The organism is Clostridium thermosuccinogenes (genome assembly GCF_002896855.1).
Lineage (GTDB): Bacteria > Bacillota > Clostridia > Acetivibrionales > DSM-5807 > Pseudoclostridium > Pseudoclostridium thermosuccinogenes.
The window spans coordinates 1,787,817-2,018,502 of record NZ_CP021850.1; the positions used below are offsets into that span (position 1 = coordinate 1,787,817).

Below are 230,686 nucleotides of genomic sequence, written 5' to 3' on the forward strand. Positions count from 1 at the left end.
ATTCTTGGAAAACCTAATGTCATCAGGTTAAGGGAAGATGGAAAGCCTTCAGTTGTTATGTTTGTCGGACCAACCGGTGTGGGAAAGACTACGACCATCGCGAAAATTGCTGCTTCCTATTCGATAGGAAAAAAGAAGAATGTAGGATTGATAACTGCCGACACATACAGGATTGCTGCTGTAGAACAGCTTAGAACCTATGCGGATATATTAGGAGTTCCGCTCAGTGTCGCTTACTCGGTAAAGGAAATACATGATGCCATAGAAGCATTTTCAGATAAAGACCTGATACTGATTGATACTACTGGCAGAAACCATAGAAACAAAGCTCAGTTTGACGAGCTTAAGAATTGTATTGAATCCGTAAATGCAGATGAAGTCTATCTGCTGCTAAGTGCGACGACAGGTGTAAATAACTGCAGGGATGTATTGAACAACTACAGCTTCCTGAAAAATTACAAGCTGATATTTACAAAACTGGATGAAGCGCTTACGCCGGGGATTATATTAAATGCGAAATTTAAAAGCAATATGGATATTTCATATATTACCAACGGACAGAGCGTGCCTGATGACATCGAGGAAGCTGACGTTGAAAAAATAACTAAGATGCTGTTGGGGAGCATAGTAAAATAATGGATCAGGCAGAAAAACTAAGGAAGATAATTGAGGGTCTAAGAATTAAACGGACAGAAAACCAGGTGGAAAAAAGAGTTATTCCCCAAAAAAAGAAAGCCAGGGTCATTACAGTGACCAGCGGCAAAGGCGGAGTAGGAAAAACGAATATTTCAATAAATCTTTCTATTTCGCTGGGAAGACTGGGGTATAAGGTATTGATAATAGATGCCGATTTTGGCTTAGCAAACATAGATGTTTTGTTTGGCGTCATCCCGAAGTATTCACTGGCGGATGTGATAAGAGGAGAAAAAAACATATATGAAGTTCTGTCCGACGGGCCGGAAGGTATAAAATTCATTTCCGGAGGTTCCGGAGTAGAAGAGCTGGCAAAATTGGACAAGGAACAGCTGGATAATTTCATAGAGAATGTGTCGCTCCTGGACGAAGAGTTTGACATCATACTCATCGATACAGGAGCAGGGCTTTCAGATAGTGTAATGAAGTTTGTGATGGCAGCCGATGAAGTATTGCTGGTTGTGACCCCAGAGCCGACTTCCGTAACGGATGCTTATGCTCTGATAAAAATGATTTCAAGAAGGGACAGCAGCAAAATAATCAAGCTTATAATCAACAGGGCAGAGAACCTGGAAGAAGCTAATCAAATAATTGATAAGATAACAATGGTGACAAGCAAATTCCTGGCGATGAAGCTGTTTTCCCTGGGATATGTATTGCAGGATGAGGCGGTATCAAAAGCTGTAAAGCAGCAGCAGCCTTTGGTAATGGCATATCCGAGGAGCCACGCTGCAAGGCTTATAATGGAGATGTCCTCAAGGCTTGCCGGGGTGGATCAGGAAGCAGCCGTAAAAAATGTAAGCGGTATGAGGAGCTTTGTAAGCAAGCTGGTGAGCTTCCTGAATAATTAACGGCGAAAAAGCTGTATTACGGAAAAGTAGCTTGTACGAGGGAGGTCATATGAAACTTACTGATTTGATAGCTGGAACAAAGCTGCAGTTAGAAGTATTGGAGCAAAACGGTAAGGATGTAAATAACGTATTTGTCAGTGAGGTCGAATGGGTTGAAGATGATAAGAACCTTGTTATAGCAGCGCCGATATACGAAGGTAATATTTATCCTCTTCCCATAGGCACTCGTATTAATTTATATATCTTCTTCAAGAAAAGGCATTCAGACATAACCGAGTTATATGCTTGCGGAGCAATAGTGGTGGAAAGGGATAGCAAGCAAAAGATTGCCACATTGAAGGTAAAAATTACCGGTGAGCTGATAAAGATACAAAGACGTCAATATTTCCGATTCGATTGTACACTGCCGGTAAAGTACAGGATAGTTAATGAAGAAGGCAACAATGATCCAGGTATGGGTGAAACAGAGGCAAAGGCGATTCCTCTAAAGGATGCCGTGACAAGGGATATAAGCGGTGGAGGAGTTTGCATAGCTCTGGAGGAAAATGTTGAGAAGGGAACCGTACTGGAGCTTTATATAGATCTTGGAAAAGAAGAAAACATGAATTTTATAGGAAAAGTTGTAAGGGTAGAGAGAAAAGATATTTCGGAAATATACAAATATGAAGCAGGAATAGCTTTTGAAGCTATTGATGATAAAGAGAGAGAGAAGATCATCAGATTTATCTTTGATGAACAGAGAAAGCTCAGAAAAAAAGGATTGATTTGATCTTATATGACATGTGAAAAAGAGGACAAGCATAAAGGTGTCAAAGCAGTTGTTGCTGTCGGGACATCTACAGGAGGCCCAAAGGCCTTGTTGGAGATACTTCCGAATATACCTTCCGATTTTCCGGCAGCGATTGTAATCGTACAGCATATGCCTGGCGGATTTACCAAGTCCCTGGCAGAAAGGTTGAACAATCTGTGTGAGATAACCGTAAAGGAAGCGGAGGAAGGAGATATATTGCAGCCAGGCTGGGCTTACATAGCTCCGGGAGGCTATCATATGATGTTTGAGACACCGGGAGACAGCAATATAGTGATCAAGCTCTCCAAGGAGCCGCCAGTGAACGGACACCGGCCGTCTGTAAATGTCATGATGAAATCCCTGTCGGACACCGGAATAAAGAACGTTGTCGGAGTCATACTCACAGGGATGGGAAAGGACGGCAGTGAAGGGATAAAGGCAATAAAGAACAAAAATAAAGGCTTTATAATAGCGCAAGATGAAAATTCCAGTGTAGTTTATGGGATGCCAAAAGGAGCAGTTCAAACCGGAGCAGTGGACGTAGTATTGCCGCTTAATGAAATAGCCTATGAGATAGTTAAATATGTAGGGGGTGTCTAAAAAATGGATATGAATCAATATCTTGAAATCTTTATCGATGAATCAAAAGAGCACTTACAGAATCTTAATGATGGCATGCTGCAGTTGGAGAACAACCCTGAGGACACCGGAGTAGTCAACGACATCTTCAGGTCCGCCCATACTTTAAAAGGTATGGCTGGGACAATGGGTTTCAACAGGATGTCTGTTCTGACCCACGATATGGAGAATGTGCTTCATGCTTTGCGCAGTAATGAGATAAAAGCCACATCAGAACTCCTTGACCTTTTGTTCAAATGCCTGGATGCTCTGGAGTATTATATCGATAATATAGTCAATACCGGTAGTGAAGGAGAAAATGACTTTAATGATATCATAAGGGCATTAAATGAGGCACTAAGCGGAGGAAGCGGCATAGCCAGCGCCAGCCAGACGACGGGTGAAAAGTCTTCGGAAGGCACGGCAGAAAAAGGGGTTTCCCAGGACAAACCGACGATTAACATTGACCAATACGAGCAGAATGTCATTAATAAGGCTATTGAAGAAGGAATGAATGCATACCAGATAAGCATAAGCCTGAGTAAAGGGTGTGTGCTAAAGTCTGCGAGAGCCTTTATAATATTCCAGACCCTGGAAAGAAACGGTGAGATAATAAAATCCATTCCCAGCACAGAAGATATTGAAGATGAAAAGTTTGATTTTGAGTTCACGGTGGTATTAATCACTAATAGCAATTCTGAGCAGCTGAAAAAAGAACTGAACAGTATTTCCGAAGTGGAATCGATTTCTATATTAGAATTGGCATCAAAACCTGTTGATGCAACAGGGGCTCCGGAAGGGCTGCGAAAGACTTCTGAATCAGCCGACACAAAGCAAGAAGAAAAATCCGGTTCAGCCGGCACCCGCAGTGATAACAGCAATAAGGCGAATAAGGCCGGAAAGACGGTCAGGGTAGACATAGGCAGGCTGGATGTGCTGATGAATCTTGTAAGCGAGCTGATCATCCAGAAAACAAGGCTGGAGGATATCGGCGCTTCAGGTAATTCCGGCAATTCAAATGCTTACAATGAGGCTTTGGAGTCCTTGGAAAGAATTACCACCGACTTGCATGATGCCGTCATGAAGGTCAGGATGGTACCTGTGGAATCGGTGTTTAACAGATTTCCAAGAATGATAAGGGACATATCCAGAGAGCTTGGAAAAGATATCAATCTGACTATGTCCGGTGAAGATACTGAATTGGACAGAACCGTCATAGACGAGATCGGCGATCCCCTGATACATTTGCTGAGGAACTCTGCAGACCATGGTTTGGAATCGGCGGAAGAGAGGGAGAAGGCCGGCAAGCCAAGAACAGGTAAAATCAGCCTGAAGGCTTATCAGGACGGAAATAACGTAATTATTGAAGTGGCTGATGACGGCCGTGGCATAGATATTGAAAAAGTACGGAGAAAGGCCATAGAAAAAGGGCTGGTCAACAAAGACATAGCTAATAGCTTATCCAAAGAAGAGATTGTGGATTTCCTTTTTAAGCCAAGCTTCAGCACTGCAGATAAAGTTACCGATCTTTCGGGAAGAGGTGTTGGCCTGGATGTTGTGAAAACCAAAATTGAAGCCCTGGGTGGCAGTGTGGAAGTAGAAACGGAGCAGGGAGTGGGCAGCCGTTTCATAATACGCCTTCCGCTCACTCTTGCAATAATACAGGCGCTTATGGTTGTGGTTGGTAATGAAAAGTATGCAATACCGCTCAATAATATAAAAGAGATTGTCAGAATTGCTCCCGAAGAAATTAAGTTGGTTCAAGACCAGGAAGTATTTCTGCTCAGGAATACCTTGGTACCTTTAGTAAGGCTCGATAAAGCGCTGGACATAGAAAGTGAAGCAGGTACTAAAAAGAATCTTACAGCGGTCATAGTAAGAAAGGGAGAAAAATTGTCGGGTCTTGTGGTGGATTCTCTGTTAGGACAGCAGGAAATCGTACAGAAGTCCCTGGGCAAATTGCTTTCAAAAATAAGGATTTTGGCAGGAGCCACTATTCTGGGAGACGGAAATGTTGCTCTGATATTGGATGTTAATTCACTGGTATAGTTGCGTGAGTTAAAAGATGACAATCCTTGGCTGGCGAAGGTGTTGATAAAGGAGGTAGCTTAAAATGGAAGAATCAGTTGTTTCGAGCGTTAACCAGTTTATTGTGTTCAAACTCGGGGACGCGGAATATGGTATGAATATTCAGGACATATCAACCATAGAGCAGGTAATGCCGACTACTAGAGTTCCCAAAACGCCGGATTACCTAAAAGGTGTTATAAACTTAAGGGGAGATGTAATACCTGTAATAGATATGAGAAAAAGGTTCAACCTCCCTCCGGCGGAAGAAACCGAAGATACGAGAATAATAATAGTGAAAGCCGGAGAAGTGACTGCAGGATTAATTGTGGATTCAGTATCGGAGGTATTGCGGCTGGATGGAAGTTCCATAGAAAATGTCGCAAACTTCACCAATGAGATTCATGCAGAGTATATCACCGGAGCCGGAAAAGTTGGGGACAGGATAGTTACACTGCTCGATACCGAAAAGATTGTAACACTGGAATAAATAATATAGTTCAGAGGTGTACGGTATATGGCAATAAGCATAGATGATCTTAACTGCCTTCATATTGATGTGCTTCGTGAGATCGGTAACATAGGCTCCGGGAACGCTGCTACTGCTCTGGCAAAAATGCTGGATAAGAAAGTCGACATGGACGTGCCCAAGGTAAAGATTCTCGAGTTCAGGGATGTGACTGAAATTCTAGGCGGTGCAGAAATTCTGGTGGTAGGGATTCTGCTGAAAGTCACCGGCGATTTGACCGGAAACATGATGTTCATATTGGAGGAAAAATCGGCGCATTTGCTGGTGGATATCCTCATGGGAAGATCCGAACATAGCATCGATAAGGCAGGCGGATTTGATGAAATTGAAGCTTCGGCTTTGAGGGAGATTGGCAATATTCTTGCGAGCTCTTACCTCTCTGCCTTGACTTCACTTACCGGATTGAAAATAATACCGTCAGTTCCGGAAATGGCAATAGATATGGCCGGTGCTATTCTGAGTGTTCCGGCTATACAGTTCGGAAGCGTAGGTGACACTGTCCTTTATATAGAAACGGAGTTTTTCGAGGGTAGTAAAAAAGTAGTCGGTGACTTTTTTCTGGTACCCGATGTGGAGTCTTATGATATATTATTAAAAGCATTAGGAGTTATAAGCTGATGGGGAATGACATTCTGATAAAAGTAGGAATGGCCGACTTACGAGCAGCAAGCGATCCCAGCATTCTAACCACATTGGGATTAGGTTCTTGTGTAGGGGTTGCGCTGTATGATGTATATACAAAGACTATCGGGTTAGCCCATGTGATGCTTCCCTCCAGCTTGCAGGCCAGGAATAATTCGAATGTGGCAAAATTTGCGGATACCGCGATTGTAAAGCTTCTGGAAGATATGAAGAAGCTGGGCGCAAAACCCAACGGTATTGTTGCCAAACTGGCCGGAGGCGCTCAAATGTTTAGTTTTGCGGAAACATCGGAGATGCTGCGTATAGGAACTAGAAATGTCATTGCAGCAAAAGAGTGCCTTAAAGAATTGAACATTCCTGTAGTTGCAGAAGACACGGGCGGTAATTTCGGACGGACGATTGAGCTATATTCGGACACCGGTATATTGCTGATTAAAACGATAGGTCATGGTACAAAGCAAATTTAATTGCTTTAAAGCTTAACCATGGTACATGCAATTATATCGATATCAAATTATGAAATCTGATTGGTATTTCATACCGAATTGCTTAAGTGATAATACAAGGTATTGAGAGGAAAGGACAATGGGATATATACAAAAGATACCGTTCATATTGGGGACGCTTATGGCGATCATTACAGGTATTGTCAGTTTTGAATACGGGATCGAGCCGCAGGAGATATACATAAAAATGGCAATATCCATGATTGTATTTTTCACGATAGGCGTCTTTATAAGGAGTACTATACAGAAGACGGCTGATGAATATAATGAGAAAATAAGAAAAATGCAAGAGGAAGAAGAAAAGAAAAAGGCTGAAGAAGAAAATATTAACAAGAAGGACAATGAAAAAAAGGAGAACCAGGACTTGAAAAATCCCAAGCCATCGGCCGTAAATTATTCAGTCAATGACAAGATGGATGATTTTGAACCATTGAAAATAAGTGAGGTTATCAGGAGTGAAATAAAAAAGTAATCTCAAACTGTATGTTGGAATGGTCGTTTAAACTAAAGAAAAATAAGTTAAGTGGAGGATTTTAATGTCATCTAATAATAAGCAAATGGAGCTGTGGAAAGAATACAGCAGCACTAAGGATCCTTCTATCAGAGAAAAGCTGATTCTTGAATATTCGCACCTGGTCAAGTTTATTGCTGGAAGATTGAGCATTTATTTCGGAGCGAATGTTGAATATGACGATCTGGTGGGATTTGGCATATTTGGCTTGATTGACGCGATAGAGAAATTTGATGTAAAAAAAGGAGTCAAATTTGAAACATATGCTTCTTTAAGAATAAGAGGATCAATAATAGACAGCATGAGGGAATTGGATTGGGTACCCAGATCATTAAGACAAAAAAGCAAAGAGATGGAGAAGGTATATGCGGAGCTGGAAAATGAATTAGGGCGTTCCGCTACAGATCAGGAAGTTGCGGACAGGCTGGGAATTACCACGGATGAATTGAGTAAGAGGTTGAATGATGTAAATGTTTCATCCATGGTTTCCTTGGAAGAGTTTTTGGAGCAAAACTATGAAATCGGAGTGGATGTGCCCAATGTAAACAAGGATGATTTGCCAGAAGATTACATAGAAGCAGCTGAGCTTAGCGAAATTCTTGGAAATGCGATAGATAAACTGCCGGAAAAGGAAAAAATAGTGGTCTCTTTGTACTATTTTGAAGAATTGACATTAAAGGAAATAAGTGCAATAATGAAGGTATCAGAGTCCAGGGTATCCCAACTGCATACAAAAGCTATCCTCAGGTTGAAGGGAAAATTGGCCAGGTATAAGTCGTCACTAGATAATAATTGACTTGTAGAATACAGGATATTATGTGTTAGGAGGATAAAAATATGCCTTATCCGGAATCCAAATCTGAAAAAAAGAGTATAAATGATGGGTTTTTCGAAATCAAATTCTTTGAAAACGGCATATATCTTGTTGTATATCCACCCCTTGAAAAAGGAAGAAAAGTTGAAGTTAATGATGTCATACAAAAGCTCGAAAAAAAGAAGATTAAGGATTATGACAGGAACAGCATTGAATTGGCAGTTGCAAAGGCCGATAAAATACCTGTCCCGATAGCTCCTGCTCAGGAGGAAGCGATAATTGACGCATCAGCGACTGTCACCATTTCTTCCGACAAGATGAAGGCATACATCACCCTCACCCCTCCGGAAGGCGGAAGTAAGATCACACTGGAAGCTCTGCAAAAAGTTTTGGCTGAAAATTCTGTCGTTCATGGGATAAATACGGACTATCTACAAAAGATAGCAGAATTTCCCGTATATGAAGAAATGCTCTGTGTTGCGGAAGGAACACCACCAGAACAAGGGCAGGATGGAAAAGTAGAATTCTTTTTTGAGACGAGTGACGAGTTTAAACCCACAGTGCTGGATGACGGCAGGGTTGATTTCAGGGAACTGAACAAGATTAAAAATGTAAAAAAAGACCAGGTGCTTTGCGTACTTATTCCACCAACCAACGGAGTTCCTGGAAAAACTGTGACAGGGGTAGAGATCCCGGCTAAGCCAGGTAAACCTGCCACATTGCCCAAAGGAAAGAATGTGAGGATTTCACCGGATGAACAAAGTCTTTTATCTGACATAGACGGCCAGGTTTCACTTATTGACGGCAAAGTAAGCGTTTTTTATACCTATGAAGTGCCAGCCGATGTGGACAATTCAACCGGAAACATTACTTTTTTGGGAAATGTGATAGTCAGAGGTAATGTATTATCCGGTTTTTCCATTGATGCCGGCGGTAGTGTTGAGGTGTGGGGTGTTGTCGAAGGTGCTGTTATAAGAGCCGGAGGTGACATAATTCTCCGAAGAGGTATGCAAGGCCTTGGAAAAGGAATGCTGATAAGCGAAGGAGATATAATTGCCAGGTATATAGAAAACAGTAACATCCAGGCTAAAAATAATATAAAGGCAGAAGCGATAATGCACAGCAATGTGAAGTGCGGCAATATCTTGGAACTTGGCGGAAGAAAGGGATTGCTGGTGGGAGGAACCTGCAAGGTCGGAAAGGAAATCATTGCAAAGGTTATCGGTTCGTACATGTCAACAGCTACCGATGTTGAGGTTGGCATGGACCCTACCCTCAGGGAGAGGTACAAAGCTTTGCGGGAAGAGTTGGAGCAGATGGAAAATGATTTACGGAAGACCGAACAGGCCATTTCACTGCTGAAGAGGCTGGCTTCCCTGGGACAGCTTAGCAAGGACAAGCAGGATATGCTGGAAAGAAGTTTACGCACGAGGGAATTTTATAACAATCGCATTAGCGAAATATATGAGGAGCTTCCCGTGCTGGATGCCAAATTGCAGCATGATTCCAGCGGAAAGGTCCGTGTATACAATTTTCTCTACCCGGGTGTGAGGATTGCAATAGGCAGTTCATCCAGGAGCTTTAAGGAAACCCTCCAGTATTGTACGATATACCGGGATGGAGCAGATATAAGAGTGGGGGCTATAGACAAATAGGAAAAGTCCTTTAAGGACAAAAATGGTGGTCTATGCTGCCGCTAAAAGGATGTGAAGCAATTGTCCATTAAGCCGGTAGAATTTCAGGTAATGCTTCCTAAGACTTCGGAAGTATCGAAAATGAATAGCGACCAACTGAATAAGAACCTGGTGATTCAACAGCAGCAATCCCAAATGTTCCAGCAGAAATCGGAAGTGAACACCAGGCAAGTGCATGCGCAGGATAAGGCCTATGAAGTGACAATAAAAGAAAGGCAGGAAAAAAATAAAAGGGAAGGGCAAAAGAAGGACAACAAAAAGGATTCTGAAAATCATAAGGAAAAAAGCGATACCGGCATAAAAACCAGCAAAATAGATATTAGGATTTGATGCCCTATTCAGTATCTGATGGCAGGGTTCAGAGCCCAGACCGCTTAAAACTGCTGTACCAGCATTGCATATGATAAATAAGGTGGGTTAAATGTAAAAATGAGTCAATTTTATATTAGTTTGATTTTTATAGGCATCGTATTAATAATAGTCGCTTTCGTTGGAATATTATACGACAAAAAGAGCTCTATGGATTATATGGGGCGTGTTGATACCAAAAAAAGAGAGCTTGAAGAAGTAATAAAAGATGCGGAAATGATGTTGCAGGAGATGAACAGGTTTTCTGAGTATTTATTAGATCAGATGGAAACCAAGTACAGCAGGCTTAGTAGTGTCAACAGTATTGAAAAGGCCGACGAGCATGTTTATGATATTGAAAATGCCGAGAAGGAGCGCCTTTATTTGCGTTCAGAGATGAACAGGACTGCGGACAAAACACAAAAATCCGGTATTTCCTATGAGGCATCTTCAAAGGTAGAAGCGGAAACTCGGGATGAATTGTATCCTATGGGCAAGGGAGTACCCGCAAAAGAGGTGCCGGCAAAGAATACTGATTCTGCTGTGAAGAACGTGAAGTATGAAACTGTTGTCACTCTCTCTAAAGAAGGACTTGGTATTTCCGATATAGCCAAAAAGCTCGGCGTTGGAAAAGGAGAAATTGAGCTGATTCTTGAGTTGAAGAATCAGAGTACGCATTCTTAAGATTTTAGTCATGAAAAAGGACACTTTTGGGTGAGGGTTATCCGAAATTATCTATGTAGTTCTCAGGTTTTAAGAGGATAATGGTCGTAAATTTTATTGTGAATTTGGGACTTTTGGCTTATATCACAGGAAGTTCCCTTTAAAATAAAGCAGTAGCTGCCAAAAGATGTATTAACCGAATATTTCTTGCAAGTACGATTTTTTATGGAGGAAAGATGAAGCACTTTCATATAAAGAGCATTTTATTAGGAATAGGAATTGGTATTATCCTTACTTCGATAATGAGCTTGATCTACCTGGCCGGAGCACAACCGGAAGCCAAATTGAACGATGAAGAGATAATCGAAAAAGCTAAAGCCCTGGGGATGGTGGAGGCAGACAGCATATTTGGAAATAGGAACGGAAGCCAAGGTACCACACAGGATGGGACAGAAGACTTGAAGGAGGATACGGCACCTGGCACAGGTGAAAATGCAGATAACATAAATCCTGCGGAGGATAACGGCCAACAGAAGGATCAGACCCTAGGGGAAGCAGATGGGCAGAACAGCCAGGCATCAGACAAAAAGGATAAAGAACTTGAGCAAGCTGCAGGAAATGTAGGGGAAGATGGCGGACAAGCCCCATCGGAAGCAGCAAGTCAGGAAAATCCGGAGGAAGGGCAGGATAAGGCCGAAGAACCGGTGAAAAACGACGATGAAGAATCAGGTGCCGAAAAGAAGGAAAATAACGGTGCTAAAAAGGCTTCGTTAGGTGATGTCATAGAATTTTTCATTGCCAGGGGAGCTACTTCGGAGGAGATTGCAGAAACCTTGAGCAGCTGTGGATTAATCAGCGACAAAAATGAGTTTACTTCAATTATTACTAAAAAGAACCTCACCAGAAAAATCGAAGCAGGCACATATTATATTAGAAAAGGCACTGATGTGGAAACTATTATAAAGATCATTACAAATCAATACTAAATTAAATTTTATGTAAAAAATCTTATAAAAAAGTGTTGATTTCTTCAACGGTTTATGTTACTATATTTAAGCGACGGTTAAATGACGCCGAAGTGGTGAAATTGGCAGACGCACTGGACTCAAAATCCAGCGGTAGCAATACCATGTCGGTTCGAGTCCGACCTTCGGCACCAAGACTTTCGGGAATTTCTCGAAAGTCTTTTATTTTTGTGTAGACACTTTTTTACCCCATTTATATTATCCTTCGCAGCTTGTAGTATAGTCGTGAATGATATAGATAAAGTATTTCATAAAGTCTAACAAAATAATTTTGCTGGTGAGATTGGGTCAGCAATATCTCTTGTGTGTAAGTCTATCAGAAATGATTGTTTAAGTGGTTTTATCCCATCCTTTGATATCTCGTTTTTCCTTTGCTTAATATCAGAGATTTTACTGTCGTTACATAAAGATTACCCCCCTATGTCAAAAACTCCTTTGATTTCTTTATTCCTTCCGGTATAGTAAGTACAACAAATACAGCAAAGGGTTTTATTTTGCCTCTTACTAATTTATCACTGCCATAGCCTTTGTTCTGTGAGGCTTTAATTGGATGCAGGTAATGAAAGCTTCGTAGGATGAGGGTACAAGTCGGTTATTATAAAATAATATCAATTATAATTCTTGACAAAATAATTCGTAAAAATAGGAAGTTTATGTGAGGTATGTTATAATTATCTATAAGGGTATTTTAAAGGAAGAGATGGGGCTAATAATACCGGAAGGGCTTGTGATAATCTTATGTTTGAACAGGATTACCTGATGAGAATAATAAAGGATTTGGTAAGGGCTTTGGCAAAAATCCTTCTAAACAAAGATACCGTTGCTTATGAATTATCGGATGAGAGTAACTACACACATACTGATCATTTACATATAAAATTACTCGAATTGATAAAGCAAGGCAACATAAATGAAGCTGAGAATCTATTATTTGAAGAGCTGGATACTAAAAATAAAAAGTACATTGAGCTGGCTTTGGACTTTTACAACAGATTGAGCAATCTTGAGGATGATTTTTTAGAAAGAAGCAATTTTTCCAGAGAAGAAATAGAGCAAGGTTTAAAAGCTATTGCCAAAGAAATGGGAGTATTACTATAACTATACTAAATATCTGAACATGCGTAAACTGATTATATGAACTTAAACAGTGGTGGGGCATTGCAAATCGATACCACCGTCGTTTTGCATTTACAGACCAAATATGGAAATCTCCAAATAAATCCCCCTATGCAAACCGATAAGCATAGTGCCAATGGTGCAGCAAGGCAAACTCCATATGTTTTGAGGGCAGCTGCATGCACCATTAGGGCAGCTTTTGCTCTATTGGCAAAACCATAAGTAAAACATTAAAAGGCACAGAATAAAGCTCCTAACAGGACGCAAGTATTGATTTATAAATATACGCAAAAAGCGAAAGGAACGGTGCTAAACATTATTGCTTTTATGTAACCATTATTAATTACGGTTTGAACATGAAGGGAATGTGTACAAGTGAAAAATCATGAAGGAGTGGCATAAATGAGACGCATAGTTAAAGTATACAGGAATCTGCTTGGCATAATGTATTCGGAACGCCCATTCATCATCTTTTTGACTATTGTGACTGCGATGCTCTCCGGTGCATCAAATCCCATCTTTGTTTGGGTAAACAGACAGGTGCTCAATCTGGGCATGGATGTTGCTGCGGGGAAGATTGCATTTTCGGAATATATGCCTTATCTGGTGCTGTTTGTTGCCTGTGCATTGCTGCCACAGTTGTTCAGCATGCTTCTATGGACATACATTGATCCGGCCTGTGAGCTGATCCTGCGCACTGCTTATAAGGGCAGGATGATGCAAAAGCTCAAAAGAATGCGCTATGAACATCTGGAAAGCCAGGCTTCCATGGAGATCATCGACAAGGCATATGATCGCGCCGAAATAGCGGCACAGCACTTGTTTCCGAAGTACATGTACAATGCGATTACTTCCTTCGTTGCAGTGGCTGGTATACTATATCAGTTTGGCGTAGTGCGTTGGTGGCTGCCCATCACCCTTATTGCGCCCTTCGTGCTGGAAACATATCTGTCGTATATAAATCATTTCAACATCTACGAAGAGATGGAAACATATTGGAAAAGAGAACGGGAATATGAAATTCTGGGCGATATGCTGAAATCCAGAGAATATGTGAAGGAAAACCGGTTATTCGGGTCATCGGATTTTCTGATCAATACATATAAATCACGCCTGAATGGGCGTAACAGGGAATACGAGAGATATTACTTCATGTATCTGAAAAAGCATTTCACCAGCCAGAACATCTCCAGGTTTGCACAAATCGGGAATGCACTGCTGCTGCTCTGGATTTACTCCCAGGGTGGAATTGACATCGGTCAGCTTATTGCGCTCACATTGTCGATTTTTACATCCCTATGGAATAGCTTGCGTGAGTATACATATATCTTTCAGGGGACTGGGTATCACATAAAAGCGTTTGAATATTACGAAAAATATTTCAACCTCAGTGAGGACAGCTATGGCAAGATGGACGAAATGCCGGAGGATACTTCCATCGAATTTGACAACGTATGCTTTACATACCCCGGCACCGATAAGCAGATTCTACATAATTTGAGCTTTACCATAAAAAGCGGCGAGAAGGTTTCCATCGTCGGAGAGAATGGTGAGGGTAAAACCACCATGGTTAAACTGCTGCTTGGATTGTTCCAACCGGACAGCGGACAAATTCGAGTGGGTGGCCGGCCGCTTTCCGACTATTCGCAGTCGGTAAGGGAAAGGCTGTTCGGTCCGGTGTTTCAGGATTTTGCCAAATACAGCATTTCGTTGAATGAAAATATCGGTGTGGGCGATATGGACAAGATAAATGACAAATTTGCAATTGATGCCGCCATGAAGAAGGCTAAGGTGGATGTATTTGCCAGCAAACTGGCTGAGGGCGGTGATACGCTCTTGGGGCGTGACTTTGAGGGTGGTGTGGACATCTCCGGTGGGCAGTGGCAGCGTGTTGCAATTGCCCGGGCCTTCATGGGGGACAAGCCGATTTTGATTCTCGACGAGCCAACCAGCCAGCTGGATCCGATGGCTGAGAGCGAGCTCTACTCTGAATTTGCCGAAATGTCTGCCGGTAAGACGGCTATCTTCATCACTCACCGTCTTGGATCGACGATGATCACCGAGCGCATCCTGGTGATATCCGGTGGCAAGGTTGTTCAAAGCGGCTCTCATGCAGAACTTATGGCACAGGGTGGATTGTATGCCGACATGTTCAACTCGCAGAAACAGTGGTATGTGAAAAACGGAGAGGTGGCATAAAATGATTGACAGAACTACAAGACTCGAACAGAATATTGAACATGAGAATAAACCATCCATTAAACATCTTTTTCGACTATGGGTGTTTGTTTTCTCCTCAACAAAGGTAATCAGCAGCATCTATTTGGGACTGTTCATCGTGCTTTCGTTCCTCAGGCCGACACTGGCTTTCTTGTGGGGAAAATATATCACAACAGTCAAAGGCTACACGAAAGGGCATAATCTGCTGCCGGCAGTTTTCTTACTGATTGGTTATTTCATTATCAGCTTTGCTGCTGATCTGATAGAGAGTTATATGGCGGCCAACGGTGACGGGGACTTGGAACAGCTCGACCTGGTACAGGCAAACCGCCAACAGGAGCTGATGCACTCAAAGATGTTCAAAAAGCTAAGCCGCGTTTCTTCCGAGTACTTCGAAATCGCCAAATTAAACGATGAGACCGAGCAGGTGTTCAATTTTGCCGGTGATGGCTGGGGTGGAGTAAACCGGCAGGTGATGCTGAACAGCTATATTGTGATTGCCAAAATTGTATCGGTGTTGTCCATAGCGGCATCGCTGTTTGTTTTCAACCCGTGGTTGTGCCTTATCGTATTGATTGCACCGCTTCCAACACTGTGGACTACAACGATTGGTGAAAAGCTGCGTTTTAAATTCGTAAGGAAAAACACAAAGCTGGTGCGCAGGATCGATTATTTTCAGAGCTTGATGCTGTCGTCTGCCAGCAAGGAAATGAAGACGCTTGGGCTGTATGACTTTTTCTATAATAAATGGAAAACACATGCTGACGAATATACTATGAAGGAGAAAAAGCTGATCCGCAATCAGACAGCAATCGAGATGGCAAACAGCTTCTTGGTGAACTCAGCCAACGTAGGAAGCATGGTGTTTGCTATAACATTGTTTACCACAGGACAATTGTCTCTGGGTGAATTAGGTGCTGCTATATCGCTGGTAGGTACGCTTATGAATGACTCAAGTCAACTGCTTTCAAGCATTGCGTCATTCTTATCCAAAAAGAACAACGCCGCACAGTTCTTTGACTTGATGGACCTGCCGGAGCAAAAGGATGAAGGCAAAGCGATGGGAACCTTCGATGTGCTGAGGGCAAAGGGATTGAAATATCGTTATCCTCTGACCGGCCGATATGTGCTGAATGGTATCGACCTTACCATCAAAAAAGGAGAAAAGGTGGCGTTTGTCGGTGAAAACGGCGAGGGCAAGACCACGTTTGTAAAGCTTATCACCGGACTCATCCAGCCGTCGGATGGTGAATTGACGATCAATGGAACATCCGCAGGGGAGCTGAATCCTATTGATCGCTACAGGAATCAGAGCACAGTAATGCAGAACCCATCGCGATACTTCACATTTACGGTAAGAGACAATGTGTATCTGGGCGACACAATGAGGGCGCGCGACGAGGGTGCAATTGATGCAGCGCTGAAGTTTGCTGGCTTTGAGGGACAAGATGGTGATGAGATGTTGGGCAAGGATATCGGTGGTATCGATCTGTCCGGTGGACAGTGGCAGAAACTCGCCATCGCGCGCGCAGCATACCGGAATCGTGACTTCATCATTCTCGACGAACCGACCAGCAACTTAGACCCATTAGCCGAAGCAGAGGTGTTTCAAAAGTACATTGAATTGGCTGAGGACAAGACAGTCATCTTTGTCACCCATCGTATTTCCGTGGCAGCTCTGGCTGACCGCATTGTGGTGTTCAAGGGAGGAAAAGTCCTGCAGGATGGCACGCACGAAGAGCTGATTGCGCAGGACGGTGAATATTCGCGCTTATATAAAGAGCAAGCAAAGTGGTATAACCGCTAAGGACTTATACATGATAAAGAATTTCAGGATTATATAAAATCAGTTTGAATTCAACTAATCGGGATGGATGATTGCTGTTCCGAAAGGATTTAAAGCACATAACAATCAATACATCCATTATTAGCTGAATTCATTCCTGAACTATATAGAGAAGTAATTTATGTATAATACATGTAAAATGCTTGTAGTTATATTCTTACATATTATATAATCGAATAAGCAATCAATCGTAATACATTATGAAGAATACTAAAATTAAAGGGGGAAATTATTTTGGACAAGAAAAAAGCATTATACATTGTTCCAATGGTTGTAGGACTTTTACTGATAATATTTGCACCTATGCTTGGAAATAATGTTGAATTACACTCAATATATGAAGATGCTACACGCTCATATTTCACCTATATTGCATATACAATAGCATTTTCAATTTTTGGATTGGCTATTTTCCTTTCAGGAGTTATAGGATACTATATGGGCAGCAGGAATCAATAATTTAAGTACATAAGATAGGGTATATTTTTTCATTATGATCATGCTGCATAATATTTTTTAATTGAAATAGGAGATAAATCCAGTGGATATAGATGAAAGAGTGGAGCTTCAAGCTATAACATAAAAATAGATGATATTTTTTCAAAGGAAAGAGATTTGATTGCCAAACACCTTTCGGATATTCATGTTGGACAGTATTATTGAAGCATAGATACTACGGAACATTCTTTAAATCCACATTAAGGGAACTTGATAAGTTCCCTTTAAAAATCCCATCTTGCCAACACATATCCAAACATAGCCAAACTCAGTACATGGAGCATTTTTTATAGATTCTTCGTATGTCAAAAACTCAAAGGCCAGCGCAGTAAAAGCAATAACCTTTACCTGATATTGAGCATAGAATAGAATATGTTGCATGTTAGTGGAAGGGAGAGTAAGCTATATGCAAATATTCTATACGGTACGTACCGGCGATACTTTAAGCAATATAGCGGCACGTTGGTTTATACCCCTGCAGTCCTTAATTGCAGCCAATAATCTTTCACCACCGTATTTAATTTATCCCGGACAGCAGTTGTCCATGCCTCCCGGAGTATCTACATATGTTGTAAGGCCAGGTGATTCCATATACTCAATATCGATAAAATATGGAATACCTATGGATAAGATTATTCAGGACAATGGTATTGAGCCGCCTTATGTCATCATGCCCGGTACGGTATTGACGGTTTCGGAAGGCGTGCCTTTTTATGTGGTCAGACCCGGAGACACTCTGTATAATATAGCATCAAGATATAATGTGACTGTAAACGGGCAGCCGAGACCGGATATGATCATAGCCGAAAACCCAGGACTCACACCGAATATAACACCTGGTATGAGGCTTTTAATACCGTATCCACCGGCTGGAGGAACCGGGCGCATAGCAGCCATTATAGATGACGGTATTAATAGCTTCATTCAGATTTTTGATCCGGTCACTGAAAGCAGATATGAAATTCTTGTTGACAGGGGAGACAGAAATTCAAGGATTTTTTGGTCTCCGCGCCAGGATAGGATAGCATATATAGATAGCAGAGGAATTATATCGGTTATTGATGTCTCAACAAGACGCATTGCACGAATTGATCAGATATCTTTCCCCGCATTTGTCGACTGGTCCACGGATGGTAGATTGTTGGTTTATTCTACCGGGAGAGTAATAAGGATTTATAATGTCGTGAATCATACATTTTATGCAATTCGGCGTGCCGGTGCTTCCTATGTCCAATGGTTTCCCAACGGCAGGGAACTGCTGTTTGAGGCAAAGGATTCTTCCGGCTTAAGCCAGCTTTACAGGATTGATGCTGATGGCGGAAATGAAAGGCGTATTACCAATAACGCCAATGGACCATTGAATGATGTGAGATTATCTCCGAATGGAGCTTTTGTTCTATATACCACCCCTGGGGCAAGCATATCGGAGATATATATCATGGATCTGGCTACAGGAGAATTGAGCAAGATACCGGGAGGACCGGAAGCGAAAAACTACTATCCGACTTGGTCTCCTGACTCTGCAAAAATAGCATACAGCTCAACTCAGTTTATCAACAGCAGATATTACTCCCTTATCCGGGTATCGGATGTGAAAGGGGAAAGGGATGCCACTGTGGCTATAGCAAGCTGCTATGCGACTCCTGTCACATGGTCGCCTGACAGCAGGAAAATAGCTTATATGTCGGGCTGCAGAGAAGATGTTCCTCCTGTGGAAGTGTGGAGTATAGATTTGGAAAGGCCAGTTCCTATAAGCATTTTGGATGGATTCTTATTTTATGATATTGATTGGGCTCCCACAAGATGAGTAGGAGATTGACATAAAACCTGTATTGAAGTGAAAATAGATACTGATATTGTATTATAAGAGGGGGGTGCGGACATAAAGTTGGACAATTGAGACTCGGGAAGGAGTAGCAATACGTGTATTCAAAATATCAGCGAAAAAAGGCATTGCAACTTTATGACCAATGTAAATCTGTAAGTAAGGTTATTCAATAACTGGGATATCCAACTCGAAAAAGACTGTATGATTGGATTGCCGAGCGTAATTCCCTGCCAAGCAGAAAAGCTCCCAGACAAAAATATAACAATACTCCTGAACATCCTAGACATCCACCACTTGAACTTAAGCTTGAAGCAATTAAGCGTTGCTTTGAAATGGGAGAGAATGTACAATTAGTATCAGAAGAAATTGGATATAGCAGAGCCAGTATCTATACGTGGCGAAAAAAGTATATCCTGAAAGGAGCTGCTGGACTTATGAATACCAGTGACAACCCCCGTGGTAAATTGCCCCCAGGAGATACAGTCTCTTTCAAAGAGGTTGAACAGTTGAAAGCTCAGATACTGGATATGCAGTTAGAAATAGATATCCTAAAGGAGACACTAGATGTCTTAAAAAAAGACCCAGGCGCCGATATAACAGTTCTCAAGAATCGGGAGAAGGCAGTGATTATCGGTGTCCTGAAAGATAAGTATTCACTGCCATTGCTTCTACATAAACTTAATCTGCCAAAAAGCAGTTATTATTATCAATGTAATCGGATGAAGTGTTCCGATAAATATGCAACATTACGTACTCGTATTATAGAATTATTCAATAAAACCACGGAGAGATATGGATATCGAAGAATTTATGCATTATTAGTCAAAGAAGGCATTCGTGTATCGGAAAAGGTAGTAAGAAAAACCATGCCTGAAGATAAGTTGATAGTGCGAGACAAACGCAGAAATAAATACAATTCATATAAAGGTGATATTTCACCTGAGGTTCCCAATATCGTTAAACGTGATTTTCATGCTGATGCACCAAATAAAAAGTGGCTTACTGATATAACAGAGTTCGCTATTCCAGCCGGAAAGGTATATCTGTCACCTATAGTAGATTGTTTTGACGGAATGCTTCCTGCATGGAGAATAAGCACAACACCGGATGCCCAACTAGTCAACAGTATGTTAGATGATGCAATAAGTACCCTTAATAATAATGAACATCCAATCATCCATACAGATCAAGGTTGCCATTATCGATGGCCGGGCTGGATATCTAGAATGGATAATGCAGGCCTATGCAGATCCATGTCAAAGAAAGGATGTTCACCAGATAATTCAGCTTGTGAAGGATTTTTTGGAAGATTGAAAAATGAAATATTTTACAATCGTAATTGGGCAGGTGTAACTATAGAACAATTTATAGGAATCCTTAATGACTATCTTATATGGTATAATGAAACTAGAATTAAAATATCACTTGGAAATATGAGTTCATTGGAGTACCGACGAAGTCTTGGATTAGCCTCTTAAGCTGTCCAAGAAAACGTCCGCACCCCCTAGCCTAAACTAACGCTCATAACTGTCAAAACAAGGTGAGCCGCACACGGAGGTCGCGTCCTTGAAAACCATTGAATGCTGGTTTTTGAAGGAATCAGCGGGATGATTCCTATAAAGTCATTCCACAGGAGCGATAATTGATACTTCAATGTTATTTTTGTGTATCTATTAATAATCACTTCGTAACTATGTGAGTTTGTCTATGACAATTACTGTTTTTTAACGTTTTATAAAAAATAATGTTGCTTAATTCTAATATACATTTTCAGGGTATTAAAATAATTATATACAGTACTTACGCAAAACAAAATGATCCTTGAAAAATAAAGATTTCACGCACTTAATTTGTCCCAAATGGTTGTTGCGAGAGGATTTGAGACAGTATTTACCTCTTTACCTGTCCGGTCTTTGGATGTTACATTAATAATGTACACAATACCGTTGACTTTAACCTGGACAATGTCCTGCAGGAAGCTGATGGTTTCACCCATGGTATTCAAATTATTCTGTATCTGCAAAATCTGCACGAATACAGAAGTTATGAACACCAAGGAGAAGTGACCCTCAAGTTTTCTAATAGACCGGACTTGAACTTTTTCAAAGTTCAGAAACTGCTTGATGTCTCTGAAGAATACTTCAATGTCCCAACGGCAAAGGTATTTCTTGAGGATGTCTTGAGCAGCTACACCGGGCAAGTCAGTAATGATAAATCTGGTGTTTTGGATAGATGCGTTATAGCCGTTTTTGACTATTGCCATCATGGTGTTACCCACACCAGGTAAGATTACCGATAAAGCCTTGATGTAGAAGCCTGTACCGGGGTAGTACCTGTACTGTTTCTTGCTAAACAGCAGGCTTATGGTCTTAACGTTAAAGTTAACCCTGTTGTTGTACAGCACTTTGCGGTTATTCTTTATCATGCAGACATAGTGGTAACCGCACTCTGAGAGCTTTTGCAGGAGCTCTTTACAGGAATACCAGGTGTCGAATGTGACGTATTCGGCAGCCAAACCAAATTTGTGGGCGAAGGATATCATACGTATGGCTAGTTCAACCTTGGTATGATATTCTTCACACTTTTCTTCCGGTTTCCATATCCGAAACGCCACGGGGATTTTAATCCAACCATTAGACCATAGAAGGACTACAATGTGCATTCCCCAGACATACCGATTATTTGTGTGATCGTATACATAAGATGTCGGGAAAATGCTCTTGCCGAAAGGCTTCCTGATAATCACATCATCGATGATCAAATATCCAAGACCAGCCGTTTGTGACTGTATTGCCTGGATGAACAGGATCATGATATTTGTGTTATTAATAGAAAGCAACGGCAGCAGCCTTGTTATGGCATCATGGGATACCCAGTACAGCTTCTGCGCAATATATGTTGCTGTAGGATTATTAAACAGGATTATACCCATACATGCTGCAACGAAGACCAGTGTATACTTCTCAGGGAACAAAAACTTATCCAAATTGAACTTTCTCACCAGTTCAGTAATAATATCGTGAATGCCGTGCTTGGCAACGGTTATGTCGGAAATGCAATTTTTGGTAGACCTCATGGAACCCCTGCCAAAAGAATAGCATAATTCGAAAACTGGTGAATAGCTGTAATATATGGAAACCTCAATGCAACAACCTTTTAAGCTATATTCTGTTTTCAAAGTGCTGATATGACTTGTTTATGTTACTTTTGCGTAAGTACTATTATATAGTAAGCGCTTAATATAAGTGCGCATAGAAGTTTATCCGTCCATATGAGATAATCCATCCAAAAGTCTTTAGACTTTTTCGAGTTTTTCGACTCTGACTAAAAAGTCTAGAATCTCTAAGGAGGCTATCTCAATATGGATAAAATCACAAATGCCAAAACTGAATTCCGACTCAAGCAGTGGAGCAAGATTATCCAAGCCTGCCAAACCAGTGGAATGACAGTTGTCAGTTGGTGCAGCCAGAACAATGTAAAAATTAAATCGTACTACTACTGGCTGCGAAGAATCCGCACCTTGGCGTGTGAGACCGGATCACTTGTACCTCAGAAACCGGAACAAGAAATTGTCCCAGTACCATTTCACCAGACAAAGGTATCTGCAGCAGTCACAATCCACTTGCCTTCTTTTTGTGTTGATATACATGACGGAACTTCCAGAGAAACCATCGAGGCAGTTCTGTCGGCATTGAAAAGCATATGTTAGGCGATATTACAAGGGCAGAAGATATCTACATTGTCTGCGGGTACTCAGACATGAGAAAGTCAATTGATGGATTAGCGGCTATTATCAAAGAGACATTTGGCATGGATCCCTTTTCTCCGAGCCTGTTCCTCTTCTGTGGGAGACGTCGTGATCGTCTCAAAGCTCTCTTCTGGGAAGGAGACGGTTTTGTACTGCTATATAAGCGTCTTGAGAATGGGAACTTTAAATGGCCCCGTACACCGGAGCAAGCAAGACGGCTTACCCAGCAGGAATTCCGGTGGCTGATGGAGGGTCTGACGATAGATCAACCCAAAGCAATACGAAAAGCAAGAACAGGCGAAATCTACTGATAAAAAAGTGCGTAAAAGTATTGATTTTACAGCATTTAAGCTGGATTTTTCAGGTGAAATATGGTACAATTTATAATGTACCCTATAGCTTGGACACTTTGGGTTTTCAAAACCCTTACCATCGGACATTAGGTTTTTGAAAAAACCCTACATTTCGGACAATAGATTTTATATAATCCCTGTTGTTCGGACACATGCATTTTCAAAACCCTATATTCCGGACAAGAACGGTTTTTGACTTCAATTCAGATGCATATTACAATAAATGTAGTTGGATTGGAGGCATATATGGCAAATAAGAAATTTACCCCAGAAGAAATGTCCGAGTTAAGAAAAAGCAAGTATGTTCTGGATGTATCACCAAGCACTGTACACTTCTCTGCGGAATTCAAAAAAGAATTCTGGAATGCACTAATGCAAGGGAAATTACCAAAAGATATAGTTAAATCTCTTGGCATTAATCCCGAGATACTAGGCGAAATAAGGATTGGCGGATTAAAAACAATGATCCGTAATGAAGTAAAAAAAGGCAATGGATTCCGTGACTTGAATACTTATATGCAAGCTGGAAACGGCTATATGTCAGCAGAAAACAGGATTAAATACCTAGAGATGCAACTGGCATATAAGGAGCAAGAGATAGAGTTTCTAAAAAAAATTGTATCTTTAGATCCGGAGGCACGGGAATTATGATCATTCCTGCAAATGCCAAGTATAAAATCATACAAGAAACAGTAGCACTGCATGGGAATCTTTTAAATGTTTCTGTCCTGTGCGAAATCGCTGGTGTTTCTAGATCCGGCTATTATCACTATCTCACTACAGAAGAAGTTAGAAAACAGAAAGAAGAACAGGATCAACAGGATTTTCTTCTCATCATAGAAGCATATAAACACAGAGGATATGATAAGGGTGCACGTGGGATTTATATGAGATTACTGCATCAGACTCCACCGGTTGTCATGAACATAAAAAAGATTCGGCGTCTTATGAAGAAGTATGGATTAAAATGCCCAATTCGCAAAGCAAATCCATACAGACGTATAGCAAAAGCGATAGGTACTTCCTATGTCGCTCCAAATCTCCTGAATCGCGAGTTTGAGGAACATGGACCACGGAAAGTTCTGCTTACAGATATCACATATATTATTAACGGTAGAGCACCTAGATGCTATATGTCTACTATTATAGATGCCTGTACAAAAGAACTCCTAGCATGGGTAGTGAGTCCATCTTTGGAAGTTGATTTTGTACTTGAGACAGTGAATCAGCTCATTGAAAAACATGGGATTTCCTTAACGGCAGAAACCCTAATCCACAGTGATCAAGGGTCACATTACACTAGTCTTAGTTTTATACAGCTGATTAAAAACAGCGAATTAAGGCAGTCAATGTCCAGAAGGGCAAACTGCTGGGATAACGCTCCGCAAGAGTCCTTCTTCGGACATATGAAGGATGAAATTCATATCGAAGAGTGTAACACTTATGAAGAAATCCTATCAGCAATAACTGACTGGACAGAGTATTATAACTACGAAAGATATCAATGGGATTTAGCAAAGCTATCTCCTGCAGAGTATTACAAATATTTAACAACTGGCGAGTATCCACTAAATATACCCAAGCCAAATGGATTCAAGGAGAGCTGATGGGAAGGCAGCGTTTATGCCGCGAAAGCCTCTTGACAATGAGAGCCCGGCATGTTAGGCTATCTGACCGGGCATCAACCACCTCCAGAGCCCTTCTGCCTTGTTCAGCATGGGGGATGCCTCTGATGCCAGCAAACATGCCGGCAGAGGCTCGTTGTCAAGAGGATCGTGGAATAAATGCGGAAACCTGACTCCGAAACACCGGTATGGTAGTACTCAAAGTCCGGGACAGGTGAATCAACAGCCACTGAATACTCATTTATGAATTGAAATCAAAAACTCATTTTGTCCTTGACAAAGGGTACACTTTAATTATCTTATGCAAAAGATAAATTTTACAGGGCTTACGCCAGAACAAATTGAATATGTTTCCACTCTGGAAAAAATAGTGGAAAACCAGCAAATCCGTATCAACCAGCTTACAGAGCTTCTTATCAAATCCCAAAAAGCTCTATACGGCCAATCCAGCGAAAAGCGTCGTTATGTTTTAGGAGAAGACAACGATCAAATCTCACTTTTCAACGAAGCAGAGGTCGAAGCGAACAACAAAGCAGAAGAACCTACCGTACAGACAATTGTGGCTGCCCATACCAGAAAACCTAAAAGAACAAAGGAAGAACTGGCACAGACAGTTCCTGTAGTGGAGGTTGTTTGTGACCTTGACGAGGACAAGCGCTCTTGCGGTATTTGCCAGGCTGACCTTAGATATCTGGGCAAGGAGCATGTCAGGGATGAACTTGAGATTATCCCTGCCCAAGTAAGAGTATTGAGATACATTCGTTTTAATTATGTGTGTACCGTCTGCGAGAAGGAAACCGGAGATGCCAACATTGTCAAAGCGCCGGTTCCAGCCCCGGTCATGAAACGCAGCCTTGCTTCTGCCTCAACAGTTGCTTATGTTATGTATCAGAAATATGCCAACGGAATGCCTTTATACCGGCAGGAGAAAGACTGGGCAAATCAGGGGGTGACACTTTCCAGAGCCACCCTGGCAAACTGGATCATACGTCCAAGCCATGAATGGCTTGAACCAATGTACAATGCCATTCATAAGCACTTGATTTCCGAACCCCTGATTCATGCAGACGAAACTGTACTGCAGGTATTAAAAGAACCGGGACGGAAAGCAACGACAGAATCGCGGATGTGGGTCTACACTTCCGGGCGAAGTCCAACCCCGGCTGTTTTATTTGAATACCAACCGACACGATCCGGCCAGCATGCCCGAAGATTTCTTGAGGGTTTTTCGGGTTACCTTCAGACAGATGGCTATAGTGGCTACAATGCAGTGCCTGATGTTATACATTGTGGATGTTGGGCTCATTTACAACGCAAATTCGAAGAAGCAATTCCCCAGGGGGCTGACACTAAGACTTCCAAGGCGGCTATCGGATATGATTATTGTAACCGTCTGTTTGCCATGGACAAGAAATGGGAGGAACTATCCGCTGAAAGGCGGTATGAAGAACGACTTAAAAATATGAAACCCCTTCTTGATGAGTTCTGGGAATGGGTGCAACAACTAAATCCGCTGCCAAACTCCAATCTGGGGAAAGCGATCACATATGCATTGAATCAAAAGGAATCATTGAATCGTTTCCTGTTGGATGGACGAATCGAGCTTTCCAACAATCGAGCCGAAAATGCCATTCGTCCGTATGTCACAGGCAGGAAGAACTGGCTGTTTGCCGACACAACTCGCGGAGCCAAGGCCAGTGCTATTGTCTACAGCATGATAGAAACTGCCAAAGCAAATCAACTTAATCCATATATGTATTTGGTGCATCTACTGACAAATTTACCAAGCTTAAAGGAATTGACGCATGAATCTCTGACACCTTATCTACCGTGGTCACCTGAACTACCCTCCTGGTGCCGTAATGATTCATACAAGGCACCCTAAAATTAAGCGCTTACATTATATATAAATATATATAAATATATATAAATATGAATTATTTTACACTATTCCCATTCCTTTGAGTTAATACCATGAAATTCAGCAACTTTCTTAAACATTACCTTCAAATCTTTATAAAAACTTTCTATTTGCTCCTCATTCTCAAAATTATTAACCCAGTGCTTAAAAAGCAATTCAAAAAATTGCTTATGCTTTTTAAATACAGTCTTGCTTAATTCTCTTGTAACACCTTTAGTCGACTTACCTTGGGAATGCAACTCCTGAATCTTATCTTTAATATTAGTTATATCAGGAAGAATGTTATCTCTGAAATACAACTTTGTATAACCAAGATGTAGAATAGTTTCATCTGTCCAAAAGGGATCATCATTGTCATATAGTTGAATAGAATAATCCATAATAAGTTTTTCTGGTGATTCTGCTCCTGGTAAAGTTATCACACATTTTTTATAATCCTTTTTTTTACTTTGATCTCCATCCAAAATGCAAATTGATTGCATTGTAGACTTGAGTAAATACGTATCTTCAAAAATGCTTAATAAATTGGAAGCACCAATATTTGCCTCTACAAAGTGGAAAAAACTACGTATTTTTGCAAAACCTTCTCCATTTTTCGTGCTATAATAGTCAAAGAGAATTCGCAGAAATAATCTAGCCTCTTCGTCTTCTGTGAAAATTGGAATGGTCTTATTTAAATAGATATTATCTCTAGTTATAGAATAGAGATACATCCTTATTTTATATATGTCCGGAGAATCCAATTTTACAACTGAAGTTATATTATCAATTAAGTAAACAACATTATGATTTTTATGTAAAGCATACTCTATCAAAGATAGACTATGACTAGTAAAGAAAATTTGTATTTTGTAGTCATGTGAATATTGACTAAACAAGTCTAATATTTTGAATTGCAAGGAGGGATGCAAGGTAGCATCTAACTCATCAATTAGTAACACGCTTTCTACTGGATTACAGCTTTGAATACTGTTAAAATAGTATTTTAGAGATACAAGAGCAGTGATAAGGATAAATAGATTATCTTCTCCAGCTGAAATAGTATTTGAATCAATACCATCATGGTCACTGAAAAACTCTGAACGTATTTTTATATTTCCCATTTTCTGAGGAGAAGTAGATGAAATTGTAAGCCCAGTAAATTGTCTGTAAATATCTGCGATTTCTTTTTGATACGTTAAAGGTAAACTCTTTTTTATACTTTCAATTTCATCATCATTTTGAAATTCTCCAAATGGAAAAAGTCGCGACAATCCTAAATAGATTACGGGACAACGGGGCAAAGAGTCTGATGTTCCTTTTCGATAAAATGGTTTAACTGCATATCGATTATTAAGAGTCGAATTATGTCGTCGGAAGTTCAAAGGATTTCTATCAAAATATTTAACTGTGAAAAGCGCCCCTTTTAGACCTCTAGCAGGATCATTATATTGCTTATCGCCGCGAGTCAAACTTTCAATTTTTGGGTTTATTACTTTATTTACCTTATTAATAATTTCTAAACAGCTGTTATCAACAAGCCAAGAGCAGCTTCTATTTACTAATTGAAAGGAATTGCTAATTATATGAAGAAGTGAAGTCTTACAAGTTCCATTTGTACCGGAAATTACATTGATGCCACGTGAAAATTCAAATTCTAAATTTTTAATTTTTCTATATTGTACAATTGACAGCTTTTCAACCATTATTACTTCTCTCCTTTAACGGTATGCTAATGAATGTGCAACTAGTTAATTAGAATTTTTGCTTAAACCATTCACATTTTCACATCTTTTATGACATAATTCAATTATTTTCTTATATTATATAATGGTGTAGTACTTATCACAATAGATTGTGGTATAATTTGTAACAATGAAAAGATTCTAAATTTCTTTTATACTGGATATCTCATTTACAGCATATACTCAAACTTTATAGTTTCTAGAAGCCAGCTAGTTCATCATATTACTTTTTATTCTGTTCAGCATGTTGACAGCAAGATTCACCTTCTTGTGATTTTGCTGTGCCTGCTTTTTCTTATCATAGCATTTTTCCTTTTTTTCGTCCTTTTAGCAAAATCCACTTGTTTTAAACCAAATAAAGAAAAATGTTTTATATTCTTCCTAAAACGTAAGCAAGCAAATATATCAAAATTTAGGTGCTTCTAATGGATACCCTAAAAAAGCCTGTCGTAAATTTTAAAACTGGCAGACTTGTTCATGTAACTGATGAATAAGTTTCCTTTTAAAAAGGAAACTAGCAAATAAACTATTATAATTGAACCGCATTTCCAACAGGAAACGGCGGTAATGGTAAGTTTGATATTAATAATTCTTTACCTTTTGTACGGATTTTAGACGCACATGAGTAATCTAGAAAAAAGGGTCTATATTGTGCTCCTGTATCGCTATAAAGTCCGCAAATAAATGGTGCATCATCGTAACTAATAAGCCAGTCTAAGTGGCGAACTTCTCTAACATATTTGGAAAGTGTTATATGGTCTTGTTTAGTGTAAAAATGCCGATATATTTTTGAACCTTTTTCATAATATGGTGGATCAAAATATGCAAAACAACTTTCTTGTAAGAAACGAGCATTTTGTGTCTTCATAAATGCAATTGCATCATTACAATAAACCTCTACACTATCTCGATATTTCGCAAGATGTTTAATAATACTAATAATGCGTGTTTTGTTAAAGCGACAGTCAATATTATATTGAGAGGTTTGGTTGATGCCACCAATTGGGTTTGCTTTTAAAATACCAGAAAAATTTGTACGATTAAAAAACAATCCAGCAAAACCCAAATCTAAAATAGAGGCTTGATTTACGTCTGTAATTTGTCGATAGTGATTTAACTGATGCCACGTTTCTATTGTGATAGGAGTATTTAATATTCTCTCACATAGATCATCAGTTAAAGAAAATACACTTTTCCAAAATGCATATATTAAGATATCTTTTTCACAAAGGATGAGCGAATGAATAGATTTTCGTTGTAAAAGTTCTAATCCTACAACTGCACTTCCTGCATAAGGTTCAATAAAACAACATCCTTGCAGATTATTTTCATGTAATAAATCATCTATATAATCTATAAGTGTTCTTTTTGCCCCCGGATAACGTAGGGGGTTAATTGTCTCTGGCATAAAATCACATCCTTACGGTAACGAATCAATAATGCTTTGAATTAAATAGAACATTCCACCACAAGCTATACCTTCTAAAGTGTCTGAGGAAACTCTAATATTTTCAGGACGATGGATATTAGCATTTAAAAAATCGCGATGAGATGCGGCGATAACCCTATCAAATGCATCAACCATTTCACGCTTTGGAAGAACAGTTGTCTTGTAAGTACTGGACTTAATAAAGTTTTCTATTCCGTTTAAAGTAGGGAAGGACTTTCGTGGGACTGTTGCGCAATAAGCTCCCCATAAATTCACTTGATTTAATCGCAATTTTAAAGCTTGTTCATATACAGTACGAAGTATCATACCAGTAGCAATAGGAAACATCTGGTATGCCTTTTTGCGGCCACAATTTATATTAGAGAGCTTATAAAGTTCATGTAACGCAGAAAGCAGTCCTTCATGCAAAGGGTCCCCTGGTTTCAATTTTCCTTCCCAACTGATAGTTTCAAAAAATGCTCTGGGAGGTGGTCCACCTGGAGGAGGGCCTCCAGGTGTTGAACCACTTGTTACATTATCGCTACAATTTTTGATACTGCTTGCATCTTCACCTATAGGATCTTTTGCTCCTCTTTTTACAACAGTAGCTATAGCTCTCGTTGCACTATCATCATCAGGTTTTTCGCCGGAATCGGTGATATTATCAAGTGGAATAGGATCGACTTTATTTGCTATTTCATTTGGTTCTTCTTGCACAGCCAGTTCAAGAAGAGGAATAATACCATTTATATCAGTTAAAACATTACGGGTATTTATCCTTTCTGTTATAATAGTTTCTTCAAACACTAACTGAACAATTTGATTAAATAAAGCACTATCTAACTGACTTATAGTATTATGTTCATTATCATAAGAAATTTTTAATATCTCAGAAGGTTTGACTAGTGCTCCATGAAAATGAAACTTTGCTTTAAAAACCCTTAAAAATGGGTCAATCTTCAGATCTACAATTTCTCTTGAAAAATCCGGATGACCCTCACGGTACTTATTATATGCATGCAAAAAGAATTTGTAATCTCTAATATCACTTTTAATTTCACTTTCTTTTATTCCTGTGATTTTAGCTAAGTTTTGCACAGTTCGACCAATTTGATAATTTGAAGCAAAGAACTGCTTTTTAGCAATTGGTCTCCATTGCTTAACTCCTTCAATATGACGTTTCGACATCAATTCTATAGCTGCCTCTCTATTAGGTAGAACGTCTACCTCAATAAATCGGCAATTTTCTTTAACTTTATCTGATGTTGTTGGTATTTTATGTGTAAATCCATCGGGAATTAATTCCCTGGATAACAACATTTGGAGTGAACATGTTCTTCTGTTGCCTTCTACCACAACATATTTACTACCCTTTTGTAACACTACGATTCGTTCACCCGGTAAAAGACCACCGTAGTTATTTATTGCTACTGCTAACTGACAAGTATCCTCATATGTAACCAAATACTTCCTTATATCTGCCTGTTCTTTTTTATTTAATATGACAAAACGCGGATTCTCATCATCAAGCAATAAATCTAATGGGGAAATTGTTATGGTCAAAGTATGTACACCTCCCTTATGCTATTTAAAAATTACCTATATTATTAAAAATATATAAAGCATATAAAGCAAAATGAGACATAAATATACAAAATTACTATAGCACAAAAAGAAGGGAATGCCAATAGTATGTGGGAATATTTGGAAAATTATATACAAAAGAGAATACACTCTAAAAAACCAGCAGTTTCTTATCGCTGTCCAATCTTAAACTTGCTCATTCCTGGGTAATATATTACGCTTAAACACTTTTATTTAAATAAAGTGTACATATTGTCTACACATTACATTTCTTACAAAACGGAAACATCATTTTATCTTTCAACACTTTAATACTGAAACATCGCTTTCTGTTATGAAATCAGTGAACTTCGTAAAGCAGCGAAAACTCAACATTTTCAGGCAATCTTCCTTTATATTTCTATTATTGATCCCTTGTAGTTTGATTTTTTTGTGTGCTAAGAAAACATAAGTCGAAAAGACATGTCCTCTTGCATGTTCGTTTTATTTTTGCTAAAACTGTATTTTAATATTACCGGTACTCAGTAAAATGATTACACTTAGTATATACATAAATAACCTATACTTTAGATGTTAGATAAGTATACTAGTATAAAATGCTTCAATAATATCTTCTAAAAAGATTTCGCGCTGAACAATCACAAGGTTACCTAATATTGGCTTGAACTACATCAAGGTAACTAAGGAGGGGTATGTTTCAAAAATTCGATTGTGATATTCCTCGCTTCTTACAGTCATCATTTTCTAAATTACTTTTCAGTTAATGGAGTGACTGATAGAATATTTTTTAATTATATAGTCCGTAAAGAATACCTACAATCCACGCCACCTATTAATTCAATAAAATATGTGCTTATGAATGGAATCTACCATGAAGCTTTAGCAGCCATGGTAGATGTTTTTTTGATGGTGCGGATAACATAATATGATGTATAATAGTATCATAACCGATTATTTAATACACTTTTTGAGGCTGCATGATTGGTTTGGTGCAATGCAAAAGCAAAAGGAGGACTGCAATATGGATACCAGGCCGGTAACAGTTTTTGAACCAGGATTAGGGGGTTCGGCAAATTATCGCATACCATCACTCATCTCAACCAAAAAGGGAACCCTAATAGCAGCAATCGATGCCAGGAGGGACGAACCCGGAGACAACCCAAACAATATTGATAAAGTTATAAGACGCAGCACTGACAACGGAGAGACCTGGGGCGATATACAGCTTCTTGTGGATTATCCCGGAAGAGGAAGAAAGGAAGGATCTGCAGCTATTGACCCTGCTATGCTGGAAGATAAGGAGACCGGCACCATATGGATGATATATTGCCATACTCCGGGAGGTATCGGCCTTTGGAACTCCAGTCCGGGAACCGGTTTTGACTCCAATGGTTACAGGCTTCTGTACGACGAATCTGGCAACATTTATACCCTGAGAGAAGAGGGAGAAGTATTCGATGCATCCGGAAAAAAGACGGACATGGTGGTTGATAGAGGTGGCAATGTTTATATAGGTAATGATAAAATAGGAAATATATATCTGGACAGGGGACCTCTTTTAGAGGCGAGAACTTCATTCCTTCAGGCTATTTACAGCAAGGATGACGGGCTGTCATGGTCAGAACCTATTGAACTGAATCCTCAGGTGAAAGAACCTTGGATGAGGTTTATTGGGGCAGGGCCTGGAATAGGAATACAGCTTACTTCACCCAGATATAAAGGGAGAATCGTATTTCCCATATATTACTCAAACAACCCGGATAACGGTGAGCCAAGGATGTCATGCTGCTTGATTTATAGTGACGATCATGGGACGACATGGAAAAGAGGCAAATCCCCCAATGACGGACGAGTATGGGAAGGCAGCATATTGGACTCCAGGACGCTTAGCATCAGAGAAGCCGAACTTACAGAGTCCCAGGTGGTGGAGCTTGACAATGGAGACCTTTTGTATTTTATGAGAAATCACAGCAGCAAAAGGAGGACAGCCTTTGCATATAGCAGGGACGGTGGAGAAACATGGGGAGAAGTAGACTTCTTTGATGACTTTGCCGACCCCATATGCCAATCCACAGTGATTAAGTATCCTGACATTGGAGATGGGAAGGAACGCTTGATATTTGCAAACCCCTGCCATGAAACCCAGCGAATAAACGGGACCGTTAGGCTGAGTGAGGACGGTGGAAAGACCTGGCCATATTCAAAAGTCATTGACGAGGGCAATTATATGTACTCATGCCTTACCGTGCTTCCAACATATGAAATCGGTTTGTTATATGAAGGAAGAGATGATAAAATACGTTTTGTAAAGTTTACACTCGATTGGATAAAGAGCAAATATTGATTTACTACAGATAAAGGGGAATAGTCAATGGACTCTAAAAACAAGATAGAAGTTAGTATTTATGGAAACAGGTACACTCTGGTAGGAGCAGAACCCAAGGGATACCTGGAAGAAATTGCCCAATACATAGACAAAAAAATGGACGAGGCAGCACAGTCATGTAAAAATAAAGGAACATCAATGATTGCTGTTTTGGCAGCATTAAACGTTGCAGATGAGTATCATAAAAATTTGGAAGAGCTGAAAAAGCTTAAGCAGGAGCTTGTGGAAAAAGGAAAGCTCCTGGAATCCCGGGAAAAACAGGTGGGGCATTATGAGAGAGAATATGGGAAATTGATGTCGGAGATTAAAACCCTGAAAGCAGACATCAGCAGCCGGGAGCAGTCATTTCATAAAAAGGTGGAAGAGCTGAGGGACGAATATGCCCAGAAAGAGAAGAAGCTCCTTGCGGAAAATAAAAAATTGTTTGATGAGTTTGAACGGTTTAGGAAAGACTCCAGCCAAAAAGAGCAAAAGCATCTGCAAGATATTGAAAACTTAAATTACGCTCTGGAAAGCACTAAGGAAAAACTGCAGACAGAAGTGGAAAGCTTGAAAGCAGAGCTGAAGGAAAAGGATAAACAGCTGACGGAAATGGAGAGCCTGAGAGCAGAGCTGCAAGAAAAGGATAAACAGCTTTCGGAGATGGAAAACCTGAGGACAGCACTTCAAGAAAAGGATAACCAGCTCTCTGAAATGGAAAACCTGAGGGCAGAACTGCAGGAGAAGGATAAACAGCTGTTGGAGATGGAAAACCTAAGAGCAGAGCTGCAGAAAAAGAATCAGCAGATATCTGAAATGGAAAACCTGAGAGCAGAACTGCAGGAAAAAGAAGAGCAGCTATTAGAGATGGAAAACCTGAGAGCGGAGCTGCAAGAAAAAGATAAACAGCTGTTGGAGATGGAAAGCTTGAGGGCAGAGCTGCAGGAAAAGGATAAACAGCTATCTGAAATGGAAAATCTGAGGACAGCACTGCAGGAAAAGGATAAGCAGCTATCAGAAATGGAGAACCTGAGGGCAGAACTGCAGGAAAAGGATGAGCAGCTGTTGGAAATGGAGATCATGAGGTTGGAACTGCAGGAAAAAGATAAGCAACTTTCGGAAGTGCACAACCTGAGGGCAGAGCTGCAAGAAAAAGATAAACAGCTATCTGAAATGGAAAATCTGACGGCAGCATTGCAGGAAAAGGATAAACTGCTTTCTGAGAGTGAAAGCTCGAAAAGGGATTTGCAGGACAGCATCCGAGAGCTGCTGGACGAAAACTCCAGCCTTAAGGAAAAGATTGAAGAGCTTAAAGATAACAGCGACTTGAATTCCGAATTACAGCAAAAGCTGGATATTATCATGAAGGAAAATGAGAATCTTAAAGCTGAGCTTAATATGAGAAATCAGGTTTCCGGTGAGTTGGCAGAAGAGATTGCGCACTTAAAATCTGAAATCGAAGAAAGGGAAAAGGAGCAGGCAAAAGAGGTTGAACGATTGACGAAAGAAGCCCTGGATAGGGAGGAGCAGTACAAGGCAAGCATAAGGGAGCTGGAATCCCTATTCAAGCAAAAAGAAGAAGATCTTCTGACAGCTAATGAGCAGGCTAGAAAAGAATATGCGGAGAAAGAAAGAGTATACCGTATTGAAATAGAAAAGCTGCAGCTTGCGCTGGAAGACAAAGAAAACGAGCTTAACGAATTTATCAGGACTTTTGATGAAAAATAAAAAAGCCGTAGAGCTTGTGCTATTTTAGCACAAGCTCTACAGGACAATGATCCGAGCCTAATATGTCAGAATGTATTATCGCGTCCAAAAGCTTGTCCTTAAGCCTTTCAGATACGCAAAAGTAGTCAATGCGCCATCCTGCATTTTTTGCTCTGGCATTAAACATGTAGGACCACCAGGTATATGCTCCTGTCTTTTCAGGATAGAAGTAACGATATGTATCGATGAACCCGGCATTCAATAGCTCGGTGAATTTACCCCTCTCCTCATCGGTAAAGCCGGCATTTCTACGGTTGGATGACGGGTTTTTAAGATCTATCTCTTTATGGGCAACGTTCAAATCGCCACAGACTATTACAGGCTTTTTAGCATCCAAATGTTTCAGATAGTTTCTGAAATCATCCTCCCATTTCATTCTGTAGTCCAGCCGCTCCAACTCCCTCTTTGCGTTTGGAGTATAAACATTGACAAGATAATATTCCTCAAACTCAAGGGTAATTACTCTCCCTTCCTGGTCATGTTCATCAATATTTATACCATAAGCAACAGAGATAGGTTTAATGCGGGAGAAAACAGCTGTACCCGAATATCCCTTTTTTTGGGCGTAATTCCAATACTGGTGGTATCCTTCCGGATTGAACTGAATCTGGCCTTCCTGCAGCTTGGTTTCCTGTATGCAGAAAACATCGGCATCTGCGCTATTAAAAAAATCAAGGAAGCCTTTTTCCATACAAGCTCTAAGTCCGTTTACATTCCATGAAATAAATCTTGGCATTTTGTCCTCCGCTAAAATCCGCTAAAATATGAAAAATTCAAATGCTTTTAAGAATGCTTTCTGGTCTCACCATCTGCTGCTTTTGCTTTTTGCCTTTTTGGAGCTGATTTTGTTGACTATTACCAAAATCAAAATCGCTGCGACAATGGCGACCAAAATATACCTTACTTTATACACCTGCTCCATAGCAGCCAGAAATGTATCGAATATATCCTTCTCCATCACTGTTGCGTTGGAAATAAGGTTGGTTTCGGTTATCGTTTTGCCATCCACTGTGAAGATAGCTTTACCTACAACCTGGCCTTGTGTAATTGGACCTAAGAGCTTAACTTCATCTTCGCCATTTTTAGTATCGGCAAGAAGCTCAGGGTCCCATTGCATGGTCATCTCTATTTTTGAGATATCATCTGTCAGCAGTATGTCAGAATATCCGGTTTCGGCCGATACATCAAGGCTGACCACTTGCTTTCTGTATTTTTTCCCGACATTTACGCTTCCTAAAATTTGCCCTTTTTCAAACAATGTGTGTTCTTTAAAGCTATTAAACCCGTATTCGAACAAAGCTGTAGTATCCAGCCACCTGGACTCCTCATCGGGTTCTTTCATGACGACGGCAATTAAATCCATACCGCTTTTTGAAGCGGAAGCTGCCAGGCAAAAACCGGAATAGGAAGTATGGCCGGTTTTGATACCGGTAGCAAACTGGTAGTAATATTTACCATATTGATTTACCAGCTCATTTCTGTTCACCCAGAGCCTGTGCTCCCCGTCAGGAGCGGTGGTTTCCAGCACCCTGGTTTTAACAATCTCATTGAAAAGGTCATACTTCATCGCTTCTCTGGAAAACAGAGCTATGTCATAAGCTGAAGTATAATGGTTTTCATCATGATATCCGTCAGGGTTGACAAAATGAGTATCCTTTGCACCCAGCTCTGCTGCCTTTTTATTCATCATATCAGCAAAATAGCTCAATGATTCCTGAATCCCCATAGAGGCATCCCCTGATTTTTTCCTGGCTACGGTGACAGCAGCGGTATAAGCGGCATCATTGCCTGAGGGGAGCAAAAGCGCCCACATGAGGTCCCGAGCCGACATGGTTTCACCTATTTTTAATCCCGACGCACTGGAATCCAATCCTATATGCTTGATCTCATCCCCTACGGTTACAGTGTCATCAAGATCTAGATTTTCCAATACTAATATGGCGGTAAGTATTTTAGTAGTGCTTGCAGGATAAATCTGCTTATGTAATTCTTTTTCATATAGAACTTTTCCTGATTTGGCTTCCATAAGTACAGCACTTTCAGCTTTTAACTCCGGAGCTGTGGAAGCTTTTGCAATTAACGGGTTAAACTGAAATAGAACAACGATTGCTAGAACTAAAGTTAAAACTCGCTTCATCTTTTGATCTCTCCTGTGCATAGTATATTTTATTGCATTTGACTTGCTGAGCAGGGTAAATGCCAACGGGAAATCGGCCTGCCGGTTAGCAATAAGTTGTTTTATTGCTAACAACCTTCATTATATCACATAAACTTGCATTATGAATTTCCAATTTGTTTTAAATAATCACTGATTCCTGATTTAATGGCATTTTAGCTCCCAAATTTTCAAAAAAGCTTCTATGTTTCCTTCCATCCGTAGTCCATATGGACAGAGAGATCATATAGCTGACAAATTTCAGAAAAATTTGGACATAAAAACTGCGCTCTTTTTAAATAATATAATATATAAACATTTTTGAACATAAAATTTTAAATGACAGGAGACAAGGATATGGACATAAACATGATCAATAGTTTTCCAAAAACATTTCCACCTCAAAAACAGGATAAACAGCCGGGTATAGAAAGTCAGATGAATCCGCGGCCTGTGTTTGAAGATCCAAACTACAGGCCGTCGGTAAAGCTCCATGGGAAAACTGCCATAATCACAGGAGGTGACAGCGGAATCGGAAGGGCCGTTTCAATAGCCTTTGCCAGTGAGGGAGCCGATGTTGCCATAATTTATCTGGATGAGCACAGTGATGCTGAAGAGACTAAGATGCATATTGAAAAAAGAGGAAGAAAGTGCCTGCTGATACCCGGAGATATCGGAGATGAACGCTTTTGCATGCAGGCGGTGCAAAAAGTCATCGGAGAGTTTGGCAAAATCGACGTGATAGTGAACAATGCTGCTGAGCAGCATCCGCAAAACAGTATAGAGGATATCACTGCGGAGCAGCTGGAAAGGACATTCAGGACCAATGTATTTGGAGTTTTTTATCTTACAAAGGCTGCCATGCATTATTTAAAGGAAGGAGCATCCATAATAAACACTACATCGGTTACTGCCTACGCCGGGAATGAAAGGCTGCTGGACTATTCCAGCACCAAAGGGGCTTTGACGACCTTTACCCGATCCCTGGCCTTGCAGCTGGCATCCAGAAATATAAGGGTCAATGCCGTTGCACCGGGTCCGATTTGGACTCCCCTTATAACTTCTTCAGCTTCTTCGGAGCAGGAGGTGACAGAGTTCGGTGCAAATACTCCCATGGGCAGGGCAGGTCAGCCGGTAGAACTAGCCCAAGCATATGTTTATCTCGCTTCCGACGATTCATCCTACATGACCGGGCAGACAATTCACATAAACGGCGGAAAAATAGTAATCGGTTAGCTGGCTTATTCATTCTTTCAGGCTGTTATCAATTTATGAAAAAATTTCATAGCATTAAAATTCTTTTAATACAAAGAATTTTATATAGGTGGCAAAGTTATTGCGTTATTATTTGAAATAATTGCAATAATATGCAATATATACCTGATTAGCGTACAGAAAATGTACAGAATTGAAAACTGATGAAAGGATGAAGAGAATGAAAGCTGTTATCATGGCAGGCGGGGAAGGTACAAGACTCAGACCGTTAACTTGCAGTAGGCCGAAGCCAATGGTTCCGGTTGCAAACAAGCCTGTTATGGAGCATATCATCGAACTTTTAAAAAAACACAACCTTACTGAAATAGCCGTAACTCTTCAATACATGCCGGATATAATTAAAGAATATTTCAATGATGGTAAGGAACTGGGGGTGGATATGAGATATTATGTAGAAAATACACCCCTGGGGACAGCAGGCAGTGTAAAAAATGCGGAAGATTTTCTTGATGATACATTTATTGTAATTAGTGGAGATGCCTTGACAGACATTGATTTGTCGGAAGTGATAGATTTTCATAATAAAAAAGGCTCAATGGCTACCTTGGTGCTTAAGAAGGTCGATATCCCGCTGGAATACGGTGTGGTGGTAACGGATGATGACGGCAGAATTGTGCGTTTTCTGGAGAAGCCCAGCTGGGGAGAGGTATTCAGCGATACTGCCAATACGGGAATATATGTGCTTTCACCGGAAGTGCTGAGTTATTTTAAGAAAAATGAAATGTTTGATTTCAGCAAAGACCTTTTTCCCATATTGCTTAAGGAAAACAAGCCCATGTATGGCTTTATTGCCGATGGCTACTGGTGCGATATAGGGGATTTGGCGGCATATAGGCAGGCTAATTTTGATGTTTTGGACGGCAAGGTAAAAGTAAATATTTCCGGTAAGCAGATCAGCAAAGGCATATGGGTGGACGAGGGTGCGGAAATAGATGAGACAGCGACAATAGAAGCACCCTGCATAATCGGAAAAAATTCGAAAATCAAGAAAAATGTACACATAGGAAGCTATTCGGTTATTGGAGAATCCAATATTGTCGAGGACAGGGCAGGCCTTAAAAGAAGCATAATATGGAAAAACTGCATTCTGGAATCCAATGCGCAGCTTAGGGGCAGCATACTATGCAACAAGGTTCATTTCAGGGAAAACACTTCGGCTTATGAGAATGCGGTTATAGGCGATGATACCACAGTAAGGGAAAATGCTGTGATTAAGCCGAACATCAAGGTATGGCCCAATAAATTGATAGATGAAAGTGTTGAAGTGAATTCGAACCTGGTATGGGGTTCTAAGTTTACCCGTACTATTTTCGGCAACAGAGGTGTGGCAGGAGAGATTAATGTTGACATAACACCGGAATATGCTTCAAAGCTTGGTGCCGCCTATGGTGCAGTATTCAAGGGAAAAGCAAAAGTGGGGATAAGCTGTGACAGATCCAATTCTGCCAACATGCTGAAAATTTCCTTTATTTCCGGATTGCTTTCCTCCGGGCTTGAAGTGTATGATCTGGGAAACCTGCTGCTGCCCATGACCCGATCCGCCGTCAGGTTTTATAAATTTGACGGAGGTATCCATATAAGCACTTCATCAGAGGACATGGCTCGTTTGTTCGTTGACTTCCTCGATAAAAACGGAAGCAATATAGACCGTGGACTGGAGAGGAAAATAGAAAATGTCTTTATAAGGGAAGATTTTTCACGCTGTGAAGGCGACTTGATAAAGCGCGTGGAAGTGATTCCTGATTACAGCAAATATTACCTTCACAGTATCATAAACAACGTAAAATCGCAGAAGATGAATTTTCGTGTGGCGCTGTTTTCCAACTCCGACTTTATCACCAATACCATGAGCACCCTTTTAAAGGAGCTGGGATGTGAGGTCGGAATTATCCGGCAGAAGCTCATCAATACCAGGACAATAAAGCAGAGCACGCTGGCGGCTGACGTCAGATATTTTTCAAATTATATAAAGACAAGGAAATTCGATCTTGGCGTGTCCATAGAGGATAATTCGGAGAAAATGATGCTGGTGGACAACAAAGGAAGGATCGTCACCGAGGACATGTTCATTGCACTGGTGTCCCTGATATTATTAAAAATGATGAACGGTGGTATGGTGGTCGTTCCTGTTTCAGCAAGCCAGGTAGTGGAAAAGATTGCAGAACAGCATAATGGCAAAGTATTGAGGGCAAAAACCTCACTGCAGGACTTAATGGCAAAGATGCTGTGCAGTGAAGTGAAGGAAGGGATGCTGGAGCAGTTCACCATGCATTTTGATGCAATGGCCGGTCTTGTTCGGATACTGGACTTCATGGCATCAAATGACTGCAAATTGTCGGATCTGGTGGAAATGATCCCGGATTTCCATATAAACCGGAAAGAGGTGGAATGCCCCTGGAATGCCAAAGGCAAAGTGATAAGGCAGATTATGCAGGAGGCAGGCAAAGACAGAGTGGAGACCCTGGAAGGCGTCAAAATCCATCAGGACCGGGGATGGGTTTTGGTTCTGCCGGATGCGGAACGGCCTGTATGCAAGGTTATAAGTGAAAGCTACTCAGCAGAATTTGCAGAGGAATTGAGTGACCTTTATGTAAACAAGGTGAGGGAAATCAGCAGGAGCTGATGCAAAATCAGAGGAAATATGAAAGTAAAACAGGGACATTAACTGCCCCGTAAAAAGATGAATTTATTCAGCAAAGCCGGTATTAAATTATCGTTTTCAAAGGAAACACTGACCGGGCCGGATCAATGTGACCATATGTGATATGAATACTCAAACCGGCTATACAGGATTTTTTATAAGAATAGCTTCAGGTAATCAGTAGCAATTTATAGCGAAGGAAGATTATCCTGCAATAAAAAAACTAAGTCACCATCGCCGCTTATAAGGCTGGTGACTTTTTTTATGCCTAATGATAATACATGCTTTCATCGGATTGAAGCTGCAGATTCGGTATATACTGCTTAAAGCCGTCCACATAGTCCTTTACCGCATCACAGAAGGCATCATCATCGGTCCGGCTGAAAACTGAGAAGATTATGTCATCCATATAATCATCAAAGTAAGTAGTTATCAGGAAATTCTTAACCCGCAGGTCGGTAAGGCCACGGAAGAAGTTCCTTGCCGGGGTAAGCCCCACATCTATTATGGCGCTTAAATCATCCAGGACGATGTCATAGTTGCTGTTGGAACGCAATATCTCCATATTGCCCATGTCCATGTTATCGTAGGTTTGGAATCCCAGCCGTTCCAGCTCATCCTGAATTATGGCTCGGCAGAAGAAATGCCTGACCGATTCAAAATGAGCCTTCTTATACCTTTCCAGATAATATTCTTCCGTGAAGTCGATATTGGTTCTTTTTAAATAAACTTCATCCTGTACAAGAAGTTTATTGTCCATGAGAAATTTCAAGAAATTGACATCCCTGTCACCGCCGCTGTCTGCCCTTGAATTGTCCAATATATTTTCCAGGGAGACACTGACTTCCCTTCTATGCAGTTTGTCAAGCAACTTGCTGTTTTTCAAAATCATCACCTCGGTTTTATTATGTCCATATAGATTATTTATAATAGATTGTTTACATATCGTACCCATAGTTTTAAATTGGATGTGGTTCCGGATGAAAGGAAAAACATAATCAAAGCTGTGAATGCAGCGCTTGTGATGGAGAGCTTCGATGCAATTTACGTGAGATAACAAAAGGAGGGCAGGAATGAAAGGTATCCTTTTACTTACTTGAATTCAGATGAACATTTAAGTGATTTCAACATGCCTTTCTGTATAATGCAACCTACTATAAGCATTAGAAGTTCACGCCAGATCAAAGGAGTATATACCTTAACCAGGGAGGATATTGTGTCTGCGCGAAGGTTTGAAGATGTGATTGCTCACGGAGGTTACCCTATTGATGTTCATAGCCCTGATGGCAAAGAAGAGGTGGTAAAGGATGAGGATAATATCACATAGGGATGCATGTATAGTATACCTTACAGGTGTCTGATAAATAACAGGAATGCAAACCTTATCACAGTAGGCAGATGCATTTCCGCAACCTTTAAAGCTCAGGGGGCGATCAGGACGACTACTATTGCGGGAGCTGTAGGTCAAGCTGGAGGTGTAGATGCATATCTCGCAGTAAAGTATGAACAAAAGGCACTGGAAGTAGATGTACATGGAAATTCAAAGAATTCTCATTAAAGAGGAAGCGAAACTGGAAATATAGCAAAGGCTTGAAGATATTTTCCACATCTACAAGTGGAGGGTAGTGATGGTTTATGGCAAGAAAAGATTTTATTTCCCACCACAACGGCATGTTTGCAATAGCAAGCAGAAGCTTCTTTGGTTATAACATTATGAAAGCAGCAGGGGTTTTATGGCCTTGCTGCTTTTTGAGTACCTGAAATATTGCTATGGTTCATTTCCCTTTACATTGGGTGTTTAAAGTGCTATATTTTTATCTGTTACAAAATAACAATATCTGGTAATTTAAAAACCCGAGTGCTAAAAAAATTATGCTTTAAAATTAATGGAATCAGCAGCTCTTGCATCGGATGATATTTTCTGCTGCCACTTGAAATTGCGCTATATTAAAAGTAGAATTTAAATAAGTACTATTTTGGCTTTTCATAAAAGCTATTTGGCAACAGAATCAAGGAACTTTATGTAGAAAATACAAATACAAACTAATTTATTTCAGGGGTTGGAGTATGAGCAAAAAAGACACAAGGCTTGTTTTCTTCATAGCTTTCGTGATGTTTGGCCTCTTACTGTCCGTTCAATTTAAGAGCATTTTGAAGGTAAACAGCAAGAAGCTTTCTGTGGAAAACAAGATTGTTCTGTATAAAGATCAGCTGGAAGCTGAAAAAGAAAAAACAAAATATCTTGAAGAGCAAATCAGCTTGGCAGAGAAGGACAGGGAAAACCTGTTGAATGAGCTGATTGAAAGTCAAGGGGACGAATACCTGCTGGCACTTAAGGAGAAGCTTGACAGGACGAACTTGATTGCCGGGCTGACGGATGTAAAAGGACCGGGTATCATCATTGAATTGGATGACGCCCCTGGCAGAAATCCGGACAACCCATTTGAGGACCCCAATGATCTTATAATACATGAGCCTGATATTTTGACCATATTGAATGAGTTGAAAAAGCTGGGAGCGCAGGCTATATCAATAAATGGCGAAAGGTTGGTCTCCACCAGCGAGCAGATATGCGCCGGACCTACCATTCTCATTAATAACAAGCGCTATCCGGTACCCTATGTTATAAGTGTCATCGGAGATCCGGAAATGCTTTACAACGGCATAAGTGAGAGCTTTATAGTATATATTTTGAGAAGCTATAGAATCAGAGTGGACATAAAAAAATCCAATGAAGTAATAATACCAAAGTATGAATATCTGCAAAAGGATATAGTGGGGGAGGGAACACTAAAATGAAGATGAAGATATACCGGAATATAGCGTTAACTTTGGTATGTATAATACTGGGCGTAATGGTTTCATGGCAATATAAAAGTGTAAACTTCAATCAAAAGAGCGTACAGCAGAATTATAAAAGAGTAGAGGAAGTAATGGACGAGCTTCTTTCGGAAAAACATAAAAATGAGCTCCTGAGCCAGAGATTGAATGAGTTAAACAAGGAAATAGAAGACTACAAAAATGCTACCAATGCTTATGCAGCTTTGAGCAAGGCTTTGGCACGGGCAGAAATGATAGCTGGGCTTACGGACGTAAAAGGTCCGGGGGTGATAGTAACTCTGGACAATAACATAGAAAAAAACGGCTATGTTGAGGAGACGCATATTTTAAGCGTGATAAACGAACTAAGGGCATCCGATGCTCAGGCGATATCCATCAATGGAGAGAGAATAGTTGCCATGAGCGAAGTGAGAAACACGGTTAACTATATCATGATAAACGGAAAACAGATGCGTCCTCCGTTTGTCATAAAAGCCATAGCTGACCCTGACAAGCTGGAGAGTTCTCTCACATTGCTGGGAGGTGTAAAGGAGAATCTGGAGCTGATATATCATATAAAGGTGGATATAAAAAAATCTGACAACATTGAAATTCCTAAAGTCAGGGATGACGGGACAGTAATCAAAACCGACAAGCTCACGCCTGTTAATGATTGATAAAGTTCAGCTTGACTTAAGAATAACAGTTGAGGATGTACCTCCAACTGTTATTTTTTTTATGTTCAAACAATATATATATTATAGATTGCAGCCTTGGATCAGTGTACTAAAGATTTCAGAGACATTTCTACAGGACATTGATTCTAAGGCTTTTACATAACCGGAGGGTATTTCGATGAAAAAATATATTTTAATTTTTTTACTGCTCTGCATCATGCTTTTTGCTATCAACATAGGAAGCAGAAAAATCAGTTATAACCCTAACCTGAGTGATCTTGGAGGGGTATACCTGCTGGATGAAGATGATTTGGATTTTAGTATGGAAATAAGTGGGATGCTTTCAGAAGGTGGAAGCATTGTGGCTGATGGCAAAAGATCTGATGAAGCTGTCGATGTCGCTGCAAATGGTCAGTCATACAACAGGATTTTGCGATGGGGCATAGCAAGGAAACCGGATAATCAGATACCTGCAGCTGATCCCGGCGCTCCTGAGCTTTTAGCCAAGTATGGAGGAGCATATATCGGGGATACTTCCAGGAAAGTAATTTATCTCACTTTTGATGAAGGGTATGAGAACGGATATACATCAAAGATTCTTGATGCCTTGAAGGCAAACAATGCAAAAGCAGTTTTTTTTATTACGGGTCCTTACCTCAAGGAACACCAGGACCTGGTCAGGAGAATGGTGGAGGAGGGCCATATAGTCGGCAATCATACAATACATCACCCAAGCCTTCCAACCATAAGCGACAGTCAAATTGAAGAAGAGGTTCTGGGACTGGAAAGAGCATTCAAAGAGAAATTCGGAAAACCGATGAGATTCTTAAGACCTCCCAAAGGGGAATACAGTGAAAAAACCCTAGCAATAACATATAAATTGGGATATTGCAACTTGTTCTGGAGTTTTGCCTACGACGACTGGTACAGGGATAAGATAAGAGGAGCCGATTACGCTTACAATATTGTGATGCGAAATCTCCATAACGGAGCTGTACTGCTATTGCATGCCGTATCCAAGGATAATGCCGATGCTCTGGACAGGATTATTAAAGGGGCAAAAGAACGGGGATATGAGATAGGAGATCCCATTGAGCTCTTGCCTGAAAGCCTAAAACAGAGGAATGATTAATGGAGCAGGCAAAACCATCCGGCCTTTAAAGCTAATCATAAATAAGCTGGAGTTTCTTACTCCTTGCTGCTTAAAGAGGCAGTTTAACAGGACTTTTATGTCCTATTGCAGTAACTTTTAAATTTTGTTCAGAGGAGATAATTATGCCACAGGATAGAAAAAAGCAGAATAAGCGAAAAAAAAAGGAAAAGGAGCCTGGTGCCGGCTTAAAGGAGAAAGTGACTGAAATCCTGGAACTGCCAAAAGAGGTTATATTGGATTTGCCCAAGATAACTTTGGTTGGTGCCGGAAACCTCATACTGGAAAATTATAAGGGAATCATTGAATACAGCGAGGAACGGGTCAGGATAAACACCAGCATCGGCATAGTGAAAATAACCGGAAGCAGGCTCGTAATAAAAGAAATCACATCGGAGGACATCATGGTTGATGGTGACATAGAATCTTTTGAGTTCCTAAAGTAATGCACTTGGTGGAGGTTTAAATGTTACTGCTGAGATTATGGAATTATGTACGCGGATATGTTATTATAATAGTTGAAGGTTACTTCCTGGAGAAGTTTATAAATATATGCACACGCCGGCAGATTTTGCTATGGGATTTGAAAAAGCAGAGCAAAAGCCGCATTTCACTGAAAATAAGCATAAAAGGGTTTAAAAAACTGCGGGACATAGCCAGGAAGACCCATTGCAGGGTAAGAATACAGGCGAAATGTGGTCTTCCCTTTGTAGTGCATAAATATAAAAAGAGAAAAGCATTCGTGCTGGGAGCCTTTATTTTTATAGCAATTTTTTACGTATTGACATCCTTTGTGTGGAATGTAGAAATAAATGGAAACAATAAGCTGGAAACCCAGGCGATAATGGATTACCTGGCTGATTACGGCATCAAGCCGGGAGTTTTGAAGTATGGCATTAACACCGATGAAGTAGTGAACAAAATAATGATGGACATGGAAGAACTGGCATGGGTGGAAATATCCCTCAAAGGAACAAAGGTAAGGGTGGAAGTCCGGGAGAGGGTCAAGCCTCCGGAAACCTTGCCTAAGGATCAGCCATGTGATATAGTAGCTGCCAGGGACGGGTTGATAAAATCGGTTTTCACAAAGGTCGGACAACAACAGGTAAAAGCCGGAGATACTGTCACCAGAGGTCAGGTTTTGATTTCAGGAACCGTGGTAAGCCGCAACGAGAATGTTCCGCCTAAGAAGGTTCATGCCATGGGCATCGTGAATGCCAGGACGTGGTATGAAAAGAAAGTGGCAGTAGAGACAGTGACGGAAGAAAAGGTAAGGACGGGAAGAAAAGCAGACATATACAGCCTGGAATTGTTCAATAAGAGGTTGAGTTTGCAAAGTAAACAGGTTCCTTTCCAAAATTATGAAAAAGTAGAAATTAAAAAAGAACTGTCAATTGGCGAAGATTTAGTTTTGCCTTTTGCAATAATTATTGAAACCTTTTATGAAAATAATATAATAAAGAAGGAAATAGATTTGGATGAAGCCAAATCTATAGCAGCCGAAAAAGCAAGACAGGAGCTGGCAGAAGAAATCCCTGAAAGCGCTCAGATTGTAAAAACTGATTTGAAATTCACTGAGGATGAAAATGGGAAACTGACAGCCGTGGTTCTAATTGAATGTCTCGAAGATATCGGCGTGGAAAAAGCGATTGGAGGAAATTGATTGGAAAAACTCACAGAAAAAACTGTAGAATATGATAGCATGGAGAATGCGATAAACCTGTTTGGAAATTTTGATGAAAACATTCGCATCATTGAGGATGCCCTGAATGTAAAAGTTATATCCAGGGACACGGAGATAAGGATTGTCGGCGATGCAGATGCAGTGGATAAGGCAGAGCTGATAATAAAGAGGCTTATAGAAGTCTCCAGCAAGGGAGATACGATAACCAAGCAAAGTGTAAGTTATCTTGTCCAGCTGGTAAAGGACGGACACTTAGAATACATGAGCGATTTCATGAATGAATATATCTGCCTTACTGCCAGAGGCAAGCAAATAAAGGCTAAAACCCACGGACAAAAGGTTTATGTGGAAAAAATAAAGCAAAATGATATTGTGTTTGGAATCGGTCCGGCCGGCACGGGGAAAACATTCCTTGCAGTGGCTATGGCCGTAACTGCCTTTAGGAACAAAGAGGTTGACAGGATCATTCTTACAAGGCCGGCAGTTGAAGCCGGGGAAAAGCTGGGCTTCCTGCCCGGTGACTTGCAAAACAAGGTTGACCCGTATCTGAGGCCGTTGTATGACGCCCTTTATGAAATCATGGGTGCGGAATCCTACTTGAAATACCTCGAAAAAGGCATGATTGAAGTGGCTCCTCTTGCTTATATGAGGGGAAGGACACTGGATGATTCGTTTATTATCCTCGACGAGGCTCAGAACACTACTCCCGAGCAGATGAAGATGTTTCTTACCAGGATCGGGTTTAATTCCAAAGCCGTGATAACCGGAGATATTACACAAATAGATTTGCCCAAGGATAAAAAATCCGGCTTAAAAGAGATACAAAAAATTTTGAAGGATATAGATGGCATAGGATTTGCTTACCTGTCGGAAATGGATGTGGTGCGGCATGAGCTCGTACAGAAGATAATAAAAGCATACGAAAAGTATGAAAAAAAGGAAGGGAAATAGAAAAGAACATTATTTGATCTTTTTTTGGGGGGTTGTCAGTGGGTTCTAAAGATAAGAATTCTAAGAAGCGGGTCAAGGCAGTCCGGTTCCTGAGAAACATAAAGTTTCAAAGGATATTTATAGGGATTGTTACTTTGATTATAGCTTTTATTATTGTTGAAAGTGGAGCAACTCCGGAAAAATACAACTTAAAGCTGAATGAAGTGTCAAAAAGCAAGATTATTGCCACCAGGGATATAGAGAACAAATACAGGACAAAATTGAATGCAGAGGCGGCTGCCGATGCCACAGAGCCTGTTATGATTGAAATAATAGGAGCTTCTATAGATGTGGTTAACTGCCTGAATGATTTTCTGGCAGCCATAGATACCGCCAGGGATGATGTGGTAAATAATCTTATACAGAAGGGAATAACCAAGGAAAGTTACAATTACCAGGTGCAATTGGAAAACGAGCAGAACAAAGAGGCTGCCAAGCTTTTAGAAAATGCAAACAATCTTGGCATTACTTTATCTGAAGAGCAGGCCGCCCACCTGGTTTCAAGAGCGAGCGACGCCGACATCAGCGAGTTTAAAAAGACGGTGAGGCGCATTGTAAACGAAGCGGTAATACAGGATATTACTGTTGATAACCTTCCTACCCATGTATATAATGCCCAGAAAAAAGTGCTGGATTCAACATTGAACCAGGACATGAAAAACATTGGCTTATCGATTGTAAATTCCATCTTAAAACCCAATAGAACTATAGATGAAGAGCTGACGGAGCAAAAAAAGGAAGAGGCGAGAAACGACCCCAAGAACAAGGAGATAATTCTTAAAGGGAAAACCATCGTGGACGTCGGTGATGTGATAACCTTTGAGAAATATCAGCTTCTGGAAGAATTGAATCTGCTGGAGGAGAGCAGATTTGATTTTGGTCTGGCTTCCGGTATTTTTATAATTCTTATTTTGACCGGTGTATTGCTGGTGATCTATATGAATATGTTCCGCAAAAAGATGCTGGAGGACAGAAGTGAACTGTTGCTTCTTTCGGTTATAATTCTGCTTACGCTTCTGATGGCTCGCGCCGCAATCGAATACTCTCCGCTGGCAATACCTATTTTTATAGCCACCATGTTGATATCGGTTTTTCTGGATATGAAGCTGGCAATGATAGTGAACTTCATTCTCACCATTGTGATTTCTTTTATGACAAAAGGGGATATCAGCTTTATATACATGGCTCTGATAAGCGGTTCCTTCTCAGGTTTCCTGGTGTATAAGGCAAACCAGAGGAATAGACTGTTCATGAGCGGTGTTCTGGTGGCATTTTTAAATGTGGTGGTTATTGTCTGCCTGGGAATAATTAATAATGACGATTTTAATACTATATTGAGGAACAGTTTTGTAGTTTTCCTGAATGGATTAGTATCGATAGTATTAACCATAGGTCTTCTACCATTCTGGGAAAGCATGTTCAACATAATAACGCCGATGAAGCTGATGGAGCTGGCCAATCCCAATCAACCGCTGATAAAAAGGCTTCTTATGGAAGCGCCAGGGACTTACCACCACAGCTTGATGGTAGGAAACTTGGCCGAAGTAGCTACGGAAGCTATTGGAGGCAATTCATTGCTGGCGAGGGTAGGCGCTTATTTCCATGACGTAGGTAAATTAAAGCGTCCAAATTTCTTCAAGGAAAACCAGATGGGGGACAATCCTCATGACAGGATGACAGCAAATTTAAGCACACTGGTGATCACCTCCCATACCAGTGATGGTGTTGAATTAGCGGAAAAATACAAGATCCCTAAGGCTATAAAGGATATAATCAAGCAGCACCATGGTACTACACTGGTGGCGTATTTTTACCATAAGGCGTTAAAAAATGAAAAGGCTGATGAGGTAAAGCAGGAAAACTTCAGATACAGCGGACCGAAACCCGCCACCCGGGAAGCGGCGGTGGTCATGCTGGCAGATTCGGTAGAAGCGGCGGTAAGATCGATGCCTGATAAAACCGAAGGAAAGATTGAAGGATTTATAAGAAAAATCATAAAGGACAAGCTGGATGACGGGCAGTTGGATGAATGCGACCTGACCTTAAAGGATCTGGACGATATTGCAAAAAGCTTTTTAAAAGTATTCAGCGGATTTTTCCATGAAAGGCAGGAGTATCCTGAGATTAAGATAAAGCAGATCCAGGCAGGGGAAGAGGAGGTAACCCCGGCTGCTGCCGAATCGGAAAGAAATGCTCAGACGTATGGCGGAAGGAGTATGTCAAATGGCAATAATAATAGAGAATCTGCAAAACAAAGTAGCGATAACCGATGAAATTGAAAACCTGATAAGGAATGCTGCTGAGTTAAGCCTGGAATTGCAAGGCTTTACGCTTCCGGCGGAAATAGATATTCTTCTGGTGGATGATGAAAAGATAAGGGAAATAAACAATGAACACAGAAACATCGATTCTCCCACTGATGTTCTGTCCTTTCCCATGGTGGATATGAAGGAGGGTGTGATTATATCGGATGAGGGGGATTATGACCTGGATGAAAACACTCTGATTCTTGGAGATATAGTAGTTTCCCTTGAGACTGCCAAAAGGCAGGCGGAGGAATACGGTCATTCCTTTGAAAGGGAACTGGCCTTCCTAGTAACTCATGGATCTTATCACCTGCTGGGCTTTGACCACATGGAGCCGGAAGAGGAGAAACGCATGATGGAAAAGCAGGAAGCTGTTTTATCAAAAATGGGGCTGGCAAGATAATGAAAAACAAAAGGATTGCCGACAGCTTTAAAAATGCGATAAACGGAATAGTATATGCTGTCCGGAATGAACGTAACTTGAAGATACATATGACAGCAGGAATATGCGTAATGCTCCTCGGCCTGTATTATAGAATTGAAAAAACAGAATTTCTCATCCTATGTATTACAGTTGCCCTTGTGATAGTGTGCGAGCTGTTAAATACAGGGATAGAAGCGTTGGTGGATATAATTGTGGATGTATACCATCCAAAAGCGAAAATAATAAAGGATGTGGCTGCCGGTGCCGTCTTGCTGTCGGCTGTTATGTCCTTGGTGGTCGGATATGTCATATTTTTTAACAGAGTGATTGAAGATGTAAAAGCTTTAATTGAGCGGGTAATCCTTCATTGAATATGAATGGGGTAGTATTGCCAATAACTATAAATAGAGCATTAAATGTTGATTTAATATATGATAAATTCTGGTTGTTTCATAGAAATCGGGGGGATTGCCATGGATTATTCAGAACTTATTAAAATGGCAGAAGAAGCAATGCAAAAGGCCTATGCTCCCTATTCCGGTTTCAGGGTGGGGGCTGCAGTGCTTTCTGGTAACGGCAGGGTCTATACCGGTGCAAACATTGAAAATGCATCTTACGGCGCTACATGTTGTGCCGAAAGGGTAGCGATATTCAAAGCCGTGTCGGAGGGTGAAAAGCGAATACAAGCGGTTGCTGTAGCCAGCAGCAGTGAAGAAACGGTTTTTCCCTGCGGCATATGCCGCCAGGTAATGGCAGAGTTCGGAAATGCTGAAATGAAGATTTTATGCGGCAAAAGCAAAGGCGAATATGAAGTTTATACCCTGGGGGAGCTGTTGCCCCACTCCTTCGGTTTGGATAGAGCAAAATAAAGCTTTTCGAGGCTCTGGCAGCAAAGGATATGGTGGTACAGGAGAGCTTTTATCTTCCAATGTGTTAATACGAAAATATGAATGCTGTTTTTATTATTGACTGTGCTTTGCAAGCATGAGTGGTTTTGCTGTATATACGGAAATTGCTGCCGGTGAATTGGATCGGCAGAGAAAAATGACAGAAATAATTCATTTACATAAAATTAAGGAGGAAGTATGAGTTTCAAGTCAGGATTTGTTACAATAGTAGGTAGGCCAAATGTAGGCAAATCAACCCTGTTAAACAGGTTTGCTGGTGAAAAGATTGCCATAATATCGGAAAAACCCCAGACTACCCGTAATTCCATAAAAGCTGTGATTACCGATGAGGATTCTCAGATCATTTTCATTGACACTCCCGGGGTGCATAAACCCAAAACAAAACTTGGCGAGTATATGATCAGTGTTGTGCAGGAATCCCTAAACGAAGTGGATATTGTATTGTTTCTCGTGGAAGCCACCGATTCCGCACCGGGAGCTGGAGACCAATATATAATAGAACAGCTCAAAGACTTAAAAACACCGGTTTTCCTGTTGATTAATAAAATTGACCTGGTCAAAAAGGAGCAATTGCTGGCGGTCATTGCAAATTATAAAAACTTGATGGATTTTGCTGAGATCATTCCTATATCGGCTGTCAATAACGAGGGCATTGACATAGTCCTGAAGGAAATCCGCAAGAGGCTTCCTGATGGTCCGAAATACTTTCCTGATGATATGCTTACCGACCAACCGGAAAAGGCAATAGTAGCCGAACTGATAAGGGAAAAGATCCTCGAGCTGCTATCCGATGAAGTTCCTCATGGTACAGGCATAGAGGTTATTTCTTTCAAGGAAAGGACCAATAAGGAATTAATAGACATTGACGCAACCATTTATTGCGAAAAAGAAAGCCATAAAGCTATAATAATAGGTAAGGAAGGCAGGATGTTGAAGAAGATAGGAAGCCGGTCAAGAGAAGATATAGAAAGGTTCCTTGGAACCAGAGTTTACCTGAGATTATGGGTAAAGGTAAAAGATGACTGGAGAAACAGTGATGCCATGTTGAAAACGCTGGGCTACAGAAAATAAGCACTGCCTAATGCGCATTTAACATATATGTGAACTTTGAAGATATATAAAATTTTCAAGTATACAAAATATTTTTTAGTGTAATCTAATATTAGCTGATAAAAATTACAAAAGACAAAAAAGGGGGATTCACATTTATGTTAAAGGAATTTGCATGGAGTGCTTTTGAAAAAACCGGCAGTGTAGATGCATATGTATTTTATAAAGAAATTGAAGCCCACGACAAAATCCAGGAAAACAATGCTCTTGCCAAAGAAGAGGTTGCCGCAAGCAAATAGATTAGTCCTATCGAAGCAAGCATGTTAAATGCTGAAATCAGGGAAGAAAAGATGAGCTATTTAAGAACAAAGGGTATAGTTATCAAGGAAACCAATACAGGTGAAGCCGATAGAATTGTCACTATATTCTCCAACAGCAAAGGTAAGATCTCCGCGGCAGCTAAAGGATCAAAACGTCCTAAAAGCAGGCTGGCGGCAGGCACACAGCTTTTGTGCTACAGCGACTTTATACTGTTTAAAGGCAGTGACATCTATTCTATTAACACCTGTGATATAATTGAGCCATTTTATGAATTGCGCAACGATATAGTAAGACTTACTCATGCAGCGCATATTACGGATATTATAAATGACGTAATACAGGAAAATCAACCGTCACCAAGGGTGCTTCAGCTTTATCTGAACACCCTGTACATACTTTCAAAAACTCAAAAATCACCGGAATTGGTAACCAGAATTTTTGAACTTCGTCTATTATCCATGCTTGGATATGCACCTTATGTTAACGGCTGTATTCAATGCGGAAGTGAGAACCTGGACGGTATTTCCTTCAGCTTTCAAAAATGCGGGTTTGTTTGCGGAAGGTGCAAGCCTTCCGACGAATCTGCTATGGAAATATCTACAGGGACAGCAAAAGCCTTATACTATATAGTGCACGCGAATATAGGGGACTTGTTCAAGTTTGGCACTTCCCCCGAAGTGCTCCGGGAGCTTGGTATAATCAACCGGAGATATCTTAGGGAAAGATTGGAGCATGATTACACAAAGCTGGATTTTCTGAGATCAATCAACCTGTGATGTTGGTTGGGGGAAGATATGGACCTCAAACTTGCATCACAGTTTTTTTCCGCAGTAAGGGCAAAAGCTGTAACCGGAATCAAATCTGGCGCCGCAATGGGAGCATACCTTAAAGGGCATATATTGGCTCACAGGGCGCAAATGTTCCTGCCGGATTTCAGGATTTCGGCCCTTCTCATATTCTGCGCCTATTACAGGGTCAAGCTCATACAAGCTGCCGCAGCAGGCAGATTTGACATAATACCGTACATTCCATTTGAAGACGGGTATGAAGAATATATGAAAATAAGAATAGGTTTTACTTATCTCAAATCGGGTAAGGGCTTCACAGGCAGGGCATATTACATTGTTGGCCATGCCTGATGGCTTACTTGCCTGATCTATCCCGAAGATTCCGATGAAAAACATATCCCGGCGGCATCCTTTCTTTTGGTTACATGTACGAAGCAAATACATGAGAGAAATAAATATCCGTATATGCAAAAAAAGAACTACTGATTATTCAATAGTTCTTCTCTGGTGCGGTCGATGGGACTTGAACCCATACGGGATTACCATACGCCCCTCAAACGTACGCGTCTGCCAGTTCCGCCACGACCGCTTGTTTTAAGGCTTGTAACTCACAAGCGCATTATCAATTATACTAGCATACTATATTTATGTCAATACCGAATTTATAAAATTTTTAAGAAAATTTTCTTAAAAATTATTATAATAAAGTGTTGACATTTTGCTAAAACTCATGTTAATATAATTAAGCAGTTGCGAAAAACAACCGCAGAAACGCTCAAGGACAATTATATACGCTGGTGTAGCTCAGCAGGTAGAGCAGCTGACTTGTAATCAGCAGGTCGGGGGTTCGATTCCGTCCACCAGCTCCATATGGGGAGATTCCCGAGTGGCCAAAGGGGGCAGACTGTAAATCTGTTGTCACTGACTTCGATGGTTCGAATCCATCTCTCCCCACCACAAAAATGGCTACAAAATCTAGCCTAAAAAAGCCCGATAAATTCGGGCTTTTGTTATTTGATTAAAAAGTTATTTGCTTAAAAAAGGTGGCTTGCGAAAGCTACGTTTTTTCAATGAATTTAAGTTGAGAATTATCCCATACGAATGTTTTTTGTGAGTTTGTTTTATTGGTAGAAACCACTTTGTTTAAATCGCCGGAAGAGGTATGAATAACCTCTTTGGTTTCGTTTACTATGATTCTCATAATGTCCTTTTCATCATATCCAGGCTTGGTTTGATACCAAGGAGAATATCTAAACGAACTGGTTTCAATTACGAATTCAAAAAGTTTTTTTCCTTCAACAGGATGTGAATAGGCTTTCATAGTATCATAATCCCAGACGGATGTTACATTATCTCCGTTTATCGCAAAAACTTCTACGTTTTCTCTTTGGTAAGAGGCACTGGCACCATATGATGTTACTTCCACCAGACGTATTCCACCTTCCGGACATTCTCCCAGCAGCTTAACCGCCTTTATCGGGGCTACATTCATGTAAAGAGGTTTTATCTTTGAATTCTCTGTTTTGAAGAATATCAAAATCTTACCGCCATCAATCCAAGAAATAATATATTGGGCATCACCATCCATATAAAGTGATAGGATCGGACCGGTTTCAAAAAGCTCTTTTTGAACATTTAAGCTATTGATTTTTTGTTCTTCGGTTAGTTTATCATTGAGCAGTGTAAATGCATCGTAAAATTCTTTTTGAGTAATTGGTGGCTCTACTATTTTTGCTTCAATTGACTCATTGATATTGTTATTCATGCCAGAAGATGAACAACCTATAAACAGAAAGAATATCGATATAAAGTATAGAGAAATAAAAAACATATTCTTTTTAATCAATAGAGATATCTCCTTTCGAATAAACTTATGAATAATTTCTGATGAGTATAATTCCTATGAGAAGTAAGAATTTGCGTACATCTTCATATAATAATGACATTAAAATAGGTAAAATGCAACATAAAGTCAAAAAATTGTTAATTTATTGAAAAGAAATATGCAAAGATGATGAATGTAGCAATAAAGTATAAATAGCAAGCTGCATAATCAAAGAAAGTCAGAAGCTCAGCAGTGAGCATCTGTATAGTACTATGCCGATAACGATCACCTGATAGGCTTCTATGACCAACTCACACATCATAGGCTTGAATGCTTGGTGGGCAAACTAAAGAAGCAAATCAGGTGATATTCCCAGATGGTCCGTAAGTAAGTCAAGCCACCAGTGCGTAAGTACCTGGTTTTAAAACAACAGATACTTACCTCGACTCCGGCTATCAAACATTTGAAATCAATTTTATATTTTTAGACAAAAATGAGCTGTATCTTGCTTTTTATTATATTATTATAATCTCACTTAATATTAGGGAAAAGCTCGATTGACGTATGGCTGTATTACAAAACCTAATTTCTGTAAATCAACTTCCTGTAAATTACAAAGTTCCATAAAACTATGGCGCACATTATAATCAGCTTGGAAAACAGGGGAGATATCCTGAAAGTGCCCGACAGAATTTTTATTGCGTTATTGGATATGAACAGATTGATTCCAAACAGGGCTCCGAACATCAACAGCTGCTTTATTAAATTCTCCTTTGATTTGAAAGACCATTTCCTGTTTAAAGTAAAGCTTATGATAAACCCTGCAGCCATGGCTATGGAGTTGGAAATGCCGGAAGATATGCCGGCATAGGAGTACAGTGTGGCAAACAATAAGTATTCGGTTCCAAAGGCGGTAAATCCGCTTATCAGATAGCGAAGGAGCTGGGTTTGTGTTTCCTTGTCCAGTATCAGCTTTATTATCTTATGATCTTTAAATTTTAATGAAAAAGACTGTATTGACATATTTCCTTTCTTACCGGTGGTCATTTTATAGTACACTCCTATCCTTTGCTATCAATTATTATACAACCTATTCGTAAATTAAACAAAGTGCTTAATTACTGCAAAATTTCATTGCCATATCCATATAATATGTTATAATAATTCATGAGAAATGCAAGAATGAAAATCAAATCCTTCAATTAAGCTTAAGTTTGATTGAGTGCAGTATCATGTAGTAAACCGTATAAATATTGAAATATCAATAACTGTACAGTTAATGTCAAAAAGTTATAAATTGCTATTTGCATTAGGAGGTGCATGATGAGGTTTACAAAAATGCAAGGGTTGGGCAATGACTATATTTACATAAATTGCCTCAACTATGAAATAAATGATATCCCGAAAGCAGCAAGATTTTTAAGCGACAGACATTTCGGCATAGGCTCGGACGGTATTGTGCTTATTCTCCCCAGTGACAAGGCGGATTTCAGAATGAGGATGTTCAATTCCGACGGTTCAGAAGCTGAAATGTGTGGAAATGCTATACGATGTGTGGGCAAGTATGTTTACGATAACGGACTTACTGATAAGAGCAGAATAAATATTGAAACCCTGGCCGGAATTAAAGAACTCGACATGGTGGTTTCCGGCAGCAAGGTCGAAATGGTACGGGTTGACATGGGTGAACCGGTGCTGGAACCTGCAAAGATACCTGTAAACAGCGCTAAGGACAGGTTCATATCTGAACCGGTTACAGTTGGAGACAGGGTTTTTGATGTAACAAGCGTATCCATGGGGAATCCCCATGCTGTAAGCTATGTTTCCGATGTTGACGAATTTGACCTGCATTTTTATGGTCCAAAGATGGAAACCCACAGCCTTTTCCCCAGAAAAGTGAATGCTGAGTTTGTTCAGGTGATAGATAGAAATACTCTTAAAATGAGGGTTTGGGAAAGAGGAGCCGGAGAAACTCTGGCCTGCGGCACAGGAGCGTGTGCGGTACTGGTTGCTTCAGTATTAAATGGCATCAGTGAAAGAAAAGCTACCATAAAGCTTTTGGGAGGAGATTTGCTGATCGAATGGAAACAGGAAGACAATCATGTTTACATGACCGGTCCTGCAGTTAAGGTTTTTGACGGTGAGATAGACCTGTAGTTCACGAAGCGGAATAAGTCCAATGTAATATATTATCATTAAGTGGAAGGAGAATCTTATGGCATTAGTTAACGAAAATCATTTGAAGCTACCCGGCAACTATTTGTTTGCTGAAATTGCAAAAAGGGTAAATGCCTACAAAAGCGAGCATCCGGAGGCTAAGATTATAAGGCTTGGTATAGGGGATGTAACACGACCTCTGCCACAAGCCAGCATAGAAGCGATGCACAAAGCAGTAGATGAAATGGGACATGTGGAAACCTTCCAGGGGTACCCCGAATATGAAGGCTATGATTTTCTGATAGAGAAAATAATCGAAGTAGACTATAAAAAGCGCGGCATCAAAGTGGAGAGGGACGAAGTTTTTGTTAGTGACGGTGCTAAAAGCGATACGGCAAATATACAGGAACTGTTTGGAGTGAATAATAAAATTGCGGTTACAGACCCGGTTTACCCGGTATATGTGGACAGCAATGTAATGGCCGGAAGAACGGGAGCGCTTGGGAGCGATGGAAAATGGAGCAATGTGGTATATCTCTCCTGCACGGCGGAAAACAACTTTATACCGGAGCTTCCCAAAGAAAAGGTTGACTTGATATATCTCTGTTTTCCCAACAACCCTACAGGTATGACGCTAACCAAAGAACAGCTGAAAGCATGGGTTGATTATGCAAGGAAAAACAAGGCCATCATTCTTTTTGATTCTGCCTACGAAGCATTTATACATGAAAAGGACGTCCCCCACAGCATATATGAAGTGGAAGGGGCAAGGGAAGTGGCGATAGAATTCAGGAGCTTTTCCAAAACTGCGGGATTTACAGGAACGAGGTGTGCTTACACAGTAATACCAAAGGAGGTAACTGCATATACCGCTTCGGGAGAGGCATGCTCCCTCAACAGGATGTGGTACAGAAGGCAGGCCACCAAATTCAACGGAGTTTCCTATATAGTGCAGAGGGGTGCGGAAGCTGTATATTCAGAAGAAGGTCAGCAGCAAGTTAAGGAGCTGATCGGCTATTATATGGAAAATGCCAGGATAATCCGGGAAGGACTGCAAAGTATAGGCATTCAGGTTTTCGGAGGAGTAAATTCCCCTTATATATGGTTGAAAACACCGAAGGGAATGGACTCTTGGGCATTTTTTGACAAGCTGCTGAAGGAAATAAATGTTGTGGGAACTCCGGGAGTAGGATTTGGCCCCAGCGGAGAAGGATACTTCAGGCTGACGGCTTTTGGAAGCAGAGAGAACACGGAAGAAGCTGTGGAAAGATTCAGAACAAAATTAAAAATTTAGCAGGAAATCAAATAAAGCATATGAAAACTTGGGTGTATGAAATGCATCCAAGTTTTTTTATTCCAATTGCGATTTATTGTTCCAGTATCCATCTAATTTCAAAACTACATAATAATTATATGGGTGACTTATCAAAGTATTGCTTTAAAATTTGCCGCTAAAAACGGATAGGTTTAAATAGTACATTTAGCTTTTGCTTTGAATGAATGTGATTTTTTGAAAGAGCTCCGTGCTTATGGCAGGAACATGCGGCAAATCTTATTTTATAGCTAAAGAATGATCAACCAGTTACTATTAGAGAGCATTTAAGAGGAGAACCATGAAAACACGTAGATATATCTTTTTGGTTTGTGCATTTATTATAACAGGATTTTTTATAGAGGGTATATATGCGCTTTCCATTATCAATAAAACGATGGGAAACCAGGATAGCGGAAAAGACAACCCCCTCAGGAATGAACAGGTTAAGTATGAAAGAAATCAGCATTCTGAAACAGTCAGGAAGAATACTGATAGCAATACCGGCATTCCTTTTTTCATGCCGCAAAAGGGGGATACGCTCGATCCTGGTCCGGCTGTGTACGACCATGTAAATGTGCTCATTTTAGGACTGGATGAATATGGGGAAAGGTCAGATGTTATTATACTGGCAAATCTCAATACCGATAATGGAAACTTGAATCTGCTATCTGTGGCACGGGACACGAGAGTACGGGCAAGGGGTAAATACACAAAAATTAACGCTTTGATAGGAATGGGTGGGGAGCGGATGATTATGGACAAGGTTGAAGAAATCACCGGTCTTTCCATACCCTATTATATAACGCTTGATTTCAAAGGCTTTAAAAAGGTGATAGATGTATTGGGTGGTGTTGAGATGGAAGTGCCCTTTGATATGGATTATGATGACCCCCAGCAAAACCTGCATATACACTTGAAAAAAGGCCGCCAGGTTCTGGATGGTGAAAAAGCGATTCAGTTTGTAAGGTACAGAAAAGGAAACAGGAAAGGGGTCGGGTATATCAATGGGGATATTGACCGTATAAGTGCCCAGCAGCAGTTGATTAAGGCGCTGATTGCGCAAAAAGCGAAGATCAAGTATCTTTCGAAAATCGATGATATATTTTTGATACTGAAGGATTATGTGAAAACCAACATAGAGATATCGGACGTAAATTATTATCTTGACGGCTTAGTCAAAATAAGATATGAAAAAACAAAAACTTTCACCCTTCCGGGCGAATCCGTTTATACAAATAAAACCTGGTATTATATTTATGACAGGCAAAAAACCAGGGAGCTTATTAATGATTACTTTTTTTAATAAGGGAAAGTGCTAAAAGTATAAGAAAATGTTAAAAATGTTAAAAGGATTAAACTTCATAAAACTCTTAAACTTCATAAATTTTTTTTTTTTCACGGAAGGCTTAATTGCCTGAAACCTAAAGAGCTGTATACAGCATACCGCAGATCCTTGGCAGTTATCAGCTTAATAGCTTTAGTCTTTAATTCCTGTATGCTATAATCTAAGATAAAAGAGAAAATTAATGATACTTTTGATTTTATAAGGGGAGTATGATTTTGCATAATAACTGGGAGGATCTTATCAGGGAGTGTACCAACTGCTATAAATGCCCTCTGGGGAGCACCAGGACGAACATAGTCATAGGGCGAGGGAACCCTAAGGCGACACTTATGTTCGTAGGTGAAGGGCCTGGGGAACAGGAGGATTTGCAGGGTAAACCTTTTGTGGGACCGGCAGGCCAATTGCTGGATTTGCTTCTGGAAGCCCTGATGTTTGATGCTGATGACTATTACATAGCAAATATAGTAAAATGCAGACCGCCAGGGAACCGTGTACCTACAGACGAGGAAGCCAATAAGTGCTTGGATTATTTGAGAAATCAGGTTTATTTGATAAAGCCGCAGATTATAGTATGCCTTGGTGCTACTGCCATGAAGTATATAGTGGACAAAAATGCGCGAATTACTCAAATAAGAGGACAGTGGATAGAAAGAAAGATGGAGAAGAAAGAGTGCTGGATTATGCCCACATTCCATCCTGCGGCACTTTTAAGGGATGAGTCGAAGAAGCTGTTAATGTGGGACGATTTAAAAAAAGTGAAGCTGAAATTTGATGAAATAACTAAAAAGGTTTAGAAGACATAAAATAAGAATATTGAAAGCGGATTTATGTGAAAATGGATTAAGGAGTAGGAGGGCCTATGCCTAAAAGGGAGCTTTTAAATGAGCTTTATGGGAGATATATAAATGAGTTTGGAGATAAAGAAATCGTCCTGGGAGATGGAAATATAGACTCAGAAATAGTCCTGGTGGGAGAAGCGCCTGGCAAGGACGAAGTCAAACTCTCCAAACCTTTTGTGGGTGCTGCGGGGAAAAACCTGTCGCAATTTATGGATATTTTGGGGATTAAGAGAGAGGACATCTATATAACCAATGTGATTAAGCACAGGCTGTCAAAAATCAATCCCAATACAGGAAGGATAATAAACAGAGCTGCGACCAAAGCTGATATAGATGCGGTCAAGGACTATCTTTTGCAGGAGATTAGAATCATTGATCCGGTTTATGTGGTTACCCTGGGGAATGTGCCACTTAAAGCGGCTACGGGTGATTATGGTATCAGCATAGGAACAGTCCATGGACAGACGTTGGAAGTAGAGGTTTTGGACAAGGTGTATAAGTTTTTTCCCTTGTATCATCCAGCCAGCATAATATACAACAGAAGTCTGAAAGAGATTTATTTGGATGACCTGAAAAAGCTTTCACAGCTTATTAAAGGTTAATGATTTGCTTATATGGAATGACCCAATGATGCTATGGACTTTTATCCATATTTATTACCGCCCGTGAGGAAAAAGGAATAAAAGGACGAAATACAGGGTTATTTTGCCTAATGTCGAGATGAATTGAAATAGTAAACATAAATAATGCATGGAACTGAAAAATAGCTTTAAAATTTAGTGTTGACACTATTTGATATATGGTGCTATAATTTAGAAGCTGTCGCTGATAAACAGCAAAACGAAATGATTAAAAAAATCATCGAAAAAAGTGTTGACAAACGACAGCAAACATGATAATCTATAAAAGCCGCTGCGGTAAGGCGGCAAAAAATTGGACTTTGAAAAGTAAACAGTGTAAAGACAAAGGGAACTCGAAAATGAATTTGAGTTACGTGCTTATAAAAGCTAGTAAGTAAACAGAGCCAAAAGGCTTTTGAATAAAAGAAATCTTTTATTTGAGAGTTTGATCCTGGCTCAGGACGAACGCTGGCGGCGTGCCTAACACATGCAAGTCGAGCGGAGTAGAGTTCAACACTGAGTATTCGAGCGTTGGCAAAAGTTAAGCCAGCGTCATGCACAAACTACCTTGTTGATAGACATATTTAAAAGAAAGTTTTGTGCATCACGCTAAATTAAGTGCCTGACACAATGCTATGACTAAAGCAAGTCAAAATAGTATTGATAAGAGACGCCATACTTGAGTGCTGAGTGTTGGACTCTACTTAGCGGCGGACGGGTGAGTAACGCGTGGGCAACCTGCCTTGCACAGGGGGATAACACAGGGAAACTTGTGCTAATACCGCATAACATCACGGGGAGGCATCTTCCTGTGATCAAAGGAGAAATCCGGTGCAAGATGGGCCCGCGTCCGATTAGCTAGTTGGCGGTGTAACGGACCACCAAGGCGACGATCGGTAGCCGAACTGAGAGGTTGATCGGCCACATTGGGACTGAGACACGGCCCAGACTCCTACGGGAGGCAGCAGTGGGGAATATTGCGCAATGGAGGAAACTCTGACGCAGCAACGCCGCGTGAAGGATGAAGGTCTTCGGATTGTAAACTTCTTTGATGAGGGACGAAGGAAGTGACGGTACCTCAAAAACAAGCCACGGCTAACTACGTGCCAGCAGCCGCGGTAATACGTAGGTGGCGAGCGTTGTCCGGAATTACTGGGTGTAAAGGGCGCGTAGGCGGGGATGTAAGTCAGATGTGAAATACCATGGCTCAACCGTGGGGCTGCATCTGAAACTATGTTTCTTGAGTGCTGGAGAGGAAAGCGGAATTCCTAGTGTAGCGGTGAAATGCGTAGATATTAGGAGGAACACCAGTGGCGAAGGCGGCTTTCTGGACAGTAACTGACGCTGAGGCGCGAAAGCGTGGGGAGCGAACAGGATTAGATACCCTGGTAGTCCACGCCGTAAACGATGGATACTAGGTGTAGGAGGTATCGACCCCTTCTGTGCCGGAGTAAACACAATAAGTATCCCACCTGGGGAGTACGGCCGCAAGGTTGAAACTCAAAGGAATTGACGGGGGCCCGCACAAGCAGTGGAGTATGTGGTTTAATTCGAAGCAACGCGAAGAACCTTACCAGGGCTTGACATACAGAGGGATATGTCAGAGATGGCATAGCTCTTCGGAGCCTCTGTACAGGTGGTGCATGGTTGTCGTCAGCTCGTGTCGTGAGATGTTGGGTTAAGTCCCGCAACGAGCGCAACCCTTGTTGTTAGTTGGTAACACGTAAAGGTGACCACTCTAACGAGACTGCCGGTGACAAATCGGAGGAAGGTGGGGACGACGTCAAATCATCATGCCCCTTATGTCCTGGGCTACACACGTACTACAATGGCTACAACAAAGGGAAGCGAAGCCGTAAGGCGGAGCAAATCCCCAAAAGTAGTCCCAGTTCGGATTGTGGGCTGCAACCCGCCCACATGAAGTCGGAATTGCTAGTAATGGCAGGTCAGCATACTGCCGTGAATACGTTCCCGGGCCTTGTACACACCGCCCGTCACACCATGAGAGTCAGCAACACCCGAAGTCAGTAGCTTAACCGCAAGGAGGGCGCTGCCGAAGGTGGGGCCGATGATTGGGGTGAAGTCGTAACAAGGTAGCCGTATCGGAAGGTGCGGCTGGATCACCTCCTTTCTAAGGAGAACGGTCCGAATCTGATGGATAGCATCAGGTGAGGACGAATCTTCTGGTCGATACCGGATAACAGAAATGTTACCGGTTAAAGAGTTCCTTGTCTACACTGTTTAGTTTTCAAAGCCCAATGAGGTTTTGAAAAAAGAAAAAGTACTGGTTGACATTTAAGCGTCAATCATGTATAATAAGAAGTCCCTGATGGTTAATAAGCCGTCAGAGAAAATTGGATATAATAATATGGGCTCATAGCTCAGATGGTTAGAGCGCACGCCTGATAAGCGTGAGGTCGATGGTTCGATTCCATTTGAGCCCACCACTTTCTTGAATAGCTCAATAAGAGTTAGGAGAGAAGGAAAAAAGTACTGGTTGACATTGATATGCCAACCATGTATAATAATAAATCCCGGTTGATGAAGACTTAAAAAGTCAGAAGTCAGCCGAAGAACTTGCACTTTGAAAACTATATAATGTAAGTTGAAAATTGTTAGAACCGAGCAGTAATGCGAAGGTTATAGCAGTTTTCAGAAGATGAGAAGACAAGAAAAAATAAGGGTAACAAGTATCGAAAGGTATGCGTGACTCTTAGGAAGTCTTCACAAGATGGTTAAAAGACAATCACTTGAAGAGAACCGAAAGATATCGAGAGATCGTATCTAAGAAGGTCAAGCTATTAAGAGCATAGGGTGAATGCCTTGGCACCAGAAGCCGATGAAGGACGTGATAAGCTGCGAAAAGCTGCGGAGAGGCGCAAATAGCCATTGACCCGCAGATGTCCGAATGGGGGAACCCACCTGGGGTAAATGCCCAGGTACATGTATGTGAATACATAGCATACATGGGGGAGACGTAGGGAACTGAAACATCTAAGTACCTACAGGAAAAGAAAACAAAAGTGATTCCGTAAGTAGTGGCGAGCGAAAGCGGATTAGCCCAAACCGGGGTACAGCAATGTAGCCCGGGGTTGAGGACCGGCGGAATGATTCGGAGTATCTAGCAGAATGAGGCACTGGAACGTGCAGACCATAGAGGGTAAAAGTCCCGTATGCGAAAGATATGAAGACAGGCCGGGATCCAGAGTACCACAAGGCACGTGAAACCTGGTGGGAAGCAGGGAGGACCACCTTCCAAGGCTAAATACTAACTGGTGACCGATAGTGGAGCAGTACCGTGAGGGAAAGGTGAAAAGAACCCCGGGAGGGGAGTGAAAGAGAACCTGAAACCCTATGTTTACAAGCAGTTGGAGAGCGTTAAGGCTCGACAGCGTACTTTTTGTAGAACGGTCCGGCGAGTTATAGTATGTGGCAAGGTTAAGTACTAGAGGTACGGAGCCGAAGGGAAACCGAGTCTTAACAGGGCGACAAAGTCACATGCCATAGACCCGAAACCGGGTGACCTATCCATGGACAGGTTGAAGCGGGAGTAAAATCCCGTGGAGGACCGAACCACGTGACCGTTGAAAAGGTCTGGGATGAGCTGTGGATAGCGGAGAAATTCCAATCGAACTCGGAGATAGCTGGTTCTCCCCGAAATAGCTTTAGGGCTAGCCTCTAATGAAAGTCTAGCGGAGGTAAAGCACTGAATGGGCTAGGGGCCTTACCAGGTTACCGAACCCTATCAAACTCAGAATGCCGTATAGACGATGTTAGGGAGTCAGACTACGGGAGATAAGTTTCGTAGTCAAAAGGGAAACAGCCCAGACCATCAGCTAAGGTCCCAAAATCACAGTTAAGTGGAAAAGGATGTGGGTTTGCTAAGACAACTAGGATGTTGGCTTAGAAGCAGCCATTCATTCAAAGAGTGCGTAATAGCTCACTAGTCGAGTGAGCCTGCGCCGAAAATTACCGGGGCTAAACTGTGTACCGAAGCTATGGAAGCGTGTGTGTTCAATGGTGTTTCCTAAAGGCAGTGAAGCAAGGGGTAAGCTTCATCGAAATCAACCTTGATTAAATGAGTAATTGAAAAAGGAGATTTCGATAAAATTACACCAAAGGCAAAACTGTGTAGGAGATAGCATTGAACATACATGCTTGGTAGGGGAGCTTACTGTCGTAGGCCGAAGCACGATCGTGAGGACGTGTGGACGAAACAGTAGTGAGAATGCCGGAATAAGTAGCGAGAGTAAAGTGAGAATCTTTACCGTCGAAAACCTAAGGTTTCCTGGGGAAGGCTCGTCCGCCCAGGGTAAGTCGGGACCTAAGCCGAGGCCGAAAGGCGTAGGCGATGGACAACAGGTTGAAATTCCTGTACTACCGTCTCTTGTTTGAGAGAGGTGGGGACGCAGGAGGATAGGCTAAGCGAGTAACTGGAAAAGCTCGTCCAAGGGAGGTAGATAGTCCGGTAGGCAAATCCGCCGGACGTTTCGAAGGCCTGATGGGGAGGGAAAATAGAGTACCGAAGTAGCCGATTCCACACTGACGAGAAAAGCCACTATCGAGAGAGAAGGTACCCGTACCGCAAACCGACACAGGTAGGTGAGGAGAGAATCCTAAGACGAGCGGGAGAAGCGTTGTTAAGGAACTCGGCAAATTGACCCCGTAAGTTCGCGAGAAGGGGTGCCTGTAGGAATACAGGCCGCAGTGAAAAGGCCCAAGCAACTGTTTATCAAAAACACAGGTCTCTGCTAAATCGAAAGATGACGTATAGGGGCTGACGCCTGCCCGGTGCTGGAAGGTTACGGGGAATGCTTAGCGCAAGCGAAGGCATGAACTTAAGCCCCAGTAAACGGCGGCCGTAACTATAACGGTCCTAAGGTAGCGAAATTCCTTGTCAGGTAAGTTCTGACCCGCACGAATGGCGTAATGATTTGGGCACTGTCTCGACAACGCACCCGGTGAAATTGTAGTACTTGTGAAGATGCAAGTTACCCGCGACTAGACGGAAAGACCCCATGGAGCTTTACTGTAGCCTGATACTGGGTTTCGGTATTCTTTGTATAGGATAGGTGGGAGGCAGAGAAGTAGCGGCGCCAGCCGCTATGGAGCCGACGTTGGAATACCACTCTAAGAGTACTGGAACTCTAACCAGAGTCCATAAGCTGGACTTGGGACACTGTCAGGTGGGCAGTTTGACTGGGGCGGTCGCCTCCCAAAAGGTAACGGAGGCGTCCAAAGGTTACCTCAGCGCGGTTGGAAACCGCGCAACGAGTGCAAAGGCATAAGGTAGCCTGACTGTGAGAGAGACACCTCGAGCAGGTACGAAAGTAGGGCTTAGTGATCCGGTGGTATGAAAGTGGAATTGCCATCGCTCAACGGATAAAAGCTACCCTGGGGATAACAGGCTTATCTCCCCCAAGAGTCCACATCGACGGGGAGGTTTGGCACCTCGATGTCGGCTCATCGCATCCTGGAGCTGTAGCAGGTTCCAAGGGTTTGGCTGTTCGCCAATTAAAGCGGTACGCGAGCTGGGTTCAGAACGTCGTGAGACAGTTCGGTCCCTATCTGTCGCGGGCGCAGGATATTTGAGGGGATCTGTCCTTAGTACGAGAGGACCGGGATGGACGAACCTCTGGTGCACCAGTTGCATTGCCAAGTGCAGAGCTGGGTAGCCAAGTTCGGCAGGGATAAACGCTGAAGGCATCTAAGCGTGAAACCCACCCCAAGATGAGATATCCCATTCGAAAGAAGTAAGACCCCATGAAGACTACATGGTAGATAGGCCGGATGTGGAAGTGCAGTAATGTACGAAGCTGACCGGTACTAATAGGTCGAGGGCTTGACCAAGAAAAGAAGGTCTTTTAATAGTCTGAAAGTGAAGACAAGTCTTCGAAGAAAGCTTACATTATATAGTTTTGAGAGTGCAAGAAATTGCACAGAAAATATCTGGTGGCAATAACGAGAAGGAAACACCCGTACCCATTCCGAACACGGCAGTTAAGCTTCTCAGTGCCGATGATACTTGGACGGAGATGTCCTGGGAAAGTAGGTCGCTGCCAGGTTTATATTCCTCAATAGCTCAGTCGGTAGAGCATGCGGCTGTTAACCGCAGGGTCGTAGGTTCGAGTCCTACTTGAGGAGCCAGAAGGAAAGAACAATTATATTGTTCTTTCCTTTTTTAGTATCAAAAAGTAATCTGAAAACAACATAGCAAAATCATTTGCTGTTTATGTAAATAATAAGCTAAATCCCTGAAATAAACGGAAAAGATGTTTCAATAAGATAAATCCGGAGCAAAATAAAGAAAAATTCTATGAAATATGAAAAAAGAGTTTTATTACGACGGCAAATATGAAATAATATTAAAGTGCACAGAAATTTTATATTATATTTTGAAAAATAAGAAAAGTTTGTTGCTGCAAATCACAAAAGAGAAAATTTTATAGGCAACTTACCAGCATAAAATGGAACAAAAAAGGATTTTGTTTCATCTAATAAGAGATTAAGTAAGTGCCGTAAAATATAAATACATAACAATGGGGGTTGCTATGAAGAAAAATATCATTAAAAGAGTGCTTTCATTATTTGTAGTAGTATTGTTTGCCTTAAGTTTAGCAGTCGGATGCAATACCAACAGCAAAGGAAATGACAGTTCAACCCAGGGGACCGGAACGGAAAATGCCGGTCAAAAGGATAATAAAGACCTACAGGGAACTGTGAATCAGGAAAGTAAAAACAACGAAGGAGCATCAGAAGACGGTGACCAGAATCAAGGTGCCAATCCGGACGAAACCAAACCGGAAGATCAGGATGGCGATGGTGAAACCACGGATATACCTGATAAATCTAATGTGCCTTCAATAAGGGATATGAAGGTCAAAGCTCTGTACCTTACAGGTTGGACTGCCGGAATAGATGAAAAATTGCAGCACTTCATCGAGTTGGCGAAAACTACGGAAATAAATGCTTATGTGGTAGATATCAAGGACGATGACGGTCTTGTATCATATAAATCCAATATCCCTGCAGTGCAGGAGATTAATGGGTGGACTAATAAATATAATGTTGAAAAAGTCATAAAAGCATTTCACGATAACGGCATCCCTGTTATCGGAAGGCTGGTATGCTTTAATGACCCATATGCATCAAGCAAAAGAACGGAAATGGCAATAAAGCATGTTAATGGCGGTTTGTGGAGGGACCCTAATAAAAACCAAACATGGCTGAATCCATATAGTGAAGAAGCATGGAAATACATAGTGGATATAGCTAAGGAAGCAGTTGAATTAGGTTTTGATGAAATCCAGTTTGACTATGTCAGGTTCCCGGACGGAAAGAGAAGCACGATGAATTTTGGCAATCCGGGAATTGAAAAGTATGAAGCTATCAATAGGTTCCTTGAGTATGCGAGAAAAGAAATACCTGCAGAAATCCCGATATCGGCAGATGTTTTCGGCATAATACTGGAAAGCCCGGGAGATACAGAGGATATAGGCCAGTATCTTGAATTGGTAGGAAAAGACAATGTGGATGTCATATGTCCAATGGTGTACCCTTCTCATTATGCTGTAGGGCAGATTGTCAACAATGTCACATTTGCTAAACCTGATCTGGACCCTTATGGAGTTGTATACAATTCTCTTGTAAAAGGAAAAACCAGAATAGCAGCGGTGGAAGGATATAAAGCAAAGGTAAGACCCTACTTGCAGGATTTTACCGCATCTTGGCTTGGCAAAGGCTATTATCAGGAGTATGGCGCGGAGCAGGTAAGACAGCAAAAAAAGGCAGTATATGATGCCGGATACGAAGAGTGGATATTGTGGGATCCTAAAAATACTTATTCAGAAGCTGCATTGGAGAAAGAATGACACATAGTGCATTTTTAACAGAATCGTAAATCTCCGAAATCAAATAGGATGCAAAAATTAACTAAGCAAATATAAATATACCTGAAATGAATTTATATTTTAATCATTAATAAAAAGAAGCAGTAATATAAAAGTAGCATAACGGATATAGGATAGATGATTTAAAACAATTACATATCCTATATCTTTTTTTATATTATATTTTTTATTAACCATTAGGGCACATGCATTAGTTGATTTGATAAGAGTCTGTTTTTTTGGTGCGTAATAATTTTTAGTCTAGAGAAAAAAGATATCTTCGGCAGTTGCTTTTCTGTTATTTTCATATGACAGTTACCTAACTCGCGAAGTATCATGCATAAAATGTCCTAATACTCAATAGGACTTTATGACTAAGAAAATTTTCCTCAATTGTATTGACTTGTATCTTAAAAATGATACAATATACAGTGCTAGTAGAAAAATAATACACTAAATATTGTGAATTCTACGTCAACTGTACTATAAATTTGTGATTCTAGAGGTAAGTAACAGGCTTCTAGGTTGATGCCATGCATTATGGTAAATTGCACTAATTTATACCAATGAATGTCATTTGATGGATATTGTATTAAAACAAATGAAAATGATGATGTGAAGTAGCTTATGAAAAATGGGCCACAGCATTGTCAAAAAATCAAGGAGGCTTTAGTATGAGTTTAACGGAAAATGCGATTAAGGTACTGGAGAAAAGATACCTGGCCAAGGATGAAGAAGGCAGGCTTTTGGAAAATCCTGAAGGCATGTTCAGAAGAGTAGCCAAAGCAGTGGCTGCGGCGGATGTCAAGTATGTGTCGGCGCCGGAGCTTAAAAAGATTGAGCAGGAATTCTTTGAAATGATGGCTAACCTTGAGTTTTTACCCAATTCCCCCACACTGATGAATGCAGGAAGGCCCTTGGGACAATTGAGCGCATGTTTTGTATTACCGATAGAAGATACTATGGAAGGTATATTCGAAACTATTAAAAATGCGGCCTTGATACACAAAAGCGGTGGCGGAACAGGATTCAGCTTTTCCAGATTGAGGCCCAGAGGTGCCGCTGTAAATTCTACCGGAGGCGTAGCCAGCGGGCCGGTAAGTTTTATGAGAGTCTTTAACGCAGCTACCGAGGCGGTAAAACAGGGTGGTACCAGAAGAGGCGCAAATATGGGCATATTGAGGGTTGATCATCCTGACATTTTAGAATTTATAACCTCAAAAAGAGATAATGCAGATATAACAAATTTCAATATCAGCGTCGGTATTACCGAAGACTTTATGGAAGCTGTTGAAAAAGGCTGGGATTATGAGCTTATAGATCCCCATACCAAGAAGGTAACCGGCACTAAAAACGCTCGGGAAGTTTTCGACCTAATAGTGGATATGGCTTGGAACAACGGTGAACCGGGTATTGTTTTCCTGGACAGGCTTAATAAAGCCAATGTCACCCCGGAACTGGGCGAGATTGAAAGCACCAATCCCTGCGGAGAGCAGCCGCTTCTTCCGTATGAAGCCTGCAATCTTGGATCCATTAACTTAAGCCTTATGCTTAAAGAAAATGGAAATGTAGTGGACGTCGATTTCGATAAGCTGAGAAAAACAGTAATAAAGGCAGTGCATTTTCTGGATAATGTAATTGATGTGAACAAGTACCCGCTTCCTGAGATCGATGAGATGACCAGAGGGACAAGAAAAATTGGCCTTGGAGTGATGGGTTGGGCTGACATGCTTTGTAAGATGAGAATCCCCTATAACTCACAGAAAGCCATAAATCTCGCTGAAAAGGTTATGAAGTTTATCCAGGAAGAATCAAGGAAAGCATCTATTGAGATAGCTGAAAGAAAAGGTGTATTTCCATACTATGATAAGAGCATTTATAAAGAGATGGGCATCAGAGTGAGAAATGCTACCACCACAACGATTGCTCCAACCGGCACATTAAGCATTATTGCCGGGGTGTCCAGCGGAATAGAGCCTCTTTTTGCCATCTCGTATATCAGGAATGTTATGGATAATGATGAACTGGTAGAGGTGAATCCTCTGTTCAAGCAAATCGCCGAAAAAGAAGGCTTCTACTCCGAAGAACTGATGAGGAGAATTGCTAAAAAGGGTTCGATAAGCGGATTTGCAGAAATACCTAAGTATATAAGGGATGTGTTTGTGACCTCCCATGACATCTCTCCCGAAGGACATGTAAAGATGCAGGCGGCATTCCAGAAATATACTGACAATGCGGTTTCAAAAACGGTAAACCTTCGCCATGAAGCTACCAAGGAAGACGTCCGGGAAGTGTTCATACTTGCTGACAAGCTTAATTGCAAAGGAGTAACGATTTACAGAGATGGCAGCAGGGATTCACAGGTACTTAATATTGGCAAAGTTAACAATAGCAAAGCTGATGAAACCAAACAGGAAACCAAGCCGGTTACCCATATAGAACCTAGGCCCAGGCCTAATATCACTACAGGATTTACTGAGAAGGTAAAAATCGGATGCGGAAATCTATATATAACTGTCAATTATGATGAGGATGGAATTTGTGAGGTGTTCACAAATACCGGCCGTGCAGGTGGATGCCCGTCCCAGTCCGAGGCGACGGCACGACTCGTATCCATCGCACTGCGTTCAGGAATAAAAACCAAAACAATAGTTGAACAGCTGAAGGGAATAAGATGTCCTTCCACCATAAGGCAGAAAGGATTGAATGTATTATCCTGTCCTGATGCGATAGGTAGGCTGATAGAAAAAGTCGCAAAACTTCAAAATGGCACCGACGAAGAAGTTGCCGGCGAATTGTCGAGCACCGGAATACTTAACGTCCCCCGGCCGACAGCAAACTGTGACACTTCCGCTTGCAGCACTTGCACTATGCAAGACAGTTGCAACAACCCGGACAGGAACGATGCTGAGGTGATAAACGCATGTCCTGAATGCGGCAGGCCTGTGGAACATGAAGGCGGCTGTGTCGTATGCCGGAATTGCGGATATTCGAAATGCGGCTAAACTTTGCCAGCCGTTTATATCCTTAATCAATTAACATAACAATGCCTAGAAGGCGTTCTGATATTTGGAATTCTAAATACTCAAACCTCCAAGAAAAGGAGCTGTATTAGTTTAGCTAATGCGGCTCCTTTTCATTTTGCTGCATACAGTAAAATGAACTAAAATTCCATTATGTAGATGGTGCTTTTGAAAAGAGCTATATTTTCAGAGAAAAAACTTATACCCGAAATTATGTCTACTAAGGAAGCAAATATGCCTTTCATAAATATTTGTAAGACATTTTTATCATTGAGAAATGGAATTTGCAACCACCGGTTGCGGATAACTCAAATATGGTTATATTGTTTAGACTCAAGCATTCTCATATAATAAAAATCAGGCGGCCGCCAATATGATTGATATGATTGGGAGGTATAACTTATATGAACCTTAATCTCGGAGGAAGCATAAGGAGACTTAGAAAAGAACACAACATCTCACAGGAAAAACTTGCAGAATATCTGGATGTGTCTCACCAGAATAATAGTTAAAATTTAACATGGACAAATACAAAATGCTACAGTAAAGTTGTTATGTAAAATTAATAACAATTCCTGTAGCATTTGATCATCTGTGCAATATGGATCATATCTAATGTTTATTAAAAAAATAGCTTACATCAAAGCGAAAGATTTGAATTACCCCAACGTATTATCCAGAAACATCATTACCACGAAACCAAGCATAAGAGCATGGGTTGCCAGCTTGGAATATTTCTGATCGCTTTGGCTTTCGGGGATTATCTCATGGCTTATAACAAACAGCATGGCACCGGCTGCAAAAGCCAGAGCATAAGGTAATAACGGCTTTGCGATCTGTACCACTCCGATTCCGATCAATCCTCCTATGGGCTCTACCAGGCCGGTGGCCGTGGCTATTAAGAGGGCCTTCCACTTGGGGTAATTTTCCCTCAGCAGTGGGAGGGCAACTGCAAGGCCTTCGGGGAAATTCTGGAGGCCTATACCAATAGCCAGGCTTAAACCGTTTATTATGTCTCCGTCACCAAAACCAACACCTACTGCCAGACCTTCAGGGAAATTATGGACGGTTATTGCAAAAATAAACAGCCATACTTTTCTGAGCCTGGCACCATTTTTCAGATTATCGTCAGCATCCATGGAATTCAGCATGAGATTTGAGTCTGGAAATACCTTGTCGGCAAGATCCAGAAACAATCCGCCCAACAAAATGCCTATAAGTGCAATAAATGCTCCTTTTACGCCACCTCCGCCTTTTTCTATGGCAGGAACTATAAGGCTGAAAGAAGTGGCTGCCAGCATCACTCCTGCTGCACCTCCTAAAGCAGCATCCAGCATCCTTTTGGATATATGGCGTTTCAAGAATATGAAAAGACCTCCAGCGCCTGTGGCAAGGCCGCTGAGCAAGCTTGCCAGCATACCAACCGCAACAATATTATATTGATACAAGAATTCTACCAATGCTAACCTCCGGTATAAATAATTAGTGCCTCATTTAAATTATGAGGAAGAAGCGGAATCGGTGACTTAATGACTTCATATAGAGGTTGCAATAAAGCACCTTCAAGAGATATATTGACTGTTTCCTCATGAAAACAATATTAATCAAAAGACTTTACTTATAAAAGCGAAATCTATATAATAAAATCAAAGGAAAAACAAATAAATATCACATAAATACAACACAAAATAAGTTCATATCAAAAAACACAAAAGACTACATGAATAGGCACCAGCTGTACATAAACATCAAATACTAACTATACATATATACAGGAGGTTATCTTATGATGTCAGATAATGAAATAAAAAAGGAAATATGTGAGATCGGCAAAAGAATTTATAACAAAGGATTTGTCGCTGCAAACGACGGAAATATAACCGTAAAGGTGAATGATAACGAGTTTTGGGCTACACCGACAGGTGTGAGCAAAGGATATATGACACCGGACATGTTAATAAAGGTGGATAGGGAAGGAAGAGTCTTAGAAGGAACATGGAAGCCCTCATCAGAACTAAAAATGCATCTCAGGGTATATAAGGAAAGACCGGACGTAGGAGCTGTTGTTCATGCCCATCCGCCGACGGCAACCGGATTTGCCATCGCAAGAATTCCTCTGGATCAGTATATAATGCCTGAAGCCATCATTTCTCTTGGCACCGTACCGATAGCGGAATACGGGACTCCTTCCACCGACGAGATTCCGGACGCCGTCAGCAAGTATCTGCAGGATCACGATGCCATACTTCTGGAAAACCATGGAGCATTAACTGTCGGTACCGACCTTCTGAATGCATATTTCAAGATGGAGACCCTTGAATTCTATGCCAAGTTAAGCCTGGTGGCAAGGCAGCTGGGTGGAGCAAAGGAGCTTAACTGCAATCAGGTGGAGAAGCTCATGGAGGTCAGGAAGAAAATGAATATAAAAGGCAGGCATCCGGGTTTCAAAGGATGCTCCCAGGAAGTATGCACCTGCAGGTCCAAAGGAAATGAGCAGGAAAGTGCAACATATAGGATAAGTGAAGATGATCTGGTAAGAATAGTGACCGATGTAACTAAAAGAGTACTTGAACAATATAAAGAAAAATAAAGACAAACCAACATAATATCAAATAACAATGTACCAATTTTACACAGCAATAGAATAATCTTTGGAAGGAGTAAATATGCTGGCTGTAGAGAGAAGAAAGAGAATTGCGGAGATAATCACCGAAAATAAAAGCGTGCTTGTCACAGAATTGAGCAAAATGTTTGATGTTACGGAGGAAACCATCAGAAGGGACCTGGAAAAGCTGGAAAACCAGGGAGTGCTGGTAAGGTCATATGGAGGAGCAACCCTCGTGGAGGACAGCATGACGGAAATTCCTGCGGAAAAGCGCCAGGTAATAAACCAGGCGGGAAAGGATGCTATAGCAAAAGCAGCTTCGGATTTGGTAAATGACGGTGATACGATATTTCTTGATGCCAGCACTACCACTTTTTATCTCGCGAGGCATATAAAAGATAAAAAAGGTGTAACTGTCATCACCAATTCTGAAAAAGTTGTGATGGAGCTGTCCGGCAGTGACGGATTAAATATCATATGCACCGGTGGCATACTGGACAGGAATAACCAGTCTTATGTGGGCAGGATTGCTGAAAACGTTATAAAGGATAATTACTATGCCAACAAAACCTTCTTTTCCTGCCGGGGAGTAACATTAAACAGAGGCTTGACCGATTTCAACGAACAGCAAGCCGAAATAAAAAGGGCGATGATATCCTGCTCCGATACGGCAATTTTCCTTTGCGACCACAGCAAGTTCGGCAAGATCGGGGTGCCGGTGGTGGCAACCTTCGATGATATTCATTGCTTGATCACCGACGCCGCAGTCGACAAAGCCTTTGAAGATGAGCTTAATAGAAAGAATGTGAAGTATATATTGGCAAATAACCGTTAACGCTTTGGCAGGGTAATAACTGAGCATATTTGTATAATGCAAGAAGGATTATTGAAAACAGGGGGGAGTGTATAATGGATTTGAAAATGCTGGCTTTTGATTTCGGCGCGAGCAGCGGCAGAGCCATATTGGGCACCTTTGACGGCAGGAAAATAAATCTTTCCGAGGTACACCGCTTTTCCAACGATCCCGTGGAAGTGAACGGAAACCTGCATTGGGATGTGCTGAGGCTCTTTCATGAAATCAAGCAGGGTATTTTGAAAACCGTATTGCAGGGACATGATGAACTGAGTTCCATAGGTATTGATACCTGGGGTGTGGATTTCGGCCTGCTGGACCGTGATGGCAACCTTATAGGCAATCCCTACCACTACCGGGATAAAAGAACCGACGGCATGATTGATGAGGCTTGCAGGATTGTGAGCCGGGAGGAGATATACAGGCAGACGGGCATACAGTTCATGTGGTTCAACACATTGTACCAGCTGTTATCCATGAAAATAAAGAACTCACCGGCATTGGAAAATGCGTCAACACTGCTTTTCATGCCGGATCTCTTCAATTATTTCCTTACAGGCGTAAAAAGCACTGAATATTCCATCGCCTCCACAAGCCAGCTTCTGAATCCGGTAACAGGCACATGGGCCTTTGAGCTGATGGAAAAGCTGGATATTCCGAAGCACATATTTACGGATATAGTGAAGTCCGGAACAGTGATAGGTAAATTGTCGCCGGATATAGCGAAGGAGCTCAGGGTGGCCAGCATGCCCGTAGTTTCTGTCGCTTCCCATGATACAGGCTCTGCTGTGGCTGCAGTACCGGCAAGTGGAGAAGACTATGTGTATATCAGCTGTGGGACATGGTCCCTGCTGGGAGTTGAACTCCCAAGGCCTATAATCACAGATAAAAGCATGGCCTTCGACTTTACCAATGAAGGCGGTGTCAACAATACCACCCGCTTCCTTAAAAACATAATGGGATTATGGCTGATACAGGAGTGCAGGCGTCAGTGGCAGAGGGAAGGCGAAAATTTAAGCTTTGCGGAGCTGGAGCAGATGGCAAAGGAAGCGAAGCCCTTTGAAATGTTCATAGATCCCGATCATCATACCTTTGCCCCTCCGGGAGATATGCCCAACAGGATAAGGGAATTCTGCAGGAATACCTCACAGCCGGTGCCGGAGACAAAAGGGGAGATAATGATGTGCATTTATCAGAGCCTTGCATTGAAATACCGTTTTACCATAGAGCGCATCGAAGATATTCTTGAAAGGAATCTGCCTGTAATCCATATGGTGGGTGGCGGCATAAAAGATAAGTTCCTGAGCCGGCTTACAGCCAATGCCACCGGCAGATTGGTAATTGCTGGACCCGTTGAAGCAACGGCTTTAGGCAACATAGCCGTTCAGGCGATGGCGCTGAAGGAGATAGGCAGCCTTGCGGAAGCTAGGGAGATTATAAAGAGCTCGGTTCCGACCGAGGAGTATGAGCCCCAGGAAAAGGATGTATGGGATGCGGCATATGAGAAATTCAGAAATGTAATGGACCGCGTAAGGCAATGATGCGTATGTTCCTGGGGATTGGACATTCTTCAACCGTGTCATGGTGTGATTAAAACTTTGTAGTTGCCGGGAATATCCTTTTCAGATAATCAAAGTTTCAATTTCAACATGCTAGACTTAAAACCTCTTTGTGAGATATTGCAGATGTTTTTCTTGAGGATGTTTTGATCTACCATGATTGAATTGGAAGCATTAGTGACAGAATAAATGGAACTTAGTTTTAAGTTTGCCATAATTAAATATGATAAGAAATAATTATAAAACAAAAAACAGCCGTGGACTATCCTGAATCAACAGGTGGTCACCGGCTGTTTTTGCAATCATTGGTAACACGATATTATGGCGCTGAGGGGCTTGCTGTCATTTCCTGTAATCTCCCGGAGTTTTTCCAGTGACTTTTCTGAACACCTTGTAGAAAAACTTTATATCGTTGATGCCAACAGAGGAAGCAATATCCACTATCTTCATATCCGTCTCCTTCAGCAGCCGGCAGGCTTCGCTAATACGAAGCTTTTGCACATAATCGCTGAAATTTATGCCTGTTATTTCCTTGAACAGCCTGCTGAAATAGTTTTTGCTTATAAAGGACTGCAGGGCAATGTCTTCCAGCTTGACATCCGTATTATAATTGCTTTTGAGATACTCCACCGCTGATTCCACGATAAGGCTGTTTCGGTTCACGGCCTTGGATTTGCTTTCCTTTTCCATGTATCTAAAAATTTTCACCACAAGCTCTATGAGGTGAGCCCGCAATATCAGGTAACATCCTTTTTTCTTCAGCTTATACTCGGTATACATCTTGCGGAAAATTTCTCCCACTTCATTGAAGTCGGCATCCTTTAGCTTTATATCCGGACCCGGGGCAAAATCTTCCGGGAAAAGGGATTTAAGCAGGAAAGAGGATGTGATATCTTCAAAGTGGCTTGAGCTTATCAGCGATGCATCAAGGAATTCGGGCTTGAAAGCGCAGTTGTAAACAACAGGCAGGGTTTTTCTGCCTTCTTTGGGCAAAAACGCATGGGGTATATCATAATTGATTATGACAATATCCCCTCTGGAGACTTCATACCTGGAATCCCCCACGGCATGGATTCCCTCTCCCTCTATAACATAAGCAATCTCTATAAAATCATGCTTGTGCATTACACCGTTGTAGTCCTGCAGCTCATCAGATCTATTAATATATATAAGCTCATTTCCCTGAAAGAGGTTATCCCCTTTCAGCAAAGGAATATTTCTCATAAGCACCTCCGGGAGGTTTAATTAGCATGCCTTATTGTATGTACCGGCACCCGCGGTTCAAGTCTTTGCGGGATATGAATAAACCTGGTCTTAATACATCACTGCAACCATATTTTATCAGCTCATATAACATTATAACATCAACTAATATCCAAGTAACATACACCAATGACCAATATTTCAATTACTATTAAAATATTAGCATAGATAATTTGATTAATTAATATGGTTGAAGAGCAGCAATATAGTTTAAAGCAGATGGCTGAAAGCAGAATCAAGTTATAGATGCATAGGAAGCTCAATGCAAACCGGCAGGGTGTGCAGCTCCAAGTTGTCCTTTTTTAGTACGGTATCTGTATAAAAATGAGCATGACATCCACAATATGGGTGTGTCAACCCTAAAAATATAGTAAAAAGACACGGAGGTGTCTGCTATGAATAAAAAAATAGGATCGAAGGTATGGTTCATACCCGATGGTTTCTACCCTCCCATCAGTAATGGCGCATATCCCAGCCATGAGGCAATATGCGTTTTAAATCCCGGGGATAGGGACGCAAACATTGAGATAACCCTGTTTTTTGAAGACCGGGATAAAATGGGTGGATTTCGGCAGGTATGCAAGGCGGAAAGGACAAATCATATAAGGATGGACAAACTGAAAAACGAAAAGGGCGAAGGGGTGCCGCAAGGAGTAGCTTATGCAATGATGGTGGAAAGCGATCAAAACATCATTGTGCAGTACAGCAGAATGGATACAACCCAGGCTGAGATGGCACTTATGACGACTATTGCCTATCCTTTGGATTAAAGCATCTACAATTAAAGCAATGCAAAATATAGTTACCAGGGTTGAAATGCCCCGGGATATTGGAAATATGCCAGATTTCGGTGTTTTGAACAGGAGGTCGGATATGTACAATAGCAAAGAAAATGTGATTAAAAATTATGAACTGGCAAAGGAAGCCTACGCAGCGTTTGGTATTGATACCGACAGTATTCTTAAGGAAATGGATAAGGTGAGCATTTCCCTTCACTGCTGGCAGGGGGATGATGTCACAGGGTTTGAAGCCGGAGTTGACGGATTAACCGGCGGAGGAATAATGGCCACCGGCAACTACCCTGGAAAAGCAAGAAATGGGGATGAGCTCCGGCAGGATATGGATTTTGCCCTGAGTTTGATTCCTGGCTGCCATCGCGTCAATCTCCATGCCATTTATGCTGAAACTGACGGTCTTCATGTAGAGAGGGATCAGATTTCTGTCGAGCATTTCAGGAGATGGATTGACTGGGCAAAAAGCAAAGGAATAGGACTGGATTTCAATCCCACTTTCTTTTCCCATCCCATGGCCGATTCAGGTTTCACCCTTTCCAGCAGGGATGAGAGGGTGCGGAAATTCTGGATACGCCATGCACAGAAATGCCGTGAAATAGCAAATTCCATCGGTGAGGAGCTGGGTACGCCATGTGTAAATAATTTATGGATACCGGATGGTTCAAAGGACTTGCCGGCAAACCGCATGGAGCATCGTAAGATTTTGAAGGATTCTCTGGATGAGATATATGAAACCCGCTACAGCAAATCCAACATCCTGGATTCGATAGAATCCAAGCTTTTTGGAATAGGATCGGAGAGTTATGTGGTAGGCTCCCATGAGTTCTATATGGGTTATGCGATGAAAAACGATGTGATGCTTTGTCTTGATGCAGGGCATTTCCATCCCACCGAGGGCATAGCGGATAAAATCTCCTCCATCCTCACTTTTTCCGATGAGCTTTTGCTCCATTTAAGCCGTGGGGTGCGCTGGGACAGCGACCATGTGGTGATATTAAACGATGATTTGCTGGCAACAGCCCATGAGATTAAAAGATGCGATGCTTTTGACCGGGTCCATATCGCACTGGATTTCTTTGATGCCAGCATAAACAGGATAGAAGCATGGGTGACCGGGACCAGGGCTGCATTGAAGGCGATATTGATTGCCATGCTGGAGCCTACTCAAAGGCTTTTGGCCGAAGAGAAAAACGGAAAACTGGGCAACCGCCTGGCATTGATGGAAGAGTTCAAGGCGCTGCCTTACGCAGCCGTATGGGATAAATACTGCCTGGACAAAGGTGTCCCGGTAGGCATTGAATGGATTGACAAGGTTAATGAATATGAGAGCAATATTTTGAGCAAAAGAAAATAGGACTGCTGAAAATGTGATTGCTGACGAAACCCTGCCGGCTTTTTCAAGCTGCCAAGCAGGGTTTTTTATTGCTGCTTTGCATTTTATCCCCAAGGCTTCTACATAAATTAATTTATCTTTTGAACGAAATGTATATTTTCTCGTAAAAAATGCCAATACCGGATTGCATATTAAGTGTAAAATATTGTTGAAAGTATTTGAAATTCCCGGGAGGAATAGCGGTTGAAAATTTCCATATTTTCATTGATGTTTAAAGAAAGATCCTTAGAGGACGCCATAGAATTGTCTGCAAAATTAGGTTATGACGGCATTGAGCTTTGGGGAGGCGAATCCCATTTTCCTGCTTGGACATCGCTTGAGAGGGCAAAAGAGATAAGAAGCATGCTGGATTATCATAACCTTTATGTTCCGTGCATTGGAGCCTATACTGGGGGTTTTTCCACCATGTCCGATGAACAGTGTGAAAAGGAACTGGAGGATCTGGAAAAATACCTGTGTTTAATGGATGTGGTAAAATGTGATATCATCAGAGTAGCATGCGGAGGACCAAATGCCTTTAAAGCTGAAAAATATCACTATCAGAAGGCTGTCTACTGGATTCAAAAAGCGGCAGATCTGGCAAAACAGCACGGGAAGAAAATAGCCATGGAAATCCACAATGGAAATCTCATAGAAACGGTTGAGGCAGCTAAGACCTTCATCGATATGGTGGATAGGGAAAATGCAGGATTAATCCACGATGCGGCGAATATGTACATAACGGATACTGATTATGGAAGCCGTTCGGTGGAAGTTTTAAAGGACAAAATATATCATGTCCATGTTAAGGATCTGGCAAGGGTGAATGATGATTCCCTTCCGGGAGCATTCAGGGACAGAACTGTTTATGGTACTGAGATATTCCAGCAAAAGCTCATGGGTGAAGGAGCCGTAGATCATGTACCATTGTTTAAAGCCCTGATGAAGATTGGATATGATGGTTATCTGTCTGCTGAATGCCATGCCCAAGTTCCGGACGAGCGGAGGGCGGCTCAAGAAATAAGGGAGATTAGGAAGCAACTGGATATAGCCCAAAAAGATGCGAGGACATTTGAATAAGTCATATCCGGCGTTCTTTATTAGGGGTTTGAGTGGTGATTATATGGACAGTGATATATTCAAGGACAATGATATAAGCTTTTTTGATTCCAGGAGCAATTTTAATAAAAGGATACCCTTCAAAGCATATCTTCTTGATGGGGAAATGTGTGGGATTACCAAACATACTCATGATTATATGCAGATATGGTATGTCTGCAAAGGTGTTTGCAGCCACTGGATAAATAATAATGAACACCGGATGGTAAAAGGGGATTTGTTTGTAATTCCTCCCTATGTTGTTCATCAAATGAGGAAGATCAAAGATGAGGATGTAAAAATCATTGGAATAGAATTTTCCACCGAGTTTGTCAGCAGTGAATATGATGATTTCACAAAAAACAAGGGGTTTTTTGATTTTGCCTACTTAGAACCCTTTCTGGTCTCCAAGGACATGGTTAAGCCAAAGCTTGTTCTATCCCATGAAGCTCAGATGGAAGTGGAGAAGCTAACCATGGAAATGCTCAAAGAGTACGATTCAGAAGAAAGATATTATGAACTATACATAAAAGCCAATCTGCTAAAGCTTCTTGCCGTAATTGCAAGGGAATATGCAAAAAGTCCCAAGGATAAAGAGTCGGATGAAATTTTTGATAAGTACAGAAATGCCATTTTAAACTCAATTCAGTATATAAAAGACAATTTTACCCAGGATTTGCATCTTGATGATGTATGCAAGCATTCGATGATGTCCAAAACGTATTTTTGCTATGTATTTAAAAACCTTACAGGTAAAACCTTTACGGAATTTCATACGGAGCTCAGGATTCAAAAAGCTTTGGAACTGCTTAACACCACAGATGCATCAATAACTGAAATATGCTACAGCGTCGGATACAATGACGTCACGCATTTTTGCAGGACATTCAAGAAGCAGGTGGGTGTATCGCCGAGGCTTTACAGAAAAGAAAGAGCTGAATAGGACGTGATCATGCATTGTTTATAACGATAATTTGCTAATTAATGATTTCATATCAATAATTCATGAACTGGGGGTTATAGAATGAGCAGAAAATTGAATTTTGCAATTGTTGGCTGTGGGGTAATTGCGCCCAGCCATGCCGACTCCATTAAAAATATTGAAGAAGCCAGGCTTTATGCGGTATGTGATATAGTACCCGAAAAAGCAGATGGTTTTGCCAAGAAATATATGGTGGACCACGTGTATTATGACTACAGAGAGATGATGAAGGACCCTGCCATAGATGTGGTATGTGTTTGTGTCCCCAGCGGCATCCATGGAGAGATTTCAAAAGCAGCGGCAAGAGCTGGAAAGCATATAGTATGTGAAAAGCCAATGGAGATAACCCCGGAAAAGATGGATGATGTGATAAAGGTTGTGCGGGAATGCGGCGTAAAGATGCAGTGCATTTTTCAGAGAAGGACAATGAACGCTGCAATTGCAGTAAAAAAAGCAATTGGTGAGGGCAAACTAGGGAGAATAGTGCTGGCAGACGCTTATCTCAAATATTACAGATCCCAGGAATACTATAACAGTGCAGATTGGAGAGGAACATGGGAGCTGGACGGAGGCGGAGCCCTTATGAACCAAGGTGTCCATGGCATTGATCTTCTGCTCTGGATGGTTGGAGAAAAGGTGAAAAAGGTTTTTGCCAAGGCCGGCACTCTTGCAAGGAAAATAGACGTTGAAGACACAGCGGCTGCAATACTGCAGTTTGAAGGCGGTGGATTCGGTGTGATTGAAGGAACGACTTCGGTATATCCGGGTTTTGAGACCAGGTTTGAAATCCATGGTGAAAAAGGTACTGTCATATTCGACGATTCAGGAATTAAAGCATGGAAATTCATAGGGGATGATGCGCCGGAGGTGCCTGACGCCGGGGAAAGTTTGGGAGGAGCGTCGGACCCTGCAAAAATTTCCTCAGCCGGGCATTATATTTTGATAAAGGACTTGATTGAAGCCATCCACGAGGACAGAGAACCAATGATTCCGCCTGAGGAGGCGAGGACAGCAGTGGATATTATCTGTGCCATATATAAATCTTCAAGGGAAAACAGGGAGCTGGATTTTCAGATATAACGGAGATGACCGGTATGAAAGCTTATATCAGTGCGGACCTGGAAGGCATTGCAGGAGTTATTACAAAAGAGCATCAGACAAAGGGGACACCGGAGTATAACGAGGCTTGCAGGCTGCTAAGCCAGGAAGTTTACAGTGTTGTGGACGGGCTTGTAGATGCAGGGGTGGATGAGGTATATGTTTTTGATGCCCATAGTACAGGGGTTAATTTTCTATATGACTATATGCATCCGAAGGCAAAATATATAATGGGTTATTCCCATCCTAACGTAAGATTTCCGTTACTGGACAGCTCCTTTGATTTTATTATACTCCAGGGTTATCATGCGATGGCAGGTACAGAAGGAGCTGTGCTTGACCATACCTTCAGTTCTGCTCATATCCATAATGTTTATGTAAATGGATTAAAAGCCGGCGAAATATATATTGACGCCCTTATTGCCAGCGAACTTAAGGTTCCGGTCGCCATGGTCACCGGGGATGATAAAGCGGTTAAAGAAGCTCTGGAGTTTTTGCCATGGGTAAAGGCATATGAGACCAAGAAGGGTATAGCGAGGCACTGCGCTTTGATGACCCCTCCATCCGTGGTGAGGGATGAGCTAAAAAAGCTGGCGGGACAGGTGGTTAAAGAAAAAGATAATTTTAAGCTTCTGGATGTTCCGAAGGAAGTGGAGATACATTACGAAGCGGCCATGACATCCGATGCGGATACTTTTAATTTCAAAAACGCAGGTATGACCAGAATAGACGGAAGGACTGTAATAAAACGTGGAACCGGAGTATGGGATACTTTTAGAAAATAGGAGGCATATATGAAGCTGGGAGTAATAACCGATGAAGTAACCCAGGACATAAGAAAAGCTGTGGATTTTGCCGTGAAACATGGTCTTCACGGTCTGGAGCTGAGATCTGTTGATGACATGAGCATAGATATGGTTCCGGAAAAAAGGATAAACGAAATTAAAAATATCATTGAAAGCCATGATCTGGAAGTGTGCAATATCAGCAGTTCATTTTTCAAATGCTCGATGGACAGTGAAAAGGAATACGATGATAATATTGAAAAGCTGAAAAGGTTGATGGAAAGAGCTCATATACTTGGCTGCAGCACAATAAGAGGTTTTTCGTTTTTCACTGACGGAAGCTTTGATGAAAGAATAGGGGAGATTATAGATAAGTTCCAGCTTCCTCTTGAAATGACTGAAAAAGAAGGCATTCAGCTTTTGCTGGAACCGGACCCCAGCGTATTTACCACCAACTGCAAAAAATTGTCAAAGCTTATAGGTCTTCTGAACAGCAGACATATTGGGGCTGTTTATGACCCGGGAAATGATATTTACGACCCTGATTTTGAAAAGCCCTATCCCGATGGCTTTAATGAAATACAAGATCACATAAGGCATGTACATGTCAAAGATGCAAAACTCATAGACGGAAAACCGGAATCGGTGAAGGTCGGAACCGGCTGGGTGCCTTTTGCTGAGATTTTTAAGGCCTTACACTCCATGGGATATGACGGGTATGTTGTCCTGGAAACCCACTACAGGCCAAAATTGAAAATTCCTGAGGAGTTGCTCAAAAAGCCTGGAGGAAGTCTTTTCTCATATAACGGAGACTTGGCATCGGAGGAAAGCATGGTGGAGTTAAAGAAAATGCTGGCGGATTATTTATGATTTGCCTATGATTTGCCGGTGGCATCTTTTAACCAGCAGTAAGCTGTGATCGACAAGCGGTTTGTGAAATTTATCCGCAGAGTATATTTGAGTATTTTTGAAAACCTTTTTCCAATTTATATTATTGAGAATTTGACTTAAAAAGCCAAGCCGGAGGATTGGATACTGCCTTTATGGGAATCTGGACACCACTCTTACGGGAATAAAGAATGCAAAGACAGGTTATTGCGAGCGGAAAGGGGATGCGATAAAATGGAAAGCCCTGCTTTTAGCTTTAATTTCAGAGTAAAAATATATAATGACAGGGACAGCATGGGAAAAGCAGCAGCCTGTGACGCCGGAGCATATATGAGGAAGCTGCTGAAAATAAAAGATGAGATAAATTGCATATTCGCTGCTGCTCCGTCTCAGAATGAATTTCTGAAGTATCTTGCTGTGCAGGATATAGAATGGTCCAGGGTTAATGCCTTTCATATGGATGAATACATAAGCTTAAAAAAAGGAGATGAGAGGCTTTTCGCCAGCTTCTTGAAGGCAAACATCTTTGATAAGGTCCGGTTTAAAAAGGTGCACTATATGGAAATAAACGAGGCAAGCATTGACGAAGGGATCAGGGAATATGAGGAATTGCTGGTGGAGCATCCGGTGGATATCGTCTTTATGGGGATAGGAGAAAACGGGCATATTGCTTTTAATGACCCGCATGTTGCTGATTTTAGAGACAATAAAACGATTAAGGTCGTGGATCTGGATGAAAAATGCAGGATGCAGCAGGTGCATGACGGCTGCTTTCCCAGCCTGGAAGAGGTGCCTAAATATGCGGTCACCCTGACGATTCCTGCTTTGATGAGGGCAACGAAAATATTTTGCATCGTTCCCTCCGCTACAAAGGCTGAAGCGGTAAAACTGACGGTGCTGGGGGAAGTAACGGAAAAATGTCCTGCCACCATCCTCAGAAAGCACAGCGATGCCACTTTGTACCTGGACAGGGAAGCAGGAAAATATCTTATACAGGAAGTGGAATAGATGTTTACCTTTATAAACGGGAAGATAATTCAGCCGGACGGGGTACTGGAAGGCTATTGCCTGACCGTCGAGAGTGGAAGGATTACAGGGCTTTACAGGGATGAAGGAAAGCATGAGGGCAATATAATTGATGCATGCGGAAGCTATATTTCACCGGGTTTTATAGACATACATGTTCATGGAGGAGGGGAAGGGGACTTCATGGACAGGGATGTGCAATCCGTTGAGAAAATAATTGCCGTTCATACTGCCCACGGAACTACAGGAATTTATCCCACGACCCTTACCTGCCCTGAAGAGGAAATGTATCAGGCTATAGAGGTCATAACGGATTATAAGAACCTTGGCCTGAAGGGTGCCGAAATTCTTGGAATCCACATTGAGGGACCGTATCTGAACGTCGCACAGAAGGGCGCCCAGGATTCCAAATACTTAAAGATGCCGAAAAAGGAGGAATACGGCCGCTTGCTCGATTACAGCAAGCTAATAAAAAGAATGACCTTTGCTCCTGAACTGGAAGGGGGCATGGAGCTTGGAAGGGAATTGAGAGAAAGAGGAATAGTGGCATCCATCGGGCATTCGGAAGCGGAGTATGAGGATGTAGTCAAAGCTTTTGAAATCGGAGTAAGGCATGTTACCCACCTTTATTCGGGAATGCAGGGAGTACATAGGGTAAAAGGCTTCAGAAGGCTTGGAATTGTTGAATGCGCATACCTGCTGGATGAAATGACGGTGGAAATCATAGCAGACGGATGCCATCTTCCTATAGAACTGCTAAAACTGATTTATAAAATAAAAGGAGCTGAAAGGATAGCTCTTGTTACTGATGCGATGAGGGCAGCGGGAAGGACAGAAGGGGAGTCGGTTTTAGGAAGCATGGAAAATGGACAAAAAGTCATTCTAAAGGACGGCGTGGCATTTATGCCGGATTTTGAATGCTTTGCCGGGAGCATAGCCACAATGGACAGGCTGGTAAGAAACATGTACAGGGGTGCGGGAGTTGAAATTCATAATGCGGTAAAGATGGCCACAGAGACTCCTGCCAGCATCATGGGATGCAGCGGCAGAAAAGGCAGCCTGGAGATAGGAAAGGATGCCGATGTTATAATATTTGACGATGATATCAATATTAAATATGTAATGACCAGAGGAGAGGAATTCCTGAATACTCTTTGAGCGTATGAAAAGCTTGCTTTAAAAAAATCCAATGATTGTGCAATAAAAAAACGATTCTGTATAAAGACTGATAGCTTCAATAATCTATAATTGAGGTAGTAGGTTGTTTAAATAACTCAAATAATGCTTACAGGTCATATCTTGTGTAATCTTTCGCAGTTTATCTTCCTGACAAGCCTGTAATGTAGAAGGCAAAACTGATCGACGCCAGTGTCAGCTATATTTTACTAAGATATATTTTAGGGAAGAAAAGCATGATCTCAAAGCCTGGAAGGAATTACTATTTTCAAAAGAGGCTTAGATATGCCTTCATAATGCAGCTGGCCATGAAGACAATTAAGAACTAGAGGTTTAAGATAAAAGTGATTCCTAAGCATTTTCAGAGCTTTGAAAATATCTTAATTAATCCCAAATTACAGAAATACATGGAACAGAAGAGAAAAGCAAGATAATGGGGGAGGGACAACAGGCATGAAGTAGATCCATTATTTAAAATTTATGTCAAAAAATTCTATGATTTGTTAAGGAGGTTAGTTATGATTGAGAGAAAGAAAGCATTGGGCATTTTATTGGTACTGGCTATGGTATTGGCGATTTTTGCAGGATGTACGACTAATGAATCCAATTCAAACCAAGATTCAGTTCAAAGTAGCACCGCATCCGGTGGGCAGGAGTCTGAAAAAACAGGAAGCAAACCGGTAACTATAAAGGTATGGCATCTACATGCTGAAGACAATGAAAAAACCACCCCTCATCAGAGGATGTTGGAATGGGCCAAAGAGTTCAATGCTACAAACAAAAGCAATATTACGGTTGAGGTTTCTGGTGCCAAGACGGCCGATGTTATTTTGACGGCAGTATCAAGTGGGGAAATACCCGATATCTTTATGAACTATTGGAATAATACTTCTACTTGGGCAGACAAAGGGGCTTTATTGGATCTTACTGATTATGTAAATAATGATAAAGAATTTGACAAGGATGACATTATGCCAGCTGCCTGGGAAAGAGGAACCTATAATGGTCGTATTTACGCAGTTCCTAACTCCTACAGCACATCTTTCCTGGTATACAATAAAAAAATGCTGAGAGAAGCAGGATATGATACATTTCCAGCTACCATGGAAGAAATGATAAAAGCAAGTGAAGCTCTCACCGTTGTTGAAAAAGATGGAACCATTACACAGATGGGTATCATACCTAACTATCCTTGGCTTGATAATGTTCTGTGGCCGGTCGCATTTGGTGCAGAATGGATTAATAGTGAAAATAAAATTACCATGGACAGCGAAGCAATGAAAGCGGCTTATCAGTGGCAGATCGATATCTACAATAAATACGGATATGACAATATCATTCGCTTTAAAGATACTTTAGGTGCTCGAGGAACTGAAACCGATCCTATGCTAACAGGCAAGGTTGCTATGTATTTTACTGCCGAAAGCGTTCTTCCCAGCCTGGAAGAGTGTGCTGGAGATGTAGAATGGGGTGTTGCTCCGATTCCTTATCCTGAAGCCCACCCTGAACTGAAAGGATCTTATATGATCACTTCGAATGTCTGGCAGATAAATGCAAAGACTGCGCATCCGGATCAGGCCTGGGAAGTACTTGCATCACTGACATCAAAAGAAACAATGAAAAAATTATCTGAAGGCAACTATAATAATGGAGCTTTCTACAGTAGAAGAACTGCGATAGAATATGTTAAAAATGAACTGGATGTAAGTGAAACAATGAAAGAAGTCGCTGAAATTCTTCTGAGTGACAATATCAGGGGATTTCCGATGAGTGCTTACATCAATGAATATTTAACTGCGATCAATGACGAAATGAACCTGTGCTTTAGCGGTGAACAAAACATAGATCAAGCAGTTGCCAAAATAATTGAAAAAGTGCAGCCTTTGGCGGACAAATATCCTATAGTTTCAAAGTAATCCGGGATAAAATTGAACAACTATTGACGGATATGGTCCATATAAATTAAAAGTATTAAAATAATCAAGCTATGCCGGTAGGGTTTTTCATAAAGAAATACCTTACCGGAAAGCTGTTTTATGAAGTAAAAGCAGTCTTATGTATTTAGTATGAAACATAGGAGAGGAAGTGAAAAGATATGGAAGATATGATATCTGTCTCTGTACAGACGAAAAAGAAAACCAAAAAAGTTAGCAAACAGCAGCGTAAATTTTTCTTTATAGGTATATTGTTCGCACTTCCTTGGATTATTGGATTTATTTGCTTTCAGATTTATCCCATAGGATCAGCGATTTACTATAGTTTTACCGAATATGATATCTTTAATCCGCCCAACTGGGTAGGTTTTGAAAATTATATAAATCTTTTTAAGGACAACAAGTTTTATCTATCCATTAAAAATACTGCCTATATGGCGTTTTTGGGGCTTCCTATAGGGCTAACTACAGCGCTTTTGATTGCCCTGATGCTGAATATGAAAATCCGTGGAATGTCCATTTTTAGAACAGTATATTATATGCCTACCATTGTTCCAATGGTTGCAAGTGCCATGCTGTTTATATGGATTCTAAACCCGGAATATGGCCTTATTAATAACTTCTTCGGTCTGTTTGGAATAAGAGGTCCTTCATGGTTGAGCGATCCAAAATACACCAAATTTTCGTTAATTATCATGGACACGTGGAGGTGCGGTCAATCTGCAATAATATTTTTATCTGCACTAAAGGCTGTGCCTAATTCATTTTATGAAGTGGCAGATATCGATGGTGCAGGCCCGTTCCGCAAGTTCATTAGCATTACACTGCCCTGTATTTCGCCGACCATACAGTTTTTGGTCATAATGGGCCTGATCCAGTCATTTCAATATTTCACGCAGGGATTTGTGTTTGCGCAGGTAATGAATCCCGGACAAACAACAGCCGGCGGGCCAAAGAATTCTCTTTTATTTTACTCCTTGTATTTATATCAGAATGGATTCAGCTTTTTAAAAATGGGTTATGCAAGCGCCATGGCAATTATTTTGTTCATTATTGTGATGGTAATAACATTCTTGGTGTTCCGAACCAGTAACAAATCTGTTAATTATGACATGGAATAAGGAGGGTGAATGATGACGGGACAAGTAAAGATCCACCCTGGTAAGATCATTGTTTATTCATTATTGATTATTTTCGCTATTATATTTTTTTCTCCCTTTGTTTGGATGTTATCTACCTCCTTTAAGGCATCCACAAAAGTTTTTCTTAATCCTCCTCAATGGATACCTGACCCATTTCAGCCGGAAAACTACATTGAAGTTTTTCAGAGGATGCCGTTTTTGAAATACTTGAAGAATACTCTGATAGTAACAGTTATACCTGTATTGGGACAGCTTGTTTCAGCTCCTATGGTTGCATATTCCATCACAAAAATACCCTGGAAAGGGGGAAAGTACATTTTTCCTATCATCATTGGGACAATGATGATTCCGTGGCAGGTAACACAGATTCCTTTATTTGTCACATGGTCTAAACTTAAATTAGTGAATACTTTTGTTCCATTGACGTTGCCGGCATTTTTCGGGGCTCCGTATTATATTTATCTTATGAGACAGTTCATAAAAGGTCTGCCTGATAGCATTATAGAAGCTGCTCGTATCGATGGTGCCAGCGAGATACGTATTCTTTACCAGATTGTCTATCCCATGTGTAAAACTGTACTGACAACAGTTACCTTATTAGTTTTCATCGGTTGCTGGAATGATCTTAATGGTCCATTGATATATTTGCAGGATGGCAGTAAGTATACTCTTTCCATTGGATTGCAGAATTTTTTGACTACCACAAAACAGGAATGGGAGCTTCTGATGGCAGCTGCTACACTGTTTACCATGCCGCTGATTATTCTGTTTTTTGTTGCACAAAAGCAATTTATCAGCGGTATTGCAACCACCGGCCTGAAATAGTTTGTGGGCAGAGAGCTTATCTCTCTGTCCTTTTCCACATATACTGTTTATATAAATAACTCATTATACCAGTGCCTTACTATGTTGAAATGAAAATTACAAACAAGATCAAAATCAGTGCAGCAATAATCGGTTTCGTTAAAGTAGTGACTTGGTATAATACATTTTTATCCACAGGCCCCCCTTTTCCAGTTCCAAATCCTTTTGAAAAATCAAATATAATTTTACCAAGTTAATTGACCTGCGTTGCACAGCATAGAATATTGTCCGTTGAGATATTACATTTTTCAACTCGTCCAGTTGTTGATAAAATATTTACCTATAAATTATTGATTGACCATCTAAGGAATAAGCATTTTATATTATGAAGATGCTATCAACCATTGGTAGATTATCTTAAAGGAGAAGTTTTGATTTATATGGCAATTCATAATAACAAATTTTTAGTTTATTAAAGTACCTGTGTGATCCTGATGGGCGGATAAAATCTTTATGTAAATATAAGCAAATCTAATAATATGCAATAAAAAATCAATTTCGTATAAAGAATTATGACTGCTATTAATGTATAATATAGTTAACTTGATTCCGAAAAATATACTGAGCAGCTTTCGCTGCTGGTTATGCATGTAAAAATGAAAACTTGTGCCGAATCCGCCAGGATTATTTTATGGATAAAGAGCCTGAAATCCTGTCAGCAGGCTCTAAAATTTTCAGGAGCAACTTATTGAACAATTGGTATATTAAAGTTATATGAGCGACTAACAGGATATTTTTCGAAGGGAGAGATTGATGTGATAAAAATCGGAGTAGTTAATATAGATACATCCCATCCTAAGGCTTTTGCAGATTATCTGACAAAGTATGGACGAGCGCAATACACAGCCGTGTACAATGACGGATTTCGTGGGGATGATGAAGTGGAGTCTTTTATGAGAAGTTATGCTCTGCAAAAAAGATGCGGTTCTATAGAGGAACTGGCGGACATGGTGGATATAGGATTTATACAGAGCTGCAACTGGGATAAACACTTGAGTCAGGCTATGCCGTTTCTTAAGAAAGGCAAGCCGGTGTTTATCGACAAACCAATAGCAGGAAACATAAAAGACTGTATGGAGTTGGAAAAGCTATACAGAGAAGGAATGGTCATACTGGGAAGTTCTTCGGTGCGGTATGCCTGTGAGATTGATGATTTCCTTTCCCGGACTGAGGAAGAACGGGGGAAAATCATGAACATATATGGAACAGCAGGAGTGGACGAATTTAATTATGCCATACATATTGTGGAAGCAATCAGCCGGTTGGCCGGATGCAATGCTGTATCATCCAGATTTGTGGGAAGAAGCTGCCAGGATGGAAAGATGTGTGAGACCTTTTTTGTCGAATTTCAAAATGGAGTTACAGCTACATATAATACGTTTCATGAAGTGTGGATGCCTTTTGAAATCGTTATAATGACCACCAAGGGGACTTATCAGTTCCGTATTGATATAACGAAGATATATGGAGCGTTGCTGGACAGAATTTGCGATTACATAGAAAGCGGCCGCAATATGTTAGCTTCAGTGCCAGAGCTTACAGATTCCGTAAAGATTATGCTGGCATCCAGAATATCCAGAGAGAATCATGGAGCTGTCGTCAGGATTTCAGATATACCGGAGAGTGATCCGGGGTATGATGGCTATGCTTTTGAGAAGGATTATGCAAAAGCATCAGCAAAGATATATTAATTGAGGGATTCCATGATTAAAGTTAGAAGATGCAGAGGAAACTTTGTAAGAGAGCCTTTGATTGCGCCATTTGGATTTAAAGGTCAATACATAAAGGAGTTGCGACAGAGTATTGCTTATATGGAAAGCGAAAATGGATACGACGGTCTGGGGCTGGGTGTCCAAAGTGTTCTTTGGTCTGATCCGCAGGTTCTGAGCAGGTATGGAGATATAGAAAGCGACAATATAATGTTTCTGCTTACAGAACGTGCTTTGAAAATTATTGAAGGTATGAAATTCGATATGCCTGTAAACCTGCTGGATGAAATTTTTCCTGAAATATATAGGTATGCAAAACAGGCCACTGGGATAGATGATATCAAAGAAACATTTGTCTTAAATGCACTTGTTCCTGTAGATCTGGCAGCTTGGATGCTTTATTTCAAAGAAAAAAACTATAAGTTTTTTGATGACATGCTGCCGATATCTTTCAGGCCTTCCTTATCCTGTAGACATGATAAGCTGGCCTGCATTCCTCTTATTACATATGGAGTGTCTGTGGATGAGGCTGTCAAGCTCGCTCAGGATGGGTATTCCATTTTGAAGATAAAAATAGGCTCAGATCCGGATTTAGACGGAGATCCGTATAAGATGCTGGAATGGGACAAACATCGGTTGAAAGAAATCCACCAGGCAGTTCGCGATTTTGCAACGCCATATACTTCCAGTGGAAAGATAGCCTATTATCTCGATGCCAATGGAAGATATGACAATAAGGCTCAGGTGATGGAGTTATTGGAATATGCCGACAAAATCGGGGCTCTGGATGATATTATAATCCTTGAAGAACCCTTTTCACAGGATAAAACTATTTGCATTGACGATATACCCGTCAGAGTGGCAGCCGATGAATGCGCCCATTCGGATATGGATGTAATAGAGAGGATACAAATGGGATATAAGGCTATTGCCCTTAAGCCTGCTGCCAAGACATTGAGCATGAGCCTCCGTATGGCAAAAGCCGCCCATGATCATGGAATACCTTGTTTTTGTGCTGATTTGACGGTAAATCCTATTTTAGCTGACTGGAATAAAAACGTAGCTGCCAGGCTGGAGCTATTGCCGGGAATGAACATAGGGATTTTGGAGTCCAATGGCATGCAGAATTACAAGAACTGGAATACTATGGAAACTTATCACCCTTGTGCTGACGGTTCATGGGTTAGAATGAATAAGGGTTTGTTCCGGCTGGAAGAGGACTTCTACAGAAAAAGTGGTGGTATATTTGATATAAGCGATTATTATATGTCTCTAATATGATGTCCTGCTATACATATAAAAAGGGAGTGTTTTAATGCTTAATACCGGGATCAACGTCCTATGGCTGGCCAAATGCAGATATTTATATGGACAAAGTGTGTCCAGGCACGCCCACAGATTCTTTCAGTATGTGTATGTCATGGAAGGCGGGGGGAATATCGCCATCGGCGAAACACAATATCCATTCAGGAAAGATCATATGTACATGATTCCTGCTTACTTCGAACACAATTTTGATATCGATAAGAAGGAAGGGCTTCAAACGATAGAGATTAAATTTGATATTGAGAAGGAAGAAATTTTGAATGAAGTGAGTCAGATGCCGCTAGTGATGCCTGTTAATAGTTATGTAGTTAGAAAAAACCTGGAAATGATGATAGAAGAAGGGCAGGAAGCTGACATATACTATTCGGATATTGCTAACTTAAAGCTGTGTGAAACATTGCTACATCTTTTAAGAGCTAAAGAGCAAAAGCACATTACTATGATTGGCAAAGCCATGGAACCTTCTTTATGTTCAACAGATGACCCGATATTTGAACCTGTTATAGCATTCATGCGAAATAATATGCATAAAGCAATAACCTTGGATATGATCGCTGATATAGCATGCCTGGAAAAAACATACTTTTCAAAGAAGTTCAAAGAAAAGTATGGAAGCTCACCCATACACTTTCTCAATGACATGAGGCTGTTTAAAGCCAAAGAGCTGTTGACATATTCCGATATGAGCATTACACAAATTTCTGAACAAACGGGATTTCAGAGCATTCATTATTTTAGCAGATTCTTCTCTCAAAAAGAGGGGTTAAGCCCATATGAGTTTAGGCAGAAACATGGGCGAAGTGTATATCTGTATTTTGAGGAAGAGCAAAAGGTTAATGATACGATATAGCAAAACATGTCCCGGTAGATAATCTCGAATATATTAAGAAAGCAGGTGAAGTAATGGATGCATCTATAAAGAAATATAAATTCGGTGTTATTGGATGCGGTGCTGTATCGCGGTTTCATCTGGATGCTATCCAAAGCATTCGAAATGCGGAACTTATTGCAGTAGGTGACATATCGGCTCAAACTGCCAAAAGCGTTGCTGAAAAATACGGGGGTGTCGACTGGTATACAGATTACAGGCAGCTTCTAGGAAGAGAAGATATTGAAATCGTATGTATTTGCACCCCCAGCGGATTAAGGCGGGATATTGCCGTTTTAGCTGCACGGCTAGGAAAGCACATCATTGTTGAGAAACCTATCGAAATAACCTTGGACAGGATTGATGACATGCTGGAGGAATGTGAAAAGAATGGAGTTACAATATCCGGAATTTTTAATCTGAGATATAATGACCATCACAAGCTGGTTAAAGAAGCCATTTCAATAGGAAGATTCGGAAGGCTGATTATGGGTGATGCGTATATTAAGTGGTACCGCTCACAGGAATATTACGATAATAAAAGCTGGAGAGGGACTAAACTTCTAGATGGAGGGGGCGCTCTAATGAACCAGTCCATTCACTATATTGATCTTTTGCAATGGATGATGGGGCCTGTCAAAGAAGTGTATGGGATAACTGGAATCTTGGGACATCGTGGTATAGAGGTCGAAGATACTGCTGTAGCTTCTATTAAATACCAAAATGGAGCTATAGGGATTATTGAAGGTACCACAGCGGCATATCCGGGTATTGGGGCAAGGATAGAAATACATGGAGAGAAAGGATCTGTAATTATTGTGGATAATGCAATAAAACACTGGGAGTTTATGGATCGTAATCCCATAGATGTAAAATTCCGGCAACTGGAAATGCTTCCACACAAGAGTGGGTCGGCAGATCCAATGAACATCGACGGAAACCTCCACAGGAGGCAAATAGAGGATGTACTTCATTCTATATCAAAAGGAGAACAGCCGATGGTAAACGGAAAAGAAGCAAGAAAGTCGGTGGAGATTATACATTCAATATATAGATCAGCACAGTTTAATCAGGTGGTCGAGCTTCCTTTGGCTCCTTAGAAGTCACAAGAGAAGGTACATGGCAATGTGGAACTATTATAGAAATGGATTGAATCCATCTGATTCAATTTGCAGGCGTTGAATGTATCGGTCATGCCTATATAATAAGCAGGTAAAAACCACATGACTGCAAATACAATGAAATGTTATGGGGGAATATAGTTTGAAAAATATTGTATTCATGATGAATGCCAAACAGCGGAAAAATATTTTTAAGCAGGAGGATATAGATATAATATGCCGGTATGGAAATACTATATACAATACGGATGAACATGACCCGGATCAGGAAAGGGCTAAAGAAATTGCAATGGGAGCAAATATCATCATCACTTCCTGGGGGTGTCCGCAATTGAGCAAAGATGTATTGGACCAGGCTCCGGATTTGGAGTTGATTATCCATGCAGCGGGAAGTGTCAAGGGGATCATAAGTGATGAAGTATGGAGAAGGGGAATCAGGGTTTCAAGCTCTGCCCAGGCATTAGGCATTGGAGTTGCGGAAACGGCTGTAGGTTTCACCATTACAGCTATAAAGAACATGTGGAGCCTGTCTGCAAATACCAGGGCAGGTAAATGGTCGGAAGGACGGGAAAAGGTCAGAGAAGTCTATGGTATCACCATTGGGGTTATAGGTGCCGGCCGGGCAGGGACTCATTATATTAAGCTGATGAATAATTTTGATGTCAGAATATTGTTGTATGATCCCTTTATTGACAGAGAAAAGGCAGCCGCATTGGGTGCGGAAAAATCAGAGCTGGACGAACTGCTAAAGGAATCGGATGTGGTGTCCGTCCATGCCCCTTCCATTCCTGAAACATATCATATGATAAATGCTGATAGACTGGCTGTGATGAAAGATGATGCGGTGCTTATAAATACAGCCCGTGGTTCAATAATTGATGAAAATGCTTTGATTACCGAGCTGAAAAAAGGAAGATTGTTTGCATGTATTGATGTCACCGATCCTGAACCACCCTCTGAAGATCATCCCTTCAGAAGTCTTCCCAACGTCATATTGACACCTCATATTGCTGGAGCTGTAAACAACGGGCTATATAGGATAGGTAGATATGTAGCAAATGAAATCCGGCTTTATGAAAAAGGAGAAGAAATGGATGGGGAAGTTTTTGAATCAAAAATTAACAGCCTGGCTTGAAGGGCAGATAGTTCATCGTGATAAGCAAGGCTAAAATTCAGGGTTATCACATTGAAATAAGAACTTCATATAGAGGATTAAAGCAAACTTGCTTTTTTCGTAAATTCAATAATATGACCAGGTTTATAATTACCTGGTTTTTTTTTGCCCTGTTTTCGTTTTCCATCGATTCTTAGAAGCTGAAAAGCAGTTTTATACATATTTGCCCGTGATAAAGGAAATCTTATACATAAACAAATAATATGGAGGTAAGTCATGAGCGAAGCAATACTTGAAAAGCTGGAGGGTCGTGTAAGCTATCACGATACCGTTGAAGAAATGCTAAAACGCATCAGGGAAGATGGAATGTCAAATGTGTTCGACCGATATGCGCTTCAGGAGAAAATCCGGTGCAAGTTCTGCCTGCAGGGACTGAGCTGTAAATTATGCTCCAACGGGCCATGCAGAATCAATGAAAAAGGAGGCCAGGACAAGGGTGTATGTGGAATAGGCGGCGATGCCATGGCGATGAGGGAGTTTTTGATGCACAACATCATGGGGGCAGCTACATACAGCCATCATGCCTATGAAGCATTCAGAACTCTCAGGGCTACAGGCCAGGGAAAGACACCTTTTAAAATTACGGATGTTGGAAAGCTGAAATGGATGTGCGAAAAAGTCGGCATCAACACCGGTAACGATGTTAATAGAATGGCAGTGGAGCTGGCGGATCTGCTGGAAAGTGAAATGTACAAGGATACCGAAAAGCCAAGCATCATGGTGGAAGCCTTTGCTCCTGCGAAACGCAAGGAAGTATGGAGACGGATGGACATTTATCCGGCAGGGGTTGTCCACGAAGAGCAAAATTGCATTGCCAGCTGCCTCACCAATGTTGACGGTGATTATGCATCCCTGGCTAAAAAAGCGTTAAGGCTTGGGCTGGCAACGATATATACAGCGCAGATCGGCCTTGAAATGGCTCAGGATATATTGTTCGGAACTCCAAAACCCCATGAGGTCAATACTGATTTGGGAATAATGGACCCGGAATATGTAAATATTGCGTTCAACGGACATCAACCTTGGGTGGGAGTTGCCACACTATTAAAGGCAAGAACCCCGGAGGTGCAGAAAAAAGCTCAAGAAGCTGGAGCAAAAGGTCTCAGAATAGTTGGCTCCATCGAAACCGGCCAGGAGCTCCTCCAAAGGTTTGAAGTAGATGATGTTTTTGTTGGGCTCATGGGCAACTGGTTGACAATAGAACCTTTTCTTGCCACAGGTACGGTAGATGTACTGGCAATGGAGGAAAACTGTTCTCCGCCTGCGATAGACCAGTATGCAGAAAAGTATCAGGTAACACTGGTTAAAGTAAGCACTATCATAGGCATTCCCGGATTGCAGCATGAAATGCCGTATAATCCCCAGGATGTTGATTGCATGGCTGACAGGCTGATTGAACTGGGTATCGAGAATTTTAAGAAAAGAAAAGGTAAGGTCGTTCCCAAAGTGCCTCAAAGGGTACAAAAGGCCGTAGCAGGTTTTTCTACCGAGGCAGTGTTGCAGGCTTTGGGCAATAAGCTTGATCCGCTGGTGGATGTCATATCGGCAGGAAAAATAAAAGGAGTAGTTGCTCTGGCCAATTGCTCTACCCTGAGGAACGGTCCCCAGGACTGGAATACGGTAAACTTAGCAAAAGAGCTGATCAAGAGGGACATACTTGTTGTAGCCGGAGGATGTGGAAATCACGCCTTGGAGGTGGCAGGGTTGTGCACTACCGAAGCCAGGGAGATGGCAGGCCCGGGATTGAAAGAAATCTGCAACTTGCTGAATATTCCTCCGGTTTTAAGCTTCGGTACCTGTACGGATACGGGAAGGATTTCCATGCTGGTGACGGCACTGGCGGAACATCTTAACGTAGATATACCGGACCTTCCTATAGCCATAACGGCACCGGAATGGATGGAACAGAAGGCTACCATTGACGGTATTTTCGGGGTGGCATATGGAGCATACACCCATCTGTCGCCGGTTCCTTTTATAACTGGTGCTCCTGCTCTGGTAAAACTCCTGACGGAGGATGTGGAAGATATGACCGGCGGTAAAGTGGGGCTGGGAGATGATCCGGTGGAAGCAGCAAACGGTATTGAAGCTGTTATTATGGAAAAAAGAAAAAGGCTTGGACTGAACTGATAAATCCTATCAAGGAGCGATAAAGGAACTTTAAAGCATATTGAAACAAAACTCTGCTGATATCGGACACCGGTAGAGTTTTGTTTTATTTTTATATTAGACAAGCATTTATTGGACAAGCGCCGTGGTTCAATCTGACCAGCCATGGCATACCGATGTGAAAATACATTATATCTGGCATTTGCTTGATTAATCTGCTTGACTAATTAACAGCCATAATATAAATTAGATACAGCATTACCAGCTGAACCCATTGTGCTGGAATTCCCGAAGTGCAGGTTCTGAGATAATAATAAATCTGAGATAATAAAGAAAGAATCGGACGATGATCTGAAAATTTGCTGTATGCTCAAAGAATTATTCATAACAGGAAGTAAAGGTGTGCATAAAAATGTATGAAGAAATGCTCCAGTATGTAAAAAACTGTCTTGTCACTAATAATGGTGATGAGGGGACAAAAGTCAGCCCTTTTCCTTTCCGAAAGCGTTCGGACCATATCAGAAGAGTATTCATGTGGGCCCAGCGCCTTGTTGAGGACATACCTTCCATCAATAGGAAAGCTGTCTTGGTTGCTGCGATATTTCATGATGTAGGATATTCCGTATCGTCGGACAATTCAAAGCACGCCAAAAACAGTGCCGCCATATGTAAAAAGTATCTTGCCGAAAACGGATATGATACCGATTTTATAAATCTGGTTGTTTACCTGGTGGAGAACCATTCCAATAAACGATTGATGAGAGAAGAGGGCACACCTTTGGAGTTGATTCTATTGATGGAGGCCGACTTGCTGGATGAAACAGGGGCACTGTCAATCATATGGGACTGCATGGCGATGGGCATGCAGGAAGTACAAACATATGAAAAGGCATATAATCATATATTGAAATATTCTTGTACGCAGCTTAATGAAAATCCTATGATTACAACAAAAGCAAAAGAGTTTTGGAGGAAAAAGCAGGAGCTCTTATGCGAGTTTGTCGAGCATTTGTCCTTCGATTTGGGTTTGTGACCGACCTATATTGATTTATGCACACATGAACAAGTAAAAGTACCGGTGACTTGCCTGTATTTATATAGCTTGTTGTGTTAGTTATTTTGAAATAGTGATTTGGTAAATATTGACATATTTTCTATTCCATATTATAATATAGATAATTTGAAACCGATTTCAAATCAATGCAATTTGTGGGTGAAGCTGATCACTCCGGACCAATTCAAAGGATAACTGCAGTGTTAAATTGCAGAAGAGAAATACTGTTTTGCACATCGCTTTTCTGTTTTTATACTCACCTTGAACTTCTAGGACGGATCACATAGAGAAAGGATTAGACCGAATTACATAATTTAAGCTGATTTTCATACCATGCAAATAAACGTTTTGGAGATGAAAAGAGGAAATGAAGAACAACATAACAATTTATGATATAGCCAGGGAGGCAAAGGTATCGCCGGCTACAGTATCCAGAGTTCTCACGGGGAGTGCCCGGGTAAGCGTAGAGAAAAGCAGAATTATACGAGAAATTATTGAAAAATATGACTTTCAGCCCAACGCCATTGCAAGGAGCCTGGTGAAAAAAGAGTCCAGAACTATCGGGGTAATACTGCCGGACATTGTAAACCCTTTTTTTGCGACAGTATTTCTTGAAGCCGAAAAATATGCTGTTTCTCTAGGCTATTCAATGCTGCTGTGCAACTCCATTAATGACATGTTCGAGAGCAATATAGCATTGGAGTCCATCTATCTAAAAACCCTCACCGAAAAGCAGGTAGACGGCATAATATTTTTGGGAGGCAGGATCAACATGGTGAGAACGGATAAAAAGCTGGCGGAGGAGATGAATACGGTACTGGCAAAAGTTCCTATAGTCATGATAAACGGGCGTATGGGGGGAGTTGACTGCTATAAGGTAAGAAGCGACGAAAGAGAAGGTATCTTTTCCATAGTAGAATATCTTACTTCCCTCGGTCACCGCAGTATAGGCTTTATTGGAGGCAGGCTAAATGTCACATCAACAGCTATAAAGCTAAACGCTTTAAAAGACGCCCTCAGGCATTTCAAACTGGAATTTAATGAAAAATGGATCGTGATTTCAGGTGACTTCAACATAGAAAACGGCGCTAAAGCGATGAAGACCCTGTTGTCGGAAAAAGAAAGGCCAACTGCGGTGATTGCGGTTAACGATACCGTTGCCATTGGAGCTATGAAATATGCCGCCTCCGTCGGTGTAGATATACCTGGAGACATATCCATTACAGGTTTTGATGATTCTTACCTGTGTGATATAGTTACGCCGCGGCTTACTTCCGTGAGCCATAACATCCCCGAATTGGCAAGGAAAGCGGTCGACATGCTTTGTTATACCTTTGCCAACAGAAGTGTACCGAAAGAAAGGATTGTGAGAACAAGCTTGACAATTCGTGAATCCTGTGCTTGTCCCAGGAATATTTGAGGATTATTTCAACCCTTGAAACATATTAATAATTAGTGTTGTGTATTGAAAAGTAAATAATTGTATTACCAATAAAATGGTAAAACAAAAGCATAAGTCGACCTAGTGTGGTAAAGTTTGAATTGTCCAGAAACAAACAGTTTCCACGGGGGTCAATCTTATGCCTGAGATAATAATAGAACAAAACAAAAATATAATCAATTATATAAATATGCTAAAATTACCTTATTCTGAAGCCATACAAAATCATATGGTTCTTATGGTCTCAGGCATTATTACCACCGAGGGAAGCAAAAATGTTTCCAGGATCTATTCAAAGCATACCTGTAACCGGGATAGAAGCTGTGGTTCAAGATTCCTCGGAGAGTATAAATGGAGTAACGATTATGTGGACCACAAGAGAATTAACCATTCTCTAAATGTTGTCCGTAATAGCGTGAATGAAGATACTGTAGGCTTTCTCATCATAGACGACTCTTTGAGTAAAAAAGATAAGTCTACCAAAAAGATTGAGGGCCTTGATTTCCATCATTCACACAGTGACGGAAAACCCATGTGGTCACATTGCATAGTTACTTCCCATTATAAGATTTCTGATTATTCATTACCACAAAACTTCAAGCTCTATCTTAGAAAGCAGTTCTTTGGCAATAAAGCAAAGAAGCATTTTAAGAATAAACAAGAGCTTGCAATGCAGCTTATTGATGAATTTATACCGGTTACAGAAACAACGTACTTGTTGTTGGATGCCTGGTATACATCGGGTAAAGTGATGCTCCATGCCTTAAGAAAAGGATATCACACCATTGGAAGAATAAAATCCAATAGAGTGATTTACCCTGGAGGCATTAAAACAAGTGTCAGAGAATTTTCAACCTTTATCAGTAAGGACGAAACCAGCCCAGTTACAGCAGGTGACAATACTTACTATGTTTATAGGTATGAGGGTAAAATCAATGACCTTGAAAATGCCGTTATTCTGTTTTGTTGGAGCAAACCCGATTTATCCGATAAACCAGCATTTATACTAAGTACGGATGTTAGCCTTACCACCTCCGAAATCCTTATATATTACCAGAACCGCTGGGATATTGAGGTAAGTTACCGGTATCAAAAAAACTCACTTGGGTTTGATGAATACCAGGTAGAATCCTTAACTTCAATAAAGCGCTTCTGGAGCATGGTCTTTATGGCCTACACTTTCCTGGAGCTTTTCAGGGTTTCAAACAAGAAATCCTTAAAGCTTGATACTTTAGGAGATACCATAGGGTATTTCCGCAAACAATACTTGGTTTCAATTGCCAAGTTTGCATATACTTGTGCAGTAAAAGGGGTAACCGTCGATGCTGTTATTACCAAATTAGGGATAGCCGCATAAACATTTACAATTTACTGCACGACACTAATTAATAAATAGAATCATTTTAGACAGGGTCAACTTGCATTAATTACTTGCATTTCAAGAGTTTGCACTTATAAGGATTAAACTATTTTCTTGGATAACTATTGACATTAATGTAAATATATGGTATTAATAGATTGAAGTGAAATCGGTTTCAGAATATACATCATTGGTGTAAGCTTTAGGGTTATTCTCAATTTCAATGTTGCAACCATTCGTGCTGTTATCCTGCTAAGGAGCTTGGCAAGCAATAATTCTTTTCAAGGAAATATTGAATCCGGCAATGGATATGCAATGAATCAGTCTCAATTATAATCATCTCACTTATCGAAATAAATATTTTCAATATGCTCTTTAGAGATACATTATAAAAGTTTCAGCTAAATACAACGGTTAAAAGATGAACTTAAAAACTTTCAATTGGAAAAATTTAACATAGAATGGATGTTCATAGTATGAGTATGAGGACCTGCATATTTATAATCTGTGTCTTGTATGTTTTACTTTTTGCATCTTGCAGCAATCCAGTCTCGAATTCTGAAAAAACTGATGGCGGGGGTGTTGAAAGCTTGGGAGCGAAAATAACACTGGATTATGACATGACTTACCAGACGGTGGAAGGTTTTGGCGCATCAGGCTGCTGGTGGGCGCAGGACGTAGGTGGATGGGAAAACATTGGTGAAATAATGGAATATCTGTATGACGATGAAAAGGGCATAGGGCTGGATATATACAGGTATAACATTGGTGCCGGGGGACCATCGAAAGTGTCCGACGAGTGGAGACGCACACAAACTGTTGAAGTGTCCCCGGGAGTTTATGACTTAGGCAGGGACAAAAATGCGATAAACGCGATGAAAGAAGCGGTCAAGCATGGAGCTGACACGGTGGTTTTGTTTGCCAACAGCCCTCCGGCAAGGCTGACCAAATCAGGGTTCACCTCCGGCGAAGAGACGGGCAAGTCGAATCTGCCAAGGGAGAATGAAGCTGAATTTGCAAAATACCTTGTAGACATTACAGAGCTAATCCTGAAAGAAGGCATTCCGGTAAAATACCTGAGCCCAATAAATGAGCCCCAGTGGGAATGGAAATCCGGACAGGAGGGATGCCATTATGAACCTGAGGAAGTAATCAGCTTGTCCCGGGAAGTTGTCCTGGAGCTGGAAAGAAGAAAGCTGCCGGTAAAGATATCAATTAACGAGTCGGGCAAATGGTATGATGAAAAGTACACATTGACCATGTATAAAAGAATAATGGATGATGAAGTTCTGTCAAAAGCAATTGACCATTATGCGGTACACTCCTATTGGACAAGTGAAACGGACAAAAAAAAGGCTGCACTTTATTTTTCCAAAATCGAAAACATGCTTCCGCTTCACCAAACAGAATGGTGTGAAATGGTCAACGGAAGAAGCATGGGAATGGATGCGGCCCTGGTAATGGCAAAAACAATACATGAAGATATGACAATACTCTCTGTCTCATCCTGGTCTCATTGGCTGGCAGTATCCCGTTACGACTATCGGGACGGACTTGTGTACGTTGACATTCCTACCCGTAAATTTAAGATGGCAAAGCGTGGCTGGAGCCTTGGAAATTACGCCAAGTTTATTGAAAAAGGATACATTAGAATAGAAGCTTCCATTGAGGATGAAAACGTATTGGTATCTGCCTATGCAAGTCCAAAAGGAGATAAAACCGTCGTTGTCGCCATAAATCCTATGGACCAATCAAAGTCTGTTGTTCTTGCAGGGGTAAGAGGAAGAAAGATTAGCATTTATGAAACGTCAGACAATCATGACTGTGATTTTGTCGCTAAAATAATGCCCGATGAAGTATATGAGATTCCGGCATGTTCGGTCGTCACTTTTGTTGCTGAAAAATAAAGTCCGGCATGGGAGGCAACCAAAGCAGAGTGTATTGCATGTCGGCCTTTAGGAGACCAACTCTGTTATTATAGGTAAGTTTTCGACTCAAAAATATGGCACATCATTTTTTCATAACACAACACCGGATGTGAAAATAAGGAAAGGAGGATTAGCATGTTATCAAAAGCAAAGAGATTTATATCCATGATGTTGGCCTGCCTGATGATTTTCATGGCTTTAAGCGCCTGCAGCAAGCAACAGGGGGAGAAAAATGATAAAGAAGCAACCGGTACAGATAAGGCTGCTGAGACTACCTCCGGAACGTCAGGTGAAGATACTGCTTCCAAGGGGGCAAAGGGAGAACCAATAGTCATCAAAATTGGCACCCACTATGAACCGGAATGGGATCCTACCTGGAGGGACGAAATCACGGGCGAACCAGGGATGAGCCCGGAAAACCTCAGGGCTGCGGAGATTGCCATGAAGACAGTGCTGGATGAAATGAACGTACAGCTAGAGATTATCCAATATCCCGGAGATGTCAGGGAAGTGCTGCTTCAGTCCGTTCTGGCCAATGACCCCATCGCGGATATTGTGCGCATGTGGAACGGAAGTCAGGGGACGATACTGGGGCAGAACATCCTTCAGCCGCTGGATGATTACGCGAGCATTTTCCTTGACGATGAAGATGCCAAGTGGATGCTGGTAGACAAGATTTACGGAAAATACTACATGCTGAATTTTTCTATGGAATTCATAAGAACTTGGCCTCTGGTCTACAACATCAAATACATAGAGCAGGTTGACTCCTTAAAAGAAAACGGAGAAACGGTATATCCCAGTGATCTGTTTAAGAGAGGAGAATGGACATGGTCAAAGTTTGAGGATTACCTTTCCAGGATTGCAGCATTTTATTCGGGAAAGCCTTCTCCCGTAAGGCCTGATGTGCCTATAAAGGCATTCCAGACGGACTACAGGTATACGGCGGTGCAGGCATTGCATTCCAACGGGGTTGCAGTATTTGGCAAAAACGGTCTTGAGGTTGATACTCCGGAAGCCAAACAGGCTATTGCCTATATCGATAATCTCATGAACAAGAATCTCATGATGTCGGTAAGGTATGGCGATGATTCAGTGGTTCCCGGATGGACTTGGAACGGCAACGATTTTGGTAATGGTGAAACAGTGTTCACCAACATGGTGCCATGGCTGAGCTCGTCAGCTGCCAATAGCCTTGCCAACAGAGGAGAGTCCATGGGCATAGTGCCTTTTCCGAGGCCGGACCACCTTGCTCCCGATGATCCTAAATACCAACAGACATCAGTTATTATGGATACCTGCGGTATACTGAAGGGATTATCCAAAGAAAGGACCGAACTTGCACTGAAAGCTTACAAGTTATACTTTAACACTTTCTATAAAGCGCTAGCAGGCACCGACAAAGCTATGGATTATCTGGAAAAGAACAGTGAGTCCGCGGCTCTTGCCAGTGGTTTTGACATAATGCATCCTAAGATTGGCAAAGACACCCTGGATATATTCAAATACATAGCCAAAACGCCTGTAAACGAATTTGTAGAATCGATAGGAATATATAACTTGTGGAGCGAAGGTATAGTGGGAGAATCCATATATGGGTTGAACAATTCCCCCAAATATGATGTTGCCGTCGATGCTGAAAAGAACAGTCTGATAGAATACCTTTCGACCACGGAAAAAGCTCTCATGTCGGATAAGCCGACGGATAACATAGCTCCGAAAATCGAGAAGATTGACGCAAATATACCCGTTGCTTTTCCCGTAGGCACGGATAGTTCAAAAATTGATTGGAGTACTATATTTGCTGCCAAAGACAATGTTGATGGCGAACTTGATATGTCCGGTGCTGTTATTGATATCAGCGGGATTGATTTTAACAAGGTTGGCCAATATGACGGCGGATTCATGGCAAAAATCAAGGACGCTGCTGGAAATGAAGGCAGCACAAGTTCTACTGTGATCATCTACGACCCGAATAATAAAGAAAAGCCGGAAATCAAAATCAAGCCGGAATACAGGAAGATAGCAAAGGACGAAGATGTTTCTGCCATAAACTGGGCGAATGACTTCATAGAATCGGCAACCGATAAGGACGGGTTTGATATCAAATTCAGCATCAAGGCGGATGTAAGCCAGTTGGATACAACAACACCCGGAACATATAAGGTGGAAGTAACAGTCACTGATTTCGCAGGAAACGCTGCAACTGCATCCTTTGATGTTATTGTAGAATAAAAGGAATGACGTAAGGAGGTCCATGGGCTGTCTTAGAGCAAAAAGCCCATGGACCGGCTGAATTTAAAGTTTCGGGGAGAACTGATGGGTATGAAAAAAGCTCTTGCAGGTTTTCTAGTGTTCCTTTTGCTGTCAAACCTTTTCCTGCCGGCAGGAAATATCGGTTCATGCCCTGTATTGGCCGAAGGTTTCGCAGGGGAAACCGAACAAAATGGGGAGTTTTACGAATCGTCCTACTACGAATATCTTGTTCGTAATGGTTACGATAATGAGATTTCCCGGTCAGAAATCACAATTGACATCACCCGGTATAAAAAAACTGATGATATGCAAGCCATTTTGGATGACGATGGCATAAGTACGGGCGATCGCGGAATTATTGAGTGGGAGTTTACCGTCAAGGATGCCGGGTTTTACAACATACAGGTTTCATATCTTCCTTTGAAGGGAACAAACTTAAGCATTGAACGGAAAATATACATAGATGGTGAAATACTGTTTAAAGGCATGGAACAGGTCGTGCTGAGCAGGATATGGAAAAACAGTGAAGACGGCAGGATAATATCCAAAAACCGAAATGAGATACGCCCTGTAGCTGTAGAAGAGCCTGAATGGAGGACAGTATTTATATGCGATTCCCAAAAGAGAAGCCTTGAACCATATGTGTTTTATTTTTCAGAGGGAAAGCATACCATTGCCTTTGAGTCGATAAAGGAGCCGGTCAAGATCGGAGAAATAGTTTTAAAGGCTGCACCGGAACCGAAGCCTTATGAAGAGGTAATCGGTTGTTTAAAGGAAAAGTATCCGGAGTATGAAGGTGAAAACATAGTATGCCAGGCGGAGCGCGTTGACGGAAACACAGTGGGTATAAAGAAATCTTCCCCATCCATAGGTGTGTCAACAGACTATAGCAGCCCTAACACTGTTCCATACCATCCTTACAAGATAGTATTCAATACCATGGGAGGCAATAACTGGCGCACTGCAGGCGATTTTATTATTTGGGAAGTGGAAGTACCGGAAGAAGGGTTATACCAACTGTCGTTCCGGGGACGGCAAAATATCAACAGGGGTGTCAAGTCATACCGGGAGCTACGTATAAATGGGGAAGTGCCTTTCAAAGAAGCGCAAAAAATCGGTTTTGAATTCAGCGGGGAATTTAAAAATTATGTTTGCGGAGATGAAAAAGGACATTACCTATTTTATCTTAAAAAGGGCAGAAATACCATAAGCCTTGAGGTTGTACTCGGAGATTTTGGAAGACCTCTTACTGTTGTAGAGCAGTGCTTATTTGAATTAAATGAGATTTACAGGAAAACTGTTCAAATAACAGGTCTGGTACCCGATAGGTTCATAGACTATGAAATAGACAAAAAGATACCGGAATTTAAAGAAAAGCTCAAAGATATCAGCGTCCGGCTTAAAGAAGTGGTGGAAGAGCTGGTAAGGATATCGGGAGAAAAAGGAGAAAAGACCGCAATCATAGAAAAAATGGCGGTACAGGCGGAAGAATTGGCACAAAAGCCGGAAAACGTGATAAATGAACTGACGACGTTTAAAGGAAATATATCCGCGCTGGGCACATGGATCATATCCATTTCCGAGATGCCTTTGGAAATTGACAGCTTCACCCTGTCAAAAGCAGGAGCAAAGCTTCCGAAGGCAGAACCCAATGCTTTTGTAAAGTTTTATTATGAGCTGGTCAGATTCTTTTCAACGTTTTTTGTCGATGATGCAAAGCTTACGACGGATGCGAAAATCAGCAGGGATGCGGTAAAGGTATGGATATCATCCGGCAGGGATCAGGCACAGATAATCAGAAACCTCATAGATGACAGCTATACACCGTATTCCGACATACCGATAAATCTTGAGCTCATTCCCAATGATGTCATTCTTCCGGCTACTTTGGCAGGTAATGGTCCGGATGTAGTGCTGAATATTCCCCAGTCGACGGTCATTAATTTTGCGGTGAGGAATGCCCTGACGGACCTTACGAGATTTGAAGATTTTTCGCAGCAGAGCGCCAGGTTTTACTCCAGTGCTTTGAAACCTGTTACACATCAGGACGGGATATACGGACTTCCTGAACAGCAATGGTTCATGATGATGTTTTACAGGAACGATATTTTGGGGGAGCTGGGACTTGAGCCGCCTAAGACATGGGATGAAATGAAAAAGATAATACCGGTGCTGCATATGAATAATTATGACGTATACATACCCGGTGCATCAATTTTTACATCCCTTGTTTACCAGTATGGGGGAGATGTATATCAAGGGGTAGGAAAGGACTATGGAATAGCCAGCGGGCTTATCGGGGAAGATGCAATGCTTGCGTTCCATCAGCTTACCGAGTTTTTTACAAGCTATAAACTCCCTGTAACGGCAGATTTCTCCAACAGGTTCAGGACCGGCGAGATGCCGATAGGCATAGCTCCGTATACGACATACAACCAGTTGGAAATATTTGCTCCGGAGATAAGAGGACTATGGTCTTTTGCACCGGTCCCGGGGATTGCCGATGCGGACGGCAACATCAACAATACTGTAGTGTCCGATACAACGCAATGCATAATGATGAGTTCTGCCAGGAACAAGCAGAATGCATGGGACTTCATGAAATGGTGGCTGAGCGATGATACCCAGATGAGATATGCCAATACCCTGGAAGCAGTAATGGGAACCAGCGCGCGGTACGCTACCGCCAACAAAGATTTGATCATGAGGCTGCCGTGGCCTCGGAAGCATGCAGAGCAGCTGATGCAGCAGCTTGAAGCTACGGAGGGTGTTCCGGAGGTACCGGGAGGATACATGACAGGCAGGATGATAGATTATGCTTTCAAGGCAGTAGTTACCAACGGTCAGAACCCGAGGGAAGCGCTGTATCTTAATATCAAGGCGATAGACAAGGAGCTTTCCAAGAAGCGTCGGGAATTTAACCTTTCATACCTTGAGTAACGGATCCATTTCGTATCAGGTCAGGCGCTCAATACTTCTAAGGATGGAAAGAGGTGCCGGATGTTGAAATCAAAAAAAGCAATGGCCAGGAATAATTTTTTGAAAACATGGGAGCTTCACAAGGAGAAATACCTCCTGATAGCTCCATTTGCTTTGATTTTTATATGTTTTACATTTATTCCGATTGTAGTTTCCATCGTTTTGAGCTTTACTTCCTTCAACATGCTGGAAATGCCGAAATTCACGGGTTTGAGCAATTACATAAATCTGATCGTGTATGATGAAGTGTTTCTTATAGCAGTGAAGAATACTTTGCTTTTTGCGATCATTACAGGACCTATAAGCTATATCATGTGTTTTGGATTTTCATGGCTTATCAATGAGCTTCCACCGAAAATCAGGGCGATCATGACGCTGATTTTCTATGCCCCTTCCATATCAGGAAATGCATATTTGATGTGGAAGCTGATTTTTTCTTCAGATATGTACGGTTATGCCAACGCATGGCTCATGCGGTTGGGAATTATTTCAGAGCCGGTGCTGTGGTTTGACAAAAAAGAGTATGTTATGCCCATACTGATAATTGTACAGTTGTGGCTTAGCCTCGGCGTAAGCTTCCTCGCTTTTATTGCCGGATTTCAGAACATCGACAGGACCTCGTATGAAGCAGGCATTATAGACGGCATAAAAAACAGGTGGCAGGAATTGTGGTTTATTACGTTGCCGGCTATGAAGCCGCAGCTCATGTTCGGCGCAGTTATGCAGATAACCCAGTCTCTGTCTGTTGCAGGCATATCCATGGAACTGGCAGGTTTTCCTTCGGTGGAATATGCAGGGCATACCATACTTACCCATCTGCATGATTATGGAAATATTAGATATGAAATGGGATATGCATCCGCTATAGCGACAATACTCTTTCTCTTCATGATGCTTTCCAATATTATCGTACAGAAGCTTTTGAGAAAGGTTGGTGAATAGCCTGTGGGAATTAAAACGGCAAGCGCATTAAGGGTTATTTCAAGGAGAAGAATCCGAAGGCCTAACCGGAGTCTCGAGGTTGACATACTCATGACCATGGTTTTAGGAGCTTTCGGTCTATTCAGCGCATGGCCGCTGATATATGTTATAAACAATGCTTTTAAGCCTCTGAATGAAATATTCCTGTTTCCACCAAGGCTTTTTGTTCAGAATCCGACCTTCAACAACTTCAAGGACCTGTTCACCATAATCGGCAACTCCTGGATTCCTTTTTCACGGTACATATTCAATACCGTATTTATAACAACAGCAGGTACGTTGGGGACAGTTTTCGTAGGCTCGATGGCTGCATTCCCGCTGGCCAAGTATAAGTTTCCAGGCTCAAAGGTGATGTCAAGCCTTATAGTATATTCGTTGATGTTCAGCAGTTCGGTTACTGCAATACCCAACTATATAATCATGTCGAAGCTCGGAATGATTGACAGCTACTGGGCGGTCATAATACCTGCCATAGGTTCCACGCTGGGTTTATACCTGATGAAAAACAATATAGTTCAAATTCCGGATTCCCTTTTGGAGGCATCCAAAATGGACGGAGCCAGTGAATTCAAAATATATTTCAGCATAATCATGCCCCTTTCAAAGCCTGCCTGGATAACCCTGATAGTGTTGTCGTTCCAGTCATTGTGGGGTACAACAGGAGGTACGTTTATATACGCGGAAAAATTGAAGCCGGTAAGTTATACATTGTCCCAGATAGTGAGTGCAGGTGTAGCCAGAACAGGGGTAGCATCTGCTGTCTCATTGATAATGCTTGTTGTTCCGGTAACCGTGTTCATTATATCTCAAAGCAATGTTATAGAAACTATGGCCACATCGGGAATGAAATGACAGAAAAACTGTTCGTCTGCGTGGGTAAATTCGATGAGAGGAGCAGTATTTGGTGTATGAGGTTAAAAAGCTTTTTTTGTATTGTTCTTTTAATTTGTCTGAGTATTCCGGGGCTTCATGCCAATGCCAAATATACAAGGGAGCAAAATTACACATACGACTACTGGGGAAACCCGGTGAGAAGCATACCGGCCTATGAGCTGGAAGACATTATCGACAGCACCCGGACCAATGGAATAGAAATAGCGGGTGTTGATGATGTGTTTGCAGGAAAGGACAAAATATACTTGATTGATACGGTGGAAAGCAGGCTCAACGTTTTTGATGAAAGCTACAGCCTGGTGAAATCGGTCAAGCTTATAAGAGATGCTGATGGCAAAATAATCGTGAACGCAGAAAACAACAAGCAGCTAATGCTGACGAATCCTGAGGGGGTTTTCGTAAGAGAGGATGAAAAGGAAATATACATTGCCGATACAGGAGCAGAGAGAATAATAGTTCTGGACTGCGATGAATATTTCTTAAAAAGGATAATTGAAAGGCCGGCCAATCTGGCAGGCGTCACGGTATTTAAGCCCTCCAAGATAGTGGTTGATAATGCCGGGAGGATTTTCATTGTAGTGCAGGGGAGCTATGAGGGGATAATTGAGCTAAACAGCGACGGTAGTTTTTCAAGGTACTTCGGTGTGAACAAGCCCAGGGTTAATGTTGTCGATTATTTCTGGAAGTCCATAGCTTCTGATGTGCAGAAAGAAAAGATGAGAAAAGTCTACGCTCCCTCTTTCAACAATATCGATATAGACAAGGAAGGCTTTGTTTATGCCACTACTTTTGATTCCGCGGCTATCGACAAGGTATTCCGCCTGAATGCCAAGGGGGAAAATGTCCTGATAGGTGCCGGCACTCACAAGATAATAGGCGATTTGGATTATGGGGAAGACCAGCAGGAGAGCATGTTTGTGGATATAGCCGTTTCCGATTTTGGTGCCTATGCACTGCTGGACAAAACCCGTGGACGGGTATTCATATATAACTTTGACGGTGATCTTCTAAACATTTTCAACCGTTCGGGGGATATCAAGGGCAATGTAAAAGAGCCTTCGAGCATCGCCTGGTTTGGCAAAAAACTGATCATAGGTGATAAGAAGCTGGGAAGAGCTTTCATTTTTAAGCAGACGGAGTTCGGGGAAGCTGCGCTGGGAGCAGCGGAAAGCTACTACCACGGCAGATGGGATGAAACGGCAGCATTGCTTGATAAGGCATTAAAGCTGAATGCCAACTATACGGCGGCGTATGTAGGCATAGGCAAGAATCTCCTCATGCAGGATGAGTATGAAAAAGCCATGTACTATCTGAAGCTGGGGAATGACAGGACATATTATTCCAAGGCATTTAACGGATACAGGAATCAAATTGTGCAAAAATACTTTGCATTTTTTGCCGTGATTGTTCTCATCATCATCGTATATATAGTTTACTCGGAATATAAATATCATAAATCCATGAAAGCAGAAGGTGAATAGCAAAACCAACTCGGGGAGGATAGGTCCATGTACATGGTAAAATATCTGGGTTATGTGATATTTCATCCCTTTGACGGCTTTTATGTTGTGAAAACATATAAAAAGGGAAAGTATGCAGTTGCAGCAGCATTGCTGGTATTGTATGGATTGATTCAAATAGCGGAATACCAGTATACAGGGTTTATTATTAATTATAATCCTGTTCACAGGTTAAACAGCATAAGAATATTTTCACTGGCTCTGCTTCCTTTCCTCTTGTTCATTATAAGCAATTGGAGCATAACGGCAATATTCGACGGCAGTGGTAAAATCGGAGATATATTTGTTGTCACCTGTTTTTCCCTCCTGCCCAAGATAGTTTTCGACTTTGTGGGAATTGTTTTAAGCAATGCAGTAATTTACGAGGAAGTGCCGATATTAACGGCGTTAACGTCAATTGGCACATTATGGTTCTGTTTTCTTGTATTCAGCGGGCTTTGCGTCACCCACGAATATACTGCCCTTACAAATATCAAAATGCTGATAGCAACCTTTATTGCCGCCATTATCATATTGTTTCTGGCGATGATGTATCTCACCCTCATGGGTAGGATATTGAATTTTGTACTGTCTATATTCAACGAATTGACAAAAAGATGGTGATGGTAATGAATAGGATCATTGTGTCATTGTTCCCGAAAGCTCTACAGGAGCTCAAAAGCATAAGCTATATGAAAATTGCTGCAATAGCCGTAGTTACTGCCTTGATAGCCAATCTTTTTTCAATGGCAGCCCAAAGGGGCATTAAAGGTAGGGAGCTTAAAGACGAACCAAAACCGGGATTGTCCCAAACCACCGGCCAAATCCCGGCACGAAGCGGTGAAGTTCTTGTGGGCAGTACAGCCACCAAAAAAATGTATATCAACACCGACACCCTGAACATAAGAATCGTGGATACTGCCACCGGCGTGCAGTGGAATTCCATATATGATGACGGGAAAATATCTGAATTTGACAAATCTCCCCTGGTTGTGAGATTTCTTGGCCGGGACAGCCAGTTGTACGAGTGGACGGCGTATAAATACTGTGTTAGCAGCGGAAGATATGTCATCAATAAAATAAATAACGGGGTGCAGATAGTTCTGGATTTTATGGAAACCGACTCCTTCAGGCTCAATGAATACATGCCCCAGAAGATATCAATCCGTCGATTTCAGGAAGCGTTTCTGGATAAATTGGATCAAAAATCCGCCAGTGGAGAGATAAGCGAGGAAAAAATCCATATGTACAGGAATGTGCTGGAATTGATCTACGCAAAGGATGAGGAGAACGGATGTTATTATAACAAGTTTTCAGGTACTCCGTCAGCATCTGTCAGCAGCCTGCTTATTGAGCTGACCAAGGATGTGGGATACAGCAGAGAAGCTCTCATAAAAGATAATGAAGAATTCGGTATAACGGTAAATATTGCAGAACCCGCAAAATTCAAAATCATAATGGAAGCATTCCTGGATGAGAATGACCTTGTCATCCGGATTCCTACCTATGAAATAATAAATGAAAATGATTTTTACAGCATCCAGAATATAGTTGTTTATCCCGGTTTCGGGCTGGCATCGTCAGATCAGGTGGATGAGGGATATATATTGGTGCCGGATGGAGCAGGAGCATTATTCAAACTGAACACTTTCGACGGCAGATATCCTGAGTATACCAGACCTGTATACAACAATACCTATTACGATAAGCTTTACGAAATGCCGGAATACCCGGAGGATTTGCACATGCCTGTATTTGGCATGATGTACCAAAAGGGTTCGGGTACGATGCAGGGGTTTATGGGAATAATCGAGGAAGGGGCCGAAACCGCATATATAAACGTAAGATTGGGCACTAAAGACACTGAAAGTAATGGCACACCATACAACAAGGTCTATGCCTCTTTCGATTCAATGCAGTATTCCCGTGTAAAGGTGTTCGGACCATACAGTTCCAACGATGCCAGATATCTTTCCACGACAGGCATGATTGATATGGACTTCACCATAAGATACAAGCTGTTTGAAAAGGATGCCACTTATTTCAATATGGCGATGGAATACAGGGAATATTTAATAAGCAAAAACAATATCCATGTTAGTTATGAAGACAAACCAAAGCTGTTTTTAGAAATAATAGCCGCTCTTACGATAGAGGACAGAATACTGGGTGTCCCATACGACAAGCTGATTTCCATGACTACCTACCGAGAGCTTAGGGATATCTTGGAAGATATGGAGGGGATCAGCAAGGTTATAGCTTACAACGGGGCATATAATGGTGGGATTAACCACAGCTTGCTGAGAAAGGCGGAGTTGGTGGATGAAAATGGAAGTGCCGGGGACTTGGACCTTCTGGCAGAATATATTGCTGAAAATGGCGATGAACTGTTTTTTGCAGCGGATATAACGAGAGTCTATAAAAAAGGCAACGGATTTAACAGGAAAAAGCATGCCCTTTATGGGTTCAATAGGAAGCCTGTGGAGATAATGGATTACAATCCTGCAACGGGTAGATTTTCACGAAACAGCAGCAGCTATTATATAATCAGTCCCAAATACCTGGACAGCATTGTCGATGGATTTTTGAAAACCACAAAGGACAATATAGGTACATATTTGAAGGAAATGGGAAATACATACTACGCCAATTATAATCCCAGGGAAATAATCAATCCGGTTTTGTCCAACAGGATAGTCAGGGAGAACATATCCAGGATGTCGGAATCCAGAGCTGTTGCTATAGACAATCCCAATGCCGATAAGATATCTTATGCGGATTATGCCGTAAACGTATCCAGGGAATGCAGCGATTTTGGCACAATGTATTGCTCCATACCTTTCCGGCAGCTTGTTATGAACGGGCTTACCGAGTATACGACACTGGACGTGAACATGTCGTCGGACAGGAGCCGCTATTATATTCTGCAAGCTTTTGAACTTGGAAGTTATCCCAAGTTCACCCTGTGCGCCAAGAATGTGGATGTGCTCCAGAACACGGAATTTTCATATTATTTTTCAATACAGTACGATGCCTTGCGAGATACGATTTTCAATGTGTATAAGGAATACCGGGATGGCTTTGATAAGATAAAATCAAGAGAAATTGTGTCACACAACATACTCCAAAAAAATGTATTTGAAACCAGGTATGCAAACGGGTCCATGGTAATTGTCAACTACAACAAGTATCCTGTAACTGTGAAAGGCTTGAATATTGAAGCTTTAGGCTATCATATAGAATCTGGAAATTAGGAAGGTGAATCCGGTGAAAACCATATCCCATCGAAAAAAGACCATTCACTTGACATATTTGACTTCCCGCAAGCTTAACGCTCTGCTGTTCATGACTCCATGGCTGATAGGTTTCATATTGTTTTTCCTCATGCCGTTGTTCAATACAATACTTTACTCCTTCCATTCGGTGCAGGTCGGTGAATATGGCGGCATGAAGCTGGAATTTGTAGGACTGCAAAACTATATCGATCTGTTCAAGACGGAAGTATCCAGCAGCAGCCAGCAGTTCCTCAGGGTTTTCATAGATGAAAATGTGAACATATTCGTAAATACGCCTTTAATTGTGGTATTCAGCCTGTTCTCAGCCATACTGCTAAATATGAAATACAGGGGAAGGGAAATTGTGCGGGTCATCTTCTTCATGCCCATAGTTTTGGGAATCAAGGTTGTCGTCAACCTGCTTATGGTAACCACAGGGGGAGATATCACCGATACTGCGGTCAACAGCTCAATAGACAATTCATTTCTCATTTATATACTGACTTCCTATACATTCCTGCCTCTAAGGATTACAAGCTTTATTTCATCGGTGGTGGGCAACATATTCTCATTGATATCCCAGGCAGGAGTTCAGACGCTGGTGTTCCTGGCAGGCCTGCAATCGATTAATCCGTCTCTGTATGAAGTAGCCAAGATCGAAGGTGCGAATGGATATGAAGTTTTCTGGAAAATCACCTTTCCCATGCTTTCAAATGTGAACCTGTTTGCTGTCGTGTATACTTTTGTGGATCTCTTCCTGGCATCACCGATTGCCAATGAAATATACCGCTTTGCTTTCAACAGAAACAATATAGGAACAGGTTCGGCTCTTTCCATGGTTTATATGATAAACATCCTGGCAGATCTCTGTATTCTGCTTCTTGTGTTTAAAGCAAAAGGGGGTAAAAACAATATATGAAACTCTTTGATCCGGTTTTAAAAAAGCTGTCCTCCCAGTGGAATGCAAAATCCTTTCAAGATGGGTACAAAACAAAAAAACAGTTTTCAAGGCTTATTTACGGTTTTTTCCTGGCATCGCTGATAGCTGGCTTATGCTTTGCAATACTCTATCCGCTGATTAAGGTGCTGCCGGTTGTGTTTTGCGATCTACATGATTTGGGAAATCCCGATGTCATATGGATACCTATGAAGAGATCGGTTACAAGCTTCAGAGCTGCAATACGACTGATATACGGAAATGGAATGGGCATGCTCAAAACCCTCGGCTATTCGGCAATAATCACGTTAATAAATATATTTGTCTGCTCCATGACCGGATATGCTCTGGGCAGGGTAAGGTTCAAATTAAGCAGCATTGCGTTTTTCCTGGTCATCCTCACCTTTCTTGTGCCTCCCCAGTCGCTTTTGATTTCCCAGTATCTGCATTTTAAGCATTTTGACATATTCGGACTTATCAAAGCCTTTACCGGGGATACGATTGATCTCATCAATAAGCCTTACACGCTTTTTATCATAGCTTTCTTGGGCTTTGGTGTTAAAGAGAGCCTCTTTGTATTCATATTAAGGCAGTTCTACAAGGGAATGCCGACAGAGCTGGAAGAGGCTGCTCTTATAGATGGGTGCGGTTTTCACAGGACATATTACAGCATAATGCTTCCTAATGCAGTTCCGGCCATAGTAACCGTAGCGGTGCTTTCTTTTGTTTGGAATTACGGGGATACCTATTATACGGGATATTTCCATCCTGACGGTCCCTATGTCAGCAATACGCTTACACGGGCTTTTAATCCGTCCAATCAGAATACTGTCTTAAGAGCTTTGAGCACATGGTATAATATGCCGGGGGTAACAACTTTTGCTTTTGATGCCGTAAAGCAGGCAGCAGTGTTACTGTACCTCATACCATTGCTGGTAGTGTATTTCCTCATCCAGAAGAAGCTGGTGGATAATTTTGAACGTTCGGGAATTGTGGGGTGAGATACCGGATATATATATAAAAAGAGAGCTTTCATGGACAAATGTATAAAAACTCTCACCGTGCCGGCAGGATGAGGTAAAAGATGCCTTTGGATTGCCGTCAAAACAGGCTATTTTTTCTTGAATATCTTTATTAGTACTGTTAAAATAGAACTATCAACTTATACAGATGGTTCTATTTTAAAGATCAAAATACAATACAAAGGAGAAGATAGATTTGGCTGGTTTTTTTGGTTTTTTTGATTATACTAAACCGGGGCCAGGAGTTCCGAAAGATGCGCCTCCTAAGCCAAGAATAGTCGTTTTTTTCGGGATTGTCGGCCGTAAATTTTGGAAACTTGTAAGCATAAACCTTATGTTTTTTCTGTTCAACCTGCCGGCATTGTTATTGATGATGCTGATCACGTTTTTCTTTAAAGCGGATATGATAATTGATGATCCCATTGCTGATCTCATTACCAGGCTTACCTTTGGCGCTGGCTTTTTATGTATACCTGTAATAACGGTAGGGCCTGCCCAGGCTGGATTTACTTATATCCTGAGAAATTATGCGCGGGAGGAACATGCCTTTCCCTGGTGGGACTTCCGGGATGCCGCCAAAAGGAATTTTAAGCAGAGCCTCATTATATCTATAATAAACATCTTGGCTGTAGCTTTGATAGGCATGGATTTAAACGCGTATTTCCAGCTGAATCGCGGTGATAATATTCTGATGTCCCTAGCCAGCGGTTTTATTGTACTGGCCTTCATCATCCTTTTGATGATGAACATGTATATTTATCCCATGCTGGTTACTTTTAAGCTCACTGTAAAGCAGTTATACAAGAATGCATTCATATTTTCCATGATGAGATTCTTTCCGAACCTCGGTATTTTGCTGTTATGCTTCTTAATTATTATTGCAACCTTCTGGTACCCTGTCATAGGAATTATTTTGCTGCCTTTGATAACCATGAGCTTTATAGGGCTGGTGACCAACTTCTATGTGTATCCTACCCTCAAGAAGCATATAATAGACAAGTTTGAAGAAGAACAAGCGGCAAAAGAAACCAGCGGGTTACAAGCTGATGCGCAGGAGGAAGGTGCGGCTGAGGAAAGCATTAATCATAATGAGTCCGACGAGAAAGAGGACGAGAATAAGTAAGGGATTATCTTAAGTATTGCTGTTATTCTTGATAATCGCGTTAAATTTCCTGGGATGAAGTATTTCAAGTTTTTGATTAAAAAATCATTCAAGGACCAAGGAGATTTTCCCGGCGATGAACTGGATTTTCTCCCGATGAGTTTAGTGCTGTTTAGCTGATGCTATTTATATTGGTTATATAAAAATAAAGCGGTATATTATTAATCCTTCTAGGTGTCAAAAGCCTCTCACTCATATGGGTGGGAGGCTTTTTTATGAAGAACAATTTCATTGAGGTGAAATTGAGGTGAATTTGATCTTTATAAAATCTCTCAAATCTCAGAAATTTCGCCATCGTCTAATTGTGCAATCAATTCGTTAGCTGCTATTGATAATGGAACATCCTTCAGCCATACTGCTCCGATAGCCCGCGGAGGGATAGCTTCGATGGGCTTAACCTCATAAAGCCTGCCTTTTTCCAGTTCCTCCTCTATAAAATTTCTAATAACGCAGGCTATCCCAAAATCATATTTTGCAAATTGAATAAGCAGGTCTATGTTACCCAGCTCAAAATCCGGTTCAACGGAAACGGAATTGTCCTTGAAATATTGATCGATATATAATCTGGAGTTGCTGTTTTTCTCAAGCAGAAGTAAAGGAAACTTGACGATTTCGCTTAAGGGCATTCTTTTGTTTGAAAGATATCTGTATTTTTCACCGACAACAAAACAGTCCTGAGTAGTCATGATTTTTTTGAAAACAAGTTGATCGTCATGATAAGGCATGTTTATTAAGCCGAAGTCTATCTTACCGGCCTTTAGGAGGCTGATTATGCCTGGCGTTGTCGGACATATCACACGTATTTTAATTTTGGGATGAAGGGTATTGAACAGCTTGAGGTATGGAATCAGGTAATTTTTGCATAAGGTATCGCTCACACCTATTCTGACCTCTCCGTCCAGCAGGTTTTTTACAGTTTTAATTTTACTCTCGGCAGTTGATATGAAGTTGAAGGCCTGATCAATATATTGATAAAGAATTTCACCCTCTGGTGTCAGCTTGACTCCTTTAGGGGTTCTTGAAAACAGGGTGCATCCCAGCTCATCCTCCAGCTGCCTGATTGACCTGCTCACTGCTGGCTGAGTTATATATAAGTGGTCGGCAGCCTTTGATATGCTCCCGTATTGTGCGATGTAATAGAAGGATTTATATAGCTCCAGATTCATATATATAACCTACCTTTATAACTGGTATAAAAAATATGCATTTCATTTATATCTCATTTTCTATTATACTTAATTTGTAGTAAATAACAAGCATATCTGTAAAAAACGAAGAGGAGGGTATTTAATGAGTACGAAAGTTGGAATTAACGGTTTTGGAAGAATCGGAAGAAACACATTCAAGGTGATATTGGAGAAGTACCCGAAGGAGCTTGAAGTGGTAGCCATCAATGATCTGACGGATGCAAAAACGCTTGCTCATCTCCTAAAGTATGATTCGGTGTTTGGAAAATTCAATGGAGATGTTGAAGTAAAAGAAAACATGCTGGTGGTTAATGGAAGGGAAATAAAAATTCTGACTGAAAAAGATCCAGCCAACATTCCTTGGAAGGAGCATGGGGTTGAGGTCGTACTTGAAGCCACAGGATTATTCACAAAAAGAGAAAAGGCAGAGCTACACATTACCGGGGGAGGAGCTAAAAAGGTCCTTATATCGGCACCAGCAGTTGATGAGGATATTACGATAGTGTTGGGCGTAAATGAAGAAAAATATGAACCATCCAAGCATCACATTATTTCTAACGGATCTTGTACAACTAACGCTCTGGCTCCTGTGGCAAAGGTGTTGAATGACAGCTTTGGCATTAAAAAAGGTTTTATGACTACCGTCCATTCGTATACAAATGATCAGAGGATTCTGGATTTACCCCACAAAGATTTGAGAAGGGCACGGGCTGCTTCCATGTCTATCATACCGACTAAGACAGGAGCTGCGAAGGCAATCGGGCTTGTCATACCGGAACTGGCAGGCAAACTGAATGGATTTTCCTTTAGAGTACCAACTCCGGATGTATCGGTGGTCGACCTGGTGGTTGAGACCGAAAAAACCGTTACAAAGGATGAGGTTAATGAAGCATTAAAGGCTGCTGCAGAAGGTAAATTGAAAGGTATTCTGAATTACTCGGAAGAACCTCTGGTTTCAACCGATTATATTGGTGATCCGGCATCCTCCATTGTAGACGCGTTATCTACCATGGTACTTGGTGATAATTTGGTGAAGGTTGTCTCCTGGTATGATAATGAGTGGGGCTTTTCCAACAGGTATGCTGATCTGGCGGCATATGTATCTTCAAGCATATGAGGCTGTAGTTGGTCTATCGCAAAGGATTAGGGCTGATTCGATAAATATTAAGGATATCAGACATGTAAGGAAGGATAGGGAATGTATAGGGGTATATAGGAGTGTAAAGCTCCTATATACCCCGACCATTTGATAAGATAAATCTGGAGATGTTAAAATGGAATATCAACTCGATGTGGATTATACAGCTACAGCCTGCCTAAAATATACTTTCTGATAAAGTATATTACCTTGCCCATTTCCCTTAAAGTTTTATCCTTCAGTTTACCATTAAAGTCATATACGATCATTTGGTCGGAAGTGCTGATGTCTACATTGCCATATCTAGCCTTTACGAATATCTCCGTAACCCTTTTAAAAGTGTCGGGTTTAAATAGAAGGAGATAGGAATCCACCCTTTCCGCAAACTGGAAGGGAGTTTCTCCGGGTTTTATATTCAGCTTCATGGAAGATAAAATTTTCAGATAGTACTTGTATAAATTGATGACACTATCCTTGGGGTTGGATTTCTTAGCCTTAAAAAGCATAACCCGCCGCCGGAAAGCATTATAGGATATGACCGACAGGGTAAGCAATAATAAGGCTATAATAATAAATATACGGATATCAAATTTTTCCTCATTTTCCTCCGGCAATTCCACAGGAGTATTGTTTATGACAGGTGCGGCACCTTGCCCGCGAATACCAAGTCTGCTCAAATACTCCATCATCTCCTGCTCGTAGTAGAAGCTGCTGTCAAAGCTCCTGCCGCTGGATGAATTCCTGTAGAGAATGGGTGAGAACGGTGGAGTGGGTTCGAACTGCAGCCATCCGAATCCTTCAAAATATGCCTCTACCCAAGCATGGGCCATTTCGTTGGTTACCTTGTAAAGGTTGTCTTTTTCAGGTTTGGCAGGCAAAACATACCCTTCCACATACCTGGCAGGAATGCCGGCGCATCTTAAAAGCACTGCCATGGAAGAAGCATAATATGTGCAATACCCCTGCCTGGTGTCAAAAAGGAAATAGTCTACAAAGTCAACACCTCTTGGTGCTTTGGGTGGGGACAGGGTATAAGTAAAGCCGTTGCCTTTAAAAAACTGTTCTATTGCTTTTGCCTTGTCGTAATCATTTTCATAATCCGATGTAATAGATAGCGCAAGCTCTTTTACCCTCACGGGAAGGGTGTCAGGAAGCTGAAGATATTTTGATCTTATCATGTCAGCTTTTGCCGAAAGGTTTATTGTCTTTTTCCTGAGGGATTGAAGGTCTTCAAGCTTATACACAGACAAAGGTTCATCCTGGCCATCAAGATTTATTTCCACATTGATTCTGTTGGAAAAATTAAAATATTTAGCGACATTGGCAACGGATGCCTCGCCTTCTATTACTTTTACGGTATAACCTATATCTTCATAGAACTTTCTTATAGTATCCAAATCTGTCACTGTCTTGAGTTCATCATCAATATCAGTCCAGAAGAAGCCTGTGGATCCCTCCGAAATATTCTGGCGATAGATTAAGGGTTTGCCGGATTCGTCCTTGCCTATAACATATACTGTGCTATTTTTATCTATCTGGGTAAGCAGGTTTTTATAAAAATCTTTTTTGCTTTTCCTGAGGATATCGCTAAAACCTTCTGCGTAGAAGTTGGGACTAAAGGCATCCAAAGAGTAAGAAAAACCTTTTCGTGCCGCTTTTTCCAGGAATATTACGCCTTCATTGCCAATATTGGTTTTGGAAGAGCCGGCTGCCAGGCTTATACCATATGTGTATGGCGGTATAAACATGGATTTGGTTGTGAGGTTCACAAAGCTGACTTCCAGGTGATCATTAAAAAAATACTTTTCGAAGGATTCATCATCTCCTCCTGTAAAGATCCACATGCCTGTACGCATCTCATCCAAGTCTTCCAGCAATATATTTTCGTTATTGCTGTTATCTTTAGCCCTGCTATAGCCGCCTATCCAAGAGTAGCCGGTATAGGTTGGGGATATGGCAGCTTTAAGATACAGCGGTCTGGGAGAGTTAACATTCAAAACATGGGTTTTGTCAAGGTCAACACCTCCGCCTAATCTCCCTTGGCTTCCAAAACCGGAGGATGCCACGGAAAAATATTCAAAACGCCGGGTGCTGAAAAAAGTGCTGTTAAAATTATCTATAACAGAATTAATCCTGCTGGTTAAGGCTTTCCAGCCTATCGGTTCATTCAGGGAGGGCAGAAGGGAGGCTGTTAATATTATCACCAAGGACAGGGGTATGATCTGCAGTGTGAACACGGCAGGACTGGAGTAGCTTTTGGGGTTTTGGCGCAATTTCTTTTCATGGATAAAACGGAAATAATATATCAGTATCGAAAACAGGTATATATAAAAGGATGAATAACTCATAAAATACCCCATAATCCACTGGCATACAAAAAGGGCCGTGCTGCCTGTCAGGATTATCAGGAAGTTGAATCGCTTGCAGGTGAAAACATGCACCAGAAGGGTTATTGGCACAATGAGCAGGAAAACTGTGATGGGCACATAGTTACTTTCCAGCTCGTAATAGCCTGCAGTGTATCCGTCCAGCCATGTAATGTAATCTTGAATATCCAGTATTTGAGATAAATCCATGCTACTGCTCTGCATATATACTGCCATGGGAACAACACAGATAGTGAGCAGAGCTGATATTACAGTAGTGATCTTATTGTAGAAAGCCAAAGAAAACACCACCGACAAAACGAATACATACATAAATATTCGCATGGCGTTATAATCATTGAAGTTCAGCGAATGTACCAGGGCATAAACGAGGCTGAAACTCATCAATGAACATAGCATAGTATTGACGATAATATCAAGAACATGCTTTTTTATCTTCATAGTTTAGACTCCAGTGCCAGTTTAATATCATCATTAACCTCCAACCGGTAAACGGAAACACCGATGTCGGTCAGAAACTCCGTTATGCTGGCGATATCCGGATTTATTCCACTCTTTAGGGTGTCAGAGGATATGTAGATTATATTTACATCATAACCGTTATGACGTATCTTGTAAATCTGATTATATAAATCATAGTTTAAATCTGCTGTAAATATGAAAACATCTGTCTTTTTAATGCTGCCGGCCCAAAATAGTTCCATAACGTCGGTAATCGCAACACTTTGATCAAAGCGAATCTGGGCCAACTCTTTGTATATCCTTTCAAAGTCCGACGGAGCTTTGGCTTCCAGATTTACTATATCCTTCGTGCAATATACAAGATCCACCGGTATCCAGTTATATAGGCAATAGCGAATTACAGCAACAGCAGATTCTATAAGTTTGTCCTCTACAATGACCTGGTTTTCCATAGGGCCTTCAATTCTATTCAAATCAAGGAAAATCGTTGCTACCGTCCGGGAAGTTCCCTGGAAGGTTTTAACATAAAGCTCATCCATTTTAGCGCTCAGCTTCCAGTGTATTCTCTTCATGGTATCACCATAGGAATATCTCCGGATATCGGATATGGTCGTAAAATCTTCATACAGAGAATTAATAAGGGTATGAGTATCCGAAAGGAAACTGGTCCTTAGGTGAAATATATCCAGATAAACAATCTTTGGGTAAATTATGATCTCCTTTGTCTCTTTGATATTGAACCTGAGTCTGAACATGCCAAGCAAATCTTCGAACTCAACGGAACTAAGCCCAATAGCAAATACTCCTCTGTACTTGCATTCCAGTTCATAGGAAAAAGATGTCTTTTCTCCGGGCAAAAGGGAAAAACTCTCCTCTTGTAATTGCCCGGCTAAAAAGGTGCTGCTTATATGGAAGTTTATTTTAACATAAGGGTAGTAAAGAGGTCCTTCATTATTTATATTAAGCCTGTATTTGAGTTTATCGCCTTTTAAAACATACTTGCCGTCCACCGACTGAATATATTTAAAGCTCGCAAACAAAACCAAGGTGTATAAGAAGGAGAAAAGCGGAAGTAAAAGCGTTATAAACAGCAGCATATAAGGTATCTTGCCGCCATAAAAATTTGCAAACAATACGGATAGCACCAGCAATATGCCGTAAATCAACCTATTAACCGCCATATCAATCCACCACAGGCACTTTAATGCTGTCTACTATTGAAGCAAGTATGTCACGTGTAGATATTTTCTTAAGCTTTGCTTCCTGCTTCAGAATTATTCTATGGGATAAGACTGGAAACACCATTTTTTTGATGTCATCAGGGATCACGTAGCTGCGCTTGTTGTAAAACGCCCATGCCTGGGATGCCCTGAAAAGGGAAAGGGAACCCCTGGGGCTTGCTCCGAGCAAAACATCCGGCTGCCTTCTCGTTTGGCTTACTATATCAACTATATAATCCTTAAGGCTTTTATCCACATGCACATTTTTGACATTTTCCTGCAGGCTGATTATATCCTGGCTGTCGGCTACCGGCGTCAGGGTTTCAAGGGGGTTAGATGTGCAAAACCTTGAAAGTATCATGCTTTCTTCATTGGCAGAGGGATACCCGAGGGAGACCTTCATAAAAAACCTGTCCAGCTGAGCTTCGGGCAAAGGAAAGGTTCCCAGGTACTCCACCGGGTTCTGGGTAGCCATAACCATGAATGGTTTGGGAACTTTGTATGTTGCGCCGTCCACGGTTACCTGACCTTCTTCCATAACCTCCAGCAGGCTGGCCTGGGTTTTAGGGGAAGTCCTGTTGATTTCATCGGCTAAGATAATCTGGCTCATGATCGCACCAGGCCTGAACTCAAAATCCCCAGTTTTCTGATTGAAAACCGAAAAGCCTGTGATATCTGAAGGAAGTATGTCAGGCGTGAACTGAATCCTCTTGAATGAAGCGTTGATCGATTTCGCCATGGCGGAAACCAGACTGGTTTTACCAACACCGGGAACATCCTCAATCAATACATGACCATTGCAGACAAGGGCTAGAAGTAAAAGCTCGATGGAATCTCTTTTGCCGATTATTACTTTCTCGATATTGTCCACAATCTTACCTAGAACCTCATCAGTTGTATACATAAGACTCTCCTCTTGATAATATCGACTTGCAGCATATATCACGGAATAGAGAATCAACAAGCCCCTCTGGCAAGGAGAAAGTAATTCATCTTTCGGATGCCGCAGGAATTAAGAGTTTAATCGATTGCATATTCGCTTTATGGAAATTATTTATCACTGTTAATATGGTAAGCATAAAATAAACCTATATTTTGCTTTTAATCCAATTATATATTAAAAGGACTTAAAATTCAATCTTTTGCGGATAATTTATGTTATCCGTTTATCCATAAAGCTATTTTGTTAAATGGTACGAATTAAACAGCTTAACTTCTGTTAGTATTGGTAATTTACCGCTGTGTTGGCTTCGCTGCCGCAAGGTCTGCGGAACTACAATTTAAGTTTGCCGGCGATCTCCTTCAGGGAATTGGCGGATTTCTTCAAGAGTTCCATTTCCGTATCATCCAAAGGCATATCCAATATTCTGACTATACCGCTATGGTTTACCACTGTGGGCAAGCTAAGGCATATGTCATTAATGCCGTATTGACCTTCCAGCAGGCTTGATACCGTAAGTATGGAGTTTTCATTTCTTAATATCGCCTCCACAATCCTCCGGACGGCCAGAGCGACGGCATAATATGTGGCCCCTTTCTTTTCAATAATTTTGTAAGCTGCATTTTTTACTTCATTATATATGTCCTGCCTTCTTATGTTTTCAGGACAATTGCGGCAGTCTTCGCAGTATTTGTCCATAGGTATGTTTCCTATGCTGGCAGTGCTCCAGGCGGCAACTTCCGTATCTCCATGCTCACCAATAATATAAGCGTGCACATTTCTTGTATCGATATTGACATGGTCTCCAATGAGGTATCTGAGCCTTGCGGTATCTAAAACCGTACCCGAACCAATAACCCTGTTTTTAGGGAATCCTGAAATCTTGTATGTTACATAGGTGAGAATATCCACAGGGTTGGTCACAACTAATAGGATACAGTCAGTGTTATATTTCAAAATTTCTCCTATAATGCTTTTGAAGATTTCCGTATTTTTATATACAAGGTCTATTCTTGTTTCTCCCGGCTTTTGATTGGCGCCGGCGGAGATTATTATAATATCGGAACCGGCGCAGTCGCTGTATGATCCCTGATAAATCTTGACAGGCCTTACAAAGGGCATGCCATGGTTCATATCCATTACCTCGCCTTCGGCCTTGTCTTTGTTTATATCAATCAAAACTATCTCAGAAACCAGTCCGCTCAGCATCAGGGTATAAGCTGTTGTCGAGCCTACGAAGCCTGCTCCTACAACTGTGATCTTTTTTGGTGTAATTTCATGCATCGTAATACCTCCTTTTGTCAATTTTTCTAATTTATAATTACCACCAAAATAAAGCTATAATCTTGATCCCTGCATATAAGTTTTTATTTAAATATGGATAATTATGATATAATAATTGAAGCAGCGATCACTATAGTTGCATTTATTATATGCAATTTTCATTCTAATTAAAAGAAAGGGATTTCATATGAATGCGGAAATTTTAGCAGTCGGAACCGAGCTTTTAATGGGGCAGATTGCAAATACCAATGCCCAATATATATCAGGCCGTCTTCCTGAGGTTGGGGTTAATGTATATTACCACAGTGTAGTGGGGGATAATCCTAAAAGGCTTAAGGATTGTCTTGAGATAGCGTTAAAGCGCTCTGATGCCGTAATTATGACAGGAGGCCTGGGGCCTACCCAAGATGACCTTACCAAGGAGACTGTAGCTGAAACCCTTGGAAAGAAGCTTGTACTGCATGAGGAAAGCCTTAAGAAAATAGAGGAATACTTTGCGAAGACCAACCGGCCGATGGCAAAGAATAATATCAAGCAAGCCTACCTGCCGGAAGGCTGCATCGTCATCAGCAACAACAACGGCACAGCTCCCGGGTGTATTATTGAGTCCGGGGGAAAGGTTGTAATAATGCTTCCGGGGCCGCCGTCAGAGATGAAACCTATGTTTGAGGATACCGTTATACCTTATTTTTTAAATAAAGCAAAGAGCATGCTGGTTTCAAAGCATATAAGGATGATCGGCATCGGCGAGTCGGCTATGGAAGAAAAGATAATGGATTTGATACAGAATCAGACAAATCCCACTATTGCTCCCTATGCCAAGGAAGGGGAGGTTACGCTCCGCATCACGGCCAACTGCAGCAGCCGGGAGGAAGGAGAAGGGTTGATAGCCCCTGTGGTGGACGAGATCAGAAAAAGGCTGGGGAATACCATCTATTCCTTGGAAGACAAACCACTCTATGCAGTGGTGGGAGAAATGCTTATCGAAAAGAACATAACCATAGCACTGGCTGAATCTTGCACTGGAGGTTTGATTGCGGAGATGCTGACCAATGTGCCCGGAATCTCCCGGGTTTTTGACAGGGGTATAGTATCTTACAGCAACCAGTCGAAGGTGGAATGCTTGGGAGTAAATCCCGAAACAATACAGAGGTTCGGCGCTGTAAGCCGGGAAACTGCAGTGGAAATGGCAAGGGGAATAAAAGAAAGGTCCGGAACGGATATAGGATTGTCTGTTACCGGCATAGCAGGCCCGGGGGGTGGCACGCCGCAAAAACCCGTCGGCCTTGTATATATAGCCCTGGCATATGGGGATCAAGTTGAGTGCAGAGAGTTAAGGCTCATGGGAAACAGAGCAAAAATAAGGAATATCACTGCCCTTAACGCCCTCGATATGATACGGCTGCATATCATGAATCAATAATTAATATTTGATATCAGGAGGAAAAGTTTTGAAGGAATCACAGAAGAAAAAACTGACCGGAGCTGCAATTGTTGTTATGTCAGCCATAATAGTAAGCAGGATAACCGGTTTTCTTAGGACGACGCTCATTTCCAACTTGTTGGGGTCAAAAATGGAAACCGATGCTTTCTACATGGCCTTCAGCATAACAGACCTCATGTATAACCTGCTGGTAGGCGGGGCGATTTCTGCTGCTTTGATTCCGGTGCTGACGGGATATATAGCCAAAAAAGATGAGGAAGATGGCTGGAAAGCGGTGGGGACGTTTATAAATGTAATTTTCATGGCAATGATAATCATCAGCGCCATAGGAATCGTATTTTCACCGGGAATTGTGGATTTTATGGCCAAAGGTTATACGGAAGAAGCAAAGCAGCTCACAGTCAGACTGGTTCGGATATTGTTTCCTTCCGTTTCATTTTTGATGCTGGCCGGACTGGTTAACGGCGTTCTGAACTCATATCAGAAATTTGCAGCCGCAGCCTATGGTCCATCATTATATAACCTGGGAAGCGCCTTGAGCGTCCTGATGTTCAGCAGGTTTGGCGTGGAAAAGGTGGCCTTGGGGTTTATGGGCAGCGCCCTTTTTTATTTTTTATTTCAGCTGTCCTTTGCCATTAAAAATATGAAATATTACAGGCCGGTAATTAAAATAAGGCATGCCGGTTTTCAAAGGTTATTCAGGCTGGCTGTGCCTTCCCTGCTGGCATCCTCGATTACCCAAATTAATTTGCTGATTCTGAACAAGTTTACTTCGGGTTTTTCCAGCGGAAGCGTAACGGCTTTGAGAAATGCCAATGATACCTGGCAGCTTCCTTACGGAGTGTTTGCCATGGGCATGGGTATGGCTTTGCTTCCTGCCATGTCAGAGAAGTCTGTGCTGGACCAGAAGGAAGATTTCAGCAGAATCGTGAGCAAAGGTTTAAAAACGGTTCTTATGCTGAATATTCCCTCCACTGTGGGCTTGATGATTTTGAATGTTCCTGTGATAAGTGCAATTTATAAATGGTCGGACAAGGTTGACATCGCCTTGACCGGAAGGATATTGATTTTTTATTCCATTGCCCTTATTACCCAGTCGATGCTGGCCATAATCAACAGAGCTTTTTATGCGATAAACGATACCAAAACACCTTTATATGTAGGCACAATAACCATCGCGGCAAATGCTTTGCTGTGCCAGTTTTTCAACAGCATGACAAATCTTGAGGTGGCAGGGATTGCATTGGCTTACTCCCTGTCCAGCATGCTCAATGCCAGCATGCTGATGTTTAAGCTGGAGAAGAAAACAAAATCACTGAACATCGGACAACTTATGAACTTCATTATAAAGGTTGCCCTCGCTTCAGTTGTCATGGGTATGGTGCTTGCAGTGATGGATCATTTCGCTGTGGTGGATTTCCTCAGGCCTTTCAGCATTAAGTCAAAAATAGGCGAGCTCGTATACCTGATGATGGAGATCTCGGTCGGAGCACTGGTGTTCTTTATCACTGCCATGTTGTTAAAGGTTGATGAAGCTGTTGAGATATTTAAAACTGCAATGGAGAAAATGGCGCAAGGTTATAGAAAAATTTCGAAAATATTTTAAATTTTTGTAAAAAAATGCAAAAGTAATATTGACACTAAAATCCTTATAATATATAATTGATTTAAGAACAGATGTTCGTTAATTTCTCTAAGGAGGAAATATGTTGATATGATTGAGAAGAAAAAGGCACTGGAAATGGCATTGGGGCAGATTGAAAAACAGTTCGGCAAAGGAGCTGTTATGAAGCTGGGAGAAAATGCCCATATGAATGTGGAGGCTATCCCGACCGGAGCTCTTGGTCTGGATATTGCCCTGGGTGTAGGTGGCGTTCCCAGGGGAAGGATAGTAGAGATATATGGGCCGGAGTCCTCCGGTAAAACCACTGTTGCGCTGCATATAATTGCAGAAGCGCAGAAAGCAGGCGGAGATGCAGCGTTTATTGATGCGGAGCATGCTCTGGATCCGGTTTATGCCAAAAATTTAGGTGTTGATATAGATAATCTGATAGTTTCCCAGCCTGATACAGGCGAACAGGCGCTGGAAATTGCGGAAGCCTTGGTAAGAAGCGGAGCTATCGATGTTATTGTAATAGACTCTGTGGCAGCTTTGGTTCCGAAAGCAGAGATAGACGGAGAGATGGGCGACGCTCATGTGGGCTTGCAGGCAAGACTAATGTCGCAGGCTTTAAGAAAGCTGGCAGGGGTTATAAGCAAGTCAAAAACTACTGCTGTGTTCATAAACCAGTTGAGGGAAAAGGTTGGTGTCATGTTTGGAAACCCGGAAACTACCCCCGGTGGAAGGGCTCTGAAGTTCTATGCATCGGTAAGGCTTGATGTCAGAAAGATAGAGACCATCAAGCAGGGCAGCGATATGATAGGAAGCAGAACGAGGGTTAAGGTGGTTAAAAACAAGGTGGCGCCGCCGTTTAGAGAGGCAGAATTTGATATAATTTACGGCGAAGGCATATCAAAGGAAGGAAACATCCTGGATGTGGGTGTAAACCTGGATATAATCAACAAGAGCGGATCATGGTTCTCTTATAATGGTCAGAGGATTGGACAGGGCAGAGAGAATGTGAAGCAGTTCCTTAAGGAGAATAAAGATATCGCTGCCGAAATAGAAGCAAAAATCCGGGAGTTTTATAAAAACTCGACGGTGAATTCCTTTTCCGCAACCGAGCCTATAAGCACGGATGACGATGAAATGCCGGAAAGCGATGAATAAAACCGACATTAATATAGAATTTTACTGATGGTACTTCTTCATTGATGATAAAATGTATAACTAAATGTAGGAGCTGGTGGTCGAAATTATGATGAGCATTATTTTGAAAACCATGCTCCTGTTTTGTTTCAATAAAAAAGGAGGACGCGATGGTTATCACGTCGGTGGAGGAAAGCAAAAACTCTAAGGACATATTGCTGGTGTATATTGATGGGAGTTATTCCTTTTCTATTTCCCGGGAGGATTACATCTCCCTAAACCTTTATGAAGAAAAGGAGCTTACCGAGGAGGATGTGGAGTACATTAAGAATACAGTAAATGTCAGAGCTGCCAAATATGCTGCGGTAAAATACCTGTCTCTCAAGCAAAGAAGCAGCGGGGAGGTTTATGGAAAGCTCAAGAGGGAAGGGTATGACGGCGATGTGATAGAAAAAGCAATAGAAGAGTTGCAGGATATGGGTTATATAAACGACCGGGTATATGCCCGGAAGTTCGTAAATGACAGGATTAAGCTGAAACCAAAGTCGGTTAGAATGCTGAAAATGGAGCTGCAAAACAAGGGTATAGAGGATGAGATAATAGATGAAGTACTGAGGGAAGTGGACCAGGATGATGAGGAAATTGCTCTGAGGCTTATATCAAAGAAATTCGGAAGATATGACCTGAGGGATGAAAAGGTGCAAAAAAAAGCCTATACCTTTCTCTGCGGCAGAGGATTCAGCTACAACCTTGCCAGCAAGGTGATAAACAGGATTATAAAGGAAAAGTAGGGGAAATATCCCCATAGCGGTAATTATATTATATACTTGTTTCAATTGTGATATAATTTAAAATATCAAGTATGACGAAAGAGAGAAAGCTATGAGGTTTCTTTTTTTTACCGATACACACATAAGGGGTACAACTCCCAGAAACAGGACCGATAATTTTTACAATACACTTAAGGTGAAATTTGAAGAGATCCGGCAGATGGTTTTAGAGAAGAATATTGACTATATACTTCATGGAGGGGACTGGTTTGACCGGCCGGACATATCGCCGGCCATTGTGAGGGAATTTGCCATCATCATAAAAAACATGGGAAAGCCTATATACACAATTGCCGGAAACCACGATATTTACGGGCAAAATCCCGAAACGTTAGGCCGGACGATGCTGGGCATCCTGGACGGCATAAACCTGATAAATTTGCTGGGCTATGATGATATTGTAATCCTTGAAAAAGACGGTGTCAGGGTTCAGCTGACAGGGCAGTCCTATAACTATGACATAGACGGAGAGGATTTCAGAAGATACTATATTATTAAAAAAGGAGAAGATATAGACTGCGCGATTAACATCATCCATGGAATGCTGCTGGAAAAGCCGTTTTTTGAGGGAATACGCTATGTTTTGATCGATGACATAAAGGACACGGAAGCGGATATAACTCTGGTAGGACATTATCATAGCGGATTTGGAGTGAAGAGGTTGGGAAACAAGTACTTTGTAAACCCGGGAAGCTTGACAAGGGTGACCAATGCAATAAGCGAGATAAAGCGCATGCCCAAAGTAGCCATTATTGATGTTGAAAAAGGAAAGATTTCTATAGAGGAAGTTGAGTTAAAAAGTGCCCTTCCGGGGGAAGAAGTGCTGGACAGAAGCATGTTGGAGATCTCTCAAGACAGGAACATGAAGCTGCACCTTTTTTATAAGGGCATAACTGCCGCAGGAGAGTTTGCCAGGATTGACATAAACAGCATTATTGAGGAGATTGCTTCAAATAATGTATTAAGCCATGAAGTCAAGGAGGAAGCTATCAGAAGGATTGCGACCGCCAGGGAGAATCTTGCTGCTGGTAGCGAAGAGGAATGAGCGATATAAACAGGTTGGTGATCGATAACTTTCAATCTCATGAGCACACTGTTATTGAGTTTGGAAAAGGCCTTAATGTCATAACAGGACCGTCGGACCAGGGTAAATCGGCAATATTGAGGGCGTTAAAATGGGTGCTCTATAATGAACCCCGGGGAACGGAATTTATAAGGCACGGGGCTTTTACAGCAAGGGTATCCATAGAATTGAGCAACGGCTATGAAATCATCAGGGAAAGGTCCAAAAGCAGGAACAAGTACACAGTGATAAGTCCTGATGGAACGGTACAGTCTTTTGAGGGCTTCGGAAACGAAGTGCCGGAAGAGGTTATAAAAGCTCATGGCATACCCAAAGTAACCCTGGACAAGGATTTGAAATCCAGTTTAAACATAGCTGATCAGTTGGAGAGCCCATTCCTTATCGCAGAAACAGGAGCTGTAAGAGCAAAGGCGATTGGCCGGCTTACAGGAGTACATATCATTGACAACGCCATAAGGGAATGCATGGTGGATATACGCCGGGAGAGCCAGTCAGAAGACCGGATAAGGAACCAACTGAAGGATATTTCGTCTAAAATAGATGACTTCCAATATCTCGATGAAATGAAAAAGAGGCTTCAGGAATCAGAGGAATTAATCCAAAAGCTCGGCAGCCTGATTGAACGCATGAGACTGGCTGAAAACACAAGGGACAGGTATGAGGGAATAAAAACAGAGCTGGAGAAAACCCAAACTGTTCTGAAAAAACTCGAAAACCTGGAAGACTGTGAGACGACCATCTTGAGATGCAGCAGTTTAGCCCTTAAGCTGGATTCCATAAAAAGGCTTGGACAAAGCCTCCACAAGGTGGAAGAAGGAATAAGGGAATCGGAAGAAATGCAAAAAAGAACTGAAAATCTGGAAATGGTCAAAAGGCTTGTTGACGAGCTGGATGATAAATGCTCAAGAAAAAACAGCCTTGAAGAATTAAATAGATTAAAAGCAGGCCTGGACAGAGAGCTTAAGCGATGTCATTCAGTCCTTGACGCATCCGAGGTCATCAAGGACGTTGAGCATCATGCAAAGCTTCTGGAATCAAAAATCCAAAGAATAAATCAACTGGCAGAAATTAATGAGAAATACCGAAATATTATCCGAGACATTCAAAAGGCCGGCATGTACTTAAACAAGATTAAACATGCAAGCCTGGCTGAGGAGCAGGTAGCACAAGCCGAGAAAGATATATTGAGGCTTACCAAACTTCAGGAGATTAAGCAAAACCTTGACAGCATTTCCAGCTATATCACAGAAGGTGAAAAATACCTGGGGAATAACAAGGAGCAGATAGATAGGCTTTTGGAGAAATACCTCGGGCATCTGAAAGTTTTGGGAAGATGTCCTCTGTGCGGATCAGCGATAAGCGACGCAGAATTAAAAGATATAATAAAACATTATGAGGAGGTCCATTGATGGCTGCAGATTTTGATAAGGAACTAAGCCAGATAAAAGAAAATCTGGACAAGGCAAAAAACCTGCGTATACGGGCAGAAGCGCGGTTAGAACAGCTGAACAAGCAGAAGCAGGATATTCTGGCGGAGCTTCAGAACCTTGGAGTTAAGCCGGAAGATCTGGATAGTGAAATTGAGAAGCTTAAAAATGAAATAGAGGACCTTTTAAAAAAGGCAAATGAGTTGCTTCCGATGGACTTGATCAAAAACAGTTGACAACCAATTATGTATAGTAAATAATGTATAGAGGCTGTATCCAGCCGACAGGTTAGGTGAATGCGAAGCGACACTGGGCTTTTAGTGCCGGACGTCGTGTGGCTGCACGTTTTGGCTTGTATTTTAACTTTTATGCAAAGGCAAATTTATTGCTCAAGAAGCTTAAAAGTAAGCAAATAGAAGCAGTCATAATGGACATTCGCTTTTTTCCTTAAGGCATACCATAATATGGCTAATATAGCAAAGGATTGCTTAATATTTTATCGGGAGAGGATAGAATTTGAAGAAAAAGATCGGCATTGTTTCATTAGGTTGTCCCAAAAATCTTGTAGACAGTGAAATAATGCTTGGAGCGCTCAAAAAAGAGGATTTTGAAATAACAAATGATGAGACGGAAGCAGATATAATCATTGTCAATACATGTGGCTTTATTGAATCGGCCAAGCAGGAATCCATAAATACAATTTTAGAGATGGCAAGTTTTAAGGATAAAAAATGCAGCCGGCTGATAGTAACCGGATGCCTGGCTGAAAGATATAAAGAGCAGATAATAGAGCAGATACCGGAAGTGGACGCGGTGGTAGGCACTGGCGGATATGGGGAAATAGCAGATATAATCGAACGGACATACAAAGGAGAAAAGCCGGTTTTATACGGAAAACTGGACGAGGTTGACTATCTTAGAAAGGAGAGGGTACTCTCCACCGGCAAAGGCTACGAATATCTCAAAATCGCAGAAGGTTGCGACAATTGCTGTACTTATTGCATCATACCCTCACTTAGAGGCCGTTATAGAAGCAGAAAAATGGACGAGCTGGTAAAAGAGGCGGAATTTTTATCTTCCAATGGTGTAAAGGAAGTTATTCTGGTGGCTCAGGATACCACCCGTTATGGCACGGATATATACGGAGAGCATAAACTGACCGAATTGATACAAAGAATCAGCAAAATTGAGGGAATCGAATGGATAAGGCTCCTATACTGCTATCCTGAAGAGATAGATGATGAACTGATAGATGAGATTGCCAAAAATGATAAGGTTTGCAAATATATAGACATCCCCATCCAGCATATATCCGACAAGATATTAAAAGGGATGGGAAGGCGCGGAACCAGCGAAGAGATAAAGAATTTAATCACCAAGCTTCGCAGCAGGATTCCCGGTATCGTAATAAGGACTACTTTTATTGTGGGTTTTCCCGGTGAGACGGGAGAAGATTTCAAAATGCTGTATGATTTTGTTGAGGAGTATAAGTTTGAACGAATGGGTGTATTTACCTATTCCAAGGAGGAGGGTACTCCAGCTGCAAGGCTTAAACCTCAAGTCAGCAAGAAAGTTAAGGAAAAAAGGCTTGACAGTTTGATGCGGTTGCAGAAGAATATAAGTATTGAGAATAACAAAAAGAGGCTGAGCAAAAAATACAGAGCTATCGTCGAAGGAGTCTCCGATGATGGTATTTTCTATTATGGGAGAACCAGCGCTGAAGCTCCGGAGATTGACGGTGTCATATACTTTGCCAGTGCGGTTCCCCTTGAAACTGGAGATATCGTGGACGTGAAAATACTGAATGTTGATGAATATGATTTGATAGGAGAGGTTACTGATGAATCTGCCCAATAAGATAACTTTAGGAAGGATATTGCTTGTCCCTGTTTTCATGTTTTTCGTAGTTCCCATACCTGACTGGGTAGTGAAAAGCAGTATGCTGGGTTTCATGCACAATCAACTGGAAGCCTTGAATGATTTCATCATAAATTACGGTAACTTTATCGGGGCTGTAATATTCATCATAGCATCAAGCACTGACGGCGTGGATGGGCATATAGCCCGCAAGAGGAATATGATAACAAAGCTGGGGATCTTCCTCGACCCTATAGCGGACAAGCTTTTAACAGCAGCAGCTTTAATTGCTCTTGTACAGCGTTATGAACTGACCGGGCATGGTGTCAGCAGTTGGACAGCGATGATAATAATTTCCAGGGAATTAATTATAACAGGCTTTAGGCTTGTGGCAGCCGGCGAAGGATTGGTGTTGTCCGCCAGCAAGCTGGGTAAGCTTAAGACAGCGACACAGATGGTGGCTATTACGGTTTCCCTGCTGAATAATTTACCGTTCTCGTTGTTTACAAATATAGCCGTGGACAGATATTTGATGTTCATCGCAGTGATAATAACCGTTTACTCCGGCTATGATTATATAGCAAAAAATAGGCAAGTTTTGAGGACTGGCAATGAAGGGCGATAGACGGATATGAACGGGAGATAATTAAATAGGTGGATTTATAAAACACTCTTTGTGGAAATGAAGAGAACCCCTTTTGTTAGACAGAAAACGAATGAAAGGGGTTTTCTAATGTCAGTTCAAAAGGCACAGGAGTGTTTTTTTAAGGAAATAGTTGCAAAGTCAATTGATATGTTATATACTCTTAGTATCAATAATTAGTATCAGGTAATAAGTATTCATTGAAATTTATCATAAAGCTGGCGAGGTGTGACAAATGGGCAGGTCATCCTTCTTAAAAAAAGAGAGACAGAGCATATTGATGGACAAATTGAAGGAGGATCCTTTTTTAACCGATGAGGAACTGGCTGAAATATTTTCAGTGAGCATTCCTACCATACGTTTGGATCGGCTGGAGCTTGGGATTCCGGAGCTCCGGGAGAGAATAAAAAACGTTGCCGAAAAAAACCATGAAAAGGTGAAATCCTTAAACAGCAAGGAGATTGTTGGTGAGCTGGTGGATTTAACCTTGAATCAAAGAGGCATATCCATTTTGGAGACCGACAACAGCATGGTCTTTGAAAAAACCAAGATAGTCCGGGGGCACTTTATTTATTCCCTTGCGGAATCACTGGCTATTGCTGTTATTGATGCCCAGGTCGCATTAGTAGGTGTTGCGAATATCAAGTATAAAGTGCCGGTGCATTCTGGTGCAAAACTGGTGGCAAGAGCTGAGGTAAAAAGAAAAAGGGAAAATAACTTTATCGTATGGGTTAATATATTGGAAAAGCAAACGGAAGTATTCAGAGGCAAGTTCATACTTGTGTCGATTTCCGATAAGAGCAGTAATAATTAGATGTTTAAAAGACAAATTATCTACGGGTTAAATACCCATCGGGGAGTGACATTATGAGTGACAATGTAAAAATACTGGTAGACGCTATGGGCGGCGATAATGCGCCGGAGGCTGCGGTTAAAGGGTGTATTGATGCCATAAATGAGAAGGATGGCTTTGAGATAATACTTATAGGTGATGAAGCAAAAATAAAAAGCATCTTGGAGAGCAATAAATTTAGCAGCGACAGGTTGAAAATCCAACATGCCCAGGAAGTAATAACCATGGAGGATACCCCTACCAGGGCTATCAGGACAAAGAAAGACTCTTCAATGGTTGTCGGTTTTAATATGCTGAAGGAAAAGTCGGGAGATGTTTTTCTTTCTGCCGGAAATACCGGAGCGCTTATGGCAGGTTCCCTGTTCATACTGGGCAGGATAAAAGGTGTTGACAGGCCGGCTTTGGCTACAATTCTTCCCACAAAGAAAAATGGTGTTCTCCTTATCGATTCGGGAGCAAATCCCCTATGCAAGCCTATAAATTTTGTCCAGTTTGCAATAATGGGCTATATATACATGAGAGACGTATTCGGCATTAAAAATCCTCGGGTGGGACTTATAAACGTGGGCTCCGAGGATAAAAAGGGAAATGAAACGATAAAGCAAGCTCATGAGCTATTGTCCAAATCCAATATCAACTTTTCGGGAAATATCGAAGGAAAGGATATCCCGGAAGGTAAAGTTGATGTCGCTGTTTGCGATGGTTTTGTCGGAAATATCATTTTAAAATACACAGAAGGTATAGGATCCTTTCTATTTGGTGAAATAAAAAATATATTCGGGAAAAATATTATATCAAAGCTTTCTGCCCTTATAGTTAAAAATGGACTTAAGGCCTTTAAGAAAAAGCTTGATCCTTCGGAATACGGAGGAGCTCCTTTGCTGGGCGTTAACGGAAAGGTCATGAAAGCCCATGGAAATTCCAATGCCAAGGCTTTTAAGAATGCGGTATTTAAGGCATATAGCTTTGCCCGAAGCACAATAGTGGAACAGATTGAGGAAGATTTTACAAACATGGAGGTAGAAGATAGTGAGCAGTGAAAAGACAGGCGTAGGAATACTGGGATTGGGTAAAAGCCTGCCTGAAAAGGTTTTAACCAATTCAGACCTGGAAAAGATGGTAGATACCTCGGATGAATGGATTGTTAAAAGAACAGGTATTCAAAAAAGAAGATTGCTGGAAAAAAATCAGCCCTTATATGAATTGGGAGTGGACGCGGCAAACAAAGCGATGGCTGACGCGGGAATAACGGCAGAAGAAATAGATCTGGTGATAGTAACTACAGAAACTCCTGATTATCTCGCTCCCTCAATGGCTTGCATAATCCAGGGCAAAATCGGCGCAAAAAACGCTGCAGCTTTTGATTTGAATGCGGCATGCTCCGGCTTCATGTATGCCCTTACGGTGGCAAAGCAGTTTATAGATACGGGGTTTTATAAGCACATATTGATAGTTGCCTGCGAAGGATTATCCAGAGTGGTTGACTGGAAAGACAGGGCTACATGCGTGCTTTTCGGTGACGGAGCCGGAGCTGCTGTTGTCGGTCCGGTAGAACAGGGATATGGAATACAGGCAATTGAAATGGGTGCCGACGGAACCATGGGACATAATATTACCATTCCCTGCTTATATATGAACGAAGAAGATGCCGCCAAGAGGGAACATGAGAATAAAAATGTAATCTGGATGGATGGAAGTGAAGTTTTCAAGTTTGCAGTTCGCACCATGGCCTATGCATCAGAAAAGGTTATAGCGGATTCCAATCTCACCTTGGATGACATAAAGCTCATCATACCCCACCAAGCCAACAGCAGGATAATAGAGGGAGCTGCCAAAAGGCTTGGCGTTCCCGAAAGCAAAGTATACATAAATGTACAGGAATACGGAAACATCTCCTCAGCCTGCATTCCCATTGCATTAAATGAAGCAGTGGAAAAGGGCCTGGTTTCAAAAGGCGACAACATCGTACTGGTAGGCTTTGGCGGTGGTCTGACATGGGCGTCGTCCATGATACGCTGGAGCAAATAAGCATATAAATAATACCGATGGAACTGGAGGAGTTTTATGGGAAAACTGGCATTTATTTTTCCCGGTCAGGGAGCACAGTATGTAGGAATGGGAAAACAGATATCTGAGCAATACAAATCTGCTGAGGTTATTTTCGATCAGGCATCGGAAGCTCTGGGCTTTGATGTTAAGAAAATGATTTTTGAAGGCGATGAAGAGACTCTTAAAATCACGGAAAACACCCAACCGGCTATCCTCACTACCAGTGTGGCATGTATGCAGCCTTTGCTGGAAAAGGGAATAAAACCGGACGTTGTTGCCGGATTGAGCCTTGGCGAATATAGTGCCCATGTGGCAGCCGGTACAATGGATTTTAAGGACGCTGTTGCCCTTGTAAGGAAAAGGGGCAAGTATATGCAGGAAGAAGTTCCTGTAGGTGTAGGCGCTATGGCGGCCATAGTCGGCCTGGATAACGATTCGGTTATCGAATGCTGCAAAGAAGCTCAATCCGAAGGCGTAGTTGAACCTGCTAATTTCAATTGCCCAGGACAGATTGTTGTGGCAGGGGAAGTAAAGGCGGTTGAAAAAGCGGCGGAGCTTTGCAAAAGCAAAGGAGCAAAAAGGGCAATAATGCTCCCGGTAAGTGCGCCGTTCCACTGCAGCATGTTGAAGGGAGCCGGTGAAAAGCTGGCCATGGAGCTTGCGAAAATTGAATTGAACGATATGGCTATACCTGTGGTATCAAATGTCACTGCTGAGTATGTAACCGATAAAAACCTGGTTAAAGATCTCTTGATAAAGCAGGTAAGCAGTTCGGTTTTATGGGAAAACAGCGTTAGAAAAATGATAGATGACGGTGTTGATACCTTTGTAGAGATAGGGCCAGGTAAAACCTTATGCGGCTTTATTAAAAAGATAGACAAGGATGCAAAAACCTTAAATGTAGAAGATATGGAGACTCTCAATAAGGTTCTGGAAGAACTGGGCGGCTAGCTTATTCCGGAAAAATACAGGAGGTGAGTATAGCTATGAGTCTAAAAGGAAAAACTGCTGTTATAACCGGTTCGGGAAGAGGTATTGGGAAAGCCATTGCTTTTAAGTTGGCCCAGATGGGTGCCAATGTAGTGCTTAACTCAACGCCATCTTCGGATTCTGCAGATATAGCGGCAGAGGAATTAAGAGCGGCAGGTTATAACGTAATTGTAACAAAAGGTAATGTAAGCTGTGCTGAGGACGTAGAAGTAATGATCAATACCGCCAAGGAAGCTTTTGGCAGCGTCGATATACTGGTAAATAATGCGGGCATAACCAGAGATACACTGCTGGTCAGAATGAGCGAGGAAGACTGGGATGATGTGCTGGATACCAATCTTAAAGGTGCTTTTCTATGCACAAAGGCCGCAGCAAAAATCATGGTGAAGCAGCGCAGCGGGAAAATCATTAATATAACGTCGGTGGCAGGAGTTATGGGCAATCCCGGACAGGCAAACTATTCAGCCTCCAAGGCAGGGATGATAGGTCTTACCAAAACTACCGCAAAGGAGTTGGCGTCAAGAGGAATTACGTGCAATGCCGTTGCTCCGGGTCTGACTATTAGCAGAATGACAGAAGCATTGCCTGAAAAGGTGAAAGAAAACTATCTTTCCAACATACCCCTCGGCAGGTTCGGGACTCCTGAAGATGTGGCTAATGTTGTAGGTTTTCTTGCTTCAGACGATGCAAATTATATTACCGGGCAGGTAATACATATTGACGGCGGATTGGTTATGTAATAATATCTTTATGTGGGAGTTGCTGCTAGGATACTGGCGGGGCTTTCATCAGCAATTATTATTATATTTTATTACCCCCTTTGGAAGGAGGTGAATATATTATGATATTTGAAAAAGTAAAGAAAATTATAGTTGATCAATTGGGTGTTGAGGAAGATGATATCACAATGGAATCCTCCTTTATAGATGATTTAGGAGCGGACTCACTGGACATAGTAGAGTTGATCATGGCTCTGGAAGAGGAATTTGATATAGAAATTCCCGATAGTGAGGCTGAAAAGATTACAACAGTAGGTGATGCTGTAGACTATATCAAAAATAATTCATAATAAAAAAAGTCCCCTTAAATAGGGGCTTTTTTTATAAGAATTAGGATAGTATATCTGCATCATTGTGTCACTTTCCGGTAAAAGCATTTCAATAAAGCTCACCTTATTGTTTGTACTATAAAGAGATATTTATAGTTTATATAGCAATGTGAACTTTTATATATACACGCCATAGTATGAACTCATACATCGTCTATTATAAAAAACATACAGAACGGTTATAAATGATTTTTACAAAATGGGCGCTCAAATCCCAAAATTATCAATATGCAAGCTGTGGGAATTTTATAGTTAAACGCACACCATCGCAACAGTTTTAGGCATTATCGGTATGAATAATTATTACTTGATGCTTTCTATAAAACTTGGAGAGATTTGAAAGGAAGGTAACAGGATATATGAAAAAAAGAGTTGTAATAACGGGGGCTGGAGTGGTATCTCCAGTGGGAATAGGCTTGGATAAATTCTGGAATTCCATTAAGGAAGGAGTTTCAGGGGTTACTGAGGTTACAAGGATAGATGTATCCGAAATGACCACAAAGGTAGCAGCTGAAGTTAACGATTTTGACCCGAATGACTTCATTGACAAAAAAGATGCAAAAAGGATGGACCGGTTCACACAGTTTGCATTGGCTGCGGCTAAAATGGCTATAGAAGGTTCAAAGCTGGACCTTGACAAAATCAACAAGGACAGGGCCGGAGTCATAATCGCTTCAGGAATTGGCGGAATACAGACCTTGGAAGATCAGCACAGTGTCCTTATAAGCAAAGGACCCGGAAGGATCAGTCCCTTTTTTATTCCAATGATGATAGCAAACATGGCATCAGGACGCATTGCGATCCAATATGGCTTCAGGGGATTTAATGAGTGTGTAGTCACCGCATGCGCTTCCTCCAACAATGCAATAGGGGACGCTTTCAAGGTCATACAGCGCGGCGATGCGGACATAATTATTACCGGTGGTTCAGAAGCTGCATTAACTCCCATATCCTTTGCAGGATTCTGTTCAATGGGTGCAATGACAAAAAATCCGGACCCCAAGACAGCGTCAAGACCTTTTGATGCCGAAAGAGACGGTTTTGTACTGGGAGAAGGGGCAGCGATTCTGATATTGGAAGAGCTTGAGCACGCACTGGCAAGAGGTGCCGATATCCTGGCAGAAGTTGTAGGCTATGGCTGCACCTGTGACGCATATCATATCACAGCAGTGGCTCCCGGTGGCGAAGGCGGAGCAAGAAGCATGAAAATGGCATTGGATGACGCAGGAATAAGGCCTGAGGAGGTTGGATATATAAATGCTCATGGAACCTCAACCCCGTTGAACGATCCTAATGAAACTGCAGCAATTAAAACAGCCTTTGGAGATCATGCAAGGAAGCTGGCTATAAGCTCAACCAAGTCGATGACAGGGCATTTGCTGGGAGCTGCCGGAGCTATTGAAGCAGTTGCAACAGCTATGGCTCTTAAAGATGGATTTTTACCTCCCACAATAAATTACAAGACGCCGGATCCGGAATGCGATCTGGACTATGTGCCTAATGTAGGAAGAAAAGCAGACATTAAATATGCCATGTCCAATGCTTTAGGCTTTGGCGGACATAATGCCACCATCCTGTTTAAAAAATTTGAATAAAGGGCAAAAGGCGGGTAACACCGCCTTTATATGCCTTGCATATGAAAGCAGAGATGCTCTTTGTGGTTAAAATCTCTTTAAAAGGACATTTGTTCATCTGTATAAATTTAGCAAAAAAAATTGTGAAAATTTTACCTAAAAGAAACAGTGTTTTTTGTATATAATATTGAATATGCATTCTGTTGTTTCGGAGGTCTAAACTGTTTTCCCGCAAATTATTTTAAAATTGCCGTTACAACGGATAAATTATGTATGGGCATCAGAGTGCATATGTGAATGGATGTATGTAGTCTAATGCCCGAGTCATATGGAGGAAAAATGGATAAAAGGAGTTTACTGAACGAAAAAATATCAGAGTTCGAAAAGGAGATTGGTTATACCTTTAAGAACAAGGATAACGCTGTGCTGGCTCTGACCCACAGTTCTTACGCCAATGAAAACAAGCATGAAAAGGTACAGAGCAATGAAAGGCTGGAATTCCTTGGGGATGCCGTGTTGAACATCGTAATCAGCGAAAGCATTTATACAAGGCATTCGGAGCTGGCAGAGGGAGATATGACAAAGGTAAGGGCCAATATAGTTTGTGAAGCCACCCTTATAAAGTGCTCGGAAAACCTGCATATCGGAGATTACCTTCTGTTGGGAAAGGGAGAAGAGCTTACCGGAGGAAGGTCACGGATTTCGATCCTGTCGGATGCGTTTGAAGCAATAATTGGAGCAATCTACATAGATGGCGGCATGGACAAGGCCCGGGAGTTCATATTCAGAAACATGCACCACATTATAGAGGATGCCGTAAAGGGCACACTATTTCTGGATTTTAAGACTCAGCTCCAGGAGATGGTGCAAAAGGGTAACGACTGCAGGATAGTATATGAGATTATCGATGAAAAAGGTCCTGATCACAATAAAGTGTTTGTTACCCAGGTGAAAGTCAACAACGAGGTTATGGGCTCAGGGACGGGAAAAAGCAAGAAGGAAGCTGAGCAAAATGCTGCAAAATCAGCTATTGAGAAATTAAACAAGAACAAGTAGCTGATAATTGCGATAAGCATGAAAAACTGCAGAAGAAATAGTTGCAGAACGAGTATGATGAATGAAAAATAGTTCTTTGCAGGGTTGGTTGAAAATCGTCAGCTTTTTATAAATATTATGGTGTTTTGGTATGAATTGATGCCTAAAATCGGGCAATTTTAACCAATAATGGCAGGGGCTAGAAAACAACACGGAATATATCAATAGCTTAAACCAGTAAAATACTGTTAATCATAAGATTAAAAATCCAGCGAGGAGCAGAATGAAATCGAGACATATTGTTATACCTGTCTTTGTTCCCCACAAAGGTTGTCCCTTTGACTGTATTTACTGCAACCAGAGGACCATAAGCGGGCAGGTCCGCGAAATGACAATGCAGGAGATGCGGAAGATTATAGAAGACAACTTATCTACGGTAAAGAATCAGGATTATGTAGAAATCGGATTTTACGGAGGAAGCTTTACAGGGATAGAAAAGGATCGGCAGATTGAGTACCTTGAAACCGCAAACAGATATGTAAAAGCAGGCAAGGTTAAAGCTCTGCGCCTATCAACACGGCCCGACTATATAAATGCGGAAATTCTGGAGTATTTGAAAAAATATAATGTGGCGACCATCGAACTAGGGGTTCAAAGTCTTGATCAGGAAGTTTTGGATAAAAGCTGCAGAGGACATTCGGTGGAGGATGTGATAAAGGCTTCCGGAATGATCAGGGAATACGGGATCAATCTTGGCCTGCAGACGATGATAGGCCTGCCGGGAGACAATGCTGAAAAGGATATTGATACAGCCCGAAAGGTTATAGCTTTGAAACCGGATATTGTAAGGATTTATCCTACCTTGGTGATTAAAGGCACATATCTGGAGAAGATGTATAATGAAGGGAAATATAAGCCGCTAAGCCTTGAGGATGCATCTTCCATATGTGCTGAGCTCCTGGATATGTATGAAGCCAACGGGATTAATGTAATACGGGTTGGATTGCAGCCTACGAATAACATCAATGAGGATATGGATGTTGTCGCCGGACCTTTCCATCCGGCTTTCAGACAACTGGTAGAGTCAAAACGGTTGCTTTGGAGGATGGAAAAGCAAATAAAGGAGAAAAACTTGGAAGGCCGGGAAGAGATAATCATTTATGCCGGAAAGGGAAAAATCTCCGACGTTATAGGTCAAAAACGCGCAAATATAAATTATCTCGCCAAAACTTACAACTTCAAACGAATCCTGGTGAAGGAAAACAATTCCTTAGATATAATTGTAAAAGGTTGAAAATTTTTATAAATAGAAGGATAATTTAGGGAAATAGAGAATATTATATGGGCGAGGTTTAGTTAATATTTTTACCAGAGGAATTATATGGTTGAATAGGCAGTTGCTTGCATTGATTTCATCCGGTACCTGTTATCGAGCTTTAGACAGTTGACAATTAAAAGAAGCTGTAATAGAAAACTTACTTTAGGAGGGAAAAATGTGGAGGTACTAAAAGTATCAGCAAACTCACAACCTAAATCTGTTGCAGGAGCGCTGGCAGCGGTTTTGAGAGAGAATTCTGCCGCTGAGCTGCAGGCAGTCGGAGCGGGAGCAGTAAACCAAGCTGTAAAGGCAATCGCCATCACCAGAGGATTCGTGGCACCCAATGGAATCGATTTGGTGGTAGTGCCTGCTTTTTCTGAGATATTTATTGATGGCGAGGAAAGAACAGCTATAAAGTTTATTGTAGAATCCAGATAAATAGCCGGTACTAGCCTGTTCCTTAAAGGAACGGGCTTTTTTATGGGTATAAAACACCATGTGTTGCAATAATGGCAAGATGACCAAGCTGAAAGCTATGCCTGCGGCGGAGTGCATATCAATATTCTAGCGGCATATGAAGCTTTTGCAGTAAAAGCAATATTATGTTAAAATTATATGGTTAATGAACAAAGGAAAAGACATAAACTGGGGTGTTAAATTTGTATTTAAAGAGATTGGATATTCAAGGATTCAAGTCCTTTGCAGATAAAATATCTCTGGATTTTAATTCCGGGATTACCTCCGTTGTGGGACCCAATGGCAGCGGTAAAAGCAATATAGCCGATGCTGTCCGATGGGTGTTGGGGGAGCAGAGCGCGAAGACCCTCAGAGGGAGCAAAATGGAGGATGTAATTTTCGCAGGAACCGAACATAGAAAACCCCTTGGATTTGCAGAAGTATCCCTTACTATAGAAAATTCTGACGGAACGCTGCCGGTGGAGTTTAGCGAGGTCACCGTTACCCGGCGTGTTTTCCGATCCGGCGAGAGTGAATATTTTATAAATAAAACTCCCTGCCGTCTTAAGGATGTGCATGAACTCTTCCTTGATACAGGAATTGGAAAGGATGGGTATTCCATCATCGGGCAGGGAAAGGTGGACGAAATCCTAAGCAACCGCTCTGAAGACCGAAGGCTTATCTTTGAAGAAGCATCGGGGATAATGAAATACAAAGTAAGAAAGCAGGAAGCGGAAAAAAAGCTGGAGCAGACCCGGCAGAACCTTCTCAGGATCAACGACATAATTAATGAGCTGGAAGCTCAGTTGGAGCCTCTGAGGCAGCAGTCGGAGACGGCAAAGAAATATCTTGCCCTGCGGGAAACTCTTAAGGAGCTGGAGGTCAATGTTTACATAGAGAATATTGACAGATACAGGGAAAAGATTAAGGAGCTGGAAGAGCAATATTCAACCGTAAAAGAGAATATCAACAGCGAGAACAGGAAGCTGGAGGCTATTACGGCGGAAAACAGGGAAAAGACGGAGCGTCTGAAGCTCCTCAAGGAAACTCTGGAGATAAAAAAGCAGGAATATTATGACCTGGAGGGAAATAACGAAAGGTACAACTCCGAGATAAAGCTAAACGAAGAAAAAATAAACAACTATCTTCAGAATATCAGCCGCATGGACGGCGAGATAAATGAAATAAACCAGAAGATAGAGCATCTGGAAGAGGAGGAGAATTCCAGAAAGAGCAAAATCCAATACCTTACGAATAAGTATGAGGAGTACTCCAAGAAACTGGAGGAGTATGAGAAGAACCTTCAGGATATACTGGAATCCCTGGATGAGTCTGAAAGATATATCGAGAGCTTGAAAACCAGCATCATGGAAAAAATGGATGTGCTGTCGGACAAGAAGCTTCAGATAGGCAATGTGAAATCCCATATGGACAATATCAGGAAGAGGAAGGACAATATCGACAGGGAAATCCATGAATTATACCTCGAAAAAGACAGGGACAATATGCAGAGGGAAGACCTGTCGGAGAGTGTGCAAAAAGCTACAGAGGCAATAAAGGAAGGCCAGAAGGTTCTGGAAGAACTGAACAGGCAAAAAGAAGATTTAGACAGGGAGCTGGCGGAAAAGAGAAAAAAGCAAAACGCAATCCGGAATGATATTCAGTTCAAAAATTCGAGATATAAAATGCTCCAGGACATGGAGAAGAATCTGGAAGGCTACAATCGCAGCGTAAGGCAGATTCTTCAGGCATGCCGCCAGTCACCGGAATTTGGAAAAGGAATACATGGTGCTCTGGCTCAGCTTATCACAGTGGAGCAAAAATATGAAACGGCTGTGGAAATGTCCCTGGGGGGAGCACTGCAGAATATAGTCACCACCACCGAGGAAGATGCCAAAAAGGCTATTGAGTATCTAAAAAGCAGAAAACTGGGAAGAGCCACTTTTCTTCCGATCAGCGCGGTAAAGGGTAAGTACTTCGATGGCAGCCTCATAAATGAAATCAAAAAGCAGGAAGGTTTTTGCGGGGTGGCTTCGGATCTTATCAGCTGCAACCCTGAGTATAAAGGCATTATTTTAAGCTTTCTGGGCAAGGTGGTGGTGGTCGAAGACCTGGATTCCGGGATTAAAATGGCGCGCAAATTTGGCTACAACTTCAGGATAGTGACCCTGGAAGGAGATGTGCTCAGCACCAGTGGTTCCATGAGCGGTGGAAGCAGTGAAAACAAAGGGTCGGGAATTTTAAGCAGAAACAGGGAAATAATAGAGCTGAAAGAAGAAACTGAAAAGCTCAGCGCTGAGTTGGCCGATCTGGAGAAGGAAATTGGCAGTGTTATCGAAAAGATCAACTCAGTAAATGGAGATATCTCAGCAGAGGAAGAAAAGATAAGAAATAACGAGCTAATAAAGGTGAGGGATGAAAGCCATTTAAATCAGATATTGGAGAACATAAGAAAAACCGATGCAAAAATTGACATGCTGAAGCAGGAAAGGGAGCAGTTGTCCCGCCAGGAAAAGGATACTGCTGACGAACTGGAAAAATACAATAGGGAATATGCCGAGATAGAAAAGGATATAGAAGAAACGAAAAAAGTTGTTTCCGGTCATCAGGAAAAGCACAAGGAAGTGCAGACACAGCGTGACAACCTGCATAGCGATATAACCAACTTCAAGATATCCGTGAATTCCATTCAGGAGAGCATTGAAAGTGTCAAAGAAGCGCTGGTCAGGATTACCGGAGATAAGGAAGCCTCTTTAAAGAGCATTGCCAGAAGGGATGCGGAAAAGGCGAAGAATAATGAAGAGATAAAGATGCTAAAGGAGAGAAATGAAGGCTTAAAAAGGCTATTGAAGAGCAATGAAGTTGAAAAAACCGGAAAGACTCTTGAAATAGACAGGATCAGTGAGGAAAAGGATGTTTTGGAGGAGGAAACCTCCAACATCGTAAACCAAATCACTGAAATTAACAAGAACATAGTTCTCCTCCAGGAGGATTTCAACCGTATTGAAGTAAGAAAGGCCAAGCTTGAATCTGAAATGGAAGCAGTCCAAAACCGCATGTGGGATGAGTATGAGCTGACATATACCAATGCCCTGGAGCTCAAAAAGGACATAGGTAGCGTCGCTCAGGCCCAAAAGAAGATCAACGAGTACAGGAATGAAATAAGGGAACTGGGTCCTGTGAATGTAGCAGCTATTGATGATTATGTAAAAACCAAGGAACGCTATGAGTTTATGACATTGCAGAAAAACGATATGGAGCAGGCCGAGGAGAAGCTGAAGAAAGTTATAAATGAGATGGTTTCCACGATGAAGCGGCAATTTCTGGAGCAATTCAGGCTTATAAATGAAAACTTCAACACTGTTTTCAGAGAATTGTTTGAAGGCGGGCGAGCTGAGCTGATACTGTCGGATCAGGAAAATGTCCTTGAGAGCGGTATAGAGATAGAGGTCCAGCCACCCGGAAAGAAGCTTCAGAACATGATGCTGCTGTCTGGTGGCGAAAGAGCATTTACAGCAATTGCCCTGTTGTTTGCAATACTGCGCTTGAGGCCGACTCCTTTCTGCATCCTGGATGAGATTGAAGCAGCCCTGGATGATGCCAATGTATACCGTTTTGCAGAGTATATCAGGAGATATTCGGACAACACCCAGTTCATCATGATAACGCACCGAAAGGGTACAATGGAAGCATCGGATACGCTTTATGGAGTGACCATGCAGGAAAGGGGAATTTCCAAGGTGGTATCCATGAAAATGGGTGAGAAGGTAAGCTGACAGGAGTATTATATGCTGTAATCAGAGGGGATATCAAAGCCCTCCAAGCGGTTAGTCTCTGCAAAATATCATTGAATTTTTAGGGATGAAATATATGTTAAAACTGCAGAGGAATGTACTGCGAGGAATGATGATAATGCTCAAAATATAGTAAAATCTACTGCAGAGGGATAAGGTTAAATGCTCAAAAAAATAATAAAAACTACTGTAGATGTATAAAGGCAATACTCAAAATGGCAATAAAACCTACTTTAGATGGGGAAAGTTAATGCTTAAAGCAATCAAAAAATCTTTTATATAGGATAAATGTATAATAAACAAACAACATTGAAAGGAAAGATGCAAGCCATGGGTTTTTTTGACAAACTTAAGGAAGGACTTCAAAAAACGAGAAAGGGAATAACGGAGAAAATCGATCAGATGCTGGTTTCTTTCGGAAAAATCGATGACGATCTGTTCGATGAGCTGGAAGAAATCCTTATCACCTCCGATGTGGGCGTAGAGACCAGTACCCGGATAATAGAGGATATGAAAAAGAAGGTCAGGGAAAGAAAAATAACCGATGCCTCGAAGGTAAGGGAGCTTTTGAAGGAGGAGCTTACAGAAATCCTCGGAATTGATAATTCGGAGCTGAAATTAGACACTCAACCGTCGGTCATAATCGTAATAGGTGTAAACGGTGTCGGCAAGACGACCTCCATAGGCAAGATAGCCCATTCCCTGAAGCAGAGGGGTAAAAAAGTCATCCTCGCAGCAGGAGATACATTTAGGGCAGCTGCGATAGATCAGCTCAATGTCTGGGCCAATAGGGTGGGTGTTGACATAATTAAGCATACCGAAGGCTCCGATCCGGCAGCAGTGATCTATGATGCCGTGCAAGCTGCAAAAGCCCGCAAGGCGGATGTGCTTATTTGCGATACTGCCGGAAGGCTTCATACAAAGAAAAATCTGATGGAAGAGCTAAAGAAGATATCCAGAATACTGGACAGGGAACTCCCGGGAGCCAGCCGTGAAACATTGCTGGTGCTGGATGCCACCACAGGACAGAATGCGGTGCAGCAGGCCAAGATATTTAACGAATCGGCAGACATTACCGGAATAGTGCTGACCAAGCTGGATGGTACTGCCAAAGGCGGAATTGTGATATCCGTAAAATCGGGGCTGAATATACCGGTGAAGCTTATCGGTGTCGGGGAAGGGCTGGATGATCTCCAGAGGTTTGACTCCAGGGAGTTTGTAGAAGCTTTGTTCTCATAATCCCGGGCATTTGCTGATATAAATGCTCTGCTAGATTATGTTTACTGAAAGTTACTATATTTAAGTCCTTGACAAAAGGTGGCTCATAACTTTATAATAAGGTGTAAAGTAAAAATGCTTTACACGAAAAGGGATTATAATGAATAGTGTATTTGAAATATCCTTACTGCTTGACTTTTATGGCCAATTGCTTACCAAAAGGCAATATGAGATTCTCGATCTGCATTACAACAGCGATTATTCGTTGGGGGAAATCGGAGAGTACTTTAATATAAGCAGGCAGGGGGTATATGACAATATAAAAAGAGGTAAAGCGGCATTGAACAAATTTGAGCAGAAGATGGGCCTGGTGCAGAAGTTCATGGAACAAAAGCACAGGGCGGAGGAAGTGCTGGTTTATCTCAAGAGAATTGACGCAAGTAAGCTGAGCAGTGAAGACAGACAGAATTTGGAAAAGGTGATAGATGGCATAACGGAGATTATAAGCAAGTTTTAGTGGTTATTTACTGTTTATCCAGGAGGATTTATATATATGGCATTATTTGAAAACCTGTCGGGAAAGCTTCAGGAAACTATAAAAAAGCTTCGTGGTCAGGGAAGGGTAACTGAAAAAGATGTGAAAGAGATGATGCGGGAAATCAAGCTCGCGCTTCTCGAAGCTGATGTTAATTTCAAGGTGGTTAAGGACTTCATAAATAAAGTGTCGGAAAGGGCTGTCGGCCAGGATGTTTTGGAAAGCCTTACGCCTGGACAGCAGGTTGTAAAGATAGTCCATGAAGAGCTGATAGAGCTGATGGGCCGGGAGCAGAGCAAGATAACCTTTTCGCCTAAACCTCCATCGGTTTATATGATGGTGGGCTTGCAGGGAGCCGGAAAAACCACCACCACCGGAAAGCTGGCAGGTTTGCTGCGGAAGCAGGGCAAGAATCCCCTTCTGGTTGCCTGTGACATCTATAGGCCGGCTGCTATAAAGCAGCTTCAGGTAGTAGGGGATCAACTCAATATTCCGGTTTTTTCAATGGGAGACAAGGTTAACCCGGTGGATATAGCAAAAGCTGCCGTCGAGCATGCAAAAAGCAAGCAGCATGACGTAGTCATAATAGATACGGCAGGACGCCTTCATATCAATGAAGAATTGATGGAAGAGCTTCATAATATAAAAGATGCTGTAAACCCCCAGGAAATATTGCTGGTGGTAGATGCCATGACCGGTCAGGATGCCGTCAATGTCGCTCAGAGCTTTAACGAAAAGCTGGGAATAGACGGAACCGTGCTGACAAAGCTGGATGGAGACACCAGAGGCGGAGCTGCATTGTCCGTCAGGGCGGTAACCGGCAAACCTATAAAGTTTGCGGCCACAGGGGAAAAATTGGGCGATATCGAGCCATTTTACCCTGATAGAATGGCGTCCAGAATCCTGGGGATGGGCGATGTATTAAGCCTGATTGAAAAAGCCCAGGAGAGCTTCGACGAGAAAAAAGCTCTGGAACTGGAAAAGAAAATGCGCACCATGCAGTTTACTCTGGATGATTTTCTGGAGCAGATGCAGCAGGTGAAAAAGATGGGGTCTCTCGACCAGGTGTTGGGAATGATCCCCGGCCTTAATCCGAAAGCTCTCGGGAATATTGACACCGAGCAGAATGAAAAGAAGATGAAGCATGTGGAAGCGATCATAAAATCAATGACAAAACAGGAACGAAATGATCCTTCCATCATCAATGGAAGCAGGAGAAAGAGAATAGCAGCCGGAAGCGGTACATCGGTTCAGGAAGTGAATAAGCTCCTGAAAGATTTTGAAGAGATGAAAAAGCTGTTCAAAATGATGAACGATATGGGTAAGCGCGCCAGCAAGGGCAAAGGCTTCGGAAAAGGCTTCGGCAAGTTTAAAATGCCGTTTTGATGGATTGATCCTGTAAGGACATTTTAATCTGTTGGTAATTAAATATGAATAGTAGACAATGTATATTGTTCATTATTCAATATTTTAATTAATATTATCGATGATTTGCAGAAAGGGGTGACAAAAATGGCAGTTAAAATCAGATTAAAGAGAATTGGAGCTAAAAAGAATCCATTCTATAGAGTTGTTGTTGCTGATTCAAGGTATCCCAGGGATGGAAGGTTTATAGAGGAAATAGGTACTTACAATCCTATGGTTGAACCTGCAGAGGTACGCATTGATAGCGAGAAGGCAAAAACTTGGTTGAAAAATGGTGCCCAACCTACAGATACAGTAAGAGCACTTTTGAAGAAGTCTGGAGTAATAGAGTAATATTTGACAATCATGAGCTTTACGGGAGGTAGTACCAATGAAAGAACTTCTCGAATCGATAGCAAAAGCCCTGGTAGATTATCCAGACGAAGTGTCTGTAAATGAGGTGGAAGGCGAGAAATCGCTGATACTCGAATTGAAAGTCTCAAAAGAGGATATGGGAAAGGTAATCGGAAAACAGGGCAGGATTGCAAAAGCAATAAGAACCGTTGTAAAAGCGGCAGCAGTAAAAGAAGATAAAAGAGTTGTTGTAGAGATTATTCAATAAAGGAAAGGGGACAGTGAAATGTCCTCTTTTCTTAAAATTACTGGTAAAAGCGCGGTGAATATTGATGCAGCAATATCTGGACGTGGGAAAGATAATAAACACCCATGGCGTCAGAGGTGAGGTAAAGGTATTTCCTTTGACGGATGACCCTCAAAGGTTTAAAAAACTGAAGTGGGTTTATATAGAAAGGCAATCATCTTTGGACAAGCTTAATATTGAAGGAGTAAAGTTCTTTAAGAATTTAGTCATTATAAAGTTTGAGGGCATAGATGATGCAAATTCTGCTGAAACTCTCAAAAACCTGAGTTTGAAGGTGGACCGGGAACATGCGGTGAAACTGCCGAAGGACACTTATTTTATCGCAGACATAATCGGCTGTGAGGTTTTTGAGGAGGATACCAGGCTGGGTATTGTGGAAGATGTGCTGCAAACCGGAAGCAACGATGTATATGTGGTGAAAAGGGAAAACAAAAGGGATATCCTCATACCTGCGTTAAAAAGCGTGGTAACGGAGGTGTCCATTCCGGATAGAAAAATAAAGGTTGTGCTCCCGGAAGGATTGAAGGAAGATGAAGTTTGACATACTTACCCTGTTTCCCGAAATATTTGATGCTGTTTTGAAGGAAAGCATAATAGGAAGGGCACAGGAGAAAAATATCATTGAAGTTAATGCGATTAACATACGGGATTTCACCCTGGACAAGCACAGGAAAGTGGATGACTATCCTTACGGTGGCGGAACAGGCATGGTCATGATGGCACAGCCCATATATGATGCATATATGTCGATAGTGGAAAAGCTGGATTACAAGCCGAAGGTAATATACCTGAGCCCCCAGGGGAAGCTTTTCAACCAGAGCATGGCTGAAAGGTTGAAGGAAGAAAAGCATCTTATCCTTCTCTGCGGCCATTATGAGGGAATTGATGAGCGGATTATCGAAGAGATAGTGGATGAGGAAGTTTCCATCGGGGATTATGTCCTGACAGGAGGAGAGCTTCCGGCTATGGTGCTCATCGATTGCATAAGCCGCCTCGTGCCGGGAGTGCTGGCAAAGGAAGAAGCCTATCTGGATGAATCCCTGAACAACGGCATGCTGGAATACCCGCAGTATACCCGCCCTTATGAGTTTAAAGGAAGAAAAGTGCCGGATATATTGCTTTCAGGCCATCATGCCAATATAAACAAGTGGAGACGCCGGCAATCCATAAAAAGAACATATCTCAAAAGGCCGGATCTCTTCAGCCAACTGAATTTGAGTGATGAAGACAGGAAACTATTAGAAGAAGATTTGCGTTAAAATGATTTACAACAAAAATTTCATATGATATAATACTTACCGTGTGAATTACGGACGGTCCTCTGTTTGAAATACAAGAACGTCTAGGAAGGAAGGAGGAAACCTAATGGATATTATTAAGGCTTTGGAGCAAGAACAGTTGAGAACTGATCTTCCTGCAATAGAGATAGGTGATCTTGTTAAGGTTCATGTAAAGATCAAAGAAGGAAGCAGAGAAAGAATTCAGGTTTTTGATGGAACAGTAATCGCCATGAAAGGCGAAGGTTTAAAGGAAACTTTCACAGTTAGAAGAATTTCCTACGGCGTAGGGGTAGAGAAGATTTTCCCAAAACACTCCCCCAATATCGCTAAGATTGAGATAGTAAGAAAAGGTAAGGTTAGAAGAGCTAAGCTCTACTACCTGCGTGACAGAGTTGGTAAGGCATCAAAGGTTAAAGAAAGACTTGTATAAAGAAAAATATTGCATATAATAAAGGGGACGAAGGTCCCTTTTATTATATGGAAATTCTATACATAGCAAGGTTGGAGAAAATTATGGAATCTAATAAAGTTTCACCGGAATCGGAAAACAAGAAAAATAGTTTGCTAAAAGAAGCTTTACAATGGGTGCTGGCCATAGGTATAGCAGTCGTGCTGGCATTTTTGATAAGAGGTTTTGTATTTGAACAGGCTCTTGTCATGGGAGATTCAATGCAGGATACCCTGTTTGACAAGCAGCGCCTGATTGTTTATAAAACAGGATATTTCTTTCATCCTCCGGAAAGGGGAGACATAATTATTCTGGAATATCAGAAAGGCTCTTTTAAGTTTCTTCCTGTTCCTGACCCGAACGAAATTGATTATATTAAAAGAGTCATAGGCTTGCCGGGGGATGTGGTGGATATAAAGGACGGCAGTGTGTATGTAAACGGGGAAAAGCTTGACGAACCCTATGCCAAAGGAAGGACAGAACCTTACGGAATGGAGTTTCCGATAACAATACCTGAAAACAAGGTTTTTGTTTTGGGTGACAACAGGGAAAACAGCAGTGACAGCAGGCAGATAGGGCTTATTGATTTTGATCGCATAAAAGGAAAAGCTGTTTTCAGGATATACCCATTAAAGGATTTTGGTACTATATATTAGCATATGCAGGGAGGAAATGATGAACATACAGTGGTTTCCCGGACATATGGCGAAAACCCGCAGGTTGCTCGCGGAAAACCTTAAACTCGTAGATATTGTAATAGAGCTTTTGGATGCGAGAATACCAGCTAGCAGTAAGAATCCGGAAATTGACGAGATTATTAAAAATAAGCCAAGGGTAGTTGCATTAAACAAGTCGGATCTGGCCGACGGCGAAATATCGAAGGAATGGAGTAAATGGTATAGCTCACAGGGTTATACCAATATTTTTATTGATGCTGTAAGGGGTACCGGCATTAATGAACTTAAAAGCAGGCTGCGCACAATGATGAAGGACAGAAGGGAAAAAGACCTTCAAAGGGGAAGGATATTCAGACCGATAAGGACCATGGTGGTGGGCATACCCAACGTGGGGAAATCCTCCTTCATCAATAAGATTGCCGGCCGGGCCAGCGCAGCGACGGGAGACAGGCCTGGTGTCACCCGCAGCAAGCAGTGGATAAGGCTAAATGAGGAGATTGAGCTTCTTGATACTCCAGGAATATTGTGGCCCAAGTTCGATGACCAGCAGGTGGCCTTAAATCTTGCTTTTACAGGGGCGATAAAGGATGACATATTGGACACGACAGAGATTGCGGGCAAGCTCATGGAGCAACTAAGCCTGACTTATCCGGACAGCTTGAAAGGAAGGTTCAAGCTGGAGTCCCTGGAAGGCAAGGATGGAATAACCTTGCTGGAGGAAGCCGGAAGGAAAAGGGGATGCATCATTTCCGGCGGCGAGATTGATTATTCCAGGATTGCTTCCATCGTGCTGGATGAGTTCCGGGCGGGAAAAATCGGAAGGATAACGCTGGAGAGGCCGCCTGAAAGCTTAGGGAAGGAAAGTTGAAAACGGTGGATGGTCAAATGGAGAAAAAGTTGAGAATAAAAGATGTGGAGAATATTATCAAGGATATGGATGTGGATTCTGCCATAGCTTATCTGGAATCCTTAAAAAGCACCTGTGACATCAATCTTGACAGGCTGATGGATAAGTACAGGAGGAAAAAGGCTTCCCTGGAAGAGGAAAAAGGCAGATTCGCCCATATGTGTAAGTTTGAGAAGGATGCATATCAAAAAGGATACCGGTACATTGCCGGGGTTGACGAAGCGGGCCGGGGGCCTTTGGCAGGTCCGGTGGTTGCTGCTGCAGTGATTTTACCTGAGGATGTTTTCATTGAAAAGTTGAACGATTCGAAGAAGCTGTCTCCGAAGCAAAGGGACATGCTATATGATATTATAATGGAAAAGGCTGTGGCTTATGGGATTGGCATGGTTGATGAGAAATGCATTGATGAAATAAACATCCTCAATGCCACGAAAAAGGCTATGTCAAAAGCGATAGAGCAATTGAATCCCAAGCCTGATCTGATACTTACCGATGCTGTTAAACTGGAAGAGGTTAATATAGAACAGATACATATAGTAAAGGGTGATACTCTAAGCGTTTCAATAGCTGCTGCTTCCATAATTGCCAAGGTAACCCGTGACAGGATAATTACCGGGATGGACGGCCTTTATCCCCAGTATGGATTTGCTAAGCATAAAGGTTATGGGACAAAAGAGCATATTGATGCTATAAAAAAATACGGAATTTGTCCGATACATAGAGTGAGCTTTACTAAACATTTTACCGTATAGCTTTCCAAATATGCTCATAGGTGGTTTTTATGAAAATTGATACAATCCTGCAGATGAATAATATCAGCATACCTGTCTCATCAGATGCCCTGAGCAGTCTGAACATTGGGGATGTCATAAAGGCAAAGATCGTTGAAATGTCTTCAAAGGAGCTTACCATGAAGCTTTTTGACGGTACTGTTTTTACCGCGGCCTTGGCCAATGCTATAGATGCAAAGCCCGGGGATTACCTCACTCTGCTTTTAAAAGCAAGGCTCGACAGCCAGCTGATAATGGAGCCTGTAAATTCAGAACTCATAAAGCCAGAAGAGGAGAGCGCCCCAAAGCTTCTGATGAACTTTGGGATAAAACCGGATCAGACCAGCCTGGATATCATAAAGGAAATGCAAAGCAGCAGGATACCTTTGACAAAAGAGCTGTTTCTTAATCTTCTTGACGCAGTAAAAAATATAAAAGAGCTGACACCTTCCAAAGCGGTGTTTCTTTATTCCCATGATGCAGACTTTACAAAGGGAAATGCCGATGCGCTAAACCAGCTGGTGGAAGGAAAATTCAAGCTTGGGTCTGAGATGGAGCAAATTTCCCGCCTTCTGGAGGATATCATAAAACAAGAAAGCCAGACGCAAAGCACAGTAAAAAATCAACAGCCTTCACTGCCGGGCGGTTTAGAAGAAGCTGTCTACTCCTTTTCAGAAGAAAACCGCAATGTTTCAACTGCTGGGAACGTCGTCAATTCCAACACAACAGATATTCCGAAAAACATAGCTGATATTTTAAGCCGGCTTTCTGACGGAGCGGGCGACTTAACCATCCTGAAAGAGGAAATATATAAGCTGATCGAAAACGGGAATTTGTTGAATGTTGAAGAAGACGGTAATCCAGAGCTTTTGAGCATGCTGAATTCGATAAAAGGTTCCAACGATGAAAACTCCAATAATATCAGGCTGTTGCTGGAGAAGGTTATTAATGCAGGCAGAGAGAACAATTTAAAAAGCGATGAGACCGGTCATCAACCACTTAAAGCAGCAGAAGATGAAACCGGTGCTTATAAAGAAAGGGATATGGCATCAATTAAAAGAGAGCTGGACAGTCTATTTCTGGATATCAGCAAACCGGATATCGATAAAGATAGTGTAAACCTAAGGCAGTTGTATAGGGATATGCTGGCAAAGCTGTCGGAATTGAAAGAGGCCGTGCTGTCATCCCGGCTTCCGGAAAATCCGGAGTTATTGAACCGCATGGATAATATTGAAAATAACATCCGCTTCATGAATGAGATCTACAATAATTCCGTATATATTCAGATTCCTGTCAGACTCCCTGAAAGAAATGGCACAGCGGAGCTTTATATACTAAAAAAGGGCTCAAAACGGAAGAGGATAGACCCGGAAAATTTTACAATGCTGATAGCATTGAACACCAACAATATGGGTACTGTAGAAACGCTGGTTTCCCTGCGGGGAAAGAGCATCAATCTCAATATACGAGTGGAAAATGAAAAAGTAATGGAATTTTTTAAAGAAAATCATACGGAGCTTTATGAAAGCTTAAAGGAAAAAGGCTATAGATTGGCGGATATAAGGTATTGCATTATTGATGAGGGAATTAATGTGATGAATGTGGAAAAGGTTGTCAAAAAGGTTACAGTGGGAAACTCCTCCATTGATTATAAAATATAGGCTTTTTGATGCTTATATAAAGCAGGAGCTGAAGGAGTAATGCGATGAACAAGCATAAAGACGGCAAAATCATAGAAGCTGCTGCATTAAGTTATACACCTGGTGAAGATAAAGCACCAAAGCTGATTGCGGCAGCTAAAGGCGAAGCTGCGGAAAAAATTATAGAAAAAGCAAAAGAGAACAATATACCTATATATAAAGATGAAGGTTTAGTGAGTTTGCTGGGAAAAATGCGGATAGGCAGTGAAATACCCGACGAACTGTATGATGTGGTGGCCGGAATTTTAGTATATGTGAGCGATATGGACAGGATATTTGGTGAAAAGCATGGACGGAAGAAATAAAAGGAAGCTGGGAAGCTTCGGAGAGGAAATTGCTGCAGACTTTTTAATCAAAAGCAATTATAAAATAGTTAATAGGAATTTCAGAATAGGCAAGTTGGGAGAAATTGATATAATCGCCTGGGATGGGGAATATATTTGTTTTATCGAAGTAAAAACCAGGCGCAGTTTTTTATATGGCACTCCTTCAGAAGCCGTAAGCAAAAGCAAGCAAGCTGTCATCAGAAATTTGGCCGGTATATACCTGGATAGATACGGCCTCAATGACAGCAAAGCAAGATTTGATGTTATCGAAATCATATACCGGGACAAGGCGGATTACGACCTTAACATTATCAAGAATGCGTTTTAGGAGGTATACTATGATTATAGTTGATGCTCACTGTGACACGATTACAAGGCTGATGGAGACAAAGGAGAATCTCATCAGGAATAATTGCCATGTAGATATTGAAAGAATGAAGCAAAAAGGCAGCTATGTCCAGTTTTTTGCCGCGTTCATAAGTCCTGAATATTGTCAGGCTTATGCAATGAAACGTGCCATGCAGATTATTGATAAGTTTTACCAACAGATAGAAATATATAGTGACAATATAATGTCATGTTGTAATTACAGGGATATTGAAAATGCTGTGAGCTCCTCCAAAGTAGCGGCCATCCTCTCCATTGAGGGTGGAGATGCATTGCAGGGAGACCTTTCGGCTCTGAGGATGTTTTATAGGCTTGGAGTGAGAAGCCTATGCCTTACATGGAATCACAGAAATGAAATTGCCGATGGTGTTGCCGACGGAATTACCGGCGGCGGACTTACTCCCTTTGGAAGGGATGTAATCATGGAAATGAACCGGTTGGGCATGATTGTGGATGTATCACATTTGTCCGAAAGAGGTTTCTGGGATGTGGTTGAAATATCCGGGCAGCCTATTATAGCTTCCCATTCAAATGCCAAAAGCGTATGCTCCCACAGGAGGAATCTAACGGATGAGCAAATTCTTGCGTTGAAAAACAACGGCGGAGTTATGGGAATGAATCTGTGTCCGGCGTTTCTGACCAACGAAGGGGAAGCTTCCCTTAAAGATGTCATAAATCATATAGAGCATATAGCTTCGGTTGGAGGTATTGATATTATAGGTATAGGCGCAGATTTTGACGGTATTGACGACACTCCAAGGGAGATAAAAGGAGTGGAGAATATTGACGGGATATTCAACGAGCTTCTTAAGCTGAACTATCCTCAGGAGGCAGTTGATAAGATTGCCGGAGGTAATTTTCTGAGGGTGATCCGGCAGGTTTTAAAATAAGTTTATACAAGTTTTAATTTTAAGGAAGAAGAATGTTTCGATAAGCATATTAAAATAGAACATGAAGTTCATAAAAGCAGAAAACGTTAAGTGTTCTATTTTTTCGTCTTTAGATAATGCTGTAGTAAAATAATATGATTTAGCTGAAGAACCCGATATCAACTGCAGCCAATTCCAATGCTTATTACTTATATAAGCTTATTGCTTCTTTAAAAAGAAGCTAAGTAAAAAGACAGCGACTTGATTCGATGTGGGGTGCGCCAACCATCGAGTTTTAAAGCAAAAAAGCTTGCTGCTTTGCTTTTATCGGCAGAACATGTATCTTACAATTTTAGCACAAAGTGTATCGTAGTATAAGATTGATACGGCTGTTAAAACTAAAACATATATCAACATTAAAGCAACTGGAGGTATAGTTTATGAAAAAGCAAAAACTGATGGTTTTAGCAGCAGTATTGATTCTGTCGATAGTATTATTATATACCGGATGCACAACCGGTAATCAGGATAATAAGCAGGGAGCAACCCAGCCGGGTACAACCACCCAAAATGATAAAACGCAAACCGGCGATACAACTCAGCCTGAAGATACTAAACAGGATGAAAATAAACCGGCTGAAACATATAAGGATGGAACCTATGAAGGAAAAGGCGATGCCTGGGAGCATGGTTCTGAGGATGCTACAGTAGAAATCGCCAATGGCAGGATAACCAGCATTGTCTTAAGGAGACTGGATGACAAAGGCAATGAGGTTGACTATGAGAAATGGACCGGACAAGAGGTGGACGGAAGAGTATATCCCAATTTGAAAGAATACAGGGTTGAAATGGCAAACAGGATGATTGAGAAGCAAACTTATGACGTTGATACTATAAGCGGTGCAACAGTTAGTACAAAAAACTGGAAAGTGGCAGTCCAAAGAGCTCTTGAAAAGGCAAAATGATTTTATGCTAAAAAGGTAAAATATAGTGGAAATACTTATAGGATGGATATCCTCATGCCTATTTGTAAAGGGTATCCTCTTTTTGCATTTACATAGAAACCTACATACGACAGCAGTTTAAATAATTTTGTCCTGGGACAAACTTTATGCTTGAAATATGGCTGGTCTATATCTATACTGTATATGTGTACAAACTATATATATATTAAAATGGAGGTCGTACTAAATGCAGGATCTATTTGGTGGAATACTTAATCTTAGTTGGGGAAATCTGGTTATGTTCGCTGTAGCAGGTGTTCTGATATACCTGGCTATAGTTAAGGAATATGAACCGATGCTTCTTCTACCTATAGGCTTTGGCGCAATTCTGGCCAATATTCCTCTGTCTTCTGCAATCGGAGAAGAGGGATTTCTGAGTATCCTATATAATACAGGTATAAAGACGGAGCTTTTCCCGATACTTATTTTCATTGCAGTAGGTGCAATGATCGATTTTACACCGCTTCTGCAAAATCCTTTCATGCTGTTTTTCGGTGCAGCAGCGCAGTTTGGAATCTTTTTCACCATGATGGTGGCGATATTTTTCGGATTTGATATCAAGGAGGCGGCATCAATAGGAATTATAGGAGCAGCAGACGGGCCGACATCGATATTCGTGGCTTCGCAGTTCGCAGAAAAGCTACTCGGACCCATTTCTGTGGCAGCTTATTCCTATATGTCTCTTGTGCCGATAATACAGCCTCCTGTGGTAAAAGCCCTTACAACCCGTAAGGAAAGAATGATCAGAATGGAATATAAACAGGTAGAAGTACCTCAAATAGTAAAAATCCTGTTCCCGATAATGATAACGGTTATAGCAGGAATAATTGCTCCGATAAGTGTTTCCCTTGTTGGTGCCCTCATGTTTGGTAACCTTATCAGAGTTTGCGGAGTTTTGGACAGGCTCTCCAATTCGGCGCAAAACGAGCTTGCAAATCTTGTTACGCTTCTCCTGGGAATCACCATCGGTTCAACAATGACGGCAGAAGACTTCCTGGATCCGAGAACAATCCTTATCATGATTATGGGACTTGTTGCCTTTATATTCGATACCGCAGGTGGAGTATTGTTTGCAAAGTTCCTTAATCTGTTCCTGAAAAACAAAGTAAATCCGATGGTAGGGGCAGCCGGAATATCTGCTTTCCCGATGTCAGCAAGGGTTATACAGAAGCTGGCGCAGAAGGAAGACCCGACCAACTTCGTTCTGATGCAGTCCATCAGCGCAAACGTGGCAGGACAGCTGGGTTCTATAGTGGCAGGCGGACTTCTGCTGGCGCTGGTACCGGCATTATTAAAGTAGGAGGATATCACAATGAATATAAATTGGGATAGTGTTTTGGAAAATGCCAGAATTGGCAGTTTAGTTACTCTTTATGGTTTAGGTGGAGTATTCCTTGTTTTGATCTTATTTTACGTGATAACTAAATTGATGGTTAATATTGCTAACAAAGCTTCTGCAAAAGAATAATTATAAGGTTTATTCAATACGGCGCATCCATACATAAAATTGTATGGATGCGTCTTTTTACAGGCTTTCAAGGGGTAGCAGGCACTACATTTGTCATTGACTTCTTTCACTGAAAATATAAAGATATAGATGGTGATGGGTTTGAAGAAATTATATATAAAAACTAATTTGTAAGCAGTCATGATTTATGTAGATTATTCTCCCTTTTATCCATTGACGCAAAGGGGAAACTGACTGCAATTTTTTCTAAGGTATTGAATATGGAAGAGGCATTTATCTATGATTTGCTATTCCCGACCAATGCTCTGTCTATGGAAGAGTTAAATTCAGCAATGGCGCAGTCTATATATGAATCGGATTCCTTGCAGGCTGCCTTTGTTAGATTGGTGGAAAACAATACTATTATTAAAGATCAAAACGGAAGGTATCGAGCCAATATACAGATGGCAACCCCTCAAAAAGTATACTGACAAAATGTCATTCTAAACAACTTATTTCCCAGGACAAGCAAGGCAAGTGTATTTAGGGCAATCCTCTCATTCTTACACAAAAATCTTTTAAATTCCCAATTTATATCAAACCACCTGTAAAACAGGTGGTTATAATTTATTGTACTTCTTTAGGTACATGAAATTAAAATTTTTGCATAATTCATATCAGAAACTTGCAAAAAGTCATAGTATGTATTAGAATAATATATAAAAAATTCGGATAGAAATCCGTCAGATGTATTAAAATCAATAATAGGAGAATGATGAAATGAGACGCTTTGAAGACATGGATATTGTTGATTTGCAGGAATTGCAGATAGAATTGCAGAATAGATATGATGAGTTTAAAGCCCAGAATTTGAACCTGGATATGTCCCGGGGCAAACCGGGTGCGGATCAGTTGGATCTCACCATGGAAATGCTGGATTGCATAAACAGTGAAAGCCGCTTGATAGCGGAAAACGGCACTGACTGCCGCAACTATGGGCTGATTGATGGAATTCCTGAAGCAAAAGAGCTTTTTTCCAAAATGCTGGGGGTAACGACGGAGGAGATCATTGTTGGAGGCAATTCCAGCCTTAATATAATGTATGATACCATTGCCAGAGCCATGACCCATGGTGTATTAGGCAGTGAACTTCCCTGGGGCAAGTTGCCCAAGGTAAAGTTTTTATGCCCTGTGCCCGGATATGACAGGCACTTTTCCATATGCGAGTTTTTTGGAATAGAAATGATAAATATAGATATGAAAAGTGACGGCCCGGATATGGATGCCATTGAGAAGCTTGTAAGCAGCGATGAATCCATAAAAGGTATCTGGTGCGTGCCCAAATACAGCAATCCACAAGGAATTACATATTCCGATGAGGTTGTGGACAGATTTGCACGTTTAAAGCCAAAAGCAAAGGATTTCCGAATTTTCTGGGATAATGCCTATGCAGTGCACCACCTGTCGGATAAACATGATGAGCTCAAAGATATTCTGGCAGCTTGCAAGGAAGCCGGAAATCCCAACATGGTGTTTATATTTGCTTCAACATCCAAGATCAGTTTTCCGGGAGCCGGTGTTGCAATGATAGCTTCCAGCAAAGAAAATATTGATTTCATTAAAAAGCAGATGTTTTTCCAGACCATCGGGCCGGACAAAATAAACCAGTTGATGCATGTTCGCTATTTCAAGACGGTGGAAGGAATTGAGGAGCATATGAAAAAGCATGCCAAAATTCTCAAGCCCAAATTTGATACCGTGCTGAGCATCCTTGATGCAGAACTGGGCGGAAAAGACATCGCTTGGTGGAATAAACCTAATGGCGGCTATTTCATAAGCCTCGATACGATGGACGGTTGTGCAAAGGATGTAGTTGCCATGGCCAAGGAAGCAGGTGTCACGTTGACAAAAGCGGGAGCCACTTACCCCTATGGCAAGGACCCTCATGACAGAAACATACGTATCGCGCCTACTTATCCTACTTTAGAAGAGCTTAAGAAGGCAATAGAAATCCTTTGCATTTGTGTACAGCTGGTAAGCATAAAGAAAATCTTGAAAAGCAGGACACACAAGCTTCATTTACTGAAGGTAGGGAGTTAAAGCGTATAGAGCTTAACATATTGTTTGAAATATTACACCTGGTAAACACCGGGGTATCCAAGGGATGCCTTGAGACGTGGAAATCTGCTGCAATGCTTGCATTCGTGAGTAAACAATAATATAATAATTTTGGGTTTTCTAGCAGGTATAGCTTCCGTTAGATTATCCAATCATCAATCTCATATTCATAAATATTTAGGCGGGAGGATTTCTATCCCGCAATTTTTTTTCGTGGAATTTGGGTATATCACCCATTAATTGATTTGATATGTGGATTTAAAATATAAAAATATGTATAATAATTGGTATTAATAGATTAGTTGGAGGTTGAAGGATTTTGAGAAATACTTATGAAAGCCCTTTTAATGCACGGTATGCCAGTGAGGAAATGCAGGAGCTTTTTTCACCGGATATGAAGTTCAGAACGTGGAGAAGATTGTGGATCGCCTTGGCAGAAGCAGAAAGGGAACTGGGCCTTAATATAACCGATGAGCAGATTGAACAGTTGAAGCAGTTCAAAGATGACATAAACTATGATGTTGCAGAGCAAAAGGAAAAAGAGTTCCGGCATGATGTGATGGCCCATATCCATGCATATGGGGAACAGTGTCCTGACGCAAGGGGGATCATCCATCTTGGTGCCACATCATGCTATGTTGGCGACAATACGGATGTTATCATAATGACGGAAGCTTTAAAGCTCATCAGAAAGAAGCTGGTGGCGGTTATAGGTAAACTGTCGGAATTCGCCGTAGAATACAAGAGTTTGCCGACATTGGGCTTCACCCATTTCCAGCCGGCCCAGCTTGTAACGGTAGGAAAGAGGGCTTGTCTGTGGATTCAGGATTTGCTGATGGATCTGGAGGATCTTGAATATGTGCTGCAGAATATGAGATTGCTCGGCTGCAAGGGCACTACAGGAACTCAGGCAAGTTTTCTGGACTTGTTTGACGGAGACCATGAAAAAGTCAGAAAGCTGGACATGCTTATAGCTGAAAAGATGGGCTTTAAGAAAGTTTTTCCCGTCTCAGGCCAAACCTATTCCCGAAAGCTTGACAGCAGGGTTTTGAACGTCTTGAGCGGTATAGCCCAGAGCGCATATAAGTTTGCCAACGATATAAGGCTGCTTCAAAGCCTTAAGGAAATAGAAGAGCCTTTTGAGAAAAAACAGATAGGTTCTTCCGCAATGGCGTATAAAAGAAATCCCATGAGGAGCGAAAGAATATGTGCCCTGGCAAGATACGTGGTTATCGATGCCTTGAACCCGGCAATAACAGCTTCCACCCAATGGTTTGAGAGAACTCTCGATGACTCTGCCAACAAGCGCATAAGCATTCCTGAAGCGTTCCTTGCTGTAGATGCTATATTGGGAATTTATATCAATGTTTCCAGTGGCCTGGTTGTTTATCCTAAGGTTATTGAAAAGCATGTTTTGGAGGAGCTGCCCTTTATGGCAACGGAAAATATTCTGATGGAAGCGGTTAAAAAGGGCGGTGACAGGCAGGAGCTCCATGAACGCATCAGGATTCATTCCATGGAGGCAGGCAAGCAGGTCAAGGTAGAGGGAAAGAAAAATGACCTGTTGGAAAGGATAGCTGCCGACAAGGCTTTCGGCATGAGCTACGAGGAGCTGGAAGCGGTGTTGAAGCCGGAGAACTATATCGGAAGATCACCGGAACAGGTGGATGAGTTTATAAAGGAATATGTCAAACCGGTTCTGGAAAAATACGGGATTGAAAACATCGAGGTCGATCTCAAGGTATAGATTTGGCTGATTACTAGGTTCTTGTCACTGTATTAATGAATTCAAATACGTCCTTTGTGGACTTTCATCACAGATTGACGGCATGTTTGTCATACCAGCAAAGCCCTGTCTGCATAATATTGCGGACAGGGCTTATGAGCAAAACCAGCGGTCAAAAAGGGTTGATGGGCGACAACTTTGTGTTTTTATAGCAGAGTGTTAAGACGGATTTTTGCATCATATACCGTTAACACTTTTAGATTATGTTAAACAACATTACTATTGGGGAATTGGTTAACATACCACTTACTCTGTAATTCAAACATTTTCTTATATTCCCCTTCTTCGCTTATCAATTGATAATGATTACCGTCCTGCACAATTTCACCATTTTTCATAACTATGATCCGGTCTGCTATTTTTGCGGAACCTAAACGGTGAGTAACGATGATAGCTGTTTTTGCACTGCAAATCTTTGAAAAATCGTTATATAACTCCGTTTCTTTTATCGGGTCAAATGTGTTTATATGCTTACCGGGCTTGCTTTAAAGCGAATTCTTTTCGTAAAACTGCATTTAATTTATTCCTGCCAGACGTATCGATAAGTTGTGCAATTGAAGATATAGTATTTGAATAAATCACATAAACCATAATTAAAATTATCGGTAAAAATATCGATGAATACGGTGTTTTGCCATTAAATATGTCCATAGCTGTATTAATAAATTGACCTATCACAAGAGTTTGATAAGCTGGAATAAGTGAGCCTACAATCGTATTAACAACAGCGAATAAAGTCTGAGCTGTTTAAGTTCAGTCAGCAGCTTAGGAGCTTTTCCAAACCCTGTTCCCAATTCAGTCAGAATAATTTTGCCGTCATCAAGCTCAATCAGACTTTTTCTTTCAAACAGTTGAATTAGTGACTCTATAGAGGAAGCTAAATATAGTAAATCTTAAGAGGTTGTATAAATAATATTTCCGCAATTTTTAAGTGACGCAATGTAGTATTATTTTGAACTGTGTTGAAATATACATGAATTTCCTGTAGAATAGTTATGATGTATTTACATCATAAATGGTAAGGAGGCACTCTTTCGACAGGAAGAGCTATCAATTGAAGATGTCTCCTTGTGAAAGATGGGAGGCAACTCATATGATAAATAAATACGGTGACACGCCTTTATATATACAACTAAAAAATCTGATCATCGAGAAGATAAAAAATGGGGAATACAAAGAAAACAGCAAAATCCCGTCAGAGCAGGAATTTTGCGAAATGTACGATATCAGCAGGCCTACGGTGCGCCAGGCTATAAGTGATCTCACCAACAGCGGTTATCTTTATAAGGAAAAAGGAAAGGGTACCTTTGTATCGGAAGCAAAGTTAAAAATTGATATCAAGGATTATTCGGGATTTACGGATTCTATTTTGGATAGTGATATGCCAGGAGAAAGAAGCATAATTTTTTCCGAGCGTATCGACATTAGAGATAATCAGGAGCTGTGTGCTGCTTTTGGAGTCAGTCCCGGTCACAATGCAGGATTTGCAAAGATTGTATATGTAAACTTACGAAATGATAGTCCCATAGCACTTAACGTATCATATATACCATTGAACCTGTTTCCGTCAATAATTGAGGATATTAATGCCAATAAGCCTGCCTATGATATTATGCGTGGCAAATACCCCCTGCTTCCGTCAAAAAGCAGCAGTTCTCTGGAGGTTATTTATGCCGGACAGGAAGAAAGCCGATTCCTGAAGGTGCAGCAGGGCCACCCTTTGATTTGCATAAAGAATAAAATTAGTTCAAAGAGCGGACAGACAGTCGAATACGTAGTATCAAAATATCGCGCGGACAAATGCAAAATGTTTTTTGAAAATGCCAGGTAAGTGATATATTCTACCTGCGTAAGGAAAAAGCTCATGAGAATATTCACTTGGAATATCCCAAAAAGAGTTTCCCACACATGTTAAATTTATGACAGTTAGCACAGGAATGGATGGCTTTACAACTCAGTTTATCATTGCTTTGCAGTCTCTATAATTGTCTGTTATTCTTTGAGGGCATAAATGGCAATGGGGTGAATACAAATATGTTAAAACAATGTGTTCTGTAGGAGGTATTCACCTTGAGCAAATATAACAAGCAAATTATCGAAAAAATAGTCAGGATTGAGGAAACCCTTGAAGCTATTCGGGCAGAATTATCTGAGATAAAAGAGAAGCTTGTACATCAACCGGCACGAGAGTCCACCGGAGGTCAAGCAAAAAAATTGGATGTTGTTAATAATGCTGTTAAAGGAACGGTATGGGAAAAATATCCCGAACAATATAGAAGGCTTTTAGCAATTGTCGGAAGCTTGTCTTTTGATGCATGGTTTGGATCGGTCAGAAGCATTGAAGTAAAAGATGATTCCCTTTATTTAATAGTAGAAGACGAGTTTATAAAAAATGCTCTGAGCGCCAGGTATAGCAAAGAATTGAAACATGTATTCAGTGTTGAAAAGGTTTTTATCAATTCTTTGGAGAATAGAGATTAAAGGCATAGAAATCAGTAAAGGCATGAATAAGTTAAAGGAGATTTTATGGTGAAGTTAATTGAAAGATACAATGGGCAGTTATCATTTATGATTGTGTATTGGTTTATCTGCCTTGTAATGTTTTTACGCACTTTTAGTTTCCTTTATATAATGCTGGCTTGGAATGTCTTTTTAGCCATGTTGCCATTGCTTTTTGCGGTGAAAGTCAGATATGCCATTGAACGAGGAATTTTTGGACAGACTGTTTTTTGGGCTATTTTCTGGCTGCTGTTCTTTCCAAACTCTGTTTATATGATAACGGATTTTATTCATATATCAAATGATAAGCTTCTGCGGATAATAGAAGCGGATAGATACTCACAGGTCGGAGATGTCATGTATAGCACCGATATTGCAGCCTGGGCAAAGTTATTGGTAATAGGAATCGGATTTTTGTTTGCCATATTAGTTGGCTTGGAATCCCTCTATTTGATTGAACAGGGCATAAAAAATAAAGTGTCAAAGCTGTTCAGCCGTTTAGGGATTTTAATGGTGGCGTTGTTATCCGGAGTAGGTGTCTATATCGGGAGATTTTTACGGTTTAATAGCTGGGATGTGTTTCTTAAACCTTTTCATTTGCTGGATCAACTCTGCACAGGAGTGGATGCATTTGCAGTTCAGTTTGTTGCTGCTTTTGCAGTCTTTATAATTGTCTGTTATTCTTTATATAGAGCATTTAGAAGCAAACCAACGGCTGAGACAATATGAAAGAGAGGGATAGAATGAGAAAAAGCTTTTTTAAAGTTATAAGGGCAATTATTTATTTGGAGCCATCAAGCTGGCGCTCATGCCTGGGTAGAGTTTTTTTCTGATGGAAAATGGCATTTTGCAGACCCTTCCCGGGGAGGAAGCAAAAATTTTGACAGCGTTGATGGACTTCATTTATCCTATGGAGAAAAAGAGCACATAAAAAAGGTTTTTGAAGAAAATGTTGAATGGGCATGTGCTGATTTTAATATAATCGGTGCTATGAGCAGTCCATTGCGGTTTGTGGCAGCAGCTTCAAGTGAAAATGTCACTATGTCGCCAGTAGGTTATATAGATAACAGCAGCAGGTATATACTGTTTGCTTTAGTGGCAATTCTTCTAATTGCTGTTGAGGCCATAATAAAAAAGAAAACGGAAGCACAAAAAGTATCCTTTTGAGCTTAAGCTGTGATAAGACCATGGAAAAGCGCTGTCAGTAGTTCATATACGATTAATGGATGAATATAACGAGGCTAAAGATTTTCTCTACCTCTTACATGTGGCAGCTGCCTGATTTCACAATGGACGGTGAGTTAAAATCTCCAGCTTCGTTGAAACGGCGTGTGGAAATTGCTACGCAATTTATTCTGTTGTTTAAAAATTATATTAACGGAGGGTTTTTATGAGTATATTTGGAGGGCTTTTCGGTCCCAGTCAACAAGAAATCTGGAGCCAACTGTGCAAAGAAATTGAAGCTGATATAGTGGATGGAGGATTTTGGCGTGGGAAAAAGGTAGTAGCAAAGGCTAATGAATGGACAATAACCCTGGACACCTACACTGTTTCTAACGGAAAAACATCTACCACATATACAAGGATGAGGGCACCTTTTATCAATAAGGATCATTTCAGGTTCAAAATTTATCGCAGCGGTGTGTTCAGTGAATTAGGGAAGCTTTTGGGAATGCAGGATGTTGAAGTTGGATACCCTGACTTTGATGAGAACTTTATCATCAAGGGCAATGATACGGAGAAATTAAAGAGGTTGTTTTCAAACCCGAAAATTCGTGAGCTTATTTCACAGCAGCCAAGAATATATTTTGAGGTTAAGGATGATGAGGGATGGTTTGGCGCGGAATTTCCTGAAGGAGTAGATGAGTTGTATTTTCAAGTGCCTGGATTAATCAGGGATGTGGAAAGGCTGAAAAGCCTGTATTATCTTTTTGTGGAGGTACTAAACCAGTTGTGCCTCATGGGGTCAGCTTGCCAAGAGAACCCGGGCGTGGAATTATAAGAGGTTGAGTCTTATAGAAGCATGGCGTTTTTTCACCACTGGGCTAATGATCCTGAAGTAACAAAATTTTTGAGTTGGGAACCGCATGGGAGTATTGAGGTAACAAAAAACTTGCTTCAGTCTTGGGTAAAAGATTACGAAAATCCCAATTGTTATAATTGGGCTATAGTTTATGATGGCAATTTAGTTGGTTCTATAAGCTTGTTAAACCCCAAAGATGATATTGGTGAAGCTGAAGCAGGATATTGCATGTCAAAAGCATACTGGGGTAAAGGAATTATGGCAGAAGCACTGGCAGCAGTATTAAAGTATTCTTTTGATGAGGTTGGCTTCAACAGAATATTTGCAAAACACAATATAGAAAACCCCAATTCTGGCAAAGTAATGAGAAAATGTGGTATGAAGTATTATATTGAAACAAAAAATGCTCCGCTTGCATTAAAGCCAGATAAAATAGTCATGTGCGATTGCTATGAAATCCTAAACCCTAATCTCGCAAAAAAATCGTGAACTTTGCTTAAACATTTTTTGAGGGGGGAATTTTAGTGCCACTACCTATGGTTCATCTTTGTGCCGCAAGAGAATATGCTCATGATATACCTGCATTGAGAAGTTGCCCTGAATTTTATCTTGGAAGCATATCTCCAGATGCTATACATATGCGTAAAGGTACTGGAAAAGAAGATAAGAGAATAACTCATTTATATTCGGATGGAGAACAATGGAAGCACAATGTGCTTGATTTTCTTAAGCAAAATAAAACCAAATCGAATTATAGTTTTTTGCTAGGGTATGGAATCCATATTCTAACCGATATTTTCTGGAATAAAACGCTTTACAATGGATTTAAGTTAAAATATGAGAAAGATTCTAATCCAATACAGGATATTAGAGAAGCATATTATAATGATACAGACCAACTTGATTTCGAATTATATAAAAAGCTTGAATGGCGTCAGGAAGTGTGGGAGTTATTGGAGGAGGCCAAGCCTTTTGACGTAGATGGTATTTTAACCTCAGATGAAATAAATGCTTGGAATAAACGGACGCTCCATTGGTATGACAGCGGTGCCAGCCATCATAGAAACCCTGTAAAATACATAACTATTGAGGAAATTTTAGAGTTTATTCAGGCTGCCAGAAAAGATATAAAAAATATTTTAAGTTCCAATGGATTATAAGGTAGATAGATAACACCAGTCTTTTCAAAAGGTGAAATTATATGTTGAATGATTACTCCTTCCTTATAGTTATTTCTGATGATGGTGAAATAATTAATAATTATCGCAGAATCTCACCCGGATGGAAAGAAACAATAGCAGATGGTAGATATTATAGAGAAGGGAATGGTTTTTCACTTTTTGATTACAAAGGCAAAAGATTTACAACTGCTATATGCGGAGACTTGTGGTATGACAAAAATATTGATTTGATTAAGCAGTTGAAGGGTGATTGTGTTTTGTGGCCGCTATATATTGATTATTCTGCACAAGAATGGGAAAATAGCGCAAGAGATGAATATGCACTTCAAGTAAAAGAGATTCAAGCTCCAGTACTGATGATAAATAGCTATGCAGAGGGTGAAGGTAAGGCCAATGGGGGATGCTGTGTATTTCGCAATGGCCGTGTACTAAAAGAGCTTCCAATGGGTACCCTTGGTATTTTGGAGTATGAAATATAATAATATGTTTCACTACGTCATTATATTATGACTAACATTGAAGCGAGGAATATGAAAATGAGTAAAAACAATCTTGAAGAGATGAGTTGCTTTTTTGATAAAAGGGCAGAAAGTTATGATAGACATATGCTTGATGAGATGTCATTAACAGAGTTTTATGATGAGGTTGAGCGATGCATAGCGATGGATAACGGATTTGCTAAAGTATTAGATTTGGGCTGTGGTACCGGACTAGAGCTTGAAAGAGTATTCAAAATACATAAAGATGCCAAAGTGACTGCAATAGACCTATCCGAGAAGATGCTTGAGAAATTAAAACAAAAGTTTGAAGATAAGATATCAAATATAGTAGTAATCTGCGGCTCATATTTTGAGATCAACTTTGGTTTTGAACTCTATGATCTGGTTCTCTCCACTTATTCTTTGCATCATTTTAGTAGCGATGAAAAATTAGCCTTATACAAAAGAATATATGAATCATTAAAGCCTGGCGGAAGATTTATTAATGGCGATCATACAGTTAAGAGTATTGATAAGGAAAAGTTCTACATAGAAGAATATAAAAGAATGAGAGAAAAACAAGGAACAGAATATGGATTCTATCATTTCGATACGCCCTTGGCAATTGAAACAGAGATATGTTTATTAGAGCAAGCAGGTTTTGAAAAGATTAATATACATAAACAATGGGAGAACACAACCATTTTTGAATGCCATAAAGTTCAAAAGAGTTGTATTGCCGAGGAATAGGAAGGTTTAAAATGAGAATTCCCTCTGTAGATGAAGCTGAAATGATTATTAATGAAGCTTACAGTTTAAATCCTGGTGATTGGGTTGCCCATAATAAAGTAGCCGGTAATTGAGCAAGAGTCATTGCTGAAAAATGTACTGGTTTAGATGCAAATGCCGCATATGTTTTAGGTTTGTTACATGATATAGATAGGCGATTTGGTATATGTGACATGCAGTATATCATAAGAGGCTATAGTTTTATGAATGATAAAGGATTTTCCGATTCTGTTTTTTGCAAGAGAAAATTCCTCACTTTTGCAAAATTTTTTCCTCAGGCACCGATGTGGAATTTTTATGTTAACCCCAGTAGTTTTATCTGCTAAATTCTCATGTGTTTAATGTTGATTCCCTCAGCCTATTACTTTGGCCAGGAAAGAGCAACAAGTGGCAATGATGAAGTATCCGGTCAATGATAGCTCCTGTCATCTGCTCGTCATAAAACACATTTACCCACCTTGAAAACTCTATGTTGGTGTTAATGATTACCGACTTTCGTTCATAGCACTCAGATATTACTTCAAACAGGAGTTGCGCTCCTATCCGGTCAAGAGGGACATAACCCCACTCATCACAGATCAATAAGTCGGCTTTATTAAGTGCTTTTAAAAAAGCAGATAATGTTCCGGCTTTCTTTTGCTCTGCCAGTTTGTTTACAAGTGCCGATGTCCTAAAAAACCTAACTTCTAAACCTTTCTTACATGCCTCTACTCCTAATGCAATGGAAAGATGGGTCTTGCCAGTACCCACATTGCCATACATAACAATATTGGTCTTGTTTGTGATGAACTCGCATTCTTTAAGGTATTCTGGCGTGATACCACCAGGAAGTGTTACTTCATCGAACCTAAAGCTCTCAAATGTCTTTATGGTATAAAAACCAGCTTTCTTTATCAGCTTATCTTTCCTTACTTTTTCACGATGCGTAATCTCTGCTTGAAGTAGTTTAAGCAAATACTCCTGATGGCTTTCTGCTTGTATTTTGCCCGACATTTCCACGATGTTTTTGCTTAAGCGAAGTCTCTTACAGCAAACAGCAATATCAGATACTAACATCCATCTACACCTGCTTTCTTAAGACTCTCGTCGTAGACCATAAAATTTGGCTCATACCTTTTTAACTGCGGTATATGATCAGGCAGGCGCACCGGTTCAAGCTGCAATACTTTTTCATGTAGCCGGCTGTGTAGATTTATTAAACTGTCTATATCAGCGGCGCCGTAGGATAGTGCAGTGCTTACTGTTTCTACTGCTTTTTCAAAGCTGCTTTTCTGTGTCAGATTGGCAATGGCCTTTAACACCTTTCCCTTATCTTGCTTGCTCAAATCTTCTAAATACTCTTTTACAGGCTGTGGCAGCATTTGATATATGCCTGTGTATTTCAATGCGCCTGGGCATCTCGCCAATTGGTTAAGGTAAGGCAACCACTGCATGCTTTGTTGTTTATGGTCACCGTAAAGCCTATCGTGGCGCACTATCTCACGATAGTTTTCATCAAGCACTATTACCTCAAAGGCAGTTAGCCTAACCAATACATATGTATTTGCATATTTAGGTGCTACAGAATATTCGTGTAAGCCATTGTTAATCAGAAATTTACCATATCCATTTGTCTTTACATTTATGTATTTGCTTGTATCAAAGGCTACTCTGGGTAGTTCCAAAAGGGATGCAGCGTCATCCTTGTATAACTCTTCAATTGTCCTTTCCTTACGGTAATGCTCTCTTTTCGCATCCTCTTCACATTGAAGCAGAAGCTCTTTATTAAATTTGCTGATACTTTCAAACCGTGGTACCGGAACCAGCATATTTCGTCTATGATATCCAACCTTGTTTTCTGCATTACCCTTTTCATGTCCGGCTCCCACATTACAAAAGGCTGCTTCAAAACGGTAATGTTCCATAAACCGCAAGAAGTCATCAGTCAGAGTCCGCTCTCCGTTTTTCATTACCTTGGTAACCATAGTGCTTGCATTATCAAACCATATCCTTGGTGGCACTCCGCCTATGTGTTCAAATATCGTTTTTAAGCCTTCAAACAGACATTCCTGGTTTTCTCCCTTGAAAACTTGGATATATCCTTTATTACTGTATGGAAACGATAAGTTTAAGTATTTACCGCTGTATAACTTACCTTTTTCATAAAAATCGGCATCACCAAAATCTACCTGTGCTTCTCCTGGTATATGTTCTAACGGTAGAAAACCTTTGTTTTTACCAAAGATCTCTTTTTTCTTTACTGCCACATATCCTGCAACAGTTCTGTAGGAGCAGCCAAAGTCATCCTTGTACTTCTCTAACAGCCGCTCATATATTCGTTTTGCTGTGTGTCTTTGTTTACGCCTGGTTCTTTTATCCTCAGAAAGCCAAGCATCAATGTCCGGCTTGTATGGGTCAAGCTTTGGAAATGTAGTTTTTTCCCTTACTTTTGACTGGTCTTTATTCCAGTCATCTTTATCAAGGTATTTCTTTACTGTCTTACGGTCGTAACCAGTTTCTCTGGCTATTTGGCTAATATTTTTCCCTTCCTCAAAATACATTTTTCTGATATCCTTAATTTGGGTCATTGATAGCATCCTCCATTCCTCCTTGTAGCCGTTTTCCCCAACTAACTACAAGGATATTATTCTGGGGTGGTGCCTTCAATGGCCTTTTGCAATTATGTGGAATTTACTATTGCAAAATTGGGGAATTCTTTTTGCAACTTTGTCCAATTATATTATGCAATAAACACCGATTCGGCACGAATTTGTCTTACTCATTCATTCCCTTATAAAGATATAAGGAGTTATAACGGAGAAAATGATTGCGATAATGAAGATACAGAATTTATTCAAAGATTTATAACTGAAGTTGAATATAATGAGTATGATGCGTTAATACAGCTATGTGATGCAATATCTTTACCTGCAGGTCCTTGTTGTGTAGAGAAAAGACTGGTTGATGTTGTACTGAGAAAGTGCCTGGAAAGATTAAAAGAAAAGGAGTCCAAGGGTGAAAATTAAAAAGCTCAATGTCTTATGCATCATATTATTGACGTTTTTTGACAATTCACTGACAAAGCAATGAGGGAAAGACCCTGCCAGATACATGGAATACATAGATATAAATGATAAAAATATATTCAGCTAATAATGCATGCATTATTAGCTGAGTTTTTTAGTTGATAGATTTATCTGTTTACTCCCTGTTACTTAACTGTCTGTACTCGGTTGGTGAGCATCCCGTATGGCGTTTGAACATCAGGGAAAAATATGCGGCGTCTTCAAATCCAACCAGATAAGCTACCTCGTAGGCTTTGATTTCCGGATTTTGGAGAAACTCTTTTGCTTTCTCGATTCGATATCTGGAGATTGCGTCAGTGATGGTAATTCCGGTTTCCTGGCGGTATAGCCTGCTTAAATAACTGCTGTTGACATGAATATGATTTGCTATTGCTGCAAGTCGAATGTTCTTTTGATAGTTTTGTGCTATATAATCATTTACTTTGCTGATGATGGCATTGTTTTGTACAAATGATTTTTTAAGCTCGGAGCAAATCTGGAATGCAAGGCTGCACAGCAGTGATTTCAAGTTGCCGGAATTAAAAGTTTTGAGAATTTTGGAAAGAACTAAAGGATTATTATCGCTGCTGCTTTCTATATCAAAAAATTTGTCCGGAAGAAACTGCATAAGGCTGGAAGCTATAAAAACAGCAATTTCCCTCATGTGTTCAATGGAGGTCTTTGTTTCAATCATTCTGTTAAACAGCTCAGTTATGTTTTCCTTGCACGTTTCGATCTTACCAAGCTTTACTGAGTTAATAATTCTGCTGATGATGGTATTTATTGAATTGATTTCCGGATATCCTTCCGAAAAATTCCGAACATAGAGGTTTATTCTGTTACCATCCTGCAAAGTGTATGAAAGGGCGGAAACGGATTGTTCGTATGCCATGCGAAAAGCTCCCGGGGTCTGAACTCTGTCTGAAATGCCGAGAGTAACATGTAAATCATATGAGCTTTCAAAGATATCTGTAATATCATGACATGCAGCCAGTATTTTTTGGATGTCTTCTGCCAGGCTCTGACTTTGGCTCAAAACTACAGTACAGCAGTGGGATTCATCCAGTACAGCACACCAGTGGGTGAAGTCTTTAAAAGACATGTCCATAATGTTTTTCAATATGCTGTTCTTCGGCTGACAACTGCTGGCCTGGGTATTCCGGATTTCAAGGACATCATCCTCCAGCTCTCCCAATACCATATAAAAAGGTTTGCTTTCCATCGAGAGCTGTTCCATGGATTTTGAAATTTCAGAGGCATCTGTGATGATGAGATTTATGCAGTCACAAATCAACTTTTCTCTCATATTCGGAAGCTGGCTGTTTATAGTTGAGTTTAGATCCTCTACGAGCCTGTTTTTGTTTATTTCCGATTCCAGTGATTTTACTGCCTTGGATACTGCGCTTTCTATACTTTCTATTTCAGTCGGCTTCAGAACAAAGTCTATAACCCCATACTTTATTGCTGACTGGGCATATTCAAAGTCAGCATAACCGGTTAGAATTATAACCTTAATATTGGGAAACTCTTCTGAAATATGCCGGGCAAGCTCAAGCCCGTCCATGCCAGGCATACGAATATCGGTGATTACAATATCCGGTGGATCCTGCCTGATCTTTTCCAGAGCTTCAATACCATCTACCGCTTCAGACAGAATGCAGCAGTTCAGCTTTTCCCATTCTATGATTGAGCTGAGCCCTATGCGTACCATCATCTCATCATCAACAATCATCATTTTAAACATAAGTCATCCCTTTCTGTCCAATGGAATATGAATGGTAACAGTGGTACCTGTACCGATTGTGCTATGTACGGACAAACCATAATTATTACCATATAACAAACGTATCCGCTTATGAGTGTTATAAAGGCCTATGTGGGGACGTTTGCTTTCAACCTCTGTGCGGGGCAGTTCCAGATTGAGCATGGATGTATCGAAACCAACTCCATCGTCCGTAACAGTGATGTATATGCTGTCATTACTTGAGACGGCTTTTACCTTTATTAAGCCCTTTCCGCGCTTTTTCTCAAGCCCGTGTATAACGGAGTTTTCAACTATTGACTGTATGCAGAATCTAGGCACATAATATTCCAGCAGATTTTTATCTATATCCAGTTCAAAATTAATTTTGTCGCCAAACCTCATTTGCTGAAGATTCATATATTGGGATACCAACTGCAGTTCATCCGCGAGGGAAAGCTTTTCCTTTTTGCCGTAATAGATGGTGGCACGAAGCAGTGATCCAAGGGCCAGCGTCATTTCGTATATCTTTTCATTTTTTGAAATGCGTGCTTCCCAGTTTATATTTTCCAGTATATTAAACAGAAAATGTGGATTCACCTGAGAAAGCAATGACTGCAGCTCGGCTTCTGTCAAAAGAAGCTGTTTTTCATAAACCTGATTTATCAGATGATCAATTTCATTGGCCATTTTATTATACACCAATGAAAGCTCATTTAGTTCAATAGTTGAAAAAGCAGGCATTTCTGCCTTAAAATTATGGGCTCTGAAATCTGAAAGCGTTTTGGTGATTTTTTTCAGCGGGGAAGTCAGTGTGAAAGCAGATATTATTCCTATAACCAGGGATAAAGTCAATACCACAATAAAAATTACGGAAAAGGTTCTCTGAGCACTGATCATCCTTGAATATGCTTCTTTTATAGGCACAGATACCACATATAAAAGGTTGTAATCGGAGCTTTTCTTTGATACTGCAAGATACCGGATGCCATTTACAGTGATTTCAGCAATTCTCCCCGGCACAAGACTGCTCAGCTCATCAGGGGCTGTTGAACCTATCATTGAAGGATCTGTGTGAGAGACTATAATATTATCCTCGCTTATCAGCATAATTGAAAGGTTGCTGTCTTCCTCCTTGTTTTTATGCATAAGTGAGTCCTGATCAATTTCAATAAAAAGAGTTGCATAATTTTTCATAAAATGCAGGTCATTTATCTTTCTGCACAGGAAAATACTTTTGTTGTTTGAAGACGGTAATATCAAATACTGTTCCTGATCAGTCTTTTCCTTCATGCTTTCTACAAGATACTGGGCAGTTAGCGAATAACTGGTATTTCTGGTTATAAAATAATATTTGCTGTCAGGTGTGATTAAATAAAGGGATTTTATCAGGCGGCTGTCCCACGCATAGTTAAAAAGCATCAACGATTTCAGACTATCATTGATTGTTACTGAAGCTGTTCCCGATTCAGCAGGATCATTTTCCATCAGGAGAAGCACCCGGCGGATTTCGGGATCTGAAATGATAAGCATGGAGGTGCTTTCCACCATCCTAAGTTTGGAATCTAGTTCGTTTGCCTGACTTTGAAGAGTGGTGTTCAGGTACTTGTCATTTGAATATTTCAGTGCATCAAACAGGTAGTAATAAAACAGATTACCTCCTATGAGCAGCGGAATTAATGTCAATCCCATTACACTGGCAACCAGTCTGTATCTTAATGAATATCTCAATCGGTATATAAATTCTGTAAAAAATGAAAGGCGACCCATTTCTACGTTTTTCCTTTCTGAATTTACAAGTTGTTGAGGAGAAATCAAAAATTGCTTCAGTGCATTTCATGATTATTATATAATAAGCAGAGGCAAAAAACAAAGAAGTAAAAATTCTTATATAAATGTAACTTTTGTCTATGTAAAAGAAATGTTTTAGGTTCTATAATTTTAATGTAAACAGAAAATCAATTTTGCAAAAACAGGTTCAATAATGCAGCAATCTCAAAGAGCCACTCATTTCTGCAACCTGGAGATCAAACGGTTAGAATTCGTTACAACAGGCTATTGTCGGCCTATAGATTTGGAGGTATGAAAGTGAAACTTACTGTACTTGGCGGAGGCGGCGTGCGCTCCATACTTTTGGCAAGAAGCATCGTTCAGAGGTCAAGGGACCTGGGAATAGATCATGTTGTTTTTATGGATAATAATGAAACAAAGCTGAACATATTCGGAGCCATGTCTAAAAAGGCAGCATCGCTCATAGATCCCGACCTGAAGTTTGAACTGACCACAGACCCTGTTGAAGCCGTGAAAGATGCGGACTATATAATAACTACCATCAGGGTAGGAGGGGATGAAGCAAGGGTTATTGATGAGAGAACAGCCCTGCGTTACGGTGTGCTGGGGCAGGAAACCACCGGTGCGAGCGGTTTTGCCATGGCACTGCGCTCAATTCCGGTACTGAAAGAGTATTGTGGATATATAAGCCGGTATGCCAAAAAGGATGTTATGGTTTTTAACTTTACCAATCCTGCAGGCCTTGTAACTCAAGCGATGAGAGATCTTGGCTTTGAATTTGTTTACGGTATATGTGACGCTCCATCAGGTTTTTTGCGCCAGTTGGCAAAGTGTTATGGGCAGGATGTAAAAGATTTTGAAATGGAGTGTTTTGGACTGAACCATTTGTCCTATTATAAGAGTATTAAGCTGAAAGGCAATGATATTACCGATGAACTGATACATTCTGATTTTCTTTACACGGACACTGACATGAGGTATTTTGAACCTGAACTGGTAAAGAGAACGGGGTGCCTTTTGAACGAATATCTGTATTATTACTACTATCGTGAAAAGCCGGTGGGAAATATCGTTGCAGCAGGTTCTACGAGAGGTGAAACAATCCAGAGGATAAATTCTGAAATGATATCGGAATTAAGCAAAATTGATATCAACAAGGATTTTGATGCTGCCATGAAGATTTTTTCAAAATACCATTTTGCCCGTGAAGCCAGCTACATGGCTAATGAAACCAGCATAAAAAGAAATCAAGATGGTCATGTTCCTGTTTTTGATATTTTTGAAAAAGACGCAGGAGGATATGCCGGTGTGGCATTGGCACTTATTGAAGCCAAGGCAAGCGGTAAATCCAGCGAAATGATTCTTTGCGTTCCTAATAACGGCACTGTGGACTGGCTGGAAGACGGTGATATAGTAGAAGTATCATGCTATATCGGTCCGGACGGTGTTCGTCCCAAAAAGATTTCAGAATTGCCGGTGATTCCTACCAACTTGATAAGAAATGTAAAGCTGTATGAAAGGCTGACAGTAAAATCAATACTTACAAAGGATAAGCAAATGGCGATCGATGCGCTTACAGTACATCCCCTTGTAAATTCATATTCAATTGCAAAAGGGTTGGTAAATGATTATTTGAACGCCCATAAGAAATATGCAGGCGAATGGAATTAGCCTATATGCCTAAAGGAGGCCTATTGATAATGTTAAAAGGGAAAAAACGCAGCTTTTGGATTGTAATGTTTCTGGCTCCGTCATTGGTATTGTTTTTTATGTTTTATGGGATTCCATTAGGCATGGTGTTTTCCACATCGTTTTTTAACTGGAAATTAAGTACGCCGAAAATGTCATTTGCAGGATTCAGCAATTATATGCAGTTGTTATCGGACAGTTCATACAGGACTGCTTTCCGCAATACGCTCATATGGATAGCCATACAATCTACCGTACATGTCAGCATCGGAACATTGGTAGCATTAACTCTTGCCAAGCATCCCAAAGGATGGAAATTTGTCAGGACATCCTACATGATCCCCAATATTATATCCAGCGCAGCGTTTGCCATGATATTTCTGAACATCTTCAATGCTGAATACGGTGTAGTTAATAATTTTATACGATTGCTAGGATTTGAAGATTTTAACCTTAACTGGTATTTTGACTCGCGTAGCGCCTTTTTTACAGTAACTCTCAGCTGGGTGATATATGCTCCGGTAATAATGCTATTAATACTTGCTGAAATTTCATCAATTGATCAGTCAATACTTGAAGCGGCAAAAGTAGACGGTGCATCCAGTTTTCAGACAGACATATATATTGTACTTCCTCTTCTTCGGAATGCAATAGGAAGTTCGGTGGTGGTAGCGGGAACATCAATGTTGAAGGAATTTGAGCATATATATCTTACAACTAAAGGAGGACCTGGAACAACCACGCTAAACCTTCCTCTTTACCTTTATAACACTGCGATGAAAGTGAACAACTACAGTTATGCAAATGCTGTAGGAGTAACGATAATAATCATAGGAGTAATTTTCGTAATAAGTATCAACAGGCTCTTTAGGGTTGGACATTCGGATATTTAGAGAGGTGGCAGAAGTGATGGTTTCATATAGTTCAAGGCGTAATTTATTTAAAGCATATGTGACATGGTTCCTGAAATATCTATTCCTCCTGGTTATAGTGATAATTTCGTTATTTCCTCTTATCTGGGTTGCTATGTCATCTTTCAAAACAAATAATGAAATACTTAGCAATGCTTTAGCCTTACCATCCGGAATTAGTTTCGAAGGGTATAAGAACGCATTTAAAATAATCGGAGATTTGACTTTTGAAGCCTTTGGCTACAGGATAACCATGCAGAAATTCGGCATGTTTTTCTTAAACAGCCTGTACATTTCTCTGGGCAGCATTGTAGTTAATGTGTTGTTCGTGAGTATGTCGTCGTATATAATTGCCCGTTACGATTTTAAGCTAAAAAACGTGATAGTGACGATGTTTTCAATGTCATTGCTGATTCCGGCAACATCCATGATCCATTCCATATATATTTTAGTTAACAGGATTGGCCTTAATGATACCAGAACGGGCTTAATACTGGTGTATTCAGCCTTACAGCTTCCGATGACGTTATTTATCATGCGGAGCTACTTTCTCGGCATACCTACAAGTTTGGAAGAGGCTGCATACATCGATGGGGCAGGATTTCTGACAACCTTTTTCAAAATAATCATGCCGATAGCAAAACCAGGCCTTGCGACTGCGGCTGTGCTTCAGTTCCTGACATCCTGGAATGAGTTTTTGTTTGCACTGACCCTTACCACAAAGGAATCGGTAAGAACATTGCCATTGTCGCTGAACTATTTTCTGTCCCTTTTCAGTTTCAACTATACTTCTTTGTTTGCAGCCATAACCATGATGATACTGCCGAGCATTGTAGCATATACCTTGCTCCAGGAACAGGTGGTGAGTTCTCTGACTGCCGGTTCTGTGAAAGGTTAACTGTTCTGACTGTGTATCTAAGCCGAAAGGCTAAAATAAATGAGGGGGAGTAAATATGAAAAAAATCACAAAAGTTTTATCGGTTTTGCTGCTAATAGCAATGATAGTATCAATGACTGCATGCTCTGCAACAAAAGTAGGCAATGAACAAAAACAAAGCAGTGAAACAAAGGCAGAAAATAAAGAGCCTGTAGTTGTCAAATTTCCTACATTCTATATCGGCTCAAATTCAGGCGCAGAATGGATGAAGAACAGAATTGAAACTTTCAAGGAAAAATATGGTGACACCATCGATCTACAGGTGGAGGAAGTTCCGGGAGACCAGGCATATACTGATAAAATCAAGGTTCTGTTATCCACGGATCAGCTGCCGGATGTAGTATACACCGGAGGATATAATCTGCTGGATGATGCCTTGGTACGTAATGCAGTAGTTGATCTGACACCATATCTGGAAGCCGATCCTGAATGGAAAGCTCTGTTTCCTGAAGAAGATTTGAGTTTTAACACCCGCGACGGCAAAGTTTATGCAATTCCTGAAACATCATCGCAGATAGGCTACTTCTACAATAAGGAATTATTTGAAAAGGCAGGGATAACAAGCCCTGCAAAGACCTGGGATGAGCTATTCATGCAGGCAGAAGCTTTAAAGCAAGCCGGTATAGTACCTTTTGCAATGGATACAGCCGACTCCGGATGGGTAACGACTCTGTGGCTTAATTCAATGATAGGCACAGCAAACGAAGAGGGAAACAAATGGATGAATACCATGTATCCTGTTGATTATAATACTCTGGAAGTTATAGAAGCTGTGGGAAAGATACAGAAAATGTTCATGAATTATACAACAAAAGATGCAGTTGGAGGGAAATACGAGAATGCAGCAAACCATTTCTTTAACGGTGAAGTTGCAATGATCGCCAACGGTCCATGGATGGAAGCTGATTTCCACGACACGACCAAAGCGCCAGAAGGCTTTGCATCAAAAGTCGGAGTGGCCATGTATCCTAATGACGGTATGTTTGTATCACCTGTAATTGGAATGTTCGTCGCTTCAAAAGATAAGGAGCACGCTGATGCAGCAGTAGAATGGGTGAAATGGCTTACCAATGAGGAATCTCAGCTTGTAGCTTTTGAAACCAGCGGAAGAACCCCTGTAACTCCTACATTGGCAATACCGGAAGATGTACGTGAGAAGCTTCCTCTCTCCTCACAGCTGCTTGAAATGTCTGCAAAAGCAAAATACAAATACAACTATCACCAGGCACTTTGGTACCCGAACACGTTGGATGCGGTATCAGCTTATTATCCGATGCTGGCTACAGGCAAAATGACACCGGAAGAATTTTGTAACGCTCTTAGCGAAGAAGCAAAGAAGAACCAGTAGACATCAGGTTATTTAACGAAATGTAATTGCTTGAATGGCAAGATATAACTTTCAAATGTGAATAGCTTCTTTAAAAATGTTTAATTAAAAGAAGCTATTCACATTAATTATCTTCAGGAGGATTTTATAATGCTGGATGTACTAAATATTGGTTTAATATCTGTTGATCTGATTTTTGCCAATCTTGCGAAATTTCCTGAACTAGGTAAGGAAGTACAATGCAAGGATTTTATGATAAAGCCCGGCGGAGCAGTCAACACTGCAACTGCGCTTGCAAAGCTTGGACTAAGTTCAACCCTTGTAACCACGGTAGGAGACGATATGTTAGGAAATTTACTGATAGATCAGCTTAAGAAAACAGGACTTAATCTTTCAGGCTTTATACAGGATACCAAATATCGTACCTCTGTATCTGCAGTGCTTTCCGTCGGAAAGGAAAGAGGTTTTGCCACATACTTTGCCGCATCTGACGACGAAGCAATAATGAAACGGATAGAACAGCTTATGCCACAATGCCGGCATGTTCATGCTTATATGCTCGATGTCCCAAGAATTCCCATAGTGGACATTGCAAAGAAATATAACAAGAGCATATCAATAGATACTTCATGGGATGATAATATAAAGCTTGAAGACTTAAAACCCTATATGGAAAAGTGTGATATTTTTTTTACAAATGAAATTGAAAGCTGCAATATTACAGGTAAGAGCAATGTGGGCGAAGCTATGGATGAATTAATGAAACATGCAAAACTGGTTGTGTTAAAACTGGGCAGCAAAGGAAGTATGGTGGGATATGAGAATGAAATAATAAGGGTCCCCGCAGTTGAGGTGGGTGAAGTTAAGGATACTACCGGGGCAGGGGACTTGTATGCTGCAGGTTTCATATATGGATATCTCAAAGGATGGGATATAAAGAAAACAGCACAGTTTGCATCAGCATCCGGAAGTGTTGCTGTGACCTTTTACGGTGGAACTGATGAAAAATATAACTTGGATCTTGTCAGCGAATATGCAAAAAAAATAGAGGCATGTTAATTTGCAAATATAGCTCATGATGTTCTGAATAAAAACCTTTTCAATTAGATAGAATACTGGAGGTTACTATATTGTAAACAAGGGCTTGTAAGCCATTAACTGGCCTAAAAGCCCCACTGACATAGAAAGTCAATATACAGAAAAGTTTCACACAGCCAAAATTGCTGGGAGCCGTCGCACTAGTAACTAGTGTGCGGCTCCCTTTCAATAGGGTAATACCATCTTTATTTGTATGCTTAGGATAGGCGATGGTGTTACCCTATCTGTACTGATATATTTATGGAGGGGAAGAATTACAGTCATTAGAAATATATTTGCACTAAATCCATATATTTAGTTATTTCTGTTATATTATATGCTAATTCTTGCGTCTCACGTGTTTTCCTTTAAGATAAAGTATAACTAAAAATATGCTGTCTATTACAAAAGTAATTGTACTCAATGCAAAGGCCACTGATTGAGTATCATTTCTCAAGCTTACAATGCAATATAATGATAAGAGCCAGCATAACAGGACAAATACCATATAAGGGCGAGTCATAAAAAGCAGCGTCTCATCCCAATCCGTAAGACCGTTATACTCCTGTTTGTTCTTATTCGGCATTTCCGATTGTTCCTCCTAAGCCCCTGCGACATCCTCTGTGAAAAGCTCGAATTTTGGCAGTTCGTCTACAAGGTGGCAGGTTACTATTGATGAACCATGCTTTACCGGCTCCGGATGTTTTACCTTACAAATATCTTTGCAGTACATGCATCGGGTGTGGAATCTGCATCCGGAAGGCATATTGGAAATATCGGGCAGTTCTGAAGAAGCATTGAGCTGCAGTTCTTTTCTTTTCCTGGATAGACGTGGATTTGGTATCGGAACCGCAGTAAGCAAAGCACGCAAATAGGGGTGCTGCGGATTGGACAATACTTCCTGCAAATCACCGGTTTCTACAATCTCGCCTAAATACATGACGGCAATGCGGCCATTTTTACCAACATAACGGGCGGTGGCGAGGTCATGCGTTATATACAATATTGCTATGTTACGCTCCTCATTTAACCGGGCGAGCAGATTCAGTATTGACACTCTAAGGGATACATCAATCATAGAAACCGGCTCGTCAGCCAAAATCAGTTCGGGATTCATGGACAGGGCTCGTGCAATCAATGCGCGCTGCCTTTGCCCGCCGGACATCTGGTGAGGATATTTATTAATAAAATGCTCTGTTGGTGTTAAATCCACTGCTTCCAAAACTTCATTGACTTTTTCCAGGAGATTGTCTTTAGTGGCATATTTTTTGAGCAGCATCGGGTCCCCCAGAGACTTTATCATCGTTCTCATGGGGTTTAATGCCGCATAGGAATCCTGCTGAACTACCTGAATGCTGCTGCGGTAGACATTCGCCTCTTCCTTGGTCATGGAGTGTATTTCTTTCCCTTTAAATTTGTAGGTTCCTGAAACTGGAGTCAGCAAACCGGCAATCACATTCGCCAGGGTAGTCTTGCCGGAGCCGCTCTCACCAACGACTACAACGATTTCTCCATTATGGATCTTTAGATTTATATTATGCAGAGCATTTAATTCCTGCGGCTTTCTAAACATACCTTTGCTCTTGTAAAAATTCATTTCCAAGTTATTAAGTTCTACTAACGGCACTTTTGCATCTGTTTTATCATTCACATTTGTCTTATCAGTCATATTGCCTTCCCCCTTATCTCTTTATGACAGGCTACGGTATGTTCCTCGGAAACTACTCTGGTTTCCGGTTCAACTTGTCTGCATATGTCGTCAGCGTACGGACATCGGTCCGCAAAAATACATCCCTTTCTCTCTTGCATTAAATCAGGAGCCGTGCCCGGGATGGCTGCGCGTTCCTTCACATCACCTATCAGAGAGGGAGCAGCCTGGATCAATAATTGGGTATAGGGATGACATGGTTGCTCAAACATATCATATATATTGCCGAATTCTACAATATTTCCACCATACATTACCACCATATAATCGCACAGGGTGGCTACAACAGCTATATCATGGGTAGAAAGCACCATTGTTGTCCCTTTTATTTGATGGACGGTCTTCAAAATTCTAAATATATAATCCTGGGTTATTACATCCAACGCGGTTGTAGGTTCGTCCAAAAAGAGTATTTCTGGTTCAAGCAGCTGGGCAAAGGCAATCATAATCCTCTGCTTCATGCCGCCGGACATTTCATGAGGATAGGATTTCAGCACGCGGTCTGCATCCAGTCTTACAGCTCGTAAGAGTTTTTTTACATGCTCTATAATCTCCTTCTCCGACATATCCTTTTTATGAGCTAGATAGGTTTCTATAAACTGCTCCTGCAGCGTCATGGTGGGATTCAAACAGTTCTGGGCAGCCTGGAAAACCATGGCAACATCACGCCATCTATATTCCCTGAGCTCTTTATCGGATAGGGATACTATATCCTTTTCACCAAACAAAATACTCCCCTTGGTTATTTTACCCGGATTGGATACAGTGCGGAGAATTGCGCTTGTAAGAGTTGTTTTCCCCGAGCCGCTTTCTCCCACCAAGCCGGTTATTTTGCCTGTGGGCACGTCTAAGTTCACATGATTAACCGCCCGCAGTATGCCATTCGGAAGAAAATAATCCACGCATAAATCCCTTATTTTCAGAATAGGTTCAACATCCTGGGTTTGCACTTGTTTCTTTTCAGATGCTTGCATGGTGAGTTCCTCCTTGTTCTGTATTTTTCCTGGCAGGGGTATTCTGCTTTTTCTTTTTGTCTGGCTTATACGAAGATGATGCGCGAAGGCGTGGATTCAACGCTTCATCCAGTCCGTTGGCAAAGAATACTAATGACATTTGAAGCAAAACGAAAGCAGCAGTAGGAACCAACATATTAAAAATTCCTGCTGTATTCGTACCGCTATTTGCCTGTACAGACGCATTGGAAAGCATGATCGACCAATGGGTAGGCTCATAAGGGGCCATGCCCAACATCATAAGTCCAACACTGGTAGCTATGGCCGCATTAGTGTTGAGCACAAATACTGACGCCAGATAGGGAGTAATGTTAGGGAGTATTTCCTTGAATATAATATGTCTTTTAGGAAGTCCCATGATGCGGCATATAAGAACAAACTCCCTCTGCTTTAATGAAAGAATAGTTGCCCGGACATTTCTGGCTAGTAACCCCCAGCTTAAGCATGCCAGCACTACCGCAAGCATTATAACATTACGGATGGGGAAAATTACGGCAATAATCAGCTGAATAGGGAATATGGGCACAGAAAGCAGTATTTGTATCATCAGGGAAATTACCTTGTCTATAATCCCACCTGCAAAGCCGGCCAAAGCGCCTAAAGCAAAGCCTAAAATAACGGTGAAAAGCGATGCCAAAAGTCCAATGTATAAAACAGAGCGCGAGCCGTGAACAATTTGCTGGAACAAATCATTTCCTACATAATCGGTACCTAAAGGATGCGCAAAAGACGGCCATTGATATCTGTTCAGAAAATCCGTGCTCAAGTCCAGAGGAACGACCATCGGACCGAAGGTCGCCATAACCACAAAAAATAACAGGATAATCATTCCAACAAAAGCTTGTTTGTTGTCATACATTGTTTTAAAAAAAGATTTTATTACCTCCATCCCTAGTCCTCCCTCTTTATCCTTGGATCGAGTCTTGGAAGTATCAAGTCAACAAATAAACTGGCAAGCACTGTTGCTGAAGTGGTAATCAGGAGCAAACCCTGAGCCACGGTAAAATCACGATTTCCCAGGGCTTTGCTTAACTGGGAACCGATACCCGGGTAAACAAAGGGTCCCTCCATATAAGGCGCACCACCTAACATGGAACCAAAACTGATAGCCAGTGTAGTGTATAACGGCAATAGTGCATTTTTCTTTACATATTTATTGCGTATGGTCTTATCCGATAGGCCTCTTGCATAAGCCGCGGTCACGTAATCCTCTGCCATGACGGAGATGCAGCTTCCTTTCATATTCATAACCCAGCCATTAATCTGTGTAGTGGTATAAGCGAATATTGGCAGTGCAGCATGCCAAAGCACATCTTTAATAAAAGGCAGATTAAGCCCCGGCTTAACTTTCATGGAATACGCCCCTTGTATAGGAAACCATTTAAGGCCGAACGCGAATATGGAAAGCACCAGGGTTGGAATCAATGCCGGCGGTATTGAATTCACAATGGTGGAATAGGCAGCAATAATCGCGCTGATAATTGATTTTCTCCTCCAGGCCATTATGCTTCCCAGCCAAATACCCAGAAAATAGCTCAAAAGAAGAGCTATGGATACCAGAAACAGCGTCCAGGGCATATAATAAGCGACGATCTGGTTTACTGTTATGGAGCTGTTGGTTATTGATGTTCCCAAGTTCCCGCGGAATAAGGATGAATAATATCTCCACATCTGTTGTAATATTGGTTCATCAGGATCATAGTTGTAGGTCTGGACGACCAGCCTTTTTGCTTCGTTAAAATCTATACCACGTTGCACAGCCATGTCACGGGCTCTGACATCAAATACATCACCCGGCATCAGCCGGAACAATATGAATGTCAATATTGAGCATATAGCTATGGTTAGAAGGGCTATACCGATCTTTTTCAAATAATATCTCGAATTCATGTGCGCCTCCTCCTTTATTTAATTTTTATTGGCTAGAGGTGTTTAAATTCACCTCTAGCCACAGATAACTTTTTGCGCTATCTATTGTCACAATCAGGGAAAAGCTTAAGAGTGATCATAATACATCCCCAATAGGGTATGATGTCATCATTTTTCTGTAGTAGGAGCAAGTCTTGACATTTTACGCACACCACCCGAGAATCCCCAGTTGAGATCATGTACTGCAATTCTTTCTTCCAGTGTTTCAGGGAATGGCATCCAACGATTTTCGGGTATTTTATCCTTCATCGGCAAGTTATCGGTATATTTCAGGTTCTCCCATGCACCCGTTACATTTTCGTAGAAGTTGATGGCAAAGGCATTTTCATTTGTAGCCCAGATGATGCGCTCCCATTGATCCTTTCTTACTTCGTCATCCATTTCGTTCGGCATGTTGGAAATCCACTGCCATACGTCAAAGGTATTGCCGTCCCAATCCTCCAGCTTCAATGTAGTACGATTGGTCTTTTCGTCAAAGGGGAAGTTCATCTTTTTAGCAGGTCCACCACCGCGGCTATAGAAATTATTGAGAGTGAAATATGGATGAGAGAAGGACCAAGCAACATCTATCCACTCCCAGCTCATATCAAATACATGCTCAACCTCGGACTGCTGTCCGTACACTGAACCGTCAACCGCGATTACTTCCGTATCTATTCCGAACTTTGTAAGCTGGTTAGCATAGATAGGGCATACCAAGGTTGCCACATACCAGCCTTTATCCAAGCCAATAGTTAATTTTATCTGCTTTCCGTTCGCGTCATGCCATTTACCGTTGATTTTTTTGCATCCGATGCTTTCCAAAAGCTCCGCAGCTTTTGCTTCGTCATGGCTGTATTTGCGCATTCTATCAATTACGTCCTTATCCACATATGTTTCCAGCATTGATGGAGGTAAGCCCAGGGATGACCAAGAATGTACATCGGACTGATATGATCCTATATCACGCAATGCTTCTTTATCAGCTACATAAATCAAAGCTTGCCGGAATTCTTTTTTATCCATGGGGGCGTTCTTTGATCCTATGTTGAAATACAAGCCATGGGATGCAGGGTCCCTCATGGGGTAATATACAATATTTTTATTGGCTTTCAGAAGCGATTCTGTCAGGTCCTTTGGCATTGTACCGTCCATGTTGTGGATTTCTTCTGCTTCCATCATAGGAGATTTTGTTGCATCAGTAGTGGATCTTATGATGATCTTGTCAAATTTCTGACCGTCCGGATTCCAATAATATGGGTTTTTGCTCATGCTTCCTTCGTTTATTGTATGGCCGGGGTCATTAATATATGGACCTGTACCCACGATTATGTGGTCTTCGTTGGGGGGAGTCTTGATATATTCCTTCCATACCTTGTCTAACTCTTCGGCAATTTTGGGATCGCCTGCCGGATATCTGCCGAAAGGTCCGCGTATTCCCTGGGCCTTTTGCTCCTCAGTCAACAATGGAGCCTTTTGGAGCAGCTCATACCGCTTTTCGGCGAATTCCCCATATATATGGTAGGGGATACGTCCATGGTGGACTTCCTGAGCAATTAACATAATCCTTAAATCATCGAAAGGAGCCGGTTCAGCCCATACGAATTCAACAGTTAAATCATCGGGAGTTTCGATAGAAGTCAAGAAGTTAACCGGAGAGTTGTGGCATATTTGGTAGAAGCACCAGATATCTTTGCTGGTGAAAGGTTCTCCGTCGCTCCATTTTATGTTGGGGCGCAGTTTAAATATTGTCTTGTTACCCACGTGCTCGTAACTTTCTGCTAACTGCAAAGCAATGTCATCGGTACCACGCTGATAGCGGATTAATCCTTCAAAAGCGAAATCACCGAAAGTGCTTGTGCCAACCTCAGAGTTCTGATTTGCGATGAACTGGGCAGGATCAGGAAGACCGCCTTGTCTGATATACACTTTATCTTTATTGTACCCTTCGGTAGATGCTGACTTATTTGTCTGATTACATGCTGTTGGTGAAATGGATATAATGGAAATAATGAAAATTAATACCAGTCTTTTTAAATTTTTCATCACTTTACCTCCATTTTAATTAAATTGATAGAGTCGAAAAAAGCGGTTAAAGAAATGAGTAGAATTGGTTGGAAAATGTTATCAACGAATTAGTGTGGTGTTAGAGTGTAGCATAAAAAATATTGTGAGTCATTAATCTTGCAATTTGGAAAGTTTATTCATCAACTATTAACTTTGCGTCTGGACTTGATGAAAAAATATTCATATGGTACATTTAGTGCTGTGCATATTTTTACATATTCGTCAATACTTAGTTTTCTTTTTCCTTTAAGAGCAAGACTGATGCAATGTTCAGTAAGACCAGCTTTTTCACATAAAGAAACTTGTTTAATGTCATTTTCTTCCATAAATTTTTCGATTGCTTTTACAATCATATCTTTGCCTCCCCCTGATTAAGGGTAGTGTCAAAAGTTTTGATATGCTTTTGACCTCTAACCCTTGGTTTTACTTGCTTTTATATTATTAAGGGTTTTACCCTCATTTAACTGGAAATTAAGAATGTATAGAAAGGCAAAGGTACTTGCCCTTTTTTTGGTATAATGTTGTTGCTGGACAACCCCCAAAGAAAGGAGTTAAGTACCTTTGAACAACATTATAACAGTTTTACTACTATACATTCAAATACAAGCTAAAATTATCATTTACCTCATGTGTGCACTCTTTAGTAAAGGATCCGTCCGCAAGTACTACGATGAGCCTGTTAGGAAGCCTTACCGCAAGCTTGTGGTGGATACCATGCCGATTATTGAGACACTTGAGAAGCTTGATTATAAGCAGCTTATTTCAAATCATCTCAAGGAAACCGGTAAGCTTATAACCCCTATTACAAGGAGAAAAGCTTCTACAGTCCCTGATACTATGGCCTGCCCAAGATGTGGAGCTCCTCATGAATACCTTTACGACAATACCGGTGGTAAAGGCCAGTACTTATGCAAAGTCTGCAAGTGCACTTTCAACAAGAAAAACCGTTACCTAAAAAATCTCATCTTCCTCTGCCCCCACTGTGGAAGGACACTGGAACTTAAGAAAGAGCGTAAGGACTTCAACGTACATAAGTGCACCAACTCCAAGTGCCCCTATTACCTTGACAGGCTCAATTCCATGTCCGAGGAAGACAAGCAGCGCTACAAGTCTTCTCCACATGATTTCAAGCTCCATTACATCTACAGGGAGTTTGATATTGACTTTGAGCCTTTGGTAAGAAAGCCTTCCCAGCCTCCGAGTGTAGATATATCAAGGCTTTATGTCTCTCCTCACGTCCTGGGGCTGATACTTACATACCATGTCAATTTTGGCCTTTCTACCCGGATGACAGCTGCCCTTATGCGTGAAGTACATGGTGTAAGTGTTTCTCATCAGTCGGTATCAAATTATGCCGATGCTGTTGCCACAAACATTAAACCCTTCATTGACAACTACAAGTATGATCTCTCAGATTCCATCTGCGGGGATGAGACGTACATAAAGGTTCTGGGCAAATGGCATTACGTATTCTTTATATTCGACGCAGTAAAGAAGATTATCCTCTCATACCCCGTCTCTGCCAACCGTGATGTTAAAGCTGCAATTTATGCTCTTGACGAAGCATTGTCCAAGTTCGATAAGCTTCCTGAGGATCTTACCCTGATCTTTGACGGGAACCCTATTTACATGCTTGCTCAACACTATTTCGCCCAGTACGGCATCCACTTTGACATAAAGCAGGTAATCGGTCTTACCAACGACGACCCTATCTCCGAAGAATACAGGCCTTTAAAGCAGATCATCGAAAGGTTAAACCGCACCTTCAAGGGAAACTACAGACCCACCAACGGTTTTAACAACTATGCAGGTTCAGTATCCTTCCTTACACTGTTTGTAGCCTACTTCAACTTCCTAAGGCCTCATTCCTCTCTGGAAGGCAGGGTGCCGGTGGTCTTAGAAGAGCTCAAAGACCGGCCTAATATGCCTGCCAGGTGGGTTACACTCATTAAAATGTCCCAAGAATACATCAAAGCCCAACAATCTGCTTAAGGAACGAAATTCATCCTCTTATTTTTGTAGCATAGCATAGCAAAACAGTCGCCGCCGAACCTGTGGAGTTTGTGGGTAACCCGCTGATTTGAGGGGTGTGGGTAACTTGTGTGATAAAGTGTTGGCAACACGCTTTTCGTTGCCAATGCTTTATCCACTTGTTATCCATGCCTCGGGCGGGTTATCCATCAAATCCACAGGTATTATATTCCCATGGTTTTTCTTGTTGCTTATTTGGTTTCCAATGTGCATATTTGGTAAATACTCTCATTTCTGGCGTCAAAATTTTATTCTTTCATAGAACTTTTGACACTACCTGATTAAGAATATCTTAAGTATATTTTTATGATAATGCAGTTACACTTAACTGTCAATAGTATTCTGTCGACAAGTAGTTAAGAATTTCTGTAGTATTGTATTTACAAACACCTCTTTATACTTGTATTATATTTGATATTATGTCTTTATATTTTTAAGATTTCATTACAAATAAATGGAAATACAAAAGCACAAATGATATATCAATATGATTTCGGAAAAAACAAGCAGAATAATGGGTATGTTGACTCCAAGAGAAATAATCATTCTACAAATATAACCGAAATGATATTAAAGTCAACAGTCGAATTTTCATGATAGATGACTTTTGGAGTAAAAAAGTAAGTCTGTTAATTTGCCAGTATCACTAAAATTCCTTACGCAACTCATGTTCTTTTAGGACTTGATAAGTAATAGAATGTCAATTTAACAACCTTATAAAACTAAAGACAAATTATACTCTATAAGCTTTCTGTGACAATGTAAGATTTTGGGTGTGATAATCAGGAGTTAATCTTTAATATCCATTTATATGATTATTGTTCCAGCTTTTCCATACTCCTTAATATTTCACCCTGATAAGGTGCAAAAAATTGTACTAATCAAAAAGGGTGTAAATAAACATTCCAAGGGGGTCGGGTAAGATATGTTTTGTGGCAAACCAATATATCAAAAGGTGATTTGAGATATGTCCGAGAAAGATATGCAATTAAATGAGAAAATAAAAATAGAAGAAACAAAGGAAATGTTGTGAACTTGAGCAGAAAGGAATTAAAGAACTTCTTACGGGCAATCACTTCATTGGAAGAAAAAGGGTGCCGTGTAATTGTAGAATTTACCCACATCGACTCCAGCAACAGGCCTGGATTTCATCCAAAGCGCTTCCTCTAGCTGTTTTTAACAGTATTTTGGAATAAGGCATACGAAGAAATCTATTCTTGAGCTTATCTAACTTGTATGATAAACTGTATACCATACATACAATTTATTACCTTAAGATGCAGATTATGGTGAAATAGTAAAAATAAAAAGATTTAATGAGTTAATTTTTATACAAATCGCTCTAGTCTCCTTTGAAGTGCCCCAGGATAACCGAAATACTATTATGTCTGAAATATTAGGTAAAAAAATAGGTGTTTTCCCGCACAAGTTCGTATAAACATCCGGAGTTAATGTTGATGGATATTATGAGAGGAGTGGAATAATGAAAGTCGGATGCAATTTATCAGCAGAGTTGATGGAATTAATTGATGAAAAAAAGGTATCAGTTGATTATGTAAAAATCGCATTATTAAAATCCGATGATGAAATACCGGAGAAATATAAAAGCTATGGAAAAATATTATTACATGGTGTAGGAATGGATGTGCCGCAACATACTGGTTCTAATAAATTAAGTAGTGTGAATTGGAATCAAGTCAGAGAAAAAGTAGAATTTTGTAATAGTAGCTTTATCGGTTTACATTGTGCCACATACCAATCTGACTGGGACGTGCCAGAAGTGACATTTGATATGGCAAAAGAACGGATGGGACATTTTTTGAATGTATGGAAAGTAAATCTTGACACAGAGATATTAATTGAAAATGCACCATATACATCATACTACGAAACTAACAGCCCTAAGAATATCAAGCATTCAGTTTCTCCTAAGTTAATAAATGAGCTGTGCGGTGAATATGGAGTAGGATTGTTGCTTGATATAGCACATGCGAAAGTTGCTGCAAGCGGTTTGGGTCTTCCGATAAAAGAATACCTGTCAGCATTACCATTGGAGCTTGTGAAAGAAGTTCATGCAGTAGGGACAAGAACAACTGATGATGGATTAAGAGATGGTCATTTAGAGATGACTGAGGATGATTATGAGATTCTAGAATTTGCATTAGGGATAGCAAATCCTGAAGTGGTTACTTTGGAATATGGAGGGTTTGGAGAGCATTTTTCATGGCGAAGCGATAAGAATGCCATAGAAAGACAATTAAAAAGGATAAATGAAATTGTTTGCAGGAGGATCAAATTCGGATGAAAGGTGGAATTTTCCAATAGCCTATTGTATACTAAAAATATAAAGAATAATACAGTAATAAAAAAACTTGCTCATTCATATGGATTGAACAAAATACATAGTTATAAAATCTCAGACATAGGCTTTGAGATGATGGTAAGTTAAGTAGCGACTCAATGCATTTAAACTTCAAAGGGAGTAGTAATTATGAGTTCTATAAAAAAAGCAATGATGGGTAACTTTACAGCTGGAATAGTGATTATTGCGGTCGAGTTATTAAGTTCTTTTTTCAACATGAATGCCAATGATTTTTTAGCTGTGTTGACAGGAATTATCATTTTAATAGTCTTTTTTATTTCCTTGAGGTTAGTTATTCAGAATAGTAAATTACATAATGAGTATACAAATGGCTGGATTTGTTCGGCCTTAAGATTAATTAGAATGGTTGGAGTTGTTATATATTTATTTGGTTTTGTTTCAAAGTCAGACATTATTAAGAATATAGTATTTACTATTATCGGATTTACTTTTGTTTCTGCCCCGGATAAATGTCCCGGAGTTGCTCAAGTTGCGTGACCGTTTGCACGTATGCTAATATCTTCCTGGAAGAAAAAAAGGAGGATATGATAAGAGCTTTGAATATATATGTTAAGTGTTCCAGCACCTAACCCTCAAAGCCCTTTAACACATTTGTAATATGATAATAGCATATCTGGGGCGGAATGTTAAGGAGTATCGCAGAAATTGTTTAAAATTTTTGGAAAGGCTGGAGTTGATATGCCCGAAATGCGGCGGGAAAACAACCTTTCATGACAGATATGCACGTCATGTGCATATGGGCGAGGAAATTGAATGGATTAACATATTCCGTGTAATCTGTAGCAAGTGTGGGAAGACACATGCAATCATACCGGATTTCATCAGGCCGTATAAGCATTACTCGGCTTGTGATAGCGAGCTGGTCCTTCGGGACCAGGAGGACGGTATACCTCTTGAGGAGATTGAGACTGCCGCCAGCATATCCACATTAAGGCGGTGGGTAGAAGAATTCAGGCAACGGGGGCGGCAAGCTGCAGGAGCATTAAGAGCTATACTGTACAGGTATTATGGCAAGTTTGTCAATGAGCTGGAGATGATAGAAACAAAGGTATTCCACATGATTGAGCGGCTGCTTGGGTTACTGCCGCAGATAGAAAGCAGCCATCTTGCCATAGGTGAAACGAATATGTGGCTAACAAATCATCTGGCAGGAGTATTTGTATAGAAAATTCCCACATAGTTTGCGTAGCTGTCCGGAGTTCCCTTCTGATAGGCTTTAGGAAAAAGCACAGGAGGGATCGAAATGATAAACAATGAAGTATTGGAAAAAGCATTAAAGAAACATGAGATCATATCGCCGCTATTGCAGCCGGATCTGGATGAGGCGGAAAAGCGGAGAATACGGCAGGAGATACTTGAGAGGGAAGGAATTTCGGAAAGGACACTTCGGAGGTATCTTGCAGCGTACCGGGAGAATGGTTACGAAGGGCTATTACCAAAGATACGAAAAGATACAGGGCAACAAAGAGCGATATCTCAGGAAATATTAGATCGGGCAATCGAAATAAAACAGGAACTGCCGGAGAGAAGTGTCAGGAGGATCATAAAGATCCTTGAAGGCGAAGGGATTGTCAAAAAAGGAAGTGTCTCCAGAAGCACCTTGTCCAGGCATCTTTTGAAGATGGGCTTTGGTGCAAAAGACTTCAGAAATGTTCGTATAGAAGGAACGACAGCCCGCCGGTTCGTCAAAAACGGAAGGAACACATTGTGGCAGGCAGATATCAAATACGGTCCGTACATACCGACTGCCGACGGCGGTAAGAAACGGACATACATGGTGGCATTTATTGACGATGCGACGAGGCTGGTGTGTCATGCAGAATTTTACGACAATCAGAGGCTTCCGATATTGGAAGACAGTTTTCGCAAGGCAATATTGAAATACGGCAAGCCGGAGGCAGTATACGTTGACAATGGCAAGGTATTTATCTCGAAATGGTTCAGAGTAGCATGTGCAAAGCTGGGAATCCGTCACATGAACACAAAGGCGTATTCTCCGGAGAGCAAAGGCAAGATTGAGAGGTTCAATGCCACAGTTGAAGAGTTTTTCCAGGAGATATCGCTGGAGAAAGCAAAAAGCCTGGAGGAACTTAACCGCAAATTTCGGGTATGGCTGGATGAAGGGTACAACGGGAAGCCTCATAGCAGTTTAAAAGGGGTTTCTCCATCGCAGGCGTATGCAAGTGATCCAAAGAAGGTGCGGTTTGCAACTCCTGAAGAATGCCGGGACGCATTTTTATGGGAAGATACAAGGAAAGTTGACAACACAGGCTGTTTCAAGCTGCAAGGGATAGAATATGAAGCCGGAATCGAATACATAGGCAAAAAAGTGGATGTGCGGTATGATCCTTTTGATATGAGCCTTCTGGAGATATGGTACAATGGTGAGCGCCGAAAGACAGCAACCCCGCTGAAGGTTGGGGAATACTGCTCAAAGGTTGAAAAAACACCAGCAACGAAATCGGCGACTCATTCACGGCTATTAAAAATATATGAGAGCGAGAATGAAAAGAGGCAAAAACGGCAGACCGGAGCATTAACCTTCAGGAGCATGAAGGGCGGTGACAGAAATGTTTGAGCAGTACTACAACTTTCTGCACACGCCGTTCACCCGGGATATACCGGAGAAGCATTTGTATAGCAATCCGGAGCTGGAAGAGGTCTGCAGCAGGCTTGAGTATGCGGCCCGGAACCGGTTGTTTGCAGTGATAACGGGAGATGTTGGTACAGGAAAGACCACAGCCATAAGGAAGTTTGTTGGGGCGCTGGACAGCAACCGGTACAAGGTAATGTACATAAGCGATTCGGCGTTGACACCGAGGAATTTTTACTGGGAAGTATTGAACCAGCTGGGATGTGAAGCGAAATTCTACAGGAGCGATGCAAAACGACAACTAACGAGAGAGATCAGCAACCTGATTGAAATACAGAGACGTATTCCTATAATCATCACAGATGAGGCACACCTACTTTCAAGGGAGATGCTGGAGGAAATCCGGTTTTTACTAAACTTCAGGATGGATTCGTATAACCCAATGAGTTTAATCCTGGTAGGCCAGAGTGAGTTGAAGGACATCCTGAAGAAGCAGATATATGAGGCAATATGCCAGCGAATAGATATCCGATATCATATGATGCCATATGATCGGCAAAGAACCGGTGAATACATAAGAAAGCACCTGGAGTATGCAGGAGAAAGCCGGGAGATATTTACGGATATGGCGGTAGACGAGATATATGAATATTCTCATGGAGTACCGCGAAAAATCAACCGGGCGTGTACAGCTTGCCTTTTACATGGGGCACAGGTACAGAAAAAAATCATAGACGATCATGTGGTAAGGCTTATTGTTGAGGAAGAATTGAACTGGTAGTTAATATGCCCTGTCCGTATACATCTGCGGACAGGGCTAATGAGCAAAACTAGCGGTCAAAAAGAATGAGCAGATTGCGGTCAAAGAGGCCGAACAGCGACATTACTTTCTTGCTTGAAGCAGGATATTGGAGATTTTTTGTTTTACATAAAGGAAACATGTAGTAGTAAATTAAAATGTCAAGTTTAGATAATGTGTATCCTTAATTAAAATGAATGGGCATAATTTAAGAGGGTATAGATTTTCTGTTTCCGATAGGGCAAATACTTCGTTCTAAATTCAACTATTTAACAAATGTCAGTCTAATATTTTGGTTATATGAATGCTGTTGTTAGCATAGGAGAGCATGTAAAGTGCTGAAAAAAGATTAATTAAATTATCGAAGCAAATAATGTACATACCAGAGTATTATTAAAATTCCAATGTAAGAACTAAATATTTTCTCATGAAAATGACGTACTACCATCTTCCAAGTCACAAAGAGTGCGCATCAGACATTTCTACATCTCCATAAGGCTTCATACATGATCATTAAGATAATCCTGACTTCAGTCACACCAATTCGTTAGGCACACTTGACATGGAACACATAGTATTTTATCTCATGTATTTTATTCAGTATATTTGTAGTAGATTGTATGGAAAATCCATGTTGAATTTATGAAAATTATATGATAAAGTGTATACCATATATGCAACTTATTTCCTGGACATGCAGATGGTGGAGCAGTTAATGAGGCAAAAAATGGGGGCATAATAATTGGGAAATGTATATACATTCAGAGGTAAGGCTGCAACGGGTAAATTAACGTACCATTTTAAGGAAGGTTTATTAAATATTAAAATCTAAGTGTTATTTGCCAATTAGATTGATTTATTGTATTTTCTGGTGGTTATAAATTTACCTCTTGTAAAGGAGAAACCATATATGAATATATCCATACCAGAATTCCTTAAGACAAAGTACAATGAAAGTAATATTTGCCATATGACAGGTGGAGGAACTAATGAATTGTATTTGGTATCAAATGAGAGCATGACACGTCTTGTAAAGATAGCCGGTCTTAATTCTGATGATATTGTAAATGAGTATAATACATTGCAGCTATTATCTGAAATGAGTGTAGTTCCCAAAGTTTACGAACTATTTTATATAGGTGAAAGAGCTGGCATTGAAATCGAATTTATTAAAGGGAAAAGCATGACATAAGAAAAATCTCAAAAGCTTATTTTTGGTGGAAGATGTAATCACAGGACCTCTCTATTGCAAAGGTTAATGCAAACTCCCTCGATATAATTGATAGCCATAAGCGTTGCCATAAAAAGATGTTTTATTTCGCAGGGATTTGGAAGGATTATTTGCTTACGGTGTGTCCACCCTGTGGAGAAATGAAATTGTGGAACAGATCAGATTTATCGTTGCACAAGACCATTAATAGAGGAGGATGGGAGTCTTTCATTGATGGAAACATATTATACGAAAAAGAAGGAAATAGAATTGTTTTCACAGATTTAGGAGATTTAATTAATGATATCTAAGCAAAATTAAAGCTCCTCGTTGGTAGACAAATTAAAATCATATAGGGGGTATCATTCATGAAAGATCAGACCATTCAAATACCATTCAGCAATTTTGGCAAGTCAGGCATCATTGAAGTAGTATACAAGAAAAACACTAGTCCTGTTACATCCGGTTTTGAAATTGTAAAAGATATAGTGCCTGATTTAGATGTATGTATAGGGTATCCTACAATACAGGCATTTGTTAAGGATTTTGAAGGCTTTGGATTTGCCAGGTATTGTGGTTGGATACAGGTTGTGCGAATGGAATTTTATTCTGATGTAAATAGTGAAAAACCAGATAATACATATTATGAAGTTGATACACCACCTCCAATGAAGCAGAAAGGAGTGCCATTTTGTGCTTACGGATATCCGGCAGTTTTTTTTGATGCTCCCGTCAATAATTACTGTGAAGCAGCTAAATTAGTTTGGGTAGCTGACACCTTTTTAGTAGCTATGCCATCTTTTTTAAACAATGAAAGCATATCCTTTTTAGCCGGTTTTCATTGGGGCTTTATAGAATACATGGACAAAGAAAAGAAGCAGATAGATATTACTCCGGTGAGGAGCATTGATAGCGGATATTGGGAAAAGCATTTTCCATTATTCAGACGTGATTTTTCCCAATGGAACTTTGCCTAATAGGCATACGACTTCTATGAGTATATTGGAGTGAAAACCAGAATTAGCTGTCCGTAGCTCACAAAGGGGGTATCGTAAAATTGACAAGTGTGTATTTTGTCCGGCATGCACAACCTGATAAATCGTGGGAAGATGATAGAACAAAGCCATTAACTCCTGTTGGGTTATTAGATCGAAAAGAAGTGACTAATCTTTTAATCAAGATACCAATAGATTGCTTCTTTTCCAGTCCGTATAAAAGGTCTTACGATACCATTGTAGAATGTGCAAATGCTTTTGGACTACCCATTCATACAGATGAAAGGTTTAGAGAACGGCAATCCGGAGAAAACGGACACAGCATAGAACTACTGCAAAAGCGATGGAACGATTTTAACTTCTGCGAAAAAGGCGGTGAATCACTAGGCAGTGTTCAGAGTCGTAATATCGAAGCCTTGAACGAAATATTGCTTACTCATAAAGATAAGAACATTGTTATTGGGACTCATGGTACAGCTTTGAGCACAATTTTAAACTACTATGATCCAAGTTTCGGTTATGAGGATTTTAATCGCATAAGGTACTTTATGCCATACATTATACGGCTTGATTTCTCCGGAGCAAAAAATATCGGAAAGCAAGAATTATTGATGGTTGAGCGGAAGTATTAAATACCCCGGTAGTTTAGCATAGTCAGAAAAAGGTTTTTCACAATTTTTAAATATTTCACACAAGATGTGGTAATCCAGTTAAGGAGGATAACGATGAATAAAGATTTTATTGCAGGTTCATTGGATAACATAGGGTTTGTCTGTATTGAAACTAAATACAAGGACAAGTGGGTATTATGCTTTCATAAGAAGAGACAAAGATGGGAAGTCCCCGGTGGCCATGTAGAAAAAGGAGAAACACCCTTGATGGCTGCCAAGAGAGAGCTGTATGAAGAAACAGGAGCAGTTGACTTTGATATTGTACCTGTATGGGATTACCAAGTCTTCAGTGATGACGGTATGCTGCACAATAACGGCAGAGTATATTTTGCAAACGTCAGAGCTTTTGAGAAAATACCTGAAAATAGTGAAATGGAAAAAATCGAATTCTTTGATATTTTACCAACAAATGTTACGTATAACCGGGATAGAATGATAGAAATGCTGGAACGTGCAGAAAAATATGCATCTGCGTACTATAAATGATTGTGTACCCGTTATCTTTAGAAAATACAAGGTTTATCACTTTATGAAAAAATAAGGAGGATAAGCGATGACAAAGAAAATTGAACCCTATAAGGGTATAGCAGGTATATATGAAGAAATAAGACCTTCCTATCCGGAGAGGTTAATTGATGATGTGATAAGGAAGACTAATTTGAAATTGGATGATAATATACTTGAAATCGGCGCAGGCACTGGCAAAGCAACCATACAACTTGCAGAGAGAGGTTTTAAGATTGATGCTATAGAAATAGGGGAAGATATGGCTGAAATACTGCGTGATAAATGTGTCAATTACCCAAAGGTTTCAATCCATGTATCATCCTTTGAAGAATGGTCTAACCCAAATAATCAAAAATACGATATGATTTTTTCCGCACAGTCATTTCACTGGATAGATAAAAATGTCAAATACAAAAAATGCCATGAGCTTCTAAAGGATGAAGGATATCTTGCTTTATTTTGGTATATTTCAAGTGATGATACGCTTGAAGAAACCAGAGAGATAAACAAAAAGGTTGATGAAATAGTCAAAAAGTATGTTGCTGGTTATTTTAAAAATGAAGGAAAGCCTGAAAGACTTAAACATGATGGAGTGTATAAAGAAGATGAAAGAAAAGCAGAAATTATTTCATCCGTCTTGTTTGATTTGATAGACAAAATAGAATATACCCATGAAATAAAGAATAATGCCGAGCAATATCTAAAAGCTATGAAATCAGTACCTGCAAATGCTTCTATCCTGGATGGTTTAGAGGATAACATAATAGATAAAATGGATAACGAAATTATAGAGTTAATAAATAATCACGGTAGTTATGTTGGAACCTTGTTTAACTATTCTTTATACATAGCTAAAAAAATATAACGAAGCTAAAGATGTTTCCTACCTCAGGCGGTGAGTTAAATCTCTTGCCTCGTTGAAACAGTGTGTTGAAATTACTACGCAATTTCTTCCGTTGTTTTAAGGAGATTTTATGATGGAAACTAATAGATGCAAACTTGTAAAACTGCAGGAAACTGACTATGTGGATGTAAAGAGACTTTATTCGGATGTCAAAGTTAGGGAATTTCTTGGTGGTCCAGTAAGTGAAGAAGAATTTAATGCAAAATTCGAGAGAATGATTAAATCGAAAAATGATGCAATATACTGGGTCATTAGGCAAAGGGAGAGCAGCTTATTTATAGGATTGATTTCTCTTGCCTTACATCATGATGGCGTAAGTACTGAAGTATCATATCAGTTGTTACCGGAATGGTGGGGAAAAGGATACGCCACTGAAGTAGTCAAAGAGGTAATCAGGTATGCTTTTGTAGAATTTAGGTTAGCAAAAGTTATCGCAGAGACCCAAACAGCAAATCTTTTATCATGTAGATTATTAGAGGGGGTTTGTATGAAGCTAGAGCAGAAAGTTCAAAGATTTGGTGCAGAGCAAGCAATATATGCTATTTACAACTTATCCCTTTGAAGTTATGCATGTCGGATTATAATACATAATGGAGGCGTTTTCTGCATTCGGATATGGAAAAAGGATCGCAATGCCTTGCCGCGGATTACGCCTTCGGAATCCTGTTATAGCAATTTTATTACTTTATTAAGTAAAAAAGTGAAAAGTCATAATTCTGGCATGTAGGGAAGCATATAAATTATGAAAAGTTTATTTTGCTGTTTATAATATATTTTTCTCAATATGGCTGTTCCAAGAGGATGACTTATGAATATTCAAATCTATTGGATGATGAAAGCAAAAATCAGCTAGTTGATGTACTGATGTTTGGCTATAAAATCAATAATGGAAAATTCAATAAAAAATGGACCTTAAATTTTATCAGTGAATTTAGAGAGTTTATGATGTTTAAGGGGAAATAAGAATGGCAATTTATTATCATGGAACAATTATTAAGAATTTGAAGGAATTGAAGCCTTTTGTCTCACCAGATTCAAATTTGAAATATCCTTGTGTATATCTTACTTCCAACAAAGCTATAGCAGCAATTTATATTTGGAATAAACCTTTTAAATGGATGTCATTTCATGTTCAAGATGACGGAATTCCTGTTGTTACTGAATCATTCCCAAATCATTTATACGAGTTTTATAACGGAGTGAGTGGTTGCATTTATACTTGCGAAGGCGATTTTATTACCGATTATGCAGTTGGAATAAAATATGCAGCTATTTCAAAAGAACCTGTTAAAATTATAGATTGCGACATTGTAGACAACGCTTATGAAAGATTATTGCAGTATGAGAGAGAAGGCAAACTAATTATTAATCGCTTTGAGAACTTAACTCAAGATATGCATGATGGTCGAACGAGAACCGTTTTAAGGACAATAAAAAATTTGAACTTATTAGAAGAAAAACACCCTTTGTCGGTTTTTATTAAAGAGAAGTTTCCTGATTTGTGGGAACAGGCAAAAAAAGAAATTAAAAAGGATGTTACAGTATGAGCATGGATTATATATCTGAAAGTAATCTGTCGTATTTGAACATGATGAAGGATATTTATGAGGTGTCTTTAGCATGCAATACTAAAACATACATATGGGGCGGCTTTACGGTAGATATTTTAGAAGGCAAGTTTTTGCGAGAACATGGTGATTTGGATGGATTTGTTGAGAATATGATGGCTTTACTGGATGACTTAAAAAGTGAATATGAAAGCAAAGGTTATGAGGTGGATTTTATAAATGACATAAATATGTTAACTATAAGAAAAGGTGACCAACATGCAGCTTTCAATCCATTGGATGTTAATGAAAATGTGGCTATGTGGAGACACATTGGAGATCAAGGGACAGTCTATTTTCCATACTCCTGGCTCGACAATGCTCCAAGAGAGTTTTACAACACTTATGTCTATACTTCTGGTATAAATTTTGAATATGGCTTTAGAAAAATAGTTCACCTGCTTAATCCAGAATGGAAAGTGAGAGAAAAAGATCGTGTTTCGCTTGAGTATTTTCAAAATAAAATCATTGAAAAAGGCATAAATGAAAAAGATATATTGAGTTGTATTTGGAGTTATAGTCCTTTCTGGATTAAAAAAGGATATAGTCCGTTTGATAAACCAACTTTAGTTTGGCCAATGTTATAACAGGTCCCAGATTTGAAAAGGTATAAAGGAGTTATTCTGGGGAAATACCTCAGCATAGTTGACTGGACCTCCGCCTAACAGGCGCAATAAATGGGGTAAAATGTTTTCCTGATTTGTTCTCTGCGCTTTTATACATTAAGTGAAATATATAATTAACTCAGTTATTAAATCTGGGTTTACAATAAAAGAGTTCAATGAGCATCCTGATTGGAATGAAAGATAGATTCCTGGAGAATTTACAATCATTGCGAGCATAGTATAATATACATATCTTTTGGAGGTTTTTAATGAGTGATAATAGATATTTATCGGTTAGTGGTATAGTTTTAAGAGACAATAAAGTTTTGCTTGTACGTCAATCATATGGTTCTGTAAAGGGGTTGTTAACTATTCCAGGGGGTTATTTGCAAGAAAACGAAATGCCTGATGATGCTCTAGAAAGGGAGATTTTAGAAGAAACCAGCATTGTTGTAAAAACACGTTCGCTGGTTGCCATACGATTTGCACTTAATGACTGGTGGGCTATTTTTACGGCCGATTATATTTCCGGAGAACCAGTTCCAGACAAAAATGAAAATAGTGAGGCGTTTTTTCTCGATATAGATGATGCATTAAGTCATCCTGACTTGACATATACGACAAAAGAGGTTCTTTTACAATATGGTAAAAAGCCGTCAATGCAAAAATCTAATTTTTGCCCAGCAGGTATAGATCCTAAAGAATATATGTTATTTATGTGACAATGATTATTATATCCACAAAAAGAACAATTGTTCGAAAAAAGTATTGCGAATATGTGTTCGCTGGTATATAATGGATGTGTGACAAGCATCAGGTATAGAATGGGTAATATATAGCCTAGAAGACAAAGAAAAAACGGTCTTATAAGAACCGTTTTAGATAATACACCTATTTTTACCTGACAGCAACAAGTGTCGCTATCCTTATTATTTTTAACACAATTTAATAGATTGAAAACGTATAAATAAAACTTTTGAATTGAGGTACTAGTTCAAATTTGAAGCTGACACATGCATCTTAACAATGTGTCTTAGTTAAGTTTTGCTGGGCATAATTTTAAACAGAGTAAATACTGGAGGTTGTAACAGTGGATTATATCATGGAGTTAAGAAAGATTGTAGGTACACGGCCTTTAATAATGCCTGGAGCGAATGTAATAATCATAGACAAGCAGGGTAGAGTGTTATTGCACCATAGGAGCGACATGGATTTGTGGGGTCTGCCCGGAGGCTTTTGTGAATTGGGAGAGACAGTCGAAGAGACCGCCTCAAGAGAGGTTTTTGAGGAAGTCGGTCTCAGGTGCAAAAGCTTAAAGCTTTTCAATGTTTACTCTGGTGAAAAGTATCATTACAAATACCCTAATGGTGATGAAGTATATAATGTCACTGTCACATTTGTGTGTGATGATTTTGAGGGTGAGATTGAAGTTAACAAAGAAGAGGGGAGAGATGCGAGATTCTTCTTGTTTGAAGACATGCCATCGAACATTGCCGCAGGAATTAGGGTGATTCTTGATGACTTTAAAGCAAGATGGAGCAATTTCTAGAATATGTTTGAAGCACATGCAGTTCGTAACGGTTTCTTAAATCATGGACATCCTACATCGTGCAATATAGGCTTATGGCTATATTAAGGGTATAAGCTAATCAGAGGCTAACATTATGGAGGTAATTATGAAAACTCTGTCTCAAATCAGAGATGTTTTAAGGTAGTTTCAAGTTTCATCCTAAAGCTATGAAAAATCCTGATACTGGAGAGAATATTTAGGTGGTATTGGTTATTTAATATGGATAGAGAATGGATTACACTACTAAGTTTAAGTCACATGGCAATATACCGAGATGCTTAATCCATGCGTTTAGGTGAATGTTAATGGCAGCAAATATCTTTCCTTGAATTTTTTTTATAGTGGTACCTTTATAAATTGTAAATACCCTTTTCTTGCAGTATTCAATTAGAACTCTTAAAGTAAATAAACCAATCCACAAAAAGCCTAGCTCCATGACAATTGGTACTTTCTTTCCATTATATAATATTTCTGCTGGTGCGGCAGAACGCATACAAGAGTTCCTCAAACTTGAGAGTGAAAATACGCTTATGCCCAATGCTAATACCAACTCAATATTGCATGGCCAAAGTATTATTCAAAATATTAATATAGATGAAAGTCAACCTATAATACAATTTAATTTAATAAAGTATCATTTTCTTACTCGGGCGACGACAACCAGTATGCAATCAAAGACATTTCATTTAACGTGGGAAGAAATCAGCATATAGCTATTGTTGGTCCGAGCGGTTCTGGTAAAAGTACAATCGTAAATCTCTTGCTTAGAATTGAAAAACCAACAGCCGGTAGCATTTATCTTTTTGGCAAAGAATTATCAGAAATGGATTTTTTTATGGATGAAAATCAAAACAAACCTGGGTTTTAAACTGAAAGAAATCGATAATATTTGTATTGTAATCAAATAAATCAAACGGATTATTCAACGCAATCAATGCCAATAAATTTAATCAATAAAGTTTAACAATACAGTATTACTGATCATTAGTTTTGATGCTAAATGATTTCTGTATTTAAGAATATTAAGAATGATTACGCTAATTATTGGTGCGCTTGTATGCAACAAATCTTCTGTATATTTTTTTGGACTTTATAATTAAACATAAGAAAATACTAAAAGATTCTTTGATGAAATAATCATTTAAGAAAAATCAATTTGAATGGATCAACATTAAAATCAAATATCGATTAAATCAAATTAGATTTTAGATTGCTTGAAAAGAATTTTTAATCTAAATATATGTAATTTAGCTTTTACAAGTTTCATGTCATTGAATTTATTAAAATGTGTTTTACTGATATATTTTCTATAAACCTATACTCCCGATTATACAAAATTATTATTTTGTATAATGTTAGAATTTTTTAATTCCCTAACACTACCTATAATTATTAAAATATCATAGACTGACACAGATGTCAGTCTATGATATAAATGCTTTATTTTCATTTTGCTTAGCTTTTTTTCTGTTAATGATGGGATTATAAAACTCTTTTCTAAAAATAATTACTCAAAAATAATATGCAGCCAAAAACATTCATCTTAATTTTAACAGATCAATCATAATAATTAAGTTAGTTTAATAAAATCAAAATTAACTTTTTAAGTGTTTGAATTTGCAAATTCGTTTCAATATTTATTTCCGATTAGCCGTTTTATATTTACTATTAAATCAGCATCTTTTTATATAGTGTTCTTACAGACCGATTTATTCTAACTTCCTCTAACATATATTCCTCTACATCTCTTAATAAATTTAAGGGATCTGGAATTGCCTAGATCCCTTAATAATTTGCATATCTAAAATCTGCATACAATTCATACTATTGAATATTTGATTTTTCGTTTTTTTCCAAATCCTTAGCTGGGTTTTTTCCATGCTTCATTTTCTTGTCATGAAAACGCGGATATCCATTACCATCCCATTGCTCCACCTTTTTGGTAAATTCTTTCAGCAACTTATTGGCTTCATCTTTAGTTATTTTTCCTTCTTCCACCTTTTTTTCAATCCGCGCTTTAAAATCATTGATAAGCTTTTCTTTTTTCTGTTTTACCGGAAGCTTGTTAAACTCATTGATTTCATTTATTTTTGAATCAAGCTTCCTTATAATTTCGTCGGCTTGCTCCTTGGTTATTTTACCTTCCCTGTATAAAGACTGTACCTGCTCTTTTCTTTTTTCCAGCATCTTTACAGGATCTTTTGAAAAATCCTCTCTGTCCTTGCATTCTTTCCTTAACTCTGGCTGCTTGTCATTTTCAAAATCTTTTTTATCCTTTGTTTCATTTAAATCTTGTGTAGCGGTGGTCTCAACAGGATTGGATATTTTGGGTGCTGCGAAAGCTGCAGTTGAAGTAAAACAAGCAACAGCAGCTATTACCGACACCAATTTTGAAAATCTCATAAAATCACCTCCTCAAAATATCATTCCCTGTTTTGTGACCATACTGTGTTCAAACTGTGAACAAATTATGAATTTAATTTTTGACATTTTACAGCTCTAGAAATTATTACTTAATAATAACAGCTGCTTCCAGGCTTTTCAAAATTCTAAAGCCACTACCAGTTTTTTAGGCATTACTGTTCCCTATTTTCTGCATTGCTGAAACTTACTTTATTTAAAGGCTTTTTTATGAGATAATATTGTTAACAATAATAAAACTTACCAAGGAGAAATGCTCTATGGAGAATTCACCTTCAATCGTCAAAGACTTTTTAAATTACATGATGACCATTAAAGGAAAATCCAAAAACACATTAAAGGAATATTTCTATGATTTGCGCCTTTTTTTCCGCTTTATAAAGATGGACCGCAAGCTTACCACAGAAACGGATATTAATAACGTTGATATCAGTGATGTTGATATAGAATTAATTAAAACTATAACTTTGAGTGACCTTTACTCTTTTATGTCCTATGTCAGCCGGGAACGGGATAATAACGCCAATTCACGGGCACGGAAGGTTGCGAGCATCAAGTCATTTTTTAACTACCTTACCACCAAAGCGAGGCTGCTGGAACACAACCCGGCTGTCGAGCTGGAGTCTCCTAAAATAATAAAGCGCCTTCCCAGATATTTAAACATTGAAGAAAGCAAAATGCTGCTGGCGTCAGTGAGCGGTAAAAACCGCGAACGGGATTATGCCATACTCACCTTGTTTCTTAACTGTGGTTTGCGATTGTCCGAGCTGGTGAGCATAAACATCAACAAAATAAAAAATGACACCCTTACCGTAATAGGTAAAGGAAACAAAGAAAGAACAATATACTTAAACAAGGCGTGCAAGAGCGCTTTGAATGCATATCTGCGTGTCAGGCCGGTGGAAGGTGTAATCGATAAGAATGCACTGTTTTTAAGTGAGAGGAAAAAAAGAATAAGCAATAAAACAGTACAATATATTGTAAAGAAGTATATTATAGCAGCTGGACTGGATCCTGAAAGGTATTCTACCCACAAGCTGAGGCATACTGCCGCCACCCTTATGTATAAGCATGGGCATGTTGATATCAGGGCTTTGCAGGAAATATTAGGACATGAGAGCGTATCTACAACTGAAATCTATACTCATGTTGATAACCAGCAGCTAAAGGAAGCTGTCGACAGCAACCCTCTGGCGGAGATTGCAGCAGCCGGTGATGAAAAGAACGAGCCATGATTTGTCCTACATTCCGAAATTGGGCTACGGGCTTAAATTGACAACTGTCTTGATAATGTTATATACTATATGGGTTTGATAAATATTTTGTCGAGGTAATCACATGAATTTGAGAAAATTTTACTTTACTTTAAGTGCTGTATTGCTTGCTTTTTTGTTTACGGCAGGGATATTGATTATAAATTATATGAATACCGCGGTTGTGTCCGATGATATTGAAGACGAAAACAATAATAAAGGTGGCTTGCTTGACTCTTTTGTTATCCGTAGGAAGCCGGTAAATATCCTGGTCCTGGGTGGCGACAAGGTCAATGGCAATACCGATACCATGATGGTAGTAAACTTTAATCCTTCAACCATGGGAGCAAATATAATTTCCATACCCAGGGATACCAGGGTAAAAATCGAGGGAAGCTACCATAAGATAAACTATGCCTATCCCCACGGAGGGGCTGAGCTGGCTATGAAAACAGTTCGTGAGCTCCTTGGCATTGATATAAAGTACTATATATATGTAGATACAAAAGTATTCAGAAATGTCATAGATTTACTGGGCGGTGTAAAAAATTTTGAAGTGCCTGTGGATATGCACTATGATGACCCGCTTCAAAACCTTCATATCCATATTGAAAAAGGTGTGCAGGATTTTGACGGAGCTAAGGCAGAACAGTTTATGCGGTTCAGGCAACCAAACGGCTCATATTCAAAGGAGTTAAGGGAATATTATGATGGCTCGGATTTAAAAAGGATTGAAGCCCAGCAAAGGTTTTTAAAGGAACTTATACGGCAGAAAGCAAATCCTATATATTTTGCAAAGGTTAATGATGTTTTGAACGAGATCTTTAAAAATATAGAAACTAATATGACCACCAGCGATGCTTTAAAGATGACACAGAACATTACTAAGTTCAAAATGGAAAATGTAAACTTTATGGGCACAATACCGGGAACCACCTATGACAGATCACCATGGTATTATCTCTGTAACCAGGAGGAGGCTGCAGAACTTATGAAGCAGTACTTCAATGGTACAGGCAATTTCGTAGATTTTTCTTCCGGCTTGAGTCAGGGGTCATCAAGCAATACAGCAGTAAAAAATAATACAAAGCCTGCTAAAGATGTTACAAAGAATAATCCTTCCAACAGTGACTCGGGAGTAGGCAAAACAAATAAACCCCAGCCTTAATGAAAGAGCAAGCTACATTAGAATAACAAAAGTCACAGCCTAAAGTATTATCCGAAGCGGCCATTAAATACACAAGAAGAGAGGAGATTTTTTCTCCTCTCTTCTTTTACATGGTTTTTCTTAACATGGTCACGTTTGTCAGTATCCGAAAAAGCTAATAAAATCGGCTTAGCTTATTTAATCCGGATTGCCTTTATGTTAATCATGTACTACTACAAATCAGCATATATGTGATGCGTATATATGTGCCAGTATTAAATCAAGATTTGATAATCCGGCTTCTATCCTAGACAGCCTTGTAAAATACCTTGTTGGCTTCATAGTTTATATATACGTCAATCTTGCTGGTTATTTCAAAAGGTGAGTGCATTGATAGCACCGCAACACCGCAGTCCACAACATCAACCCCGAGGTTGGCTACGTACTGGGCAATGGTGCCTCCTCCACCCTGATCTACTTTACCCAGTTCTCCTGTCTGCCACGGAATATTATTCTGATTAAAAAGATTCCTGACATAAGCTACAAATTCGGCGCTGGCATCACTGCTTCCGGATTTTCCTCTGGAGCCTGTATATTTCGTGATAACTATGCCCTTTCCAAGATAGGAAGAGTTTCTTTTTTCATGCACACTATCATAGTTGGGGTCTACTCCTGCACTTACATCGGCCGACAGCATCCTGGAATTGTTAAGGCATGTGCGCAGAACGATATCATTATAATTATCCATGCTGTATGCGCAAAGGGCAGCTATGAAGTCTTCAAAGAGAGAGGATTCTGCACCGGTGTTGCCCATGCTGCCGGTTTCTTCCTTGTCGGTGAGCACACATACGGCGGTTTTTTCAGTATCTTCTATATCCAGAATGGCCTTGAATGCTCCATAGGCGCATACTCTGTCGTCCTGACCGTATGCTCCTACCATGCTGCGATCCAGACCAATATCTTTAGCTTTAAACGCCGGCACTATTTCCAGCTCTGCTGAAATGAAATCCTCTTCGGTTATGCCGTATTTGTCATTTAACAACTTTAATATGTTCAGCTTTACCTTATCCTTATCACATTCGTCTTTATAAGGTGCAGAACCTATAAGGAGATTCAACCCTTCACCGGTTATTACCTCGCTCGCCTTCTTTTGCATCTGGTCAGCGGCAAGATGAGGCAAAAGGTCTGTTATGGTAAATACCGGATCGTTTTCATCTTCCCCTATCTTGATTTCAACCTTTTCGCCGCTGGCTTTCACCACTACTCCATGCAGAGAAAGAGGTATTGTAACCCATTGGTACTTTTTAATACCACCATAATAATGGGTTTTGAAAAACGCCATACCGGTATCTTCATAAAGAGGATTCGGTTTTAAGTCGATTCTTGGAGAGTCAATATGAGCGCCTACTATATTAACGCCATCCACCATAGGTCTTTTCCCTATTATACCCAATAAAACCGCTTTATTTTTTACAACACGGTATACCTTTGTTCCCGGAGTGAGCTTTTTATTGGATTTTATAAACTCATCAAGACATACAAATCCTTTTTCAATGGCTTCCTTTTCCACCTCACGGGCGAATTCCCTTTCGGTTTTTCCCCTGTCGAGGAAAGCCTTGTATCCTTCGCAAAATTCAAAGGCTTTGCTTATATAATCGTCCGATGACTTTTCCCAGGCGTTCTTGCTGTTGTAGGTCAGTTTTTCATATAACAGCTGACCTTGTGTTTTCTTATCTTCCATTATATGTACCTCCTGCTGTTGTAAAAAGTTTAATACTTTTATTATACCCATAATTAAAGAGCTTTGAGTATAAAACTATATGATATTTTCAAAAAACTAAATAGGCTGCTTTTAACCTGCAGCCTATTAGCGACATGAAATATAGGTTTATAGGTTAAATTAAGCCCACCACATTCCGCCGACATTTTCGAAAGTCATTACTTCCTTGAGGAAGGATATTGCTTTCTGTAAACCTTCATTTCCTGACATCAGGCTGTCTTCATGCTCTATGCTCATGACATAATCATAGCCGACCATTCTGAGATTGCTCACTATATCCTTCCAGAAGCTATAATCATTGCCATAGCCAACAGAACGGAATATCCATGAACGGTTGATTTCGTCACCGTAATGCTTGGTGTCAAGAACACCGTTGACGGCAGTATTCATCTTATCAATTTTTGTATCCTTGGCATGGAAATGATAAATAGCAGGACCCAGTTTCCTTATAGCAGCAACGGGATCTGCTCCCTGCCAGATCAGATGGCTTGGGTCGAAATTAGCACCTATTACATCGCCTACTGCAGCTCTGAGCTTAAGGAGGGTTTCAGGGTTATATACACAGAAACCGGGATGCATTTCAAGCCCTATTTTGGTCACACCATGATCTTTAGCAAATTTCACTGCTTTTTCCCAGTAAGGTATCAGCACTTCATTCCATTGATAATCGAGGATTTTCAGAAAATCATCCGGCCATGGGCAGGTTACCCAGTTGGGGTATTTTGCTCCCGGAGCGTCGCCGGGGCAACCGGAAAAAGTATTGATTCTATCAATACCTAACTTCTCAGCCAACAGTATGGTTTTTTCAAATACCTTGTGATATGCGTCAGCGATCTCCTTCTGGGGATGAACCGGGTTACCATGGCAGCTAAGAGCACTTATCATCATATTATATTTCTTTAATGTATCTTTAAAGGCAGTTAATTTATTTTCGTCAGCCAGCAGTTCATCAGGATTTGCATGGACATTGGAGGGATATCCTCCGGTTCCTAATTCCACTGCCTGCACGCCTGACTCTGAAAGATATTTCAACGCATCCTCCAGGTTTTTGTCTGCCAAAACTACAGTAAATACGCCTAACTTCATATGTAAAACCTCCTTATGCAAATATCTTAATATAAGCTTATTATATACAAGTGTACGTCAAAAAAAAAGAGGTACTGGAAAATTTGCACATTGAATTTTATTTTGTTTAATTGAAAAAGTTATTTCCACCCCAAATTCATAGACAGTGGAATTTAGTTTTGCAAATCGCTAGAAATGAGAAAGGTGGAAGTTACTTTTGCAAAGATCACACTGTTCCTATTTTCTTGTGAAAGCTGGAATATTGTCTCTCAAAAAGCTATGATATATATGGTGGTGCCTCTGAAGGGGGTACATATATGCGTGGCTTTAAACATTTGAGTCAGGAAGAAAGAAATATAATTGAACAAAGGTTAATCAGCAGGAAATCATTCAAAAGCATAGCACGCGAGCTTGGAAAGGACCCAACCACGATATCCAAGGAAGTGAAGAACCATATCCAATTTAGGAAAACCGGCTGTTATGGAAGAGTGTTCAATGATTGTAAACATCGTATTGGTTGCCCTGTTAAGCATCTTTGCGGCAGTTTGCGTTGTAGCCGTTATTGTCGCGCTTGCAAGTCTCGCATGTGTTCATCACTATGTCATGAGTATCAACAGGAAATTTGTCCCAAGCTTTCGAAGCCGCCCTATGTTTGTAATGGTTGTGAAGACAAACAGTCTTGTACATTAGAGAAGAGGATTTATTCTGCAACACATGCACAAAGAGAATACGAGACAGTACGCTCTGAGTGCCGTCAGGGTTTACAAATCACTGAAGAAGAAGCGATAAGATTGGATTCCATTATTAGCCCGCTGCTAATTAAAGGCCAGTCACTCCACCATATATGCATTAACCATGCTGATGAAATCATGCTCGATGAACGCACACTCTACAACTATGTGGACAAGGGTATCTTTACAGCAAAAAATATCGATATGCCAAGAGTTGTACGTATGGGCAGACGTAAAAAGGGAAAAGACCAGTTCAAAGTGGATAAAAAATGCCGAATAGGCCGAACTTATCAAGACTTTCTTAAATTTATGCAAGAGCATCCGGACCTTCCCGTAGTGGAAATGGACACGGTAATAGGAAGAATAGGCGGCAAAGTCCTGCTGACACTGCATTTTACTGTCCCACAGCTCATGCTCGCATTCATTAGAGATGCTAATACCTCCCAATCTGTCATTGATATCTTTGATCAGCTTTACCTGGAACTAGGCCCGGATACCTTCCGCAAATTGTTCCCGGTATTACTTTGTGACAACGGCAGTGAGTTCTCGAATCCGTCCGCTATTGAATTCGATTCACATGGGCAACGCAGAACCTGTGTATTCTACTGTAATCCGCTGGCTCCTTACCAGAAAGGCGCAGCAGAAAACAACCATGCTTTGATTAGACGCATTATCCCAAAGGGTACTTCTCTTGATGAGTTTACTCAGCGGGACATAACTCTTATGATGAACCATATCAACTCGTACAGTCGACTGAATCTCGGGGATAAAACCCCTTATTGGGCTTTTGGATTGCTCTACGGGGAAGAAATATTAAGAAGGATGAATGTAGAACTCATCCCGACAGATAATGTCACCCTGCATTCATCCCTTCTTAAGAAATAAATATTAAATAACCAGAGGCACCACCAGCCACAACTCTATAAGCATTTACAAACAGGGTGGAAATTACTCTTGCAAAAAGTTAGTTAATCTTCACACCTCTAGTTTGATATACCCAAAAAAGGGCTGGCTTTGTTCCTCTACTTCATATTTTAACCTATTATTGACTGAAAAGCATTAAAAATTTGCCTAAATAAACTAATCCAAAACCCGCTGAATTACTATTTTTCTCAATGATAACAGCATCCATGGAATTTACTTTTGCAAAGTGGAAATTACCTTTTCAATTGACCTGAATTTTATTTTTAATAGAATACATTGGTATTACCATCGGGCAATCAATATCTTCATCTGGATTAATCCAGTACATATTCCGGAGCAAAATCCATTTATTTCATAGGAAGGTCTGGACATCCTGCTCTCATTAAAGTATTATGTAATCAAACTATGACTATAGGACGGGTGATTTCATGATAAAAGTGATTGCGATAGGAAACAGCTTTTCTGTAGATGCGGTTGAATACTTGAGGGATATTGCTGCAGCCGGCGGTGTAGACATGCTGGTGGGCAACTTGTATATAGGGGGATGCAGCCTTAAGACCCATTGGAATAATGCCTGCAGTGACGCTAAAGCATATATTTATTACAGGTTTGATAAAAACACCAGAGAAGAAACATCCGATGTTTCTATTAGAGAAGCGCTGGAAAGCGAAGAATGGGATATCGTAACAATGCAGCAGGCAAGCTATGATAGCGGTGTGTACGGCACATATGAACCATACCTTTCAAATTTGTCGAGATATGTGAGGAATATTCGGCCGATGGCTGAACAGGTTATCCATCAGACATGGGCATACGAAATTGACAGTGACCATGAAGGTTTTTTAAATTACAATAAGGATCAATTGATAATGTTTAATGCCTTAAAGGATGCTTACAGCAAGGCTGCAAAATCACTGGGGGCACGGATTATACCCTGTGGTGAGGCAATTCAGAAAGCGAGGGCATCTCATCTGTTTGATTATGCCAACGGAGGAAAATCCCTCTGCAGAGATGGTTTTCATGCCAGCATACCTCAGGGCAGATATTTGCTGGGTGCTGTTTGGTACGAGTTTCTGACGGGAAAAAGCATACTGGAAAACCCCTTCGTGCCTTATGATGAAAATACCTCATCTTCCCCTACTTTGGAAGAACTGGCTGTGCTGAAGCAATGCGCCCATGAAGCGGTTTTGCAGTATAGATGATTTTAATACTGCCAGGCTAAGCTGTATCTATTACAAAAGTGAAGAGATTTGTGGTACAATATATAGGTTGTTGTTATATTAATTGAGATGGAGTGAATGTAATATGTTTGACTGCCATGTCCACAGCAGTTTTTCTGGTGACAGTGAAATGCCGGCGGAAGCCGCATGTGAAAAAGCTATAGAAGTAGGCTTAGATGGAATTGCCTTTACCGACCATACGGACATTGATTTCCCTGGTTCTGATTTTGATTTTATGATTGACTATGACGAATATTTTGAGTTCATGGATAAATTAGCAAAAAAGTACGAAGGTCGGCTTAAAGTTTTAAAAGGCATAGAAGCTGGAATTCAACCTCATGTAATGGATGATACTTCAAAGATCATCAAAAATTATGACTTTGATTTTGTGATCGGTTCCATCCATGTTGTCGATGGAAAAGATACGTACAAACCTTCATATTTTGAGGGATTAAGCAAGCATGAGGCTTACTCAAAGGATTTGAAGGCTATTGCCTGGATGGTGAAGGAATTTGACGATTTTGATATAGCCGGGCATTTTGACTATATAATCAGAAAAGCTCCTTATGAAGACAGGAATTTGAGATACTGCGAATTCTCAGATATCTTTGATGAGATTTTCAAAAGCCTGATAGCCAAGGGAAAAGGCTTTGAAGTCAATACATCCTCTTTCCGGGAGTATAAAGGAATTATCACCCCGGTGTATGATATAGACATATTGAAACGTTATCACGAGCTGGGCGGTGAAATAATCACTTTTGGTTCCGATTCCCACACCACTGAGTATTTAGGCTATAAATTTGATTTCTATAAATGTGTGCTTCAAGAGATCGGATTCAAGTATGTAGCTCATTATGAAAAGAGAAAACCTGTGTTTGAAAAGATAGATGCTTAACGGGGATAAAAAGGCACCTTTTCAAGGAGTTCAGATAAATACTGCACTAAAGGCTTAAACCTTTGGTGCAGTATTTGTTTTCGTTTCTCCAACTTGAAAAAATAATATGCAGCTTAACTAATCACATGTCTAAATATTTTCCTTATGTTTGTCAGCTTTCTATAACTCCGCCTCCGACAACTGTATCACCATCATAGAACACGACTGACTGTCCCGGAGTGATAGCTCTTTGAGGCTGGTCAAACACCACTTTTACCCTGCCGGAATCATAAGGCATGATCAAGGCATCGGCTTCCTTTGCCGAATATCTTATTTTAGCTTTCACTCTCATCTCGCCTTCGAGCTTTTCTATGGAAATGAAATTTAAATCTCCGGCAATTAGGGTATCGGAAAAGACTTCGGTCTCATCCCCCAGGATAACCCTGTTGTTTTTTGCGTCAATTCCTACAACATAAACCGGTTTTCCAAAGCTGATTCCCAAACCTTTTCTTTGTCCTACGGTGTAATATACTATACCTTTGTGCTTTCCCAGCACATTCCCCTTGGTATCTACAAAATCCCCGGGCTTAATTTCAGCATCGGTATTTTCCCTTATAAACCTGCCGTAATCATTATCATCCACGAAGCAGATTTCCTGGCTGTCAGGCTTGGTTGCCACTGTCAGTCCAATTTCCCTGGCAATCTTTCTGACATCCTCCTTGTTATAATCCCCTATGGGAAAAAGGGTTCTCGATAGCTGGTCCTGGGTAAGATTATAAAGGGCATAAGTTTGATCCTTCCTGTCGGTCACCGACTTTTTCAGGAGGAATCTTTTTTTCCCTTCATCATATTCAATTTTGGCATAATGGCCTGTGGCAACATAATCTATGCCCATCGATACGGCTTTATTCAGCATGGCTTCAAACTTTACATGTCTGTTGCAAGCAATGCATGGATTGGGGGTGCGTCCTTTGAGATACTCATCCTTGAAATACTCTATAACGCTGTCATTGAAAACTTCCTTGAAATTCAGTACATAGTAAGGTATCCCCAGCCTATTGGCAACCCTTCTCGCATCATCCACAGCAGACAGGGAGCAGCATCCTCCCTCCGTCCTTTTGAGTTCTTCATCCATATCAGGCCATATCTGAAGGGTTGCACCAATTACATCATAACCTTTTTCCAATAATATAGCGGCAGCTACTGAACTATCAACGCCGCCGCTCATACCAACCATAACCTTCTTTTTAGTCATGCCGGCTAAACTCCTCATTTTTAATCCTCGTCCAGTTCTTCATCGTGGTGGTGATGTATGTCATCACATCTTCTGCCACAGGCATTGTTTGCATCACTGCTGTCCTTCAAGCCGTTTTTTACCATGTAGTCATCGATGGCTGCTCTTATTGCTTCCTCGGCAAGGTTTGAACAGTGCATCTTTACTGGCGGAAGCCCATCCAGAGCATCAGCGACTGCTTTGTTGGTAATCTTCAGGGCTTCTTCAATGGTCTTCCCTTTTACAAGCTCCGTAGCCATGCTGCTGGTAGCAACAGCCGCACCACATCCGAAGGTTTTGAACTTGGCATCCTTGATTACGCCGTTTTCTATCTTAAGATACATTTTCATTATATCTCCGCATTTCGGATTTCCAACCTGACCTACTCCGTCTGCGTTTTCTATTTCTCCTACATTTCTTGGATTTGTAAAGTGGTCCATTACTTTTTCACTATACATTTTTATTCCCCTTTCACGGCTTTTTCATATAATGGAGACATCTCCCTAAGCCTATTTACTATGTCCGGCAGAACCTCCATCAGGTAATCAATATCTTCATCCGTATTTTCCTCACCAAAGGTAATCCTCAAAGAACCATGAGCTATCTCATGGGGCAAACCTATTGCAAGCAGCACATGGGACGGGTCTAAGGATCCGGAAGTACATGCCGAACCGCTGGAGGCTGCGATGCCTTTCATATCCAGCATGAGCAGCAGTGATTCTCCTTCTATGAACTCAAAAGAGAAATTGACATTGCCCGGAAGCCTCTTTTCTCTATGACCGTTCAATTTAACAAACGGTATTTTTTTCATTACTTCATCTATGGTTCTGTCCCTTAAGGCTATAAGCTTTTTATTATATTCCTCGAGATTTGCTGTGGCCAGTTCAATAGCTTTTCCCATGCCTACAATGTTTGCAACACTTTCAGTGCTTGCTCTTCTGCCTCTTTCCTGAGCGCCTCCATGAATGAAAGAGTTGATTTTTGTTCCCTTTCTTATATAAAGGGCTCCAACCCCTTTGGGTCCATAAAATTTATGGGCGGAAAGGGATAAAAGGTCAACATTGAGCTCTTCTACATTTATTGGAATATTGCCGACAGCTTGTACCGCATCGGTATGAAAATAAATGCCCTTTTCCCTGGCGATTTTGCCGATTTCAGCTATAGGCTGAATAGTGCCTATCTCGTTATTGGCAAACATGATAGTAATGAGGATTGTGTTAGGTTTTATGGCATCCCTGACCTGTTCCGGCGTGACCAGACCGTCCTTGTCCACAGGCAGGTATGTAACCTCAAAACCGTCGCTTTCCAGGTACTGGCATGTATGAAGCACAGCATGGTGCTCAATGGCTGTTGTAATTATATGGTTGCCCTTATGCCTGTTGGTATAGGCAATGCCTTTTATAGCCCAGTTGTCGGCTTCAGTGCCGGAACCGGTGAAGAATATCTCCTGGGGTTTGGCTCCCAGTGCGGCAGCAACCTTGTCTCTGGCCTCATCGATGGCCTTCTTGCTTTCACGGCCTATGGAATATATAGAAGAAGGATTGCCATACTTTTCTGTAAAATATGGAATCATTTCTTCAAGAACTTCAGGTTTTACAGCAGTTGTAGCTGCATGATCCAAATATACAGATCTGTTTCCCATAGTTATTACTCCTTAGAACTTGATTAAAATTCAGTGTATTATCATTCAGGCAGCTTAGTCTATTATTCCATAGATCAAACTGCTTATTTGCATCGGCAGATACTTTATTTTATATAAAGCACGCTACTGATATTTTTTCCCTGCTCTGATTTGTTTAAACAACAATTTCTACTAAATTTATAGGATTTCTTGTCTAGATATAATACATATAGTTGTCCTTGTTGTTAAGCTTATTATACTCCTGAACAAGATCCTTGAGACTGATGGAATCAACAGCCTCATTTATTTTGTCCCTCATCTTTTCCCATATTAGCTTTGTAACGCAGTTATCCGCCCTTGTACAGCTTTGGGCATTTTCCTCCAGCACGCAATCCACAGGAGCAAGTGAACCTTCCAGAGCGCGAAGTATAGAACCTATGGATATTTCTTCGGGTTTCCCGGCCAGATAATATCCACCCTGTGCTCCTCTGACGCTTTTTACAAGCCCGGATTTTTTTAATGTTGCAAATAACTGTTCAAGGTAATTCTCTGAGATTTCTTGCCTTTCAGCTATGCTTTTCAATGAAACCTGACCTTCCGACGAGTGGATTGCAATGTCCAGCATAGCCTTAACCCCATATCTTCCCTTGGTTGATAGCTTCATTTAAACAATCCTCCAATTCCAAGTATATTACTTGGTTTTAACAATAATAGATTAGCACTATGACAAATAAATGTCAATAAAAATGCTAATAATTTCTGCAAGGTGTCGGAAAGTCTTGTAACTCTTGATTAAAACAGAGGAGTATAGCTCCTGGAAGTCAGAATTCTTTCAATTTCATCAATGCTTTTTCCCATAGCGTTTATCAAAAGAATACCATAGTTGTCCCTTGAGCCGGTATTCATCTGCTGAAAGTTGTTGGAGGTTATATGAGATAACTGGAAAGACCTGCCTGAATATATCATCGCATCAATCGGATATTTGTATCCTTCCAGGTCTACCACCTGGTATCCTCTGCTCCTTAAAGCATTCTTTATATCATCTAGGCCTTGTTGAACTGCTATAACTATAGAAAACACCTCCCGGCTTTATGTATAATATTTGAAAAATTACATTTATAGTATCTTCACCCTTAGGTATTTTATACAGTTACACTTGAACCAGGCTTTTTATGGACTGGCTTATTTGCATCAAGAGTTATAATTGAATACTGCAGGAAAAGAGAAATTGATTTATAAAGGTACTGCTGTAGCGACAAATGGCCATAGGAAGAAAACTTCCTATGGCCGTCATGCTTTGATTTTCCAGACTCTACAAATCTATGCTTTGACATAAGGAAGGGTTGAACCTCCATAGGGCATGAGCAAAACTTTTGCATCCTGACCCAACTCATTAAAGGCTGATTCCAATGCTTCGCTTATGTCATCAAAGGGCTCCATAAAGAGCTTCCTGACAAAATCTTTTTCCAGATCGGATACCAGGTATATTTTTGCCTTTTTCTGTACGAGGGCTATTGCAGCTGCCTTGTGTCCGCCCAGTTCGAAATTCTTCTGTATATCGCTTATCATGCTGTCCGGAGAATCAGCATTAAGAAGCCATCTTTCAAAGACCTCTTCTCCTAAGCCTTCAGTGCAGGATGCCAGCAAAATCACAATGCCTCCATCTCTTACGGCATGTTTTGAATTATCCAGGGCTTTCTGAGCCTGGTACAAATTAATATCCTTAGGATAACCTCCCGGTGTGGTTATGACGATATCGGCCTTTTGAGGTATTTCCACTTTATATAAGCTGTCAAGAAATTTGCATCCTTCCCTGTGAGCGTGCACATGGTGTCCGGCAACGGCTTTGATTATGTTTTTCTTTTCATCCAGAACCACATTCAATATGAAATCTATAGGTACGAACTGCACAACCTCTTCGATATCAAGGCGGACAGGATTATCATCCATAGCTCCGGCTCTGGCCTCATTCTTTACCATTGCGCTGTGATTGGCCTGGATTGCAGCCCTGGTAGAAACGCCAGGCATTATCGCCTTTGCTCCTCCGCTGTATCCGGCAAAGTAATGAAATTCGATATTGCCCAGGCATATTCTTCTATCGGCTTTTGCTACGGCACTGAAAATATCTACCGGAGTGCCTCTGGATGTTACACCCATATGCACAAAATCCGAGGGGTCACTGTCTACACACTGAACCTTATTGTATACATCTTCTCCCACCAGATATTTTTTTTCTTCCTCCGTATGTTTTCTATGGCTTCCCAAAGCAAATACCACAGTTATGTCTTCATATTTTACCCCTGCTTCCCTCAGCTCTTCCAGAATCAATGGAAGCACGATTTTGCTTGGCATTGGCCTTGTAATATCGCTGGTAATTATAGCGACTTTTTCACCCGGCTTTATTATTTTGGACAGACGATCTGTGCCAATCGGGTTGTCCA

General features: G+C 40.8%; 201 protein-coding genes, 6 tRNA genes, 3 rRNA genes and 1 pseudogene (2 of these 211 only partly in view). 173 read left to right on the top strand and 38 right to left on the bottom strand.

Annotated elements, in window-relative coordinates:
- The 21 genes from flhF to CDO33_RS07940 form a co-directional block, all read left to right on the top strand.
- Positions 1-636 carry the 3' portion of a flagellar biosynthesis GTPase FlhF gene (flhF, locus tag CDO33_RS07835; RefSeq protein WP_103080689.1) on the top strand. 543 nt of this gene lie to the left of the window's left edge, so the window shows 636 of its 1,179 coding nt (coding positions 544-1,179); its start codon lies beyond the left edge, outside the window; its stop codon occupies positions 634-636.
- Positions 636-1,544 (top strand): MinD/ParA family protein, encoded by a 909-nt coding sequence (locus CDO33_RS07840; protein ID WP_242973362.1) that lies wholly within the window; start codon positions 636-638, stop codon positions 1,542-1,544. The genes flhF and CDO33_RS07840 overlap by 1 nt, the downstream gene beginning before the upstream one ends.
- 49 nt (positions 1,545-1,593) lie before the next feature.
- Positions 1,594-2,313 (top strand): flagellar brake protein, encoded by a 720-nt coding sequence (locus tag CDO33_RS07845; protein WP_103080691.1) that lies wholly within the window; start codon positions 1,594-1,596, stop codon positions 2,311-2,313.
- Positions 2,314-2,319: 6 nt separating this feature from the next.
- Positions 2,320-2,934: a CheB methylesterase domain-containing protein gene (locus tag CDO33_RS07850; protein ID WP_103080692.1), complete on the top strand. Its 615-nt coding sequence runs from the start codon at positions 2,320-2,322 to the stop codon at positions 2,932-2,934.
- Between the two features lie 3 nt (positions 2,935-2,937).
- Positions 2,938-5,001, top strand: coding sequence for a chemotaxis protein CheA (locus CDO33_RS07855; protein ID WP_103080693.1), 2,064 nt, complete (start codon positions 2,938-2,940; stop codon positions 4,999-5,001).
- A 64-nt stretch (positions 5,002-5,065) separates the two neighbouring features.
- Positions 5,066-5,509 carry a chemotaxis protein CheW gene (locus CDO33_RS07860; protein ID WP_103080694.1) on the top strand — a complete coding sequence of 148 codons (444 nt, stop codon included), beginning with the start codon at positions 5,066-5,068 and terminating at the stop codon, positions 5,507-5,509.
- A 27-nt stretch (positions 5,510-5,536) separates the two neighbouring features.
- Positions 5,537-6,166, top strand: coding sequence for a chemotaxis protein CheC (locus tag CDO33_RS07865; protein ID WP_103080695.1), 630 nt, complete (start codon positions 5,537-5,539; stop codon positions 6,164-6,166).
- Positions 6,166-6,657, top strand: a complete 492-nt coding sequence (locus tag CDO33_RS07870; RefSeq protein ID WP_103080696.1) for a chemotaxis protein CheD — start codon at positions 6,166-6,168, stop codon at positions 6,655-6,657. The genes CDO33_RS07865 and CDO33_RS07870 overlap by 1 nt, the downstream gene beginning before the upstream one ends.
- A gap of 118 nt (positions 6,658-6,775) precedes the next feature.
- On the top strand, positions 6,776-7,168 hold the full coding sequence (locus tag CDO33_RS07875; RefSeq protein ID WP_103080697.1) for a hypothetical protein: 393 nt from the start codon (positions 6,776-6,778) through the stop codon (positions 7,166-7,168).
- Between the two features lie 64 nt (positions 7,169-7,232).
- The gene (locus CDO33_RS07880) at positions 7,233-8,003 is read left to right on the top strand and encodes a FliA/WhiG family RNA polymerase sigma factor (RefSeq protein WP_103080698.1); all 771 of its coding nucleotides are present in this window, start codon (positions 7,233-7,235) and stop codon (positions 8,001-8,003) included.
- A gap of 41 nt (positions 8,004-8,044) precedes the next feature.
- A complete protein-coding gene (locus CDO33_RS07885; RefSeq protein WP_103080699.1) occupies positions 8,045-9,676 on the top strand; it encodes a DUF342 domain-containing protein in 1,632 nt (543 codons plus the stop codon).
- A gap of 60 nt (positions 9,677-9,736) precedes the next feature.
- Positions 9,737-10,045 carry a hypothetical protein gene (locus CDO33_RS07890; protein ID WP_103080700.1) on the top strand — a complete coding sequence of 103 codons (309 nt, stop codon included), beginning with the start codon at positions 9,737-9,739 and terminating at the stop codon, positions 10,043-10,045.
- Between the two features lie 120 nt (positions 10,046-10,165).
- Positions 10,166-10,747 (top strand): DUF6115 domain-containing protein, encoded by a 582-nt coding sequence (locus tag CDO33_RS07895; protein WP_103080701.1) that lies wholly within the window; start codon positions 10,166-10,168, stop codon positions 10,745-10,747.
- Between the two features lie 215 nt (positions 10,748-10,962).
- Positions 10,963-11,712: an endolytic transglycosylase MltG gene (locus tag CDO33_RS07900; protein WP_103080702.1), complete on the top strand. Its 750-nt coding sequence runs from the start codon at positions 10,963-10,965 to the stop codon at positions 11,710-11,712.
- 86 nt (positions 11,713-11,798) lie between these two features.
- Positions 11,799-11,885, top strand: a tRNA-Leu gene (locus CDO33_RS07905).
- Between the two features lie 604 nt (positions 11,886-12,489).
- Entirely contained in the window at positions 12,490-12,849 is a 360-nt protein-coding gene (locus CDO33_RS07910; protein ID WP_133158771.1) for a DUF6483 family protein, read from the top strand.
- A 420-nt stretch (positions 12,850-13,269) separates the two neighbouring features.
- Positions 13,270-15,066: an ABC transporter ATP-binding protein gene (locus tag CDO33_RS07920; RefSeq protein ID WP_103080705.1), complete on the top strand. Its 1,797-nt coding sequence runs from the start codon at positions 13,270-13,272 to the stop codon at positions 15,064-15,066.
- A 1-nt stretch (position 15,067) separates the two neighbouring features.
- Positions 15,068-16,894 carry an ABC transporter ATP-binding protein gene (locus tag CDO33_RS07925; protein ID WP_103080706.1) on the top strand — a complete coding sequence of 609 codons (1,827 nt, stop codon included), beginning with the start codon at positions 15,068-15,070 and terminating at the stop codon, positions 16,892-16,894.
- A gap of 273 nt (positions 16,895-17,167) precedes the next feature.
- Positions 17,168-17,392: a hypothetical protein gene (locus CDO33_RS07930; protein ID WP_103080707.1), complete on the top strand. Its 225-nt coding sequence runs from the start codon at positions 17,168-17,170 to the stop codon at positions 17,390-17,392.
- Positions 17,393-17,837: 445 nt separating this feature from the next.
- On the top strand, positions 17,838-19,238 hold the full coding sequence (locus CDO33_RS07935; protein WP_161496448.1) for a LysM peptidoglycan-binding domain-containing protein: 1,401 nt from the start codon (positions 17,838-17,840) through the stop codon (positions 19,236-19,238).
- A 248-nt stretch (positions 19,239-19,486) separates the two neighbouring features.
- A complete protein-coding gene (locus CDO33_RS07940) occupies positions 19,487-20,737 on the top strand; it encodes an IS3 family transposase (RefSeq protein ID WP_274540233.1) in 1,251 nt (416 codons plus the stop codon).
- Between the two features lie 359 nt (positions 20,738-21,096).
- Here the strand turns inward: CDO33_RS07940 and CDO33_RS07945 are convergent, their stop codons facing one another.
- The gene (locus CDO33_RS07945; RefSeq protein WP_103083335.1) at positions 21,097-22,335 is read right to left on the bottom strand and encodes a transposase; all 1,239 of its coding nucleotides are present in this window, start codon (positions 22,333-22,335) and stop codon (positions 21,097-21,099) included.
- A 285-nt stretch (positions 22,336-22,620) separates the two neighbouring features.
- Between CDO33_RS07945 and tnpA the strand changes: the two genes are divergently transcribed.
- The 5 genes from tnpA to tnpC all read left to right on the top strand — a co-directional run bounded on the left by tnpA (position 22,621) and on the right by tnpC (position 26,870).
- Positions 22,621-22,968: an IS66 family insertion sequence element accessory protein TnpA gene (gene tnpA / locus CDO33_RS07950; RefSeq protein ID WP_103083352.1), complete on the top strand. Its 348-nt coding sequence runs from the start codon at positions 22,621-22,623 to the stop codon at positions 22,966-22,968.
- Positions 22,962-23,318, top strand: a complete 357-nt coding sequence (gene tnpB / locus CDO33_RS07955) for an IS66 family insertion sequence element accessory protein TnpB (RefSeq protein WP_103083353.1) — start codon at positions 22,962-22,964, stop codon at positions 23,316-23,318. The genes tnpA and tnpB overlap by 7 nt, the downstream gene beginning before the upstream one ends.
- A 288-nt stretch (positions 23,319-23,606) precedes the next feature.
- Positions 23,607-24,011 (top strand): HTH domain-containing protein, encoded by a 405-nt coding sequence (locus tag CDO33_RS07960; protein WP_103083320.1) that lies wholly within the window; start codon positions 23,607-23,609, stop codon positions 24,009-24,011.
- Positions 24,008-24,967 (top strand): IS3 family transposase, encoded by a 960-nt coding sequence (locus tag CDO33_RS07965; protein WP_103083321.1) that lies wholly within the window; start codon positions 24,008-24,010, stop codon positions 24,965-24,967. Before CDO33_RS07960 ends, CDO33_RS07965 begins: the two co-directional genes overlap by 4 nt.
- 319 nt (positions 24,968-25,286) lie before the next feature.
- A complete protein-coding gene (gene tnpC, locus CDO33_RS07975) occupies positions 25,287-26,870 on the top strand; it encodes an IS66 family transposase (protein ID WP_103083333.1) in 1,584 nt (527 codons plus the stop codon).
- 62 nt (positions 26,871-26,932) lie between these two features.
- Here tnpC and CDO33_RS07980 read toward each other — a convergent pair whose 3' ends face one another.
- The 3 genes from CDO33_RS07980 to CDO33_RS07990 all read right to left on the bottom strand — a co-directional run bounded on the left by CDO33_RS07980 (position 26,933) and on the right by CDO33_RS07990 (position 31,622).
- Positions 26,933-28,591, bottom strand: a complete 1,659-nt coding sequence (locus CDO33_RS07980) for an ATP-dependent nuclease (protein ID WP_103082433.1) — start codon at positions 28,589-28,591, stop codon at positions 26,933-26,935.
- A gap of 568 nt (positions 28,592-29,159) precedes the next feature.
- Positions 29,160-30,038 (bottom strand): DNA adenine methylase, encoded by an 879-nt coding sequence (locus CDO33_RS07985; RefSeq protein WP_103082432.1) that lies wholly within the window; start codon positions 30,036-30,038, stop codon positions 29,160-29,162.
- Between the two features lie 12 nt (positions 30,039-30,050).
- The gene (locus tag CDO33_RS07990; RefSeq protein WP_103082431.1) at positions 30,051-31,622 is read right to left on the bottom strand and encodes a hypothetical protein; all 1,572 of its coding nucleotides are present in this window, start codon (positions 31,620-31,622) and stop codon (positions 30,051-30,053) included.
- A gap of 1,042 nt (positions 31,623-32,664) precedes the next feature.
- Here CDO33_RS07990 and CDO33_RS08000 point away from each other — a divergent pair.
- Together CDO33_RS08000 and CDO33_RS08005 are read left to right on the top strand one after the other, a co-directional pair.
- On the top strand, positions 32,665-33,987 hold the full coding sequence (locus CDO33_RS08000; RefSeq protein WP_161496566.1) for a sialidase family protein: 1,323 nt from the start codon (positions 32,665-32,667) through the stop codon (positions 33,985-33,987).
- Positions 33,988-34,014: 27 nt separating this feature from the next.
- The gene (locus CDO33_RS08005; protein WP_103082429.1) at positions 34,015-35,736 is read left to right on the top strand and encodes a cell division protein ZapA; all 1,722 of its coding nucleotides are present in this window, start codon (positions 34,015-34,017) and stop codon (positions 35,734-35,736) included.
- A 19-nt stretch (positions 35,737-35,755) separates the two neighbouring features.
- On the opposite strand, the gene CDO33_RS08010 is transcribed toward CDO33_RS08005, so the two are convergent.
- Entirely contained in the window at positions 35,756-36,511 is a 756-nt protein-coding gene (locus CDO33_RS08010; protein WP_103082428.1) for an exodeoxyribonuclease III, read from the bottom strand.
- Positions 36,512-36,577: 66 nt separating this feature from the next.
- Entirely contained in the window at positions 36,578-37,912 is a 1,335-nt protein-coding gene (locus tag CDO33_RS08015) for a D-alanyl-D-alanine carboxypeptidase family protein (protein ID WP_161496565.1), read from the bottom strand.
- A 375-nt stretch (positions 37,913-38,287) separates the two neighbouring features.
- Here CDO33_RS08015 and CDO33_RS08020 point away from each other — a divergent pair, with 375 nt between their 5' ends.
- Both CDO33_RS08020 and CDO33_RS08025 read left to right on the top strand, forming a co-directional pair.
- Positions 38,288-39,166 carry an SDR family oxidoreductase gene (locus CDO33_RS08020; protein WP_242973361.1) on the top strand — a complete coding sequence of 293 codons (879 nt, stop codon included), beginning with the start codon at positions 38,288-38,290 and terminating at the stop codon, positions 39,164-39,166.
- A 190-nt stretch (positions 39,167-39,356) separates the two neighbouring features.
- Complete coding sequence (locus tag CDO33_RS08025) at positions 39,357-41,828, top strand: sugar phosphate nucleotidyltransferase (protein WP_479690740.1); 2,472 nt, start codon at positions 39,357-39,359, stop codon at positions 41,826-41,828.
- A gap of 286 nt (positions 41,829-42,114) precedes the next feature.
- Here the strand turns inward: CDO33_RS08025 and CDO33_RS08030 are convergent, their stop codons facing one another.
- On the bottom strand, positions 42,115-42,732 hold the full coding sequence (locus CDO33_RS08030) for a hypothetical protein (protein ID WP_103082425.1): 618 nt from the start codon (positions 42,730-42,732) through the stop codon (positions 42,115-42,117).
- Positions 42,733-42,990: 258 nt separating this feature from the next.
- Here CDO33_RS08030 and CDO33_RS21245 point away from each other — a divergent pair.
- From CDO33_RS21245 to recO, 14 genes and pseudogenes are all read left to right on the top strand, one after another.
- Positions 42,991-43,404 (top strand): annotated as a pseudogene (locus CDO33_RS21245) (FAD-dependent oxidoreductase).
- 509 nt (positions 43,405-43,913) lie between these two features.
- On the top strand, positions 43,914-44,645 hold the full coding sequence (locus tag CDO33_RS08045; protein WP_103082422.1) for a DUF881 domain-containing protein: 732 nt from the start codon (positions 43,914-43,916) through the stop codon (positions 44,643-44,645).
- Positions 44,642-45,343, top strand: a complete 702-nt coding sequence (locus CDO33_RS08050; protein WP_242973940.1) for a DUF881 domain-containing protein — start codon at positions 44,642-44,644, stop codon at positions 45,341-45,343. The genes CDO33_RS08045 and CDO33_RS08050 overlap by 4 nt, the downstream gene beginning before the upstream one ends.
- 178 nt (positions 45,344-45,521) lie before the next feature.
- The gene (gene pdaA / locus CDO33_RS08055; RefSeq protein WP_103082421.1) at positions 45,522-46,475 is read left to right on the top strand and encodes a delta-lactam-biosynthetic de-N-acetylase; all 954 of its coding nucleotides are present in this window, start codon (positions 45,522-45,524) and stop codon (positions 46,473-46,475) included.
- Between the two features lie 143 nt (positions 46,476-46,618).
- Positions 46,619-46,939 (top strand): sporulation protein YqfC, encoded by a 321-nt coding sequence (gene yqfC, locus CDO33_RS08060; RefSeq protein ID WP_103082420.1) that lies wholly within the window; start codon positions 46,619-46,621, stop codon positions 46,937-46,939.
- A gap of 20 nt (positions 46,940-46,959) precedes the next feature.
- Positions 46,960-48,156: a sporulation protein YqfD gene (gene yqfD / locus CDO33_RS08065; RefSeq protein WP_103082419.1), complete on the top strand. Its 1,197-nt coding sequence runs from the start codon at positions 46,960-46,962 to the stop codon at positions 48,154-48,156.
- Complete coding sequence (locus CDO33_RS08070; RefSeq protein WP_103082418.1) at positions 48,157-49,128, top strand: PhoH family protein; 972 nt, start codon at positions 48,157-48,159, stop codon at positions 49,126-49,128.
- Between the two features lie 38 nt (positions 49,129-49,166).
- Positions 49,167-51,440: an HD family phosphohydrolase gene (locus tag CDO33_RS08075; protein ID WP_242973359.1), complete on the top strand. Its 2,274-nt coding sequence runs from the start codon at positions 49,167-49,169 to the stop codon at positions 51,438-51,440.
- Positions 51,391-51,876: an rRNA maturation RNase YbeY gene (gene ybeY, locus CDO33_RS08080; RefSeq protein WP_103082417.1), complete on the top strand. Its 486-nt coding sequence runs from the start codon at positions 51,391-51,393 to the stop codon at positions 51,874-51,876. The genes CDO33_RS08075 and ybeY overlap by 50 nt, the downstream gene beginning before the upstream one ends.
- The gene (locus tag CDO33_RS08085; protein WP_103082416.1) at positions 51,876-52,268 is read left to right on the top strand and encodes a diacylglycerol kinase family protein; all 393 of its coding nucleotides are present in this window, start codon (positions 51,876-51,878) and stop codon (positions 52,266-52,268) included. The genes ybeY and CDO33_RS08085 overlap by 1 nt, the downstream gene beginning before the upstream one ends.
- Before the next feature lie 102 nt (positions 52,269-52,370).
- Complete coding sequence (gene cdd / locus CDO33_RS08090) at positions 52,371-52,766, top strand: cytidine deaminase (protein WP_103082415.1); 396 nt, start codon at positions 52,371-52,373, stop codon at positions 52,764-52,766.
- A 216-nt stretch (positions 52,767-52,982) separates the two neighbouring features.
- Entirely contained in the window at positions 52,983-53,876 is an 894-nt protein-coding gene (era, locus tag CDO33_RS08095) for a GTPase Era (RefSeq protein ID WP_103082414.1), read from the top strand.
- Positions 53,877-54,013: 137 nt separating this feature from the next.
- Positions 54,014-54,154: a YqzL family protein gene (locus tag CDO33_RS08100; protein ID WP_103082413.1), complete on the top strand. Its 141-nt coding sequence runs from the start codon at positions 54,014-54,016 to the stop codon at positions 54,152-54,154.
- A gap of 21 nt (positions 54,155-54,175) precedes the next feature.
- Entirely contained in the window at positions 54,176-54,952 is a 777-nt protein-coding gene (gene recO / locus CDO33_RS08105; protein ID WP_479690741.1) for a DNA repair protein RecO, read from the top strand.
- Positions 54,953-54,988: 36 nt separating this feature from the next.
- On the opposite strand, the gene CDO33_RS08110 is transcribed toward recO, so the two are convergent.
- The gene (locus tag CDO33_RS08110; RefSeq protein WP_338053262.1) at positions 54,989-55,408 is read right to left on the bottom strand and encodes a zinc ribbon domain-containing protein; all 420 of its coding nucleotides are present in this window, start codon (positions 55,406-55,408) and stop codon (positions 54,989-54,991) included.
- Between the two features lie 61 nt (positions 55,409-55,469).
- A tRNA-Leu gene (locus CDO33_RS08115) sits at positions 55,470-55,553 on the bottom strand.
- A 204-nt stretch (positions 55,554-55,757) separates the two neighbouring features.
- On the opposite strand from CDO33_RS08115, the gene CDO33_RS08120 reads away from it, so the two are divergent.
- Both CDO33_RS08120 and CDO33_RS08125 read left to right on the top strand, forming a co-directional pair.
- Positions 55,758-55,833, top strand: a tRNA-Thr gene (locus CDO33_RS08120).
- Positions 55,834-55,836: 3 nt separating this feature from the next.
- Positions 55,837-55,921: transfer RNA gene (locus tag CDO33_RS08125), tRNA-Tyr, on the top strand.
- A gap of 100 nt (positions 55,922-56,021) precedes the next feature.
- On the opposite strand, the gene CDO33_RS08130 is transcribed toward CDO33_RS08125, so the two are convergent.
- A complete protein-coding gene (locus tag CDO33_RS08130) occupies positions 56,022-56,810 on the bottom strand; it encodes a hypothetical protein (protein WP_103082411.1) in 789 nt (262 codons plus the stop codon).
- A 561-nt stretch (positions 56,811-57,371) separates the two neighbouring features.
- The gene (locus tag CDO33_RS08135; RefSeq protein WP_103082410.1) at positions 57,372-57,836 is read right to left on the bottom strand and encodes a GtrA family protein; all 465 of its coding nucleotides are present in this window, start codon (positions 57,834-57,836) and stop codon (positions 57,372-57,374) included.
- A gap of 276 nt (positions 57,837-58,112) precedes the next feature.
- Between CDO33_RS08135 and dapF the strand changes: the two genes are divergently transcribed.
- From dapF to CDO33_RS08200, 13 genes are all read left to right on the top strand, one after another.
- Positions 58,113-58,946 carry a diaminopimelate epimerase gene (gene dapF, locus CDO33_RS08140; protein WP_103082409.1) on the top strand — a complete coding sequence of 278 codons (834 nt, stop codon included), beginning with the start codon at positions 58,113-58,115 and terminating at the stop codon, positions 58,944-58,946.
- A 58-nt stretch (positions 58,947-59,004) separates the two neighbouring features.
- Entirely contained in the window at positions 59,005-60,240 is a 1,236-nt protein-coding gene (locus tag CDO33_RS08145) for an LL-diaminopimelate aminotransferase (protein WP_103082408.1), read from the top strand.
- 319 nt (positions 60,241-60,559) lie between these two features.
- The gene (locus CDO33_RS08150; RefSeq protein WP_103082407.1) at positions 60,560-61,564 is read left to right on the top strand and encodes an LCP family protein; all 1,005 of its coding nucleotides are present in this window, start codon (positions 60,560-60,562) and stop codon (positions 61,562-61,564) included.
- A gap of 257 nt (positions 61,565-61,821) precedes the next feature.
- The gene (locus CDO33_RS08155; protein WP_242973939.1) at positions 61,822-62,400 is read left to right on the top strand and encodes a uracil-DNA glycosylase; all 579 of its coding nucleotides are present in this window, start codon (positions 61,822-61,824) and stop codon (positions 62,398-62,400) included.
- A gap of 65 nt (positions 62,401-62,465) precedes the next feature.
- Positions 62,466-63,047 carry a uracil-DNA glycosylase gene (locus tag CDO33_RS08160; RefSeq protein WP_103082405.1) on the top strand — a complete coding sequence of 194 codons (582 nt, stop codon included), beginning with the start codon at positions 62,466-62,468 and terminating at the stop codon, positions 63,045-63,047.
- A gap of 451 nt (positions 63,048-63,498) precedes the next feature.
- A 16S ribosomal RNA gene (locus CDO33_RS08165) occupies positions 63,499-65,196 on the top strand.
- Between the two features lie 239 nt (positions 65,197-65,435).
- Positions 65,436-65,512, top strand: a tRNA-Ile gene (locus CDO33_RS08170).
- A 344-nt stretch (positions 65,513-65,856) separates the two neighbouring features.
- Positions 65,857-68,915: ribosomal RNA gene (locus CDO33_RS08175) — 23S ribosomal RNA — on the top strand.
- A 98-nt stretch (positions 68,916-69,013) separates the two neighbouring features.
- Positions 69,014-69,130: ribosomal RNA gene (gene rrf / locus CDO33_RS08180) — 5S ribosomal RNA — on the top strand.
- Together the 16S, 23S and 5S rRNA genes with 2 tRNA genes alongside form the textbook arrangement of a ribosomal RNA operon.
- Positions 69,131-69,136: 6 nt before the next feature.
- Positions 69,137-69,212, top strand: a tRNA-Asn gene (locus CDO33_RS08185).
- A 404-nt stretch (positions 69,213-69,616) separates the two neighbouring features.
- Positions 69,617-70,936: a putative glycoside hydrolase gene (locus tag CDO33_RS08190; RefSeq protein WP_103082462.1), complete on the top strand. Its 1,320-nt coding sequence runs from the start codon at positions 69,617-69,619 to the stop codon at positions 70,934-70,936.
- A 692-nt stretch (positions 70,937-71,628) separates the two neighbouring features.
- Complete coding sequence (locus CDO33_RS08195) at positions 71,629-73,959, top strand: vitamin B12-dependent ribonucleotide reductase (protein WP_103082461.1); 2,331 nt, start codon at positions 71,629-71,631, stop codon at positions 73,957-73,959.
- Between the two features lie 422 nt (positions 73,960-74,381).
- Positions 74,382-74,489: a helix-turn-helix transcriptional regulator gene (locus CDO33_RS08200; RefSeq protein ID WP_103082460.1), complete on the top strand. Its 108-nt coding sequence runs from the start codon at positions 74,382-74,384 to the stop codon at positions 74,487-74,489.
- A gap of 147 nt (positions 74,490-74,636) precedes the next feature.
- On the opposite strand, the gene CDO33_RS08205 is transcribed toward CDO33_RS08200, so the two are convergent.
- Positions 74,637-75,437 (bottom strand): ZIP family metal transporter, encoded by an 801-nt coding sequence (locus tag CDO33_RS08205; RefSeq protein ID WP_103082459.1) that lies wholly within the window; start codon positions 75,435-75,437, stop codon positions 74,637-74,639.
- Between the two features lie 326 nt (positions 75,438-75,763).
- On the opposite strand from CDO33_RS08205, the gene CDO33_RS08210 reads away from it, so the two are divergent.
- The 3 genes from CDO33_RS08210 to CDO33_RS08220 all read left to right on the top strand — a co-directional run bounded on the left by CDO33_RS08210 (position 75,764) and on the right by CDO33_RS08220 (position 78,976).
- Positions 75,764-76,567 carry a class II aldolase/adducin family protein gene (locus CDO33_RS08210; protein ID WP_103082458.1) on the top strand — a complete coding sequence of 268 codons (804 nt, stop codon included), beginning with the start codon at positions 75,764-75,766 and terminating at the stop codon, positions 76,565-76,567.
- 76 nt (positions 76,568-76,643) lie between these two features.
- Entirely contained in the window at positions 76,644-77,417 is a 774-nt protein-coding gene (locus CDO33_RS08215; RefSeq protein ID WP_103082457.1) for a DeoR/GlpR family DNA-binding transcription regulator, read from the top strand.
- Positions 77,418-77,491: 74 nt separating this feature from the next.
- Positions 77,492-78,976 carry a rhamnulokinase gene (locus tag CDO33_RS08220; protein ID WP_103082456.1) on the top strand — a complete coding sequence of 495 codons (1,485 nt, stop codon included), beginning with the start codon at positions 77,492-77,494 and terminating at the stop codon, positions 78,974-78,976.
- A gap of 360 nt (positions 78,977-79,336) precedes the next feature.
- Here CDO33_RS08220 and CDO33_RS08225 read toward each other — a convergent pair whose 3' ends face one another.
- Positions 79,337-80,218: an AraC family transcriptional regulator gene (locus tag CDO33_RS08225; protein ID WP_103082455.1), complete on the bottom strand. Its 882-nt coding sequence runs from the start codon at positions 80,216-80,218 to the stop codon at positions 79,337-79,339.
- Positions 80,219-80,652: 434 nt separating this feature from the next.
- Between CDO33_RS08225 and CDO33_RS08230 the strand changes: the two genes are divergently transcribed.
- From CDO33_RS08230 to CDO33_RS08385, 32 genes are all read left to right on the top strand, one after another.
- Positions 80,653-81,027, top strand: coding sequence for a sensory rhodopsin transducer (locus tag CDO33_RS08230; protein WP_103082454.1), 375 nt, complete (start codon positions 80,653-80,655; stop codon positions 81,025-81,027).
- A 103-nt stretch (positions 81,028-81,130) separates the two neighbouring features.
- On the top strand, positions 81,131-82,405 hold the full coding sequence (locus CDO33_RS08235) for an L-rhamnose isomerase (RefSeq protein ID WP_103082453.1): 1,275 nt from the start codon (positions 81,131-81,133) through the stop codon (positions 82,403-82,405).
- A gap of 222 nt (positions 82,406-82,627) precedes the next feature.
- On the top strand, positions 82,628-83,503 hold the full coding sequence (locus CDO33_RS08240) for a sugar phosphate isomerase/epimerase family protein (RefSeq protein WP_103082452.1): 876 nt from the start codon (positions 82,628-82,630) through the stop codon (positions 83,501-83,503).
- A 43-nt stretch (positions 83,504-83,546) separates the two neighbouring features.
- Entirely contained in the window at positions 83,547-84,464 is a 918-nt protein-coding gene (locus CDO33_RS08245) for an AraC family transcriptional regulator (RefSeq protein ID WP_161496570.1), read from the top strand.
- 81 nt (positions 84,465-84,545) lie between these two features.
- Positions 84,546-85,583 carry a Gfo/Idh/MocA family protein gene (locus CDO33_RS08250; RefSeq protein WP_103082450.1) on the top strand — a complete coding sequence of 346 codons (1,038 nt, stop codon included), beginning with the start codon at positions 84,546-84,548 and terminating at the stop codon, positions 85,581-85,583.
- Positions 85,584-85,597: 14 nt separating this feature from the next.
- Entirely contained in the window at positions 85,598-86,386 is a 789-nt protein-coding gene (locus tag CDO33_RS08255) for a M55 family metallopeptidase (protein ID WP_161496569.1), read from the top strand.
- A 9-nt stretch (positions 86,387-86,395) separates the two neighbouring features.
- Positions 86,396-87,256: a sugar phosphate isomerase/epimerase family protein gene (locus CDO33_RS08260; RefSeq protein ID WP_103082448.1), complete on the top strand. Its 861-nt coding sequence runs from the start codon at positions 86,396-86,398 to the stop codon at positions 87,254-87,256.
- A gap of 252 nt (positions 87,257-87,508) precedes the next feature.
- On the top strand, positions 87,509-88,282 hold the full coding sequence (locus tag CDO33_RS08265) for a glucosamine-6-phosphate deaminase (RefSeq protein ID WP_202849523.1): 774 nt from the start codon (positions 87,509-87,511) through the stop codon (positions 88,280-88,282).
- Positions 88,283-89,458, top strand: coding sequence for an N-acetylglucosamine-6-phosphate deacetylase (gene nagA, locus CDO33_RS08270; RefSeq protein WP_103082447.1), 1,176 nt, complete (start codon positions 88,283-88,285; stop codon positions 89,456-89,458).
- A gap of 536 nt (positions 89,459-89,994) precedes the next feature.
- Positions 89,995-91,392 (top strand): ABC transporter substrate-binding protein, encoded by a 1,398-nt coding sequence (locus CDO33_RS08275; RefSeq protein WP_103082446.1) that lies wholly within the window; start codon positions 89,995-89,997, stop codon positions 91,390-91,392.
- Between the two features lie 179 nt (positions 91,393-91,571).
- Complete coding sequence (locus CDO33_RS08280; protein ID WP_202849522.1) at positions 91,572-92,531, top strand: carbohydrate ABC transporter permease; 960 nt, start codon at positions 91,572-91,574, stop codon at positions 92,529-92,531.
- Positions 92,532-92,540: 9 nt separating this feature from the next.
- Positions 92,541-93,377: a carbohydrate ABC transporter permease gene (locus CDO33_RS08285; protein WP_202849521.1), complete on the top strand. Its 837-nt coding sequence runs from the start codon at positions 92,541-92,543 to the stop codon at positions 93,375-93,377.
- Positions 93,378-94,171: 794 nt separating this feature from the next.
- Positions 94,172-95,107, top strand: a complete 936-nt coding sequence (locus tag CDO33_RS08290) for a Gfo/Idh/MocA family oxidoreductase (RefSeq protein WP_161496568.1) — start codon at positions 94,172-94,174, stop codon at positions 95,105-95,107.
- Positions 95,108-95,119: 12 nt separating this feature from the next.
- A complete protein-coding gene (locus tag CDO33_RS08295; protein ID WP_103082443.1) occupies positions 95,120-96,406 on the top strand; it encodes an enolase C-terminal domain-like protein in 1,287 nt (428 codons plus the stop codon).
- Positions 96,407-96,440: 34 nt separating this feature from the next.
- Entirely contained in the window at positions 96,441-97,301 is an 861-nt protein-coding gene (locus CDO33_RS08300) for a helix-turn-helix domain-containing protein (RefSeq protein ID WP_103082442.1), read from the top strand.
- Positions 97,302-97,354: 53 nt separating this feature from the next.
- On the top strand, positions 97,355-98,419 hold the full coding sequence (locus CDO33_RS08305) for a Gfo/Idh/MocA family protein (protein ID WP_202849520.1): 1,065 nt from the start codon (positions 97,355-97,357) through the stop codon (positions 98,417-98,419).
- Positions 98,420-98,582: 163 nt separating this feature from the next.
- Positions 98,583-99,575, top strand: coding sequence for a hydroxyacid dehydrogenase (locus tag CDO33_RS08310; RefSeq protein WP_161496567.1), 993 nt, complete (start codon positions 98,583-98,585; stop codon positions 99,573-99,575).
- Positions 99,576-99,830: 255 nt separating this feature from the next.
- Positions 99,831-101,744: an anaerobic carbon-monoxide dehydrogenase catalytic subunit gene (cooS, locus tag CDO33_RS08315; RefSeq protein ID WP_103082440.1), complete on the top strand. Its 1,914-nt coding sequence runs from the start codon at positions 99,831-99,833 to the stop codon at positions 101,742-101,744.
- 391 nt (positions 101,745-102,135) lie between these two features.
- Positions 102,136-102,756 (top strand): HD domain-containing protein, encoded by a 621-nt coding sequence (locus CDO33_RS08320; protein WP_103082439.1) that lies wholly within the window; start codon positions 102,136-102,138, stop codon positions 102,754-102,756.
- Between the two features lie 388 nt (positions 102,757-103,144).
- Positions 103,145-104,197, top strand: a complete 1,053-nt coding sequence (locus CDO33_RS08325) for a LacI family DNA-binding transcriptional regulator (protein ID WP_103082438.1) — start codon at positions 103,145-103,147, stop codon at positions 104,195-104,197.
- A gap of 160 nt (positions 104,198-104,357) precedes the next feature.
- The gene (locus tag CDO33_RS08330; protein ID WP_103089791.1) at positions 104,358-105,575 is read left to right on the top strand and encodes an IS701 family transposase; all 1,218 of its coding nucleotides are present in this window, start codon (positions 104,358-104,360) and stop codon (positions 105,573-105,575) included.
- A gap of 593 nt (positions 105,576-106,168) precedes the next feature.
- Entirely contained in the window at positions 106,169-107,485 is a 1,317-nt protein-coding gene (locus CDO33_RS08335; RefSeq protein WP_161496480.1) for a glycoside hydrolase family 30 protein, read from the top strand.
- Between the two features lie 156 nt (positions 107,486-107,641).
- Positions 107,642-109,741 (top strand): immunoglobulin-like domain-containing protein, encoded by a 2,100-nt coding sequence (locus tag CDO33_RS08340; protein WP_103081223.1) that lies wholly within the window; start codon positions 107,642-107,644, stop codon positions 109,739-109,741.
- 90 nt (positions 109,742-109,831) lie between these two features.
- Positions 109,832-112,702, top strand: a complete 2,871-nt coding sequence (locus CDO33_RS08345) for an extracellular solute-binding protein (RefSeq protein WP_161496479.1) — start codon at positions 109,832-109,834, stop codon at positions 112,700-112,702.
- A 60-nt stretch (positions 112,703-112,762) separates the two neighbouring features.
- Positions 112,763-113,683 (top strand): carbohydrate ABC transporter permease, encoded by a 921-nt coding sequence (locus tag CDO33_RS08350; RefSeq protein WP_103081221.1) that lies wholly within the window; start codon positions 112,763-112,765, stop codon positions 113,681-113,683.
- Positions 113,684-113,686: 3 nt separating this feature from the next.
- The gene (locus tag CDO33_RS08355; protein WP_242973880.1) at positions 113,687-114,574 is read left to right on the top strand and encodes a carbohydrate ABC transporter permease; all 888 of its coding nucleotides are present in this window, start codon (positions 113,687-113,689) and stop codon (positions 114,572-114,574) included.
- A gap of 56 nt (positions 114,575-114,630) precedes the next feature.
- Complete coding sequence (locus tag CDO33_RS08360; RefSeq protein ID WP_103081219.1) at positions 114,631-116,097, top strand: NHL repeat-containing protein; 1,467 nt, start codon at positions 114,631-114,633, stop codon at positions 116,095-116,097.
- A gap of 27 nt (positions 116,098-116,124) precedes the next feature.
- Positions 116,125-116,739 carry a YIP1 family protein gene (locus CDO33_RS08365; protein ID WP_103081218.1) on the top strand — a complete coding sequence of 205 codons (615 nt, stop codon included), beginning with the start codon at positions 116,125-116,127 and terminating at the stop codon, positions 116,737-116,739.
- 5 nt (positions 116,740-116,744) lie between these two features.
- Positions 116,745-119,369 carry a DUF5696 domain-containing protein gene (locus CDO33_RS08370; RefSeq protein WP_103081217.1) on the top strand — a complete coding sequence of 875 codons (2,625 nt, stop codon included), beginning with the start codon at positions 116,745-116,747 and terminating at the stop codon, positions 119,367-119,369.
- Positions 119,370-119,382: 13 nt separating this feature from the next.
- Positions 119,383-120,309, top strand: a complete 927-nt coding sequence (locus tag CDO33_RS08375) for a carbohydrate ABC transporter permease (protein WP_103081216.1) — start codon at positions 119,383-119,385, stop codon at positions 120,307-120,309.
- Positions 120,306-121,328, top strand: a complete 1,023-nt coding sequence (locus CDO33_RS08380; protein WP_103081215.1) for a carbohydrate ABC transporter permease — start codon at positions 120,306-120,308, stop codon at positions 121,326-121,328. The genes CDO33_RS08375 and CDO33_RS08380 overlap by 4 nt, the downstream gene beginning before the upstream one ends.
- A gap of 217 nt (positions 121,329-121,545) precedes the next feature.
- A complete protein-coding gene (locus CDO33_RS08385) occupies positions 121,546-122,472 on the top strand; it encodes a YesL family protein (RefSeq protein WP_103081214.1) in 927 nt (308 codons plus the stop codon).
- A gap of 311 nt (positions 122,473-122,783) precedes the next feature.
- Here CDO33_RS08385 and CDO33_RS08390 read toward each other — a convergent pair whose 3' ends face one another.
- Positions 122,784-123,677: a LysR family transcriptional regulator gene (locus CDO33_RS08390; RefSeq protein WP_103081213.1), complete on the bottom strand. Its 894-nt coding sequence runs from the start codon at positions 123,675-123,677 to the stop codon at positions 122,784-122,786.
- Between the two features lie 124 nt (positions 123,678-123,801).
- Between CDO33_RS08390 and gap the strand changes: the two genes are divergently transcribed.
- Positions 123,802-124,815, top strand: coding sequence for a type I glyceraldehyde-3-phosphate dehydrogenase (gap, locus tag CDO33_RS08395; protein ID WP_103081212.1), 1,014 nt, complete (start codon positions 123,802-123,804; stop codon positions 124,813-124,815).
- Between the two features lie 188 nt (positions 124,816-125,003).
- On the opposite strand, the gene CDO33_RS08400 is transcribed toward gap, so the two are convergent.
- From CDO33_RS08400 to CDO33_RS08415, 4 genes are all read right to left on the bottom strand, one after another.
- A complete protein-coding gene (locus tag CDO33_RS08400) occupies positions 125,004-127,664 on the bottom strand; it encodes a DUF4129 domain-containing transglutaminase family protein (protein ID WP_103081211.1) in 2,661 nt (886 codons plus the stop codon).
- Entirely contained in the window at positions 127,661-128,866 is a 1,206-nt protein-coding gene (locus CDO33_RS08405) for a DUF58 domain-containing protein (protein WP_103081210.1), read from the bottom strand. Before CDO33_RS08405 ends, CDO33_RS08400 begins: the two co-directional genes overlap by 4 nt.
- A 1-nt stretch (position 128,867) precedes the next feature.
- Entirely contained in the window at positions 128,868-129,809 is a 942-nt protein-coding gene (locus tag CDO33_RS08410; protein ID WP_103081209.1) for an AAA family ATPase, read from the bottom strand.
- Positions 129,810-130,178: 369 nt separating this feature from the next.
- Positions 130,179-131,129, bottom strand: coding sequence for an L-lactate dehydrogenase (locus CDO33_RS08415; protein ID WP_103081208.1), 951 nt, complete (start codon positions 131,127-131,129; stop codon positions 130,179-130,181).
- A gap of 187 nt (positions 131,130-131,316) precedes the next feature.
- Here CDO33_RS08415 and CDO33_RS08420 point away from each other — a divergent pair, with 187 nt between their 5' ends.
- The 50 genes from CDO33_RS08420 to CDO33_RS08665 all read left to right on the top strand — a co-directional run bounded on the left by CDO33_RS08420 (position 131,317) and on the right by CDO33_RS08665 (position 178,809).
- Positions 131,317-132,552: a competence/damage-inducible protein A gene (locus CDO33_RS08420; RefSeq protein ID WP_103081207.1), complete on the top strand. Its 1,236-nt coding sequence runs from the start codon at positions 131,317-131,319 to the stop codon at positions 132,550-132,552.
- Positions 132,553-132,580: 28 nt separating this feature from the next.
- Complete coding sequence (murJ, locus tag CDO33_RS08425) at positions 132,581-134,179, top strand: murein biosynthesis integral membrane protein MurJ (protein ID WP_103081206.1); 1,599 nt, start codon at positions 132,581-132,583, stop codon at positions 134,177-134,179.
- Positions 134,180-134,287: 108 nt separating this feature from the next.
- On the top strand, positions 134,288-135,343 hold the full coding sequence (recA, locus tag CDO33_RS08430; protein ID WP_103081205.1) for a recombinase RecA: 1,056 nt from the start codon (positions 134,288-134,290) through the stop codon (positions 135,341-135,343).
- Between the two features lie 149 nt (positions 135,344-135,492).
- Positions 135,493-136,113 carry a regulatory protein RecX gene (locus CDO33_RS08435; protein ID WP_103081204.1) on the top strand — a complete coding sequence of 207 codons (621 nt, stop codon included), beginning with the start codon at positions 135,493-135,495 and terminating at the stop codon, positions 136,111-136,113.
- 91 nt (positions 136,114-136,204) lie between these two features.
- Positions 136,205-137,197, top strand: coding sequence for a metallophosphoesterase family protein (locus tag CDO33_RS08440; RefSeq protein WP_103081203.1), 993 nt, complete (start codon positions 136,205-136,207; stop codon positions 137,195-137,197).
- Positions 137,194-138,645 (top strand): AAA family ATPase, encoded by a 1,452-nt coding sequence (locus CDO33_RS08445; protein ID WP_103081202.1) that lies wholly within the window; start codon positions 137,194-137,196, stop codon positions 138,643-138,645. The genes CDO33_RS08440 and CDO33_RS08445 overlap by 4 nt, the downstream gene beginning before the upstream one ends.
- Positions 138,645-138,899 carry a hypothetical protein gene (locus CDO33_RS08450; RefSeq protein ID WP_103081201.1) on the top strand — a complete coding sequence of 85 codons (255 nt, stop codon included), beginning with the start codon at positions 138,645-138,647 and terminating at the stop codon, positions 138,897-138,899. The genes CDO33_RS08445 and CDO33_RS08450 overlap by 1 nt, the downstream gene beginning before the upstream one ends.
- Positions 138,900-139,179: 280 nt before the next feature.
- Positions 139,180-140,520: a 30S ribosomal protein S12 methylthiotransferase RimO gene (gene rimO, locus CDO33_RS08455; RefSeq protein ID WP_103081200.1), complete on the top strand. Its 1,341-nt coding sequence runs from the start codon at positions 139,180-139,182 to the stop codon at positions 140,518-140,520.
- Positions 140,504-141,145: a CDP-diacylglycerol--glycerol-3-phosphate 3-phosphatidyltransferase gene (gene pgsA / locus CDO33_RS08460; protein WP_103081199.1), complete on the top strand. Its 642-nt coding sequence runs from the start codon at positions 140,504-140,506 to the stop codon at positions 141,143-141,145. Before rimO ends, pgsA begins: the two co-directional genes overlap by 17 nt.
- A 253-nt stretch (positions 141,146-141,398) precedes the next feature.
- Entirely contained in the window at positions 141,399-141,977 is a 579-nt protein-coding gene (gene fapR / locus CDO33_RS08465) for a transcription factor FapR (RefSeq protein ID WP_103081198.1), read from the top strand.
- A gap of 53 nt (positions 141,978-142,030) precedes the next feature.
- The gene (gene plsX, locus CDO33_RS08470; RefSeq protein ID WP_103081197.1) at positions 142,031-143,056 is read left to right on the top strand and encodes a phosphate acyltransferase PlsX; all 1,026 of its coding nucleotides are present in this window, start codon (positions 142,031-142,033) and stop codon (positions 143,054-143,056) included.
- Positions 143,046-144,044, top strand: a complete 999-nt coding sequence (locus CDO33_RS08475; protein ID WP_479690675.1) for a beta-ketoacyl-ACP synthase III — start codon at positions 143,046-143,048, stop codon at positions 144,042-144,044. Before plsX ends, CDO33_RS08475 begins: the two co-directional genes overlap by 11 nt.
- A 36-nt stretch (positions 144,045-144,080) precedes the next feature.
- Positions 144,081-145,016, top strand: a complete 936-nt coding sequence (gene fabD, locus CDO33_RS08480; protein WP_103081195.1) for an ACP S-malonyltransferase — start codon at positions 144,081-144,083, stop codon at positions 145,014-145,016.
- 35 nt (positions 145,017-145,051) lie between these two features.
- Complete coding sequence (fabG, locus tag CDO33_RS08485; RefSeq protein ID WP_103081194.1) at positions 145,052-145,795, top strand: 3-oxoacyl-[acyl-carrier-protein] reductase; 744 nt, start codon at positions 145,052-145,054, stop codon at positions 145,793-145,795.
- Between the two features lie 101 nt (positions 145,796-145,896).
- Positions 145,897-146,124, top strand: a complete 228-nt coding sequence (gene acpP, locus CDO33_RS08490) for an acyl carrier protein (protein ID WP_103081193.1) — start codon at positions 145,897-145,899, stop codon at positions 146,122-146,124.
- Between the two features lie 398 nt (positions 146,125-146,522).
- On the top strand, positions 146,523-147,758 hold the full coding sequence (fabF, locus tag CDO33_RS08495) for a beta-ketoacyl-ACP synthase II (protein WP_103081192.1): 1,236 nt from the start codon (positions 146,523-146,525) through the stop codon (positions 147,756-147,758).
- 318 nt (positions 147,759-148,076) lie between these two features.
- On the top strand, positions 148,077-148,793 hold the full coding sequence (gene rnc / locus CDO33_RS08505; protein WP_103081190.1) for a ribonuclease III: 717 nt from the start codon (positions 148,077-148,079) through the stop codon (positions 148,791-148,793).
- A 262-nt stretch (positions 148,794-149,055) separates the two neighbouring features.
- On the top strand, positions 149,056-150,066 hold the full coding sequence (locus CDO33_RS08510) for an elongator complex protein 3 (protein ID WP_103081189.1): 1,011 nt from the start codon (positions 149,056-149,058) through the stop codon (positions 150,064-150,066).
- A 201-nt stretch (positions 150,067-150,267) separates the two neighbouring features.
- The gene (locus CDO33_RS08515; protein WP_103081188.1) at positions 150,268-150,528 is read left to right on the top strand and encodes a stage V sporulation protein S; all 261 of its coding nucleotides are present in this window, start codon (positions 150,268-150,270) and stop codon (positions 150,526-150,528) included.
- 221 nt (positions 150,529-150,749) lie between these two features.
- A complete protein-coding gene (gene smc, locus CDO33_RS08520; protein ID WP_103081187.1) occupies positions 150,750-154,322 on the top strand; it encodes a chromosome segregation protein SMC in 3,573 nt (1,190 codons plus the stop codon).
- Between the two features lie 348 nt (positions 154,323-154,670).
- Positions 154,671-155,579 carry a signal recognition particle-docking protein FtsY gene (gene ftsY, locus CDO33_RS08525; protein ID WP_103081186.1) on the top strand — a complete coding sequence of 303 codons (909 nt, stop codon included), beginning with the start codon at positions 154,671-154,673 and terminating at the stop codon, positions 155,577-155,579.
- A 139-nt stretch (positions 155,580-155,718) separates the two neighbouring features.
- Positions 155,719-156,075, top strand: a complete 357-nt coding sequence (gene ylxM, locus CDO33_RS08530; protein ID WP_103081185.1) for a YlxM family DNA-binding protein — start codon at positions 155,719-155,721, stop codon at positions 156,073-156,075.
- Between the two features lie 36 nt (positions 156,076-156,111).
- Entirely contained in the window at positions 156,112-157,479 is a 1,368-nt protein-coding gene (ffh, locus tag CDO33_RS08535; RefSeq protein WP_103081184.1) for a signal recognition particle protein, read from the top strand.
- 126 nt (positions 157,480-157,605) lie between these two features.
- The gene (gene rpsP, locus CDO33_RS08540; RefSeq protein ID WP_103081183.1) at positions 157,606-157,851 is read left to right on the top strand and encodes a 30S ribosomal protein S16; all 246 of its coding nucleotides are present in this window, start codon (positions 157,606-157,608) and stop codon (positions 157,849-157,851) included.
- A 37-nt stretch (positions 157,852-157,888) separates the two neighbouring features.
- A complete protein-coding gene (locus tag CDO33_RS08545) occupies positions 157,889-158,119 on the top strand; it encodes a KH domain-containing protein (protein WP_103081182.1) in 231 nt (76 codons plus the stop codon).
- A 64-nt stretch (positions 158,120-158,183) separates the two neighbouring features.
- Positions 158,184-158,699 carry a ribosome maturation factor RimM gene (gene rimM / locus CDO33_RS08550; RefSeq protein ID WP_103081181.1) on the top strand — a complete coding sequence of 172 codons (516 nt, stop codon included), beginning with the start codon at positions 158,184-158,186 and terminating at the stop codon, positions 158,697-158,699.
- The gene (gene trmD / locus CDO33_RS08555; RefSeq protein ID WP_103081180.1) at positions 158,689-159,417 is read left to right on the top strand and encodes a tRNA (guanosine(37)-N1)-methyltransferase TrmD; all 729 of its coding nucleotides are present in this window, start codon (positions 158,689-158,691) and stop codon (positions 159,415-159,417) included. The genes rimM and trmD overlap by 11 nt, the downstream gene beginning before the upstream one ends.
- A gap of 106 nt (positions 159,418-159,523) precedes the next feature.
- Positions 159,524-159,868, top strand: coding sequence for a 50S ribosomal protein L19 (rplS, locus tag CDO33_RS08560; protein ID WP_103081179.1), 345 nt, complete (start codon positions 159,524-159,526; stop codon positions 159,866-159,868).
- 83 nt (positions 159,869-159,951) lie between these two features.
- On the top strand, positions 159,952-160,542 hold the full coding sequence (gene lepB, locus CDO33_RS08565) for a signal peptidase I (RefSeq protein ID WP_103081178.1): 591 nt from the start codon (positions 159,952-159,954) through the stop codon (positions 160,540-160,542).
- Positions 160,543-160,561: 19 nt separating this feature from the next.
- Entirely contained in the window at positions 160,562-161,431 is an 870-nt protein-coding gene (gene ylqF, locus CDO33_RS08570; RefSeq protein ID WP_103081177.1) for a ribosome biogenesis GTPase YlqF, read from the top strand.
- 17 nt (positions 161,432-161,448) lie between these two features.
- A complete protein-coding gene (locus tag CDO33_RS08575; RefSeq protein WP_103081226.1) occupies positions 161,449-162,222 on the top strand; it encodes a ribonuclease HII in 774 nt (257 codons plus the stop codon).
- A gap of 29 nt (positions 162,223-162,251) precedes the next feature.
- Positions 162,252-163,901, top strand: a complete 1,650-nt coding sequence (gene fliK / locus CDO33_RS08580; protein WP_103081176.1) for a flagellar hook-length control protein FliK — start codon at positions 162,252-162,254, stop codon at positions 163,899-163,901.
- A 44-nt stretch (positions 163,902-163,945) separates the two neighbouring features.
- On the top strand, positions 163,946-164,245 hold the full coding sequence (locus tag CDO33_RS08585) for an EscU/YscU/HrcU family type III secretion system export apparatus switch protein (protein ID WP_103081175.1): 300 nt from the start codon (positions 163,946-163,948) through the stop codon (positions 164,243-164,245).
- Positions 164,229-164,594: a YraN family protein gene (locus tag CDO33_RS08590; RefSeq protein ID WP_103081174.1), complete on the top strand. Its 366-nt coding sequence runs from the start codon at positions 164,229-164,231 to the stop codon at positions 164,592-164,594. Before CDO33_RS08585 ends, CDO33_RS08590 begins: the two co-directional genes overlap by 17 nt.
- Positions 164,595-164,604: 10 nt before the next feature.
- Positions 164,605-165,543, top strand: a complete 939-nt coding sequence (locus CDO33_RS08595) for a dipeptidase (protein ID WP_103081173.1) — start codon at positions 164,605-164,607, stop codon at positions 165,541-165,543.
- A gap of 419 nt (positions 165,544-165,962) precedes the next feature.
- A complete protein-coding gene (locus CDO33_RS08600; RefSeq protein WP_202849492.1) occupies positions 165,963-166,487 on the top strand; it encodes an FMN-binding protein in 525 nt (174 codons plus the stop codon).
- A gap of 226 nt (positions 166,488-166,713) precedes the next feature.
- On the top strand, positions 166,714-167,826 hold the full coding sequence (locus CDO33_RS08605; protein WP_103081172.1) for a sodium ion-translocating decarboxylase subunit beta: 1,113 nt from the start codon (positions 166,714-166,716) through the stop codon (positions 167,824-167,826).
- A 12-nt stretch (positions 167,827-167,838) separates the two neighbouring features.
- Positions 167,839-167,994, top strand: a complete 156-nt coding sequence (locus CDO33_RS08610) for an OadG family protein (RefSeq protein ID WP_103081171.1) — start codon at positions 167,839-167,841, stop codon at positions 167,992-167,994.
- A gap of 260 nt (positions 167,995-168,254) precedes the next feature.
- Entirely contained in the window at positions 168,255-168,464 is a 210-nt protein-coding gene (locus CDO33_RS08615) for a hypothetical protein (RefSeq protein ID WP_103081170.1), read from the top strand.
- Between the two features lie 289 nt (positions 168,465-168,753).
- Entirely contained in the window at positions 168,754-170,073 is a 1,320-nt protein-coding gene (locus CDO33_RS08620; protein WP_103081169.1) for an aspartate aminotransferase type Ic, read from the top strand.
- A 337-nt stretch (positions 170,074-170,410) separates the two neighbouring features.
- Entirely contained in the window at positions 170,411-171,838 is a 1,428-nt protein-coding gene (purB, locus tag CDO33_RS08625; protein WP_103081168.1) for an adenylosuccinate lyase, read from the top strand.
- 1,132 nt (positions 171,839-172,970) lie between these two features.
- On the top strand, positions 172,971-173,708 hold the full coding sequence (locus tag CDO33_RS08630) for a GntR family transcriptional regulator (protein ID WP_103081167.1): 738 nt from the start codon (positions 172,971-172,973) through the stop codon (positions 173,706-173,708).
- A gap of 239 nt (positions 173,709-173,947) precedes the next feature.
- Positions 173,948-174,358: a DnaA N-terminal domain-containing protein gene (locus tag CDO33_RS08635; RefSeq protein ID WP_103081166.1), complete on the top strand. Its 411-nt coding sequence runs from the start codon at positions 173,948-173,950 to the stop codon at positions 174,356-174,358.
- Between the two features lie 45 nt (positions 174,359-174,403).
- Positions 174,404-175,105 carry a DUF1361 domain-containing protein gene (locus CDO33_RS08640; protein ID WP_103081165.1) on the top strand — a complete coding sequence of 234 codons (702 nt, stop codon included), beginning with the start codon at positions 174,404-174,406 and terminating at the stop codon, positions 175,103-175,105.
- A gap of 261 nt (positions 175,106-175,366) precedes the next feature.
- Positions 175,367-175,543 carry a hypothetical protein gene (locus CDO33_RS20790; RefSeq protein WP_161496478.1) on the top strand — a complete coding sequence of 59 codons (177 nt, stop codon included), beginning with the start codon at positions 175,367-175,369 and terminating at the stop codon, positions 175,541-175,543.
- Between the two features lie 223 nt (positions 175,544-175,766).
- Positions 175,767-176,378 carry a DUF3137 domain-containing protein gene (locus CDO33_RS08645; protein WP_103081164.1) on the top strand — a complete coding sequence of 204 codons (612 nt, stop codon included), beginning with the start codon at positions 175,767-175,769 and terminating at the stop codon, positions 176,376-176,378.
- A 21-nt stretch (positions 176,379-176,399) separates the two neighbouring features.
- Positions 176,400-176,888 carry a GNAT family N-acetyltransferase gene (locus CDO33_RS08650; protein WP_103081163.1) on the top strand — a complete coding sequence of 163 codons (489 nt, stop codon included), beginning with the start codon at positions 176,400-176,402 and terminating at the stop codon, positions 176,886-176,888.
- Positions 176,889-176,923: 35 nt separating this feature from the next.
- Positions 176,924-177,559: a zinc dependent phospholipase C family protein gene (locus CDO33_RS08655; RefSeq protein WP_103081162.1), complete on the top strand. Its 636-nt coding sequence runs from the start codon at positions 176,924-176,926 to the stop codon at positions 177,557-177,559.
- A 41-nt stretch (positions 177,560-177,600) separates the two neighbouring features.
- Complete coding sequence (locus CDO33_RS08660) at positions 177,601-178,059, top strand: nitrilase-related carbon-nitrogen hydrolase (protein ID WP_103081161.1); 459 nt, start codon at positions 177,601-177,603, stop codon at positions 178,057-178,059.
- A 51-nt stretch (positions 178,060-178,110) separates the two neighbouring features.
- Complete coding sequence (locus CDO33_RS08665) at positions 178,111-178,809, top strand: class I SAM-dependent methyltransferase (RefSeq protein ID WP_161496694.1); 699 nt, start codon at positions 178,111-178,113, stop codon at positions 178,807-178,809.
- A gap of 369 nt (positions 178,810-179,178) precedes the next feature.
- On the opposite strand, the gene istB is transcribed toward CDO33_RS08665, so the two are convergent.
- Positions 179,179-179,904: an IS21-like element helper ATPase IstB gene (gene istB / locus CDO33_RS08670; RefSeq protein ID WP_103083312.1), complete on the bottom strand. Its 726-nt coding sequence runs from the start codon at positions 179,902-179,904 to the stop codon at positions 179,179-179,181.
- Positions 179,898-181,415, bottom strand: a complete 1,518-nt coding sequence (gene istA / locus CDO33_RS08675) for an IS21 family transposase (RefSeq protein WP_103090591.1) — start codon at positions 181,413-181,415, stop codon at positions 179,898-179,900. Before istA ends, istB begins: the two co-directional genes overlap by 7 nt.
- 78 nt (positions 181,416-181,493) lie before the next feature.
- On the opposite strand from istA, the gene CDO33_RS08680 reads away from it, so the two are divergent.
- Positions 181,494-181,853, top strand: a complete 360-nt coding sequence (locus tag CDO33_RS08680) for a hypothetical protein (RefSeq protein WP_103083106.1) — start codon at positions 181,494-181,496, stop codon at positions 181,851-181,853.
- Between the two features lie 175 nt (positions 181,854-182,028).
- Here the strand turns inward: CDO33_RS08680 and CDO33_RS08685 are convergent, their stop codons facing one another.
- Entirely contained in the window at positions 182,029-183,636 is a 1,608-nt protein-coding gene (locus CDO33_RS08685; protein ID WP_103083105.1) for a response regulator transcription factor, read from the bottom strand.
- Between the two features lie 3 nt (positions 183,637-183,639).
- Complete coding sequence (locus tag CDO33_RS08690) at positions 183,640-185,325, bottom strand: sensor histidine kinase (RefSeq protein WP_161496606.1); 1,686 nt, start codon at positions 185,323-185,325, stop codon at positions 183,640-183,642.
- A 396-nt stretch (positions 185,326-185,721) separates the two neighbouring features.
- Between CDO33_RS08690 and CDO33_RS08695 the strand changes: the two genes are divergently transcribed.
- The 5 genes from CDO33_RS08695 to CDO33_RS08715 all read left to right on the top strand — a co-directional run bounded on the left by CDO33_RS08695 (position 185,722) and on the right by CDO33_RS08715 (position 191,347).
- The gene (locus CDO33_RS08695) at positions 185,722-187,095 is read left to right on the top strand and encodes a family 4 glycosyl hydrolase (protein ID WP_103083103.1); all 1,374 of its coding nucleotides are present in this window, start codon (positions 185,722-185,724) and stop codon (positions 187,093-187,095) included.
- A 29-nt stretch (positions 187,096-187,124) separates the two neighbouring features.
- Positions 187,125-188,006 carry a carbohydrate ABC transporter permease gene (locus tag CDO33_RS08700; protein ID WP_103083102.1) on the top strand — a complete coding sequence of 294 codons (882 nt, stop codon included), beginning with the start codon at positions 187,125-187,127 and terminating at the stop codon, positions 188,004-188,006.
- A 133-nt stretch (positions 188,007-188,139) separates the two neighbouring features.
- The gene (locus CDO33_RS08705) at positions 188,140-188,922 is read left to right on the top strand and encodes a carbohydrate ABC transporter permease (RefSeq protein ID WP_242974854.1); all 783 of its coding nucleotides are present in this window, start codon (positions 188,140-188,142) and stop codon (positions 188,920-188,922) included.
- A gap of 55 nt (positions 188,923-188,977) precedes the next feature.
- Positions 188,978-190,309 carry an ABC transporter substrate-binding protein gene (locus CDO33_RS08710; protein WP_103083100.1) on the top strand — a complete coding sequence of 444 codons (1,332 nt, stop codon included), beginning with the start codon at positions 188,978-188,980 and terminating at the stop codon, positions 190,307-190,309.
- A gap of 129 nt (positions 190,310-190,438) precedes the next feature.
- Positions 190,439-191,347: a carbohydrate kinase family protein gene (locus tag CDO33_RS08715; RefSeq protein WP_103083099.1), complete on the top strand. Its 909-nt coding sequence runs from the start codon at positions 190,439-190,441 to the stop codon at positions 191,345-191,347.
- A gap of 358 nt (positions 191,348-191,705) precedes the next feature.
- On the opposite strand, the gene CDO33_RS08720 is transcribed toward CDO33_RS08715, so the two are convergent.
- The 7 genes from CDO33_RS08720 to CDO33_RS08750 all read right to left on the bottom strand — a co-directional run bounded on the left by CDO33_RS08720 (position 191,706) and on the right by CDO33_RS08750 (position 198,414).
- On the bottom strand, positions 191,706-191,951 hold the full coding sequence (locus tag CDO33_RS08720; protein ID WP_103089756.1) for a hypothetical protein: 246 nt from the start codon (positions 191,949-191,951) through the stop codon (positions 191,706-191,708).
- Positions 191,952-191,966: 15 nt separating this feature from the next.
- On the bottom strand, positions 191,967-193,034 hold the full coding sequence (locus CDO33_RS08725; RefSeq protein ID WP_103089755.1) for an ABC transporter ATP-binding protein: 1,068 nt from the start codon (positions 193,032-193,034) through the stop codon (positions 191,967-191,969).
- Positions 193,031-194,047, bottom strand: coding sequence for an ABC transporter ATP-binding protein (locus tag CDO33_RS08730; RefSeq protein WP_103083231.1), 1,017 nt, complete (start codon positions 194,045-194,047; stop codon positions 193,031-193,033). The genes CDO33_RS08725 and CDO33_RS08730 overlap by 4 nt, the downstream gene beginning before the upstream one ends.
- Positions 194,034-194,975, bottom strand: a complete 942-nt coding sequence (locus CDO33_RS08735) for an ABC transporter permease (protein WP_103083232.1) — start codon at positions 194,973-194,975, stop codon at positions 194,034-194,036. The genes CDO33_RS08730 and CDO33_RS08735 overlap by 14 nt, the downstream gene beginning before the upstream one ends.
- Before the next feature lie 2 nt (positions 194,976-194,977).
- Positions 194,978-195,976: an ABC transporter permease gene (locus tag CDO33_RS08740; RefSeq protein ID WP_103083233.1), complete on the bottom strand. Its 999-nt coding sequence runs from the start codon at positions 195,974-195,976 to the stop codon at positions 194,978-194,980.
- A gap of 147 nt (positions 195,977-196,123) precedes the next feature.
- Positions 196,124-198,040: an ABC transporter substrate-binding protein gene (locus CDO33_RS08745; protein WP_103102781.1), complete on the bottom strand. Its 1,917-nt coding sequence runs from the start codon at positions 198,038-198,040 to the stop codon at positions 196,124-196,126.
- Positions 198,041-198,201: 161 nt separating this feature from the next.
- A complete protein-coding gene (locus tag CDO33_RS08750) occupies positions 198,202-198,414 on the bottom strand; it encodes a helix-turn-helix transcriptional regulator (protein ID WP_103083284.1) in 213 nt (70 codons plus the stop codon).
- Positions 198,415-198,688: 274 nt separating this feature from the next.
- Between CDO33_RS08750 and CDO33_RS08755 the strand changes: the two genes are divergently transcribed.
- The 17 genes from CDO33_RS08755 (at position 198,689) to CDO33_RS08840 (ending at position 214,804) form a co-directional block, all read left to right on the top strand.
- Positions 198,689-200,053 carry a DDE-type integrase/transposase/recombinase gene (locus CDO33_RS08755; RefSeq protein ID WP_207655289.1) on the top strand — a complete coding sequence of 455 codons (1,365 nt, stop codon included), beginning with the start codon at positions 198,689-198,691 and terminating at the stop codon, positions 200,051-200,053.
- Between the two features lie 1,522 nt (positions 200,054-201,575).
- Positions 201,576-202,397: a multinuclear nonheme iron-dependent oxidase gene (locus CDO33_RS08760; protein WP_103083283.1), complete on the top strand. Its 822-nt coding sequence runs from the start codon at positions 201,576-201,578 to the stop codon at positions 202,395-202,397.
- A 186-nt stretch (positions 202,398-202,583) separates the two neighbouring features.
- The gene (locus CDO33_RS08765; RefSeq protein ID WP_103083282.1) at positions 202,584-202,952 is read left to right on the top strand and encodes a hypothetical protein; all 369 of its coding nucleotides are present in this window, start codon (positions 202,584-202,586) and stop codon (positions 202,950-202,952) included.
- A gap of 121 nt (positions 202,953-203,073) precedes the next feature.
- Entirely contained in the window at positions 203,074-203,640 is a 567-nt protein-coding gene (locus tag CDO33_RS08770; RefSeq protein WP_103083291.1) for a DUF6431 domain-containing protein, read from the top strand.
- Positions 203,641-203,718: 78 nt separating this feature from the next.
- Complete coding sequence (locus CDO33_RS08775; RefSeq protein ID WP_103083290.1) at positions 203,719-205,053, top strand: DDE-type integrase/transposase/recombinase; 1,335 nt, start codon at positions 203,719-203,721, stop codon at positions 205,051-205,053.
- Entirely contained in the window at positions 205,046-205,849 is an 804-nt protein-coding gene (locus CDO33_RS08780; RefSeq protein ID WP_103083289.1) for an ExeA family protein, read from the top strand. Before CDO33_RS08775 ends, CDO33_RS08780 begins: the two co-directional genes overlap by 8 nt.
- A gap of 928 nt (positions 205,850-206,777) precedes the next feature.
- A complete protein-coding gene (locus CDO33_RS08785) occupies positions 206,778-207,059 on the top strand; it encodes a protein kinase family protein (RefSeq protein WP_103083016.1) in 282 nt (93 codons plus the stop codon).
- Positions 207,060-207,445: 386 nt separating this feature from the next.
- Complete coding sequence (locus CDO33_RS08790) at positions 207,446-208,054, top strand: hypothetical protein (protein ID WP_103083015.1); 609 nt, start codon at positions 207,446-207,448, stop codon at positions 208,052-208,054.
- 89 nt (positions 208,055-208,143) lie between these two features.
- The gene (locus CDO33_RS08795; RefSeq protein WP_338053263.1) at positions 208,144-208,704 is read left to right on the top strand and encodes a histidine phosphatase family protein; all 561 of its coding nucleotides are present in this window, start codon (positions 208,144-208,146) and stop codon (positions 208,702-208,704) included.
- Between the two features lie 93 nt (positions 208,705-208,797).
- Positions 208,798-209,229 (top strand): NUDIX hydrolase, encoded by a 432-nt coding sequence (locus CDO33_RS08800; RefSeq protein WP_103083013.1) that lies wholly within the window; start codon positions 208,798-208,800, stop codon positions 209,227-209,229.
- A 67-nt stretch (positions 209,230-209,296) separates the two neighbouring features.
- Positions 209,297-210,115, top strand: coding sequence for a class I SAM-dependent methyltransferase (locus CDO33_RS08805; RefSeq protein ID WP_103083012.1), 819 nt, complete (start codon positions 209,297-209,299; stop codon positions 210,113-210,115).
- Between the two features lie 109 nt (positions 210,116-210,224).
- On the top strand, positions 210,225-210,716 hold the full coding sequence (locus CDO33_RS08810; protein ID WP_103083011.1) for a GNAT family N-acetyltransferase: 492 nt from the start codon (positions 210,225-210,227) through the stop codon (positions 210,714-210,716).
- Positions 210,717-211,119: 403 nt separating this feature from the next.
- Positions 211,120-211,701: a hypothetical protein gene (locus CDO33_RS08815; RefSeq protein WP_103083010.1), complete on the top strand. Its 582-nt coding sequence runs from the start codon at positions 211,120-211,122 to the stop codon at positions 211,699-211,701.
- Complete coding sequence (locus CDO33_RS08820) at positions 211,698-212,348, top strand: nucleotidyltransferase domain-containing protein (protein WP_103083009.1); 651 nt, start codon at positions 211,698-211,700, stop codon at positions 212,346-212,348. Before CDO33_RS08815 ends, CDO33_RS08820 begins: the two co-directional genes overlap by 4 nt.
- A gap of 287 nt (positions 212,349-212,635) precedes the next feature.
- Positions 212,636-213,088 carry an NUDIX domain-containing protein gene (locus CDO33_RS08825; RefSeq protein WP_103083008.1) on the top strand — a complete coding sequence of 151 codons (453 nt, stop codon included), beginning with the start codon at positions 212,636-212,638 and terminating at the stop codon, positions 213,086-213,088.
- A 368-nt stretch (positions 213,089-213,456) separates the two neighbouring features.
- Entirely contained in the window at positions 213,457-213,915 is a 459-nt protein-coding gene (locus CDO33_RS08830; protein ID WP_103083007.1) for an NUDIX hydrolase, read from the top strand.
- A 700-nt stretch (positions 213,916-214,615) separates the two neighbouring features.
- Positions 214,616-214,804, top strand: a complete 189-nt coding sequence (locus CDO33_RS08840; protein ID WP_274540111.1) for an ATP-binding cassette domain-containing protein — start codon at positions 214,616-214,618, stop codon at positions 214,802-214,804.
- Between the two features lie 956 nt (positions 214,805-215,760).
- Here CDO33_RS08840 and CDO33_RS08845 read toward each other — a convergent pair.
- Positions 215,761-216,339: a DUF2680 domain-containing protein gene (locus tag CDO33_RS08845; RefSeq protein WP_103083004.1), complete on the bottom strand. Its 579-nt coding sequence runs from the start codon at positions 216,337-216,339 to the stop codon at positions 215,761-215,763.
- A 278-nt stretch (positions 216,340-216,617) separates the two neighbouring features.
- Here CDO33_RS08845 and CDO33_RS08850 point away from each other — a divergent pair, with 278 nt between their 5' ends.
- Positions 216,618-217,592 (top strand): tyrosine recombinase XerC, encoded by a 975-nt coding sequence (locus CDO33_RS08850; RefSeq protein WP_103083003.1) that lies wholly within the window; start codon positions 216,618-216,620, stop codon positions 217,590-217,592.
- Positions 217,593-217,779: 187 nt separating this feature from the next.
- Positions 217,780-218,778: an LCP family protein gene (locus tag CDO33_RS08855; RefSeq protein WP_242974855.1), complete on the top strand. Its 999-nt coding sequence runs from the start codon at positions 217,780-217,782 to the stop codon at positions 218,776-218,778.
- A 286-nt stretch (positions 218,779-219,064) separates the two neighbouring features.
- Here the strand turns inward: CDO33_RS08855 and CDO33_RS08860 are convergent, their stop codons facing one another.
- Together CDO33_RS08860 and CDO33_RS08865 are read right to left on the bottom strand one after the other, a co-directional pair.
- A complete protein-coding gene (locus CDO33_RS08860; protein ID WP_103083001.1) occupies positions 219,065-220,498 on the bottom strand; it encodes an aminopeptidase in 1,434 nt (477 codons plus the stop codon).
- Between the two features lie 159 nt (positions 220,499-220,657).
- Complete coding sequence (locus CDO33_RS08865; RefSeq protein ID WP_103083000.1) at positions 220,658-221,623, bottom strand: sugar phosphate isomerase/epimerase family protein; 966 nt, start codon at positions 221,621-221,623, stop codon at positions 220,658-220,660.
- A 296-nt stretch (positions 221,624-221,919) separates the two neighbouring features.
- On the opposite strand from CDO33_RS08865, the gene CDO33_RS08870 reads away from it, so the two are divergent.
- From CDO33_RS08870 to CDO33_RS08880, 3 genes are all read left to right on the top strand, one after another.
- Positions 221,920-223,218, top strand: a complete 1,299-nt coding sequence (locus CDO33_RS08870) for an IS30 family transposase (protein WP_103083328.1) — start codon at positions 221,920-221,922, stop codon at positions 223,216-223,218.
- Between the two features lie 467 nt (positions 223,219-223,685).
- On the top strand, positions 223,686-224,459 hold the full coding sequence (locus CDO33_RS08875) for a DUF4886 domain-containing protein (RefSeq protein ID WP_103081044.1): 774 nt from the start codon (positions 223,686-223,688) through the stop codon (positions 224,457-224,459).
- 103 nt (positions 224,460-224,562) lie between these two features.
- Positions 224,563-225,372, top strand: coding sequence for a histidinol-phosphatase HisJ family protein (locus tag CDO33_RS08880; protein WP_103081045.1), 810 nt, complete (start codon positions 224,563-224,565; stop codon positions 225,370-225,372).
- Between the two features lie 151 nt (positions 225,373-225,523).
- Here the strand turns inward: CDO33_RS08880 and mnmA are convergent, their stop codons facing one another.
- From mnmA to larAH6, 6 genes are all read right to left on the bottom strand, one after another.
- Positions 225,524-226,606 (bottom strand): tRNA 2-thiouridine(34) synthase MnmA, encoded by a 1,083-nt coding sequence (gene mnmA, locus CDO33_RS08885; RefSeq protein ID WP_103081103.1) that lies wholly within the window; start codon positions 226,604-226,606, stop codon positions 225,524-225,526.
- Between the two features lie 20 nt (positions 226,607-226,626).
- Positions 226,627-227,082 carry a Fe-S cluster assembly scaffold protein NifU gene (nifU, locus tag CDO33_RS08890; protein ID WP_103081046.1) on the bottom strand — a complete coding sequence of 152 codons (456 nt, stop codon included), beginning with the start codon at positions 227,080-227,082 and terminating at the stop codon, positions 226,627-226,629.
- Between the two features lie 2 nt (positions 227,083-227,084).
- Positions 227,085-228,266 (bottom strand): cysteine desulfurase NifS, encoded by a 1,182-nt coding sequence (gene nifS / locus CDO33_RS08895; protein WP_103081047.1) that lies wholly within the window; start codon positions 228,264-228,266, stop codon positions 227,085-227,087.
- Between the two features lie 193 nt (positions 228,267-228,459).
- On the bottom strand, positions 228,460-228,909 hold the full coding sequence (locus tag CDO33_RS08900) for an RrF2 family transcriptional regulator (RefSeq protein ID WP_103081048.1): 450 nt from the start codon (positions 228,907-228,909) through the stop codon (positions 228,460-228,462).
- A gap of 128 nt (positions 228,910-229,037) precedes the next feature.
- Entirely contained in the window at positions 229,038-229,325 is a 288-nt protein-coding gene (locus tag CDO33_RS08905) for a YkuS family protein (protein ID WP_103081049.1), read from the bottom strand.
- A gap of 240 nt (positions 229,326-229,565) precedes the next feature.
- Positions 229,566-230,686: the 3' portion of a nickel-dependent malate racemase, LarAH6 family gene (gene larAH6, locus CDO33_RS08915; protein WP_103081050.1), read on the bottom strand. Its footprint extends 130 nt past the window's final position; 1,121 of the gene's 1,251 nt are visible here — the last part of the coding sequence; its start codon lies off the right edge, out of view; its stop codon occupies positions 229,566-229,568.

Excerpts from the sequence above, each read along its gene's own strand:
- CDO33_RS07840 (WP_242973362.1), top strand. The coding sequence starts at position 636 with ATGGATCAGGCAGAAAAACTAAGGAAGATAATTGAGGGTCTAAGAATT.
- CDO33_RS07845 (WP_103080691.1), top strand. The coding sequence starts at position 1,594 with ATGAAACTTACTGATTTGATAGCTGGAACAAAGCTGCAGTTAGAAGTA.
- CDO33_RS07850 (WP_103080692.1), top strand. The coding sequence starts at position 2,320 with ATGACATGTGAAAAAGAGGACAAGCATAAAGGTGTCAAAGCAGTTGTT.
- CDO33_RS07855 (WP_103080693.1), top strand. The coding sequence starts at position 2,938 with ATGGATATGAATCAATATCTTGAAATCTTTATCGATGAATCAAAAGAG.
- CDO33_RS07860 (WP_103080694.1), top strand. The coding sequence starts at position 5,066 with ATGGAAGAATCAGTTGTTTCGAGCGTTAACCAGTTTATTGTGTTCAAA.
- CDO33_RS07865 (WP_103080695.1), top strand. The coding sequence starts at position 5,537 with ATGGCAATAAGCATAGATGATCTTAACTGCCTTCATATTGATGTGCTT.
- CDO33_RS07870 (WP_103080696.1), top strand. The coding sequence starts at position 6,166 with ATGGGGAATGACATTCTGATAAAAGTAGGAATGGCCGACTTACGAGCA.
- CDO33_RS07875 (WP_103080697.1), top strand. The coding sequence starts at position 6,776 with ATGGGATATATACAAAAGATACCGTTCATATTGGGGACGCTTATGGCG.
- CDO33_RS07880 (WP_103080698.1), top strand. The coding sequence starts at position 7,233 with ATGTCATCTAATAATAAGCAAATGGAGCTGTGGAAAGAATACAGCAGC.
- CDO33_RS07885 (WP_103080699.1), top strand. The coding sequence starts at position 8,045 with ATGCCTTATCCGGAATCCAAATCTGAAAAAAAGAGTATAAATGATGGG.
- CDO33_RS07900 (WP_103080702.1), top strand. The coding sequence starts at position 10,963 with ATGAAGCACTTTCATATAAAGAGCATTTTATTAGGAATAGGAATTGGT.
- CDO33_RS07910 (WP_133158771.1), top strand. The coding sequence starts at position 12,490 with ATGTTTGAACAGGATTACCTGATGAGAATAATAAAGGATTTGGTAAGG.
- CDO33_RS07920 (WP_103080705.1), top strand. The coding sequence starts at position 13,270 with ATGAGACGCATAGTTAAAGTATACAGGAATCTGCTTGGCATAATGTAT.
- CDO33_RS07925 (WP_103080706.1), top strand. The coding sequence starts at position 15,068 with ATGATTGACAGAACTACAAGACTCGAACAGAATATTGAACATGAGAAT.
- CDO33_RS07935 (WP_161496448.1), top strand. The coding sequence starts at position 17,838 with ATGCAAATATTCTATACGGTACGTACCGGCGATACTTTAAGCAATATA.
- CDO33_RS07945 (WP_103083335.1), bottom strand. The coding sequence starts at position 22,335 with ATGAGGTCTACCAAAAATTGCATTTCCGACATAACCGTTGCCAAGCAC.
- tnpA (WP_103083352.1), top strand. The coding sequence starts at position 22,621 with ATGGATAAAATCACAAATGCCAAAACTGAATTCCGACTCAAGCAGTGG.
- tnpB (WP_103083353.1), top strand. The coding sequence starts at position 22,962 with ATGTTAGGCGATATTACAAGGGCAGAAGATATCTACATTGTCTGCGGG.
- CDO33_RS07960 (WP_103083320.1), top strand. The coding sequence starts at position 23,607 with ATGGCAAATAAGAAATTTACCCCAGAAGAAATGTCCGAGTTAAGAAAA.
- CDO33_RS07965 (WP_103083321.1), top strand. The coding sequence starts at position 24,008 with ATGATCATTCCTGCAAATGCCAAGTATAAAATCATACAAGAAACAGTA.
- tnpC (WP_103083333.1), top strand. The coding sequence starts at position 25,287 with ATGCAAAAGATAAATTTTACAGGGCTTACGCCAGAACAAATTGAATAT.
- CDO33_RS07980 (WP_103082433.1), bottom strand. The coding sequence starts at position 28,591 with ATGGTTGAAAAGCTGTCAATTGTACAATATAGAAAAATTAAAAATTTA.
- CDO33_RS07985 (WP_103082432.1), bottom strand. The coding sequence starts at position 30,038 with ATGCCAGAGACAATTAACCCCCTACGTTATCCGGGGGCAAAAAGAACA.
- CDO33_RS08000 (WP_161496566.1), top strand. The coding sequence starts at position 32,665 with ATGGATACCAGGCCGGTAACAGTTTTTGAACCAGGATTAGGGGGTTCG.
- CDO33_RS08005 (WP_103082429.1), top strand. The coding sequence starts at position 34,015 with ATGGACTCTAAAAACAAGATAGAAGTTAGTATTTATGGAAACAGGTAC.
- CDO33_RS08010 (WP_103082428.1), bottom strand. The coding sequence starts at position 36,511 with ATGCCAAGATTTATTTCATGGAATGTAAACGGACTTAGAGCTTGTATG.
- CDO33_RS08015 (WP_161496565.1), bottom strand. The coding sequence starts at position 37,912 with ATGAAGCGAGTTTTAACTTTAGTTCTAGCAATCGTTGTTCTATTTCAG.
- CDO33_RS08020 (WP_242973361.1), top strand. The coding sequence starts at position 38,288 with ATGGACATAAACATGATCAATAGTTTTCCAAAAACATTTCCACCTCAA.
- CDO33_RS08025 (WP_479690740.1), top strand. The coding sequence starts at position 39,357 with ATGAAGAGAATGAAAGCTGTTATCATGGCAGGCGGGGAAGGTACAAGA.
- CDO33_RS08045 (WP_103082422.1), top strand. The coding sequence starts at position 43,914 with ATGAGCAAAAAAGACACAAGGCTTGTTTTCTTCATAGCTTTCGTGATG.
- CDO33_RS08050 (WP_242973940.1), top strand. The coding sequence starts at position 44,642 with ATGAAGATGAAGATATACCGGAATATAGCGTTAACTTTGGTATGTATA.
- pdaA (WP_103082421.1), top strand. The coding sequence starts at position 45,522 with ATGAAAAAATATATTTTAATTTTTTTACTGCTCTGCATCATGCTTTTT.
- yqfC (WP_103082420.1), top strand. The coding sequence starts at position 46,619 with ATGCCACAGGATAGAAAAAAGCAGAATAAGCGAAAAAAAAAGGAAAAG.
- yqfD (WP_103082419.1), top strand. The coding sequence starts at position 46,960 with ATGTTACTGCTGAGATTATGGAATTATGTACGCGGATATGTTATTATA.
- ybeY (WP_103082417.1), top strand. The coding sequence starts at position 51,391 with ATGGCAATAATAATAGAGAATCTGCAAAACAAAGTAGCGATAACCGAT.
- CDO33_RS08085 (WP_103082416.1), top strand. The coding sequence starts at position 51,876 with ATGAAAAACAAAAGGATTGCCGACAGCTTTAAAAATGCGATAAACGGA.
- cdd (WP_103082415.1), top strand. The coding sequence starts at position 52,371 with ATGGATTATTCAGAACTTATTAAAATGGCAGAAGAAGCAATGCAAAAG.
- era (WP_103082414.1), top strand. The coding sequence starts at position 52,983 with ATGAGTTTCAAGTCAGGATTTGTTACAATAGTAGGTAGGCCAAATGTA.
- CDO33_RS08100 (WP_103082413.1), top strand. The coding sequence starts at position 54,014 with ATGTTAAAGGAATTTGCATGGAGTGCTTTTGAAAAAACCGGCAGTGTA.
- recO (WP_479690741.1), top strand. The coding sequence starts at position 54,176 with ATGTTAAATGCTGAAATCAGGGAAGAAAAGATGAGCTATTTAAGAACA.
- CDO33_RS08110 (WP_338053262.1), bottom strand. The coding sequence starts at position 55,408 with ATGTATTTGCTTCGTACATGTAACCAAAAGAAAGGATGCCGCCGGGAT.
- CDO33_RS08135 (WP_103082410.1), bottom strand. The coding sequence starts at position 57,836 with ATGACCACCGGTAAGAAAGGAAATATGTCAATACAGTCTTTTTCATTA.
- dapF (WP_103082409.1), top strand. The coding sequence starts at position 58,113 with ATGAGGTTTACAAAAATGCAAGGGTTGGGCAATGACTATATTTACATA.
- CDO33_RS08145 (WP_103082408.1), top strand. The coding sequence starts at position 59,005 with ATGGCATTAGTTAACGAAAATCATTTGAAGCTACCCGGCAACTATTTG.
- CDO33_RS08150 (WP_103082407.1), top strand. The coding sequence starts at position 60,560 with ATGAAAACACGTAGATATATCTTTTTGGTTTGTGCATTTATTATAACA.
- CDO33_RS08160 (WP_103082405.1), top strand. The coding sequence starts at position 62,466 with ATGCCTAAAAGGGAGCTTTTAAATGAGCTTTATGGGAGATATATAAAT.
- CDO33_RS08190 (WP_103082462.1), top strand. The coding sequence starts at position 69,617 with ATGAAGAAAAATATCATTAAAAGAGTGCTTTCATTATTTGTAGTAGTA.
- CDO33_RS08195 (WP_103082461.1), top strand. The coding sequence starts at position 71,629 with ATGAGTTTAACGGAAAATGCGATTAAGGTACTGGAGAAAAGATACCTG.
- CDO33_RS08200 (WP_103082460.1), top strand. The coding sequence starts at position 74,382 with ATGAACCTTAATCTCGGAGGAAGCATAAGGAGACTTAGAAAAGAACAC.
- CDO33_RS08210 (WP_103082458.1), top strand. The coding sequence starts at position 75,764 with ATGATGTCAGATAATGAAATAAAAAAGGAAATATGTGAGATCGGCAAA.
- CDO33_RS08215 (WP_103082457.1), top strand. The coding sequence starts at position 76,644 with ATGCTGGCTGTAGAGAGAAGAAAGAGAATTGCGGAGATAATCACCGAA.
- CDO33_RS08220 (WP_103082456.1), top strand. The coding sequence starts at position 77,492 with ATGGATTTGAAAATGCTGGCTTTTGATTTCGGCGCGAGCAGCGGCAGA.
- CDO33_RS08225 (WP_103082455.1), bottom strand. The coding sequence starts at position 80,218 with ATGAGAAATATTCCTTTGCTGAAAGGGGATAACCTCTTTCAGGGAAAT.
- CDO33_RS08230 (WP_103082454.1), top strand. The coding sequence starts at position 80,653 with ATGAATAAAAAAATAGGATCGAAGGTATGGTTCATACCCGATGGTTTC.
- CDO33_RS08235 (WP_103082453.1), top strand. The coding sequence starts at position 81,131 with ATGTACAATAGCAAAGAAAATGTGATTAAAAATTATGAACTGGCAAAG.
- CDO33_RS08245 (WP_161496570.1), top strand. The coding sequence starts at position 83,547 with ATGGACAGTGATATATTCAAGGACAATGATATAAGCTTTTTTGATTCC.
- CDO33_RS08250 (WP_103082450.1), top strand. The coding sequence starts at position 84,546 with ATGAGCAGAAAATTGAATTTTGCAATTGTTGGCTGTGGGGTAATTGCG.
- CDO33_RS08255 (WP_161496569.1), top strand. The coding sequence starts at position 85,598 with ATGAAAGCTTATATCAGTGCGGACCTGGAAGGCATTGCAGGAGTTATT.
- CDO33_RS08260 (WP_103082448.1), top strand. The coding sequence starts at position 86,396 with ATGAAGCTGGGAGTAATAACCGATGAAGTAACCCAGGACATAAGAAAA.
- CDO33_RS08265 (WP_202849523.1), top strand. The coding sequence starts at position 87,509 with ATGGAAAGCCCTGCTTTTAGCTTTAATTTCAGAGTAAAAATATATAAT.
- nagA (WP_103082447.1), top strand. The coding sequence starts at position 88,283 with ATGTTTACCTTTATAAACGGGAAGATAATTCAGCCGGACGGGGTACTG.
- CDO33_RS08275 (WP_103082446.1), top strand. The coding sequence starts at position 89,995 with ATGATTGAGAGAAAGAAAGCATTGGGCATTTTATTGGTACTGGCTATG.
- CDO33_RS08280 (WP_202849522.1), top strand. The coding sequence starts at position 91,572 with ATGGAAGATATGATATCTGTCTCTGTACAGACGAAAAAGAAAACCAAA.
- CDO33_RS08285 (WP_202849521.1), top strand. The coding sequence starts at position 92,541 with ATGATGACGGGACAAGTAAAGATCCACCCTGGTAAGATCATTGTTTAT.
- CDO33_RS08295 (WP_103082443.1), top strand. The coding sequence starts at position 95,120 with ATGATTAAAGTTAGAAGATGCAGAGGAAACTTTGTAAGAGAGCCTTTG.
- CDO33_RS08300 (WP_103082442.1), top strand. The coding sequence starts at position 96,441 with ATGCTTAATACCGGGATCAACGTCCTATGGCTGGCCAAATGCAGATAT.
- CDO33_RS08305 (WP_202849520.1), top strand. The coding sequence starts at position 97,355 with ATGGATGCATCTATAAAGAAATATAAATTCGGTGTTATTGGATGCGGT.
- cooS (WP_103082440.1), top strand. The coding sequence starts at position 99,831 with ATGAGCGAAGCAATACTTGAAAAGCTGGAGGGTCGTGTAAGCTATCAC.
- CDO33_RS08320 (WP_103082439.1), top strand. The coding sequence starts at position 102,136 with ATGTATGAAGAAATGCTCCAGTATGTAAAAAACTGTCTTGTCACTAAT.
- CDO33_RS08325 (WP_103082438.1), top strand. The coding sequence starts at position 103,145 with ATGAAGAACAACATAACAATTTATGATATAGCCAGGGAGGCAAAGGTA.
- CDO33_RS08330 (WP_103089791.1), top strand. The coding sequence starts at position 104,358 with ATGCCTGAGATAATAATAGAACAAAACAAAAATATAATCAATTATATA.
- CDO33_RS08340 (WP_103081223.1), top strand. The coding sequence starts at position 107,642 with ATGTTATCAAAAGCAAAGAGATTTATATCCATGATGTTGGCCTGCCTG.
- CDO33_RS08345 (WP_161496479.1), top strand. The coding sequence starts at position 109,832 with ATGAAAAAAGCTCTTGCAGGTTTTCTAGTGTTCCTTTTGCTGTCAAAC.
- CDO33_RS08350 (WP_103081221.1), top strand. The coding sequence starts at position 112,763 with ATGTTGAAATCAAAAAAAGCAATGGCCAGGAATAATTTTTTGAAAACA.
- CDO33_RS08360 (WP_103081219.1), top strand. The coding sequence starts at position 114,631 with ATGAGGTTAAAAAGCTTTTTTTGTATTGTTCTTTTAATTTGTCTGAGT.
- CDO33_RS08365 (WP_103081218.1), top strand. The coding sequence starts at position 116,125 with ATGTACATGGTAAAATATCTGGGTTATGTGATATTTCATCCCTTTGAC.
- CDO33_RS08370 (WP_103081217.1), top strand. The coding sequence starts at position 116,745 with ATGAATAGGATCATTGTGTCATTGTTCCCGAAAGCTCTACAGGAGCTC.
- CDO33_RS08380 (WP_103081215.1), top strand. The coding sequence starts at position 120,306 with ATGAAACTCTTTGATCCGGTTTTAAAAAAGCTGTCCTCCCAGTGGAAT.
- CDO33_RS08390 (WP_103081213.1), bottom strand. The coding sequence starts at position 123,677 with ATGAATCTGGAGCTATATAAATCCTTCTATTACATCGCACAATACGGG.
- gap (WP_103081212.1), top strand. The coding sequence starts at position 123,802 with ATGAGTACGAAAGTTGGAATTAACGGTTTTGGAAGAATCGGAAGAAAC.
- CDO33_RS08400 (WP_103081211.1), bottom strand. The coding sequence starts at position 127,664 with ATGAAGATAAAAAAGCATGTTCTTGATATTATCGTCAATACTATGCTA.
- CDO33_RS08405 (WP_103081210.1), bottom strand. The coding sequence starts at position 128,866 with ATGGCGGTTAATAGGTTGATTTACGGCATATTGCTGGTGCTATCCGTA.
- CDO33_RS08410 (WP_103081209.1), bottom strand. The coding sequence starts at position 129,809 with ATGTATACAACTGATGAGGTTCTAGGTAAGATTGTGGACAATATCGAG.
- CDO33_RS08415 (WP_103081208.1), bottom strand. The coding sequence starts at position 131,129 with ATGCATGAAATTACACCAAAAAAGATCACAGTTGTAGGAGCAGGCTTC.
- CDO33_RS08420 (WP_103081207.1), top strand. The coding sequence starts at position 131,317 with ATGAATGCGGAAATTTTAGCAGTCGGAACCGAGCTTTTAATGGGGCAG.
- recA (WP_103081205.1), top strand. The coding sequence starts at position 134,288 with ATGATTGAGAAGAAAAAGGCACTGGAAATGGCATTGGGGCAGATTGAA.
- CDO33_RS08435 (WP_103081204.1), top strand. The coding sequence starts at position 135,493 with ATGGTTATCACGTCGGTGGAGGAAAGCAAAAACTCTAAGGACATATTG.
- CDO33_RS08440 (WP_103081203.1), top strand. The coding sequence starts at position 136,205 with ATGAGGTTTCTTTTTTTTACCGATACACACATAAGGGGTACAACTCCC.
- CDO33_RS08445 (WP_103081202.1), top strand. The coding sequence starts at position 137,194 with ATGAGCGATATAAACAGGTTGGTGATCGATAACTTTCAATCTCATGAG.
- CDO33_RS08450 (WP_103081201.1), top strand. The coding sequence starts at position 138,645 with ATGGCTGCAGATTTTGATAAGGAACTAAGCCAGATAAAAGAAAATCTG.
- pgsA (WP_103081199.1), top strand. The coding sequence starts at position 140,504 with ATGAATCTGCCCAATAAGATAACTTTAGGAAGGATATTGCTTGTCCCT.
- fapR (WP_103081198.1), top strand. The coding sequence starts at position 141,399 with ATGGGCAGGTCATCCTTCTTAAAAAAAGAGAGACAGAGCATATTGATG.
- plsX (WP_103081197.1), top strand. The coding sequence starts at position 142,031 with ATGAGTGACAATGTAAAAATACTGGTAGACGCTATGGGCGGCGATAAT.
- fabD (WP_103081195.1), top strand. The coding sequence starts at position 144,081 with ATGGGAAAACTGGCATTTATTTTTCCCGGTCAGGGAGCACAGTATGTA.
- fabG (WP_103081194.1), top strand. The coding sequence starts at position 145,052 with ATGAGTCTAAAAGGAAAAACTGCTGTTATAACCGGTTCGGGAAGAGGT.
- acpP (WP_103081193.1), top strand. The coding sequence starts at position 145,897 with ATGATATTTGAAAAAGTAAAGAAAATTATAGTTGATCAATTGGGTGTT.
- fabF (WP_103081192.1), top strand. The coding sequence starts at position 146,523 with ATGAAAAAAAGAGTTGTAATAACGGGGGCTGGAGTGGTATCTCCAGTG.
- rnc (WP_103081190.1), top strand. The coding sequence starts at position 148,077 with ATGGATAAAAGGAGTTTACTGAACGAAAAAATATCAGAGTTCGAAAAG.
- CDO33_RS08510 (WP_103081189.1), top strand. The coding sequence starts at position 149,056 with ATGAAATCGAGACATATTGTTATACCTGTCTTTGTTCCCCACAAAGGT.
- ftsY (WP_103081186.1), top strand. The coding sequence starts at position 154,671 with ATGGGTTTTTTTGACAAACTTAAGGAAGGACTTCAAAAAACGAGAAAG.
- ylxM (WP_103081185.1), top strand. The coding sequence starts at position 155,719 with ATGAATAGTGTATTTGAAATATCCTTACTGCTTGACTTTTATGGCCAA.
- ffh (WP_103081184.1), top strand. The coding sequence starts at position 156,112 with ATGGCATTATTTGAAAACCTGTCGGGAAAGCTTCAGGAAACTATAAAA.
- rpsP (WP_103081183.1), top strand. The coding sequence starts at position 157,606 with ATGGCAGTTAAAATCAGATTAAAGAGAATTGGAGCTAAAAAGAATCCA.
- CDO33_RS08545 (WP_103081182.1), top strand. The coding sequence starts at position 157,889 with ATGAAAGAACTTCTCGAATCGATAGCAAAAGCCCTGGTAGATTATCCA.
- rimM (WP_103081181.1), top strand. The coding sequence starts at position 158,184 with ATGCAGCAATATCTGGACGTGGGAAAGATAATAAACACCCATGGCGTC.
- trmD (WP_103081180.1), top strand. The coding sequence starts at position 158,689 with ATGAAGTTTGACATACTTACCCTGTTTCCCGAAATATTTGATGCTGTT.
- rplS (WP_103081179.1), top strand. The coding sequence starts at position 159,524 with ATGGATATTATTAAGGCTTTGGAGCAAGAACAGTTGAGAACTGATCTT.
- lepB (WP_103081178.1), top strand. The coding sequence starts at position 159,952 with ATGGAATCTAATAAAGTTTCACCGGAATCGGAAAACAAGAAAAATAGT.
- ylqF (WP_103081177.1), top strand. The coding sequence starts at position 160,562 with ATGAACATACAGTGGTTTCCCGGACATATGGCGAAAACCCGCAGGTTG.
- CDO33_RS08575 (WP_103081226.1), top strand. The coding sequence starts at position 161,449 with ATGGAGAAAAAGTTGAGAATAAAAGATGTGGAGAATATTATCAAGGAT.
- fliK (WP_103081176.1), top strand. The coding sequence starts at position 162,252 with ATGAAAATTGATACAATCCTGCAGATGAATAATATCAGCATACCTGTC.
- CDO33_RS08585 (WP_103081175.1), top strand. The coding sequence starts at position 163,946 with ATGAACAAGCATAAAGACGGCAAAATCATAGAAGCTGCTGCATTAAGT.
- CDO33_RS08590 (WP_103081174.1), top strand. The coding sequence starts at position 164,229 with ATGGACGGAAGAAATAAAAGGAAGCTGGGAAGCTTCGGAGAGGAAATT.
- CDO33_RS08595 (WP_103081173.1), top strand. The coding sequence starts at position 164,605 with ATGATTATAGTTGATGCTCACTGTGACACGATTACAAGGCTGATGGAG.
- CDO33_RS08600 (WP_202849492.1), top strand. The coding sequence starts at position 165,963 with ATGAAAAAGCAAAAACTGATGGTTTTAGCAGCAGTATTGATTCTGTCG.
- CDO33_RS08605 (WP_103081172.1), top strand. The coding sequence starts at position 166,714 with ATGCAGGATCTATTTGGTGGAATACTTAATCTTAGTTGGGGAAATCTG.
- CDO33_RS08610 (WP_103081171.1), top strand. The coding sequence starts at position 167,839 with ATGAATATAAATTGGGATAGTGTTTTGGAAAATGCCAGAATTGGCAGT.
- CDO33_RS08615 (WP_103081170.1), top strand. The coding sequence starts at position 168,255 with ATGGAAGAGGCATTTATCTATGATTTGCTATTCCCGACCAATGCTCTG.
- CDO33_RS08620 (WP_103081169.1), top strand. The coding sequence starts at position 168,754 with ATGAGACGCTTTGAAGACATGGATATTGTTGATTTGCAGGAATTGCAG.
- CDO33_RS08630 (WP_103081167.1), top strand. The coding sequence starts at position 172,971 with ATGATAAATAAATACGGTGACACGCCTTTATATATACAACTAAAAAAT.
- CDO33_RS08640 (WP_103081165.1), top strand. The coding sequence starts at position 174,404 with ATGGTGAAGTTAATTGAAAGATACAATGGGCAGTTATCATTTATGATT.
- CDO33_RS20790 (WP_161496478.1), top strand. The coding sequence starts at position 175,367 with ATGAGCAGTCCATTGCGGTTTGTGGCAGCAGCTTCAAGTGAAAATGTC.
- CDO33_RS08645 (WP_103081164.1), top strand. The coding sequence starts at position 175,767 with ATGAGTATATTTGGAGGGCTTTTCGGTCCCAGTCAACAAGAAATCTGG.
- CDO33_RS08650 (WP_103081163.1), top strand. The coding sequence starts at position 176,400 with ATGGCGTTTTTTCACCACTGGGCTAATGATCCTGAAGTAACAAAATTT.
- CDO33_RS08660 (WP_103081161.1), top strand. The coding sequence starts at position 177,601 with ATGTTGAATGATTACTCCTTCCTTATAGTTATTTCTGATGATGGTGAA.
- CDO33_RS08665 (WP_161496694.1), top strand. The coding sequence starts at position 178,111 with ATGAAAATGAGTAAAAACAATCTTGAAGAGATGAGTTGCTTTTTTGAT.
- istB (WP_103083312.1), bottom strand. The coding sequence starts at position 179,904 with ATGTTAGTATCTGATATTGCTGTTTGCTGTAAGAGACTTCGCTTAAGC.
- istA (WP_103090591.1), bottom strand. The coding sequence starts at position 181,415 with ATGACCCAAATTAAGGATATCAGAAAAATGTATTTTGAGGAAGGGAAA.
- CDO33_RS08680 (WP_103083106.1), top strand. The coding sequence starts at position 181,494 with ATGGCCTTTTGCAATTATGTGGAATTTACTATTGCAAAATTGGGGAAT.
- CDO33_RS08685 (WP_103083105.1), bottom strand. The coding sequence starts at position 183,636 with ATGTTTAAAATGATGATTGTTGATGATGAGATGATGGTACGCATAGGG.
- CDO33_RS08690 (WP_161496606.1), bottom strand. The coding sequence starts at position 185,325 with ATGGGATTGACATTAATTCCGCTGCTCATAGGAGGTAATCTGTTTTAT.
- CDO33_RS08700 (WP_103083102.1), top strand. The coding sequence starts at position 187,125 with ATGTTAAAAGGGAAAAAACGCAGCTTTTGGATTGTAATGTTTCTGGCT.
- CDO33_RS08705 (WP_242974854.1), top strand. The coding sequence starts at position 188,140 with ATGTCATCTTTCAAAACAAATAATGAAATACTTAGCAATGCTTTAGCC.
- CDO33_RS08710 (WP_103083100.1), top strand. The coding sequence starts at position 188,978 with ATGAAAAAAATCACAAAAGTTTTATCGGTTTTGCTGCTAATAGCAATG.
- CDO33_RS08715 (WP_103083099.1), top strand. The coding sequence starts at position 190,439 with ATGCTGGATGTACTAAATATTGGTTTAATATCTGTTGATCTGATTTTT.
- CDO33_RS08720 (WP_103089756.1), bottom strand. The coding sequence starts at position 191,951 with ATGCCGAATAAGAACAAACAGGAGTATAACGGTCTTACGGATTGGGAT.
- CDO33_RS08725 (WP_103089755.1), bottom strand. The coding sequence starts at position 193,034 with ATGACTGATAAGACAAATGTGAATGATAAAACAGATGCAAAAGTGCCG.
- CDO33_RS08730 (WP_103083231.1), bottom strand. The coding sequence starts at position 194,047 with ATGCAAGCATCTGAAAAGAAACAAGTGCAAACCCAGGATGTTGAACCT.
- CDO33_RS08735 (WP_103083232.1), bottom strand. The coding sequence starts at position 194,975 with ATGGAGGTAATAAAATCTTTTTTTAAAACAATGTATGACAACAAACAA.
- CDO33_RS08740 (WP_103083233.1), bottom strand. The coding sequence starts at position 195,976 with ATGAATTCGAGATATTATTTGAAAAAGATCGGTATAGCCCTTCTAACC.
- CDO33_RS08745 (WP_103102781.1), bottom strand. The coding sequence starts at position 198,040 with ATGAAAAATTTAAAAAGACTGGTATTAATTTTCATTATTTCCATTATA.
- CDO33_RS08750 (WP_103083284.1), bottom strand. The coding sequence starts at position 198,414 with ATGATTGTAAAAGCAATCGAAAAATTTATGGAAGAAAATGACATTAAA.
- CDO33_RS08755 (WP_207655289.1), top strand. The coding sequence starts at position 198,689 with ATGTGTGCACTCTTTAGTAAAGGATCCGTCCGCAAGTACTACGATGAG.
- CDO33_RS08760 (WP_103083283.1), top strand. The coding sequence starts at position 201,576 with ATGAAAGTCGGATGCAATTTATCAGCAGAGTTGATGGAATTAATTGAT.
- CDO33_RS08765 (WP_103083282.1), top strand. The coding sequence starts at position 202,584 with ATGAGTTCTATAAAAAAAGCAATGATGGGTAACTTTACAGCTGGAATA.
- CDO33_RS08770 (WP_103083291.1), top strand. The coding sequence starts at position 203,074 with ATGATAATAGCATATCTGGGGCGGAATGTTAAGGAGTATCGCAGAAAT.
- CDO33_RS08775 (WP_103083290.1), top strand. The coding sequence starts at position 203,719 with ATGATAAACAATGAAGTATTGGAAAAAGCATTAAAGAAACATGAGATC.
- CDO33_RS08780 (WP_103083289.1), top strand. The coding sequence starts at position 205,046 with ATGTTTGAGCAGTACTACAACTTTCTGCACACGCCGTTCACCCGGGAT.
- CDO33_RS08785 (WP_103083016.1), top strand. The coding sequence starts at position 206,778 with ATGAATATATCCATACCAGAATTCCTTAAGACAAAGTACAATGAAAGT.
- CDO33_RS08790 (WP_103083015.1), top strand. The coding sequence starts at position 207,446 with ATGAAAGATCAGACCATTCAAATACCATTCAGCAATTTTGGCAAGTCA.
- CDO33_RS08800 (WP_103083013.1), top strand. The coding sequence starts at position 208,798 with ATGAATAAAGATTTTATTGCAGGTTCATTGGATAACATAGGGTTTGTC.
- CDO33_RS08805 (WP_103083012.1), top strand. The coding sequence starts at position 209,297 with ATGACAAAGAAAATTGAACCCTATAAGGGTATAGCAGGTATATATGAA.
- CDO33_RS08810 (WP_103083011.1), top strand. The coding sequence starts at position 210,225 with ATGATGGAAACTAATAGATGCAAACTTGTAAAACTGCAGGAAACTGAC.
- CDO33_RS08815 (WP_103083010.1), top strand. The coding sequence starts at position 211,120 with ATGGCAATTTATTATCATGGAACAATTATTAAGAATTTGAAGGAATTG.
- CDO33_RS08820 (WP_103083009.1), top strand. The coding sequence starts at position 211,698 with ATGAGCATGGATTATATATCTGAAAGTAATCTGTCGTATTTGAACATG.
- CDO33_RS08825 (WP_103083008.1), top strand. The coding sequence starts at position 212,636 with ATGAGTGATAATAGATATTTATCGGTTAGTGGTATAGTTTTAAGAGAC.
- CDO33_RS08845 (WP_103083004.1), bottom strand. The coding sequence starts at position 216,339 with ATGAGATTTTCAAAATTGGTGTCGGTAATAGCTGCTGTTGCTTGTTTT.
- CDO33_RS08850 (WP_103083003.1), top strand. The coding sequence starts at position 216,618 with ATGGAGAATTCACCTTCAATCGTCAAAGACTTTTTAAATTACATGATG.
- CDO33_RS08855 (WP_242974855.1), top strand. The coding sequence starts at position 217,780 with ATGAATACCGCGGTTGTGTCCGATGATATTGAAGACGAAAACAATAAT.
- CDO33_RS08860 (WP_103083001.1), bottom strand. The coding sequence starts at position 220,498 with ATGGAAGATAAGAAAACACAAGGTCAGCTGTTATATGAAAAACTGACC.
- CDO33_RS08865 (WP_103083000.1), bottom strand. The coding sequence starts at position 221,623 with ATGAAGTTAGGCGTATTTACTGTAGTTTTGGCAGACAAAAACCTGGAG.
- CDO33_RS08870 (WP_103083328.1), top strand. The coding sequence starts at position 221,920 with ATGCGTGGCTTTAAACATTTGAGTCAGGAAGAAAGAAATATAATTGAA.
- CDO33_RS08875 (WP_103081044.1), top strand. The coding sequence starts at position 223,686 with ATGATAAAAGTGATTGCGATAGGAAACAGCTTTTCTGTAGATGCGGTT.
- CDO33_RS08880 (WP_103081045.1), top strand. The coding sequence starts at position 224,563 with ATGTTTGACTGCCATGTCCACAGCAGTTTTTCTGGTGACAGTGAAATG.
- mnmA (WP_103081103.1), bottom strand. The coding sequence starts at position 226,606 with ATGACTAAAAAGAAGGTTATGGTTGGTATGAGCGGCGGCGTTGATAGT.
- nifU (WP_103081046.1), bottom strand. The coding sequence starts at position 227,082 with ATGTATAGTGAAAAAGTAATGGACCACTTTACAAATCCAAGAAATGTA.
- nifS (WP_103081047.1), bottom strand. The coding sequence starts at position 228,266 with ATGGGAAACAGATCTGTATATTTGGATCATGCAGCTACAACTGCTGTA.
- CDO33_RS08900 (WP_103081048.1), bottom strand. The coding sequence starts at position 228,909 with ATGAAGCTATCAACCAAGGGAAGATATGGGGTTAAGGCTATGCTGGAC.